The sequence below is a fragment of the Streptomyces sp. NBC_00075 genome, from assembly GCF_045041225.1.
Taxonomy (GTDB): Bacteria; Actinomycetota; Actinomycetes; order Streptomycetales; family Streptomycetaceae; genus Streptomyces; species Streptomyces adonidis.
Window position 1 is genome coordinate 2,243,342 of sequence record NZ_CP108243.1, and the last position, 230,686, is coordinate 2,474,027.

Sequence of the window (230,686 nt, forward strand, 5' to 3'; positions counted from 1 at the left end):
TCGAAATCCGGCAACGACCGACCGCTTCGATACGAGGCGCTGAGAGAAGGCGCCGCGCCCTGAGGAGCAGGCAAACCTTCTCCAGGTGAGAGATAAAAAGCGCGCGTGTGACGGGCGCGACGTTAGCAGTCTCGGCGACGGTGTGTCACATGACGCGCCAGTAACGGGAATCGGTCACGTGGGTTGCGGTTCGAAGTCCCAGTAAGGGCGCTCCCGGCGACCCACCGCCTGCGTATGGGGGTGGCCGGAACCGTACTTCTCCGTGAGCACGTGCAGAGCCTCCTGTTCCAGCCTGGCCGCCTCGTCACCCTGGCGCAGCGACCTCAGATCGGCGGAGAGGGCGGCCTTGCAGGACAGGGTCATGGGGTGATTCTCGCCCATGGTCGCCGCGGCTCGTTCCAGGGTCTCGGCGCTGAGCCGCGCGGCACCCTCCTCGTCTCCGGCGTAGTTGCGGGCGCCGGACAGGTTGAGGGCGCAGCCGAGAGACCAGGGGTGGTCGGCATCGACCGCCGCGGCCATTCCGCTCCAGGCCGTCTCGGCGATCCTCAGGGCTTCCTCACGCTCGCCGTACTTCCACAGGACCAGGCCGATATTGCCCGTCGTACCGATGGTGAAGGGGTGATCGGGACCGACGAGACCGCGATAACCGGTGGCCACCTCGTCGGCCAGTTTGCGGGCCTGGTCCAGATCGCCGTGTTCGCGCAGGAAGGTGGCGTAGTCCGCCTGGGCGTGAAGTGTGTCGGGGTGGCGCGATCCACGTTTGCGCAGACTGCGTGCCACCACACCCGACATGGATCTCTTCGCCCCCTCCAGATCCCCGGCCCGGCGCTGACACAGTGCGAGGTTGTGCTCCGCGAGGAGGGTGCTCGCGTGCCATTGGCCCATGCCTTCCTTGAACAGCCGGTGATTGTGTTCCTGCCGGGACCGGGCCTCCGCGTAGTCACCAAGAAGACGGAGGGTCCAGGCGTAGTACAGCCCCGAGATCAACGTCTTCGGGTGGGACTCGGGCAGTTGCCGCTGCCGTGTGTGCAGGATGCTCTGGTGCAGGGCGGCAGCCCTGGCGTACTCGCCCAGCAGCACCGACGACACGGCGAGGTTGGACTGCTCCTGGAGGCCCTTCTGCGGATCGGTGCCGTCGACCCGCGCGGCTTCCTGGAAGAGCTGGTGCGCCTCCCGGTAGGAGCCGAGAGCGGTCAGCGTACCGCCGAGGCCGCTCTTCGCCCGCAGCAGTTCGGGGTCGCTGGCCCCTCTGACCTGGGTCAATCGGTCCACCACCGCCCGTCCGACGGCCTCGGCCTCCCTGAACCGTCCGACGCGACGCAGCATGTTGGCGTGCTGGTGGGTCAGCCGGAGCATGTCGGGGTCGTCCGGTTGCAGACGGCTCCGCCAACGGGGCAGGGTCTTTTCGCACAGCGCGAGTCCGTCTTTGCCTTCCTCGCGTGCTTTCAGGTACTCGACGCAGTTCAGCACCAGTCTGCGCACTTCCGGCTTGGTGCTGTCGAGTGCCCCCGAGGTCTCCAGCTGTGCGAGCAGATCGGCGTACGTGGACCACTTCTTGACGTTGCCGGGTTCCCGCGGATCCTCACTGGACAGTACTTCACAGGCGACGGCGGACATCGCTTCCCGCCGTTCCTCCGGCAAGGTACTGGTCAGGAAACTGTGGTACAGCCGGTGCATGGTCGCGCCTCCCACTAGGGGTTCGTCCTCCGACGAACTCTCATGGACGAGTTGTACCGCAGTGGACTCGGACAGCCTTTGCAACGCCGAGTACCAGCGGAACGGGTCGGCCGCGAGCGAAGCGAGATGATCGGGCAGGTCGGAGGGGCGAGCCTTCTGGATCAGGCGCACGGGAATGGCGTCCGGCGAGAAGAGCGCGAAGAGGCGCAACAGTTCGTACGCCTCCGGATAGTTCGCCTCCAGGGTGTTGAGCGTGATGGACCAGCTCGTCTGGAACCCCATGGGGTAGTCGTCCGAGATACGGATGCCGATCTGGTTGGCGCCACCCTTGCTGATCAGTTCGATGTAGTCCTTGGCGGGCATCCTGTTCGCGTCCAGCCAGGCAGCCGTCTGCGCCAACAGCAGGGGCAGGTCCTGCACGGCTTCCGCAAGCCTGTCGGCCTCCCGCTCGGTCAGGCGAGGGGCGCGACGGCGTACATAGGCGACCGACTCCTCACGACTGAACGGCAGGATCTGGATCTCCGAGAGGCGGCCGGATGTGGCCCAGTCCTGGGTCAGTGTCGTCACCAGCACATGGCCGTTGCCCTCGGGCAGCAGATCCTCGACCTGCGCCATGTCGTCGGCACTGTCGAAGATCACCAACCAGCGGCCGTGCGGTTTCCCGGTGCGCAGCGCCTCTTGGACGGCCCGGATCCGCTCGCCGAGTTCCGAGCCCACCCAGAGCTGCATCCGGGCCGCGAGATCGGCGAACTGTTCGCGGGCTGTGGCCCGGAACCCGGCGTTGACCCACCACACCACGTCATAATCATTTCCGAACCTGTGTGCGTACTCGATCGCGATCTGGCTCTTGCCCACGCCCGAGATCCCGCGCAGCGCGACTCTCGAAACGCCGTCTCCGTCCTGGTTCAGCCGGGAGTGCAGTTCGTCGAGCGCCATGTCACGGCCGGTGAAACGAAGGTTCCGTCGAGGGATGTTGACCACGGCCGGCGGATCGTTCGGGAAGCGCGGAGCGGAGTCGCCGCTGGGCGGCATCTCCTCGCCCGGCAGCCCCAGACGGACCAGGATCCGCCGTCTGGCCTCGCCTGAGTCCAGATCCCGCAGGTCGACGGGGAGCAGTCGCTCGCCGCCGGGCGGGATGGCACGGGTGGCCACACTGACCGCGGCGAACCGGTCCTCGTGTTTCGGCACGACCTCGCGAAGAGCCGCGATCCACTCCTCGTCGCTGCGTGGCCCCAGATTGAAGTACCAGTCGTCCAGAACGAGCAGAATCCGTCCAGGCGCGTCCAGCAGACTGCGCAGCGCCTCGGTCAACGGCATGCTGACAGGCGGGTCCCAGCGCAACAGTGTCGTCCGATGGCCCAACTGCTCCAGCTGGTACGCGATCCACGTGGCCCACGGCCGGTTGAATCCCGCGTAACTGATGACGTAGTGGCCATGGGACCTGGCTCCCCCGGCCCGGTCCGCCATTCGGATTCTCTCCCTACTCCGTGCCGTCCGGCCGCGTCCCGGAGTCAGGCACAGTCATCTGGTCAGCTCATAGCCCCTAAGGCATTGCCGTGGGAGGACGAGCCGAAACGGCCGGAACAGGACGTTCGTTTCCGGTCGCCGACGCCAGCGCGGCCGCCACGTGCCGGATCAGTCGTTCCAGGTCGTGGCAGTACACCGAGGGGTGTCTGAAGCCACTCCCTTCACGATAGCGATGGGCATAGTTCCCGCCACCGCAAACAGCCATCACGGGGCACGCCCGACAGGTGACACCCAAGGCCGCCACTCCTATCTGGCGCGCTGCCACACCCGGATGGTCGAGCGACTCGTCGAAGGAGTTGTGGAAGACGTCCAGTCCAGTGACCACCGCCCCTTCGTAGGTTTGCTTGAGAGAATCAAGTTGCTCGATCTTCCCGCCCGTCTCCACCACGATCGCCGCCGTCGGCGACAGCCCGACGGCCTCCAACGCGCTGGGCAGGCCCAGCAGCAGCGCGATGATCTCGGAGAAGATCCGGATCCGCGGCGGCGGACCCTCGTTCGCGCGGCTGCCCCACCACTGGTCGAAGGCCGCGGCCAGCCAGTCGCCGTAGGGGGTGGCGCCCCGGGCGCCGGTCCGGGCCGCTTCGGGGGCGCGCACCGGCAGTCCCGGTGGCGGATTCGACCAGTTGCCGTGCGGCAGCAGCAGGTCGAGCACCGGGGGCCGGAGTGCGGCGAGGGAGCGGTAGACCTCGCCGGGGTCGGCCGTGACGTCGACCGTGCACAGCAGCCCGGCGTACGACTGCGGGTTCCGCGCGAGCAGCCGCGCGGCGCGTACGGCCCTGCGCCAGGAGGGGCGCCCCGCGTGGTCGACCCGGCGCCTGTTGAACGCGGGCGTACCCCCGTCCAGGCTCAGGCCGACCCGGATGCCCTCCTGGGCCAGTCGGTCCAGGGCCTGTTCGGTGAGCAGGGTGCCGTTGGACTGGACGGTCGCGCGCAGTGCGCAGTCGGCCGGAAGGGCGGCCCGGATCGTCCGGATGTAGTCCACCAGGACACCGGGGCCCGAGAGCAGCGGCTCGCCCCCGTGCAGGGCGATTCGGACCTCGCTCAGTTCATGGGTGCGCACGTGTTCGGCGATGCGGTGGGCGGTCTGCCGCATGACGGAGGCGGACACCCGGGGCGGATGGTCCCGCCAGGAGCCGTCCACCCCGTGGTAGATGTAGCAGTACGTGCAGGTCAGATTGCATCTGCTGTGGACCTTGAGGGTGAACTGACGTACCGGCACCGGACGCAGACCGGTACGGCGCAGAGCCGGGACGTCGAGCACCGACAGCGGCCAGGGCGCGAGGAACTCACCCAGCGTGGAGCGGTTCTGCTCGCACGACACAGGGAACATCGCGCCGCCACCTCCCCGGGGCATCGCACGTCCGTCGGATGCGGCAGCCCTGCGTCAGGGCGAGTCCTCGTAGAAAGCCACGGCTACGGGCCAATCGGGTGCGCGGGACCTCAGTTCCAGTTCAGCGAGGACGCCGTTCAGGGCGGGGTGGCTGCCGGTTCCCGGCAGTTCGCCCCACTCGACCCCCGTGAGATCCGGCAGGGGTTCATCCCACGCGGTCGGCTCATCGATCGCAGGATTCGACATGCTGTGCTCCTCCCAGACACGTCGGCCATCGGCAATTACCCGTGCGGGGAGCACAAGGAAACCTTTCTTCGGGCCCACCTGAGGCACATGACCGAAAGAACGATCGAATCAGGCCGAACCTGTACCGACCGACCGTGCCGTCAGCGCACGCATCCGCTCCAGCGTCGTACGAGCCTCCGGGTGCCGCGCGTCGCCGCCCGCCCCCTGCCAGGCGACCCAGGCGGCGCGGTACGCGTCAAGGGCGTGGGACGGGCCCGCCGTGCGTTCCAGGACTGTGCCGCGCCGGTGCAGGGCGCGGGCCGTCACGAGGAGGTCGTCGGACGCCTCGGCGGCGGACGCGGCGCGGCGGTAGGACTCCGCGGCCCGGTCCTCGTACTCCGTGGTGCTGTGCTGCGGACGGGCGAGCGCGCGCAGCACATCGCCCCGCTCCAGCCACGCCAGCGCCTCCGTCCGGGCGTCACCGCCGGTCCGGGCGCCCCGTGCCGCGCGAGCCAGGATCCACTCGGCCTCGTGGAGGTCGGTGAGCGAGCCGCCGAGTTCGTGGTGGCGGTGCAGGGCGCGGGCGAAGAGGAGTCGGCGGGCGGGCAGCGCCGGGTCGCTCTCGGGGGTCTGGGCGAGCGCGGCGCGCAGGACGCGTACGGCGTCCGTGGCGACGTCGGCGCCGGCGACGTCGTCGGCGTGGGCCGCCCGGTTCAGTGCCGCACCGCCCCGCGCCGCCAGCAGTTCCGGGCGCCGCGGATCGTCGGTGCTCAGCTGTGCCTGTGCCTGGGCGAAGAACCCGTCGGCCGTGTCCAGTTCGGCCGGTTCGGCGCTGCGGGTCCAGCGCGCGATGTGGGCCTCCGCCAGCCGCCAGAGCGCGCGCAGCCTCAACTCGCCCGTGTGCGCGCCTGATCCGGCGGCCCGCAGGGCCTCCCCCAAGGCCCCGACAACCCCCTCCGCCCCCTGATCCCCCGTCACGACCGCCCGAGCCGCGGCCAGTTCGAGCTGCGCCCGGCAGACGACCCCCGGCGGTTCCCCCGCCCGCTCCGCCGACTTCGCGGCCGATTCGAAGTCGGCCGCCGCCTGGACGGCCAGGGCCCGTGCCTCGTCGGCAGAGTCGCGCTCGCGCGCGTTGGCGCACAGTTCCATCAGCAGCCCGCCGCGTGCCAGCAACGCCGTGCCGGGCAGGGGGTGTTCGCCCGGCCAGCCCTCCAGCAGGGCGTCGAGCCGCACCTGGGCCCCGTACAGCAGCCGTCGGTCGCCGAGGAGTCGGTAGCGGGCGCGGACGACCTCGACGACGTGGAGCAGGACGTCGAGCAGGGGGCCCGGCTCGGAGCGCAGCAGGGCGTAGGCGCGCTCCAGACTCTCGGCCGCCTCGGCCAGTGCGCGGGACCTCGCCTCGTCGTCGGGCTCGGTCGTGGCGCGGGCCCTGAGGACCCTGCCGAGGACGAGGTGCGTCTGGGCCGGCGGCGAGCCGGCGGGGTCCGCCGCCGCGCGGACGGTGTCCTCGGCCTCCCGCAGCACCGCGCGGTCCCGGTGGATGTCCCAGAGGCCGAGTAGGCATTCGGCGAGGAGCGCCGCCGTCTCCGCGCCGGGCGCGGTCGCGCGCAGGATGCGTACGGCGTCCCAGAGGTCGCGGATGCCGCCCTGCCGTTCGTAGCGGGCGAGGCGGGTACGGGCCAGCCGGAGAGCCAGCGATTGCGACTGCGACCGACTTGTGGTGGCGTTCGGGGTGCCGTCGACGTCTCCGGGCTGGAATCTGCGCAGGACCCTGCGGGGTACGTCCGCGAAGGGCTGCGGGACCGGTCTGCCGGGAGTCTCCTCGGTGTCGTCCGGGCGATCGGCCCCGTTCCGGACGGTCGTCCCCGAGAGGTGGCCGACCACCACCGCCGGGAAGTTCCGGGCGCGGGCTCCCCACACCCGTTCCAGATAGCGCGAGCACTGTTCCAGTACCGCGCGGGCCTCGTCCAGCTCCAGTCGGCGAAGCAGCAAGTCCCTTACACCTGGGGCGAATTCGTACCAGAGACCGGGGCCGTCGCTGTCGTCCGCCACCTCCACCAACAGGTCGCTGAAGAGCACTTCGGCCAGTTCGACCGGGCCGGTCCCCGGCAGCAGGGCGCGCTGTACGAGTTGCATGACAGGGTACGACAGCGGCGCAGCAGAGAGGCAGACCGCGAGGCGGCGGGCGGCCGGGGAGGCGGTGGTGCGGAAGTCCTCGACCAGCTGTTCCGGGGTGCGGTCGGGACGGGGAGCGGGTGCCGTTCCCGGGTCCGTGGGCCCGACCATGGCCACGGATACCGTCAGCGTGTCCGCCGACCGTTCCGACAGCAAACGTGCCCAGCCGCCGAGTGCGGCGGGGGTCGGCGGCAGCACGGGAACCGGCAGCGCCCCGCGGTCCCCGGGACCCGGGTCGCGGAACGGCCGGAAGCCGAGCGTCCCGCCGGGGCCCGCCGTGCGCCACAGGGTGCCGGGTTCGGTGGGCAGCAGGGTCTGCGGCCACAGGCGGGCGGGCAGTGGCTGTACGACGGCCAGCGGGCCCGTGCGCAGCCGCCGGTGGATCAGCCGCTGGGCGGCGCCGTGTCGCCACAGCGGGCCCGAACAGTCGCTGAGCAGCAGGGTGACGGTCCGGCCGCTCGGGTCGCGCAGACCGTCCGCCGGGGCGAGCCATTCGCTGCCGCCCGCCCGGCACAGCACGCCGACTCCGCCGTCGGGGTGCGGGCGCAGCCGGTGGACGGTCACCGACCGGAAGGCGCCGGACTGTTCGCAGGCGAGGCGCAGTTCCTCCAGGGTGCGTTCCCAGGCGCCCATCGACGGCGAGTCGTCGGCGAGCAACTGCATCCGGGACTGCCGTCTCCGGTCGGCCCGGAAGACCGGCAGCGCACGGTCCCCGACAGCGCTCGCCTGCGCGGTACGCGACTCGTCGAGCACGTCGTCGTTCCGGGGCCGCGACGGTCCGCCCGGCACCGGCCGGCCCTGGAGGGGACGCAGAGCATGCCCCAGGGACAGCAACCCCGGAAAGGCGGAAGCCGTCGGTACGAGGATCTCGGCGCCCGGCCCGCGGTACGTCCCCTCGGCCCGCTCGTCCCGCACCACCGCGAGGAGCTGCGGAGCCACCGGGCGGTCCCCCTGATCCGACGGGAGGCCGTCGCCACCGAAGGCACCACCCCCGCCGCCAGTCCCGACACCTACCCCACCACCGGCCTCGACCTCGGCCCCGGTCTCCGCCTCGGCCATCCGCCCCGCCAGCCAGAGCGCATCCGCGAGTTCAGTGGCCCCCACCCTGCCCCCCGCCTCCCCCAGACGCCGGATCAGCGCGCCCAGCGGGTCCAGCAGCCCCGACAGGTCTGGCGGCCCCGGCGCGCCCAATTGATCCGGCGGGTCCGGCACGTCTGGCGGCCCCGGCGTGCCTGGCTCCGGCGACCCCGGCGGGTCTGGCGACCCCAGCGGCCCCGAAAGACCCGGCAGCTCCGACGACCCCGGCATGCCCAATTGGTCCGGCGACCCCGGCGGGTTCGGCATGCCTGGCAACTCCGACGGCCCCGGCGCACCCAGCGACTCCGGCAGATCCGGCGGCCCCGGTGGCCCTGGCTGCCCCAGCGGCTCCGGCAGATCCGGCAGATCCGGCAGATCCGGCGACCCCGCCGGCCCCCCTCCCCCGCTCACCTCTGCGGCCGATTCAACGGCCGCATGAGTTGGTCCGCCAGGTGCGTGCGGGTGCCCGGTTCCTCGTTCTGGGCGTGGCGGGTCAGGTAGATGGCGTTGAGGAGCTGGTCGGCGGCTCGTTGTTCGCCGGGCCTGCGTTCCAGGAAGCGGGCGATGACGTCGGCGTGCTGTTCGGCCGCGTCCTCGCCGAAGTGGGCGCGGACCATCGCGGCGAGCCTGTCCTCGTCCGGGGGCTCCAGGTGGAGGTGGACGCAGCGCCTCAACAGCGGTACGGGAAAGTCGCGTTCGCCGTTGCTCGTCAGGACGATGAAGGGGAAGGCGCGGCAGCGGACCCTGCCCTCGTGGACCTCGACGGAGCGTCCGTCGTGGTCGCGGACCCGTACCGCCGGGCGGTGTTCGGCGATCCTCTCCAGCTCGGGGATGCCGAACTCGCCCTCCTCCAGGACCCCGAGGAGGTCGTTGGGCAGGTCGATGTCGCTCTTGTCCAGCTCGTCCACGAGGAGTACCCGGGGTCGCGCCGTGGGGAGCAACGCAGTGCCGAGCGGGCCCAGTTGGAGGTAGCGGCCGATGCCCTGGGCGAGCAGGTCGGTTGCCTCCGGGGGCAGTTGGCCGGGCAGTACCGACACCGTCCCGGCCTCCGGGCGTTCGCGCGGACGCGTGATCTGGAGGTCTTGCAGGCGGCCCAACGCGTCGTACTTGTAGAGGCCGTCGGTGAGTTGGGTGCGGCTGACGATGGGCCAGTGCAGTACCCGGCCCAGGCCCAGTTCATGGGCCACGGCATGGGCGAGTGTGCTCTTGCCGCTGCCCGGTTCGCCTGTGACGAGGAGCGGGCGGCGCAGGTACAACGCCGCGTTGACCAGCTCCAGTTCGGCCGGGGTCGGCCGGTAGTGCTCGGCGAAGGCGCGGCTCTGGCCGAGCCTTCGGGTGGAGACGGTGTCGGCGGCGGCCGGCGGCCGGATCAGTGGGCCGCCGTCGAAGCGGCGCCAGGCGGGCGGGTCCGGGAGCCGGTCGACTCCGTCGTGCGGTTGTCCGGTGCCTCGGTAGATCAGCCACTCGTTCACGTCACGCTCCTCGGTGCAGGACGGGCGAGGCTGCCTGATGACGGTTCGGCCGGACACCGGGGACACGAAAGGGAACCGGAGGTCCCATTTCCCCTTCCATTCCTCCTCCGCACCGGCAATCCTTCAGACACTACCCAGGACCGACCGAGGGGGATCACACGCGCCGGGCACACCCCGAACCGGCTTGTGGACTCCGGTTCCCGCTGGTTGCTCACTTGACTACCGGGCGTCACATCCGATTGGCTCCGCCCCAGCGAAAGTCGGACAGTCAGTGCACGTCGACCGACGATCGCGCAGATTTCGCCGTACCCACTCCCCCTCTCGCCCTTCCTCTCCCTCTACTTGTCCTTCCCCTCCTCGGCCGCGCAGCGAGGTGCCGCACTCCCATGAACACACCCCCCGTCTCTTCCGGTTCCGCACGATCCGCCCGTGTCACCGCCGTTGCCGCCGGTGTGGCCGCCGTATGTCTTCTCGCGGCCGGCTGTTCGGACTCCGGATCCGACGGGTCGGACTCCGGCCAGGGCACCGCCGGTGCCGGCACCGCCCGGATCAAGGTCGCCCTGATCACCCACGGCGCCAAGGGCGACGCCTTCTGGGAGCGGGTGCAGAAGGGCGCGGAGGCCGCCGCCGCCAAGGACAACATCGAGCTGACGTACGAGAGCGACCCCGATGCCGCCGCCCAGGCGGCCCTGGTGCGCGACGCGGTCAAGAACAAGGTCGACGGGATCGCCGTCACCCTCGCCAAGCCCGAGGCGATGAAGAGCGCGGTCGCGCAGGCGAAGTCCGCGGGAATACCCGTGGTCGGTCTCAACTCGGGTATCGACGCCTGGCGTTCCGCGGGCCTGATGTCGTTCTTCGGGCAGGACGAGAGCACCGCCGGGCGGGCCCTCGGCGACAAACTGGACACCCTCAAGGTCAAGCACACCCTCTGCGTCATCCACGAACAGGGAAACGTCGCCCTGGAGGCGCGCTGCGCCGGGGTGAAGAAGACGTTCACCGGTGAGACCGAGAACCTGTACGTCAACGGCACCGACATGGACACGGTGACCGCGGTCGTCGCGGCCCGGCTGAACCAGGACTCGAGCATCGACGAAGTCGTGACCATGGGCGCGCAGTTCGCGCTCGCGGCGGTGAAGTCGGTGGACGAGTCGGGCAGCAAGGCGAAGATCGCCACCTTCGACCTCAACAACGACATCGTCAAAGCGGTCAAGAGCGGCGATGTGCAGTTCGCCGTGGACCAGCAGCCCTACCTACAGGGTTATCTCGCCGTCGACTCGCTCTGGCTGTACAAATCCAACGGCAACTTCAGCGGCGGCGGTTCGGCTCCCGTGCTCACCGGGCCGGCCTTCGTCACCAAGCAGAACATCGCCGACGTCGCGAGGTTCGCCGCCGACGGCACCCGCTGAACCGCCACGTCCCGTATGCCGTTCACCGCCCTTCCGCATCCCCTTCCGGCTCGCTCCCCAACCCTCCCGCGCGGCAACCGTCGTACAACGGCTGCGCCAAGCTTTGGGGGCTCACGGTGCGTACGTTCACTTGTACGGATAGCATCCTGCGGACCCGGAAACATGTTCCGACGCCTGTTCCGCTTCCGCCGCCTCCTGTCTGCTGTCACCTGTCACTCCCGCTCACCGCTGATCGCTCTAGGACGACGATGCCTCCACGCAAAGGTGCCCGGCGCCGTCTCGGCTCCATACGTCTCTCCCTGATCCTGCTCGCACTGGTGCCGAGCGTCACCCTCGCCGCGATGTGGGGCGTGACGACGATTCAGATGTTCTCGGAGGGCCTGCGGCTGCGGGACCAGACGGGGCTCAGCAAGGCGACCGGTGCCATGGGCACCGATGCCACGATGGCGTTGCAGAAGGAGCGCACGCTGTCGGCCGAGTGGCTTGCCTCGCCCAGGGGCGACCGCAGCGCCCTGGACGCACAGCGCAAGGTGACGGACAAGGCGGTCGCTCAACTGGTCGGCCAGACCAAGGCGATCCAGGAGGCCCCCGACCGTATCAGCGAGCGGATGTACTCGGTGATCGCGGCGGCGGGCAGCCTGGAGTACTACCGCGGTCAGGTCGACAGGCTCACCGACATCTCCGCCCAGCAGGCGCTGGACCAGTACTCGTCGATCATCGGCAACCAGATCCACGCCTTCCAGGAGCTGTCCCAGGTCGACGACGGCGACCTCACCTCCCAGGCCGGCCCGCTCGTCTCGCTGGAGCAGGCCGCCGAACTGGTCGCGCAGGAGGACTCGCAGCTCAACCTGGCCTGGACCTCGGGGAGTCTGGACCAGAAGGAGTGGGAGGCGTACGTCAGGCTGGTCAGCGCCCGGCGCTGGGTCGTCGAGGACCAGCTGATCCAGTCCCTGAGCGGCACGGCGAAGACCCGTACCGAGGCGATCCTGGCGGGCTCCGCCTGGAAGACGCTGACCTCCATCGAGGACCAGGTGCTCGCGTCGGGCACGCCCGGCGGCGGCGTCGACCGGAAGATCACCCTGCCGGACAAGCAGAAGCAGTGGTCCGCCGCGATGGACCAACTGAGCGTCCAGTACGGCGCGCTGATCCACGACGAGACCAGGGGCCTGCTCACCCGCAGCGCCGACGAGGCACGGTCGCTGCTGATCAAGGCGGCCTCGCTGAGCGCGGGCGGGTTCGTCGCGCTGCTGCTGTGCATCGTGCTGTCCTGGCGCATCACCCGGTCCCTGTCGCGCAGGCTGCGCGGGCTGCGCATGGCCACCCTGGGCCTGGCCGAGGAGCGGCTGCCGGACGTGGTCGCGCGGCTCAACCGGGGCGAGAAGGTCGACGTCGAGTCGGCCACCCCGCCGCTGGACTACGGCCACGACGAACTCGGCCAGGTGGCCCACGCGTTCAACGCGGCGCAGCGCACCGCCGTACACACCGCGGTCGAACTCGCCGACACCCGGCGCGGGTTCCAGAAGGTCATCCTGGGCATCGCCCGGCAGAGCCAGAACCTGGTCAACCTCCAGCTCACCAAGCTGGACGCGCTGGAACGGGCCCACCAGGACCCGGAGATCCTCAAGGGGCTGTACGAACTCGACTCCACCGCGAGCCAGTTGCGCCGGTACGAGGAGAACCTCGTCATCATCAGCGGTGAACGGCCCGGCCGCAGCTGGACCGAGCCGGTCGCGCTGATCGACATCCTGCGCAGCGCCGTCGGTGAGGTAGCCGAGTACCAGCGGGTCGACGTGCAGACCGAGGAGGACGTGTACCTCGCGCCGCCCGCGGTCGCCGACGTCATCCATCTGCTGGCCGAGCTGATCGACAACGCGACCGCCTACTCCCCCGCGCCCAGCCCGGTCGGCGTACGGGCCGCGATGGTCGCCAGGGGGCTGGCCATCGAGATCGAGGACCGCGGTCTCGGCATGTCCGAGGAGGACTACGCGTCCTTCAACGAACACCTGGCCGAGGCCCCGCAGTTCGACGTGGTAGCGCTCGCCGACGACCTGCGGCTCGGCATGTTCGTGATCGCGCGCCTCGCCGTCCGGCACGGCATCCAGGTCACGCTGCGCTCCTCGCCGTACGGCGGTACGACGGCGATCGTGCTGATCCCGCACGATGTCGTCGTACGCGAACTCGCGGCGCCGGACACGGACTCCTCGGATGCGGAGAAGGCGTCCGCCGAGGTGCCGGGGCCGGTCGCCGCGGAGCGGGCCGTGCACGAGCGCATCAGGGACCGGGAGACTCCGCCCGTCGCGGCCCGGGTCCGGACCGCCGACGCCGGTCCCGCGCCCCGGCCGGCCGCCCTCGTCGGGGCGGGCCGCGGCGGTGAGGGCAAGGCCGAGAAGGGCGCCCCAGCGCGCAAGGGCGGGCTCACCCCGCTGCCGCGCCGGGTGCCGCAGACCAGTCTGGCCGCCGAGCTGCGGGAGGACACCGAGACCGACGGCACGTCCGAGGACGCGCTCGACGAGTTCTCGGCGGAGCGGGCGGCCTCCTCGCTCTCCGGTTTCCAGCGCGGAACCCTCCAGGCCCGTGACGACGACGCCGAAGAGCAGTACGACCATGGGGAGGACGACTCGCCTCAGGAACCCGACGCACCGCTCCCCGACGCAGGCACTCCGGTCACCTCGACTCCGCCCGCAGACCGCTGATGAAGGACAGAGAAATGACACGCCCCACCCCCGCCACGCACACCGAGCTGGACCAGTTGCTCACCGGACTCGTGGACCGGGTAGCCGAGGTGAACCACGCCGTCGTGCTCTCCGAGGACGGACTGGTCGTCAGCAGGTCGACGGCGTTCCTGCGCGACGACGCCGAGCGGCTCGCGGCGACCGCGTCCGGGCTGATGAGCCTCAGCAAGGGCGTCAGCATGGACTTCCGGGGCGGTCCGGTGCGCCAGGCGCTGATCGAGATGCGCAACGGCTACCTGATCCTCACCGCGGCCGGTCCGGGCGCCCACCTGGCCGTCCTCACCAGCCAGGGAGCGGACGTCGGGGTGGTGGCGTACCAGATGAACATGCTGGTGAAGAAGATCGGTGAGCACCTCAGCGCGGCCCCGCGTGCCGGGGTCGCCGGCGCGGCCGGCGAGTGAAGTGACCGGAAGCGACGCGGCCGGCCGGCTCGTCCGGCCGTTCACGCTCACCGGCGGGCGGACCCGGCCCAGCCGCGCCGACTTCACGCTGATCACATCGGTGACGGCGGTGGAGCCGCAGCCCGACGGGGTGGCGCGGCCGCAGCCCGAGCACGCTCGGATCCTGCGGCTGTGCGCACGGCCCGTCGTGGTGGCGGAGCTGGCGGCCCATCTGGACCTGCCGGTGAGCGTGGTCGTCATCATGCTGTGCGATCTGCTGGAGGCCGGCCGGATCACCGCCCAGTCCCCGCGCCAGATCTCGCGCACCACGGACATGGACCTGCTCCAGAAAGTGAGGGACGGCCTTGGCCGGCTCTAGCCCGACCGCGAACGGGACCTCGGCGCCCGACACGGTCAAGATCCTCATCGCCGGCGGCTTCGGCGTGGGCAAGACGACGATGGTCGGCTCGGTCAGCGAGATCGTGCCGCTGCGCACCGAGGAACCGCTCACCGCGGCCGGCCTCGGCATCGACGACCTCGACGGCATCGAGGAGAAGAAGGCCACCACCGTGGCCCTCGACTTCGGCCGGATCACCCTGAGCCAGGAACTGATCCTGTACCTCTTCGGTACGCCGGGACAGCAACGGTTCTGGTTCATGTGGAACGACCTCGCGATCGGCGCGCTGGGGGCCGTGGTCCTCATCGACGTACGCCGGCCGGAGTCGAGCTTCGCGGCGATCGACTTCTTCGAGCGCCGGGACATCCCGTTCGTCGTCGGGGTGAACGGCTTCCACGGGGAGCATCCGTACGAGCCGGACGAGATCCGGGAGGCGCTGGCGCTGCCGGAGCACACTCCGGTCCTGCTGTGCGACGCACGGGACCGGGAGTCGTGCCGGGACGTACTGATCGCGCTGATCGACCAGTTGATCGCGTCGGCGACGCCGGGCGGCGGGAACGCGCACACGGCCTGAAGTCACGTGTCAACACGTCACGTGTCACCGGGTGCCTATGAGCAACCTGTGAGTCCGCTGATTCTCATTCGTCGCTCAGAGTCGCCTCAGGGTCGCCCCAGATACGGCCCCGATCGTCACTGGCATGAACGAAACGAACGCGAGGGGCGTCCGGCAGCGTTCGGTCGAGATCGTGGTGCCGGTGTACAACGAGGCGCACGTACTCGCCGAGAGCATCGGCCGTCTCCACGCCTACCTCGAAGCCTCCTTCCCGTTCCCGTTCCGCATCACGGTCGCGGACAACGCCAGCACTGACGCCACCTGGCAGGTCGCGACCGACCTGACGCTCCACCTCCCCCATGTCCACGCCGTCCATCTGGACGCCAAGGGCCGGGGCCGCGCGCTGAAGCACGTGTGGAGCGACTCCACGGCCGACGTGGTCGCCTACATGGACGTCGACCTGTCCACGGGCCTGGCGGGTTTCCTGCCGCTCGTGGCGCCCCTTCTCTCCGGCCACAGCGACGTGGCCATCGGCAGCCGGCTGCACCGTCAGGCAGACGTGGTGCGCGGCCCGAAGCGCGAGTTCGTCTCCCGCTCCTACAACCTCCTCCTGAAGCTCGGCCTCGCGGCCCGCTTCTCGGACGCCCAGTGCGGCTTCAAGGCGGTCCGCACCGACGTCTTCCGGGCCCTCGCCCCGCACATCGAGGACAACGCCTGGTTCTTCGACACCGAGTTGCTGGTCCTCGCCCAGCGCAACCGCCTCCGCATCCACGAGGTGCCGGTCGACTGGGTCGACGACCCCGACAGCCGGGTCGACATCGTCCGCACCGCCCTCGACGACCTCAGAGGCATGCGCCGGATGCTGCGCAACAGCCTCACCGGCCGCGCCCGGATCGCCGTACCCCACCGCGTACCCGCACGGCGCCCGGTAGGCGCACCCCAGCACGTCACCAGCAGCACCCCCGCCCCCAGCTTGGAGTACGCGTCATGACGACCCTCGCCCCGCCGCCGACCCGCGACAGCGCACCCGCACCCCGCCACCGCGCCGAACCCCCGCCCTCCGGCGGCGGCCTCGCGGCCCGCGCCAAGCGCCTGTTCACCGGCGCCCCCGAGGACCCGAGCTGGACCCGCCCGACCCTCTGGGGCATCCTCCTCCTCGCGACGGCGCTCTACGCCTGGAACCTCTCCTCCATCACCGGCAACACCTTCTACAACGCGGCCGTGTACAGCGGCACGAAGAGCTGGAAGGCGTTCTTCTTCGGGGCGTTGGACTCCGGCAGCTTCATCACCGTCGACAAACCCCCCTTCGCCCTCTGGGTGATGGGCCTGTCGGCCCGCGTGTTCGGTTACGGCACCTGGCAGTTGATGCTGCCGATGGTCGCGGTCGGCACGGGCTCGGTCGCGCTGCTGTTCCGCATGGTCAAGCGGGACTTCGGCCCGGTGGCGGCGACGATCTCGGCCCTCGCGCTCACCCTCACCCCCATCACGGTGGCGATCACCCGGGACACCAACCCGGACCCGATCCTGGTCTTCCTGATGCTGCTGGGCGCGGCCGCCCTGATGAAGTCGGTGCGCACCGGCCGGCTGATGCCACTGGTGTGGTCGGGCGTCGCCATCGGCTTCGCGTTCAACACCAAGATGATGCAGGCGTACGTCGTCCTGCCGGTCTTCTTCCTGGTCTACCTCTGGGCGGCCGACGCGAGCCTCGGCAGGCGCATCCGCAACCTGGCCGTCGGCACGGTGGCCCTGATCGTCTCCTCCGCCTGGTGGATGGTGGTCGTCGACCTGATCCCGGCCTCCTCCCGCCCGTACATCGGCGGCTCGACCGACAACACGGTCTGGGACCTGGTCATCGGCTACAACGGCTTCGGCCGGATCTTCGGGGCGAGTTCGTCGGTGGGCTCGCAGGGCAACGGCGCGAGCTTCGGCGGCGAGGCCGGCCTCTACCGGATGTTCAACGAGATCATGGGCGGCCAGATCTCCTGGCTGATCCCCTTCGCGCTGATCGCCCTGGTCGCGGGCCTGGTCCTGCGCGGCCGTGCCCCTCGTACGGACGCCAAGCGGGCGGCGCTGATGCTCTGGGGCGGCTGGTTCGTCCTGCACTACCTGACCTTCGCCCTCGCCGAGGGCACCTTCCACCCGTACTACGTCACGGCCATGGCCCCCGGTATCGCGGCCCTGGCGGGCGCCGGCGGTGTGATGCTGTACCGCGCCTTCCGTGAGGGTTCGGCGGCCAAGTGGGCGTGGGTTCTCCCTCTGGCCATCGCGGCGAGCGCGGTCTGGGCGGTCGTCCTGCTCCAGCGGGTGTCCGGCTCCGGCACGCTGTACACGGTCGCGGAGATCGTGGTGGCGGTCGCGGGCACCATCGCCGTACTGGGCCTGCTGGTCGGCCGCTTCACCAAGCGGCACCGTCTGATGGGCATCGCGGCACTGGCCGCGGTGGTCGCCCTGCTCGCCGGCCCGGCCGCCTACTCGGTCTCGGCCGCGACCTCCAGCACCAACGGCACGAACCCGACGGCCGGCCCCAGCACGGGTGGCGGCATGGGCGGGGGCATGGGTGGCGGTGGCGGTGCTCCGCAGGGCTCCGGGGGTACGAGCGGCAGCAGCGGTACGAGCAACAGCGGCGGCCAGTCGATGGGGACGCCCCCGTCGGGCAACTCGTCGTCCTCCAGCGGGAGTTCGTCGGAGGCGGCGGCCGAGTCCGGCACGCGTCCGAGCGGTGACGGTGGAGGCACCGGCGACGGTGGCGGCGGGATGGGCGGCGGCACCCAGGTGTCGTCGGACATGATCACGTACCTCAAGAAGCACCAGGACGGCGCGACTTGGCTGCTGGCGGTGGCCACCGACCAGACGGCGTCCTCGATCATCCTGGAGTCGGGCCAGCCCGTGATCTCGATGGGCGGCTGGTCGGGCAGCGACAACGCGATGACCCTGGCCAAGCTCAAGAGCCTGGTGAAGGCAGGCAAGTTGCACTACATCATCGTCAGCAGCGACGGCGGCCAGGGCACCAACTCCGAGATCGCCACCTGGGTGAAGGCGAACGGCACGGCGGTCGACTCCTCGGAGTACAGCACCAGTTCGACGAGCAGCTCGTCGACTTCCACCTCGACGTCCACGTCCACATCCACCACGTCGACCAGCAGCGGCCTGTACCGCCTGGACGCCTCCGACGTGAGCTGACCGATCCCCGTCCCCTACAGGGCGGGCCGCCGGACACCCGGCGGCCCGCCCTTCGTCACAGGCAGTACCGGACCGTCCACTCGTCCTCGTTGTACGCGTTCCTCGCCGGGTCCGGCACCGACGCGGGCTGCCCGGCGACCATGTCCTCCAGGCGGATCCGCTCCGGCAGCTGCCCGAACCGTGTCTGCCGCGCCGCCTCGGCGGTCTCCGTGGTCTGCACTTCGTAGGTCATCCCGGTCCCCGTTCGCTAGAGCCGACTACTCCTCCAGCGTACGTCCGGGGCCGGCTATTCCACGTGAGCCATCAGCAGCCCCGCCAGGAGCGCCGTACGGGCCGGAACGTGGGCCAGCAGCACGTGTTCGTCGCGGGCGTGGGCGCCGCCGCCCACCGGGCCGAGGCCGTCGAGGACCGGGCGTCCCAGTGCGGAGACGAAGTTGCCGTCGCTCGCTCCGCCCACGCCCGTCTCGCGGATCGGCCGGCCGAGCCCGGACGCCACCGACTGCGCCTGTTTGAACAGGAGTCGGGAGGCGGGCGTCGGCACCATCGCCGGACGGTTCCAGCCACCGGTGACGGACACCCGTACCCGGGGGTCGGAGGCCGTGAGGGCGGCCAGTTCGGTGTCGATACGGGCCGCTTCGGCGGGGTCGGCGATGCGTACGTCGACACCGCAGCGGGCGTGTCCGGCGATGACGTTGCGTCCCGTACCCCCGCTGATCACACCGACGTTGACCGTCGTGCCGTGCTCGCGTGAACCCAACTCCGCGATCCTGGTGACCAGTTCGGCCAGGGCGTGCACGGCACTCGCGCCCCCGTACGGGTCCAGGCCCGCGTGAGCCTCCACGCCCTCCACGGCCACCTCGAAGAGGCCGACGCCCTTGCGGGCCGTCTTCAGGTCGCCGTCCGGCCCCGCCGCCGGTTCGCACACCAGCGTGGCCGCCACCCGCTCGCTGAGCCGCTCGATGTGCGGCCGGGAGAACGGGCTGCCGATCTCCTCGTCGCCGTTCAGGAGCAGCCGTACCGTCGGACGCGGCAGGTTCCGTTCGCGCAGCAGGCGCAGGGCCCAAATCGCCTGCACCAGGCCGCACTTCATGTCGAAGGCGCCCGGTGCGCTCACCCGGCCGTCGTCCGTCACGGTGAACGGCCACTCGGCGAGGGTGCCGGCCGGCCACACGGTGTCGTAGTGGGCGAGCAGCAGCACCTCCGTCTCCGAGGTGCCCCGGTAGAGGAGTTCCAGGACGTCTCCGTGCTCGCCCCCGTCGTGGCGCACGGCCTCGTCCGGCGAGCCCAGGCGCCGGTGCGCCCACCCCTCGATGGCGGCGAGTCCGGCGGACAGCAACTCCTTGTCGTCGCTGGGGGTTTCGCATTCCACCAGGGTCCGCAGGTCGTCGGTCATCTCGGGCAGGGCGGTACGGGCCAGGGACTCGATGTCGGGCAGCGGCACGGGCGGCTCTCCTCGTACGGCGGGGAAGGAAACATGGGAAAGCGGGTAACTACCCAGGAAGACCAAGGAACATGGGGAACGTGGGCTTCCGGGGAGCCGGGCTTCAGCGGACGGGCACTCCCGGTCCCAGCGGGATGCCCAGCGCCCACCAGGCGTAGAACAGCAGGGTCCACGTCGCCAGCATGACCAGGCACAGCGGCAGGGTCAGGGAGAGCAGCGTGCCGATGCCCGCGGAGCGCCGGTAGCGCTGGACGACGCCCAGGGTCATCACGAAGTACGCGCTCATCGGGGTCGCCGCGTTGGTGCACGAGTCGGCGATGCGGTACACCGCCTGGGTCACCTCGGGCGGGATGTCGAGCAGCATGAACATCGGTACGAAGACCGGGCCGACCAGCGCCCACTGGGCGGAGCCGCTCGTCACCAGCAGGTTGATCACCGTACAGACGAGCAGGATGCCCAGGAACGCCAACGGGCCGGTGATTCCCGCCGACTTGAGCAGATCGGCGCCCCGGATCGCCATGACCTCGCCGACGCCGGTCCACTTGAAGTAGGCGAGGAACTGGGAGATGGCGAAGAACAGTACGAGGATCGGCGCCATCTCGCGCAGCCCGCTCGCCATGTGGTCGGGGATGTCGCGGCCGGTGCGTACTGTGCCCACCGCGCGCCCGTACACCGCGCCGGTGATCAGGAACGCCACCGCGAGGACGACCGCGATGCCGGTGAGCACCGGCGACTGCACGATGCTGCCGCCCTCGCCCCGCAGCGGCGACCCGTGCGGGATCATCGCCACGACCACGATCGCGGCGTACACCAGCAGGGTCAGGCCCGCGCGGCGCAGCCCGCGCCGCTCCTCGGGCCGCAGGGTCAGCGCGTCGGAGTCCTCCTGCTCCCCCGTCTCCTCTCCGGGCTCGGCCTCCTCCGGCATGGCCGCCACCCGCCGGGCGAGGACCTTCTCCGTGACCACCGTGACGACGGTGGCCAGGACCAGCGAGGAGCCGATGGAGAAGAAGTAGTTGGAGAGCGGACTGACCACGTACGACGGGTCGACGGTGTGGGCGGCGGCCGTCGTGAGGCCGGCGAGCACCGCGTCCATGGGCGTGATCAGCGGGCTCGCGTCGTACCCGGCGGCGACCGACACGAACGCCACCACCGCGCCGAGCATCGGGCTGCGTCCCACCGCCTTGAACGCGAGCGCGCCGAGCGGCACCAGGACGACGTACGCGGCGTCCGACGCGACATGCGCGACCATGCCGGTGAACGCGAGCGTGAACGTCAGCCAGCGGGCGGGGACCCGGGCGACGGCGGCCCGCAGCATCGCGGGGAGCAGGCCGGCCCGGTCGGCGACGGCCACGCCCAGCATGACGACGAGGATCGTGCCAAGCGGCGGGAAGGTGGCGTAGTTCGTCACCGCGTCGCCGATCATCATCTTCAGACCGGCGCCCGAGACCAGGCTGCGGACGGTCGCCGTCTCGCCGCTGGCGGGGTTCGGAGCGGAGGCACCGACGGCGGCCAACACCCAGCTGACCAGGGCGAGTACAACGGCCAGCACCCCGAACAGCCAGAAGGGATGCGGGAGTTTGTTGCCGACGCGCTCGATCCGGACCAGCAGGCCGAGCAGACCGGAGAGCGGTGCGGAGGGGACGGGGGTCTTCTCTTCGGGGGGCGTGCCTTCGGGGGCTTTCTCGACGGAAGTCATCTGGCCGGAGCCTTCCTGATCGGCTGCCCCCATTGACGGCCCTGCCGCCGTAATCATGCAAGTTAAAAGCTTGTTGCGCTCATATCGTTCACATGAAGTGGCTGGTTGGCGGATTCATTCTGTGGGTTGATGGGTGTCATGGAGTACGCGACAGACGGCCCGCACGACGAGATCCCGCTGGACGAGGACGACCTGGACCTCGTCGCCGCGCTCCAGCACGCCCCGCGCGCGCCGCTGAGCCTGCTGGCGGAGGTGCTCGGGCTGTCGGCGAGCACCGTGGGGCGGCGGCTGACCCGGCTGGAGTCGGACCGGCTGCTGCGGGTGATCGGCCAGCTCGACTGGTCGGTGTCGGGCGAGGGCAAGCCGTGGCACGTGTGGGTGACCGCCGAGCCGGGCCGGGCACCCGAAGTCGCCCGCAGGCTCGCCGAGTTGCCCGAGGCGACCCTCGTCGCGGTCACCGCAGGGCAGGCGGACGTCTACTGCTCCGTCCAGCCCGCACGCCGCGCCCGTACCCGCGAACTGCTCACCCGGACCATCCCCGCCACCCCCGGCGTACGGTCCGCCCGCTCGGAACTCGTCCTCGGCGCGACCGCCAAGTCCGACGCCTGGCGGCTGCCCCGACTGGCGGAGGACCAGAGGCAGTTGCTCGCCAAGTACCTGCTGTCCACGGCCGAGGAGCCGGCCGCGCCCGGCACCCCCGGTCCGCCGGGCGGCGACGAACTCCGTACGCTGCGGCTGCTCGCGGCCGACGGACGGATCACGGCCGCGCAGGTCTCGAGGGAGCTGGGCATCGGCTCGTCCACCGCCTACCGCACCACCCAGTCGTTGCTCCAGCGCGGCCTGGTGCGCCCCCGCGTCGAGATCGAACCGGGCCTGCTCGGCTACGCGTTGGAGGCCGTGGTCGCCCTGACCGTGTCGCCGGGCGCGATCCAGCGGGTCGCCGAGGCGCTCGCCCGGCACCCCTCCGCGCGGTACGTCTCCACGACGGCCGGCAACTTCTGCGTCGTCCACCAGGGCGTCTTCCGCGACGAGGACGGCCTTGCCGCGTTCCTCACCCAGGACCTGGCCGAGCTGCCCGGGGTGATCTCCTTCGACGTCTCGGTGGTCCTTGAAGCGCTGCGCCGGCACTGGCTGAACCGCGAGGACGGCCGGCTGGCGGCGGAGGGAAGCCCGACGGCGGGCTCGAAGGAAAGCGCGCAGGAAAACACGCAGGAAGACACGTAGGAAAACCCCGAGGGAAGGGAACGCATGACCACACGGGACACCGCCATCGGCCTGGCCGAGGCGTACTACGACTCCGGTGACTTCCTCGCCGACCTGCGGCGCCGGGTCGCGTACCCGACGGAGAGCCGGCCGCCCGTCGACACGGCCGCGCTGCGGACGTATCTGGAGGACGAACTCGTCCCGGCCGTAGGGAAGTTGGGGGCGGACGTCCGGATCGTCGACAATCCGGAACCGGGCGCGGGGCCCTTTCTCCTCGGCCATCGGCACGAGGGCGACGAGCTGGTGACCGTGCTCGTCTACGGGCACGCGGACGTGGTGCCCGGGCAGGAGGGCCGGTGGCGTTCCGGGCTGTCCCCGTGGGGGCTCGTCGTCGAGGGCGACCGGCTCTACGGGCGCGGCACCGCCGACAACAAGGGCCAGCACACCGTCAATCTCGCCGCACTCGAGCAGGTCCTGGCGGCCCGGGACGGCAGGCTCGGCTTCAATCTGAAGGTGCTCGTCGAGACGGGCGAGGAGTTCGGCTCGCCGGGGCTGCACGAACTGTGCCGCCGGATGAAGGACGAGCTGGCCGCCGATCTGCTGATCGCCTCCGACGGTCCCCGGATCTCGGCGGACCGGCCGACCCTGTTCCTCGGTTCACGCGGTGCCGCCAACTTCCGGCTCCGCGTGGCCCTGCGCGACGGCGCCCACCACTCCGGCAACTGGGGCGGCGCACTGCGCAATCCCGCCACCGTGCTCGCCTCTGCCCTCGCCACCATGGTCGACGCCCGGGGTCGCATCCTGGTGGAGGGGCTGCGCCCGCCGGCCGTACCGGAAGCGGTGGCGGCGGCGCTTTCCGACATCACCGTCGGCGGCGGGCCGGACGACCCCGAGGTCGACGCCGACTGGGGCGAGCCCGGTCTGACGACCGCCGAACGGGTCTTCGCCTGGAACACCCTGGAGGTCCTCGCCCTGGCCGCCGGGGACCCTGCCAAGCCGGTCGGCGCCATCCCGGGCCGCGCGCACGCGGACGTCCAGCTCCGGTTCGTCGTCGGCACCGCCTGGCAGGATCTGGAGTCGATCGTCCGCGCCCACCTGGACGCCCACGGCCTGCCGATGGTCGAGGTCGAACTGCTCCAGGCGGTTCCGGCGACCCGCCTCGACCCGGACGACCCCTGGGTCCACTGGGCGACGGCCTCCCTGCGCCGCAGCACCGGCAAGGTCCCGGCCCTGCTGCCCAACCTGGGCGGCACGCTCCCCAACGACGCCTTCGCGGAGATCCTGGGCCTGCCCACCGTATGGGTGCCGCACTCGCACCCGTCCTGCGCCCAGCACGCCCCCGACGAACACCTGCTCGGTTCGGTGGCGCGGGAGGGCCTGCGCATCATGGCCGGGCTGTTCTGGGACCTCGGCGAACCACTGCCGACGGCCACGCGCTGACACCCGCCGACCGCCTGCCACGCACGAACACCCGTCGCCTGACAACGCCGTCCGACTCCACCATCCGGCTCCGGCACCCCGCCTCGCCGCCTGACTCAACCGTCCGGCTCCACCATCCGGCTCCGGCACCCCGCCCCGGCGCCCAGTTCCGGCGCCCACCTTCCAGCCCCGGCGCCCGATTCCAGCCTCCTCCCGCACCCGACTCCAGCGGCGAAAGTTACGCCGAGATTGCGCGACCCCTTGACGCGCCCCGTCCGACTGCGTAGATATGACTGCGCAGTCATGACAGCGCAGTCAGAAATCCGCGAGGAGTCGCCGTGACACGACAGACAGGACGGGGTGCGGCCTCGTCGACGCCCCGCAGCGTCGACGTGGCACGTCTCGCGGGTGTCTCCCAGAAGACCGTGTCCCGGGTGCTCAACGGCGAGCGGTACGTCTCCGAGGACGTACGGCGCCGTGTTCTCCAGGCCGCCGAGGACCTCGGCTACCGGATGAACAACGCCGCCCGGGCGCTCGCCTCCGGGCGGACGAGGTCCATCGGCGTGGTGACGCTGGGCACCGCCCTGTACGGGCCCGCGTCGCTGCTGATGGGCATCGAGCGCGCCGTCCGGGACACCGGGTACGCGCTGCGGGTCGTCAGCACGATGGAGGGGGACCCGGCAGGCGTCGCCGGTGCCGTCGGCTCACTCCTCGAACAGGGGGTGGACGGCATCGTCGTCTCCGAACCGATCGACGAGGGCGCCGACCTGGCGGAGCTGACCGTGGACGTACCGGTCCTGGTCATCGGTGCACCGTCGCCCTTCGCCTCCTCGCACCCGGTCACCTCGGGCGGCGGGGCGGACCTGCTCACCCGGGCGGCCACCCAACACCTCCTGGATCTCGGGCATATGACGGTCCATCATCTCTCCGGCCCGCCACGCTGGTTCGCGGCCAGGGACCGGCTCGACGCCTGGCGGGCCGCCCTCGCCGCCCATGGCGCGCCCGAGCCACCCGTCGTCGTGGGCGACTGGTCGGCCGCCTCCGGATACGCGGCGGGCCGCCGACTCGCCGCCGATCCCTCGGTGACCGCCGTGTTCGCCGCCAACGACGACATGGCCATCGGGCTGATCCGGGCCCTGACGGAGGCCGGCCGGCGTGTGCCGGACGACGTCAGCGTGGTCGGGTTCGACGACATCCCGGTCGCCGCGTACATCACCCCGCCGCTCACCACCGTGCGGCAGCCGTTCGACGCCGTGGCGCAAGAGGGCCTCAAGCGGCTCCTGCACGCCATCGAGAACCCGGACGCGGACCCCCTGCCGCCGAGCGACCCACCGGTCGACCTCGTCGTACGGTCCTCCACAGCGCCCCCGCCCCACCGGTAGCCACACCCGCAGTCCCAGTCCCACCTGTAGTCCCACCCTCAGCCCCACCGACAAGAGGCCGGCCTGCCCCACCTGTCGCCTCCCCCTGCACTCCCATCACTCCCTTTCGTCCTGGCCGGAGTCCACCATGCCCAGAATCCCCGCCTCCTCCTCTGCCCTCAGCCGCCGTCTCCTGCTCACCGCGGCCGGTGCCACCTCGCTCGGCGCGGCCCTGTCCGCCTGTGGCGGTGGCGGGTCCGACGGCGGCTCGACCTCGTCGAAGCCGGTCAGCCAGGCCGACATCGACAAGGCGATGACGACCCCGACCGAGCTGACGTTCTGGACGTGGGTCCCGGAGATCGCCCAGGAGATCGCCCTCTTCGAGAAGAAGTACCCGGCGATCAAGGTCAAGGCCGTCAACGCCGGTCAGGGCACCCCGGAGTACACCAAGCTGCGGACCGCCCTCAAGGCCGGCAGCGGCGCCCCCGACCTGGTGCAGATCGAGTTCCAGGCCATCCCGACCTTCACGATCACCGACAGCCTGCTCGACCTGCGGCCGTACGGCGCCTCCGCCCTCAAGTCGCAGTTCGTGGACTGGACCTGGAGCCAGGTCAGCGGCAGCGACGGCGAGGTGTGGGCGATCCCGCAGGACACCGGCCCGATGGGCATGCTGTACCGGCAGGACATCTTCGACAAACACGGTATCGAAGTCCCCAAGACCTGGGACGAGTTCGCCGAGGCCGCGCGCAAGCTGCACAAGGCCGACCCGGACGTGTACCTCACCAACCTCGCCGCGAACCAAGTGGCCGCCTGGCACGGCCTGTTGTGGCAGGCCGGCGCCAAGCCGTACGTCACCTCCGGCAAGAGCGACATCACGATCAGCGTCGACGACGCGGTCTCCAAGAAGCTCGGCGCGTTCTGGGGCGCACTCGCCCAGGAGGGCGTCATCGGCGTCGAGCCGGACTTCACCGACTCCTGGTACGCCGCACTCAACAAGGGAAAGTACGCCACCTGGATCGTCGGCGCCTGGGGCCCGGCCTTCCTCTCCGGCTCGGCCAAGGACACCACCGGCAAGTGGCGGGCCGCCCCGCTGCCGCAGTGGGACGCCGCCAAGCCGAGCGCCGGGAACTGGGGCGGCTCGACGACCGCCGTGATCCGCTCCACCAAGAACCCCATCGCCGCGGCCGAGTTCGCCAAGTTCCTCAACAGCGACCCCGAGAGCGCGAAGCTGTTCGCGACGAAGCAGTTCTTCTTCCCCGCCACCAAGGCACTGCTCGCGGACGCGAGTTTCAGCGGCGCCGCCCCCGCCTTCTACGGCGGCCAGAAGGTCAACGAGGTCTTCGCCGGCATCAGCGCCCAGGTCGACCCCTCCTTCCAGTGGCCGCCCTTCCTCGACCAGGTGGCCACCGACTGGACGGAGACCGTCGGCCTGTCCCTGGCCCGGAAGACCGACACGGTCGCCGCGCTGGCGGGCTGGCAGTCGCGGCTCACCACGTTCGCCAAGAAGCAGGGCTTCACGGTGAAGGCGGCGACCTGATGTCCAAGCTCCTCGCACGACCACGGTCGGCGGGCCCGCTGTTCATCGCCCCCTTCATGGTCCTGTTCCTTCTCCTCTTCCTCGCCCCGCTGGGCTACGCGGCCTATCTGAGCCTGTTCCAGGAGAAGTTGGTCGGCGGCACGTCGTTCGTCGGCCTGGACAACTACCTCACCGCGGTCAAGGACCCACAGCTCCGCGAGGGCGTCGTCCGGGTGGCGACCTTCTTCGTCATCCAGGTCCCGGTGATGCTGCTGCTCGCCCTGCTCTTCGCGCTCGCGCTGGACAGCGGCCTGCTGCGGCTCGCCAAGGTGATCCGGCTGGGCATCTTCGTGCCGTACGCCGTGCCGAGCGTGGTCGCCACCCTGATGTGGGGCTACCTCTACGGCCCGGACTTCGGCCCGTTCGCCCAGCTCAGCGACAAACTGAGCCTGCCCGCCCCGCACTTCCTCACCGACAGCTGGATGCTCGGCAGCCTGGCGAACATCGTCACCTGGGAGTTCGTCGGCTACAACATGATCATCCTGTACGCGGCCCTGCGGACCATTCCGACGGACCTGTACGAGGCCGCCGCACTGGACGGAGCGGGCGCCTGGCGGATCGCCTGGTCCATCAAACTCCCGGCGCTACGGCCCGCGTTGACACTCACCCTGCTCTTCTCGGTGATCGGCAGCTTCCAGCTCTTCAACGAGCCCAACCTGCTGATGAAGATCGTCCCGGACGTCATCGACAGCTCGTACACCGCCAACCTCTACGCCTACACGCTCGCGTTCACCAGCCAGCAGATCAACTACGCGGCGGCGGTCTCCTTCCTCCTCGGGCTGGTCATCGTGATCATCTCGTACGCCTTCCTCCTCACCGCGAACCGCAGGAGGCCCGCGTGACCACCACAACTCCCCCCGCGAGCAGCGTGGTTCGCCCGGCGGACCCCGAACCCAAGGCGTCGAAGCAGCGGCGCGGACGCCCGTCCCGCCGCCGCAGCACCCCCCTGACGATCGCCATGCTGGCGGTGCTGGCCTACTTCCTCCTCCCCCTCTTCTGGCTGCTGATCGCCTCGACGAAGAGCACGCAGGACCTGATCAACAGCTTCGGCCTGTGGTTCTCCGACGCCCCGCAACTGCTGACGAACATCCGCGACACCTTCACCCAGGACGACGGCGTCTTCCTGCACTGGCTGCTCAACACCCTGCTGTACGCCGGTGTCAGCGCCGTCGGTGCCGCACTGCTGGCGGCAGCGGCGGGGTACGGGTTCGCCAAGTTCCGGTTCCGTGGGAACGGCGCCGCCTTCAACCTCGTACTCGGCGCGGTCATGGTGCCGGCGACCGCGCTGGCCATCCCGACCTACCTGCTGTTCGCGAAGGTCGGGCTGGTGAACACGCCGTGGGCGATCATCCTGCCTTCACTGGTGAGCCCCTTCGGGCTGTATCTCATGCGGGTGTACGCGCAGGACGCCGTGCCCGACAGCATCCTCGAAGCCGCCCGGATGGACGGGGCCGGGGAGTTCCGGATCTTCTTCCAGATCGTGCTGCGGCTCCTCGCACCCGGCCTGGTGACCGTGCTGCTGTTCACGCTGGTGGCGACCTGGAACAACTACTTCCTGCCGCTGATCATGCTCAACGACTCGAGTCTGTACCCGATCACGCTCGGGCTCTCCTCCTGGGCCGCCCAGGCGCAGAACGGCGGGGCGGGCGCCAGCAGCGACATGCTCGCGCTGGTCGTGACCGGCTCGATGATCTCGGTGGTCCCGCTCGTCGTGGCCTTCCTGCTCCTCCAGCGGTACTGGCAGAGCGGTCTGGCCACGGGCGGGGTGAAGCAGTAACTCGCCGCCCTGCCAAGCAAGTTACCCAACTCCCCTTTCTCCCCTGGAGGTTGACTTCATGGCGGTCCTGCCCGCCCGCGTCCTCTTCGGCGCCGCGTACTACCACGAGTACCAGCCCACCCATGGCCCCGAGTACCATCCCGGCGAACAGCTCAAGGCCGACCTCGACCTGATGGCCGACGCCCGGTTCACCGTGATCCGGGTCGGCGAGTCGGTCTGGTCGACCTGGGAGCCGGAGAACGGTCGCTTCGACCTCGACTGGCTGGAGCCGGTGCTCGACGGCGCCCATGAGCGCGGTATCTCCGTGGTCCTCGGGACTCCGACGTACGCCGTGCCGCCGTGGCTGGCCCGCCAGTACCCGGAGATCACCGGTGAGCGGGCGACCGGGCAGCGGATCGGCTGGGGCGCCCGGCAGGAGGTGGACTTCACGCACCCCGCGTTCCGGTTCCACGCCGAGCGGGTGATCCGGAAGATCGTCGCCCGGTACGCCGGCCACCCGGCGGTCATCGGCTTCCAGGTCGACAACGAACCCGGCAACGAACTCCTGCACAACCGGGGCGTGTTCGAGCGCTTCGTCGACCATCTCCGGGCGAAGTACGGGGACGTCGAGACCCTGAACCGCGAATGGGGGCTCGTCTACTGGTCGCACCGCCTGTCCACGTGGGCCGACCTGTGGACGCCCGACGGCAACGTCCAGCCCCAGTACGACGTCGCCTGGCGGGAGTTCCAGGCCCGCCAGGTCACCGAGTTCATCGGCTGGCAGGCGGACATCGTCCGGGAGTACGCGAACCCGGACCAGTTCGTCACCACCTGCATCTCGTACACTCGCCCGGCGGTCCAGGACGACGAGCTGACCGACCGGCTCGACATCGCGTCGGGCAACCCGTACTACGACATGCAGGACGCCCTCGCGCTCCCCGACCGGACACCGGACGCGCACGCGCAGCGCTGGAAGACGACGGGCGTCTGGGCCCTGTACCAGACCGCCGACTGGATGTTCTCCTCCAAGCAGGCCCCGTTCCTGGTCACCGAGACCAACGCCTCCTCCATCGGCTTCGCGTGGGACAACCGCCCCGCCTACGACGGCCAGTGGCGCCAGGCCGCCTGGGCGCTGGTCGGGCGCGGGGCCAGGATGATCGAGTACTGGCACTGGCACACCCTGCACTTCGGCGCCGAGACGTACTGGGGCGGTGTCCTGCCGCACAGCGGCCGACCCGGTCGTACCTATGCCGAACTGGCCCGACTGGGCGCCGAGTTGGACGCGGGGGGCCCGCTGGTCGCCGGTCTCGAACCGGACGCCGACATCACGCTGGTCTACTCGACGCCCAGCAAGTGGCTGATGCAGAAGTACCCACCGCTCGCGACCGGAGACGGCGGCCCCGACGACACCGCCTACCACCGGATCTTCGACCCCTTCTACCGGGGCGTCTTCGACGCCGGCCGCCAGGTCAGGATCGTCCACGCCCGCCAGCTCCACGACCCGAGCGGCGAACGGGAGGGCCTGAGCCCGGAGGAGGCGGTGGTCCGGCACCCGGTCCTGGTCGTCCCGGCGCTGTACGTCGTCGACGACACGACCCTCGACTGGCTCGCCGCGTACGCCCACGCGGGCGGCCACCTGGTCCTCGGCCCGCGCACGGCGTACGCCGACCACGAGGCACGGGCCCGCCACGAACCCGCCCCGGGGCGCCTGGTGGAGGCAGCGGGCGTCACCTACGACGAGTTCAGCAACCTGACCGACGGGATCCCGGTGCGTGGCGTGCCCGGCGGCCCGCTCCAACTCCCGGACGGCGCAACGGCGTCGCACTGGGCCGACGGTCTCACCGTGACCGACGCCGAGCCGCTGGTGACGTACGAGCACCCGCACTTCGGCCGCTGGCCGGCGGTCACCACGCGTCGGCACGGCTCGGGGCAGGTGACGTACGTCGGCACGGTCCCGGGCCGCGATCTCGCCCGGGAGCTGGCCACCTGGCTGACCCCGGCCGCCCGCAGCGCCTGGGGCGACCTTCCGGAGTCGGTGACGGCGACCACCGGCACGGCGCAGGACGGGCGGCGCGTGCACATCGTCCACAACTGGGGCTGGGAGCCGGTGCGCGTCACGGCACCGGCCGACCTGACGGACGTACTGAACGGCGGCGGTCCGATCCCGGCGGGCAGCGAACTGGAGCTCGGTGCCTGGGACGTACGGGTGTTCAGCACCAACTGATTGCCGGGTAGGGCCTGTTGGCGTCACGTGACGCCAACAGGCCCACTCCGTCGGCAACGGCCGGTCACAGCAGCGAGTAGCCGCCGTCGACCGTGATCGTCGTACCGGTCACATAGGCCGAGGACTCGGAGGCCAGGAAGAGATAGATGCCGGGGAGGTCGTCGGGGGTGCCCCAGCGGCCGAGTGCCGTGTGGTCGACGATGCCGCTGTCGCGTTCCGCGCTGCGCCGCCAGTGCGCGCCGAGCCCGGTGTCGAACCAGCCGAGGGCCACCGTGTTGACGGTGATCCCGCGCGGTCCCAACTCCTGTGCCAGCGCCCCCACCAGGGACTGGACACCGCTCTTGGACGCCGAGTACGCGGCGAGGCCGCCCTTGGGCCGGTCGCCAAGCACGGAACCGGTGACGATGATCCGCCCTCCGGCGCCCATCACCGCGGCGCCCGCCCGGGCCCCGAGGAACGTCCCGGTCAGGTTGACGTCGATGACCTCCCGCCAGGCCTCGGCGCTGGTTTCGGTCACCGCGGCGACCCCGGGCGAGACCCCGGCGTTGCAGATCCAGGCGTCCACACCGCCGTACCGCTCGACCATGCCCTCGGCGACGGACTCGTTGAAGGCCTCCTCGCGCACGTCCCCGGCGCAGATGAGGGGATCGCCCTGGAGCGTCCCGGCGACCTCCTTGAGCGCGTCCTCGGACCGCGCCACGAGCCCCAGCTGCGCCCCGGCGGCGTCGAAGGCCTGCGCGAGAACACGCCCCAGGCCCCGTCCGGCCCCGGTGATCACGACACGTCGCCCGGCGACCTCGGCGTTCCCGGCGGATATCGGCATTCCGTCCTCCAATAAAGTGTCGACCGGTCGGTACATTCTTGAGCGTAATCTACGCCCCGGAGAGAAGAACAGAAACAGTGCGGGCTACGCCTTGGTCTTGACGGGCTTGGCCTTGACCTCGGGCTTGATGCCCCGCAACCCCTGGAGGACGACCCTGCCCTCCGCCAGCTCGCCCTCGGCGCCCGCCCGATCGGCGGGCTCGGTGAGGATGCCGTTGAAGAAGATGTCGCAGTAGAAGGCGGAGAGTTCCTCGACCTGCATGTCCCGGCGGCCGGCCAGCCACTGGTACGTGTAGTTGTGCAGGTTCAGGAAGGCGAGCGTCGCCAGCTCCAAGTCCTCCTGCGGGCGCCCCTGGAGCAGTCCCCGGCTGTTTCCGTCGGCGAGTATGTCGCGGATGCACGACTCGAAACGGTGTCGCTTGTCGCGGAACAACTCGCGGTACTCGCCCTGGAGTTGGCGGTACTCGTGGAGGAACACCCAGACGTGTTCCTGCCTGTTGACGATCTGCCAGAGCAGGGATTCCGACAGCAGTCGCAGCCTGGTCTGGAAGCTCAGGTCGAGTTCGACGATCGCGGTGGCTTCCTTCAGCAGCGGATCCATGACGCGGTCGTGGATCTCGGCGAGGAGCGCTTCCTTCGAGCCGATGTAGTAGTACAGGGCGCCCCGGGCCAGTCCGGCCGCCTCGCCGATGTCGGCGACGCCCGTACCGGTGTACCCGTTCTTCGAGAACAGCTCGACGGCGATGTCCACCACGTTCTCACGCATGCGGTAGTAGCGCTCGGTCTTGCCGCGCTCCCTCCGAGTGGGGGGCATTTCACCAGTCCTTCGAAGCCCGGTACGCCGTCACGGGGTGCCAGAACCGGCGTCCCGGAATTGCCTGTAGCACCGCGTGACGATACACGATCGGTATGCGCCCCCTTGTGGGGAGGGGCGCGGAGAAACGGCAGTTCGGTGCGGGTCGGGGGCAGGATTCCCGACCCGCACCGAACGACTCCGGGGTCGTCAGACCGTGGCGACCGGCGTCAGGGGGCTGCCCTGCGTGCCCGGCAGGTTGAGCGGGGGCGCGGTGAGGAGGAAGCGGCTGCGGTTGTGCTCGCGCAGCCAGGCCGCGAGGGGGCCGAGGTTCCACATCTCGCCGAGGGGGACGCCGAGTTTGAACAGGCAGAGGTGGTGGATCGGCAGGAGGGTGTGCGGACCCTGGGCCTGGGTGACGCCGACCCCCTCGACCGCGTAGTTGTCGGCTACCAGCGCGGAGATCTGCGACTCGGCGATCCACTCCAGCAGTTCGGGGTCGTCGGCGTCGAGATAGGCGGCGGTCTGGTGGATGGCGACGGGGTCGGGGTTCTTCTCCCAGGCGAGCACCTGGGTGGCGAACCCGGTGTGCAGCAGGAGCATGTCGCCGGGCTCCACGACGACGTTGTCGGCGTCCATGATCTCGCGCAGCTGGCGGTAGTTGACGGCCTGGTAGCCGGTGCCGAGGTGGTGGGCGATGTCGATGAGGACACCGCGCCCCTGGACGCCGTGCTCGGCCATGTGCTCCATGCCGAGGTGGCGGGCGTGGCTGAGGCTGCCGCTGCCGTCGCCCTTGGCGTCGTCCTTGGGTCCGACGAGGTCGGTGTCGGGACGGTAGCCGTTGTAGTAGACGGGTTCGGCCACGCCGTCGGCGTCGGCGTCGAACTCGGCGCCCTGGTGGGCGAGGGAGTCCCACTGGGTGGAGTACTGGAGCCAGAGGGTGACCACGTCGTCCGACCAGACGTCGATGAGGTCGGGCGAGAAGTGCTCGCTGGCCTTGATGTTGTAGAAGACGTCCTGGTTGTGCTGGAGATCCTCGGTGGGGCGCAGGATCGGCGGGTAGCGACGCTGGTTCAGCGAGGTGCCGCCGGGATAGTCGAGCGGCAGGCTGAGGCTGAAGGCGATGCCGTGCTCGACCTCGCGCACCCCCTGGAGCACCTTCTCCTTGGTGACCAGGTTGATCCGGCCCAGCTCGTCGTCCTCGCCCCAGTCGCCCCAGGTCGAGCCCGGCGGACGCTGCTTCCAACGCTTCGTCGTCATGGTCATCCCTCTTCCTGGCGCCAGTCCTCGTCGACGGCCTGCCACCTGCATGTTATGTATCGTGTACCGATCGGTCAATGAAATGACCGATCGGGCCTAGGAGCCGGTCCTGGAGAAGGTGAACGTCGTGTAGTCCTTCTCGACGACGTCCGCGATCAGCTCCTGGAGCTTCCAGCGCCCGGTCGGGTTGAGGAGCTGCCGGATCGGCTTGCCGGGGATGTTGGCGCCGTAGAAGTAGCTGCTCTGTAGGAAGGAGGAGACCGACGCCTTGTCGTTCATCATCTCCGTCCACTCCAGCTCGGCCGCGGGGTCGACCTCGACGACGTCGTGCCCGTGCTCACGCGTGCGCACGAGCGCGTCGGTGACGAAGTCCACCTGGTCACCGGCGTACCGCGGGTTGTTGCCGAGGGCGCCGTGCGGCCCGCCCGGGAAGAAGAAGTTCGGGAAACCGGCGGTCACGACCCCGAGGTAGGTGCTCGGACCGTCCGCCCAGTACTCCTCCAGCGGCAGACCTCCCCGCCCGCGCACGCCCAGCCGGTTGAGGGCGCCGGTGCCGAAGTCGTAGCCGGTCGCCCAGATGATGATGTCGACCTCGTGCAGCCCCTCGGCGGTCTCGATCCCGGACTCGGTGATCCGCACGATCGGCGTCACGTTGATGTCGACGAGCGAGACGTCGGGCTTGTTGTACGCCTCGTAGTAGCCGGTCCCGAAGGGCGGGCGCCGGCCACCGTAGGCGTGGTCCTTGGGGATCAGCTTCTCGGCGGTCTCCGGATCCTCGACGATGCTCCGGATCTTGGCCGCGATGAACTCGCACCACTCCTTGTTCACGACCTCGTTGGTGGTCATGTCGTAGTAGTGCTCGGACAGCTTGGTGAAGCCGGGCCCGTTCCACCGCTCCTCGTAGAACGCCTGCCGTTGCTCCGGGCTGTCCTCCAGCCCCGACCGCATCGTGATCTGGTGGAGGAAGCCGCTCGGCGAGGTGTTCAGCGTGTCGCGGATCGACTCGAAACCGGCCTTGAGCTGCGCCTGCTCCTCGGGCTCGATGGGCGCGTTGTTGAGCGGGGTCAGCCAGTCGGCGACCTTCTGGTACACCGTCAGCGAGGCCACCTGGTCGGCGATCGCCGGGACGATCTGCACGCCGCTGGACCCGGTGCCGATGAGGGCCACGCGCTTGCCTGCGAAGTCCACGGGCGCCTTCGGCCACTGGCCGGTGTGGTGCTGCGCGCCCCGGAAGTCCGCGCGCCCCTCGATGCCCGGGATGAACGGCACGGAGAGGATGCCGGTCGCCGCGACGACGTACCGCGCCCGGGTCTCGCCGCCGTCGGCGGTCCGCACGGCCCAGGTACCGGTCGGCTCGTCGTACACGGCCGCGGTGACCTTCGTCCCGAAGGAGATGTCGCGCCGCAGGTCGAACCGGTCGACCACGTAGTTGAAGTACCGCTCGATCTCGGGCTGGCCCGCGAACCGCTCGGACCACTCCCACTCCTCCCACAGTTCCTTGGAGAAGAGGTAGCCGTAGGTGTAGCTCTCGGAGTCGAAGCGCGCCTCGGGATAGCGGTTCCAGTACCAGGTGCCACCGACCCCGCTGCCGGCCTCCAGCAGCTTCACCGAGAACCCGGCCTCCCGGGCCCGGTACAGCTGGTAGATGCCGGTGACACCGGCTCCGATGACCAGCACATCGACATCGACGTCAACGCTGACTGAGTCGCTCATCTGTCCTCCAACTTCACAGGGGTCGTTCGAGGCCCGCACGGGACCGGCCCATAACCTTTTATTGTTTCGACCGGTCGGTCTATCATTGACCCGAGCGTAAAGGAAGCACGGAGTCCGATCAACGGCGGGGGCTCCGGAAGCGCGACAGAGCCGCCATACACACGCCGTACGCACGTCACACGCAAGGGAGCGCACATGACGCCGGCAGGACTGGCAGGAAAGGCCGCGGTCGTCACCGGCGGCGGTCGCGGCATCGGACAGGCCATCGCGACCGTGCTCGCGGCCCGTGGCGCCGCGGTCGCGGTCTGGGACCTGAACCTGGAAAGCGCCGAGGACACCGCCGCCAGGATCGTCAAGGACGGCGGTACGGCGATCGCGGTGGGCGGCGACGCGTCCGACGCCGCCGATGTGGCCGCGGCGGCGGCCCGGACCCGTGAGGCGTTCGGTCCGGTCACGATCCTCGTCAACAACGCCGGGACGACGGCCTACGAACCCTTCACGAGCATCACCGAGGAGTCGTGGGACCGGATGATCGGCATCAACCTCAAGGGGCCGTTCCTGGTCACCAAGGAGCTGGTGCCTGACATGCTGGCGGCGGGCTGGGGCCGGATCGTCAACATCTCCTCGTCGTCCGCGCAGACGGGCGCGCCCGCGATGGCCCACTACGCCTCGTCCAAGGGCGGCGTCATCGGCCTCACCAGGGCGCTGGCCATCGAGTACGCGGCCACGGGCGTCACCGTGAACCACGTACCGCCCGGCTTCATCGACACCCCGCTGGTGCGCCAGGGCCCGGTCGACGTCGACGCGGTCGCCGCCATGATGCCGATGAAGCGGGCGGGACAGCCGGAGGACGTCGCCTACGCGGTCGCGTATCTCGCCTCCGAGGAGGCCGGTTACGTCACCGGCCAGACCCTCAGCACCAACGGCGGGCGGTACCTGGTCTGAGCGCCACGACGGCCATACGAACCGGCCCCGCACGGAGTTCCCGTGCGGGGCCGGTCCACTGCGTGCCACGGCCCCGGCCGCTACCAGGTCACCGGCAGCTCGTAGATGCCGTACGCGAGCGAGTCGCCCTTGAACTCCAGCTCGTCGCGGGGCACCCCGAGGGCCAGGGTCGGGATACGGCGGAAGAGCGTCCCGTAGACGACCTGGAGCTCGATGCGGGCGAGCTGCTGGCCGATGCACTGGTGGATGCCCCAGCTGAAGGTGTGGTGGTGCTTGGCCTCCCGGCCGAGGTCGAGCCGCTCCGGCTCGGGGAAGGCCACCGGGTCCCAGTTCCCGGCCGGCAGCGGTACGACGATGCCCTCGCCGGCCCGGATGGTCTCGCCCTCGAACTCGATGTCCTCGGCGGCGATCCGGCGCTGCCCGAGGTGCGGGATCGTGAGGTAGCGCAGCACCTCCTCGACGGCGTTCGCGACGAACTTGGGGTCGTCGCTCTCGCGCAGCCGCGCCGCCTGCTCGGGGTTCTCCAGCAGCAGGGCCGTACCCAGCGTGATCATGTTCGCGCTGGTCTCGTGACCGGCGATCAGCAGGATCATGCAGAGCATGACCGCCTCGGACAGTTCGAGTTCACCGGCCTTGACCCGGCCGGCGAAGTCCGACAGCACGTCGTCGGAGGGGTTGTCCGTCCGGGCCTGGAGCAGTCCGGTCAGATATCCGCCGAGCGCCTCCATGGCGACCCGGTCGTCCTCGGCGGTCTTGACCCGCTTGTTGGCGACGGCCGCGTGCTCCTGGAAGAACTCGTGGTCCTCGTACGGCACTCCGAGCAGCGCGCAGATCATCAGCGAGGGCAGCGGCAGCGACAGCGCGGTGTTCAGGTCGACCGGCTTCGGACCCGCGAGCATCCGGTCGATGAGTTCGTCGGTGAACCGCTGGATCTCCGGGCGCAGCTTCTCCATCCGGTTGCGGGTGAAGGGGCTGGTCATCGTGCGGCGGATGCGGGTGTGGTCGGCGCCGTCCGCGTTGAAGATGGTCAGCGGGTGGTGCGGGGCGTTCTCGGACTGGGCCTGGGTGGGGTGCGGGAACCCGGGCTGCTTGTCGTTCGAGCTGACCCGGGGGTCGGAGAGGATCTTGCGCTGGGCGGCGTGCCCCGTGACGAGCCACGGGGTGCTGCCGTCCCAGATCCGGGCACGCGACACGGGCCCCTGGTCGTGGAGTGCGAGCAGCCCGGCGGGCGGGGCGAACGGACACTTGCCGTCCCGCTCCCCCGGGTAGTCGAAGATCTCCGCGGCCCCCGCGTCGGGGGCGACCTCTTCGGTGGGCGCCTCGGCCATGGTCTTGCCTCCAGGTGGTTCGGGCGGTGCGGGTGGGTGTGGGGGAGGTCCGGCGGTCCCTGGGGGCGGACGGTGGGGCGGCAGGACGAGCGCCGCCGCTCATTCCTCGATGCGGATGGCGAGCGCGGGGCAGACCGCGGCGGCGTTGCGTACGTCCTCGGCCAGCTCGGCGGGCGGGTTCTCGTCCAGGAGGACGACGATGCCGTCCTCGTCACGCTGGTCGAACACGTCCATGGCGGCGGACACACACTGCCCGGCGGCGACGCACTTCTCCTCGTCGACGACAACCTTCATGGCATCTCTCCTGGTCACTCGGTGAATGGTCGTTCTGTGGGTGGTCGTTCAGTGGGTGATCGTTCAGTGGCTGGGTGCCGGGGCCGCTTCGAGCCCGTCGACGACTTCCTGGCGGGCCAGCCGGGTCTGCTTGGGCATGTTCCAGCCGAGGACACCCGTCACCCGGCCCCCGACCCGATACCGGGCCACGAACCGCCGCGCCGCCAACTCGCCCTCGATGACGTCCACTTCGGCGTCAGCGGGCAGGAAACCGTGGACCTGGAGCTTCGCGTCGAACTGATCCGTCCAGAAATACGGCACCGGTGCATAGGGCCGGTCCTCGCCGAGGATCCCCCCGGCGACCGCCATCCCCTGCTCCGTGGCATTCGTACGGTTCTCCAACCGCAACAACCGGCCCAGGCCCTCGTGATGCCAACGCGCCACATCACCGACCGCGTACACACCCTCGGCCGCCCGGCAGTACGCATCACACACCACACCGTTGTCCAGCGTCAGCCCGCTGTCCGCCAGCCACTCCGTCGCCGGAATCCCCCCGATCGCCACCACGACCACATCCGCGGGCAGCACCTCACCCGAGGCCAGCCGCACCCCCGACACCCGGCCACCCGCACCGGCCAGCCCGACCACACCCTCACCCAGCCGCAGGCTCACCCCACGCTCGGCATGCAGCCCCGCCAGCACCCCCGACACCACCGGACCCACCTGCAACGCCATCGGCCCCGCCAACGGACCCGCCAACGTCACCTCAAGACCCAGCATCCGCGCCGTCGCCGCGATCTCCGACCCCAGCACACCCTCACCCACGACCACCAGCCGCCGGCCCGCCACCAGATCACCCCGCAACGCCAACGCGTCATCGAGGGACCGCAGCACATGCACACCGGCCAGATCGTCCTGACCCGCCAACCGCCGCGCCCGCACACCCGTCGCGATGACCACGGCATCGGCGGCCGCTTCCCGCCCCGAGGCGGTACGCACACTCCGCGCCTTGACGTCCAGCGCGACGGCGGTCTCCCCGTAGAGGAACTCCGCGTCCAGCGACGTCAGTTGCTCCTGCGCACGCAGCGCGGCACGCTCGGGCTCCCAGGCACCGGACAGCACCTGCTTGGACAGCGGCGGACGATCGTACGGAACATGCGGCTCATCACCCAGCACCGTGATCCCACCCGCGAAACCCTTGCGCCGCAACGCCTCCACCGTGGACAACCCGGACGCGGAAGCACCGACCACGAGCACCCTGCCGGGCAGCTGGTCGGACCCCTGGCCAGCACCCTGACCAGCGCTTTTCTCCGGGGCGTCGCCCTCGTTCCTCATGCACGACTCCTGATTGCAGCTCCGTTGCGACCCCCCTCACGAAAGTTAGACCAATCGGTCGGTACAAAGCAACGGTCAAGAGTGAGGAGATGCGGAGGGGCGTGGGAGCGGATGGTGTAGCGGGCTACACCATGCATTCGGGAGAGCGGTCCCTCGTGGCGGCGAGCGGGCGACGGGATCGTAGTCGACAGAGAACACAAGGGGTCCACGGACCGCGTCGGCCCCTCATCTGCTCCCTCCCGTCCCTGCCGAAGGAAAGTCCGTGAAGTCGCTGCTCGCCGCCGTGAAGTCGTTCATCGCCAATCTGCTGCTGTGGTCGTTCTTCGCGGCCGGTCTCGCCGCGAGCACCGCCTCCGGCACCGTCCTCGACGGCACCCAGAAGGACGTCGCCACCTACACAGGCATCGCCGTTTCGATGCTGGCCGGCTCGCGCATCGCCAAGAAGCCGAGGATCAAGGCGTTCCTGTCGAAGCCGTCCACCCTCTGGTTCCTGTTCCTGTTCAACGGTGGTGTGGCCGCGTTCTGCTACTTCACGATGGACGGGGTGAAGGGGATCGCGACCGCCGCAGGCATGGGCCTGGTCTCACTGGGCGCGGCGGGCGGACTCGTCTCGAGCCGCAAGAAGCGGCCGGCACCCGCCCCCGTGGAGCAGCAGCCCTGGGCCTGACCGGCCCGAGCACCACATCTCGTCAACCACTCAAGCGAATGAAGTGAAGGGACCCCTGCCATGCCCTCGAACCGCCGCCGCGGCCGTCGTATCGCCACCGTCGCCACCGCCGTCGCCGCCGTCACCCTGACCGCCGGGCTGCTGACCGGCTGCGAAGACCTCGACAACTCCCTGGGCTGCGTCAGCAACGCCGACTCGATCTCGGACAGCATCAAGGCGATCCACGAGGCCGGCTGGGACGCGGTGAAGGATCCGTCGAAGACCGACGACTCCATCGACACGATCGACAAGAACCTGGACAAGATCAACAAGGACACGGACGACAGCAAGGTCGACAAGGCGGTCGACGACCTGGACAAGGCGATCGACGACTACAACAAGTCCATCCTCAACGGCGACACGAGCCCGGACTCCAGCAAGATCGACGCGGCGGCCGACAGGCTGAAGGACGTCTGCACGTCGTAACGGAAGAAGATGCGCCGGGGCCCTGCCGTACGACGGCAGGGCCCCAGGTCGTTCCCGCTCAGTGCCCCGGCTCCACCGGCTCCTCCAGTGCCTCCGGCGGCCGGGTCGGTGTCGGTCCGGGGGGACCGAACAGCACCGCGCGGGCCACGGGTGGCGCGAACAGGGCGGAGACGGGCGCGGAGAGGGTCAGTACGGCGCGGAAGGCGCGGCCCACGACGGGGTCGCCGGGGGACCGCTCCGTGACCCGGCGCAGGTACCAGTCCGCGACGCGGTCCGTGGGCGCGCCCTCGACCGCGGTGCCGACGGCGCCCGGCATCTTGCGGTCCGCCCCGGCGGAGATGTCCCATGCCAGGCGTGACGCCGCGAGGACCGCCTGCTGCACGCGGCGCGTGGTGGGCGTCCGGCGCCGGTCGGCGAGCGCGTCACGCAGGGCGACCGCGCTCATCGCGGCGACGGCCATGCCCTGCCCGTAGATCGGGTTGAAGGTGCACAGGGCGTCGCCGGTGGCGAGGAAGCCGGCCGGGCGGCGGCCGGGCAGGTCGTAGCGGCGGCGGATGTTGGCGGTCCGCCGGTAGCCGAACGCCGATGAGAGCGGTTCGGCTTCCTCGATCCACCGGTCCAGGAGCGGATGCCCCAGCCGCTTGGTGTACGTCTCGAACTCGTCGTCGCCCTTGGGCGGTTCGTCGCCGCGCAGCCCCGAGACGATGACCAGATGACTGCCGTCCTCCAGCGGCAGCGCACCGCCGCCGTGGACCTGTTCGGGGTTGGGGTAGACGTAGTACCCGAGGGTGTCGCCGCCGAGGACGCCGTCCCTGCCGCGATAGACGCGGGAGGCGTAGGCGAGCCCGGTGTCGATGGTCTCCTCGTGCGCGGTCTCGGCGCCGATCGCGGCGAGCCACTGCGGGGCCTTGGTGCCGCTGCCGGAGGCGTCGACGACGAGATCGGCCTCCAGCTCCCGGTGCTCCGCGTCGGCACCGTCGGAACGGTCCCGCAGCCGTACGCCCCGCACCCGCGAGGCGTCACCGAGCAGCCCGACCACGTCGGTGCCCTCGACCACGCCGATCGCCGGGTCGGCGAGAACGCGCCGCCGCACCAGCCCCTCCAACTGCGCACGGGAACCGGTGTAGATGTGCGTCGACGGGGGCACCCGGCGGAACCAGCGGCCGTTCTGCCACAGCACCAGGTCCGACGGCAGGCCGACCCGTGGCGCCCCCGCCTCCCGCAGCTCCTCCAGGAAGCCCGGCAGCAGCGACTCCATGGCCGACTGCCCGCCCTGTAGCAGGACATGCGGATGCCGGCCCTGCGGCACGCCGGGCCGTGCCCCGGTGCCGTCCGGGAACCGGTCGCGCTCGACGACGGTCACCCGGTCGGCGTGCCCGGCCAGGACGTGCGCCGCGAGCAGCCCCGCGAGACTCCCGCCCACAACGACCGCGTGCCGCCCGCCCCGACCGCCGCTCTCGCCCCAACCGCCCGCCCCTACGGCAGAGTTCACGGATCCGCTCCCCTGGTCGCATTGTCTTGGGAAGCCACAAGTATCCCGCTGCGCGGGGCAGGTTGACCGTGTTCCCGCTCTTCGGCGCGTCCCGTCACCGGACGGGATCAGTCCTCGTCAGTCCCCGTCAGGCGTCGGCCACGGCGAGATGCCGTTGCCGCGGTACGGTCGGCTGCCGAGCCGAGGCCGGGCACCTGGACAACGGACCGTCGGCGGTTCCGCCGAGGTGATCGCAGACCCTCTGGCCTGCCCCGCTCCTACGCGCCCCCACCTGCTGCCGCACTCCCCCCGCCGCCCCTCCGCACATCGCCGGAGCCCATGCCTGACCATGTCATCATTTGTCCCGCAACACCCCGTTGAGGGCACAGTCGGCAGCTCATCCGCCGCTGGACGGGCCGCAGTTGAAGGGACAGCGATGCCACCACGATTCCACCCCGGAAGGGGCCGGGCCGGGCGTCGTCGCATCGGCCGGCCGATTCCGCCCGTCCTCGCGGGTGTCCTCGCCCTGACGACGGCACTCGTCCCCGCTCTGGCCGTCCCGGCCGCGCAGGTGCCCCGGGCGGCTGCCGCGGGAGTGCCCGACCGGCCCTGTCTGCGGGACGCCGGAGACCCGGCCTGGGCTCCCTCGACGTCCCGGCCGGACCGGGCCGACCCCTACCGGGCGTACGTCGCCAACGGCCTCCTCGGCCAGCGCGTTCCCCCCAACGGCATGGGGTACGACGCCACCGGTGAGCGGACCGGCTGGCCCCTCTACACCCCGGCCTACGACGGCGCCTTCGTCGCGGGCCTGTACGCCCGCGACCCGGCCGTGGCCAAGGGGTTCCAGGTCGCCGCCGCCCTCCCCACCTGGTCGACGCTCACCGTGGGCGTCGGCGGGGACACCTTCACCTCGCAGACGCCCGCCGCGGCGATCTCGGGATACCGCCAGACCCTGTTCCAGCGCTGCGGACTCGTCCGTACGTCCCTGACCTGGACCGCCGCCGACGGCCGGGCCACGGACCTGGTCTACGACATCACCACCGACCGCAACAACCCGCACGTGGGCACCGTACGGCTGCGCATGGTGCCCCACTGGCGCGGCCGGACCACCGTCACCGACGTCCTGGACGGCGCCGGGGCGCGACGCATCACCAGGACCGGCGGCGGCCCCCGGCCCGGCAGCGCGGACCGGACCATCGGCCTCTCCTTCCGCACCGACGGCACGAACGTGGACAGCGCGGTCGCCTCCACCCTCGTCCTCGGCGGCAGCGCCGCCCGCGCCGGTGTCGACCGGTCCGACATGCCTCGGCGGCAGGCCGATCGACGCGCCGCCGACATCGGCTCCGAGAGCCAGTCCGCCACCGTCGCGGTCGAGCCGGGCCGGTCGTACGAGTTCGTCAAGTACGTCGGTGTGGACACGGAGTTGACGTCCGGGCGGCCGGAACGCGCCGCGCTCGACGCCTCCAGATGGGCCGCCACGCGCGGCTGGGACACGCTGTTCGACGCACACGCCAAGGCCTGGAACGAGCTGTGGCACGGCGGTATCGAGGTGCCCGGCCGTCCGGACATCCAGTCCTGGCTGCGGTCCGCCCTGTACGGGGTGCTGTCGGCCACCCGGCCCGGTACCGGCACCAGCGTGTCGCCGGTCGGCCTGACCAGCGACAACTACGCGGGCCTGGTCTTCTGGGACGCCGAGACATGGATCCACCCGGGGCTGCTGGCATTCCACCCCGAGCTGGCCAGGACGATCGTGGAGTACCGGTACCGGACCATGCCGGCGGCCCGGGCCAACGCCGCCCGGCTCGGCCACCGGGGGCTGTTCTACTCGTGGACCAGCGGCGCCGACGGCGACCTGGCCACCGAGTGCCACAGCGTGGACCCCGACCACTGCCGGATGCAGAACCATCTACAGAGCGACATCTCCCTCGCCGCCTGGCAGTACTACCTGGTGACGGGCGACACCGACTGGCTGCGCGGTCGCGGCTGGCCCCTGCTCAAGGGCATCGCGGACTTCTGGACGAGCCGGGTCACCGCCAACTCCGACGGCTCGTACTCGATCAACCATGTGGCGGGGCCCGACGAGTACAGCAACGACGTCGACGACGGCGTCTTCACCAACGCCGGCGCGGCGGTCGCCCTGCGCAACGCCACCCGCGCCGGACAACTGCTCGGCGAGCCGGTGCCGGAGGAGTGGACCAGGATCGCCGACCGGCTGCGCATCCCCTACGACGCGGACACCGGCGTCTACCTCCAGTACGCGGGGTACGACGGCACCAAGCCGATCAAGCAGGCCGACACGGTACTGCTGATCTATCCGCTCGAATGGCCCATGGACGACGCGAGGAAGGCCCGGACGCTCGACTACTACGCGCGGCGCAGCGACCCCGACGGCCCGGCCATGACGGACTCGGTGCACGCCGTCGACGCCGCCGAGATCGGCGCGCCCGGCTGTGCGACGTACACCTATCTCCTGCGCGCCTACCGGCCGTTCGCCCGCGATCCGTACGCGCTGTTCGCCGAGGCCCGGGGCGCGAAGGCCGGAGCGTCCGACCCGCTGGCGGGGCAGCCCGCCCAGGACTTCCTGACCGGCAAGGGCGGCTTCCTGCAAGGCTTCACCCACGGCTTGACCGGGCTCCGCTGGCGCGAGGACGGCATCCGGCTCGACCCGCTGCTGCCGCCACAGCTCAAGGACGGCGTGACCCTGCGCGGTCTGCGCTGGCAGGGGCGCACCTTCGACATCGCCGTCGGTCCGGAGCAGACCACCGTCCGGCTGACCGGCGGGGAACCGATGCGCGTGGACTCGCCGGAGGGCGATCGGCTGGTGAGCGAGTCCGTACCGGCCGTCCTCAAGACCCGCCGCCCGGACCGCGACCCCACCGACAACCTGGCACGCTGCGCCCAGGTCAGCGCCTCGACCGAGGAGCCCGGCGCCTACGCGGTGGCCGCGGTCGACGGCAACGACACCACCTTCTGGTCGCCGGACGCCACCGAAGGAGCCGTGACGCTCGATCTGCGCCGACCCCGACGGCTCACCCACGTCACCCCGCGCTGGCGGGACCCGCTCCCGGCCACGTACACGGTCGAGGTCTCCCGGGACGGCAACGCCTGGACGACGGTACGGCCCGACGGTACCGAGGGCACGCTCAGCCCGCCGGTGAACGCCCGGTACGTCCGGGTCACCGCACAGGGCGGCGCCGACGACCGGCCGGCCCTGGAGGAGCTGATCGTCAAGGGCGGCGAGAACAGGCCCTAGCCGCAGACGCGGAGTTGTGTCGTGCCCTGGTTGGCGACGCGTAGTCGTTCCAGGGCCGCCAACTCGGCGTCGAGTGTCTCCGGTGAGATGAGGTAGCGGAGCACCGCCTGGTGGAAGGCGTCCCGTACGACGCGCGGCATCGCGTCCGAGGCATCCCAGCAAAGGGTCCCGTTCAGTCCACGAAGGGTCGAGGCGATCTCCCGCCGCGTCGTCCTGCTGTCGCCCGGCACCGGGACGTCCGCGTTCACCGTGTAGGCCGGCAGTTCGGTCCCGGGGTCGGCCAGATAGCGGATCAGCTGCTTCGCCTCCTCGGTCTCGTTCAGCATGACCGCGAGGTCGCCGGAGACCTCCCAGCGCTTCCCTGGAGCGGACTCGGGGATCACGGCGGCGGAGTGAACGTAGTCGCCGCCGGGCTTCTCCGACCAGTGGTCGGCCCGGAACGACCCCTGGTGCTCCAGCCGTTGGGTGCAGGCCTTGTCGAAGGGGGCCTTGAGCGCCTGCTCGATGCGTTTCCGATCGCTCACGCCCGCCAGCTCGCCCCAGGTGCTCCAGGCCGTACGGACCTTGCCGTCCGTCCACTCCAGGGTGCCGTTGGCCCAGTCTCCGTACGTCTTGGCGTCCGTCTGCTGCAACAGGATGTCCTCCACCCAGTCGGTACCCGGCCAGCCGGAGGTCGCGCCGGACTCCATGGCCAGGCACCAACTACCGGGATTTTTGGCGGACTTGGCGACCTGTTCCGGCTTCATCTCCGAGTACCACACCATGCTCTTCAGGCTGGCCTTGACCGGCAGCCAGTACTTGCCGTTGATCTCCGGCGCCCAGAACTCGTCGTACCGGCCGGCCTCGAACAAGCCGTCCAGCGGGCGGAGTTGACCCTTGTCCGCGTAGGTCATCAGTTCGCCCGGCCCCGGGACCACCGCCACGTCGGGCGGCGAACCGGAGGCGATACCGGCGGCCAGCACCTGACTGAGGGCGGAGCTGCCCTGGTAGTCGACGTGAATCCCGTAGCGCTTCTTGAACCGTTTGATGACCTTCTTGAACTGTTTCTCCTCCTCCCTGCTCCAGTTGGCCAGCAGGGTCACCGAGCCCCTGTCCTGCACCCAGCGCACCCCCGTGACGGCACCGGCCGCGAGCAGGACCAGGCAGACGCAGATGATGCCGAGGGTGCGGGGTCGTGGCCGTCTCATCGCGCCGCCCTGAACCGGTACTCCGCGATGCGCGGCCACAGCCCCGCCACCATCAGCGCCATCAGCAACGCCCCTTCGATCAGTACCCAGTTGGACAGCGAAGCCCAGAGGCCGGCGTTCGCCATGTTCTCCTCCACCCGGCCGGCCACCAGGGGAATCGTCTTCGCCCCCTTCGGTTCGAGGAGTTCGGCGAGAGCGCGGGTCATCGCCGTACGGGCCTCCAGCGTGAGCCAGCCCAGGACCGCGACCCCGGCCACGCACAGGACGGTCGCGGCCAGCAGGGGTGGGTGCACGGAGTGGCGGAACCGCCGCCGCGCGAACCACTGCGCCTCCACCAGCGCCGCGCACAGGGCCGCGTACAGCACCAGGACCGCACTCCAGCCCAGCCGCAACTGCCAGGGGAAGGACGCCTGCCGCTTGGCCTCCTTCACCTGTTCGGCCCGCAGATCCTCAAGGCGGCTCATGATGTCCCCCACGAGCACCTGGTTCGCGTAGTGCAGGTAGACAGTGCTCAGCAGCCGGTTGTCCGGCTCCTTGCCGGAGCGCTCCACGAAGCCCGAGTAGACGGCGATCAGCCCGGTGACGGTCCGGAGGGTGTGGCGGTCCTTGAAGCCGGTGACGTTCTCCGAGGCTGCCAGTGCGAGGTTCTGGTGCGCGACCGAGATCTGGGTGTGGAACTCACCGGTCGTGTCGTTCGCCACCCCGCCGCTGACGACCTTGTTCGCGTTCCTCAGCGCGTTCGTCGCGGTGTCGACCGCCAGAATCCCCGGCGCGCTCGACGACGCCAGCGGCACGGTGTCGTCGTGCACACCCCGGTACGCGCCGAACAGTACGAGGGTGGCGGCGGCCCCGAGGGCCAGCAGCAGCCGGAGTCTGCGGGTCAGGTCCCGCCCGGTGGTGCTCATGGCCGCTCTCCGAAGCGGTGTCGGCAGGACGGACAGAACCGTGCGGTCACCGGCGCCTTCTTCTCGCAGGCCGGGCACGGCATCGTGCCTCCGGCCGGTCCGGCGGGGGCCGTGCCGCAGCCGGGGGCCGACGCGGGGCCGTACGTGCTGTGGCTGCTCGCGGTGATCAGATGCTCGAAGTCGACAGCCGCCACGCCGGGACGCATCCTGACCCGCCCTTCCACGGCGTCGACGATCTCCACGAGCCGTTCCAGCCGACCGAGCGGCCCGGCGCCGCCCATGCCGTGGGCGAGCCGCACGGCCTGGCCCAACTTCCGCTCCGCCAGGTCGTGTTCGCCATTGCGGTGGGCGTCGGTCGCCGCCGCGATGGCCTCGCCGAGCAGCTGGTGCCGCTCGAAGTGCCCGACCTGGACATCGGTGTACCGGGACAGCGCCGGGTCGTCGGTCCAGTGCACGACACAGGCCAGGGGCATCGGCAGCCGCACCCCTTCGCCGCCGGGCACCTCGACGGCCACGAGGGCGAGCGGAAGGTCCTTCCCGGGCTCCCGGCCGGCCGGGTCGGCCGAGAGGCACAGCTGGTAGCGGCGGGTCTCGTCGCCCCACGCACGGGTGACGAACCGCTGGGGCCCGCCGTCCTGCCCGCCGCCGGAGGCGAGTTCGGCCTCGGCGGGGAAGACCTGCTTGACGTAGCGCACCGCGGCCCCGTCCTCGGGGGTCACGGAGATCACCAGTTCGGGAACGCTCTTCGTGAGCAGACGGTGCATCAGCTTCTCGTACTCCTCCCGGAGCGCGGACGCCTCGCGCACCGAGCCGGCGCTGCCGTGCAGGTGGCGGGTGATCTTGAGGAGTTCCCGCCCGTCCCAGCCGTCGCCGATGCCCCAGGCGTCGCACACGAATCGCCCCGCACACTTCCCCAGGACGCCATCCAGCGGTTTCAGCGCGTCGTGCTGGTTCTTGCCGTCGGTGAGCAGCAGGACGTGTCCGATGGGCGCGTCCTGCTCCTCCAGCAGCTGACAGGACAGTTCGAGCCAGGCGCCCATGCAGGTGCCGCCCGCTGCGACCAGCCGGTACACGGCCTCCTCCGCCTCCGCACGCCGCCGGGCGTCCGCCCGGACCATGGCGCCGTCCGGCGGATACGCCACGGCCGCGGTTTCCGCGCCCCGGATCACCGCGAAGGGCGTGCCGTCGGGCAGTATCCGCAGCGCCGCCACGGCCGCCCGCCGGGCCGCCCGGAGCTTCTCCTCCGGAAAGTCCATCGAGCTGGAACAGTCCACGGCCAGGATCTGGGCGAGCAGGGGGCCCGCGCCCGCGCCGCCCTCCGTGCCGTCGACCCGAACGGTCAGGATGGCGTGCATCTCCTGTTCCCCCTTCGCGGCGGACAGGTACTTCGACTGGCTGATCTCCATCCGGACCGCGACCGGTCCTGGTACGTCTACGTCTCTGCTCACGGATGATGCGTCCGTGTCCACCGTGTCCGTGCTCCTCGCCCTCGTCTGCTGACCCCGGGCCCGTCGGCGGGCCCCGCCCCCCTCATGCCGTACGCCGCCACCCCCGAAGCAGGTCCCGGAGACCGACGGTCTCGGGGAGGACCGCGTACGCCCGGTCCAGCAGGTCACCGCGTTCGCCGGCGCTTCCCGCCTGGTCCGCGAGTCTCTTCAGCGACCGGGACAGCAGTTCGCCCAGCGCCCTCGGTGTGTCCGCCGGTCCGAACAACTCCCCGGCGGGGAAGTCCGGTCCCCATCCGCCGGGAGGGCGGGAGGTGACGGCGTGTTCCCGGGCCTCGGCGACCAGCCGGTCCCAGGCTCCGCTGCCGTCGAGGTGCAGTGCGGTCGGCGCTCTCCTGAGCCCTTGCATCCGCTCGGCGGCCTCGACGAGGTGGGCCGTGGTGGGCCCGGCGCCGGGCAGCCGGCCGGTGAGGACCCGGATCGCGGCGACGCGCGCGGCGTCGTAGTGCCGTGAGGTCGTCGGTACCTCGTCGAGCACCTGGACGGCCGCCCGCCGGTCGCCCCGGCGCAGCCGGCTCCGGGCGAGCCCGAAGGCCGCGCTGCCCTGGGTCCGGTCCCGCCGCCAGACGGCCTCGTAGTACTCCTCGGTCTGCCGCTGCCCGGCGGCGAGGTGTTCCGCGCAGTGGCCGAGGGCCAGCTTCGGCGCGGACTCGCCCGGCAGGGCGTCGTAGGCGGCCGTGAACTCGCCCTCCGCCTTCCGCACTTGACCTCGCGTCAGGTGGAGCAGGCCCTGGTGCCAGAAGATCCGCCAGTCGTACTCGCGGCTCAGCCGACGGGCCTTCTCCGCCCACCGGTCGGCCTTGTCCGCTTCCCCGGCGTCCAGGTAGGCGCGGCACAGCCACAGCGCGGTCTCCACCGTGTACAGCGCCGAGCCCTGCTCCGCCTGCGCCGCGATGCGCTCCGGGTTGTCGGCGGCGAGCCCACCGAGCAGTACGGCGGCGGCGTCCCGGGGGTCGGGGATCGGGACGGGCAGTGCCCGGGCCGCGGCCCGGGGTTCCGGCGCTCCGACGGGCAGCTCCGGGACGTCGGCGCCGGGGCGCCGGGTCCAGTGGTCGAGGGGCGGCGCCGTGCCGAGGGCCGAGCCGAACAGCGCGGCCGTCGGCTCGAAGCGGGTGGACCGCTCCGGGTACGGCTCGTGCCCGCTCAGGGCCTGGTGCTCCCTGAGCACCTCCCAGAGCTGGCGGGACATCTCGGCCGCCGAGGTGAAGCGGGCGGCGGGCTCCGGGTGGGTGGCGCGTCGGAACAGCGCGTCGAAGGAGCGGGCGGCGAGTCCGGCGGCCGGGGTGGCCCGTGCGGCGAGGGACTTCAGGGTCCGGCCGACGGTGTAGAGGTCGGTGTCGACCTGGAAGCCGCGCTCGTCGCGTTCCGTCTTCGGCGGTGCGTAGTCCGGGGTGTAGACGAGGCTGGAGGAGCGGTCGTCGATCCGGCGGATGGCGCCGAGATCGATGACCTTGATCTCGCGCCCGTAGTGGATGACGTTGTCGGGCTTCATGTCGCAGTACAGGAGGCCCTGGTCGTGCAGGTACTCCAGGGCGCCGAGGATCTTGCAGCCGTAGGTGAGCACATGGCCGAACTCGAACGATCCGCCGAAGAGCCGCGCCAGTTCCTCGTCCGGGGCGTGCCGGATCCAGGCGAGGGAACGGCCGCCGACGTACTCCATCACGATGTATCCGGTGGCTTCCGCCTCGCCGGGCGCCTGGTGGTGCACGTACGTGACGATGCGGACGATGTCCCGGTGGTGGAGCGTGGTGAGGGAGCGGCGCTCCTCGACGGCCGCCCGACGGGCGACGGCGTCCCCGGTGTTGATCAGCCCTTTGAGGACGACCAGATGGTCCGGCACCCGCGTGTCCTCCGCGAGGTGGACCCAGCCGAGGCCGCCCACCGCGAGATAGCCGAGCACCCGGTAGTGGCCGCCGACCCGGTCGCCCGGGCGCAGTCTCGGCAGGAAGGAGTACGGGTGGCCGCACTCCGGGCAGTAGCCGTGGTCGGGTGGCGGGCCGCCGTCGTAGTCGACCCCGATGGTGCCGACGCAGTTGTCGACACCGCAGCGCCGGCCCCCGGTGGGCGGACGGGCGGTGGTGGCGGCGGCCTCCGCCGGCTCCGGCGAGGGGATGTGCGGCAGGACCAGCAGACCGTCGCGGTCCAGCGCGCGGGCTGTCGGCGCGGGCGGCGAGGGCTCGACCGGACCTGCGGCGGACCGGTCGTCCCCCGGCCCCCGTACCGGGGCGGGTGGCAGCCGGAGGCAGGTGCCGCAGAAGCCCGTCTCCCTGATGTGGCCGCCCCGGCAGTCGGTCCTGGGGCACGGCTGGGGTGCCGATGTCATGGCGAGACGGCACCGTCCTCGTCCGGGTCCGCCCTGTATCCGCGCTCGACACTCAGCACATAGGCGTTCACCGCGTCCTCGAGCGCCTGTACGTCGCAGGGTCTGGCCCGCAGCAGTTCGTGGGCGCGGAGATAGAGCGCGTCCACGGCCAGGTCCTCCTCGCCCCGGGTGGCCTGCTGGTGCAGCACGTGGTACCCCTGCAACCGGCCGCCCAGCATGTCCCGCCGGGCACAGAGCCGTTCGAGGGCTCCGATGGTCGTGACCAGCCCGGATGTCGCCCGGTCGACGAACCGCTCGTACCGCGCCAGGTCCGGACCCCGGCGCGCCTCACCCGCGCCGCCGGCCGCCCGGGTCAGGTCCGCGAGCGCGGCATGGGCGCTGATCAGGTCCGATTCGGCGCGGCGGGTGTCGTCGGCCTGTACGACGGCCATGCGCCCGTACATCGCCGTGGCCAGCGGGCCGGTGGTCTCCTCCAGGCGGGCGACGAGACGGGCCCGGCGCCGCTGCGCGGGCTCGGCGACCAGCTGGTACCGGGCGCGGCGATGGGCGGCGCCCGCGGTGCGGAAGACCAGGAGCAGGCGGCTGCCCTCGGCCCGGAGCATCTCCAGGAGGTCCAGGAGCGCGAGCGGGTCGACCGCCTCGTCGACACCGACGACGACCAGGGTGAGGGTGACCCGCGCGGCCCTGATCCGGTCGACCAGCGGGGCGTCCGGGTGCTGCCACAGGCCCGTGCGCTCGGCGATCCGCTCCTCGATCTCGGCGGAGGTCAGCCCGCCCGCGTCCACGGCCAGGTCGTGGCCGCCGGCCGAGGGAACGGTGCCCGGCGGGTCGTGCGAGGCACGGTCGACGGATGCCGAGGTGCGTAACTCCCGGTCGGCCAGGGTGATGGCGCGGCGCAGCGTGGCCGCCCGTACGGCGTCGGTGTCGCGGACGAGGCTGATCTTCACCTGCTGCCCGTCGTCCCGGAGCCAGTCGGCGAGGCGCTGCGCGAACGGTCCGTCGAGCAGGGCTTCCGAGGCGTCGTCCCTCGTGGATCTGAGTCTGTCGTCGACCGCGGTCCGACCCGAGGTCCACCGGGCGATCCGCGGGAGGTGCCGGACGATGGTCTCGGCCGGGGTCATGAAGGAGAACAGGTTTCCGTGGCGGTCCTGGAGCCCACTGAGGACCATCCCGATGACCTCGCCGGTACGGGTGTCCACGACTCCGGAGCCGCTACAGCCGGGGCTGGCCAGCTCACCACGGCTCGTCGGGCTCAGCTGCACCTGACCGTCGCGCCCGCAACCGCCGACGACGGTGGCCCGGAACCAGATGCCGCCGTTGTGGTCGTACGGGAAGCCGTACATCCGTACGGCGCGGTTGGGTGCGGAGAGCCGGTGGAGCCGCGTCGTGTCTCCCTCGGGCCTGGGGTGTTCCAGCCTCAGCAGGGCGACATCGCCGCTGGGATCGCCGTCGGCGTCCCGGGTCTCCGGCACATACGCGTCCCCGTCCACCCATGCCGCCACCGAGGGCACCACATGGCCGGGCGCCCCGACGAACTCGGCGGTGACCTCGGCTCCCCGCTCCAGCACGTGGGCGCAGGTGAGGACTTGATCGGGGCTCAGCAGAATGCCGGCGCCCGCGATCTCCCCGTTCGCCCGCCGGATGCGCACCGCCCAGGGCGGCGTCCCCAAGGACGAATTGGTATGGATACCCCCGTCAGCAGCCACACCGTCACTATACGGTGGCGGTTGCGCATAATGGTGCGCAAACGGAGTAACAGGCTTTGGGGAGGTACGAGTTGCCGGACGCACCGGGGTTCGTGGGGCTGGCGGAGGTGATCCGCCAGGTGCGGGGCGAACTGGAGGAGGCCCGGGAGGAGGCCCAGGGAAGGGCGTTGGGCTTCACCGTGGAGAACGTGAATCTGACGTTCTCGGTGCAGGTGCACCGCTCCGGCACGGGCCGCGGCGGAGTTCGGATCGGCGTGGTCACGGCCGAACTCGGCGGCACGGTGGACCGACAGACGACGCATCAGGTGCAGGTCGACCTGAAACCGGACGTGGGCGGCGAGCGGGTGCGGGTGGGCCGGGGCGGCGGGGCACTCCCGCCGCCCGGCGAACGATGAACGATGAACGAAGCTGTCAGCCGGCGTCGGGCGTCAGCCGCAACGAGATGCTGTTGATGCAGTACCGCTGATCGGTCGGGGTCGGATACCCCTCACCCTCGAACACATGCCCGAGATGCGATCCGCACCGCGCACACCGCACCTCGGTCCGCACCATCCCGTGGGACCGGTCGGCGATCAGTTCGACCGCGTCGGTGTCCTTCGGGTCGAAGAAGCTCGGCCAGCCGCAGTGCGACTCGAACTTCGTGTCCGAGGTGAAGAGTTCGGCGCCACAGGCCCGGCAGGAGTAGACGCCCTTCGTCTTGGTGTCCGTGTACTCACCGACGAAGGCGGGCTCCGTGCCGGCCTGACGCAGGACCGTGTACTCGGCCGGCGTCAGCTCCGCGCGCCACTGCTCGTCCGGCTTGTCGACGTCGTACGACATGAAGCTCAGCCCCTCACTACGAGTGTGACCGCGAACGTCAGTGCGCCAGGCGGTCCAGGATCCGCGGGCCCAGGTCGGTCACGTCACCCGCGCCCATGGTGAGAACGAGATCACCGGGCTTCGCCATTCCCGCGACGACCTCGGGGACCTCCGCCTTGTCGGAGACGGCCGTCACATCGGCGCCCGCGGCGCGCGCGGCGTCGATGATCAGCGTGCTGGTGACACCCGGGATCGGGTCCTCGCGGGCCGGGTAGATGTCGAGGACGACCGAGGCGTCCGCGAGCGCCAGCGACTCGCCCATCTCCTTGCCCAGCTCCTGGGTACGGGAGAAGAGGTGCGGCTGGAAGACCACCAGGATGCGCGCGTCACCGACCGCCGCCCGCATCGCCTCCAGGTCCGCCGTCATCTCGGTCGGGTGGTGGGCGTACGAGTCGATGACCTGGACACCGGCCGCCTCGCCCTTCAGCTGGAGCCGCCGCTTCACGCCCGTGTACGCCGCCAGCGCGGGCGCCAGCTCACGGGCGGGCACGCCCAGCGCGACGCCCGCGGCCAGCGCGGCGACCGCGTTGTGCGCGTAGTGCCGCCCGGGCACGGAAACCGTGAAGGTGAGCGGAGCCCCGTCCAGCTCGACGGTGACCTCGCTCTTGAGCCCTTGGGCGACGACGGACAGCACCCGCACATCGGCGTCGGCGGACTCCCCGTACGACACCACGCGCACGGAGTCGGGCAGCCGCCGCGTCAGCTCGCGGGCGCCGTCATGATCGGCGGAGATCACGAGCGTCCCACCGGCCACGATCTTCTTCGCGAACGTCTCGAAGGACTCGTAGATCTCGTCCATGGAGGCGTAGTTGGCGTGGTGGTCGAGTTCGACGTTGAGGACGATCGCGACCTCGGGCGCGTACTTGTGGAAGCTGCGGTCCGATTCGTCCGCCTCGGCCACGAAGATCTCGCCGTCGCCGTGCAGGGCGTTCGAGCCGGGCGCGTCCAGGTCGCCGCCGATCGCGTACGAGGGGTTCAGCCCCAGCTCGCTCAGCGACACCGCCAGCATCGACGTCGTGGTCGTCTTGCCGTGCGTACCCGCGACGGCGATCGGCCGCAGCCCGTCCATCAGCCGGGCGAGCGCGTCCGACCGGTGAACCACCGGAATCCCCAGCTCGGCCGCCCGCGCCAGCTCCGGATTGTCGGCCCGAATGGCAGAGGAGACGACGACACAGCTGGCGTCGTCGGCCAGATGCCCGGCGGCATGCCCGATGTGCACGACCACCCCGAGCGCCCGCAGCGCCGCAGCGGTCTCCGACTCCTTGGCATCACTCCCGGCCACAGCAGCCCCACGCTGAGCCAGAATCTTCGCGATCCCAGACATCCCGGCCCCACCAATGCCGATGAAGTGCGGTCGTTCCATGGCGACAGGAAGGCCGGATGCCATGTGCATATCTCCCAGGTGCGGTACGACGACGGACCCCCACCCTATTAGCAGGAGCCGAGCGGACACCTACCTAGGGGCGCGGGGAACTGCGCGACCAGCCCCCACCGGCCAGCAGCCAGAAAACTACGCCTTACTGTGCGAGAACAGCTTCAAAACCGGCACCCCCACCTTGTGCCGAGCCCGAGAAGCCCAGTCCCGATGAAAGAACTCCTCCACGTAATGAGGATCGGTCAGCACGATCACCTCATCCGCCTCCACCTCGTCCACCAACCCCCGAAGCGCATCAAGCGGATGGTCCTCGACAATCCGCCCCTCCGCCTCGTTACCAGACCCCCGCAGCGCCGCCAGCGACACCTCCAACGCCTGCTCCCCCAACGCCGCCGCGTCCTTCCCCTCCGGCGTCTCCCGTTCGTGCGCCGCCTCGTCCAGCTCGCCGAGGGCGATGTCGTCGATGGCGCGCAGCAGCCGGTCGGCCTGGTCGCCACGGGGCTGGAGCAGTACGTGGAAGGCGACGTCCTCGTCGCCGTGCAAGGTGGTGACGAACTCCACGTCGGCGGACGTCAGGGCCTTCTCGATCATCAGTACGCTTGTGAACACGACAGGCGCCCTTCTCCTCCGTGGGCCGTCCGTAGGCCCCTGCGGAAACCATCCTGCCCCGTGATCGCACGGGGGCTGCGAGTTTTAGTGTGCCCAGCGAAAGACAAACGGAACGGCAGATTCCACATCGTGTCTGGTCATGCGGGACCCCCGCACCTCATGGGCGGCAGTACCGACTGAACAGGAAGCCCTCCTCCTCCAGCAAGGACACCAGTTCGAAGCGCCGGGGAACAGCCAGCGAGGGCCCGCCCGAGATCCGCTGGGCGTCCCCCACGGCGAGCATCGGGGAGATCGTCAGGCACAGCTCGTCGAGCACACCGGCCGCCACCAGCTGCCCCAGCAGCCTCGGTCCGCCCTCGGCCAGCAGCCGGGTGTGCCCGAGGCCGGCGAGGGCCTGTACGGCACGTGCCGGGTCCACACCCATGCCGTCACCGGCGACGACCACCCGGGCGCCCGCCTTCTCGGCCGCGGCGACCCGGTCGGGGGCGGCAGCGGCGCCCGTGAGGACCAGGGTGGGCACCAGGGGCGAGGTGAACAGGGGGAGCGAGAAGTCCAGGTCCAGACTCGCGCTGACGATCGCGACAGCCGCCGCCTCCGCCTGTCCGGCCGCCTCCCTGGCCTCGGCGAACTCGGCACGCGCGCGTACCGGCCGATAACCCTCCTGGCGTACCGTTTCCGCACCGACGAGCACGATGTCCGCCAGCGCCCTCAGGGTGCCGAAGATCCGCATGTCGGAGGCGGAGGAGATGGGCTGGGAACGGCCGTCGTGCTGGGCGGCACCGTCGAGCGTGGACACCATGTTGGCCCGTAGCCAGGTTCCCGGGCCCCCGTTCGCCCGCTCGGGGTAGGCGTAGGCGGCGCCCAGCTCCGCCGGGCTCCACTCACGGTCGACCGCCCCACCACCCCCGGGCGAACCACCGGCACCACCGGCGTCCACGGCCCCTCCCGAGGCCCCGGCCACTGTCTCTTCGGTCACAGGGAACAGGCGTCGCATGCCAGGCAGTCTGGCATGCGGCTTAGCATGGTGAACCGTGCCTACCACCCCAGCCACCCCCGGATTCGGCCCGATAGCCGACGCGGCCGCCCCGCTGTCCCTGTGCGTGCGTGAGCCGCATGTTCCCGCGGACCGGCTGGTCGCCGAGATGGTGCCGCCGCCCCGGTTCGACTCGGTGCGCTTCGGTACGTACATCCCGGACCCGAACCAGCCCAGCCAGACCGAGGCCGTGCGCGTCCTCGACGGCTTCGCCGGCGGGCTCGGCGGGGCGCACGCCCTGGGGGGCGGCAAGCGGGGGTTCTTCGGGTTCGGGAAGGCCAAGGCGCCCAAGGTGCCGGCCGGGCCCCGCGGGGTCTACCTCGACGGCGGTTACGGCGTCGGCAAGACCCACCTCCTCGCCTCCCTCTGGCACGCCACCCCGGCCGAACCCGCGCTCAAGGCCTTCGGCACCTTCGTGGAGCTGACGAACCTCGTCGGCGCCCTCGGGTTCCAGAAGACCGTGCAGACACTCAGCGGCCACCGGCTGCTCTGCATCGACGAGTTCGAGCTGGACGACCCGGGCGACACCGTCCTCGTGTCGACCCTGCTCGGCAAGCTCGTCGACGCGGGCGTCGCGCTCGCCGCCACCTCGAACACCCTGCCGGGCAAGCTCGGCGAGGGCCGGTTCGCGTCGGCCGACTTCCTGCGCGAGATCCAGGGCCTGTCCGCCCACTTCCGCGCCCTGCGTATCGACGGCGAGGACTACCGCCACCGGGGGCTGCCCCAGGCTCCGGCGCCGTACTCCGAGGAGCAGGTGACCAAGGCGGCGTACGCCACCGAGGGCGCGTCGCTCGACGACTTCCCGCACCTCCTCGACCACCTCGCCCGAGTGCACCCCAGTCGGTACGGCGCCCTCACGGACGACCTGAAGGCCGTGTGCCTCACCGACGTACGGCCGGTTCCCGACCAGTCGACGGCGCTGCGGCTCGTGGTGCTCGCCGACCGGCTGTACGACCGTGAGGTCCCGGTGCTCGCCTCCGGCATGCCCTTCGACCAGCTGTTCAGCGAGGAGATGCTGAACGGCGGCTACCGCAAGAAGTACTTCCGTGCGATCTCCCGCCTGACCGCTCTGGCCCGCGACGCCAAGGGCCTCGTGGAGCCGTCGTAGACCCTTGCGTCAAGGGTCAGTTCGCGTCATCCCACCCGCGCTTTTCAGGCTCTCTTCAGCCTGAAACGCTAAGTTAACCCTGCAAACAACTTCGCAGGGTTAACGTGTTTCTTGACCTTCGGTTGACCAGCCGTTGACGTACGCGAGGGACCGCGAAACATCTGAAGGGGGGCGCATGTTCCGAGGTACCACCGTCCGGACCGTGATTTCGCTCCTCACCGCCGCACTGCTGGCCCTCCAACTCTTCACTCCCACCGCTTCCTTCGCATCCGCGCACACGGCCCGTCACGCCGAGGCCAAGACCGAGACCAGAAACAAACCCAGGGCGGAAGCCCTGCGCGATGAGTATGTTACCTGCGGTAACGACGGCCGTCCCCACGACCCCGCCTGGCCCCTGCGCATCCGCGACCGACATCGAATCGTCGATACGGGCCCCGAGGCCCCCGGCCGCCCGGCCCTCGTGGCGGATCCCGCACCCCCGCACGAACCGCGGACACCGGTCACCCCCCGCCACCAAGCGCCCAGATCACTGACGGCGCACACCCCGGCCGGACTTCAGGTGTTCCGCTGCTGATGACGGCGGAGACATCCCCCCACGCTCTGTCATGTACGTCCGACGCGCCATCGAGGCGCGCCAGGAGGAGTCACCACATGCAGCCCCTCATCGACAACGCCCGCACCTTCGGTCAGCGCCCTGAGGAGTTCGCCAAGCTCGCCGAAGGCCAGTCCCCCCAGGTCCTGTTCATCACCTGCTCCGATTCCAGGGTCGTCCCGGCCCTGATCACAGGTGCCAGGCCGGGCGAACTCTTCGAGCTGCGCACCGCCGGCAACATCGTCCCCCCGTACGCCTCCGGCCGCCCCACCGGCGAGGCGGCCACGATCGAGTACGCCGTGGAGGTCCTCGGCGTCAGCGACATCGTGGTCTGCGGCCACTCGCACTGCGGTGCCGTCGGCGCCCTGGTGCGCGGCGACGACCTCACCGCCGTACCCGCCGTACGCGACTGGCTCGCGCACGCCGCCGACGAACCCGGCACCACGACCGCGTCCGACACCGACGACCCGACGGTCGCCGCGGGCGTCCAGAACCACGTCCTGGCCCAGCTGCTGCGGCTGCGCTCCTACCCCTGCGTGGAGCAACGTCTGGCGAAGGGTCAGCTACGCCTGCGCGGCTGGTACTACGAGGTCCACACCGGGTCCGTACGCGAACACCGGGCCGCCACCGACGCGTTCGAAGCGCTGTGAGGGCCGCCATGAACGTGCTCGCCAGGGTCCCTCATCTGCGGCAGGACTTCGCCGCCTCGCTCGTCGTGTTCCTGGTCGCCCTGCCACTGTGCGTGGGCGTCGCCGTCGCCTCCGGTGTACCGGCCGAACTCGGCCTGGTCACCGGCATCGTGGGCGGCATCGTCACCGGACTCCTGCCGGGCAGCAGCCTCCAGGTCTCCGGGCCGGCCGCCGGTCTCACCGTGCTCGTCTTCGAGGCCGTACGGGAGCACGGTCTGCCCGCCCTCGGGGTGATCGTGCTCGCCGCCGGCCTGCTCCAGCTCGCGATGGGCGCCCTGAAGCTGGGGCGCTGGTTCCGGGCGATATCCGTGTCCGTCGTCGAGGGCATGCTGGCCGGGATCGGCCTCGTGATCATCGCCGGGCAGCTGTACGCGGCGGCCGGGCTGAAGGCGCCCGCCGCCGGGCTCGACAAGATCGTCGGGCTGCCCGAGGCCGCCGCGAAGGCCGTGGGGAGCACCAGCGCGCTGGCCTCGCTGGCCGTCGGCGCGGGCACGGTGGCCGTGATCGTGCTGTGGCAGCGGCTGCCCAGGAAGGTGCGGGCGGTGCCGGGCGCGCTCGCGGCGGTGGTCCTGGCGACCGTCGTCACCCTCGTCCTCGACCTGCCGGTGGCGACCGTCGAGGTGAAGGGCCTGCTGGACGCCGTCCAGCTGCCCGGCCTCGGCGCCTTCGGCGAACTGGCGAGCCCGAGCGTGCTCGGCACGGTCGTTGCGTTCACCCTGATCGCGTCCGCCGAGAGCCTGTTCAGCGCCGCCGCGGTGGACCGGCTGCACGACGGTCCGCGCACCCAGTACGACAAGGAGCTGATGGCGCAGGGCGCGGGCAACACCGTGTGCGGCCTGCTGGGCGCGCTGCCGATGACCGCGGTGATCGTGCGCAGCTCGGCGAACCTCCAGGCGGGCGCGCGGACGAAGGCGTCCCGCGTGATGCACGGCGTATGGCTGCTGCTGTTCGCGGCGCTGCTGCCCGGCGCGCTGGCGCTGATCCCGCTGCCCGCGCTGGCCGGCATCCTCGTGCACGCGGGCTGGAAGCTGATCCCGCTGCGCGGCGTCGTCTCGCTCTGGCGCGAGCACCGCGGTGAGGCGCTGATACTCGTCGTCACGGCCGTGGCGATCGTGTCCGTGAACATGTTCGAGGGCGTGCTGATCGGGCTCGCCCTGTCGGTGGGCAAGACCGCCTGGGAGGCCTCGCATCTCAAGCTGGAGGTCGTGGACAAGGGCGCCGGGCCCGTCCAGGCGTATCTGTCCGGCAACGCGACCTTCCTGCGGCTGCCGAAAATACTGGACAGTCTGGAGGCACTCCCCCAGGACCGGCCCATCGAGCTGGACCTGTCGGGCCTGCACCACCTGGACCACGCCTGCCGCACGGCCCTGGAGAGCTGGGCGGAGCGGCACAGCGCGGCCGGGACGGAACCGGTCAGGATGATGACGCCGACGCCGTAGCCTCCACGGCCTTCGCACACGAGGTCGCCCGGTCCGGGGCTCGCCCAGAGCCCCGGACCGGGCATATCGTTTATTAAGGGTGCCGATCGGCACGTACGGGACGGCTGCGAGGGGTCGTCATCATGCTTGAGGAATTGCTGGCCGCGGCCATCGCCGCCGGAGCCGCCGGGCTCGTCTACGTCGGGGCGGCGGCACGGGTCGTCAAGCAGTACGAACGCGGGGTCGTCTTCCGGCTCGGCCGGCTCGCCGGGGACGTACGGGCGCCCGGTTTCACGATGGTGGTCCCGCTCGTGGACCGGCTGCACAAGGTCAACATGCAGATCGTCACGCTGCCGGTGCCGGCCCAGGAGGGCATCACCCGGGACAACGTGACCGTTCGGGTGGACGCGGTCGTCTACTTCAAGGTGATCGACGCGGCAAGCGCGCTCGTCCAGGTCGAGGACTACCGCTTCGCGGTCTCCCAGATGGCGCAGACGTCACTGCGGTCGATCATCGGCAAGAGCGACCTGGACGATCTCCTGTCCAACCGGGAGAAGCTCAACCAGGGCCTGGAGCTGATGATCGACAGTCCGGCGATGGGCTGGGGTGTGCAGATCGACCGGGTCGAGATCAAGGACGTGTCCCTGCCGGAGACGATGAAGCGCTCGATGGCCCGGCAGGCCGAGGCGGACCGCGAACGCCGGGCCCGGATCATCAACGCGGACGCCGAGCTACAGGCCTCGAAGAAGCTGGCGGAGGCCGCCGGGGTGATGTCCGAGCAGCCCGCCGCGCTCCAACTCCGGCTGCTCCAGACCGTGGTGGCGGTCGCGGCCGAGAAGAACTCGACACTCGTCCTGCCGTTCCCGGTGGAACTGCTCCGCTTCCTGGAACGGGCGCAGCAGTCCCAGCAGCCGCCTCCAGGCGGGTCATCGGGGTGAGGCACGCTACGCGCGTGGTTCCCGAGGTCCGTACGGCGTGATACACACAGCAAGGTCACAGTCCTGTCCGCCAGCAGGAAGGTTGCCCGCATGTCCGCATTCGGCACGCCCGAACTCGACGACACCTCAACAGTCGTCGGCACCAAGGCAGTTGACGGCCCCCCGGCTGTCGCCTCCCCCGCCTCCCGACGCCAGGTCCTCGCCCGCACCGGCGCCCTGGGTGTCGGCATCGCCTTCACCGGAGCCCTCTCCGAACTCTTCGCCGGCACGGCCGCCGCGCAGGGCGTCGGCCACTCCGGCTACGGCCCCCTGGTCCCCGACCCGAAGGGCCTGCTCGACCTGCCGAAAGGTTTCCGCCATCGGGTTCTGTCCCGGGAGGGCGACCCCCTGCGCTCCGGCGAGGGCCCGGTGCCCTCCAACCACGACGGCATGGCAGCCTTCGCGGGCCGCCACGGCCGCGTCCACCTCGTCCGCAACCACGAGAACCGCGTCACCGGCAGAATCCCGGTCCCGACCGTCAAGGGCCTCACCTACGACCCGATGGGCAAGGGCGGCTGTACGTCCCTCACCCTCGACCGGGACGGGGACGTGCTCTCGGAGCGGGTCGCCATCGCCGGTACGGCCGTCAACTGCGCGGGCGGGCCCACTCCTTGGGGCACCTGGCTGACCTGCGAGGAGACCGAGGACAAGGCCGGCACCAACGGCTACACGAAGGACCACGGCTTCATCTTCGAGGTCGACGGGGCCGACCCGCACCGCACGGGCGCCGTCCCGCTCACCGCGATGGGCCGCTTCCAGCACGAGGCGATCGCCGTCGACCCGAGGAACGGCATCGTCTACGAGACGGAGGACGCCTTCCTGCGCCCCTTCGGCCTCTTCTACCGCTTCCTGCCCAAGAGGCCGCTGGGCGGGGTGGGTTCGCTGCGCGCGGGCGGCCGGCTCCAGGCGATGCGGGTACCGGGCGTACCCGACCTCTCCTCGATCCAGGAGCCGGGCGCCTCCTTCGACGGCGTCGAGTGGGTGGACGTACCGGACCCGCTGGCCGCCCAGACCCCCATCCGCCTCCAGGACTTCGGGACGAAGGGCATCACGCACGCGCAGAAGCTGGAGGGCTGCTACTGGGGCGGGCGGTGCGTCTACTTCGTGTCGTCGTTCGCCCACGCGAGCGAGGGCTCGGCGGCCACCCACTTCGGCCAGGTCTGGCGCTACGACCCCGCCGCGCGCCGCCTCACCCTCGTCATCCTCTTCGGCCCGGACACGGACGTCCAACTCCCGGGCGAATCACCGGACAACATCTGTCTCGCCCCGAGCGGCGGCCTGATGGTGTGCGAGGACGGGGAGGGCGCACAGCACGTGTACGGCGTGACGCGCAGGGGCGAGGTGTACGCGATGGCCCGCAACGCCCAGGCGATCACATCAGCCGCTACCGCGGCGGGCGGCACCGAAAGCGCCCCCGAGTGGGGCGAGTTCGCGGGCGTCACCTTCTCTCCCGACGGCCGGACGATGTACGTCAACTGCTACACGCCCGGCACGACGTTCGCGGTGACGGGCCCGTGGAAGCGATGACGGGCGCCCTCTGAGCGGACAAGGCGGGCAGGCCCCGGGCCTGCCCGCCGGATCGGGTCCGGAGGAAGGCGACGGCGCCGCATCAGCCCACGTGAGCGGGGCTTGATGCGTGCAGCCGCACCGGCGGAGGAGGGCGTCGACGCGCGGGGGTCCCCGCGCTGGGGGGCGTGCCAAGCCCCGCGTCTCCAGCGTGATCCACCGGGCAGGCCCTAGCCTGTCCGCCATGAGCGCATCGGGGGACGTGGTCGACGGCCGGTTCGAGCTGCTGGAGCGGCTCGGGAGCGGTGGGATGGGCACGGTGTGGCGGGCCCGGGACGCCGTACTGCACCGCGAGGTCGCGCTGAAGGCGGTACGGCCCGACGCGGCGGCGACCGACGCCGTACGGGAGCGGGTACTGCGTGAGGCGCGGGCGCTGGCCCGGCTCAGCCACCCCAACGTGGTGACGGTCCATCAGATCATCGACGACGGCCCGCATCCCTGGATCGTCATGGAGCTGGTGCCCGGCGTCTCGCTCGACAAGCGCCTGGAATCGGGCCCGTTGACGCCCGTGGAGGCGGCGCGGATCGGCGGCCAGGTACTGGACGCGCTGCGCGCGGCACACGCGGCGGGCGTGCAGCACCGGGACGTGAAGCCGGCGAACATCCTCCTGCGGCCCGACGGCAGCGCGGTCCTCACCGACTTCGGGATCGCCGCACTCCAGGGCGCGACGGCCCTGACGATGACCGGCGAACTCGTCGGCTCCCCCGAGTACATCGCCCCGGAACGCATCCGCGGTCCCTCCGACGACCCGGCCGCCGACCTGTGGTCCCTGGGGGTCGTGCTGTACGTGTGCGTGGAGGGCGTGAGCCCGCTGCGCCGCGAGACCACGCTCGCGACACTGGCCGCGGTCCTGGAGTCCGAGGTACCGCCGCCGTCCCGCTCCGGGGCGCTGACGCCCGTGATCGAAGCGCTGCTGGTACGGGATCCGGCGGGCCGGCCGGACGCGGGCCGACTGGCGGCGATGCTGCGGGACGTGACGGCCGGCAGGTCGGCGCAGCGGACGGTGACGGCGCCCCAACCCGTGGGCCACGTCCCGGAGTTCGGCGCGACACCGCCCCACTCCGCACACCCGGCGACCGTCGCGGAACAGCGGGGGACGCGCTCTCGCCCCCGGCCCACGTCATCGCCGTACCGCCGCAAGCGGGTCATGTCCACCGCACTCGCGCTCCTCGCCGCCGCCTCCGCGGTGTTCCTCACCCTGCGCGTCCTCGACGGGAACGGGACGGACGGGGCCCCGGGCCCGACAGCCGGTACGAGTACCTCACCCACCCCGTCGGCGACGACCCCCAGCCCCTCGACCACCCCGTCCGCCGTGGGCGCGCGCTGGATCGCCCAGCTCCACTCCGAGCCGGTCGGCTCCGGGACCGCCGCCCGGGAAGCCCTGCTCGCCACGGTCAGGGAGTCCGTGCCGGAGGCGGTGTTCCTGCGCAGCGACGACTACGCGTCCCTGCGCCCGGGCTACTGGGTGATCTACGCGCCGGGCCCGTTCGCCGACGGCCGTGCCGCGCTGGCCTTCTGCGCGGAACGCGGCCGCACGACCCCGAACACCTGTCTGGGCCGCTACCTGAGCACCAGTGCCGCCGACTTCGCCCTCCAGTGCCGCCCACCGGCCACGAGCCCCAGCGGGCGCTGTACACGTCGCTAGGGCCTGTCCGGCGGCTGGCGCACCCCGCTCCCGTGCCGGAGGATCGAAGGACCGGACCGGAAGAGGTGCCCCATGGCCGAGAAGGGCTCGAAACAGGACTCCGGGAGGCGTGCCGAGAATGCCGAGGGCACACTGGGTGAGCTGCTGCGCGTCCCCGGCGGAGAACCCGTGGACCTCGGCGCGTACGACGCCAGGGCCACCCCGGGCGGCCCCGCCGACAAGGTGGCGGGCCTCGCCGCCACCGCCCTGCTGGGCGAGCGGCTCGCGGTCCTCCAGGAGCGGCTGTGGGCGGCGGGCTCGACCGGGGACCGGCGGCGGCTGCTGCTCGTCCTCCAGGGCATGGACACCAGCGGCAAGGGCGGCACGGTCAAGCACGTCATCGGCCTGTTCAACCCGTCGGGCTGCCGGATCAGTGCGTTCAAGGCACCCACCCACGAGGAACTGGGCCACTCCTTCCTCTGGCGCATCAAACGGGCCCTCCCCCAGCCCGGTGAGATCGGCATCTTCGACCGCTCGCACTACGAGGACGTCCTGATCGCCCGCGTCCGCGAACTCGTCTCCCGGGCCCAGCTCACCGCCCGCTACAGCCAGATCAACGGCTTCGAGAAGTCCCTCGCCGAGGATGGCGTGACCGTCGTGAAGTGCCTCCTGCACATCTCGTACGACGAACAGCGCCGCCGTCTCCTCGAACGCCTCGACAACCCCGACAGGCACTGGAAGTTCAACGTCGGCGACATCGAGGAGCGCGCACTGTGGCCCGCGTACCAGGAGGCGTACGAGATCGCCCTGGAGCGGTGCTCGACCGGCGCGCCCTGGTACCTGATCCCGGCGGACCGCAAGTGGTACCGCAACTGGGCGATCAGCCGGCTGCTCCTTGAGCACCTGGAGGCGCTGGACCCGCAGTACCCGAAGGCGGACTTCGACGTGGCGGAGGCCAGGGCGCGGCTGCTCGCCACGTAGGGGGCTGTGGGCTGCGGGGCGGCGGGGGTACGGGTTCACCGGCCGGGCGGGTGACATCCGCGGGCCTTGCCCTCGCGGCGGGCTGCCGGACAACCCCGATATTTCTACCTTCGTACGATGATCACTCTCGTACGAAGAGTCGCCACCGGCTGTGTCCTGGGCGCCGCGCTCGCCGCCCTGGCCGCCTGTGGCACGGCCCCCGTCCCGCAGCGGCCTCCGGTGTCCCCCTCCCCCGTCCCCTCACGCCCGCCCACCCTCGCCCCCGGACCCGGCGGTCTGACCCCCGTCTTCCGGAACGGTCCGCGCGGCCCGGAGAAGACCGTCGCCCTCACCTTCGACGCCGACATGACCGCCGGGCAGGGCGACCGGGCGGCGCGGGGCGAGCGCTTCGACAATCCCCGGCTGATCGCCACGCTGCGGGCGCTGAAGGTGCCGGCGACCGTGTTCATGACGGGACGGTGGGCCGAGGAGTACGCGGTCCAGGCCCGTTCCATCGGGCGGGACCCCTTGTTCGAGGTCGCCAACCACTCGTACAGCCACTACGCCTTCACCGAGGACTGCTACGGGCTGCCGACCGTCGCCGGCTCGGAGGCACGGATGCGGGGCGACGTCGAGCGGGCCTTCGCCTCGTTCCGGGACGTCGGGGTGCGCGGGGTCATGCCCTACTTCCGCTTCCCGGGCGGGTGTTATGACCGGCGTGCGCTGCGGGCGCTGAGTGGGGCCGGGGTCACGGCGGTGCAGTGGGACGTGGTCAGTGGGGATGCGTTCGCCACGGACGCCGATGCCGTGGCCCGGCAGGTGCTGGACGGGGTGAGGGCGGGGTCGGTCGTCGTCATGCACTGCACGCGCAGTGCGGCGCCGGTGACCGAGCGGGCGTTGCGCGTGATCGTGGCTGTGTTGCGTGAGCGGGGGTTTCGGTTCGTGAAGGTGTCGGAGCTCATTGGGGCGCGATGAGTGGGGGGCCTTGTGTCGTGGGGCGGCCGCGGGCAGTTCGTGGCTGGTCGCGCCCACGCGGCGGAGCCGCATATCGAACACAGGCCCGCGCCTCTAGGGTGGATGTCGTGAGCCATGATCAGAATGCGCCCGGCGACAGTCCCTTTCGGTCGGAGCGGTCCCCGCGGGACGAGGCGCCGCAGTTCGTCCTGCCTCTCGTCGCGCGGATCGAGAAGGCATCGCCGCCTGGTCGTACCGATGCGTTGGAGACTGCCGCTCGGGCCGTTCTCGTGATTCTCGGGGATGAGCGGTCCGTCGGGGACGGTGAGTGGGCTCAGGTCATGCGGGACTGGCAGGACGCTCGGATTCGTAAGGTCGTGCGGCGGGCGCGGGGGGCCGAGTGGCGGCGGGCCGAGGCGTTGGCCGGGATCACGGTCAGTGGGAAGTCGGCCGAGGTGCGGGTCTTTCCGCCTGTGCCCTTGGACGGGTGGCCCAAGGATCTGGCCCGACTTCAGGTCTCCGGTACCGAACTGGAGGACCCGGAGCCGCCATTGGATCCGGACCCTGCGGTGCCCGTTCTCTGGCTGAACCCCGAGTTGGACATGTCGGCGGGCAAGGCGATGGCCCAGACAGGGCACGGGGCTCAACTGGCGTGGTGGGAGCTGTCGGACGAGGCCCGGGTGGTCTGGCGCGACGCGGGTTATCCGCTCGCCGTGCGCACTGCGGAGCCGGACCGTTGGCGTGAACTCACTTCCGGTGGACTGCCGTTGGTCCGTGACGCCGGTTTCACGGAGATCGCGCCCGGTTCGGCGACGGTTGTCGCGGACCACCGTCCCCTGGGACGCACAGGGTTCAAACATCTTCGTTGAACATCACCGGGTCCCCGGCCGTACCTTCTGTCGCTGGCCAAGCAACATCTGCCCAACGACCAGTTGGTTTCCCCGGGAGGCTCCTTTGCCGCGCTTCAACCAATCGGCCCTCGTCATCGCGGCCCTGACGACCACCATCGCCGCGCTCGCGTTCCCTGTGTGGTCCTACACCGACCGGTCCGGCACCGGAGTGTCCAACACGGCCGCCGGCACGGTGAACACCCAGTGGGGGCCGCTGACCGCCTCGGACCGCAGCCTGATCGTGCGCGTCCGGCTGGCCGGGCTGTGGGAAGCGCCCGCCGGGGAGAAGGCGATGGCCAAGTCCAGCAGCGCCACCGTCAAGGAGGCGGCCGACCACCTGCTGGTGGGCCACGGCGACCTGGACGAGCGGGTGCGGAAGGTCGCCGCCCAGCTCAATGTCGAGCTGCCCAACCAGCCGAACGAGGCGCAGCAGGGCTTCCTGGCCCAGATGGACGCCGCCCAGGGCAAGGAGTTCGACCGGGTCTGGGCGAGCATCCTGCGGAAGGCACACGGCACGATCTTCCCGGACGTCGCGACGATCCGGAACCAGACCCAGAACTCGCTGGTGCGTCAGCTGGCAACGGACACCAACCAGACCGTGCTCGACCACATCACGATGCTGGAGAAGACCGGCGTGGTCGACTTCGACGCCATCGCCAACGGCACGATCTGACTCGTGTACACGTGACGGCGGCCCAGGCCCGCTCGATGTCCTGACCGCTTCTCACGTACGTCCCCCACCAGCCACGTATCAGTCCCCAACGACCAGTTGGGTTTCCCCCGGGAGGCTCCTTTGCCCCGCTTGAACGGCACGTTCCTCGTCGGCCTCGCCATCGCAGGCACCGTCGGCGCGCTCGCGTACCCCGTGTTCTACTCGTACCCGCACCGCAACGACGCCACGACGGCCGCCGCGGTCACCGGAACCGGAGACACGGTGAACACCCAGTGGGGGCCGCTGACCCCCTTGGACCGCGAGCTCATCGTGCGCGTCCGGCTGGCCGGGCTGTGGGAACTGCCTGCGGGACAGCAGGCGATGCAGAAGTCCAGCAATCCCGCCGTCAGGGAGGCGGCCCAGCACCTGATCACGGGCCACAACGACCTCGACAAGCGGGCGCGGAGCGCTTCCCAGCAGCTCGGTGTCCCGATCCCCAACCAGCCGAACGAACAGCAGCAGGGCTTCCTGGACCAGATGACGGCGGCCTCGGCCGCGGACTACGACAAGGTCTGGGCGAACCTCCTGCGGCAGGCACACGGCAACATCCTCCCGGTCGTCGCGACGGTGCGGAACCAGACCCGCAACACTCTCGTGCGTCAACTGGCCTCGGACACCAACCAGACGGTGCTCGACCACATCACGATCCTGGAGAAGACCGGCCAGATCGACTTCCAGAAGATCGCCGAGAAGGCCGCCGGGCCCAGCGCCAGCCCGACCGGTCCGCCGCCGCCGTCCCCCGGAGTGGTGCCGCCCGTGGCACCCGCGGTGGAGCCGACCGGCGACCCCGTGGTGTCCTCGAAGCCGTCGCCGACGACACCCGGCACGATCAACACCAACCGGCCGGAGGCACCGGATCCCAACGCGGTCGCCACCCAGACCCCGTAAGCGGACGGAAGCTCAAATGTTGCTCTGAAGGTCCCCCGGGAGGGGTTCGATCCCGGGGGCCGGGGCCATCACTCCGTGGACCGAGAAGGTCGTAGAAAGGGACGGACGATGAAGCGACTGGAGCAACTGGGGCACCTGGGTACGGGCATCGGCTGGCGGCCGGAGATCGCGGACGCCGTGGAGGCCATGGCGGGCATCGACTGGGTCGAGGCCGTGGCCGAGAACCTCTGCCCCGGGCATCTCCCCGAGTCGCTGCTGCGGCTGCGCGAGCGCGGCGTGACGGTCGTCCCGCACGGTGTCTCCCTGGGCCTGGGCGGCGCGGACCGCCCCGCCGAGGACCGGCTCACCGCGCTCGCCGAACGCGCCGAGGCACTGCACTCCCCCCTCGTCACCGAGCACATCGCGTTCGTCCGCGCGGGCGGCGCGCTGACCGCCTCCCCCCTCCTGGAGGCCGGCCACCTGCTGCCCGTCCCCCGCACCCGGGACGCGCTCGACGTGCTGTGCGAGAACGTCCGTATCGCCCAGTCGGCGCTACCGGTACCCCTGGCGGTCGAGAACATCGCCGCGCTGATCGCCTGGCCGGGTGAGGAACTGACCGAGGGCCAGTTCCTGTACGAACTGGCCGACCGAACAGGCGTAAGCCTCCTCATCGACGTCGCCAACCTGCACACGAACCACGTCAACCGGGGCGAGGACCCGACGAAGGCCCTGGCCGAGCTTCCGGTGGAGGCCATCGCGTACGTCCATGTAGCGGGCGGCTTCGAACGGGACGGCGTCTGGCACGACAGCCACGCCCACCCGATCCCGGACACAGTCCTAGACATCCTCACGAACCTCGCCTCCCGCGTAACCCCACCCGGCGTCCTCCTGGAACGGGACGACAACTTCCCCGAGGCGGAGGAGCTGGAGCGCGAGCTGGGGGCAATCCGGGGAGCCCTGGCACGGGCCACGTCCACGCAGGCACGGGCATCGGAGACGGCCGAACCGGAAGCATCCGCCGGCGGGGCGCGGGGTAGGGCGACGGCCACGACGAAGGCCCCGGCCGCATCGCAGACGGCGGCCGCATCGCAGGCACCGACCAGCCAGGCGCGGGCTTCAGCGGCAGCCCAGCCGGAAGCCCCGACCGCGCCGAAGACCGCCGCGTCGAAGGCGCCGGCCGCAGCGCAGGCCCCAGCTCGCGAGGCGCAGGCTTCAGTGCCAGTCCCGCCGGAAGCCTCGGCCGCCTCGAAGGCGCCGCTCGCGTCACGGGCGTCGGTCGGTGAGGTGACCGACAGCCACGACTTCGGCCCCGGCGACAGCTTCGCCTCCGCTCCCGAAGGCGCTCGGCAGCGGCTTGCCCTCGCGCAGGCCGCGTTGCTTTCCGCGCTTGTCGCGGGGACTCCCGTGCCGGAGGGGTTCGATCGGGTGCGGCTCGGGGTGCAGTCGCGAGCGCTCGGGGCGAAGCGGGCCGATGTCGTGGCGAAGGTCGCGCCGGAGTTGCCCGAGATCCTTGGGGCCGGATACCGGCCGGCCTTCCTCGCGTACGCGCACGGGCACCCCATGGCCGACGGCTACCGGCACGACGCGCTGGACTTCGCCGCGCATCTGCTGCTCGGCGGACAGCCCGAGGACGCGGAAGCCCGGCGGCGACTGCGCGAGTGGTGGCTGGACCGCTCGGGCCCGGCCCCACGCTCCCAGCGGCCGACCGCCCGGCTGGCCCGCGCCACCCGCCGGGTCCTGCTGCGCCGCTGAGCCACCCCGGCTCCGATCGCCGCGAACTGTGCGGGGGTTAACAGCGCGGTACACACATCTCGCCCACGAGGCAGACTTGTTGGCGTTTCGGGCGGTATGCGCGAGGCGTACGCTCCCCCATCCGTCGTCCGCCCCCTCCCCTCAGCCGTCCCTCCTCGTACGGCAGTTGGCGTAGCGCCCCGCAGTAAGATGCGAACTTCGTGTCCGAAGCGCATTAGCGTGCGGTGCCGCAACAGGAGGCAGAAGGCACCATGCGATCCATCCAACGTTCCGGGCTGGGCGGCACCGGGCTCATCATCGCGGGACTGGCGGCGACCCTCGTCGCACTGATCTTCCCGGTCTGGTCGTACACGGACCGCTCCGGGACCGGCGCGGCCGTGCTCAACGCGCAGAGCGTGTCGACGCGGTTCGGTCCGCTGTCGGCGCTCGACCGCGAGTTCCTCACCAAGGTCCGGCTGGCCGGGCTGTGGGAACTGCCCGCCGGTCAGCAGGCCCAGGAACGCGGCACGACCGAGGCCGTACGGACCGCGGGCCTGCATCTGATCGAGGGGCACACGTTCCTCGACGCCCGGGTCCGGGACGTGGCGTCGCGGCTCGGGCTCGAACTGCCCAACCAGCCCAGCGAGCAGCAGCGCGGCTGGCTCGGCATCATGAACGCGTCCCACGGCGAGGACTTCGACCGTGAGTTCGCCAACCTGCTGCGGATGGCGCACGGCAAGGTGTTCTCCGTCGTCGCGCAGGTCCGCGCGAGCACCCGCAACTCCCTGGTCCGCGCCCTCGCCGACGACGCGAACACGACCGTGCTGGACCACATCAAGGTCCTGGAGGCCACGGGGTACGTCGACTTCGACGCCCTGGCCACCGACATGGCCGCCGCGAGCACCCCGCCGCTCACCAACTCCCCGGCCCCGCCCGGCCCGACGGCCGATCCCGCGTCGGCCGTCCCGGTGACACCCTCGCCGGCCTCGACCTACCCGCTGCCGCCGCCCGCGACCAGCCCGCCGCCGGAAGTCGGCGAGGTCGTGGAGTTCACCGAGCCCACAGAGCCCGCAGAGGCTGTTGAGCCCTCGGAACCTTCCGAGGAACCCTGATCCGGCCACCGCCCATACGTCACGTACCGGCCATACCTCGTCCATATCCTGAAAGCCCATGGCGTTCCGGGACCCCTTCGCATAGAACAACGGCATGTTCTGGTCCTTCCTCCTGCTGCTGGCCTGGATCGCCGCCGGTACGGCGTGCACCCGGCTCTGTCTGGCCGCCGTGCACGCGGCCGCCGTCGATCCGGACGCGGGCCCCGGCGGACGCGGGCGTGACCTGACGCTGTACGAGGCCGCGTTCCTGTCCGGCGGACCGGCCCGGGTCGCCGATCTCACGCTGGTGTCGATGGCCCGTCAGAGACGGCTGCTGCTCGCCCACACCGGCTGGGCGACCGTCGTGGACCCGAGCGGACGCGACGAGATGGAACGGTCGGTGATAGGCGCCATCGGACCGGAGGGCCAGTCCCGTATCGCTCCGGTGCGCACGGCCGCCGCCGCCACCGAGGCCGTACGGGGGCTCGCGGACCGGCTCGTCGCGGCGGGCCTTGCCGTGCCCGACGGGGCCAGGCGCGGGATCGCGTTCGCGGTCCGCCAGGTGCAGGCCGCCGCGCTGGCCGTCGTCGCGCTGGGCACGGTGGCGCTGCTGCTGCCGGGGCGGGACACCGTGCCGCGCGACCTGGTCGCCCTCTGGTTCGCGCTGCCCCTCGTCCTCACCCTGAGCTGCCTCGCGATCGCCCGGATCGAGGTCCACCCGTACTCGCGCTGGGCGTCACCGGCCGGACAGCGCCTGCTCACCGGCCTGTCCCGGCGCACCAGGACCGCCGGCCACCGCGGCGCGGGCGACGACCGGACGTACCTCACCTCCGTCGCCGTACTCGGGGTCCGCGCGGTCGGCGAGCCCGATCTGCGCGCGGCCTTCGCGCACCGGGAACCGCAGGACACCACCCTGCGCGAACGCCTGCGCTGACCGGCTTCCCCGCTGGCCCCGGCGCCCCGGGAGTGTTCGGGGGCGCATAGGAGTGCTCGCGGCGACACCGGGCGGGCGGTGCTTGCCTTCGCCCACCCCCGCCCGAAACATCCCTTCTGTTGCCACCGAAGGGATACGCGAATGCGAGCTGCCGCCCTCTACACGGCTGCCGGGTCCTTGCTGCTGACCACCCTGGCCGCCGCCCCGGCGGACAGCGCCCCGGGCCTGCCCGACCGCCCGGGCGGTCCCGGCTCGGCCGAGTTCCGGGGCTCCGTGCTGGCCGCCGCACGCGCCGGGGCGGCCGGGATCCGCTTCGGGAAGTGCCCGGCGGAGGAGGAGCTGCCGGACAGTCTGCGCTGCGGCACGGTCACCGTGCCGCTCGACTACGCGCGCCCCGACGGCAAGCAGATCAAGCTCACCGTCAGCCGGGCCGAGGCGACCGGCAGGGACCCGCGCAACCCCGAGCACAAGGTGGAGCGCCAGGGCGCCCTTGTCTACAACCCGGGCGGCCCCGGCGCCTCCGGCATGTTCTTCCCGCTGATCGGCGTGATCCCGGAGTGGAAGCGCATCGCGGGGGCGTACGACCTGGTCGGGTACGCCCCGCGCGGGGTGGCCCGGTCGGCGCCCCTGTCCTGCAAGGACCCGAAGCACTTCTTCAAGGGACCCACGCAGGCACCGGTGCACCCCTCGGAGTCGTACAAGCAGGAACGCATCGCCGAGGCGAAGGCGTACGCGCGCGGGTGCGCCGAGCGCTCGGGCGACGCGCTGCGCCACTACCACTCCCTCAACAACGCCCGTGACCTGGACGTCCTGCGCGCCGCACTCGGCGAGGACCGGCTGACCTTCATGGGCGCCTCGTACGGCACTTACTTCGGCGCGCTGTACGCGACGCTGTTCCCCTCGCACGTACGGCGGATGGTGTTCGACTCGGTGGTGAACCCGGCCCCGGGCGGCGTCTGGTACCGCAACAACCTCGACCAGTCGGCCGCGTTCGAGGCCCGCTGGGCCGACTTCCGGGCCTGGGTGGCCAAGCACGACGACGTGTACGGCCTGGGTGCCACGCCCGATGCGGTACTGCGGAGCTACGAGAAGGCGGCGGCCCAGCTCGCCGCCGAGCCGGCCGGCGGGAAGGTGGGGCCCGGCCAGTTGCAGGGCGCGTTCCTACAGGCCGGGTACTACGACGACTACTGGCCGCACCGCGCCCACGCCCTGTCCGCCTACCTCAAGGGCGATCCGCAGCCACTGATCGACCAGGCGGCACCGGTGACGGAGGCGGCCGCCGAGGCGGAGAACGGCAACGCGGTCTACACGGCCGTCGAGTGCAACGACGCGCCCTGGCCGACGAGCTGGCAGGTCTGGGACCGGGACAACACCCGGCTCGCGCGCACGGCGCCCTTCGAGACCTGGGACAACGCGTGGATGAACCTGCCCTGCGCCTACTGGCAGGCGCCCCGGCAGACCCCCCTCGACGTCCGCACCGGCCCGGGTGAACTGCCGCCGGTGCTGATCCTGGCGGCCGAACGGGACGGCGCGACACCGTACGCGGGCGCCCTCGAACTGCGCCGCCGCCTGTCCGGCTCGTCCCTGGTGACCGAGCGGGGCGCGGGCACGCACGGCATCGCGGGCGGCCCGAACCAGTGCGTCAACGCCCACCTGGACGCGTATCTGCTGGCAGGCCGCCTGCCGGGGCGCAGCGCTGACTGCGCCTCACATCCGGAGCCGCGCCCGGCGGCCCCGGTCGCCCGCTCCCAGAAGACACTCAGCGGGAAGGCCGCTCAGGGGGCGTGAAGCGGGCGCCGACGGGCGAAACCCGCGACCGTCCGCCCACCCTCACGACCGGACCGGCCGGTCCGACCCCCGTCTGCCGCAACGGTCCGCGCACCTCGCGGCGCGCGGTGCCGCTTCCCCCGGGAGACGCGGCACCCGGGGCTGCGGCGCCCCCGGGGACGCGGCATCCGGCGCTGCCGCCGCCTCGCGGCGGGTCCGGCGGCCCTCCGGCCGCCCGCAGTGCACCGCCTCCGGTCAGGCGAGACCCTCGACCAGCTCAGCCACCGACTTGCGGCGGCCGGTGTAGAACGGGACCTCTTCGCGGACGTGCATGCGGGCCTCGGAGGCGCGCAGGTGGCGCATGAGGTCGACGATGCGGTACAGCTCGTCGGCCTCGAAGGCCAGCAGCCACTCGTAGTCGCCGAGGGAGAACGAGGCGACCGTGTTGGCCCGCACGTCCGGGAAGCCACGGGCCATCTTGCCGTGGTCGGCGAGCATCCGGCGACGGTCCTCGTCGGGCAGCAGGTACCAGTCGTACGAGCGCACGAACGGGTAGACGCTGATGTAGTTCCGGGGCGTCTCGTCGGCCAGGAACGCCGGGATGTGCGAGCGGTTGAACTCGGCGGGGCGGTGCAGCGCCATGTTCGACCAGACCGGCTCCAGGGCGCGGCCCAGCTTGGTGCGGCGGAAGAGGTTGTACGCCTCCTGGAGCTGGTCGGCGGTCTCGGCGTGCCACCAGATCATCAGGTCGGCGTCGGCGCGCAGCCCCGACACGTCGTACGTGCCGCGCACGGTCACGTCCTTCGCGGCGAGCTGGTCGAACAGCTCCTGGACCTCGTCGGCGTAGCCCGCGCGGTCCACGGGCAGGACGTCCTTCAGCTTGAAGACGGACCACAGGGTGTAGCGGATGACCTCGTTGAGGTCCTTGGCCAGCTTGCCCTTGTTCGGGATCCGGCCGGACTCGGTGGTGGGGGCGTCGTCACTCATGCGCCTATTCTCCCGCTCCGCCGGGACCCGCTGAGCACCGGGTGGCCTCAAACCGCTCCAAGCGGCTCTGCCGAACTCCGCGCGGTCCACCCCGCGCCCAAGGGGCGCGGGGAACTGCGCGACCAGCCACGACGAGCCCGCAGCCTCACAACCACCCTTCCCGCGGAACAGACAGCGCGTCGACTGCCGTGTACGCGCTCGCAATACACGCCGGGATGCCGACACCGTCATACGCCGCACCGCACACCGCGAGGCCCGGGAGCTTGGCGATGTGTTCGCGGATGCGGTCCACGCGGGCGTGGTGGCCGACGGGGTACTGGGGCAGGCCGTCGTCCCAGCGGGTGACGCGGCTCTCGACGGGGGCCGCCGTCAGTCCGGTGGCCTCCTCGAGGTCGTGGCGCGAGACGTCCACCAGGTCGGTGTCGGGGCGCTGGAGGATCTCCGTCTCGGCGTACCGCCCGACGGAGGTCCGCAGGACGAGCAGGTCCGGGTTCTCCTCCGCGATCCAGCCCCACTTCTGGGAGGCGAACGTCGACGCCTTGATCGTGCGTCCGTCGACGGGCGGCACCAGGAAGCCGCTGCCCTCGGGGAGGCTGACGTCCGCGCGGCGGTAGGCCAGGGTGATCAGGGCCATCGAGGCGTACTCCACGCCCGCGAGCTCGGCCGCGGCGGCCGGTGCCTCGGCGCGGAGCAGGTCTGCGGCCACCGGGGTCGGTACGGCGACGACCACCCCGTCCGCGTCGAACACTCGCTCCCCGGCCACGACCCGCCACGCCGCCGACGTCCCGGCCACCCGGCGCAGCTCGCTCACCGGCGCCCCGGTGACGATCTCGCCGCCCCGCGCGCGGACCGACTCCGCGACGGCGAGCGGCAGTTGGCCCACACCCCCCTGGATGCCCATGAAGACCGGGCCGGACTGCTGGGGGGCGGCGGCCATCCGGGCCTGGATGCCGCGCACGCCCTCCGTGAGGGACGCCTGCTTCTTCGCCACCTCGAAGAGCTGGGGCACGGCCGAGCGCATCGAGATGCGGTACGCGTCCCCCGCGTACACCCCGCCGAGTAGCGGCTCGACCAGCCGGTCGACGACCTCGCGGCCGAGGCGCGCGGCGACGAACTCCCCCACCGCCACGTCGTCCCCGACCTCCGTGCGCGGCAGGTCGGCGTCGCGCTCGATCCGGGCCAGCCCCTCCTCCGAGAGGACGCCGGACAGGGCCGAGGCGTTGCCGGGTACGCCCATGACGTGCCCCTTGGGAAAGGGCCGCAGGGCGCCCCGGGTCCAGATCGAGGCCGTAGAGGTGGCGGGCGGCTGGAGGCGGTCGTCGAGGCCGACCTCGCGGGCGAGCGCGACGGCTTCGGGTCTGCGCGCGAGCATCGACTCGGCGCCGAGATCGACCCGCGCGCCCGCGATCTCGCCGGGCAGCAGCTTGCCGCCGACGCGCTCGGACGCCTCCAGGACCGTGACCCGAACACCCCGGTCCAGGAGCCGGTGGGCGGCGGCCAGACCCGCGATCCCGCCCCCGATGACGACGACATGCCCGGCACCCGCACGGGCCTCCACTGCGCTCATGCCACCACCCTCTCAGACCCCGCTGACACTCCCGTCGGCGCACACCGCTCCGCGGTGTCCGACACGAGTCCCGACCGTGACCGCATCGGGACCACAACCGGCCAACGTCTCGAACCCTTCGGGCGTCGAAGGAACGTCAGCCGTGCACCACGGCGGTCCAAGACGGTCCGACGACAGCCCTCGGGGGGATCCGCAAGATGAACAGACTGCGCACAAGCCGTACACGACGCTCCGTACGACCCGTTCAGGCCCTGGCGGGAATCCTTCTCGCCGCCGGCCTGACCCTCACCGGCTGCAGCGGCGGCCTCGGCGACGGCGACAGCTCGAGCAGCGACGCGGGTGGCGAGGCGGCACAGCCCGCCTCGGGCGCCCTGGAGGACCAGGCCGAGGCCGACAGCAAGCCGGGCAGCGCCAAGGACGGCGCCGCCCAGGCCAGCACGGCACCCCAGCCCGCCGCCGGCGCGCACATCATCCGTACCGTGTCCGTCTCCGTGCAGGTCAAGAACGTACCCAAGGCCCTGGCCAAGGTCCGCACCACCGCGCAGAACGCGGGCGGCTATGTCGGAAGCGAGACGACGACCCTGAACGAGGAGGAGGGCGAGGAGGGCAGCGAGAGCACCGAGATCGTGCTGCGGGTGCCCGTCGGCGAGTACGAGGAGGTCCTCGCCGATCTGGAGGGCACCGGCAAGCTGCTGCACCGGGAGGCGGAGGCGAGGGACGTCACCGAGCAGGTCGTCGACGTGGAGAGCCGGATCACCACGCAGCGCGCCAGCGTGAACCGCATCCGCGAGCTGATGGACCAGGCCACCAAGCTCGCCGATGTGGTCACCCTGGAGAGCGAGTTGAGCCGCCGCCAGGCCGACCTGGAGTCGCTGCTCGCCCGCCAGACCTCCCTGAAGGACCGTACGACCCTGGCCACGATCAACCTCTCCCTGTCCGAGACCCCGGCCAAGGAGTCCGACGAGGACGAGGACCCCGGCTTCCTGGACGCCCTCTCGGGCGGCTGGGACGCGTTCGTGACGATGCTGCGCTGGATCGTGGTGGCCATCGCCGCCGTACTGCCGTTCGCGGCGGTGGCGGCCCTGCTGCTGTTCGTCTGGCTGCGCCTGACCCGCACCCGTCGGCAGGGCTCCGCCCCGGCGACGACCACGAGCCCGGCGGCACAGCCGACCGGCCCGGACGAGGACTGACCAGAACTGATCAGAACCGACCGGGACTGAAATGCCAGGTCCCCGTAGCGTGTTCGTATGAGCATGAGCGCGAGCGATGACCGTACGAGGGACACGAAGCGTGGGACCGAGCGGCTGGTCGTGATCGGCGGCGACGCGGCGGGCATGTCCGCCGCGTCGCAGGCACGACGGCTCAAGGGCCCCGACGAGCTGGAGATCGTCGCGTTCGAACGCGGCAACTTCACCTCCTACTCGGCGTGCGGCATCCCCTACTGGGTGAGCGGCGACGTCCCGGACCGGGACCAACTGATCGCCCGTACGCCCGAGGAGCACCTGGCCCGCGACATCGACCTGCGCATGCGGACGGAGGTCATGGAGATCGACGTCCCCGGCGGCCGGGTACGCGCGCGTGCCCTGGACACGGGCGCCGAGTCATGGACGTCGTACGACAAACTGGTGATCGCCACGGGCGCCCGCCCGATCCGCCCGGAGCTGCCGGGCATCGAAGCCCCCGGGGTGCACGGCGTGCAGACCCTGGACGACGGCCAGGCGCTCCTGGACACCCTGGCCACCACCGAGGGCCGACGCGCGGTCGTGGTCGGCGCGGGCTACATCGGCGTGGAGATGGCCGAGGCGCTCATCAATCGAGGCTACGAGGTGACGGTCGTCAACCGCGGCAAGGAACCGATGTCCACGCTCGACCCCGACATGGGCCGCCTGGTGCACGAGGCGATGGAGGGCCTGGGCATCACCATGGTGAACGACGCCGAGGTCACCAAGCTGCTCACGGGCGAGGACGGCAGAGTACGCGCGGTGGTGACCGACGACGCCGAATACCCGGCGGACGTGGTCGTGCTCGGCATCGGAGTCCGCCCCGAGACGAGCCTCGCCCTCGCGGCAGGCCTCCCCCTGGGCGACCACGGCGGCCTCCTCACCGACCTCGCGATGCGGGTGCGCGGGCACGAGAACATCTGGGCGGGCGGCGACTGTGTGGAGGTCCTGGACCTCGTCTCCGGCCGCGAACGGCACATCGCCCTCGGCACGCACGCCAACAAGCACGGCCAGGTCATCGGCGCGAACGCCGGCGGCGGCTACGCCACCTTCCCCGGGGTCGTCGGCACGGCCGTGAGCAAGGTCTGCGACCTGGAGATCGCCCGCACCGGCCTCCGCGAGAAGGACGCACTCCGGGCGGGCCTCCGCTTCGAAACGGTCACCATCGAGTCGACGAGCCGCGCGGGCTACTACCCCGGCGCGGCCCTGATGACCGTGAAAATGCTCGCCGAACACCGCACAGGCCGCCTCCTTGGCGTCCAGATCGTCGGCCGCGAGGGCGCGGCAAAACGCGTCGACATCGCAGCGGTGGCCCTGACGGCCCGCATGACAGTCGAACAGATGACAGCCCTGGACCTGGGCTACGCGCCCCCGTTCTCCCCGGTCTGGGACCCCGTACTGGTAGCGGCAAGGAAGGCATCAGCAGCGGTACGGGTCAATACGCGCTAGGGGCAGCTTGCCTAGGGGCGCGGGGAACTGCGCGACCAGCCACACACAGCCCGCACCCGGCAACGAACCGAACCTCCTGTCGCTAGGCCGTTCCGTTGATCCGATCAATAGCCTGCCGAGCCTGCTCAGCCGGCGGCCGAGACGGCAACGAGGACACAGAAGCCGACGCCGAAACCGCCGGGGCCGAAACCGCCGGCGCCTGCCCCGGCTGCGCCCCCGCGGGCCTGGCGTGGGCGCCCAGCCCGCTGGACCTCAGCCGATGGCTGACAGCCTCGTCCAGCGACACAGGCCGCTGCATCTGCGTAGCCAACCGCCCCGCCTCCTGGCCGAGCCGCGCCACGTCCTCCCAGGGCAGGTGGACCACCAGGGCCAGTTCGGCCTCTCCGTTGGGCAGAGCCACCATCGGAGGAGTAACTCGGTCGTTCATCGCCTGTTCCTCACGTCGTCCCCGCGACGCGCCTTCGTCGTGCCGCGGACGTTGAGGACAGATACGGACACACGGACAGTCGCGTTCACCGATTCACGGGACGCATCGCGGGCACTACTTCCTTGTGGTCATCCCCGTCCATGACGTGAACCCCGCAAGCCGCACCCCTTGGGTCACGTACGCCCTGATCGCCGCGAACGTCCTCGTGTTCCTCTCCATGCCCGGCATCGCGGGCTCGGTGACGGGCGAGAGCGGCCTGGCACAGCTGTGCCACCTCCAGGCCTTCCTGGACCACTACGCCGCCGTGCCCCGGGAACTGATCCACGGCCAGTTGCCGCGCGTGGTCCCGACGGGCGACGTCGGGATCGGCACGGGAGGGCCGGGCTGTGTGATCGGCGCGCCCACCTACGACAAGTCACCCGTGCTGTCCGTCTTCACGGCGATGTTCCTGCACGGCGGCTGGCTGCACCTGCTGGGCAACATGCTGTTCCTGCTGATCTTCGGCAACAACATCGAGGACCGCCTGGGACATGTGCGGTATCTGCTCTTCTACGTCGTCTGCGGCTACGCGGCGTCGTACGGCTTCGCGCTGCTCAACGCCGACTCGGGCGACCCCCTGATCGGCGCCTCGGGGGCGATCGCCGGTGTCCTGGGCGCCTATCTGGTGCTGTTCCCGAAGGCCAGGGTCTGGGTCCTGGTGCCCTTCCTGATCTTCCTGCCGCTGCGGCTGCCGGCCTGGCTGGTGCTGGGCTTCTGGTTCGTGCTCCAGGCGGTGTACTCGTCCGGCGAGGGCGTCTCCGAGGTCGGCACCGTGGCGTACGCCGCCCACATCGTCGGCTTCCTCGCGGGCATGCTGCTCGCCTGGCCGCTCAGGGCCGGCACCCCGGCGCCGCCCGAGCCGGGCCGCCTGCTGTGGGGCAGGCAGGCACGGCATACGTGGTGACGGGCGCCGGCACAGGGCTCAGCGGGCGGTGCTGGTGTGGACGTACTCCACGAGGCGGGTCAGGGCGTCCGGGGGCGTGTTCGGCATGACGCCGTGGCCGAGGTTGAAGACGTGGCCCTCCAGGCCCTTCGCGGAGTCGAGGACCTCGCGTGTCTTGGCCTCGACGGCCTCGGTGGAGGCGAACAGGACCGTCGGGTCGAGGTTGCCCTGGAGCGCCTTGCCGGGGCCGACGCGGCGGGCGGCCTCGTCGAGCGGGACGCGCCAGTCGACGCCCATGACGTCCACGCCGGCCTCGCTCATGGGGGTGAGCAGCTCGCCGGTGCCGACACCGAAGTGGATGCGCGGCACGCCGTACCCCTCGACGGCCTTGAAGACCTTCTGGGAGGCGGGGAGCACCGAGCGGCGGTAGTCGGCCGGGGCGAGGGCCCCGGCCCAGGAGTCGAACAGCTGGACGGCGCTGGCGCCCGCCTCGATCTGGACCTTGAGGAAGGCGGCCGTGATGTCGGCGAGGCGGTCGAGGAGGTCGGCCCAGAGCTGCGGGTCGCCGTACATGATCGCCTTGGCGTTCTCGTACGTCCGGGACGGGCCGCCCTCGACGAGGTAGCTCGCGAGGGTGAAGGGCGCGCCGGCGAAGCCGATCAGCGGGGTGGCGCCGAGTTCGCGGGTGAGCAGGCCGATGGCCTCGGTGACGTACGAGACGTCCTCGGGGGTGAGGTCGCGGAGCTGGGCGAGGTCCGCGCGGGTGCGGATCGGCTTCTCGACGACCGGGCCGACGCCGGGCTTGATGTCGAGGTCGACACCGATGGCCTTGAGCGGGACGACGATGTCGCTGAAGTAGATCGCCGCGTCCACGTTGTGCCGGCGCACCGGCTGGAGGGTGATCTCGGTGACCAGCTCGGGCCGGGTGCAGGACTCCAGCATGGGGATGCCCTCGCGGACTTTGCGGTACTCGGGGAGGGAGCGCCCGGCCTGGCGCATGAACCACACGGGTGTGTGCGGCACCGGCTCGCGTCTGCATGCCTTGAGGAAGGCGGAATCCTGCACGGCGTCGTTCTTGACGGCGGCGGACGTCGCTGTCGGCTGCTGGCCCGCGGGGCTCTGGTTCGCGCTCACGACCCAAAGTCTCGCACGCCCCACCGACAGCCCCGGCGACGGTCCCGAGAACTGCCCCGTCGGCGGCTCCGACCGTACTGTGGCCCGTCCCACGGGTGTCCCTCCCCGCGCGGAGGCCCGGTTCCCTTTAATCTTCCCCGCATGGCTGCGGCTCAGGGACGACTGTCGGACGGCGCTGGCGGAATGGACGACGCGAAGGAGGGGGACCGGGATGCGGACACGGCTCCGTTGCCCTTCCGGGCTGCCGTCGACGCGTTGCGGTCCGCGCGGCTGAGGCCGCAGATCGAGATCGAGCCGACGCGGGCGCCCCAGCGCCTGGCGCCGTACGCGTACGCCCTGGAGGCGGCGGTCGTCGACGGTGAGGAGGATCTGGCCGACGGCCGGCTCGTCCTGCTGCACGACCCGGCCGGGCACGACGCCTGGCAGGGGTCCTTCCGGCTGGTGACGCTGGTGCGCGCCGAGCTGGAGCCGGAGATGGCCGCGGACCCGCTGCTGCCCGACGTGTGCTGGTCGTGGCTGACGGGTGCGCTCCAGGCGCGCGGGCTGTCGTACGGCGAGGCCAGCGGCACCGTCACGCGCGCGAGTTCGCACTACTTCGGCGGGATGTCGGAGCGCCCTGCCGCCTCCCAGATCGAGATCCGCGCCTCCTGGACACCCCGCGAGGGCCTCGGCGGCGTCCCGGACACCGCCTCCCACCTGGCCTCCTGGTGCGACCTCCTCGCCCAGATCGCGGGCCTCCCACCGGCCGCCCCCGGCGACGCGTCGGTGGTGACGCTGCCACAGCGACGGGGCCCTCAGTCCCGCTGATCAAGCGGCTCCGGCAGCGCCCCTAAGGGGCGCGGGGAACTGCGCGACCAGCCCCCGTTATCTTCTTCGCGGTCCTGCAAGAGGACCGCTGGCCTCCGGGCCCGGCATGGCTGTTCCCCCCTGTCGAACCGATGACCTGGGGGGTGGTGCCACCGGGCCCGAGAGGCGCCGTTGGAGACGCTGATGAGAGGTCCGACTACCGCCTGGCCTGGTGCAACGCCCGGCCGCTTGCGGGCGGCAGGTCTGCATAACGTGGATGCGCGCATACGACGCCAACGCCCTGGCCAGCACCGCACGAACCCCGTTCAGGAGGATGGGTTGGACGACATCGACGACGTGGGCGTCTTCCTCGGCCTGGACGTCGGCAAGAGCACCCATCACGGGCACGGGCTCACCCCGGCCGGCAAGAAGGTCTTCGACAAACCGCTGCCCAACAGCGAACCGAAACTGCGGGCCGTCTTCGACAAGCTGGCCGCGAAGTTCGGCACCGTCCTGCTGATCGTGGACCAGCCCGCCTCGATCGGCGCCCTGCCACTGACCGTCGCCCGGGACGCGGGCTGCAAGGTCGCCTATCTGCCCGGCTTGTCCATGCGGCGGATCGCCGACCTGTATCCGGGCGAGGCGAAGACCGACGCGAAGGACGCCGCGGTGATCGCGGACGCCGCCCGGACCATGCCGCACACCCTGCGCGCGCTGGCACTGACCGACGAGATCACCGCCGAACTGACCGTTCTCGTGGGCTTCGACCAGGACCTGGCGGCCGAGGCCACCCGCACCAGCAACCGAATACGCGGCCTGCTCACCCAGTTCCACCCCAGCCTGGAACGCGTCCTCGGCCCGCGCCTGGACCACCCCGCCGTGACCTGGCTGCTGGAACGCTACGGATCCCCGGCCAGCTTGCGAAAGGCCGGTCGCCGCAGGCTCGTTGAGGTGATCCGGCCCAAGGCCCCGCGCATGGCTGCCCGGCTGATCGACGAGGTCTTCGACGCCCTCGACGAGCAGACCGTCGTGGTCCCGGGCACCGGCACCCTCGACCTCGTGATCCCCTCGCTGGCCCGCTCGCTCGCGGCCGTCCACGAACAACGACGAGCCCTGGAAGCACAGATCGGACAGCTGCTGGAGGCGCACCCTCTTTCCGCGGTCCTGACCTCGATTCCGGGGGTCGCGGTCAGGACCGCCGCCACCTTGCTGGTCACCGTCGGCGACGGCACCAGCTTCCCCTCCGCCGCCCACCTGGCCTCCTACGCCGGCCTCGCCCCCACGACCAAGTCGTCGGGGACCTCGATCCACGGCGAACACGCACCCAGAGGCGGCAACCGGCAGCTCAAACGCGCGATGTTCCTGTCCGCGTTCGCCGCCCTGCACGATCCCGCCTCCCGCACCTACTACGACAAATGCCGGGCCCGCGGGAAGACCCACACCCAGGCACTTCTCCGCCTGGCCCGCCAGCGGATCAACGTGCTGTTCGCCATGCTCCGCGACGGCACCTTCTACGAACCCAGAACCCCACGCCTCGCTTGACGAAAGACATAGAGGCACCCCCCCCACACACCGGCCCGCGGGGAAGACACCACGTATCCAGCTGAACGGCCTTGCGGTCCCCGCCCGGGGACCGCAAGGCCGTTCCCCTTTGTCACGCCCGAGCACCCTCCTTTGTCGCGTATCGGCACGCCGTCTTTAGTAGCTCTTTGTCGATACGGCCACTTTCGGCCGCGTATCGACGTAGAGCGAAACCGTTCGATCTTCGGATGATCGAAGGCGTGTCCGAATTGCACGGATTGTTACTCACCAGATCGTGATCTTTCTCTAAAGGAGCACAGGTTTGATGCCGAAGACCTCTGTGACCTTGAAAGCACGCCGCACTCCAGGAGGCCTGGTGTCCGTTCTTCTTGAGCAGCCCGCAAGCCTGGTCGCCTACCGCCCGAACAAGCCGACCGCCATGGTGGTCGTGGCCGACCCCCGCGTCCGCTCCACCGTCACCCGCCACCTGTGGGCGCTCGGTGTACGCGATGTGATCGAGGCCTCGTCCATCGCGGAGGCTCGTCCCCGCATCGGCAACCCCCGCGACATCTGCGTCGCTGACGTCCACCTGCCCGACGGCAGCGGGCTCACCCTGCTGTCCGAGACCCGCGCCGCGGGCTGGCCCAACGGCCTGGCCCTGTCCGCCGCCGACGACATCGGAGCCGTACGCAACGCCCTCGCGGGCGGTGTGAAGGGTTACGTCGTCACCGGCACCCGCAACAACGTCGGGCTTCCCAGCCGACCCGGCGCCGCCCCCATCGGCGCCGGCGCCCGTATGCACCGCCGCCCCCCGGGTGCCCCGAGCCACCCGGGCGGCTACCGCGAGCTGTCCGGCCGCGAGGTCGAGGTCCTTCGACTGGTCGCGGAGGGCCAGTCCAACAAGGCGATCGGCGTCTCCATGGGCCTGTCCGCGCTCACCGTCAAGAGCCACCTCGCCCGTATCGCCCGCAAGCTCGGCACGGGCGACCGCGCCGGGATGGTGGCGGTGGCCCTCCGAACCGGGATCATCCACTGAACCCCGCTGAACAATGATCAACGACCATCACTGACCACTGATCACCGACCGAATTCACTGACACGTGTGACACGTGACTGGTTTACGACCCCAAGGCGCCCGTCGACGGAACGTTCCGTCGGCGGGCGCCGTCCATACACAGATACCCTTGACAGGTGACCGAAGCCCAAGAGACCGCAGCAGACAGCTCACTGCGAACCACCGGAGGCGCTCCTCCGGACGACAACGGATCTTCTGAGGCTCAGGCGCCGATCCCCCTCCTCGAACCCCGTGACGGTATTCCGCCAGTCATCGCCGACGAGAACGCGCTCGCCGAGGTGATCGCCACGTTCGCCGCGGGCAGCGGTCCCGTCGCCGTCGACGCCGAACGTGCGTCCGGTTACCGCTACGGACAGCGCGCCTATCTGGTGCAGCTGCGCCGTGAGGGCGCCGGCACCGCGCTCATCGACCCGGTCGCCTGCCCCGATCTGTCCGGCCTCGGCGAGGCGCTCGACGGTGTGGAATGGGTCCTGCACGCCGCCACGCAGGACCTGCCCTGTCTCCGCGAGATAGGCATGATCCCCGCCACGCTGTTCGACACCGAGCTGGCCGGACGGCTGGCCGGGTTCCCCCGGGTCGGCCTGGGCGCGATGGTCGAGGGCGTCCTGGGCTTCGTACTCGAGAAGGGCCACTCCGCGGTCGACTGGTCGACCCGGCCGCTGCCCGAGCCCTGGCTGCGGTACGCGGCGCTCGATGTCGAACTCCTGGTCGACCTGCGGGACGCGCTGGAGAAGGAGCTGGACCGGCAGGGCAAGCTGGAGTGGGCCCGGCAGGAGTTCGACGCGATCGCGTCGGCGCCGCCGCCCGAGCCCCGCAAGGACCCCTGGCGGCGTACGTCCGGTATGCACAAGGTGCGTCGGCGCAGGCAGCTGGCCGTCGTACGGGAGCTGTGGGAGACCCGGGACCGGATCGCGCAGCGCCGGGACGTGTCGCCGGGCAAGGTGCTGTCGGACGCGGCGATCGTCGAGGCCGCGCTCGCCGTGCCCGCCAATGTGCACGCGCTGGCCGGGCTGACCGGGTTCGGACACCGGATGGGGCGGCGGCAGCTGGAGCAGTGGCAGGCCGCGGTGGACCGGGCGAAGGCGCTCACCGACGCGCAGTTGCCCCAGCCGGGGCAGCCTGTGGTCGGGCCTCCGCCGCCGCGGGCCTGGGCCGACAAGGATCCGGTGGCCGCGGCGCGGTTGTCCGCGGCACGGGCCGGGGTCTCGGCGCTGGCCGAGGGGTTGAACATGCCTCAGGAGAATCTGATCACTCCGGACACGGTGCGGAGGGTTTGCTGGGAGCCGCCTGTCGTCGTTGACGCGGAGGCTGTTGCGGGGGCTCTTGAGGGGTACGGGGCTCGGGCCTGGCAGGTGGAGTTGGTGACGCCTGTTCTGGTTGAGGCTCTTTCCGCCAAGGCGCCGTAGGGGTTCTGTTCGTCGGCGGGTGCCAGCCCGTCGTGGCTTGTCGCGCAGTTCCCCGCGCCCCTAAAAGCTCACCTCGTCGCTCCTCTCATGAAGCCGTTGTAGATGAACCTCTGCAACGACAGGAAAGCGACCAGTGTGGGCAGGATGACCAGGACCGCGCCTGCCGAGATCGTCTCCCAGTGGGCCGCGAAGGGGCCCTTGAAGCGGAAAAGGGACGTCGAAATCACGCCAAGATCCTCGGACGGCATGTAGAGGAAGGGGATGTAGAAGTCGTTGTAGACGGTGATCCCCTTCACTATCACCACCGTCGCGATCGCCGGCTTCAGGAGCGGGAAGATGATCTTGCGGTAGATCGTGAAGGCGTTGGCTCCGTCGAGACGTGCCGACTCGTCCAGGGAGATCGGGATCGAGCGGACGAACTGAAGGAAGATGTAGATCGACACGATGTCGGTGCCCATGTAGAGGGCGATCGGTGCCCAGAGGGTGTCGAACATGCCGAAGCTGTTGACGATCTGGAACGTCGCCACCTGGGTCGTGACGCCGGGGACCAGGGTCGCCACCAGGAACAGGCCGATCACCAGCTTCCGGAAGCGGAAGGTGAAGCGGTCGATCGCGTACGCCGTCATCGAGCCGATGAGGACGGTTCCCGTGACGGTGAAGAGGAGGATGAGGGCCGTGTTGGCGAACGCGGACAGCATCTCGCCGTCCTGGAACGCCGTCACGTAGTTGTGGAGGTTCAGGAGGTCGCCGGGGAGGGAGAGCGCTCCGCTGTCGTCCGCCATCTCCTGCTCGGACTTGAGCGAGGTCAGGACGATCACGCCCAGCGGCAGCAGGACGACCACCGCCGCGAGGACCAGGGACAGGTACACGAACGTACGGGCGATCGCTCGGCGCGTCATACGAGATCCACCCTGTCGTCCGGGACGAGCCGCCGCTGTACCCAGGTCACGGCGAGCACGATCAGCAGGAGTACGACGGCCGCCGCCGAGGCGAGCCCCGTCTTGTTGAACTGGAACGCCAGCTTTACCGTCTGGATCACGAAGGTCTCGGTGCCGGTCGCGCCGCCGGTCATGATGTACGGGATCTCGAAGACCGAGAGGGAGCCCGAGATCGACAGGATCACGCTCAGGCTCAGTACGGGCTTGATGCCGGGCGCGATGATGTACCGGAACTGGTGCCAGCGGTTCGCACCGTCGAGTTCGGCGGCCTCGTACAGCTCCCCCGGGATGGACTGGATCGCGCCCAGGAACAGCACGAAGTTCAGGCCCATGTAGCGCCAGACCGAGACCCCGGCGAGCGAGATGTTCGCCGACGTCGGGGTGCCCAGCCAGGCGTGGTCCGTGTGGACGCCGAACAGGCCCAGCACCGAGTCGAGGGTGCCGCCGTCCTGGAAGAAGTAGAGGAACACGAAGCCGATCGCGACCCCGTTGATCAGATACGGGAAGAACAGCACGCCCTTGAAGAAGTTCCGGAACCGGATGTCGAAGCTCAGGATCGTCGCGAAGTAGAGCGCGGCGACGATCTGGAGCGCGGAGGCGGCCAGGTAGTAGCCGCTGACGAAGAACACCTCGAACAGCTCGGGGCGGGTGAGGAGTTCGGTGTAGTTCCCGGCGCCCGTGTAGTGCAGTTCGGGGCTGACGCCGTCCCAGTCGGTGAAGCTGTACGCGACCATGTTGGCGATCGGTGCGTAGGTGAAGGTCAGCAGCAGTGCGAGCGGGGCCATCAGGAACAGCCAGGGAGTTACGCCTCGCCGCAGGCGTGTCACCGCGTCCCCACTGAGCGCTGTGCCTCGGCCCAGCGCTTGCCGAGGTCCCCGAGGAAGTCGTCGAGGCTGCCCTTGCGGGCGCCACGGGCCAGGTCGACGAGGTCCTGGCGGTAGTCGGGGGCGTAGATGCCGACCTCCGACTCGGTGTCGACGAGCTTGAGTTGGGCCCCGTCGGTGTCGTCGACCTCGATGAACTTCACCCCGGCTTCCTCGTACGGCTGGAGCACGGTGGGCAACGGGGCGTCCTTGAGCGGGGAGATGGCCAAGTTGTCGTCCGCGTAACCCGACTTGTCGGTGAACCAGTCGATCCAGGCGCGGGCCGCCTCCTTGTGCTCGCTGTGGACGTTGACGGCCTGGTTGTAGTCGGGGCCGACAACTGCACAGAACTTGCCGCCCACTTGGGCCGGGAAGGGCATGAATCCGATGTCGGCGGGGTCGACGCCGGCCTTCTTCGCCGCGTCCTGGAACTGGACGATCGCCCAGGTGCCGAGCCACTGCGTGGCGATCTCGCCCTTCGCCAACCGGGGTTTGGACGCCTCCCAGTTGGTGGTCGTCGGGTCCTTCTCGGCGAGCCCGTCGTGCACGATGTCGTAGAGGAGGGTGTCGCCGACGCGCAGGTCGGCGCCCTTGGCCCAGGGATCGCTCTCGACCAGTTCGGTCGTCGCCCCGGTGTCGCAGCCCACCGAGCCGTTGACGTACGTCCAGGACGTGAGCGGCCACTGGGCGGCGAAGTTGGTGTAGTACGGGTCCGCGTCCGTCTTGGACTTGATCGCCTTCAGGGCGGTGATGAACTCGGCGGGTGTGGTGGGCCAGTCGGTGATGCCGGCCTCCTGCCAGATCCTCTTGTTGTAGAGGAAGCCTGGGGTCACGCCGACCGGGCTCTGGCCGTAGACCTTGCCGTCGACCGTGGTGAAGTCGGTGAAGCGGTACTTCTTGGCGCGTTCGGTCTGGGTGCCGAGGGACGCGAAGAACTTCGGGTAGTCGCTCTTCTTGATCACCGCCGGGATCAGCAGGACATCGCCGTAGTTCTCCGTGTTCATACGGATCTTGACTTCGGCCTCGTAGTTGGTGAGTCCCTCGAACTCGACCTTCACGTTCGGATACGTCCTGCGGAACGCGTCGGCGTATTTCTTCAGCGTGCCGTCCTGCACGAGGTCGGTCCGCACGGTGAGGACCTTGATGGTTCCGCTCACCTTTGACGGATCATCAGGCGCCTTGGCGTCGGCGCCCTTTGAGGTTCCTCCGGTTCCGGTGCACGCGGAGAGCAGCAGGCCGGCGGTGAGGAGTGCGGGAATCGTGCGGCGGTTCATGTGCATCAGCTCCGTTCGGGACGGACGAGCACTAACGGGATGGCTGATTCGGCACTCTGACAGCACTTACTGAACCGGTAAAGTCCCTATTTCGCCAACGCTGACACCACTCTTCCCGCGCTTGACCCACGCGGGAGTAGAACGGTTTAGGAGCGCGCATGCTGGAGGCCACACCGCTCACCGAGGGCTGGACCGTGCGGCACGAGGGGGGCGAACTGGCCGCCGCCGTCCCCGGGTGCGTGCACACCGACCTGCTGGCGGCGGGCGTGATCCCGGACCCCTTCATCGGCCGGAACGAGACCGAGGTCGCGTGGGTGGGGCGGCGGGAGTGGACATACGAGACGGACCTCGACGCCTCCTCGGTCCATGACTCGGTTCATGAGCAGACCGACCTCGTCTTCGACGGGCTCGACACCGCCGCCGAGATCCGGCTCGACGGTCAACTCCTGGGCCAGGTAAGGAACATGCACCGCTCGTACCGCTTCGACGTGACCGGGACGACAGGGCGGCTGTCCGTACGGTTCGCGTCCGCCTACACCGAGGCGGAGGCCGTGCGGGAGCGGCTGGGCGAGCGGCCCGGCGCCTATGCCGAGCCCTACCAGTACATCCGGAAGATGGCCTGCTCCTTCGGCTGGGACTGGGGACCGACCCTCGTCACGGCCGGGATCTGGCGACCGGTGCGGCTTGAGCACTGGTCGACGGCCCGGATCGCGCGGGTGCGCCCCGAGGTGACGGTCGATGAACACGGCGTGGGTCAGGTGAGGTTGGCGGTCGACGTCGAGCGCACCCGGGTCGAGGCCGGGCTCACGCTGGAGGCCAGGGCAAGCCGTGGGAGCAGCGAGTTCCGGGTGCGGGGCACGGTCGACGGGACCAGTGGTGTCGTACGGCTGGACGTGCCGGACGTGGAGTTGTGGTGGCCGCGCGGGTACGGAGAACAGCCGTTGTACGAGGTCGAATTGACGCTTCGCCATGGCGATGTCCCGCTGGACGGCTGGCGTCGGCGGGTCGGGTTCCGTACCGTCGGGCTCGACACGTCCGCCGACGCCCACGGGGCCGGGTTCACGCTGGTCGTCAACGGGGAGCGGCTGTTCGCGAGGGGCGTCAACTGGATCCCGGACGACGTGTTCCCGTCCCGGATCACCCGCGAACGGTACCGGCAGCGGCTCGCACAGGCCGCCGACGTCGGCGTGGACCTCGTACGCGTGTGGGGCGGCGGGATCTACGAGAGCGAGGACTTCTACGACGCCTGCGACGAGTTGGGGCTGCTGGTCTGGCAGGACTTCCCGTTCGCGTGCGCCGCCTATCCCGAGGAGCAGCCACTGCGCGGCGAGGTCGAGGCGGAGGCGCGGGAGAACGTCGTACGGCTGATGCCGCATCCCTCGCTCGTGCTGTGGAACGGCAACAACGAGAACCTGTGGGGCTTCAGGGACTGGGGGTGGGAGCAGCGGCTCGCCGGGGAGTCGTGGGGTGAGGGGTACTACCTGGGCGTACTGCCGCGTGTGGTGGCCGAGTTGGACCCTACGCGGCCCTATACGGCGGGCAGTCCCTGGTCCGGGTCCTGGGAGCGGCATCCGAACGATCCGGCGTACGGTACGCACCACTCGTGGGAGGTGTGGAACCGGGCGGACTACGCCGACTACCGGCTCCAAGTCCCGCGTTTCGTGGCCGAGTTCGGGTGGCAGGCACCGGCGGCGTACGCCACGCTGCGGCGCGCGCTGCCCGGTGAGACGCTCGCTTCCGACTCCCCCGGCATGCTGCACCACCAGAAGGCCGACGACGGGAACGGGAAGCTGGAGCGCGGGCTCGGGCGCCATTTCCCTTTGCCTGACGGGGACTTCGACCGGTGGCACTACCTCACCCAGGTCAATCAGGCCCGTGCCGTCGCCGCCGGGATCGAGCACTGGCGTTCGCACTGGCCGGTGTGCGCGGGGACGATCGTGTGGCAGCTCAACGACTGCTGGCCGGTGACGTCGTGGGCGGCGATCGACGGGGACGGGCGCGAGAAGCCGCTCTATCACGAGCTGCGGCGGCTGTACGCGGACCGGTTGCTCACGCTTCAAGTGCGGGGATCCGGGCTGGTGTTGGCGGTCGTCAATCAGGCGGCGGAACGGTGGAAGGGGACCGCGGAGCTGCGGCGGATGTCCGTGGACGGGGGTACGGGGGGTGGCGGGTCGGTGGTGCGGGTCGGGTTCGTGGCGGAGGGGCGGGCGGTCGCCGAGGTGCCGGTGCCGGAAGGGCTTGTGCCCGTAGGAGTCGGGGAGTTCCTGGTCGCCGACTCGGACGGGCTGCGGGCGCTGCACTTCCCCGTGCCTGACCGTGAAATCCCTTACTCCCGGCCCGAGTTCGACGTGAGTGTCGCTCCGGGGGCTGTCACGGTGACGGCCCGTACCCTCGTACGGGATCTGCTGTTGCAGGCCGATCGGCTGGACCCGGGGGCGCGGGCCGATCGTGGGCTGGTGACCCTGTTGCCCGGGGAACAGGTGACCATCGGGGTGCGCGGCTGGGAGACTCCGGATGCCGAGACCGCCCGATCGGCCCTGTACTGCGTGGAGCCAGCACGATGACGGCATCGCCGACACCCCGCGTCACCATCAAGGACGTCGCCGCGCGCGCCGGTGTCTCCAAGGGGGCCGTGTCCCTCGCCTTCAACCACAAGCCGGGGCTCGCCGAGGCGACCCGGGACCGGATCTTCACGGCTGCTCGTGAACTGGGCTGGGAGCCGAACCTCACCGCGCGGTCGCTGGCCGGGGCGCGGGTCGACGTGGTGGGGCTGGCGATCTGCCGGCCGGCCCGGCTGCTCGGGCTCGAACCGTTCTACATGGACTTCATCTCGGGCGTGGAGAGCGTGCTGACCGAGCACTCGTGCTCGCTGCTGCTCAGGCTCGTCCGGAGTCTTGAGGAGGAGGTCGGGCTCCAGGAGTCCTGGTGGAAGGGGCGGATCATCGGCGGAGCGATCCTGGTCGACCTGCGGGCCGACGATCCCCGCGTCCCGGCCGTCGAACGGCTCGGGATGCCCGCGGTCGCGGTCGGGCATCCGTCGCTCGCCCGCGGGCTCACGTCGGTGTGGACCGACGACGCGACGGCCGTGACGGAGGCGGTGCGGTATCTCGCGGCGCTCGGGCATCGGCGGGTCGCGCGGGTGGGGGGTGCGGCAGCATTAGGGCATTCGAACATTCGTACGGCCGCGTTTGACGAGGCCGCGCGAGGGCTCGGTCTGACTGGGGTGTCTCAGGTGGCGACCGATTTCTCCGGGGACGAAGGGGCTCGGGCGACTCGGTCGCTGCTGTCCGTCTCGGCGGTGGACCGGCCTACGGCGATTCTGTACGACAACGACATCATGGCGGTGGCGGGGCTCTCCGTGGCGGCGGAGATGGGACTGAGCGTGCCGGGGGACGTGTCGTTGCTGGCCTGGGACGACTCACAGTTGTGCCGGTTGACTCGACCTACGTTGTCGGCGATGAGTCATGATGTGCACGGGTTTGGGGCGGATGTCGCTCGGACCTTGTTCGGGGTGATCGGTGGGGGTGGTGACGGGTCTCATCCTGTGGCTACACCCGTGCTTACCCCTCGGGGGTCCACTGCTCCGCCCAAGGGGTAGGGGGCTTCTGTTGTTCGTGCGGGCGCGGGTCGCTTGTGGCTGGTCGCGCAGTTCCCCGCGCCCCTGAGGTCAGCCTCTGTAACCGGCGGTAACATGTTGCCCCATGTGACGTTCACCGCTCGGCCGCCCAGGGGTGTGCAGGGCTGTTACTCACAAGTAGCATGGGGCTGAGCGCCCGCTCAGCGGATGCTTATGCAGCAGTGCCGTCCCGCACCTCTGGAGGAGAGCCATCGTGCCTCGTACCGTCAGGGACGTCGTCTTCGTCGACGGCGTCCGCACCCCGTTCGGCAAGGCGGGCCCGAAGGGCATCTACCACGAGACCCGCGCGGACGACCTCGTCGTGAAGGCGATCCGGGAGCTGCTGCGCCGCAACCCGGGTCTCGACCCCAAGGCGATCGACGAGGTCGCCATCGCCGCGACCACGCAGATCGGTGACCAGGGGCTGACCCTGGGGCGGACCGCCGGCATTCTCGCCGGGCTGCCGCAGTCGGTTCCCGGTTACTCCATCGACCGGATGTGCGCGGGCGCGCTGACGGCCGTCACCTCGGTCGCCGGTTCCGTCGCCTTCGGGGCGTACGACATCGCCATCGCCGGTGGTGTCGAGCACATGGGCCGTCACCCCATGGGCGAGGGCGTCGACCCGAACCCGCGGTTCGTGAGCGAGAAGCTCGTCGACGAGTCGGCCCTGTTCATGGGCATGACCGCCGAGAACCTGCACGACCGCTACCCGCACATCACCAAGCTGCGCGCCGACGAGTACGCCGTGCGCTCGCAGGAGAAGGCCGCGAAGGCGTACGCCAACGGCAAGATCCAGCAGGACCTGGTGCCGATCTCCGTGCGGAACACCAACGACCAGGTGGGTGAGACCGGTTGGGGTCTCGTCACCGCCGACGAGCCGATGCGGCCGGGGACCACCCTGGAGAACCTGAGCGGGCTGAAGACGCCGTTCCGGGTGCACGGGCGGGTCACCGCGGGCAACGCGGCCGGTCTGAACGACGGTGCGACCGCGTCGCTCATCGCGTCCGAGGACTTCGCGCGCGAGAACAACCTGCCCGTCAAGATGCGTCTCGTCTCGTACGCCTTCGCCGGCGTCGAGCCCGAGGTCATGGGCTACGGGCCGATCCCGGCGACCGAGAAGGCCCTCGCCAAGGCGGGCCTCGGCATCGGTGACATCGGTCTGTTCGAGGTCAACGAGGCGTTCGCCGTCCAGGTGCTGGCCTTCCTCGACCACTACGGCATCGCGGACGACGACGCGCGCGTCAACCAGTACGGCGGTGCCATCGCGTTCGGCCACCCGCTGGCCTCGTCGGGTGTGCGTCTGATGACGCAGCTGGCCCGTCAGTTCGAGGAGCAGCCGGAGGTCCGTTACGGCCTCACCACCATGTGCGTCGGCTTCGGCATGGGCGCGACCGTCATCTGGGAGAACCCGCACCACAAGGACGCCGGAGGCGACAAGTGAGCACCACCACTGAGCTCTTGAAGGGTGCGGCCGAGCTGTTCCCCGACGAGGTCGTGACGTCCGCGCACGTACGCCACCTCGATCTGCCGTTCGGCGCGGGCCGTTTCGCGTTGATCACCCTGGACAACGGCTTCGACCACACCAAGCCGACCACCTTCGGTCCGGCCTCGCTGGCGAACCTGAGCGCCGCGATCGACCAGGTCGAGAAGGAGGCGTCGGCCGGCGAGATCGTCGGTGTCGGCATCACCGGCAAGCCGTTCATCTTCGCGGTCGGCGCCGACCTCAAGGGTGTCGAGCTGCTGAAGAACCACGACGACGCGCTCGCCATCGGCAAGGGCGGCCACGAGGTCTTCAAGCGGCTGTCCGCGATCGCCGTCCCGACCTTCGCCTACTACAACGGTGCCGCCATGGGCGGTGGCGTCGAGGTCGGTCTGCACTGCGAGTACCGCACGGTGTCGAAGGCCATCGCGGCCTTCTCCCTCCCCGAGGTCTTCCTCGGCCTGGTCCCCGGCTGGGGCGGCTGCACGATCCTGCCGAACCTCATCGGCGCCGAGCGTGCGGTGAGCGTGATCATCGAGAACTCGCTCAACCAGAACAAGCAGCTCAAGGGCCAGCAGGTGCTCGACCTGGGCATCGCCGACGCGCTGTTCGAGGGCGCGGACTTCCTGGAGCAGTCGCTGCTCTGGACGGCTTCCGTCCTCAAGGGCGACATCACGGTCGAGCGTCCGGCGATCGACCGCGGCGAGGCCTGGGACCAGGCGGTCGCCAAGGGCCGGTTCATCGCGGACAGCAAGGTGCACGGGGCGGCTCCGGCCGCGTACCGCGCGCTCGACATCATCGCCGCGGCCAAGAACGGCGACCTCCAGCAGGGGTACGACGCCGAGGACGTGGCCCTCGCCGACCTGATCATGGGCGGCGAACTGCGGTCCGGCATCTACGCGTTCAACCTCGTGCAGAAGCGCGGCAAGCGGCCGGCGGGTGCGCCGGACAAGTCGCTGGCGCGTCCGGTGACGAAGGTGGGTGTGGTCGGCGCGGGTCTGATGGCCTCGCAGCTGGCGCTGCTGTTCCTGCGCCGTCTTGAGGTGCCGGTCGTGCTGACCGACATCGACCAGGAGCGTGTCGACAAGGGTGTGGGCTACGTCCACGCCGAGATCGAGAAGCTGCTCGGCAAGGGCCGTATCAACCAGGACAAGGCCAACCGCCTGAAGGCGCTGGTCACCGGTGTCCTGGACAAGGCGGAGGGCTTCTCCGACGCGGACTTCATCATCGAGGCCGTGTTCGAGGAGATCGGCGTCAAGCAGCAGGTGTTCGCGGAGGTCGAGGCGGTCGCCCCGGCGCACGCGATCCTGGCCACCAACACCTCGTCCTTGTCCGTCTCCGAGATGGCGTCGAAGCTGAAGAACCCCGAGCGGGTCGTCGGCTTCCACTTCTTCAACCCGGTCGCGATCCTGCCGCTCCTCGAGATCGTGCGCGGCGAGCAGACGGACGACGCCTCGCTGGCCACGGCGTTCGGTGTCGCCAAGAAGCTGAAGAAGACCGCTGTTCTGGTGAAGGACGCTCCGGCGTTCGTCGTGAACCGTATCCTCACCCGCTTCATGGGTGAGATCCAGAACGTGATCGACGAGGGTACGTCGGTCGAGGTGGCGGAGAAGGCGGTGGAGCCGCTGGGGCTGCCGATGTCTCCGCTGGTGCTGCTGGAGCTGGTGGGTCCGGCTATCGGCCTGCACGTGTCGGAGACGCTGAACCGGGCGTTCCCGGAGCGGTTCACGGTGTCGCCGAACCTGGCGGCGGTCGTCAAGGCGGGTAAGCGTGGCTTCTACGTGTACGACAGTGGGAAGCCGGAGTTGGACCCCGAGGTTGCCGCGCTGCTCAAGCAGGGGGATGTCGCCCTGAGCGAGGAGCAGGTGCGGGACCGGGTGCTCGACGCGGTGGCCCAGGAGATCGGGCTGATGCTGGAGGAGGGTGTCGTGGCTGAGGCTCAGGACATCGACCTGTGCCTGATCACGGGCGCCGGGTGGCCGTTCCACCTGGGTGGGATCACGCCTTACCTGGACCGTGAGGGTGTCTCCGAGCGGGTGAACGGCAAGCGGTTCCTGGAGGCCGGGGTGGCTTCCGTCCCGGCGTAACGGTCCGTTGGTGGTCGCTGGGTGCCCTGCATGCCGTGTGTGGTGTGCGGGGCACTTGGTTTTTTCGCCCCCGCCGCCCCTACCCGTCCCATCCCTGGGGGGCTGCGCCCCCAGACCCCCCTTGTCGCGCTGAACGCGCTCGTCCTCAAACGCCGGACGGGCTGGATGGTGCCGGCCGGGACTGGAGGGTTGCGGTCAGGGTTGGAGGGCTGCGGTCGGGGCTTGATCTTTCAGCCCAGGTCCAGGCATTTCAGCCCGTCCGGCGTTTGAGGACGAGGCCGTTCAGGCCGATAGCGGGGGTCTGGGGGCGCAGCCCCCAGCAGGATGGGAACGGGTAGGGGCGGCGGGGGCGAGGAAAAGGCCCTACACCGCCCCCCATGCCTCCAGCGCCAGCCCCGGTTCCCGCTTGCGGCGTGCCACCCTCAGGTCGCCGCCCCCGGGTACCACCGTCGCCGCGACCACCCTGCCGTCCACGTCCTCTGTCAGGGACACCCTTGCGTCCAGCGGGAGTTGGGGGCCCGACTCCGTCCACCACGCCCCCGCCGACTCCTGCTCCGTCGGATACGCCGCGAACGCCACCCGCCCGCTCGCCGAGCGCTGTGCGAGCAGCGTGCAGTCGACCTCGTCCAGGGTGCAGCGGATCACCGAGACCGGGCCGGGGCCCGCGCCGGGGAGTACCTCCACCGGCTCGCTCCCCGCCCGCCACGCGCACACCGTGTCCGTCTCGTCCGTGTAGAAGAGGGTCACGTGGTCGTCGGACGTGACCAGTGCCCGCAGGGTGCCCGGACAGGCCGTCACCTTGAGCGGGGTCTCGTCGAGTTCCGGGATCCAGCCGGGGCCGCCCTGCGTCCACCGCACGATGCCGTGGGGCGAGTTGCCGTACAGCTCCACGCGGCCCGAGGTGCGCGTGACCGCCGTCAACTGCTCTTCCACACCTTCGCCCTTGAGGTCGCGCCAGGGACCCCACCCACCGCGCTCCTTCTGGCCCCGCATACTGACCCCGCCCACCGCGTTCCGTACGAAGACATGGGCGCGGCCCTCCGCGTCGACGGCGACCGCCGGTACGCCCGTCCGGTCGCCCTTCTGGTTCGGGTGGCCGAGGGGCGTCCAGTCGAGGGCGGCGAGAGCGGGGCGGAAGTGGGTGGTGTGGACGAGGCCCGCCTCACCCTTGACCGTGGGGCGCCAGGTCGCCAAGTGGGCGTACTGGTCGGCGCCTTGGCCGACGCCGAGCATGGGGTGCACGCGCTGGTCGCCGCCGATGCGCCTGGGTTCGAGCCAGGGCCCGCCGGGCCGGGACTCCGCGCGGCAGACGATCGCGTCTCCCACGGCGTCGTACGTGCTCAGCCGGCCGTCGCGGCCTCGTATCAGCCAGTCGCCGTTGACCGACTCGGGACGCCCCACGGCCGTGGTCGCGGAAGGAGGAACAATGGGCACTGGACTACTTTAGTGTGCTCTTACCTTTGCCGCGCCTCCCGGCCCCCCTCATCCGGTACAGACGATTCCGGTACTCGCCGTTCCCTTACCCGCCCTTACCTGCCATTGCCCGCCATTTCGGTGCCGCGTGCGACCCTGGCCCCATGGACACCCCACTCCTCCTCATCGTCGACGCCGCGAATGTCGTCGGCTCGGTTCCGGACGGCTGGTGGCGGGACCGGCGCGGGGCGACGGAGCGGCTGCGGGACCGGCTGGTCGGGTATGGGGAAGGCGGTCTGCCCGGGCGCACCGGGCCTCTGGAGATCGTCCTCGTCGTCGAGGGTGCCGCCCGGGGCGTCGAGTCCGTTCCCGGCGTACGGGTCGAGTCGGCGGCCGGCAGCGGGGACGACCGGATGGTCGAACTGGTCGCCGAGGCGCAGGGGCGGGACATCCTCGTCGTCACCGCCGATCGTGAACTGCGGCGCCGGGTCGCGGAGTTGGGTGCCGACGTCGCCGGGCCCCGTACGGTACGGAGCGACTAGCCCGCCGTACGGGACGGGGCCCGAGGTCAACTGCGGCGACCCGTCAGGTCAGTTGGCGTCCGCCTTCGTCTCCTCCCGCTGTCCCAGGAGGCTGTGGGAGCGGCCGTACGCGAAGTACACGACGAAGCCGAGCACCATCCAGAGGGCGAACCGGAGCCAGGTCTCGGCGGGCAGGTTCAGCATCAGCCAGAGCGAGGCGAGCACCGACAGGATCGGGATGAACGGCACCCACGGGGTGCGGAAGGCCCGGTGCAGGTCGGGGCGGGACCTGCGGAGGATGACCACGCCGATCGCGACGACCACGAAGGCGAACAGCGTGCCGATGTTGACCAGTTCGGCGAGTTCGCTCAGCGGGGTGAAGCCGGCGACGATCGCGATGATCACGCCCAGCAGGATCGTAGGGCGGTGCGGGGTCCGGAAGCGCGGGTGGACGTGGGAGAAGAAGCGGGGCAGCAGGCCGTCGCGGCTCATCGCGAAGAAGACCCGGGTCTGGCCGAGGAGCAGGATCATGCAGACCGTTGTCAGGCCGACCGCCGCGCCGAAGCTGATGAAGCCCGCGAACCACGGGTGTCCGGTGGCCTTGAAGGCGTCGGCGAGCGGCGCGGTCACCGACAGTTCGGTGTAGTGCTGCATGCCGGTCACCACGATCGACACCAGGACGTAGAGGGTGGTGCAGATGATGAGCGAGCCGATGATGCCCCGGGGCATGTCCCGCTGCGGGTTCCTGGTCTCCTCCGCGGCCGTGGCCACCACGTCGAAGCCGATGAAGGCGAAGAAGACGACGGAGGCCGCGGTGAAGATGCCCATCACGCCGAAGTTGGAGGGCGCCCAGCCGAACATCAGCTGGATGAGCGGCGCTTGGAGGCTGTCGCCCGCCGGCACCTCCTGCGCCTTCGGGACGAACGGGTCGTAGTTGCCGCTTTCGATGAAGAAGGCGCCCGCGATGATCACGGTCAGGACGACGGTCACCTTGATGGCGACGACGACCGAGGTCACGCGCGCGGAGAGCTTCGTACCGAGTACGAGGATGGCCGTCAGCACCAGGACCAGTGCGGCGGCGAGGATGTCGAAGCCGAAGCCGTCGGCGCCGTCCCGGCCGCTGAGCGCCTCCGGCAGATGCCAGCCCGCGTTGTCGAGGAGCGAGTCGATGTAGCCGGACCAGCCGACGGCGACCACCGCCGTACCGAGCGCGAACTCCAGCACCAGGTCCCAGCCGATGATCCAGGCGGGCAGTTCGCCGAGCGACGCGTACGAGAACGTGTACGCGGACCCGGCCACCGGGACCGTGGAGGCGAACTCGGCGTAGCAGAGCGCGGCGAGCGCGCAGACGACGCCGGCGACCACGAACGCCAGGGCGACGGCGGGGCCCGCGTTGTTCTTGGCGACCGTACCGGTGAGGACGAAGATGCCGGTGCCGATGATGACACCGACGCCGAAGACCGTCAGATCCAGCGCGGACAGGGACTTCTTGAGCGCGTGCTCTGGTTCTTCGGTGTCGAGGATGGACTGTTCGACCTTCTTCGTCCTGAAGAGGGTGCTGCTCACGGGCGTACCTCCCACGCTGTGTCGTCCCGGACATGATCGAGAGGGGGCGTGGTGCGTATGCCCCGGCGCGAGGGAATTCACGCTAATGGGCCGCTTTCCCCACCGTAAAGGGTGGTGAAAGCGGCCCATTGAGCCTGTTCCGCAGGTCAGTCGCGCGCGGGCTCCACCGAGTCGACTTCCGACTGCTCGAACCGTCCGTCGATCTTCGAGACCAGCCCGGTGACCTGACGGGCGATGTCCGGCGCGGTCAGGCCGATCTCCGCCATGACCTCGGCCCGCGAGGCGTGGTCGAGGAAGCGCGGCGGGATGCCGAAGTCACGCAGCGGTACGTCGACCCCCGCGTCCCGCAGGGCCTGCGCGACGGCCGAACCGACGCCGCCCACCCGGGAGTTGTCCTCGACGGTGACGACCACGCGGTGCCGCTCGGCGAGCGGGGCCATGGCCTCGTCGACGGGCTTGACCCAGCGCGGGTCGACGACGGTCGTGGAGATTCCCTGCTGCTCCAACAGCCCGGCGATCTCCAGGCACATGGGGGCCAACGCGCCCACGGAGACGAGGAGCACGTCGGGCGTGTCCGTCCCCGGCTCGCGCAGGACGTCCATGCCGCCGACGCGTCCCACGGCGGGTACGGCGGGGCCGACGGCGCCCTTCGAGAAGCGGACGACGGTCGGCGCGTCGTCGACCTGGACGGCCTCGCGGAGCTGGGCGCGGACCTGGTCGGCGTCGCGCGGGGCGGCGAGCCTGAGGCCCGGGACGACCTGGAGGATCGACATGTCCCACATGCCGTTGTGCGAGGCGCCGTCGGTACCGGTGACGCCGGCCCGGTCGAGGACGAACGTCACACCGCACTTGTGCAGCGCCACGTCCATGAGGACCTGGTCGAAGGCCCGGTTCAGGAAGGTGGCGTACACCGCGAAGACGGGGTGCACTCCCCCGGTGGCGAGGCCGGCCGCCGAGACGGCGCCGTGCTGCTCGGCGATGCCGACGTCGTAGATGCGGTCCGGGAAGGCGTCCGCGAACTTCTTCAGGCCGACCGGCTGGAGCATGGCGGCGGTGATGGCGACGATGTCCTCGCGCTCCCGGCCCAGCTCGACCATCTCGTCGCCGAAGACTGAGGTCCAGTCGGCGCCGGAGGCCTTGACCGGCAGGCCGGTGTCGGGGTGGATGGGGCCGATGCCGTGGAAGCGGTCGGCCTCGTCCTGGAGGGCGGGCTGGTAGCCGCGGCCCTTCTCGGTGAGGCAGTGCACGATGACGGGCCCGCCGAAGCGCTTCGCCCGGGCCAGCGCGGACTCCAGGGCCTCGATGTCGTGGCCGTCGATGGGGCCGACGTACTTGAGTCCGAGGTCCTCGAACATGCCCTGCGGGGCGATGAAGTCCTTGAGGCCCTTCTTGGCGCCGTGCAGGGTCTCGTACAGCGGCCTGCCGACGACCGGGGTGCGCTCCAGCAGGTCCTTGCCCTTGGCGAGGAACCGCTCGTAGCCGTCCGTCGTGCGCAGGGTGGCCAGGTGGTTGGCGAGGCCGCCGATGGTGGGCGCGTACGAACGCTCGTTGTCGTTGACGACGATGACCAGCGGGCGGTCCTTGGCGTCGGCGATGTTGTTCAGCGCCTCCCAGGCCATCCCGCCGGTGAGCGCGCCGTCACCGATCACAGCGACCACGTGGTGGTCGTCGCGTTTCTGGACCTGGTTGGCCTTCGCGAGGCCGTCGGCCCAGCCCAGGACCGTCGAGGCGTGCGAGTTCTCGATGATGTCGTGCTCGGACTCGGCCTGCGAGGGGTAGCCGGAGAGGCCGCCCTTCATCTTCAGCTTGGAGAAGTCCTGGCGGCCGGTGAGCAGCTTGTGGACGTAGGACTGGTGGCCCGTGTCCCACAGCACCTTGTCCTTCGGCGAGTCGAAGACCCGGTGCAGCGCGATGGTCAGCTCGACGACACCGAGGTTGGGGCCGAGGTGGCCGCCGGTCTTGGAGACCGCGTCGACGAGGAAGGTCCGGATCTCCTCGGCCAGCTGGTCCAGCTGCTCCAGGCTGAGCCGGTCAAGATCACGCGGTCCCCTGATTCGGGTCAGCAGCGGCACCCGTGCCTCCTTGCAGTAGAGCTGATCGAGCTTTCGCCGGGCGTGTCGAGTCTAGTGTTCCGCCTTCGCGAACAACGCCCGACCTCTGCGTGATACGTCACGCGATCGGCCGTACCCAACAACAGTGCCCGGCATCGCATGGCGATGCCGGGCACATTTGTCTGAAAGGCCGCCGAAGGCGCCTTTCAGGGGCGCGGGGAACTGCGCGACCAGCCACGACGGACCGGCACCAGCAAAACCACCCGCACCCCTACGGCGCGATCAAGCTCGACCGGCCGCCTTCTGGCTCTTGCGGGACACCGAGTCGATCACAACGGCACCCAGAAGCACCGCACCAGTGATCATGTACTGGATCGACGTGTTCATGTTCAGCAGATCCAGACCCGTCTGGATCGACTGGATCACCAACATACCCAGCAGCGCCGACCACACGGTCCCCCGCCCACCGAAGAGGCTGGTCCCACCGATGACCGCCGCGGCGATCGCCAGCATCAGCGTGTTACCGCCACCCGACGTCAGCGAAGCGCTCTGCGTCTGACCGGCGAAGAACATACCGCCGATCGCCGCGAACGCACCGGCGATCGCGAAGACCGCGATCCGGATCAGCGGAACGTTGATACCCGCACGCCGGGCCGCCTCGATGCCACCGCCGACCGCGAAGACCTTGCGGCCGAACGTCGTACGCCGCAGCACGAAGTCGACGATCACCAGGCACGCGAGGAAGATCACCAGCGCGTTGGACACGCCGGAGGCGGAGTTCAGCACGGCCGCCGCGACGAACGCGGCCACCGCGAGGGCACCGACGCGCAGCGCGATCTCGGCGTTGGTCCGGTAGGGCACTCCCGCGGCCTTGCGGCGACGCTGCTCGATGATCGACCCGGCGAGCAGGGAGACGACCCCGAGGCCGGCCAGCAGGTAGGCGCCGATAATGGCCTGGTCCATGAAGAAGGACCGCTGCCCGAGGAGGTGCACCGGGCCCTCGTCGGGGATGTTGATGGTGCCGGTCGAGCCGAGCAGCCACAGCATGAGGCCGTTCCAGCCGAGGAAGCCGGCCAGGGTGACCACGAAGGCCGGTACGCCGAGCTTGGCGAAGAACCAGCCGTGCAGGCTGCCGATACCGATGCCGATCACGATGGTCAGCAGCAGGGCGAGCCAGGCGTTCACCCCGTGGTTGACCACGAACACGGCGAACAGGGTGGACGCCAGGCCGCTGACCGAGGCGACGGACAGGTCGATCTCGCCGAGCAGCAGCACGAACACCAGGCCGATGGCGATCATGCCGGTGGCCGACAGGTAGAAGCTGATGTTGGACAGGTTCTCGGCGCTGAGGAACCGGTCGTTCTTCAACTGGAAGATGGTCCAGATGACGATCAGGCCGATGACGACCGGCAGAGAGCCGATCTCGCCGCCCTTCACCTTGCGCTTGAACTCGGTCCAGTAGCCCTTCAGGCCCTCTTCGCGGACCAGCAGCCGCGGGTCGACGACCTGCACGGCCGCGGCCGTGGGGTCGTCGGCGGGGGCCACGGTGGCCTGGGTCTCGACCACGCCGTCCTTCTTCGCTGTCTTCGACGTGTCGCTCACTTCGCGGCCTCCGTGCTGCGACGCCCCGCACGACGGGTCACGGCGTTTTCCGTGGCGCCTGTGATGGCGGAGATGATCTCTTCCTGACTGGTGTCCTTCACGGAGAAGGAACCGTTGTTCTTGCCCAGGCGCAGCACGGCGACCGTGTCGGCGACCGCCTTGACGTCGGCCATGTTGTGGCTGATGAGGATGACGGCGAGGTCACGCTCGCGCAGCCGCTCGACCAGGTCGAGGACCTGTGCCGTCTGCTCGACGCCGAGGGCGGCGGTGGGCTCGTCGAGGATGACCAGTTTGGGGTCACCGATCAGCGCGCGGGCGATGGCGACGACCTGGCGCTGACCGCCGGAGAGGCTCGCGATCGGGATGCGCACGCTGGGGATGCGGATGGAGAGCGTGCTCAGCAGTTCACGCGAGTTCTTCTCCATCGTGACCTCGTCGATGACGCCGCGGCGCAGCAGCTCCCGTCCGAGGTAGAGGTTGCCGACCACATCGAGGTTGTCGCACAGCGCGAGGTCCTGGTAGACCGTCGCGACGCCGAGTCCCTGGGCGTCGTGCGGCCGGTTGATGCTGACCGGCTTGCCCTCCCACTCGATGACGCCGTCATCGATGGGATGCACACCCGCGATCGTCTTGACCAGGGTGGACTTTCCTGCGCCGTTGTCGCCGACGAGCGCGACCACTTCTCCGGCGTGGACCTCCAGTTCGACATCGGTGAGGGCCTGCACCGCACCGAATCGCTTGGAGACTCCGCGCAACGCCAACACGGGCGTAGCGGACACGTGAACCATCTCCTTCGCCGCCTGACCGGCGGGGATGCCGCGCTGTCAAAAGGCGCGGAGGGTTGTGCACGAGGCACTGGTTTACAAGGTGAACATGCGCGATTCCGCTGCCGATGGCAACGGGTTCCGTCCGACGCCCGTCCCGGCAGCGGGGTCTGAAGGCCGGGGCGGGCGTCGGACAGGTCTCGCGGGACCGCCGGGCGGTCATGTCCGGGTGGGCGCCCGTGAGAGCGCCCACCCGGTGCCGGCGGTCAAGGTGTGCCTACTGAAGACCGGCGGTCTTGCAGGCGGCGGCGAACTCGCCGGTGCAGATCTCGGCGACCGTGTACAGCTTGTCCTTGATCACGGTGTCCTCGATGTTGTCCTTCGTCAGCGTGACCGGGGTCAGCAGGTTCGAGGGAACCTTGTCACCGGAACCGCTGGTCTGCGTCGTGCTGGCGAGCGAGTCGATGCTCTTGCCCTCCAGCAGGGCGACGGCCAGCTCGGCGGCGCCGTCGGCCTCCGGCTTGTACGCCTTGTAGATCGTGCTGGCCTGCGTGCCGGCGAGGATCCGCTGGATGCTGCTCAGCTCGGCGTCCTGGCCGGTCAGCGGGATGGTGCTGATGCCCGCGCCCTTGAGGACGGTGGCGATGCCGCCGGCCATGCCGTCGTTGGCCGAGTAGACGCCCGCGATGTTCTTGGCGCCCAGCTGGGTGATGGCGGCGGACATCTTCTGGGCGGCGACCTTGTCGTCCCAGTCGCCGGCCTGCTCGTAGGCGATGTCGACCTTGCCGTCGAGGACGCTGTGGGCGCCCTTCTTGAACAGCCCGGCGTTCGGGTCCGAGGCCAGGCCGTTGATCATGACGACCTTGGCCTTCGGGGTGGCCTTGGCGCCCATCGCGTCGAGCAGGGACTGGCCCTGGAGCTCGCCGACCTTCTCGTTGTCGAAGGAGATGTACGCCGAGACCGGGCCCTGGGCCAGACGGTCGTACGCGACGACCTTGATGCCCTTGTCGACGGCGGCCTGGATCGAGGACTTGATCGCGGCGGAGTCGACGGCGCTGATCGCGATGACCTTGACGCCCTTGGTGATCATGCTGCTGACCTGCTGGGCCTGGGTCGCGGCGCTGCCGGCCGCGTTCGCGTACTCCAGCGTGCAGTCGGAGCACAGCTCCTTGACCTTGGCGTCGAAGTACGGCTTGTCGAACTTGGCGTACCGGGTGGTGACACTGTCGGGCAGCAGCAGGCCGATCGACTTGTCGCCGCCGGAGCCGGTGCTGCCGCTGTCGTCCTTGTCGTCTCCGGCCTTGCCACAGGCGGCCACGGCGAGAGCCATGGAAACCGCAGTGGTACCGATCACGACTCTACGCATCAACGCGTTCATTTGGGGGTGCCTCCCTGACAGGGCCGCAACGCTGCGGCCGAGGTGGCTGGAAGTCAACTCGGCCACACGTGCGACGTCAAGAAGTAAATCCTTAACGGGTTGGCAACGGCTTTGTTCGTTCTCTAGGTGAAGACAGGAGTGGCTGTGGTCAGCGTGCCGTCCAAAAGGGTCGAATCACCCATCTCGCTCAGCGCGAGAGCGAGTGCTCCGAGCACCTCCGCACGGCCTCCAAGTGCCCCTGGAAGAACGGACAGTTGACGTGCCGCACTGGGGATCGCATAGCGGCCTACGGACTCTCTTATGGGACCGAGCACCAGCTCACCGGCCTCGGCGAGATCACCACCGAGGACCACCCGGCTCGGGTTCAGCAGATTGCAGAGATTGGCGACTCCACTGCCGATGTGTCGGCCGACGTCGGCGATCACGCGACGGCAGCCCGGGTCACCGTCCCGCGCCAGCCGCACGACACCTTCCATGGTCAGGTCGGTTCCGTGGCTGGACTGGAGGAGCGGAAGCACATAGCGCGCCGCCGCGAAGGTCTCCAGGCAGCCCCGGTTTCCGCAACGGCAGACGGGGCCGGATTCATCAAGAGTAATATGCCCGATTTCTCCCGCTGTGCCACCCGGGCCCCGGTAGATCTTCCCACTGATCACCAGCCCGGCGCCCACACCGCTCGCGACCTTGATGTACGCCAGGTCGCGCACCCCCCGGCCACTGCCCCAGACCAGCTCGCCGAGGGCCCCGAGATTGGCGTCGTTGTCCACGTGCACCGGCACGCCGAGGCGGCCCCGCATCTCCTCGCCGGGTCTGGTGCCGATCCAGCCGGGCAGGATCGCACTGGAGCCCAGCGTGCCCGACTCCACGTCGATCGGGCCCGGTACGCCCAGACCCACTCCGGCGATCTTGGAACGGTCGACGCCCGTTGCTGCGATCAGGCGACTGACCAGCTCTTCCGCCCGGTCGAAGCCCTGCGCGGCGGAGGCGTCCACGTCCAGCGGCTCGGACTCCTCGGCCAGCACCTGGTGGGCGAGGTTGCCGATCGCGACGCGCAGATGGGTGTGCCCGAAGTCGATGCCGATCACGATGCCGGCGTCGCCGCTCAGCGAGACGGCACGGGCCCTGCGGCCACCCGCCGAGGTGGGCGTGACCTCGACCGTTCCGCCGTCCTTCAGCTCGCGCACGATGTTGGACACCGTGGCCGCGGACAGGCCGGTGGTCCTGGCGATCTCGGCCTGCGTGAGCGACCCGGCGAGGCGTACGGCCCGTACGACCCGTTCCAGGTTGGCTCGGTGCAGTGACGACTGCGACCCCGGAGTCTCCACGACGACCTCCTGCGCACGGGACCGCTTCGATGAGACCCCGTCTATGTCCAACTAGTGAACTCTAAGCTGAGCCGTTAGGGTCGCCTCCCGTCAAGAGGTTGAACTGCATCCGGGGTCTTGTACACATAGCGGCGCGCGTGCACGGTTTGCGGTATGCACGCGCGCGTACGGCGGCCGAACGAAAGGTTCCGGTTATTTCAGCGCGCCGGCCGTCAGACCCGCCACCACCTGCCGCTGGAAGATGATGTACGCGGCCAGCACCGGCAGCATCGCCATCACCAGGCCGGCGAAGAGACCCGACCAGTCGCCCTTGTAGCCCTGACTGGCGGCCAGCTGCACCAGGCCCTGGGTGAGGACCCGCTTGTCGGGGTCGGTGTTGAGCACCGTCGGCAGCATGTACTGGTTCCACTGGCCGAGGAAGTTGAAGATCCCCACGCTGATCAGCCCGGGCTTGGCCATCGGCAGCATGACCTGGAAGAAGGTCCGGGAGTGCGAGGCCCCGTCGACGAAGGCCGCCTCCGCCACCGAGGTCGGCAGCGTACGGAAGAACGCGGTCAGGAAGAAGACCGTGAACGGCAGCGAGTAGGCGATGTAGACCAGGATCAGCCCGTGGAGCGTGTTCAGCAGCCCCATGTTGTCCACGACGTAGAACAGCGGGACGAGGGCCAGCATGATCGGGAAGCTCATGCCGCCGATGAACAGGAAGTAGATGAACCGGTTGCCCGGGAACTCGAACCGCGCCAGGACGTACGCGGCCATCGAGCCCAGCACCAGGGTGCCGATGAGCGAACCGGCCACCACCAGGATGGTGTTGAGGAAGTAGTCGCTCATGTTGGCGTCGGTCCAGGCCCGCGCCCAGTTGTCGAAGTGCAGCTCGTCCGGCAGGGACCAGGGCGAGCTGAAGATGGCGTTGTCGTCCTTGAAGGACGTCATCACCGCCCACAGGAGCGGCATCACGACCATGAACGCCCAGAGGATGAGCATGCCGTGCGAGAAGACGTTGAGGACCCTGCCCTCGCGCTTCTCCCGGTCGCCCTTCGCGGGCGCGTCCGACTTCCGCACGGGCCCCCCTGCCTGCTGGGGGACCGTGTCCGACGATGTGCTGTCGGTCGTCTTCATAGGTGTCAGTACTCCAGCCGCTCGCGTCGGCCCAGCCGCATCACGAGGGCCGCGAAGGCCAGCGTGACGACGAGCAGGGCGACCCCGATGGTGGTTGCGTAGGCGGCCTGACCGTCGCGGAAGGCCTTCTGGTACACGTACAGGACCATGACGGTCGTCGAGTAGTCCGGGCCGCCGGGCCCGGTCGTCATGATCTGGACGACCGCGAACGACTCGGCGCCCAGCGCGAGAATGCCCATGTAGACCCAGCCGGACTGCACGGTGTCCCACAGCAGCGGCAGGGTGATCCGGAAGAACGTGGTGACCCGGTTCGCGCCGTCGAGCAGCGCGGCCTCGTACAGGTCGGCCGGGATGGATGCCATGCCTGCCGAGAACAGCACCACGAAGAAACCGACCGTCGACCAGACCAGCACCCCCATCACACACCAGAGGGCGAGGTCCGGGTCGCCCAGCCAGAGCGGCTGGACGCTGTCGAGCCCGATGCCGCGCAGCAGCGAATTGATCGCACCGCTCTCCGGGTTGTACGCGAAAGCGAACAGCAGCGCGACGATCGCGATCGACAGAACCTGTGGAAAGAAGTAGACGATCTTGTAGAACGAGGAGCCGCGGACCCCGGAGATCACCGGTCCGCCGCGGCGCCGCTTCCCGCCCACATTGATCATGAAGGCGAAGAACAGCGCCAGACCGATCGTCACCAGCGGCAGCAGCAACGCGAACAGGAGGCTGTGCTGCAACGACTTCCAGAAGATCTCGTCGTCGAACATCCTCTTGTAGTTGTCGAAGCCGACCATCTTGAATTCCGGGCTCAGTCCGGTCCAGTCCGTGAACGAGTAATAGATGGACTGGATGAACGGCCAGACGACGAATAGTGCGTACAGCCCCAGAGGGACCGCCAGGAATCCCACGATGAAGCGGTACTTGCCGTGCTGCATTACCACAGACCCCGTTCCGTACGCGGGTGCCGCCGCCGGTGACTCATCATCAGTTCTCGACCGCTTCGATCACTGGTGCTTGTAGTGCTTGATCGACGTGTCCTTCGCGGTCGCGTCGGCGTAGTCCTGGATCTTCTTGATGGCCTCGGCCGGGGTGAGCCGCCCGGCCATCATCTCGCCGAGTCCCGAGACCCCGATCTGCTCCTTCTGGAGCTGTACGTACCAGTCCTGTAGTCGCGGGTTGACGACGTTGTCGCCGGCCTTCTCCAGCGCCGCCACACCGGACTTGAGGCCCGGGGTGAGGGTGATGCCGTCGGTGCCGCCGTTGTACGCGGTCAGCGACTTGACCTTGGTCGTGAAGTTCTTGGAGGACGCCTCACTGAGCATGATGCGCAACTGCTCCATGCCGCCAGCCGTGTTCTTCGCCTTGGACGGGACGATGAACGGCTCACCGCCGGAGGCCCAGATCGTGCCGAACGGCATCTTGTCGGAGCTGTCGATGCCGGTCGGCGCGGAGACGGCGAGGTCGAAGTCGGCCGGCAGGACGTTCGCCGACTCGTTCTCCACCCAGGAGCCGTTCGGGATGAACAGCGCCTTGCCCTTGGCCCACGCGGTCTGCGACTGGATGTGGTCGAGACCAGGGGTGCCCTGAAGGACGTACCCCTTCTTGTACAGCTCGTAGTACGCCTCGAAACAGGCCTTGACAGCCGGGTTCTTCCAGGCGTTGGGCTCCAGGTTGTCGATCGCGTCGAGGACCTCGACACCGCCGACCTTGCCGATCATCGGGTAGAGCGAGAAGGGGAGGTAGTACGGGTACTTGCCCGCGTAGGTCCAGCCGGCCATGCCCTTTTTCTTGGCCTTCTCGCACACGGCGAGCATCTCGTCCCACGTCTCGGGGTACGTGGCGTCGAGCGAGTCCAGGGCCTTCTGGGAGTACCAGACGCCGTACACCGTGTAGGCGTAGTACATGATCCAGACCGGGTCGCCGTCGAGCTGGCCCATCTCGACGATGCCCGGCCGCAGGGTGTCGCGGACCTTCTTGTTCGGGTCGTCGTAGGACGGGGCGTCCAGCAGCGGGGTGAGGTCGGCGAGCTGGTTCTTGCCGGCCAGGACGCCCATGTCCATCTGCTCGGCGCCGGAGTTGTCGATCAGGTCCGGCGGGGTGCCCTGGTTGAAGCGGGGCTGGAGCGTGGACTGGATCTTCTGGGTGGCGGAGAACTTGACCTTCGCCTTGGGGAAGTTCGTCTCGTAGATCTTGACCGCGTCCTCGGCGTACTCCTTGCCGAAACCGCCGTCGAACAGCACGAACTCCATCTGGGCGGTGTCGTTGACCGCCAGGGGGTTCTTCGCGGTCTTCTTGCCCGCGGCGGCCTTGTCCTCGTCGTCCCCTCCGCCGCTGCTCGCACACGCGGACAGGAAGCTCATCGTGGGGACGGAGATCAGACCGAGCGCCGCGGAACGCTTGATCAGGTCACGGCGCCCCACACCGTTCACAGGGGTGGTACCGGTGGTGCGGCTCTCGCCGGAGGTGGATCCCATGCTCAAGTCCTCGCCTTCTCCAGGACTCAGGCGGTGAACCGGATCCTCCCGGCACCGCGGTCGGGTCGTACTGGGTCGTGCAGGAAGTGCTTAGTGCGTGATGTGCCTTGATCAGAGGGATTACCCGGCGGGCCGCGCGTTCAGCACGTCAAACCACCCTTCCGGCTCCCCCCGCACCTGTCGCCGACCGGTCGAACAGTGGCAGACGCCGACAGGTATAGTCCACTTCCCGTCAAAGGGGCAAGATCGAATGCAGGGTTGGCCGCGGGTCTTTTCCGAGTTGAGACCTCGCGGAAATATGTGGACCGCACGCATCCCTTTGAGCGGGAAATTCGCGATATTGGGCCCGAATGCCACACCCAACGCCCTTGACACCACTGGCCACTTGACTCCCTACTGGTTCCTGCGCAGCCAAGGTGACAACGTTGTCTAGGTGGCAGGGAGGGTGCTCTCGCATGCGGTATGGAGTTCGGCACAGGGCTCGGTACGGATGGGAGTTCAGATCAGTTTCGGCCATCACGGCGGTGTTCGCACTGGTGATCGGCGGGCAGGGCGCGGCAATCGCGCTTCCGGCCACCGCACCGGCCGCCGACCGGGAGTTCGCCTCCTCGTTCGAGGCGGGTGAACCGGCGCCCGACTGGCTGAACACCGTCGACACGGCGGCCGACGGCACCGAACGCGCCGCGGGCGTGGACGGCGGATACAGCACCGGAATCCCGGGCAATGTGACCGACCAGGTCACGGACGTCCGGGCCAGCGGCGAGAACGCCGGCGCGCAGGAGGTGAAGGAGAACCTCGTCGACGTCGAGCCCAGCACCAAGTGGCTGACGTTCGCCCCCACCGGCTGGGTGGAGTTCGACCTGGCCGCTCCGGTCGAGGTGGTCACCTACGCGCTCACGTCGGCCAACGACCACGACGAACGCAACCCGCGGGACTGGACCCTGAAGGGCTCCACGGACGGCACGAACTGGACCACGGTGGACACCCGCACCGGCGAGTCCTTCTCCGAGCCGTTCCAGACGAAGACCTACGACATCGCGAGCCCGGCCGAGTACCGGCACTTCCGGCTGGAGATCTCCAGGAACAACGGCGGCGACATCCTCCAGCTCGCCGACGTCCAGTTCTCCAAGGGCGGCGGCGCCGACCCGCTGCCTCAGGACATGCTCTCGCTGGTCGACAAGGGCCCCAGCGGCTCGCCGACGGCGAAGTCGGGCGCCGGCTTCACCGGCAAGCGGGCGCTGCGCTACGCCGGGCGGCACACCGCCGACGGGCGGGCGTACTCGTACAACAAGGTCTTCGACGTCGATGTGGCCGTGGGACGCGACACGCGGCTGTCGTACCGGATCTTCCCGTCGATGGCGGACGGCGACCTGGACTACGACGCCACCAACGTCTCCGTGGACCTCGCCTTCACGGACGGGACCTATCTGAGCGACTTGAAAACGACCGACCAGCACGGGTTCGCGCTCACCCCGCAGGGGCAGGGGGCGGCCAAGGTCCTGTACGTCAACCAGTGGAACAACGTGGCCTCGCGGATCGGGTCGGTCGCGGCCGGCAAGACCGTCGACCGGATCCTGGTGGCGTACGACTCCCCCAAGGGGCCGGCGAAGTTCCGGGGCTGGCTGGACGACGTGGCGCTGAAGGCCGTACCGCAGGAGAAGCCCAAGGCGCATCTGTCGGACTACGCGTCGACGACCCGTGGCACCAACTCCAGCGGCGGCTTCTCGCGCGGCAACAACTTCCCCGCGACGGCGGTGCCGCACGGGTTCAACTTCTGGACGCCGGTGACCAACGCGGGCTCACTGAGCTGGCTGTACGACTACGCGCGGGCCAACAACGACGACAACCTGCCGACGATCCAGGCGTTCAGCGCCAGCCACGAGCCCAGCCCCTGGATGGGTGACCGGCAGACCTTCCAGGTGATGCCGTCGGCCGCCGCGGGCACTCCGGACACCGGGCGTACGGCACGGGCGCTGGCCTTCCGGCACGAGAACGAGACCGCGCGGCCGTACTACTACGGGGTGCGGTTCGAGAACGGGCTGAAGGCGGAGATGGCGCCGACGGATCACGCGGCGGTGCTGCGCTTCACGTACCCCGGTGACGACGCGAGCGTCGTCCTCGACAACGTGACGGACCAGGCGGGGCTGACGCTCGACACCTCGGCCGGTGTGGTGACGGGGTACTCGGACGTGAAGTCCGGGCAGTCCGCGGGAGCCACCCGGCTGTTCGTGTACGGCGTCTTCGACAAGCCCGTCGAGGAGGGCTCGGCGAGCGGGGTCAAGGGCTATCTGCGCTTCGACGCCGGCGCCGACCGGACCGTCACCCTGCGCCTGGCGACCTCGCTGATCAGCATCGACCAGGCGAAGGACAACCTGCGCCAGGAGGTCCCGGACGGCAGGTCCTTCGACGACGTGAAGCGCTCCGCCCAGCGGGCCTGGGACGGGATCCTCGGCAAGGTCGAGGTCGAGGGCGCCACCCAGGACCAGCTCACCACGCTGTACTCCAGCCTGTACCGGCTGTATCTGTACCCCAACTCCGGCTTCGAGAAGGTGGGTTCGAAGTACCAGTACGCCTCGCCGTTCTCCCCGATGCCGAGTCCCGACACCCCGACGCACACCGGGGCGAAGATCGTGGACGGCAAGGTGTACGTCAACAACGGCTTCTGGGACACCTATCGGACGACCTGGCCGGCGTACTCGTTCCTGACGCCCCGTCAAGCGGGCGAGATGGTCGACGGGTTCGTCCAGCAGTACAAGGACGGCGGCTGGACCTCGCGCTGGTCCTCCCCCGGGTACGCCGACCTGATGACCGGCACCTCCTCGGACGTGGCCTTCGCGGACGCGTATGTGAAGGGCGTCGACTTCGACGCGAGGTCGGCCTACGACGCGGCCCTGAAGAACGCCACGGTCGTGCCCCCGTCCGCGGGCGTCGGCCGCAAGGGCATGGCCACCTCGCCCTTCCTCGGCTACACGAGCACCGACACCCACGAGGGCCTGTCGTGGGCGCTGGAGGGCTACCTCAACGACTACGGCATCGCGCGGATGGGCCAGGCGCTCTACAAGAAGACCGGCGAGAAGCGCTACAAGGAGGAGTCGGAGTACTTCCTCGACCGCGCCCAGGACTACGTGAACCTCTTCGACTCCAAGGCCGGTTTCTTCCAGGGGCGCACCGAGTCGGGCGAGTGGCGCGTCGAGTCCTCGAAGTACGACCCGAGGGTGTGGGGCCACGACTACACCGAGACCAACGGCTGGGGCTACGCCTTCACCGCCCCGCAGGACAGCCGGGGTCTGGCCAACCTGTACGGCGGGCGCGCGGGGTTGGCCCAGAAGCTGGACGCGTACTTCTCGACGCCGGAGACGGCCTCGCCGGACTTCATCGGCTCCTATACCGGGGTCATCCACGAGATGACGGAGGCCCGGGACGTCCGGATGGGCATGTACGGCCACTCCAACCAGGTGGCCCACCACGTGAACTACATGTACGACGCGGCGGGCCAGCCCTGGAAGACACAGAAGAACGTCCGCGAGGTTCTCTCCCGGCTCTACACGGGCAGCGAGATCGGGCAGGGCTACCACGGCGACGAGGACAACGGCGAGCAGTCGGCCTGGTACCTGTTCTCGGCGCTCGGCTTCTACCCGCTGGTCATGGGCAGCGGCGAATACGCCATCGGCTCACCGCTGTTCACGAAGGCGACGGTCCATTTGGAGAACGGACGGGACCTGGTCGTCAAGGCCCCGAAGAACAGCACGCGGAACGTGTACGTCCAAGGCTTGAAGGTCAACGGCAAGTCCTGGACGTCGACTTCACTCCCCCACTCGATCGTCTCCCGGGGCGGAACCCTGGAGTTCGACATGGGCCCCAAGCCCTCGACATGGGGAACGTCCAAGAGCGCGGCGCCGGTGTCGATCACCAAGGACGACAAGGTGCCGACGCCCAGGGCGGATGTGGTGGTGGGTGAGGGCGCGTCGAACGAGGAGTTGTTCGACAACACGTCGGCGACGAACGCGACGGTGACGTCCGTGGACCTGCCGCTCGCCGGTCGCACGAAGGCCGTCCAGTACACGCTGACGTCCTCCGGCCGGGCCGAGGCCCCGACGGGCTGGGTGCTGGAGGGCTCCTCGGACGGCACCAACTGGCGAACGCTCGACCGGCGTTCGGGTGAGTCGTTCCAGTGGGACCGGCAGACCCGGGCGTTCTCGGTGGCGTCGGCGGGGTCGTATGCGCGGTACCGGCTGGTGTTCGACGGGGAGTCGACGTTGGCGGAGGTGGAGTTGCTGGGCTGAGTGCTCCCCGCCCGCTTCGCCGATCAGGGGTCGGGGAAGCGGGCGGGGAGGCGGGGCAGCAACCGGCGTAAGGCGTCCGCGTGTTGGTGGACGCGCTTGAGCAGGGAGCGTCGGTTGTGGACGGTGCCGGGGACGTCCTGGGGTGGGCCGCAGCCAGTGGCTGTGTAGAGGTCGTCCAGATACGCACCCCACCCTCGTGTGCCGTCCGGCGCGATCGGGCTCAGGCGCGTCCACACGCAGGGCTCAGGTCGTCCCAGATGGCAGCAGAGGCGCACTTCCAGGTCGACGCGGCAGTACCTGAGCCCGAGGTCGTGCTCCTCCGGCTCGGCGAAGCCCTCGGTCTCGACGAGGAACGCGAAGGCGATGCGCGCCTCGGACCTGAACTCCTCGGGAAGGTTCGGCCGTTGCCCCATCCTTCGATGGTGTCAGCCGACGGCGAGGGTGAAAACGTGCACGTTCGCATGGGCCGGGAGACGTACGCTCGCGATGCTCCGGCCGGCCGGTGCCTGGAACGGCCTCGTCGCGAAGACGTACGTCGGGACCGGGTCCCGGCCCGCTCCCGAGACGTTCCGGTACGCGGTCCGCGCGACGATCTCGTTGCCGTACTGGACGGTTCCCGTGCCTCCGCCGAGGGTCCAGTCGGTGAGGGCGAGGTCGGTCGTGTCGGTGGTGCCGTCGGTGTAGGTGATGGTCGCCTTCGCCTGCTGGTTGCCGAAGACCGCGCTGCCGATGAACGACAACCGGGTTGCGGGGGTCGCGAGTTGGAGTGTCTGGGCCGTCGTCGACGCGTTGTCCGGGCGGCCCGGTGGCGAGTTCGGCCAGGTGAAGGCCAGGCCTGTCGGGAGGCTCCCCCGCGTGCCCGGGGTCAGGCCCGCCGCTGCCAGGGCCTGGCGGGAGTAGCTCCAGCCGGCGCCGTCGTAGTCGGCCTCCGTGTGGTCGCCGGTGTCGTCGGAGGTGCCCGTGTTGTTGTAGGCGGCGAGGAGGGAGCCGGGGGCCGCCACTGTGAGGGCGATCGGCTGCTCGTACGCCGTGTTCGTCGATGTGACCTTGATCCTGGCCTCGTAGAAGCCCTGGTCGGTCGTGGTCGGTGCGGCGAGCGTGATCCGCCGAGTGCCGTCAACCACCCTGCCGGACGCCGGTGTTGCCGTTACTCCCTGCGGGGTCTCCACCGCGAAGCGCACCTCCGGGGCCTTGCCGTCGGCTCCCGTCAGGGACAGTGCGCGGATGTCCACCCCCGCGCTGCCGCCCGGTGCGACCGTCACCGTGGTCGGGCCCACGCCGATCTGGTACGGCTGCTCGCCCGAGCGGAAGGACGGCGGGGCGTCCGACGGAGCCTTGCCCCAGGTGGGGTGCGGGGTGGTGGCGAGGGTGTAGTCCAGGGTGCCGCCCTGTCGGACGAAGGACGCCGGGAGCCAAGGGCGGGTGCTCGTACGGCCGTTGACCGCGAGGGAGTGGACGTACGGCGTGTTCGCCGCTGCTTCCGGTGCGTGGATCGAGATGTCGTTGCCGTACGGGCGGGTGATCTCGATCCTCGGGAACAGGGGTGACGCCAGGACCAGTTCGGCTCGGGACGGGACCTGGGGGTACATGCCGAGCGCGGCGAAGACGTACCAGGAGGACATCGCGCCCAGGTCGTCGTTGCCGGGGATGCCGCCGGGGCGGGTGGACCAGAGGCTCGTCATCGCCGCGCGTACCGTCTCCTGCGTCTTGTGCGGGGCGCCCGCGTAGGCGTACAGGTACGGGACGTTGACCGAGGGTTCGTTGTCCAGCTCGGACTTCTCGCCGCCGCTGCCGGTGAGGGCCCAGGTGCCGTCGGCGTGGTGGAAGAAGGCGTCCAGGCGGTCGATCGCCGTGACCTTGCCTCCCATTGCTGCGAACAGGCCCGCCGGGTTGTGCGGGACCATCCAGGTGTACTGCGCCGCCGTACCCTCGACGAAGCCCCTGCCGGTGGCCGGGGTGAAGCCGGGGGCCCAACTGCCGTCCGCCCTGCGGTCGGTGATGTAGCCGCCGCTGCGGTGGGCCGCGATGTTGAAGTTGTTCTGCCACCACTGGGCGCGTTTCATGAACTCGGCCGCCGTCCCCTTCCGCCCTGCCGCGTCCGCCAGTTGGGACAGTGCGAAGTCCGCGCCCGACATCTCCAGCGTCTCCGCCGCGCCGGCCCAGGCGTTGGACACCGACGGCATGTAGTGACGGGCCAAGTACTTGTCCAGGGAGGGGCGTTGGCCGACCGACAGGACCGGTCTGCCCGCCGGGGACAGGTCCTGCGGTGTCGGTGTCGTCGCCGCCCGGACCAGGGAGCCCAGCGCGCCTCGGAGGTCGAAGTGGGTGCCGCCGAAGGCGTGGATGCCGGCGAGAGCGGCGGGCGACGGGTCGCCGTTCATGACGTGGGTGCCGCTCGCGCCGTGCAGCCAGCGGTCCCACAACCCGCCGTTCTGGCGGGCGAGTTCGTACAGGGACTGGGCGATGTCCGAGCCTGTGTCGGGGTCGAGGAGAGTCAGCAGCTGGACCTGGGAGCGGTAGACGTCCCAGCCGGAGAAGGTGCCGTACTGGTGGTCGTGGTTCGCGCGGACCCGGTGGACCCTGCCGTCGGCGCCCCGGTAGCGGCGGTCGGCGTCGCTGATGACGTTCGGGTGGAGGAGGGAGTGGTAGAGGGCGGTGTAGAAGGTGGTGCGTTCCGCTTCCGTGCCGCCGCCGATCCTGATCGCGGCCAGCCTTTCCCGCCAGGCCAGTTGGGCTGCCGACTGGACCGAGGCGAAGGAGCGGGTCGGTGGGTTCTCGGCAGCCAGGTTCGCCTCGGCGCCTGCCCTGCTGACGTACGAGATACCGACCTTGACGCCCACCGGGCCCGTGCCGGGCTCGAACTCCACATAGCCGCCTGCCCCTTTGCCCATCACCGGGCGGCCGTTGTCGGCTGTGAAGCCGCCCGTGCCGCCGGACGTGGACGTCGTGCCGGGGCTCAGGCGGTCGTCCTGCCAGGTGCCCGTCGACTTGAAGGCGCGGTCGAAGCGGGCCGTGAAGTGGAGGGTGTAGTACGGGCGTCGGCCCTCCGGGTCCAGGTGGCCGCAGAAGTTGCCGGAGGTGACCGAGCCGGAGACCGTGCGGGCGGCGGGGTCGATCGTGACCGTCGAATCCGTCGAGCCCACCTCGGAGTTGGCGGTACGGATCAGCATCGAGGCCGGTCTGTCGGGTGGGTAGGTGAAGCGGGCCGAGCCGGTGCGGGTGGTCGCCGTGAGGTCGGCGGTGACCCCGGATGCCAGGCCCACCCGGTAGTGGCCCGGCTCCGCCGTCTCGTCGGCGTGGCTGAAGTCGGCCGCGTACACCGCGTCCTGGGTGTCGCTCGCCGGGGAGGACGTGACCTGTCCGGCGTACGGGAAGAACGGGATGTCGCCGCTGCCGCCCGCGCAGCCCGTGCCGGACATGTGGGTGAGGCTGAAGCCCCGGATGCGGGTGGCGTCGTAGTGGTAGCCGCCGGGGGCCGCCGTGCGGGTGGCGTCGCCCCGGGTGTTCTCCGGGCTCCAGGAGAGCATGCCGAACGGGACGACCGCGCCCGGGAAGACATCGCCGCCGTTCCTGGTGCCGATGAGCGGATCGACGTACGGGATGGGGTCCTCGACCAGGGGGCTTGCGGACGCGTCCGCCGGCGTGGGGGCGCCCAGCGCCAACGCGGCGGCGAGCAGCAGGGACGTGGGGCGGACACGCATGACGCGGACCCTCCTTCTTCGGACGGGTCGCGCACCACAGGTCGCACAAGCCGCGGGGACAGTGACGTCCGCCAGCGGTACCACGGGAGGGTGTGGGCCGCCGAGAAGGCGCGGGGGCGGGTCATGCGTACGGGCGATTGCGTGCGCTCCCGCGGGAACCGTCAGGGAGGCAACCGGGTTGACGCTGTTGTCCATTGGGGCGATAGAGTGATCTTTGGGCCACTGGACAACGTTGTCTCCAGTGCTTGGTCCCGTCCCGAGAACCGCTCCACCCGGGCCTCATCCCCCGTGCCGGCCCGGCTCGCGGACCCGGTGGGTATCGACCACCGGGTCCGCCCTGAGCAGGCCGAAGCCCGACAGGTCTAACCGACCCGGCAGGGCAGGGTGGTTGACGTATCACCACCGGAGCCCTGGACGACGTACCCGAAGGTGGCGCTCTGGCCCGGACTGAGCGAGCCGTTCCAGTTGGCGTTGTGGACCATCACCGCCTGGCCGTTGTAGGTCGGGGTGCCGTTCCAGAGGCTGGCGACCGACTGGCCGGCCGGGAGGGTCCAGTCGACCATCCAGCCGAGCATCGGCACCGTGCCGGAGTTGGTGACGGTCACCTCGGACTGGTAGCCGCCGTTCCAACTGCCCGTCGTACGGCGGGAGGCGGTGCACGCGCCGGGCGGGGGCTCGGTGGGCGGGTTGCCCGGGTCCTTGATGCCGGTCACCTCGCCGTTGCCGCCGTCGAAGACGACGTCGGAGCAGGAGTAGAAGGTCTCCGCGCTGTCGGAGCGCTGCCACACCATGTAGATGAGGTGGCGGCCGGACTTGTTCGCCGGAAGCTGGCCGGTCCAGGAGTAGTTGGCCTCGACGTTGCCCGGGGTGCCGTTGAGCGGCGGGTGGTCGACGCTCAGGAACGGCTGGGACTCGATCGCGTCCCAGGTGAGGGTCCGGGTCGGGTCGAAGCCGTCCTTGGTGATGTAGACGTAGAACCAACCCGGATGCGCCGCCCACGCGTTGTACGAGAAGTCGACGGTGGCGCCCGAGGTGAGATGGGTCAACGGCCAGTCGGCGCTGGGGGTGTTGAACCCGGTGAAGTTGGTGTTGCCGCCGCTGCACAGCTCACCGTCCGGGACGAAGCCCCGGGTGCGGCCGGCGCCGTCCGAGCGGAGCACCGAGAACCAGTTGTAGAACGGCGTGGTGCCGCTGACCTGTTGGGCCGTCTTGCAGGCCGGGTTGACCGCCTTGATCTCGCCGGTGTCGGTGAGGGCGTCCTGCCAGCACAGGAAGGTACGGCTGCCGGGCTTCATCGGAGTGCCGTGCGCCTCCGCGTCACCGCCCGCCGTGACGACCAGGCCGAGGGCCGGGATCGCGGTGAGCAGGGCCAGGAGGACGAGGAGGAGGGCTCTGCCTCGGGTGGGGAGGGGTAAGCGGGGTGGGGTGCGAGGGGAGGGTGGGGGCAGGGAGGTGGATGTCATGGCCATGTCATGATCTCCTGGAGGGCGTGCGGGATGTGCGATACGTGGGGGGCGAAGGGGGTGCGGGGCGGTGGGGCGGGAGCCACTCCCGGTTGTGCGGGTTCCGGTCCGCTCGATGTGGGAGCGCTCCCACCCCACTCTTCTTCGAAGCTAGCGCCGAGCGGTGTGGTTGTAAACGGCTGACGCACGAGAGCCGCACCCTGGTGGATGCGGCTCTCGCGATGACAGAAAACCATTCAGGTTGCGGACAACCCCTCGGGGTTGTGTCACCTGTGATGCGGTGACGTCAGGAGATGCTGTCGAAGAAGCTCCTTTCCGTAGTCGTTGCCGTTCGGCGTGCGCACCACGCAGTGCAGATGCTGCTGTGTGGGGTCGCCGCCGTTCGTCTCGCCGTACAGGGAGCCGAAGGCGAACGGCGACTGGCAGTCCAGCTCGATCCAGATGACGGGGCTCTGGATCCGGCAGTAGAACGCCGAGTCGTCGCCGGTGCCGCCCATCCAGGCGAAGTACGTCTCCGAGAGGTGCTTCCTGATCTCGGACATCTTCACCTTGGCGGCATCGTCCTTCGCCTTGCCGACGAAGCGCTGGACGAGAGCGAGGAGCTTGGTGCGCTGGGCCGGGTTCAGCTCGGTGGCCGCGATGCCCTTGTACTCCTGGACCGCGTTGTCGCTGAACGCGCCCGCGGTGATCTCGTCGTTGTCCTTGGTCGCCTTGAGGATCGCGGCCGACTGCTGGGTGGCGTCGAGGGTGTTGACGACGGCCAGGGCCGCCTTGATCTCCTCCTGCATGACGGAGACGGTCGCGCCCTCGATCTCCATGGAGGTCGGCTCGCAGCCCCAGAAGCAGGGGCTCATCACGACCTGGTCGCCGAGCACGAAGTAGTTGACGACCAGGTGGTGGCCGTCGAACTGGAAGCCCCACGGCTCGGTCTCGGACGGGGTGCCCATCACCGTCCAGAAGTACGCCTCGGCGTAGGTGGTCTGGTTGATGGCCTCGCAGGCCGCCTTGTTGATCTTCCTGGTGAGCTGGGTCGTCTCCAGGCCCTGGGCGCTGAGGGCGGCCTTCAGGAGGGCCTCGCCGAGCGCGTTCTGCTCGTCGGACAGGTCGGCGATGGAGACGCCCTGGCGGGAGTAGGCGTCGGTGTTGCTCCACAGCCGCCACTCGGTGGAGTGGACGGTGTACTGCGTCTCCGACTTCTGGGAGTCGCTGAGCGCGGCGAGGAAGGTGGTGGCCGCGGCGGTGACGGGGGTGGTGTCCACGCCCTTGGAGTGGACGGAGTAGAGGTCGTCGATGCGGGTGCCGTCGGTGGTGAGGCCGAAGAAGTCCTCGGTGATCGACTCGTTGAGGCCGCCGCCGGCTCCGCCGCCCGGGCCTCCGCTCGGTGCTCCGCTGGGGGTCGGGGAGGCGGAGGCCTCGGCCGTCGCCGTGTCCGTCGTCTCGTCCGCGAGGGCGGTCCAGGCGGTGGCACCGCCCATCGTGGCTACGGCGGTGGCGCCGCTGGCGAAGAACACCTTGCGCATGAAGGACCTGCGGTCGGCGTGGCGGGCCTTGGCGGGCCGCCTCCCCGCCCCTTCGGTGGTGTCGGTCTCCGTCATCTTCGCCGCTCCCCTTCGTCTTGGGGCCGCCCGTGGTGGGTGGCCTTGCGAGACGACTCTGGGGGCGGCACCTGAGGGAAAACTGAAGAGGAAGTGGTGGGCGGGGCTTGTCTGTTGGGTGCGGCGCCGTCGTGGCCGGTCGCGCCCGCGCGGCGGAGCCGCATATGACTACAGCCCCGCGCCCCTGGGAGGGCGGCTTCGCCGGCCCTCCCAGCCCCTCCTAGCCCTCTGCGGCCTCCGCGGCCTCTGCGGAGGCTGCGAGCCGGGCCCTCAGGTCGGCGTTCTCCGCCTCCAGGGACACGATGCGTTTTCTGGCGAAGTACAGCTCCATCACCGCGTCGTGGAACTCGGAGACCAGTTCTTCGGGGGTCAGTTGCACCGCTGGATCCTTCTGTTCGTCAGGCCGGGGCGATTGTCGTGATCGTGCCGTTGGAGCCTCGCCAGAGGAGGGCGCCGGCCGATGCGTACAGGGCGCCGCCGCCTGTGGTGTCCACCGATGTCGGGACCGTTCCGGCGTTCGCGAGGCGTACCGAGCCCTCGACGAGGAGGGCGGCGGGTGCGTCGGTGCGCTGGACGATGTGGACCTGGGCGCGGGGTGTGGCCGCGCGGTCGATGCCGATGCCGATGCGGCCGGTGCCCTTGACGACGAAGTCGTCCAGGCCCGTGTTGTTGCGCAGGGCGATCAGGTTGCCCTTGGTCGCGCCGTTCGTCGCGGTGAGGTAGATGCCCTGGGCGGCGGTGCCGGACGTGCGGAGGTCGATCGACAGGGCTGCCGCGTTGGCGTCGGAGCCGTCGGCGTAGCCCCGGTGGGTGATCTTCAGGGTGCCGCGGGCCGTCTCGGTGCCGGAGAGGTACATGGCCGAGGTGCCCGGGTTGTCGGAAACCACGTTCAGCGCCGCGCCGTCGCCCGCCGTACCGGCCTGGTAGATCGTCGCCGCGTGGTTCGTCTCCGAGGTCGTCTTGAGGAACGCGGCCTCCAGTGTCGTGTCGGCACTGAATCTCTCGGCGGCCACCGGGCCGTCGAACGTCGTCGTCGCGCCGTTCTCCCCCGCCGCCGAGGCCGTTCCCGTCGCGGCGGCCGTCGCGACGGTCACCGCGCCCGCGGTGAAGCTCCCCAGAAACAGTCTGCGTGCCACCGGCATGCGACTTCCCCCGTCTGTCGTCTGTCGTGTCTGCTGTTGCCGGAGGGACAGGTGAGTCCCCCGAGACACGACAACGATCAACTCCGAATGGTTGTACGGAGATCAGGGCGGGCCGGTGTCGGCTGCGGTGCCGGTGTCGCGGTGGGGAGTTCGACCGTGAACTCGGTGTGCCCGGGGACGCTTTGGACGTCGATGCTGCCTCCGTGGGCGGTCACGATGGCCGTCACGATGGCGAGGCCGAGGCCCGAACCGCCGTCCTGGGGGCTCGTACGGGCGCGGGAGGCGTCGGCGCGGGTGAAGCGTTCGAAGACCGACGGGAGCAGGTGCGGCGGGATGCCGGGGCCGTCGTCCCGTACGCGGATGACGCAGCGCTCGTCCACGACCTCGACGGAGGCCACCACCGTCGTACCGGCGGGTGTGTGCACCCGTGCGTTGGCCAGCAGGTTGGCCACCACCTGGTGCAGCCGGGCCTCGTCGCCGGAGACCAGTGCCGGGGAGTCGAGGAGCAGCGCCAGCTGCCAGTTGTGGTGCTCGCCCGCGGCCCGCGCGTCCCACACCGACTCGGCGACCACCGCCGCGAGGTCCACCTCGGCCGACTGCAACGGCCGCCCCTCGTCGAGCCGGGCGAGCAGCAGCAGGTCCTCCACCAGCCCGGTCATCCGCGCCGACTCCGCGGACACGCGCCGCCAGGCCATCGCGGGCTCGATCCGCTGTGTGCCCCGGTTCATGAGTTCGGCGTATCCGGCGATCGAGGCGAGCGGGGTACGGAGTTCATGGCTGGCGTCGGCCAGGAAGCGCCGCATGCGTTCCTCGCCGGCCTGGCGTTCGGCGAGGGACGATTCGACGTGGTCGATCATCCGGTTGAGGGCGGCGCCGACCTGGCCCGCCTCGCTGCCCGGGTCGGTGTCGCGCTCCGGGACGCGGGTGAGGCCGACGACCGCGCCCCGGCCCAGCGGCGCCCGCGAGACCTCGACCGCGGTGGCCGCGACCCGTCCCAGGGGCCGCAGTTGACGCCGTATGACGACCGCGCAGAGGCAGCCCGCGACCGTCAGTCCGACCGCCGCCACCACGGCCTCGACGACGACCAGGCCCCGGATCATGTTCTGGACGTCGTCCATGGGCAGCCCGGTCAGCACGCGGACGCCGTTGCCCGAGGTGCCGCCGATCGCCGTGATCCGGTAGGTGCCGAGGCCCGGCACGGTACGGGTGTGCATCCTGCCGTCGGCCCTGATGCCGGCGAGTGCCGACCGCTGGGCTTGGTTCAGGTTCTGCGGCGCCGCGTCCTGGGCGACGACCTGGGCGGTGAGCAGTCTGCCGTCGGCGGAGAGGCGGGCGGCCAGGGTTCCGGCGGGCTGGCCGCTCTCGTTGAGGAAGCCGAGGTTGGAGTCAAGCTCGGGGTGGAGCGCGGCGCCGCCCTGGCTGCGGGCGACGGCGTTGGCCACGCGGTCGTCGAGGCTGCCCAGCAGGTACCTCTGCTGGGCGAAGATGGTCGTGACCGCCATGGCGCCGCACACGACGGCCAGGGTGACGCCGATGAAGAACAGCAGGCGGGTCCGCAGTGAGCGCCCGCGCAGTCGTACGGTCATCTCCCGTCCTCCCCCGCCCGGATCGCGTACCCGAGTCCGCGCACGGTGTGGATCATCGGGGCCCGCCCCTTGTCGATCTTGCGGCGCAGGCTGGAGATGTAGACCTCGACGAGGTTGTCGCCGCTGTCGAAGCAGCTGGTCCAGACGTGGTCGAGGATCTGGCTCTTGCTGAGCACCTGGCGCGGGTGGCCCATCAGCAGGCTGAGCAGGTCGAACTCCTTGGCGGTGAGCTGGAGGGGCGTGCCGTCGCGGTGCACCTCGCGGGTCTCCTCGGTGATCACGAGGTCGCCGAGGACGCGTACGGAGTCGTCGGTGCGGGTCTGTTCGGCGCCGCAGCGGCGGAGCAGTCCGCGCAGTCGCAGGACGACCTCCTCCAGGGAGAACGGCTTGGTGACGTAGTCGTCGGCGCCCGCCTCCAGTCCGTCGAGCCGGTGTTCGAGGGCGTCGCGGGCGGTGAGCATGAGGACGGGCAGTCGCGGGCTCTCGTAGCGGAGCCTGCGCAGCACCTGGAGGCCGTCCAGGTCCGGCAGCATGCCGTCGAGGACGACGGCGTGCGGGGCCGAGGAGCGGGCGATGCGCAGCGCGCTCTCGCCGTCGAGAGCCGGGTAGGGCCGCCAGCCCGCCTCGGTGACGGCAACGCACAGCAGTTCCGTGAGCGCCGGTTCGTCGTCGACGATCAGCACACGGACATGACCGCCGCGAACCCCAGAAGTGCCAGACATGTCCTGATCGTGTCCCGGTTTCCTGGGGGAATCCTGTGTTCAACCTGGGCGACGGCCGTGGGACGCCCTCCTGGTGGCATCGGACGCGGTCAACTGCCGTGACCGAAGGGGGCATTGGCACTCCCCGGCCACAGGAATCCCTTGAGTCACTTTGCTTGCTGCACGCACTCTGAGCACTGGCTTCCGCTCCACGAGGGCGGAGGCGTTTCAGCGTTCAGGGGAGGACGTCCACACATGCGAAGACTCCACGCCCTTTGGGCCGTGGCAGGAGCGGCCGGGCTGCTCGCCGGGGCGGTCACGCCCGCGGCGGCAGGTCCCGTGTCCCCGACCATCCAACCGGGCAGCACGCAGACACCACACACCGACACCCAGACCGTCACCCTCATCACCGGCGACACGGTCTCCGTCACCACCGGGCCCGACGGCAGATCCGCCGTCGAGGTCGAGCGCGGCAAGGGCCGTGAGGCTGCCACCTTCCTTTCCACCGAGCGCGACGGCCAGGTCAGCGTCCTGCCGGCGGACGCGATCCCGCTGGTCCAGGCGGGCCGTCTCGACCCGGCCCTGTTCAACGTCACCCAGCTCGTGAAGCAGGGGTACGCGGACTCGAAGACCGGCACCACGCCGGTGATCGCGACGTACACCAAGGGCAGCGTGACCCCCGAGGGCGCGCGCCGGACGCTCGCGCTGCCCGGGATCGACGGGGCCGCGCTGAGCGCGAAGAAGTCGACCTCGTTCTGGGCCGACATCGCTCCCGCCCTCGGCACCGCACCCACCGCGAAGGCCGCGAAGCAGCTCGGCGAGGGCATCGACAAGCTCTGGCTGGACGCCCAGGTGAAGGCGTCCCTCGACGTGAGTGTCCCGCAGATCGGCGCGCCCGAGGTGTGGCAGGCGGGCTACGACGGCACGGGCGTCGACGTCGCGGTCCTGGACACCGGCGTGGACACCGGGCACCCGGACCTCGCCGGGAAGATCGCCGAGACGCAGAGCTTCGTGCCGGACGAGACGGTGCAGGACGGCCACGGCCACGGCACCCATGTGGCGTCCACGATCGTCGGCTCGGGCGCGGCCTCGGACGGCAAGCGCAAGGGCGTAGCCCCGGGCGCGGAACTGCTGGTCGGCAAGGTGCTGGCCAACGACGGTCGCGGCCAGTCCTCCTGGATCATCGCGGGCATGGAGTGGGCGGCGCACTCCGGTGCGAAGATCGTCTCCATGTCGCTGGGCGGTGACGCCACCGGCCCCTCCGACATCCTGAGCGAGACCGTCGACGAGCTGTCCGCGTCCACCGGCACCCTCTTCGTGATCGCGTCGGGCAACTCCGGTCCGGCCGAGCAGACGGTCGGCACCCCGGGCATCGCCGACTCGGCGCTGACGGTCGGCGCGGTCGACAAGTCCGACAAGCTGGCCTCGTTCTCCAGCCGTGGCCCGCGCCTCGGTGACTCCGCGGTCAAGCCGGAGATCACCGCGCCGGGCGTGGCCATCACGGCGGCCCGCGCCGCCGGCACCACCATGGCCGGCAGTACGCCGGTCGACGACTACTACTCGACGGCGAGCGGTACGTCGATGGCGACCCCGCATGTCGCGGGCGCCGCGGCGCTGGTCGCCCAGGCCCACCCCGACTGGACGGGCCAGCAGATCAAGCAGGCGCTGGCGACCACGGCGAAGACCATGCCGGACGCCGACGTCTTCCAGCAGGGTGACGGCCGCGTCGACGCCGTACGGGCCGTGAACCAGGGCGTCTTCGCGACCCCGGCACTGAGCTTCGGCAAGTACGAGGAGGCCGACGCCGAGGTCGCCACCAAGGACATCACGTACACCAACACCACGGACAAAGCGGTGGAGTTGAAGGTGTCCTCTTCACTTCGCGACGCCGCGCTGAACGCGGACGCGGTCACCGTCCCGGCGAAGGGCACCGCCACCGTCGCGGTCACGGTCGACCCGGCCAAGGAGGCGACGGGCCGGTACACGGGCCACATCACCGCGAGCGCCGACGGTGTTCTCGTCACCACGGCCGTCGGCTTCGAGAAGCTGCCGAAGACCTACGACCTGAAGGTGTCGCTGCTGGGCCGCAACGGCGAACCGTCCACGTCCGCGTCGCTCTTCATGCTTCAGGAGCTGAACGGCGCGTACGCGGACACCTACGGGTTCATCGGCAAGGGCTACACCTTCAAGGTGCCGGCCGGTACGTATTCCATGGCGTCCTGGATCTCCACGCGGGACGCGGCCGGACTGGAGGTCGACACCTCGATCGTCGGTGATCCGGAGATCGAGGTCGGCAAGGACACCGAGGTCGTCCTCGACGCCCGCAAGGCGGTCGAGATCAAGCCGAAGACCAAGGAGGACTCCGAGTTCCGGGGCTTCGCCACCACCTGGCACCGGGAAGGGCCGGGCACCGGCCTGGGGGTGACCTACAGCCAGGGCTGGTGGACCGACCACGTCTATGTGGCGCCCACCGAGAAGGTCACCCAGGGCGTGTTCGAGTTCTCCTCGAAGTTCCGTCTGTACGCCAAGGAGCTGACGGCGAGCGTCACCGGCCCGGAGAAGTACGCGCTGCCTCTCGACTACGCGCAGACGTACAGCGGCCTCCCCGTGAAGGTCAGCGGTGATCACACGGTGCGGGCGGTGGACGCGGGCGCCGGAACCGCGGCCGACTTCGAGGGACTCGACGTCAGGGGCAAGGTGGCGGTCGTCCGCGTGGGCGCCGGCAAGAGGGCGGACGAGGCACTGGCCAACGCGACCGCGGCCGGGGCCGGTTACGTCCTCGCCTACCAGGAGACGCCCGGGTACTGGCTCGGCTCCGTGCAGAGCATGACCATCCCGCTGATGCTCGCCACCGGCGAGGACGGCGCGAAGCTCGGCGCCCTGCTGAAGAGCGGGAAGAAGGTCAAGCTGAAGCTGACCGGCACTCCGGTCAGTCCGTACGTGTACAACGTGATGTTCCCGCAGGTGGGGGGCGTCTCGGCCAACCAGACGTACAACCTGAACAGCTCCACCACGGTGAAGCAGACGGTTCGCTACCTCGGGGCCCGGGCCGGTGATGTCGGCAAGGACGCCGTGTACCGGTACCGCCCCTGGCAGGGGGCCGACATCGCGACCACCAGCAACGTACAGCTCGGCACGGAGCGCACCGAGTACTACAACGTCTCCGACACCCGGATCTGGCACGCCGTCTATCCCAACTGGAAGGCGACCCAGCCTCAGTGGGGGGACTTGCGGACCTTCGACAAGGCGGGCAAGCAGCCCGCCGAGGACTGGCTGGGCCAGGTCGTCCGCCCGGCGACCGCCCAGCGGTACGGCCTCTCCCAGCGCACCGGTGACAAACTCTCCTTCCGCATCCCGGAGTTGAGCGATGCGACACCGGGCCACTACGGATCCGTGGACAGCGTCCTGGACACCGCGAAGGGCAAGCTGTACGCGGACGGGCAGTTGGTCGGCGACACCGCCCTCGGCGGCTACGGCACCTTCACCGTCCCGGCGGCGAAGTCCTCGTACCGCCTCGTGGTCGACACACAGCGCACGGCCGACTGGGCGGCGTACTCCACCGGCACCCACACCGAATGGTCCTTCGCCTCGGCACACACGGACCAGCAGACGGCGCTCGGGGTGCTCTCGGTCGACTACGACGTGGCCGGGATCGACCTCCTCAACCGTGCTGAGGCCGGGCACACGTCGAAACTCGGCCTCTCCCTCCGGAACCAGTCGGGCGGCGTCACCGCCGGTTCCCTGAAGGCCTGGGTCTCGTACGACGACGGCACCTCCTGGAAGGAAGTGAAGGTCAAGAACGGCAAGGCGGAGCTCAAGCACCCGAAGAAGAGCGCCGGGTTCGTGTCGCTGCGCGTACGGGCCGCCGACGGGGACGGCAACACGGTCGACCAGACGGTCGCACGGGCGTTCGGCCTGAAGTAGGCGACCTCCGTCAAACATTGCGAAAATCCTTAACAAAGATCGTCTAACGTGCCGGGCCATGGTGAACACGGCATACGACACGGCAAGGGAGACCCCTGCCGCGAGCCCCTGGGCCGCGGTGGGGGTCTCCGCGTTCGACGAGCTGTTGTATCAGGCCATCCTCAACCAGCCCGACGCCGGTGCGGCCGGCTGGGCGCTGCTGACCGGTGCCTCCCCGGCCCGGGTCCGCGAGGCCTGCAACCGGCTTCTCACGCTCGGTCTGCTGCAACCACCGGACTCCATGGGCGGATTACGGGCGGTCGACCCCCGGGTGGCGATCCGCGCGCTGATCCGGCGGCGCGAGACGGAGTCCGAACTGCTGGCCGCCACCGCCGAGGAGATGGCGACCGCGTACGAGGCGGGGCTGCTGCGCGAGGAGCCGACCCGGCTGATCGAGGTGGCGTCCGGCGAGGGCGCCATCGCGGCGCGCCTGGAGGAGATGTACGCGCGCGCGGAGCACGAGGTGTGCCTTTTCGACACACCGCCGTATCTCGCCCCGGCCGGTCCGCAGGTGGATCTCCAGGCCGATCTGCTCAACCGCGGGATCGTCTCTCGCGGGATCTACGCGGCGACCGGCCTGGAGGATCCGAAGGTCCTGTCCCGCGCCTTGAGGATGGTCGAACTCGGCGAGCAGGCCCGGGTGTTGCCTTCCGTGCCGCTCAAGCTGCTGGTGGTCGACGGATGCCGGGCGCTGCTGCCGCTGACCGCCTCCGTGGCCGGCGGCTACTGCGCCGTCGTCGTCTGGCACTCGGCGGTGACCGAGGCCCTGCAGAAGCTCTTCGAGATGGCCTGGCAGCAGGCGACTCCGCTGGGCCAGGCGACGGACGACAGTGAACTCTCCGAGAGCGAGAGGACGTTGACCCGGCTGCTGGCGGCCGGAATGAAGGACGAGGCGGTGGCTCGCCATCTGGGGGTGAGTCTGCGGACCCTGCGGCGGCGGGTGAGCGAGCTCCAGGAGCGGCTGGGGGCGGCGAGCAGGTTCCAGCTGGGGATGCGGGCTTCTCAACGCGGCTGGGTGTAGCCGCTGCGGCTCCTATGAGGCGGAGGGCCGCGCCCCGACCGGGAGCGCGGCCCTCGCTCCGTCGGCCGGCGTGGCCGAAGGGTGCATTGGCACTCCCCGGCCACAGGAATCCCTTGAGTCGCGTTCCGCACAACGCCCACTCTGATCCATGGCTTCCGCCTACAAGGCCGGAAGTCTTTCCAGAGTTCAGGGGAGGAAGTCCACACATGCGAAGACTCCACGCCCTCTGGGCCGTGGCAGGAGCGGCCGGACTGCTCGCGGGGGCCATCGCCCCCGCGACGGCCGGTCCCCGGTCCCCGGTCCCCACGTCCCGTGCCACAAGCACACCGGACCTCACTCGATCGGGCGCCACGAGCACGCAGACCGTCACCCTCATCACCGGCGACACGGTTTCCGTCACCACGGGAGCGGACGGCAAGAACGCCGTCGACGTCCGGCGCGGCCAGGGCCGCGAGGCCGCCACCTTCCTGTCCAGCGAGAAGAACGGCGAGGTCAGCGTCCTGCCGACGGACGCGATCCCGCTGATCCGGGCGGGCCGTCTCGACCCGGCCCTGTTCAACGTCACCCAGCTGGTCAAGCAGGGCTACTCGGACGCGAAGACCGGCGCCACCCCTGTCATCGCGACCTACACCAAGGGCAGTACGACCCCCGACGGCGCGCGCCGGACGCTCGCGCTGCCCGGGATCGACGGCGCCGCGCTCAGCGCGAAGAAGTCCAGCGCCTTCTGGACGGACATCGCCCCGGCCCTCGGCACCGAGCCCACCGCGAAGGCCGCGAAGCAGCTCGGCGAGGGCATCGACAAGCTCTGGCTGGACGCCCAGGTGAAGGCGTCCCTCGATGTGAGCGTCCCGCAGATCGGCGCACCCGAGGTGTGGCAGGCGGGCTACGACGGGAAGGGCGTCAAGGTCGCCGTCCTGGACACCGGCGTGGACACCGGGCATCCGGACCTCGCGGGGAAGATCGCGGAGTCGACGAGCTTCGTGCCGGACCAGGCGGTGCAGGACGGCCACGGCCACGGCACCCATGTGGCGTCCACGATCGTCGGCTCGGGCGCGGCCTCGGACGGCAGGCTCAAGGGCGTGGCACCGGGCGCGGAGCTGCTGGTCGGCAAGGTGCTCGGCAACGACGGCCGGGGCCAGTCCTCCTGGATCATCGCGGGCATGGAGTGGGCGGCTCACTCCGGCGCGAAGATCGTCTCCATGTCGCTGGGCGGTACGGCGACCAGCTCGTCGGACGTGCTCAGTGAGACCGTCGACGAGCTGTCCGCGTCCACCGGCGCCCTCTTCGTGGTCGCGTCGGGCAACGCGGGCCCCTACGAGCAGTCGGTCGGCACCCCGGGCATCGCCGACTCGGCGCTGACCGTGGGCGCGGTCGACAAGTCCGACAAGCTGGCCTCGTTCTCCAGCCGTGGCCCGCGCCTCGGCGACTCCGCGGTCAAGCCGGAGATCACCGCGCCGGGCGTGGGCATCGTGGCGGCCCGTGCGGCGGGCACCACCATGGGTACGCCGGTCGACGCCAACTACACGTCGGCGAACGGCACTTCGATGGCGACCCCGCATGTCGCGGGTGCGGCGGCACTGGTCGCGCAGGCCCATCCGGACTGGACGGGCGAGCAGATCAAGCAGTCCCTGGCCAGCACGGCGAAGACGAACGACGTCAACTCCGTGTTCGAGCAGGGCGACGGCCGGGTCGACGCCGTACGCGCGGTCGGGCAGGGCGTGTTCGCGACCTCGGCGCTGAGCTTCGGCAAGTTCGAGGACGGCGACACGGGAGTCGTCGGCAAGGACATCACGTACACCAACACCACGGACGAGGCGGTGGAGTTGACGGTCTCGTCCAGCCTCGCCGCAGCCGCCCCGGGCGCCGGTACGGTCACCGTCCCCGCCAAGGGCACCGCCACGGTCCCGGTCTCGGTCGACCCGGCCGCACAGGCCCAGGGCCGGTACACGGGCCACGTCACGGCGACCGCCGCCGGCATCAAGGTCACCACGGCCGTCGGCTTCGAGAAGGCGCCGAAGACCTACGACCTCGACGTCTCCCTCCTGGCCCGCGACGGCAAGGCGCCCACCGGGGGTTCGATCTACACGCTCATGGAGCTGAGCGGCGCCTACCCCGACGAGTACGGCTTCCTCGGCACCGGCTGGACCTGGCAGGTCCCGGCCGGCACGTACGCCATCTCGACCTGGATCCCGGACCGTGACGCGGGCGGGACTGCCGTCGGCACCTCGGTCGTCTCCAGCCCCGAGATCAAGGTGGACGGGGACACGAAGGTCGTGCTCGACGCCCGCAAGGCGGTGGAGATCAAGCCGAAGACCAAGCAGGACTCCGAGTTCAACGGCTTCAGCACCAATGTGCACCGCGAGGGGACGGGCAACGCCTGGGGGCTCACCTACAGCCAGGGCTTCTGGACCGACCACGTCTATGTGGCGCCGACCCCGCAGGTCACCATCGGAAGCCTGGAGTTCTCCGCCAAGTTCCGGCTTTACGAGAAGGAGTTGACGGCGAGCGTCACCAGCCCGGAGAAGACCGAGCTGTCCTCGCTCTACTACTCCCAGACGTACAACGACTTCCCGTTGAAGATCAGCGGTGACCGCACGGTCCGGGCGGTGGACGCGGGCGGTGGTACCGAGGCCGACTTCGCGGGGCTCGACGTCAAGGGCAAGGTGGCGGTGGTCAAGGTCGGCGCCGCGGACCGCGCACAGAGCGCCCTGGACAACGCGACCAAGGCGGGCGCCGGTTACCTCATCGTGTACCGCGACAAGCCCGGTTTCTGGATCGAGGCCGTGGACCGCGCGACCACCGTCCCGCTGATGATCGCCACCGGCGAGGAGGGCGCCAAGCTCACCTCCCTGCTGAAGACCGGCAAGAAGGTCACGCTCAAGCTGAAGGGCACGCCGGTCAGTCCGTACGTCTACAACGTGCTCGTCGCGCAGAGCGGTTCCATCTCGGCGGACCAGACGTACAGCCTGGACAAGTCCAACACCGTGAAGCGGCACGCCCGTTACTACGGGGCGACGGCCGGCGAGATCGGCGCGGACGCGCTGTACACCTTCCGCCCCTGGCAGCTCTTCGGCATCGAGAGCAGCGTCTACACGCAGCTGGGCACGGAACGCGACGAGTACTACTACGTCGACCCCGACACCCGTACCTGGCACACCGTCTACCCCAACTGGAACACGTTCAGGGGCCAGTGGAGCCCGCTGCGGACCTTCACCGAGGCAGGCACGGAGAAGACCACGGAGAACTGGCTGCGCCAGGTCATCCGCCCGGGAACCAGTGAGGAGTACGGCCTCTCCGAGCGCACCGGCGACAAACTCACCATGTCGGTGGCGGAGTTGACCGACTCCACGCCGGGCCACTACGGGTACATCAACGGCACCGACAGCACCGCGAAGGGCAAGCTCTACGCGGACGGGCAGTTGGTCGGCGACTCGACGTTCGGCGGGTACGGCATCTTCGACGTCCCGGCGGACAAGGCCTCCTACCGCTTCGAGCTGGATGTGCAGCGGCGGGCGGAGTGGGCCAAGTACTCGACGAGCACACACACCGAGTGGACGTTCGCCTCGGCGCACACCGACGCCGAGACGGCACTGCCGGTGCTCACGGTCGGTATCGCCCCGAAGGGCCTCGACCTCCTCAACCGGGCTGAGCGCAAGGGGGCGTTGGAGGTCGCGCTGCCCGTCTCCGACCAGCTGGGGAGCGTGAAGACCCGCAGCCTCAAGGCCTGGGTCTCCTTTGACGACGGCACCTCCTGGAAGGAAGTGAAGGTCAAGAACGGCAAGGCGGGCTTCAAGGCCGCGAAGGGCGCCGAGTCGGTGTCGCTGCGGGTACGGGCCGCCGACAAGGACGGCAACCAGATCGACCAGACAGTGCTGCGGGCGTTCGGCCTGAAGTAAGACGTCTGCGACGGTCGGGCCGCGCTCCCCACGGGAGCGCGGCCTTTCGCCGTTCTGCCTACTTGGTGATCAGGCTGCGCAGCACGTACTGGAGGATGCCGCCGTTGCGGTAGTAGTCGGCCTCACCGGGGGTGTCGATGCGGACGACCGCGTCGAACTCCACACCGGTGTCGGTGGTGACCTTGACCGTGGCGGGGGTGGTGCCGTCGTTCAGCTCGGTGATGCCGGCGATGGAGAAGGTCTCCTCGCCGGTCAGCCCGAGGGACTCGGCGGACTGGCCCGCCGGGTACTGGAGCGGGATGACGCCCATGCCGATGAGGTTCGAGCGGTGGATGCGCTCGTACGACTCGGCGACGACGGCCTTGACACCGAGGAGCGCGGTGCCCTTGGCGGCCCAGTCGCGGGACGAGCCGGAGCCGTACTCCTTGCCGGCCAGGATGACCAGCGGGACGCCCTGCTCGATGTAGTTGCGCGAGGCGTCGTAGATGAAGGAGACCGGCCCGCCGTCCTGCGTGAAGTCGCGGGTGTAGCCGCCTTCCGTCCCCGGCGCGATCTGGTTGCGCAGGCGGATGTTGGCGAACGTGCCGCGGATCATGACCTCGTGGTTGCCTCGGCGGGAACCGTAGGAGTTGAAGTCACGGCGCTCGACACCGTGCTCGGTGAGGTACTTGCCACCGGGGGTGTCGGCCTTGATCGCGCCGGCCGGGGAGATGTGGTCGGTGGTGACCGAGTCGCCGAGCTTGGCGAGGACGCGGGCGCCGGCGATGTCCGAGACCGGGGTGGTCTCCATCGTCATGCCCTCGAAGTACGGGGGCTTGCGGACGTACGTCGACTGCGCGTCCCACTCGAAGGTGTTGCCGCTCGGGATCGGCAGCGCCTGCCACTGGGCGTCGCCCGCGAAGACGTCCTGGTAGGACTTGTTGAACATGTCCTCGCCGATGGCGTTCGCCACGACGTCGTTGACCTCGGCCTCGGTCGGCCAGATGTCTTCCAGGTATACGGGCTTGCCGTCCTGGTCGACGCCCAGCGCGTCCTTGGTGATGTCCACCTTCATGGAACCCGCGAGGGCGTACGCGACGACCAGCGGCGGGGACGCCAGGTAGTTCATCTTGACGTCGGGGTTGATCCGGCCCTCGAAGTTCCGGTTGCCGGAGAGGACCGAAGTGACCGCGAGGTCATGGTCGTTGACGGCCTTGGAGACCTCCTCCGGCAGCGGGCCGGAGTTGCCGATGCAGGTGGTGCAGCCGTAGCCGACGAGGTTGAAGCCGACCTTGTCGAGGTAGGGGGTGAGCCCCGCCTTGTCGAAGTAGTCGGTGACGACCTTGGAGCCGGGCGCGAGGGTGGTCTTGACCCAGGGCTTCCGCGTCAGCCCCTTCTCCACGGCCTTCTTCGCGACGAGCGCGGCGGCGACCATGACGTACGGGTTCGAGGTGTTGGTGCAGGAGGTGATGGCCGCGACCGTCACCGCGCCGTGGTCGATCTCGTACGTCGAGCCGTCGGCGGCGGTGACCGTGACCGGGTTGGTCGGTACGCCGTTGCTGGTGGCCGGGGAGTCGGAGGCCGGGAAGGACTCCTTGCCCGCCTCGTCGTCGTCGGCGACGTAGTTGCGTACGTCCGACTTGAACTGCTCGGCGGCGTTCGCGAGGACGATACGGTCCTGCGGGCGCTTCGGGCCGGCGATCGACGGGACGACCGTCGAGAGGTCCAGCTCCAGCTTCTCGGAGAAGTCGGGCTCGGCGGCCGGGTCGAGCCAGAGGCCCTGCTCCTTGGCGTACGCCTCGACCAGGGCGAGCTGCTGGGCGTCGCGGCCCGTCAGCTTCAGGTACTTGATGGTCTCGCCGTCGATCGGGAAGATCGCGGCGGTGGAGCCGAACTCCGGCGACATGTTGCCGATGGTGGCGCGGTTCGCGAGGGAGGTGGCGGCCACACCCTCGCCGTAGAACTCGACGAACTTGCCGACGACACCGTGCTTGCGCAGCATCTCGGTGATCGTGAGCACGAGGTCGGTGGCGGTGGTGCCGGGCGTCAGCTCACCGGTGAGCTTGAAGCCGACGACGCGCGGGATGAGCATCGAGACGGGCTGGCCCAGCATCGCGGCCTCGGCCTCGATACCGCCGACGCCCCAGCCCAGCACACCGAGGCCGTTGACCATGGTGGTGTGGGAGTCGGTACCGACCAGGGTGTCGGGGTACGCCTGCCCGTTGCGGACCATGACCGTACGCGCCAGGTGCTCGATGTTGACCTGGTGGACGATGCCGGTGCCGGGCGGGACGACCTTGAACTCGTCGAACGCGGTCTGGCCCCAGCGCAGGAACTGGTAGCGCTCGCGGTTGCGGCCGTACTCCAGCTCGACGTTCTGCGCGAATGCCTCGTGGGTGCCGAACTTGTCGGCGATGACGGAGTGGTCGATGACCAGCTCGGCGGGGGCGAGGGGGTTGATCTTCGCCGGGTCGCCGCCCAGCTCCTTGACGGCCTCACGCATGGTGGCGAGGTCGACGACACAGGGCACGCCGGTGAAGTCCTGCATGATCACGCGGGCGGGCGTGAACTGGATCTCCTGGCTGGGCTGCGCCTGGGAGTCCCAGTTGCCGATGGACCGGATGTGGTCGGCGGTGATGTTCGCGCCGTCCTCGGTGCGGAGCAGGTTCTCCAGCAGCACCTTCAGGCTGTACGGAAGGCGAGCCGAGCCTTCCACCTTGTCCAGCCGGAAGATCTCGTACGACTCGTCGCCCACGCTGAGCGTGCTACGGGCGTCGAAGCTGTTCGCCGACACGACAGTCTCCTTCATTGATGTGCGCGTTCCACCGCATCCTGCCGCCACGCCTACTTGGCCGATCCGCTAAGGTAAGGCTAAGTTAGGTAAGCCTTACCGCTGAACCGGCAGTGGAGTGGGCCGCGGTACGCCCGGCAGATATCTCGATGTCGAGATAACTCTAGTACATGGGTGGCGGATGGTCATGCCCGGCCGCCGTGTGATGTGCCCGACCGTACGGCGGCCACCGCGCGGTGATGTCCCCCGCGGTGGCCGGGCCGGTCAGCCCAGTACGTCGCGGAGCAGGCGCGCGTTCTTCACCACCTGGCTCGATCCGGTGCGCGCGGCGGCCGTCGTGACCTCGGGTATCTCGCCCTTGGCCGCGCAGCGGGAGGCGCAGTCGATGCCGAGGGCGAGCAGGGCTCCGGTGCCCCGGACGACGGGGTCGCGCAGCAGAAGGGGCAGGGCGGCTTCGAGGACCGACCAGATCGTGGCGTACGCGCCGGTCTCGGCAGCCGTGCGCAGGGACGCGGTCACCCGGTTCGCCTCGACCCAGTTGGCGCGCAGCATGTCGCCCAGCCGGCGGCCGAGCAGGCCGGTGTCCAGCCGGCCCCGCCCGGCGAGCACGAGGAGCGCGTCCACGGCCGCGTCGCGCTCGCCCTGCTGGTCGTACGCGAGGGTGGACGCCACGGCCGTGTGCAGCGCGAATCCCGCCGGGCCGCCGGACTCCGCGGCGAACGGCAGGGCGCGGGCCCAGCCCCGCATGGACGCGCGGTACCTGAAGTAGTCGCGGGCCAGGACGAGTTCGCGGTGGTGGGGCAGCTGGGCGAGCCAGAAGGGGACCATCGGGTCGTGGAGACAGTTGTCCTCGTGCGGCCCGATCAGGCTCTCGGCGGCCGGGAGCAGCGGGGGGCCGGGGGCCGGCTCGGGGTGTATGTGCTTCACCAGCTCCGACGGGTGCCTGCCCGAGTCGGCGTCGTCCTCGGGGGCGGAGTCCCGGTGCGGCAGACCGCCCTCGCGCAGCCACTGGGCGAGCCGCTGCCCGGCGTCGGACGCCAGTTCCCCGGCCGCGTCGAGCACCTTCTCGTCGGCGGTCGGGGTGACACGCAGCAGCGCCTGGGCCAGGTCGACGGGCGCGGGCGTGATGCCGAGCCCGTCGAGCACCGAGATCCGCTGTACGAGTTCGGTGGCGTCCAGCGCTCCCGTGGCGTCGGTCGGCACGGCCAGCAGGAACGGCTGTGTGCCGGCCTCGATGATGTCGAGCGCCTCGGTCAGCCGCGCCCTCAGCAGCTCCCCGGCCGGGGAGGCGTGGTTGAACCTGTGGCGGTAGGTGAAGTGGCGCTGCCTCGGCTCGTCGCCCCGCAGCGCCCTGGCCACGTCGTATACGTCGGACTGGGTGACGTCGATGGACTCACGGGGTTCCTTGCGCATGACCGGCTTCAGCGCCTGGGCCAGCGCGTCCCGGTCGAGGTGGGCGTGCCGGACCAGGCCGTCCAGGACCCGCTCGAACGTCACCACGTCCTTGTCGTCGGCGACGACCGCGGCCAGCTCCTCGGCGACCTCCACGGCCGTCCCGATGGGTCCCGGCACCGGGCGGGGCTCGGGCACGGCGGGCAGCGTGTCGGCGTACTGGTCGGTGAGGCGGTCCGGCGCGGTGCCGAGGAGTTCGGCGGCGCGGCCCGCGAGGGCGGGGTTGATCCGTGCGGCTGCCGTGCGCAGCTCGGGCAGGACCGAGTCGCCCGCGGCCTTGAGGTGCCGGGCGATCACGGCGAGGGCGCGTTCCTGGAGGTCGACCTCCCGGTGGTCGAGGGCCGTCGCCGCGTCGAGCACGGTACGGGCGGCTCGCGCGGGGTCCTTCCGGGCCGCGCGGTCGAGCCGGGTGAGCTGGGCGCGGACCAGCTTCTTCTCCGGGCGGAGCAGGACCCGTTCGCACATCTCGGTGAGCACGTCGGGCTCCAGCAGCCCGGCCTCGTCCAGGCCGATCAGGACCTCCTGGGCGTAGCCGGCCACCGGCATCGACAGGTCGAGCAGCGCCACATGGTCCCGGAGCGCGGGCGCGCTCTCGGCCGGGGTGAGGGCGAGGGCGCGCAGGTACTCGAGCGGCGGCGCGGTCTCGTCGCGCGTGCCGTCCTGGAGCAGCTGGGCGACCAACGGCTCGGCGAGCGCGACGCGTTCACGGGTTGTGGCGGCGTGTTCCGCCGGGGTGAGGGCGAGTTGGGTGAGCGCGACAGCGGCGTCCCGCCCCCAGCCGGCGGCGGCCAGGTCGGCGAAGACGCGCCGGACCAGCGCGGCGCGGTCCACCAGGCCCTCCTTGGAGAAGGTGATGAACACGCCGAGCCTGGTGTCCTCCATGATGTACGCCAGGCCTCTGCGGCTGAGCATGTGGAAGAACGAGCCCGCGCCGAGGTGCACGCCCGGTCGCTCCAGCACCAGCGGGAGGAGCAACGGCGTCAGCTCGTCCGCGCGCAGCCGCTCCAGGAAGGTGGCGCCGGGCCGGGGCCCGCCGCGCAGATGTTCGGGATGCGTCCAGGTGCTGTCGCGCCAGCGCAGCCAGTTGTCGATGAACCCGTCGGTGGTCGGGACGGGGCAGCCCGTGTCGAGGACGAGGTGTTCGACGAGGTCGGACCTGAGGCCCTGCCCAGGGATCAACCGCTCGGCGAGCTGTGCGGCCAGCTCGGCCCGCCAGTCGACGGGGTGGAGGTTCACGACGTCGAGCACCCAGACGCCGTCGAGGGGCAGCCGAACCGCGTGCCTGTCGTTCTCGGGCCGCAGGATCCATTCGGCCGCGTCCGCGGGGTCGGTACGGCAGCCGAACTCGGCGGCGAGCTGGGCGGCCTTCCCCTCCTCCGTGACGTCGTGGAACCAGCCGGCCCGCAACGCCGCACGCCGAGCCTCCAGTGCCTCGGCCTGCGCCGCGCGCTCGTCCGGCGTCAGAGCGGCGAGTTCCCGGAGCACCGCATCGACATCGCCCTCTTCCGCGAGGTGGACCAGGTTCATCGGGCGGTCTCCGATCGTGCGGGGGTTGTTGTGGCGGTTGGTGAAGGTGGGGGTGGGGGTGGGGCGGAAGCCGACCCCACGGCGGAAGCCGACCCCACGGCGGAAGCCGACCCCACGGCGGAAGCCGACCCCACGGCGGAAGCCGACCCCACGGCTTCCACGGCAGCTTCCGCTTCCGTGTCCGCCGCCGCGCCGCGCGCGATGCCCGCCGCGAGCACGTGCTTGCAGGGGCCGCGTCCGCCCCGGTACTTCGCCCACCAGAAGCAGGTGCAGCTCAGTTGGCCCGACTCGTCGTCGGTGCGGACCACGTGGGCGTCGTCGCCCTTTCCGACGCGGGTCAGGGGGCCTTCTAGCCGTACCGCGCCGTCCGCGACGAGTGCCCGTGCGCCGCGCAGTCGGGGGTTGCGGGTCTCGGCGGCGGCCGCGCGGTAGGGCAGGTGGCGGTGGAAGTACGCCTCCTCGGCGAGGTCGTAGCCGATCTGGCCGGACGTGCCCAGCACCGTGAGCGCGGCGCGTACACGGTCGGCGGGCAGGCCTGCCTGCGCCGACAGCTCGGTGACGTCGATCCGCGGTTCCCAGGCCAGCAGTTCGGCGACCTGTTCCGCGTCCGCCGCCGAGGGCCCGGTGGCGAGGTCGTTCAGGACTCCGCCCTCGCCGGAGAAGCCGCGCGAGGCGCTCTGGGAGAGCATCAACGTCAGCCGCATGCCCGGCAGTTCGACCTCCCAGGCGGCGGAGGTCGTCCCGTCCGGGGAGTCGACGGCGTCCGGTGCGTACACCCGTACGGTCGTCGCGTGCCGCAGGACCGTACGGAGGGTCAGCAGCCGCTCGGGGCCGGGCAGGCACACGGCCCCCGGTGCCGGCCTGGTCGTGGGACGCAGGGTGCGGCCCGCGGGCACGATCCAGCGGGTCGTACGGGCGTCGGACCGCTGGGTGGGCCGGGGCAGCGCCCGCAGCAGAGCGGCCGCCTCCACGGCGGGCACCTCGGCGCGCAGGGCGAAGCGCGCCGCGAGCACCTGGGCCTCGGCGAAGCCGCGCAGCCAGCGCTCCGGCAGCGGGACCTTCTTCTCCACGAACTCGCCGTCGAAGGTCTTGACGGTCAACTCCTCGGGCCCGACGGCCAGATGGAGGGGGTCGAGCCCACCGAGCCCGGCCAGCGCCCGCCGCAGCGGCGGGTTGACGTCCACGTTCGTGGTGCCGTGGCCGACGTCGTCACCGTCGAGGCCGGGAGCGAGGACGTCGAGACGGGCGTACACACCGCAGCAGCCGGAGAAGGACTCGAGCCGCAGCCGGTCGCCGTCGGCCGTCACCACCGGATCGAGCGAGGTGTTGGCGCCCGGCCGGTAGTAGCGGGCGGCGGCCACGTCGGCGACCGCGAGCAACGCCGTCGCGGCGGCGGTCGGCGCGGTCAGGAATCCGCTGAAGAACCGGGGGTTGGCCGCCTCACCGGCCGGGGTGGCACCGCCGGAGGTCTCCAGCGCGAGGGTGCGTCCGGCCGTGGTCTCGTGCACGGCCGAGGGCCGTAAGTAGGAGTACGTCTGCATGAGTTGGGTCACGCGGCACACGCTACGGCCGAGGACTGACACCGGGCCGCGGGGAAGCCCCCCGCCTCCGGCCACTCGGGCAACCGGCCGTGTCCGCAGGGGCACCCCGGCGACCGGATCAGCAAGTCGCCCCAGCCTGCGACGGTGTTCGCCGTGGCCGGACATCCGACCGCTGCGCTGAGCGGACCCGGTGCCGGTGAAGTCGACCGCGGTCCGGCGACGCGGCCGAGGGGCGCGGGGCTGTGTCGAATTTGCAGCTACCGCTGCGTGGGCGCGACCAGCCACGACGGTGCCGCAGCCGAAAGACAAGCCGAAAGACAACCCGTCACGGTACATCCGGCGGAGCGCTCAGCGCCGATATTCGCCGGCCCCGGCTCCCAGCACGTTCAGAAGCGCCAGCGCCTCGGCGCCGGGCGATCCCGGCGGCGCGCTGTAGAGCACGAGATGCTGGTCGCGGTCCGTGAGCGTGAGTCTGTCGCAGTCGACGGTGACCTCCCCGACGACCGGGTGCCGGAAGGTCTTCGTGAGCATCGGCGCGGCCTGGACGTCGTGCCGCTCCCAGAGCCGGGCGAAGTCGGGGCTGCCGTCGCGCAGTTCGTCGACGAGGCCGGTCACCGCGGGATCGGAGGGGTACCGGGCGAGGGTGGCGCGGAGTTCCATGACGACGTGGTGCCGGAACTCGGCGGCGTCGGAGATCCCGTACAGCGGTGTGTCGGGTCGCGTCGGTCCGAGGAACGCCCGGCGCGCGAGATTGCGGTCCTCGGGGGCGAGTTGGGCGAAGTCCTCCATGAGCGCGGCCGCGAGGTCGTTCCACGCGAGCACCTCGAACGCGGCGGAGACGACGAACCCGGCCGTCTGCGGCAGCCGTTCGAGGAGCGCGAGGACGCTCGGGCGGACATCGCGCCGGTGCAGCCGGGTGCGGATCGGCGCGGTGCCCGCGAGGACGTGGAGGTGGTCGGACTCGGCGTCGGTGAGCCGCAGCGCGCCAGCGATCCCGGCGAGGACCTCGCCCGACGGCCGTGGCGCCCTGCCCTGTTCGAGCCGGACGTAGTACTCCGTGGAGATGTGCGCGAGGACCGCGGCCTCCTCACGGCGCAGCCCCGGTGTCCGGCGTCGCGGTCCGGAGGGGAGGCCGACGTCCTCCGGCCGCAGCCGCTCGCGCCGGCTGCGGAGAAACGCCCCGAGTTCCTGCTTGTCCATACCCCGAGTCTGCACGCAGAACGGCGCCGGATCCTGGTACCGCTTGTGCCTGTATCCGGTTCCTGGGGCCGCGCACGCTGTTGGCATGACAACCGACAACAACACCAGCCCCGCCATCACCTCCACCTCCACCTCCACCCCGATCGGCCTGCTCACCGGCAAGGTCGTGCTCATCACCGGCGCCAGCCGTGGCATCGGGGCGGCCGCGGCCCGGCTCTTCGCCGCCGAGGGCGCCGCCGTCGTGCTGGCCGCCCGCAGCACCAAGGCCCTCGACGACATCGTCACCGAGATCCGCGCCGACGGCGGCGCCGCCGACGCCGTCACCCTGGACCTCGCCGACCGTACGAGCATCCGCGCGGCCGTCGACCGCGTGGAGGAGCTGCACGGACGACTCGACGGCGCCTTCAACAACGGCGCGACGATCCAGCATCCCGGCCCGCTCGACACCACGAGCGACGACGACATCGACGAGCAGTTCGCCGTGAACTTCCGCTCGCACTGGACGGCCATGAACGCCGAGGCCGCACTCATGCGACGCGGCGGTGGCGGGGCGATCGTCAATACGTCGAGCATCGGCAGCCGCCGCGCGAACCCGGCCCTCCCCGCGTACGGCGCCATGAAGCGCGCGCTCAACAGCATCACCGAGACCGCTGCCGCGAGCTGGGGCCCTGAGGGCATCCGGGTGAACGGCATCACCCCCGGCGGCACCGCCACGGAGATGATCGACGCGTGGGAGGCGGCCACCCCGGGCATCGTCGAGCGCATCACCACGTCGATCCCGCTCGGCCGCATGGCCGAGCCCCACGAGGTGGCCGAGGTCGCCGCCTGGCTGCTCAGCGACCGCGCGTCGATGGTGACGGGCGCGATCGTGCCGGTCGACGGCGGCGCGGGCGCCTGAAAGGAGGGGTGTTGCGGCCATCACCACGCCGATCCGGGGTACCCGACGCCCATGGCACTCACATTCCGCAAGAGCTTCCGCATCCTCCCGGGCGTCCGGCTGAACATCAACAGGCGCTCCTGGTCGATCACGTCCGGCGGCGACCACGGGCCGCGGCGCACCCACAGCAGCACAGGACGCCGTACGACCTCGATGGACCTGCCCGGACCGTTCGGCTGGCGTCGCACACGCACCAAGAAACGCCACTGACGACCGTCCGGGAACCGGCAACAACTGACGGTCCGTCACCCACACGGACTCCCCAGAAGGCGCCATCTCATATCTGAGATAGCCTCAACCCCATGGCAGACGACTACCTCGTACGTATCGGCAAGCTCATCCGTGACGCCAGGCAGCATCGGGGCTGGACACAGACGCAGCTCGCCGACGCACTCGGCACCAGCCAGAGCGCCGTCAATCGCATCGAACGCGGCAATCAAAACATCAGCCTTGAGATGATCGCCCGAATCGGTGAAGCGCTCGACAGCGAGATCGTCTCCCTGGGGTACGCGGGTCCGATGCATCTGCGGGTGGTCGGCGGTCGCCGCCTCTCCGGCTCGATCGACGTCAAGACCAGCAAGAACGCCTGTGTCGCGCTGCTGTGCGCCTCGCTGCTCAACAAGGGGCGCACCGTGCTGCGCCGGGTCGCCCGTATCGAGGAGGTGTACCGCCTACTGGAGGTACTCGGCTCGATCGGTGTACGCGCCCGGTGGATCAACGACGGTGTCGACCTGGAGATCGTGCCGCCCGCCGAGCTGGACATGGAGGCCATCGACGCCGAGGCGGCCCGCCGTACGCGCTCGATCATCATGTTCCTCGGCCCGCTGCTGCACCGTATGGACCGCTTCCAGCTGCCGTACGCCGGTGGCTGCGACCTCGGTACGCGGACCATCGAGCCGCACATGATCGCGCTGCGCCGGTTCGGCCTCGACATCGCGGCGACCGAGGGGCTCTACCACGCCCAGGTCGACCGGTCGGTCTCCCCCGGCCGCCCGATCGTACTGACCGAGCGCGGGGACACCGTCACCGAGAACGCGCTGCTCGCCGCCGCCCGGCACGAGGGCGTGACCGTCATCCGTAACGCGTCCTCCAACTACATGGTCCAGGACCTGTGCTTCTTCCTGGAGGCGCTGGGCGTACGGGTCGAGGGCATCGGCACGACGACGCTCACCGTGCACGGCGTACCGACCATCGACGTGGACGTCGACTACTCGCCCTCCGAGGACCCGGTCGAGGCGATGAGCCTGCTGGCGGCGGCGGTCGTCACCGAGTCCGAACTGACCGTGTGCCGGGTGCCGATCGAGTTCCTGGAGATCGAGCTGGCGGTCCTGGAGGAGATGGGGCTCGACCACGACCGTACGGACGAGTACGTCGCCGACAACGGCCGTACGCGCCTGGTCGACCTGACGGTCCGGCCCTCCAAGCTGGAGGCGCCGATCGACAAGATCCACCCGATGCCGTTCCCGGGCCTGAACATCGACAACGTGCCGTTCTTCGCGGCCATCGCGGCATCGGCCCAGGGCAAGACCCTCATCCACGACTGGGTCTACGACAACCGCGCGATCTACCTCACCGACCTGAACCGCCTCGGCGGACGCCTCCAACTCCTCGACCCGCACCGGGTCCTGGTGGAGGGCCCGACCCGCTGGCGAGCGGCCGAGATGATGTGCCCGCCCGCACTGCGACCGGCCGTGGTGGTCCTGCTGGCGATGATGGCGGCGGACGGCACGTCCGTACTGCGGAACGTGTACGTCATCAACCGCGGGTACGAGGACCTGGCGGAGCGGCTCAACTCGGTGGGGGCGCAGATCGAGATCTTCCGCGACATCTGACGGTTTTCCGAGAAGGCGCTGCCACCGAGTGTGGCAGCGCCTGTCGATGCGGTCTGTCGATGCGGCCTGTCGATGCGGTCTATCGATGCGCCTCTCCTGGGCCGCCCAGTAGTTGGTGGACGGTTCCGTCCAGGTCCAGGTGGCGGTCCTCGGTGCCGGTGGGTACCACCGCGAGGGTGCGCAGGAGGAAGGCGTCCAGGGCTCGTGCCGAGGCCGCCACGACGACCTCGCCCTTCCCCGGGGACTGGCGCAGCGCGATGCACGTCTTCCTGACCCAGGAGCATCGTGACGGCCAGACCTGGACGTCGCCGGCGCCGGTGAGTCCTTGTTGTCCGGCCAGGAGGAGATCGCGGCCGAACACCCATCGCACGCTGTCCTCGGCACTCACGTGGAACGTCAAGGACACCGCGTACGGATCGGTGCACTTGTAACAGAGGTCGACCATCACGGGCCGGTCCACGCCCTCGGCGACGACCAGGCGGACAAGTATCCGGGACACCACCAGAGTGAGACTGTCATGTTCTCTCATCACATCACCGCTCGGTAAACCGGTGCGATCAAGGGGCTGCGCGAGTCATCGCCTCACGATCCTCGATGGCGCGGAGAGTTCCGTCATCAGTCAAACGACTCGGCGGCCTTCACGGTTCGACTGCCGGTACGAAACGCAGTCGAACGACTTAGGCAACTCGTCGCCGGAACAAGGAGGCTGAGGTGATCCCCGGACCGGTCGCGACCGTCGGCTCCGGGGCGTCGACACGATGAAAGGAACGCCGTGACGATCTCCCTGCGCGAGTACCGCGGACAGCCCTCCACCGAGCAGACCGGTGGTCTGACCGTGGGAGTCGACCTCGGCGGCACGAAGATCGCCGCCGGAACGGTCGACCCCGGCGGGGCGGTCGTCTCCCGGGTGCGCATCCCCACCCCTCGGGACCCTGACCGGATCGCCGGGGCGATCGCCGAGGCGGTCCAGCGAGTGCGCCAGGGCTGGGACGGTGTCCGGGCGGTGGGAATCGGGGCCGCGGGATACGTGGACGCGGCACGCTCGACCGTGCGCTTCGCGCCCGACCTGGGCCGGCAGGACAAGGCGATCCGGGACATCGTCCAGGAGGCCACGCGGCTTCCGGTCGTCGTCGAGAACGACGCCAACGCCGCCGCGTGGGGCGAGTTCATCCACGGAGCCGGTGCCGGGCACGAGGACATGCTGATGGTCACCGCGGGCACCGGCTTCGGCGGAGGCATCATCAGCAGAGGCCGGCTCCTGCGCGGACCCTTCGGCATGGCGGGCGAGATCGGCCACTACCGGGCGGTCCCCGACGGTCTCCCGTGCCCCTGCGGTCAGCACGGCTGCATGGAGCAGTACGCGAGCGGAGCGGCCCACACCCGCCGTGCCCGCGAGCTGGCGGCCGCCGATCCGGCGTACGCGGCGGCGGTGCTCGCGCTGGGCGACGGCACCCCGTCCGGTCTGCACGGGCGCCATGTGACCGAGGCCGCCCGGCGCGGCGACCCGTTCGCCCTCGACGTGTTCGCGCGATCGGGTCGCTGGCTGGGTCAGGCCCTCGCCGACCTCGCCTCCATCCTCGACCCGTCCGTCCTCGTCATCGGCGGCGGCCTCGGCGACACCGGGGAGCTGATCCGGCGTCCGGCCGAGGTCGCCTATCGCCGGGCCCTGGGCGGCGGCGCGTACCGGGCCTACGCCGAGGTCCGCACGGCCACCGTCGGACAGGACGCGGGCCTCGTCGGCGCGGCGAACCTCGCCCGTCTCCACGAACTCATCTCGTTCCCGGCGGCCGGCCGCTGACAGCCGCGCTCGCCCAGTCGAGGCCGACGGCCGGGGCTCCGGGCCGTGCCCGAAGGGCAGCGCCGAGGCGCCAGGCAGCCGTCGCCCTCGACCCACTTGCTCATCCCACTTGTTCTATCCACTTGTTCAATCCACTTGCTCAAACCACTTCCTCAACCCACTTCGATCCACGCCCGTACGACCGGTGTGCCCGCCCGGCCCGGGAACCCCCGCCTGCGCGCCCCGCGAACCCGGTCCTGTGAAGGAGTCCTGTCCATGACCGCGAACGCCACTCCCGCGGGGTCGGCCCCGCCCGTGGCCACACCCCCCGCATCCGATCTCCGGCGCATCACCTACATCTCGGCAGCCGCGTCGCTCGGCGGCTTCCTGTTCGGCTACGACAGCGCCGTCATCAACGGCGCCGTCACCGGAATCCAGCACCGCTTCGACGTCAGCGCCGGCCAGACGGGCACCATCGTGGCCTCCGCGCTGCTCGGTTCCGCCTTCGGAGCCGCCGTCGCGGGGCGCCTCGCCGACCGCGTCGGCCGGCTGCGGGTGATGCACCTGGCCGCCGCCCTCTTCGCGATCAGCGCGCTCGGCTCGTCGATGCCCTTCTCCGCCTGGGACCTGGGCGCCTGGCGGGTCGTCGGCGGCATGGCGATCGGCCTCGCCTCGCTGATCGGGCCCAGCTACATCGCCGAGGTCGCGCCGGCCGACCACCGCGGCCGGCTCGCGTCGTTCCAGCAGGCGGCCATCGTGCTGGGGATCACCGCCTCCCAGCTCGTCAACTGGGCGATCGCCCAAGGCGCCGACGGGAAGAGCGAGAACCCGCTGGGGCCCCTGCACGCCTGGCAGTGGATGCTCATGGCCGCTGTCGTACCGGCACTCGCCTACTGGTTCCTCACCCTCCGGATCCCGGAGTCGCCGCACTTCCTCGTCGCCACGGGCCGTCTGGTCCAGGCCCGCGCGGCACTGCGCGACCTAGGGGGAACGCAGACCGGCACCGACGACCGGATCGCCGAGATCCAGCACGCGCTCCGCACCGGCCACAAGCCTCGGGTACGCGATCTGCTCGACGGCCGCTTCGGGCTGCTGCCGATCGTGTGGGCCGGCATCGGGCTCGCGGTCTTCCAGCAACTCGTCGGAATCAACGTCATCTTCTACTACTCGTCGCTGCTGTGGCAGTCGGTGGGCATCGACCAGTCGAGCTCCCTGCTGATCAGCCTGTCGACGTCGATCATCAACATCGTCGGGACGGTCGTGGCCATGCTCCTGATCGACCGGGTCGGCCGCAGACCGCTCGCGCTGACCGGCTCGCTGGGCATGGCCGTCTCGCTGGCCTTCGCCGCCTGGGCCTTCTCGTACCGGACAGGCAGCGGCAGCACTCTGTCCATCCCCGATGCCCAGGGGACCGTCGCGCTGATCGCCGCCCACGCCTTCGTCTTCTTCTTCGCGGTCTCCTGGGGCGTGGTGCTCTGGGTGATGGTCGGCGAGATGTTCCCGCTGCGGATCCGCGCCGCCGCGATGTCGGTGGCGACCGCCGCCAACTGGATCGCCAACTGGGCCGTCACCGAGAGCTTCCCCCGGATGTCGGACTGGAGCCTGTCGTCCACCTACGGCCTCTACGCGTGCTTCGCCCTGCTCTCCTTCGTCTTCGTCGCCGGCCTGGTGCGCGAGACCAACGGCAGGAAACTGGAGGAGATGGGATGACGACGGCACCGAACACCCACTTGCCGGTGAGCTGGTGGCAGGCCGCGTACTGCCGCGGCACCGCCATCGAGACCTTCTTCCCGCCTCCGGGCGACGAGGCCACCGTCCAGCGGGCGTTGTCGATCTGCGCCCGGTGCCCGGTGCGGACTCCCTGTCGGCGGTACGCGCTGAGCCACCGGGAAAGGCATGGCATCTGGGGCGGGTTGACCGAGGAGACACGCGCGACCCTCATACGCATCGGGCCACCCTCACCGACCAGGGGATCACAGAGGGATCCGGCCGTTCCCTCCCGCTCCAGCGGGCTGGAGAGCGGCGAGCACGCCGGCGAGCTTGCCCCGGCTCGTGATGCCCAGGCGGGGATAGATCCGGTACAGGTGGGCCCCGACGGTGCGGTGGGAGATGAACAGGCGCCGGCCGATCTCCCGGTTGCTCAGCCCTTGTGACGCCAGTACGGCTATCTGCATCTCCTGCGCCGACAGCTGCTCGGCGGTGTTCGCGTGCCGCCGACGGCTCGACTCGCCGGCGGCACGCAGTTGCTCGCGGGCCAGCTCGGCCCAGGGCTGGGCGCCGACCTGGTCGAACTCGTCGCGGGCGGTGCGCAACGGGTTCCGGGCGTCCACGTTGCGGCGTCGGCGGCGCAGCCAGCGGCCGTGGTGCAGGTGCAGCCGGGCCCGCGACAGCGTCCAGCCGGCGGGCAGCGCGGTGAGTGCGGCGGCGTAGCGCTCCTCCGCCGTGTCGTCGGGAGCCAGCACGGCGTCGGTGTAGGCGTGTGCGACCACCATCATTTCCGAAGGCAGTCGGCGGGCCAGTTCCGGTAGTTCCGCCAGCAGTTCCCGGGCCTGCGGGACAGTGCCGGCGGCCACTGCGGCGTCCGCCAGATCCGGCGCGAGCAGCCAGCGGCTCACGGAGTGGTAGTGCGGGTCGGCCGGATCGAACGCGCGCGCGAGAAGGTCGTACGCCTCGGTCGTGCGGCCGTCGAAAAGGGCGAGCAGGCCGTCGACCTGTTGTGCCATCACCGTGGCGAACGGCATGCCGGGGAACAGTACGTGGGCGCGGAGTTCACGGATCGTACGCGCCGCGGCCTCGGTCTCCCCGCGCAGCGCCGCCACCAGGCCCACCGTCGCCTTCAGGCCCAGCCAGACGATCCGTTCCCCGGTCTCCTCGGCCAGGGCGAGCCCTTCGCCGGATTCCTCGCGGGCCCGGTCGAGCTGACCGAGGTACACCCGTGGCCAGCTGCCGGCCAGCGAGCGGGCCAGCAGCCCGAGTCTGCCCTGCGACCGCCACACCGCGGCCGCCAGCGACAGGTACCGAGCGGCGCGGGTGGTGTCGCCCAGGACCATCGCGCCGCTGCCGAGGAAGTGCAGGATCCGGCCGTCCTGGCTGTCCGGTTCGAGGTCGTCGAGCCGCGCGAGCACCTCGGCCCCGTGCCGGTACGGCTCGGTGTACGCCCGTACCGTCAGCGCGTGCGGGTCGTCCGGATCGGGGTCGCAGCGAGCCAGTTCGGCCGCCGTCTCGGCGCGCACCTGTGCGTCGCCGTCCTGGAAGAAACATCGTGCGGCCGCACGCCACAGCAGGTTCTCGGCGGTGTCCGCGCCTCCCGCGTCGAACGCCCCGGCCGCCGTGGTGACCATCTCCCGGATACGTCGATGCGGTTCGCCCGGGTCGAACGCGGCTCTGTCGGACACCACCATGAGGCGGGCCCGCTCCAGTGGGCCCAGCTCGCGCATGTCGGCGCGGTCCAGCAACAGCTGGGTGTGGACGCGGTCGTTGATCTCGGCGGCAAGCTCCACCGCCCGGATGAGGATGCCGGTCCGGCGGTGCACGTCATGGACGAGGTCGGCCGCCCGGCGCAGGGCGGGGACGGCGGCCGCCACTTTGCCCCGGGCCTGCGACGCGTCGGCGAAACGCTCCAGCCGGGCGGCCAGTTCCTCGTCCAGGCCGAGCGTGGAGGCGGCCAGGTGGACGAGTTGGCGCTCGGGCATGTCGTCCATCACCTCGGCGAGGGCACGGTGGGTGGCCAGCCGGTCGGCCACCGTGGCGCGGGTGTGGATCGCCGAGCGCATCAGCGGATGCCGGAATTCGAGGCTACGGCCGACCAAGGTCACCAGGCCCGCGTCGACGGCCTCCTGCACGGTGTCCACGGAAACCGTCGAACCGGAGAGACGGCTCGACACGTCAAGCAGCCGGTTCAGCGGGGCGTTCGGCTCGGCGGCCAGAGCCAGGAGGAACGTACGGCACTCCCGGCTCGCCGAGTCGGTACGCGCGGCGAACGCCTCCTCCAGCCGTTGCGGCAGCGGCAGATCGTCCGGCTCCGTGGGCATGGCCTTCACCGCCCTGGGCAGCTCGACCAGGGCCAGTGGGTTACCGGCCGCGCGCTCCAGGACGAGTGCCCGCACCGGCGCCGGCAGGCCGGGGGCGCCGGCGTCGAGCAGTTCGGCGGCGGCCGTCCGGCCGAGCGGCTCCAGCTGGAGGTCCGGGTGCGCACTCAGGCTGTTGGCTTCGGGGTGGTGGATCCGGGAGGCGACGATCATCAGTACGGGGAGGTCGCGGGTGCGCCGGGCGACGAACCTGAGCACGTCCCGGCTGGAGGAATCGACCCACTGGAGGTCGTCGACAAGCAGCAGAAGTGGCTGCCGGTCGGCCGCGTCGGCGAGGAGTTCGAGTACGGCCATGCCGACCTGGAAGATGTGGGGCTCGGCCTCCGTGGCGCTCAACGCGCCGCTCAGCGCCAGTCGGTGCGGGGCCGGCAGGTTGTCGATGCCGTCGGCGGCCGGTTGCAGCAGCAGTTGCAGTGCGGCGAACGGCAGCCACAGCTCGGACTCCACGCCGGATGCGCTCAGCACCCTGAAACCGCTCCCGGCGGCTTCGGCGCCGACCGTGCGCAGCAGAGCCGACTTGCCGACGCCGGGGGTGCCGTGGACCAGCAGCGCGCCGCCGCGCCCGGCCGCCGCGTCCGCCAACGCCCCACGGAGGGTTCGCAGTTCCTCGTCCCGGCCGATCATCGCGCGCATGCCGGTGCTGCCGTTCTGCCCCGCGAGTGGGTTTCCGTAGTGGTTGAGAAGCGATTCCACGGTGAACTCCGTGTCATGTTGCGGATTCACCCCTACTGACCGGACCCGCACGGCGATACGTGACAGAAAGCCAGGTGTGACGTCCGTCTCGGCTCTCGGGTCTCGGTGTCCTCCGGTCCGGCTGGGCCGGGCGCCGGCCGCTCCGCGTGCCGATGGCCCGCTACGGCCCGTTCGTCATGCACACGAGAGCGGAGCTTGGGCACGATCCCATCCCGTGCACGGGATGTCCGAGCGCGGGATGTAGGGCTCCTTACCCGGTCGACCCGGAGGTCAGCCGCTCCACCAGGTCCGCCCAGGTCGCCCGCAGCCGTGCGCCGCTGATCCGGCGCTCGCGCAGGTGGTCCACGCTCTCGAAGCTCACGAAGGCGAGGAGGGCGTGGGCGAGTACGGCATGGTCCCCCTCGGTCTTCGCCTCGCGCAGGAGGGATTCCACGTGGTGCTGGAAGGCGCGGCAGGCTTCCGAGGCGATGCGGCGTTCGCAGAGGATCTGGCGGCCCAGCGCGGCGCCCAGGTCCGCGTCGTCGGTGATGCGCTCGATCAGGGCGGAGCCGAACGCCGTCAGCCGTTCTCTCGGCGGTGCTCCCGGGCCCAGCGGAGGGGGGCCGGAGGTGTACGCCTCCTGGAACTCCGCCTCGGCTTCGTCCAGCAGGGCCAGCAGGAGTCCGTCGCGGTCGCCGAACCGGCGGAAGAGCGTGCCCTTGCCGACCCCGGCCGCCCGCGCGACCTCGTGCATCGTCACATGCTCCGCTCCCCGGTCGGCGACCAGCAGGGCCGCAGCCGCCAGCAGCCGGGCGCGGTTACGGGTGGCGTCGGCGCGCTCCGCGGTGGCGTCGGGCGGCGTCCGCGTCACGGTCCGGTCCGCGGTACGACGTGTGCGTACACGCCTCCGTCCTCGACCTCCACCGGGTACACGGGGACGGGACGGGTCGCCGGCCGGTCGAGGGGCTGCCCGGTGCGCAGGTCGAAGCGGGAGCCGTGCAGCCAGCACTCGACCGTGAGGCCGTCCACCTCGCCCTCGGAGAGCGAGACGGCGCTGTGCGAGCAGACGTCGTGGATGGCGAACACCCGCTGGCCGGTCAGCACGAGGCAGACGGGAACGCCTTCCGCCTCGAACCGCTGGGGGACGCCCTCCTTCAACGCGTCGAACTCACAGACGTACGTGTAGCCGCTGCCGGGCATCGCTCTCCTCACCGTGGCTGATCGCCCACGCTAGTGACGCGGCCCGGGGCCGGCACCCGACCCCGGTCCCGATCCGTCTCGGCCCATGGACCTAAGCCTCCGCCGCCACCCCGTACTGAACCTTCCTTGACCTTCCTCGGCCCGTGGGCGCCTACCCGCGGCGACGGTGCGGCTGTAGCGTGACCGGGTGCCGGAGACGAACGAATCGAGCAGGTCGAGCAACTCGTACGACAGCTACCGGGAGTTGGGCGAGGCCGCCTGGTCGTGGGTGCTGGACCGGATCCGCGACGACGACGGACCCTGGCTGCCGGAGACGGTGTCCGAGGACTCGGCACAGGACGGTCCGGGCCCCTCCCCCGCGGAGGACCGGGACTCCCTGTACGCGGGCATCGCGGGCCTGGCCCCCGTCCTGGCGGAGATCGCCCGGCACCGCGAACTCACCGAGCGGGAGCGGTCGTTGGCGGCCGGGATCGTCAACAGGCTGTCGGCGGCGGCCCGGGACCGTACGGAACCCTCGCTGTACGAGGGGCTGGCCGGTGACGTCACCGCGCTGAGGCTGCTCGAACCGGGATCGGAGTCGGTCGCGCTGCGACGGCTGGCCGAACTGGCAACCCCCGACGGCTGGAAGACCACGGTCAGCTTCGAAGCCGGTTCCGACGCGCCCCTCAACGACATCATCATGGGCACCGCGGGTGTGGTGCTGACCGCCGTCTGGGCGGGCGGCGAGCACGCCGAGTCGATCGCGACGACGGGCTGCGAGGCGCTGCTGCGGGTCGCGGACCGTACGGCGGCGGGCCTGGACTGGGGCATCGGCGCGACCACGGAGTGGCGGGCGCCGAACTACTCCCACGGCACCGCCGGAGTGGCCTCCGCGCTGGCCGTGGCAGGGGCGGCGCTCGGCCGCAAGGACTTCGTCGAGGCGGCGGTGCGGGGAGCCCGACATGTGCTGTCCGTGGGCCTGTTGGACGACGGCGGCTTCATCGTCCCGCACACGATCCCGCCGTCGAAGCGGGAGGTCGAGCCCCTGACGTACACGTGGTGCCACGGCCCGGCGGGCACCTCGCACCTGTTCTCGGCGCTGGCCCACGCGGGCGTGACGGAGGTGTCGGGCCTCGGCGTCGGCGAGCTGCGGCGGCGCTGTCTGACCTCGATCCTCACCTCGGGCGTCCCGCAGCGCCTGCGCCCCGGCTTCTGGGACAACGACGGCCGCTGCTGCGGCACCGCGGGCGTGGGCGACGTACTCCTGGACGCGGCCCAGGACAGTCAGGACCCGGATGCCGCCGACACGCTCGTCCGGGCGGCCCGGGTGATGGGCGACGCCTTGGTGGAGCGGGCCGTCCGGGACGGTGCGGGCGCCCGCTGGCGCTTCGTCGAGTACCGCAAGGAGGACCCGCTGCTGCCCCCGGGCACCACGTGGATGCAGGGCGCGGCGGGCATCGCGGCGTACCTCTTCCGGCTCGCCCGGTTCCTCGAGACCGGGCCGGAGGCCGTCGTCGTGGACCGTCCGGACCAGTGGTGGGCGGTCCCGGAGCGGCTGCGTACGGCCGTCTCCTGAGGCTCGGCGGGAGCGGTCAGGTCAGGGCCTGTTCCGCCCAGATCGTCTTGCCGTTCCTGGTGTGCCGGGTGCCCCAGCTGGTGGTGAGCTGGGCGACGAGGAGGAGGCCCCGGCCGCCCTCGTCGGAGATCCTGGCCCGGCGCAGATGCGGTGAGGTGGAGCTGCCGTCGGAGACCTCGCAGATGAGCGTGCGGTCGTGGATCAGCCGGAGCTGGATCGGGTCGGCGCCGTAGCGGATCGCGTTGGTGACCAGTTCACTGACGACCAGTTCGGTGACGAACGCGGCCTCGTCCAGGCCCCACTCCGTCAGCTGGGCGACGGCACGTCTGCGGGCCTCGGCGACCACCTCGAAGTCGGCGGGCAGGTCCCAGACGCGGACGTGGTCCGCGTCCAGGGCGCGGGTGCGGGCCAGCACCAGGGCCACGTCGTCGCTCGGGTGGGTCGGCAGCAGGGCGGACAGGACCTGGTCGCAGCGGTCCTCCAGCGGGCGGGTGTCGTCGCCGTCGGCCAGGGTCCGGGCGAGCAGGGCGATCCCGAGGTCGGCGTCACGCTCGGTGGCCTCCACCAGCCCGTCCGTGAACAGGGCGACGAGGGTGCCCTCCGGCAGGAGGCTCTCGGTGGTCTCGAAGGGCAGGCCGCCGACGCCGAGCACCGGCCCGACGGCGACGTCCACGACCCTGGTGTCGCCGTCCGGCAGGACCAGCACGGGTGGCGGATGGCCGGCGCTGGCGACGGCCAGCTCGCGGGAGACCGGGTCGTAGACGGCGTACAGACAGGTCGCCCCGGTGGCTCCGACGCCGATCCGCGCGTCGCTGGCGTCACTGTCGTCGTCGGCGGCGAGGCGCAGGACCAGGTCGTCGAGGTGGGCCAGGAGTTCGTCGGGCGGCAGGTCGACGTCGGCCAGGGTCTGGACCGCCGTACGCAGTCTGCCCATGGTCGCCGAGGCCTGGATGCCGTGGCCGACCACGTCGCCGACGACCAGGCCGACGCGGGCGCCCGACAGCGGGATGACGTCGAACCAGTCGCCGCCGACGCCCGCGCGGGAGTCGGTCGGCAGATAGCGGGAGGCGACGTCCACCGCCGACTGCCGGGAGGGGCCGCGCGGCAGCAGGCTCTCCTGGAGGGCGAGGGCGGTGGTGCGCTCGCGGGTGTAGCGGCGGGCGTTGTCGACACACAGGGCGGCGCGGCTCGCCAGTTCCTTCGCCAGGACGAAGTCGTCCTCGTTGAAGACGTCGTCCCGGGTGCGGAGCAGGACGGCGACCCCGAGGGTCGTACCGCGTGCGATGAGCGGCACCGCGACCAGCGAGGTGACGACGGTTCCGCGCAGGCTCTCGGCCCGTTCGGGCGCGCTCGCCATCCAGTGGTCGAAGTCGGGGGCGCCGCTGCGGCTGAGCACCGTCTGTCCGGTGCGCAGCGCCCTCGCGGGCGGGGAGTACGGCGGGTACGTGTCCGTGGCGCCCAGCCCCATCACCGCGCCGGGCACCCACTCCGAGCCGGAGGCGTGGGCGAGGCGGCGCAGCACGACCTCGCCGTCCGGCCCCGCCTCGGCGGGCTCGTCGCCGCGCATGACCGCCTCCAGCAGGTCGACGCTGGCGAAGTCGGCGAACCGGGGAACGACCAGGTCGGCGAGTTCCTGGGCGGTGCGGTCGAGGTCCAGGCTGGTGCCGATGGACACGGCCGCCTCGTCGAGCACCGCGAGCCGCTGCCGTGCCCAGTGCTGCTCGCTGCTGTCGAACCCGGCCATCCCGACCGCGCGCACCTCGCCGGAGGCGTCCCGGACGGGCCACAGCTCCAGGTTCCAGGCGTGCTCGCGGATCCCGGAGGGGGCCCGGGTGAAGCTCTCGTAGTGCGCGGGCTTGCCCGTCGCGGCCACGTCCTTCAGCGCCTGGAGCGTGCCGCGCCAGTCCACGTCCTCCGGGACCCCGTGCGGGAAGACCCGGCCGAGCAGCGCGTGCTCCTCGGCGCCCATCACCTGGCAGGCCACGTCGTTGAGCCGCCGGTACCGCTGCTCGATGTCGAACACGGACATCGAGTACGACGCCTGCTGGAACGCCTGTTCCACCAGGTCGGGTCCGGCCTGATGTTCGTCGTCCGCGTGCTCGGAGGCCATGGATTCAGTGTCCTCCCGCCGCCCGGAGGGCAACAACCGAACACGTCCGAACGCGCACGGTGAGTTCGCGTACGCCATTCGCGCAACGGGCGCGGGGAGATTCAGTGGGCCCAGTCGCCCCGGACATGGCCCAGATGCCGGGTCATCGCGGTCCGTACGCCTGCCGCGTCCCGGGCGAGGAGCGCGTCGAGGATCTCCAGGTGCTCCTCCGCGCTGGACGTCAGCAGACCCCGCTCGGCCAGCGCGGTCAGCCCGTACAGCCGGGACCGTTTGCGCAGGTCACCGACGACCTCGACCAGATGCTCGTTGCCGGCCAGGGCGAGCAGCCCGAGGTGGAAGCGGCGGTCGCTGTCGACATAGGCGATGAGGTCGCCGCTCTCCGCCGCGGCCACGCTGTCCGCCGCGTCCTTGCGCAGCGCTTCCAGCGCGGCCGGGTCGGCGGTCGCGGCGAGGCCGACGGTCGTCGGGATCTCGATCAGCGACCGGATGTGGGTGTACTCGTCGAGCTGCCGCTCGGAGACCGTGGTGACCCGGAACCCCTTGTTGGGTACGGGATCGACCATGCCCTCCTTCACCAGGTCGAGCATGGCCTCGCGCACCGGGGTGGCCGAGACGCCGAAGCGGGCGGCGAGGGAGGGCGCCGAGTAGACCTCGCCGGGCCGCAGTTCACCGGCGACGAGCGCGGCCCGCAGCGCGTCGGCGACGCTCGCCCGATAGCTGGGCCGCGGCCCACCGAGGCTGGGCAGGGCGGGGCCGGTGCGCTGAGCGGCCATGGGTGTCTCCTGGATGGATCTCGGAACTCGCTGGTTGTCGGTTGGCTGATCGTTCGTTCGCTGATTCGTGGCGGAGTCAGAGTACGAAGCCGGCCGGGAACGGATCGTCCGGGTCCAGCAGGTACTGGGCGGTGCCCGTGACCCAGGCCCGCCCGGTGATCGTGGGCACCACGGCGGGGCGCCCGGCGACCTCGGTGCTCTCGACGAGCCGCCCGGTGAACGACGTACCGATGAAGGACTCGTTCAAGAAGTCCTGGTGCAACGGGAGTTCACCGCGCGCGTGCAGCTGGGCCATGCGCGCGGAGGTGCCGGTGCCGCAGGGCGAGCGGTCGAACCAGCCGGGGTGGATGGCCATCGCGTGCCGGGACCGGGTCGCGTCCGAGCCGGGAGCCGCCAAGTACACATGGTGGACGCCGTTGATGGTCGGGTTCTCAGGGTGTACGGGGGGACGGTCGGCGTTGATCGCGTCCATCAGGGCGAGTCCGGCGGCGAGGATGTCGTCCTTGCGGTCACGCTCGAAGGGCAGGCCGAACTCGTCGAGGGGCAGGATGGCGTAGAAGTTCCCGCCGAAGGCGAGGTCGTACGTGACGGTGCGACCGTCGGCGAGGGTGGCTTTCCGCTCCAACTCCACCGCGAAAGAAGGCACGTTGCGGATGGTGACCGCCTTGGCCGCACCGCCCTCCACGGCCACCTCGGCGACGACGAGCCCGGCCGGGGTGTCGAGCCGGATGGTGGTGACCGGCTCGACGACCGGGACCATGCCCGTCTCGACGAGCACGGTCGCGACACCGATCGTGCCGTGGCCGCACATCGGCAGATAGCCGGAGACCTCGATGTAGACGACGCCGTAGTCGCAGTCGGGCCGGGTCGGCGGCTGGAGGATCGCCCCGCTCATGGCGGCGTGCCCGCGCGGCTCGTTCATCAGGAAGTTCCGTACGTCGTCCCGGTGTTCGCGGAACCACAGCCGGCGTTCGTTCATCGTGTCGCCGGGGATGGTGCCGATCCCGCCGGTGACGACCCGGGTCGGCATGCCCTCGGTGTGCGAGTCGACGGCGTGCAGGACGAGCTTGCTGCGCATGGGGGCGATCCTCTCAGGTCGGCGGGCAGGCAGAGTTTCGGTTCAGGCGAGGCCGAGGGCGACGGCCTTCTCGGTGGCCTCGCGGACCGCCTTCTCCTGCTCCGGCAGCAACGGCATGCGCGGCGGCCGGACGGGACCGCCGTGCCTGCCGACGATGTCCATCGACAGCTTGATCGCCTGCACGAACTCGACCTTGGAGTCCCAGCGGTGGAGTGCGTGCAGCTGCTGGTAGAGCGGCAGGGCGGTGGCCAGGTCGCCCGCGACGGCGGCACGGTACAGCTCGACCGTGGCCCGGGGAAGAGCGTTCGGGTAACCGGCGACCCAGCCGACGGCCCCGGCAGTGGCCAGCTCCAGCAGGACATCATCGGCGCCGATCAACACATCGAGTTCCGGGGCGAGTTCCTGGATCTGGTAGATGCGCCGGGTGTCCCCGGAGAACTCCTTCACGCCCTTGATGAGCCCGGCCGCGTGCAGCTCGGCCAGCAGCTCGGGGGTGAGGTCGACCTTGGTGTCGATGGGGTTGTTGTACGCCACGATGTCGATCCCGACCTCGGCGACGGCCGCGTAGTGCGCGAGCACCGAACGCTCGTCCGCCCGATAGGCGTTGGGCGGCAGCAACATGACGGCGGCGCAGCCGGCGTCCTTGGCCTGCGCGGCCCAGCGAGCGGACTCGGCGGAGCCGTAGGCGGCGACGCCGGGCATGACCCGGTCCCCACCGATCGCGGCGACGGCGGTCTCGACGACCTTCACCCGCTCCTCGGCTGTGAGCACCTGATACTCACCGAGGGAGCCATTGGGCACGACACCGTCACACCCGTTCTCGACGAGCCAACGGCAATGGTCGGCGTAGGCCTCGTAGTTGACGCTCAGATCGTCGTTGAGCGGCAGCGCGGTGGCGACAAGAACGCCGCGCCAGACGGGGACGGGAGCGGTGGTGCCCATAAGAACCTCCAGTTTTCGAGATACGGGGGGGGAAGCGCCCCTGCTTTTAGGGGCGCGGGGCTGTTTCTAATTTGCGGCTCCGCCGCGTGGGCGCGACCAGCCACAACGGGCCGGCAGATAAATCACTACCGATCGGGATCATTCGCCAGCACGCCCAACGGCACGGGCCGAGCAAACGGCCGCTTGGCCGAACCCACCGAACACCCCGCGACCCCGGCGACCCCGGACGCGCAGACCCGCCCCTGGCACCACCCCATACCGGCCCGGGTGAGCAACTTGACGGTACGCAGATCCGACGCCCCCAACTCCCCCACCGCCTCCCGGACTTCCGCAGCCGTCACCTCCTCGCACCGACAGACGACGGTGTCATCGGTGACCTGCTCCACCCAGTGCGCGGGCGGCGCGTACGCGGTATCAACGGCAGCGAAGAACCTCCGCAGCCGGGTACGGGTCCGGGCGGCAGCCGCCCAGTCGGCAGGACGAGGCTCGACTCCCCCCAGCCGCGCGGCGATCGAGCCCCCGGCGATCTCCCCCTCGGCGAGCGCCAGCACCGCTCCCCCGATGCCGGTGGCCTCGCCCGCCGCCCAGACACCGTCGACGTCGGTGCGCTGCTCGGCGTCGGTGACGACGAAGGGGTCGCCGGTGGCGTCGATCGCGCACCCGAGGGTCTCGGCGAGGTCGGTGTGGGCGAGCATGCCGTGGCCGACGGCCAGGGTGTCGCAGGCGATCCGCCGCTCGGTGCCGGGCCGTACCCGGCCGTCCGGGTCCAGTGCGGCGACGGTGACGGCCTCGACGCGGTCGGTGCCATGGGCCGCGACGACGGTGTGACGTACCGTCACCGGGACCTTGTGGCGCAGGAGTTGGGCCGCGTAGTGAACGGCCTCGGCGATCTTCGCCGGGTTGGCGGCGAGTGTCGCGGTGTGCCGTACGAAGTCGGCGGGGTGCGTGGACTCGACGTACGCGGCGACTTCGGCGCCCGCTGCGGCGAGCCCGGCCGCGACCGGCATCAGCAGCGGCCCGGTCCCGGCGACGACCGCGGTACGACCCGGCAGGACGAGCCCGCCCTTGAGCATGGCCTGGGCGCCACCGGCGGTGACCACACCGGGGAGGGTCCAGCCCGGGAAGGGCAGCACCTTCTCGTACCCACCGGTGGCGAGGAGGACGGCGTCGGCGGTGACGGTCTCGGACTGGGTCTGCGCGGGACCGAGAAGGGCATGCACGCCGAAGCGGTCGGCTCCCCAGAACTCCCGCTCCACGAACCAGACATGACGGTCCGCCAGATGGGTGATCCGACCGGCTTCGACATGCACCGCCAGCCGATCCCGCAGCTTCTCCCAGGTCCCCCAGGCATGATGCAGGGCCTGCGGCCGACGCGCCTTCAGCGCCCCAGCGGGCTGCCGGTAGAACTGCCCACCGGCCTGGGCACCCGAGTCGAGCAGCACGACCCGTACGCCCAGGTCGGCGGCGGTCAGCGCGGCAGCGAGGCCCGCCGGACCGGCACCGACGACCGCGAGCGAGACGCCGAGCGGGTCTGGAGTCCGGTGCGCTGGGCGCGCCCCAAAGGGGCGCGGGGAACTGCGCGACCAGCCACGACGGACCCGCGGGTTCGATACGCCCCTTCCCGGGGAGCTCTCAGTCTCCGAGTTCGTCATGACCAACCCCTTCCTGCGTACGGATCGCATCACCAGGTGCAGCCGGCACCAGGCAAGCCCGCTGGTTGGGCCGGTCGTTGACGGTGACGAGACAGTCGAAGCAGACCCCGATACCGCAGAAGATCCCGCGCGGCGCACCACTCCCCCGGGTGCTCCGCCAGGAGGTGATCCCCACCGACCAGAGCACGGCGGCGACGGTCTGCCCGGGCAACGCGGCCGTCTCGTCCCCGTCGACCGTGACGGTGAACGGCGGCCCGGGTTGGGCCCTGGCCAGCTCCAGCGGCGTCCTCTGTCTCACTGATTGCCCTCCTCGAAGCGGTCCGGACGGAACGGCGCGAGGTCCAGATCGGGCCGCTTCCCCGTCAACGACTGCGCGATCAGCTGCCCCGTACCGACCGCGAGCCCGATCCCCGCCCCCTCGTGACCGCACGCGTGATAGAGCCCCGGCGCCCGGGGGTCGGCGCCGATGGCCGGCAGATGGTCCGGCATGTACGGCCGGAACCCGAGGTAAGCGCGCATCGCGTGCACACTCCCGAGCACCGGGAAGAGCGCCGTGGCCTGGGCGGCCAGTCGACGCACGACCGGGAGTGAGAACATCCGGTCGAAGCCGACCCGTTCACGGCTGGCCCCGATCAGCACCGGCCCCGCCGCCGTGCTCTCGACGACCGCCGAGGACTGGAGCCCGGCGTCGCCGCTGGCCACGTCGGCGACATAGTCGGCGGCGTACACCTTGTGCCGTACGGTGCCGGGCGGCAGCGGTTCGGTGACCAGGACGAAGCCGCGCCGGGGCAGCACGGGCAGGTGCACCCCGGCCAGCGCGGCGACCTCACCGCCCCAGGTACCGGCCGCGTTGACGACGGCCGGGGCGTGGATGTCGCCGTGCTCCGCAGTCCGGACGCCGTGTACGGAACCGTCGGGTGCGCACAGGATGCCGGTGACGGCCGTGCCGGTGCGCAGCTCGGCTCCGGCCCGCCGCGCCGCCCGGACGACCTGGGCGGCGGCGAGGGAGGGCATCACCTGGCAGTCCTGCGGGTACAGCACACCGCCCGCGAGGTCGGGGGCCAAGTGCGGTTCCAGGTCGGCGAGTTGACCGGCGTCGACTGTCTCGGCCTCGATACCCGCCGCCCGTTGCCCGGCGGCGAACCCGGTCAGCGCGGCCATGCCCTCCGCGTCGGAGGCGACGACGACCCCACCCTTCGCCTCGAACTCGACGGCGCCGCCCAGACCCGGTTCGGCGGCGAGGTCGTGCCAGAGGCGGGCGGAGAGCAGCGCGAGGTCCAGCTCGGGCCCCGGCTCCTTGTCGGAGACGAGCAGATTGCCCTCACCGGCACCGGTGGTGCCACCGGCCACCGCTCCCCGGTCGAGGACGAGGGTCGCGAGGCCCGCCCGGGCGAGGTAAAGGGCACACGCGGCACCCACCATTCCGGCACCGATGACCACAACATCGCAGGTCAGTCGCTTACTCACATCAGTACAATGTCACATGTTTCTATTCTCGCCAAGGACGCCCAGGCTCGACGACGAGTCTGCTGCGAGCGAGCTGTTGAGCGCGGCATCTGAAAATGAGAGTGAATACCTCAAAATATTAGTGACGCAGGTCACCCTCAGAAGGTGGGCGCATGCTGCCACGGCGATTGGTGCTGGTCACAGCTCCGCGGGCGGATGAGGCGTTCGCGTCGTGGGTGGACCGGATGGCTCGCGTGAACTGTTGTCCACCGGCTGAGGTCGCCGACCTGATGGGGCAGAGCCTTCGGGCGGTGTATGCGGATGCCCGGCCCCCTGCGTTCGGGGTGCAGTGCGATGAGGCGGTCCGGCAGACCGCGTACGCAGCGACGGGTGTCCCTGGCAGGGGCATGCCCCGCACCTGCTGCTCCGTCAGCCCCGTGGTGAGCCGAACCGATCGGACAACGGCGTCGCTGACGTGGTAGCCGAAAGCGTCCGACACCGAAGGGGCATTGAGCATGCCCGCCATCCGCAGTGCCATGGGCCGGGAAGCCCGGTCGAGTCCCGCAAGCGCGTCCACCCAACTCGGGACAGTCCTCGGACTCTACGAAACTCGGGGCAGCCCAGGTCCTCCCGTACCTGCACCACTGGCCGACCGAACATCAACCTCCAGGACACCTTCCACACTGCCGCCACAAGGCCGGGGAGGTAATGCCGGAGCAGAGGGGGCGGGGTCGATCATCAACGTCTCGTCGGTGCACGCAGGGGCATTGATTGTACCGAGCGGTCGACATATCTTTCGTGTGAGCAATCGAGAAGGCGAGGAACCATGACTGAGAACGTGTCCGGAACCGACGTCGCCGAGGAACTTCCGGAGTTCCCCACCCCCCGGTCGAGCCAGTGCCCGTTCGCCCCGCCGCCGGAACTGCTCGGGCTGCACGAGTCGGGGAAAGCCGTGCAGCGCGTGAAGACATGGGACGGCACCACCCCGTGGCTCGTCACGACCCACGACGCGCAGCGCCGGCTGATGACCGACCCGCGGCTCAGCGCGAACATCGGCGCGCCCGGCTACCCGCACACCACCGAGGCCATGAAGGCCCACGCGGCCGAGATCAAGCCGATGATCAACAACACCGACGGGGCCGAGCACACCCGGTGGCGCCGGATGCTGACGAACTCCTTCACCCGGAACCGGATGGAGCGGCTGCGCCCGGAGATCCAGCAGATCACCGACGACCTGATCGACAGGATGCTGGCGGGTCCCAACCCGGTCGACCTCAACGAGGCCTTCTCCCTGCCACTGCCCTCGCTGATGATCTGCGCCCTGCTCGGGGTGCCGTACGAGGACCACGACTTCTTCCAGGAGCACGCCAGCGTCACCAATGCCCGCTACAAGACGCCCGAGGAAGGCGCTCGGTCGACCGAGGAACTGCGCGGCTACATCGCCGGTCTGATCGAGGCCAAGATGGCCGACCCCGGCGAGGACGTCCTCTCCGACCTCGGCGCCAAGATCCAGGAGGGCGTGCTCACCATGCCCGACGCGGCCGCGCTCGGGCACATCCTGCTGGTCGCCGGCCACGACACCAGCGCCAACATGATCACCCTGGGTACCGCGCTGCTGCTGGAGGACCCCGCGCAGCTCGCGGAGCTGCGGCAGCAAGACGACGACCCGAAGTACGTGCAGAAGGCCGTCGAGGAATTGCTGCGCTATCTCACCATCCCGCATCTGCTGGCCCGGCGGGCGGTGCTGGACGACATCGAGATCGAGGGCGAGACCATCCGCGCGGGCGAGGGGATCATCGCATCGCTGCCCGCGGCCAACTGGGACCCGCAGGCGTTCCCCGAGCCCGGGAAGCTCGACCTCACCCGCACCGCATCGCATCACCACGCGTTCGGCTGGGGCCCGCACCAGTGCGTCGGACAGCAGCTGGCCCGCGTCGAACTGCAGGTCGTCTTCAGCACCCTCTTCCGTCGGATACCGACCCTGCGACTCGCGGTCGACGTATCGGAGCTGAAGTTCAAGGAGGACTCACAGGCGTACGGCATCTACGAACTGCCGGTCACCTGGTAACCGTCCCGCCACAGAACGAGCCGCTTCCATGGCCACCATGAAGTCCGTCCTGACCGACTCGATGCACAAGATCGAGGTCGTGGAGGTCGAGCGGCCCGTGCCCGGCCCCAAGGACGCGCTCGTCCGGATCCGCGCCTGCGGGACCTGCGGGACCGACACGTTCTTCGTCCAGACGTGCGGCACCCATACAACAATCCCGACGGCACGGTGGTCCCGCTGCCGCTCGGTCATGAACCCGCCGGTGAGGTCGTCGAGATCGGTGCCGAGGTCACGCAGCTGAAGGTCGGCGACCGGGTGGTCATGGGCCCGCAGGCGGCTCCGTCCGGGATCATCGGCTGCGGCGGCTCGCTGGGCGGGATGAACGAGTACCTGCTCATCGAGGACGCCGTGCCGGGCGAAAGCGTCGCGGTGTTCCCGGACGAATGGCCGTTCGACGTCGCCGCGCTGAACAAGCCGATGGCTGTCGCCCGACACGCCGTCAACCGCTCCGAGGCGTGCCCCTCCGACAAGGTCGTCGTCTTCGGCGCCGACCCATCGGCCTGGAGCCACCATCTGGCTCGAACTGCGCGGCGTACAGCACGTCGTGGTCGACATCATCCCCGAGCGGGTAGACCGCACTGGCCGTCGGCGCCGACGCGGTCATCGACTCCACCGCCGAGGACGTCACAGCACCCCTGACCGAACTGCACGGCCAGGCCGCCAACGCTCTCGGCCAGCCCCGCCCGGGCACCGACATCTACATCGACGCCCGCCGGCGCCCCCGCCGTCTGCCAAGCGGTGATCGACTCCGCCAAGTGGCACGCCAAGCTCGTCATGGTCGCCATCCAGAAGAAGTCCGACCAGATCGGCCTCGGCAGCATGCCGCGCAGCGAACTCACCCTCATCGCCTCCCAGGGCTACCCCACCGCTGTCGCTCCAACACTTGCGCAAGCCAGTCTCGATGATCGAGTAGAGGCCGTTTCCAGCGGGAGAGAACTTCATGGCGCTGTGGGAGTGGTTGTTCGTCGGGCCGGATACCAGCCGGGTACCGCCGACGCTGTTCAAGAACGTCGTGTGGCGGAAATTGTCGTGCGTGTTGAGCGTCTCGACGTGGGCGTTCGCGGCCAGAGGACGGAATTGGACACCATGTAGTCCAGTTCGTGTCCTCCCTGGTGGGTGGGGCCGCCGACCGAGTACCTGTCATCCGAGCTGGCTCAGGGGCCTGCAACGAACGCCGCGTGAGGCGAGGCGGTCTGCTCGCCGGGGCCTGGTCCGACGTGCGGTCGGTCGTCACGTGTCCATCGGATGCTGGGGATGGGGGCGGAGATGAAGGAGACGACCCAGGAGGGCAGCAGGTCACCGGCCGTGACCGCGACGGTGACGTACACGATGAAGGCAGTCGAGGTCCCGAGCCAGACATACAGGGGGCGCATGTGTGTAGGCGAGGAAGATCAGGCCGAAGACCGTGCGAAGGGCGCCGGGGTCGAAGGCCTGGAGAGCGGCGGATCCTTTCTGCGGGGTCGGACCACTCGGCCCGGCCACCGGTTCTCCCCGGAAGAAGGTGGCCGGCAAGTCGACGATCCAGTGCTTCGGGACTACTACCCTTCACTCTCCGCAAGGTTGCCTGGTGCCCCGGAGTCCGACGGCACCTGTCCACTGGGGCGGGACGGACCCGCACGTGCCGAGCGACGGATTTCAGGAGACGGTGACCGGCATGGCGGCGTCTTCCTCAGGGGTCTCGGTATAGAGCCTGGTCGAGCGACAGGTCCTGATCGTCCGCGACCAGCTCGTACCCACCGCCTGATCAGCTGCGCCCTCCTTGGATCTGTCATCATCGGATCTGCCCCCATGCGTGATCGCCACCTGCGGCGCAAGACGCGAGAAACACGGCACCCGGCGGGTACAGGCTGGAAGCCCGAATGCAAGGTCGCCGCTGCGCCTCTCGAAAAGCGCAGGTCAGAAGCCTTGTCAACTCTCATTTCCAGTGGCCGTGCTCACTGACTGCTGCTGCTTGCTGCGGCGTCACCGCCACCGACCGACCTCCCCTCAAGACGAAGAAGGTGCCCCCAGGTGTCCACGGATTCGACCGGAACCGCCGAGACCGAAGAGACCGCCGAGACCAAGGACCGCAAGAACCGCCTCTACCCGTCCGTCTCCCCCCAGCTGGCCGAGCTGATGACGACCGGCTGGGCCGACACCGAACTCCAGGACCTGCGCCCGATCGAGCAGGCGCCCTACGCCGCCGAGCGCCGCGCCGCCCTCTCCGCCCGCTTCCCCGGCGAGCGTCTGATCGTCCCGGCCGGCAACCTCAAGGTCCGCGCCAACGACACGCACTACCCGTTCCGCCCGTCCACCGAGTACGTCCATCTCACGGGCGACCAGACGGTGGACGCGCTCCTCGTCCTCGAACCCCGCGCGGACGCCGACGGTCACGACGCCGTCGCCTATCTCCTCCCCCGCTCCGACCGGGACAGCGGCGAGTTCTGGCAGGGCGCGGCCAAGGGCGAGCTGTGGGTCGGCCGCCGGCACTCCCTCGCCGAGGCCGAACAGGTCCTCGGCCTGCCCTGCCGTGACGTCCGCGAGGCCGCCGCCGAGCTGAGCGCGGCCCCCGCCGTCCCCACCCGGATCGTGCGCGGCCACGACGCCGGACTCGAGGCCGCCGTGACGACGGACGAGGACCGGGACACCGAGCTGAAGACGGTACTGTCCGAGCTGCGTCTGGTGAAGGACGACTGGGAGATCGGCGAGATGCGCAAGGCGGTCGACTCGACCGTACGCGGATTCGTGGACGTCGTACGGGAGTTGGCGACCGCGATCGCCACCTCGGAGCGCTGGATCGAGGGAACCTTCTTCCGCCGCGCCCGACTTGAGGGCAACGATGTCGGCTACGGCTCGATCTGCGCCGCCGGCGAGCACGCCACGATCATGCACTGGCAGCGCAACGACGGCGAAGTCCGCCCGGGCGAGCTGCTGTTGCTCGACGCGGGCGTGGAGACGAACTCCCTCTACACCGCCGACGTCACCCGCACCCTCCCCATCAGCGGCACCTTCACCCCGCTCCAGCGCAAGATCTACGACGCGGTGTACGAGGCCCAGGAGGCCGGTATCCGGACGGTCAAGCCCGGTGCCGCGTACCGGGACTTCCATGTCGCCGCCCAGCGCCACCTGGCCGAGAAGCTCGTCGAGTGGGGTCTGCTGGAGGGCGACCCGGACGACGTGTACGAGCTGGCCCTCCAGCGGCGCTTCACCATGGCCGGCACCGGTCACATGCTCGGCCTGGACGTGCACGACTGCGCCAGGTCACGGACCGAACTGTATGTCGACGGCATCCTCGAACCGGGCATGGTCCTCACGGTCGAGCCGGGCCTGTACTTCCAGCCGGACGACCTGACCGTACCTGCGGAGTACCGGGGCATCGGGGTCCGGATCGAGGACGACATCCTGGTGACGGCGGACGGTCACGAGAACCTGTCGGCCGGGCTGCCCCGTACGTCCGACGAGGTCGAGGAATGGATGCGGGGGCTGACCGGCGCGTAGCACCGTCACGGGTCGGCCCGCATGACGCTCAGGCTCGGGATGATTGAAAATTCTTCCTTCGGTCGTCCCGACCCTGGGCAAACCTCCCTCTCCCGCACTGCGGTTGCGGGTGCCACCGCGGCGTGTGTGACTGGTGGAGACCCCACCTTTCTCCTCGTCAGGAGATCGTCATGGCTGATCGCCCTTCTCACCGCCCCGGTGCCCGCGCAGTCTGGTCCGACTTCTGCGCCGTGGGCCCCAGTCCGGAGTTGCGGGAGCGGCTCCAGGAAGAACAGCAGCGCATTCGCGGCGCCTCGGCGCTCGGCAACCAGTTCGTCGTGGGCGGCGGGCCGCGCCCCCTCGGGTTCGACGACGGCACGATCGTCCCGCCCGGGGAGTTCCCCGTCGGCACACCGCGTGCCACCATCGCCGCCGCGGCCGCCGAACGCAGACCGCTCACCGGCGCCGTACGCGTCGTCGTCGTCCTCGCCGACTTCGACGACAAGGAGATGACGCAGGACAAGCAGCACTTCGAGGAGCTGTTCTTCTCGCTCGGCGCGATGCCGAAGGGCAGCGTCCGTGAGTACTACCGCGAGGTCACCCACGGTCTGGTCGACATCGTCGGGGAGGTCGTCGGACCCGTCCGGCTGCCGCGGGACCTCTCCTGGTACGCGAACGGCAACTTCGGCATAGGCAAGCCCTCCGGACAGCCCCGGGCCCATCTCATGGCGCGGGACACGGCCATGGCCGCGGACCCGCAGATCAACTACGCGCCGTACGACAACGACGGCAACGGATTCGTCGACGCCTTCATCGTCCTGCACGCGGGGCCGGGCGGCGAGGTCACCGGTGACCCCGGCGACATCTGGTCGCACAAGTGGACCCTGCCGAACGCCCACAACGCGGACGGGGCGCGCATCTTCGCCTACCTCACCATCCCCGAGGACGCCAGGATCGGCGTCTGCGCCCATGAGTTGGGGCATCTGCTGTTCGGTTTCCCCGACCTGTACGACATCGACGGCACATCGGAAGGCATCGGCAACTGGTGTCTGATGGCCGGCGGTTCATGGAACGAGGGCGGTCACCGGCCGGCGCATCCGTCCGCCTGGTGCAAGATCGACCAGGGGTGGGCGACGGTGTCCAACGTCTCCGGCTCGGCGACCCTGTCGATCCCCGACGTCAAGAACAGTCACCAGGTGCACCGGCTGTGGTCCGGCGGGCTGCCGGGCAGCGAGTACTTCCTGGTCGAGAACCGCCAGCGCACCGGCTACGACGCGGCGCTGCCCGGCGACGGGCTCCTGATCTGGCACGTCGACGAGCACCAGCCGGACAACTCCGACGAGACCCACTACATGGTGGGCCTGGTGCAGGCCGACAACGACCAGGACCTCGAGTGGTCGGCGAACCGCGGCGACGCGGGCGACCCGTATCCCGGCAGCACCGGGAACACCACGTTCGGGCCGACGAGCGCCCCCAGTTCCCACTCCCACTCGGGCGCCCCGACCGGTGTCTCGGTCACCGGCATCTCGGCGTCCGGGCCCACGATGACGGCGACGGTCGCGGTCACCGTACCGGGACCGGTCCATGTGCCGGTCGGTGTCACGGCGACGCGGGCCGAGGCGGACGGCACGGTCGGACTGGCAGAGATGATCGACAGCTTCCAGGCGCGGCTGTCGGCTCTGGAGCAGACCATGGCCAGGGACACGCGGAGATCTGCCGAGCCGGTCCTCGAAGGCGGCCCGCGGCACGAGCGTGACGGCGCGGCGCGGACCGCGGAGTCCACCCCGGGCGCCGGACGCGCTCACCGTCGGGGCTAGGACGCCCCGGCCAGGCGGAAGGCGTGAGCCATGGTGCAGGCGATCGAGAATCTCACCGCGCTGACCGTCCGCCTGGTCACGACGGGCCCGCATCCGCAACTGAGTGGCTGGGACCGGCTGGGCACCGACGTCCTCGACGCCCGGCCGGTCGCCGGCCACGCCGACCTGCTGTCCCGGCACATCGGACACCGTCTCGACGTCGCCGTACCGAGCACCCTCGCGGCGGGTCTCGTCCCGGGCGCCGTCGTCCGTCTGCGGGCCAGATTCGCCGGGGGCGAGGCCCTGGCCGAGAAGCGTCCGCCACCGGGCACCTTCGTGGTCGAGCCGCCGCCCTGACCTCCCGCGGGCCGTGGCCCGGCATGCCCGAGGCCCTGTCCATGGGGACAGGGCCTCGGGATCCGTGCGTCAGGCCTGTGTGAGGACGACTTCCTGGATCTGCTCCGAGTGGACCGTCGGCAGCGGGATGAAGCCCGAGCGGCGGAACTCCACCAGGCTGGTCTTGACCCGCACCGGGCCGGGTTCGTACGCGCCCGGCTCGGTGGCCTTGGTGTTCGACCACTGGTGCCAGGAGCCGTCACAGCTCGCGGGGATGCTGTCCAGGCCGTGCCAGACGTTCTCGCCGCGCTCGATCGCGGCGGCGACGCGGACGGAACCGCCGGTGCTGAGGCAGCGGTAGCTGCCGGCGAGGGTGAGTTCGCCGTCGGGGGTGATGCTGCCGGACTCGACCGTGACCTGGTCGAAGCCCTCGTCGGCGGCTGCGGGGGTCGCGGCCTGGGACACGGTCAGCAGCGCGGCACCGGCTGCGACGGCGGCGGCACGGGAGAGGGACCGGAAGGAAACAGACATGGGGAAACCTCCTTGGGGGGACTCCACTGGTACTGGCCCCACGCGCCCGCGCGCGTGATCATCACCCCTTCGTCGGCGAGTCGTGCACGCCGACTGCCCCGCTTTTCGGATCTTCTCGGAACGGCGGAATTGTCAGAGTGGTGTCACAGCACGTCCGCGTGCTGTCACGCTTCCTCGCCTCGACTTGGCGCCGGGCCCCCGGCACGGGCATCGTCAGAACCGGCAAGGAAGCAAGGCCGCAAAGACGCAAGGAAGCACCGCACCCGAGCACCAGCATCCGATCCGGAGGCACACCATGTGTTCACACCAGCCCGCGTGCCCCTCGGCCGACCGCCCCGACCGGGACGCCGCGCACATCGTCGCCTTCCACCCCGAGCAGGGCTGGAACCTCCTGTGCAACGGCGCGATCGTCTTCGACGACACCGGCGAGCTGCTGCCCGACGGCAGCGTGGTCTCCCCGCACCGTCTGATGACCGCGGCCTGAAGAACTTCTGACGGCTTCCTACGGCAACACCGCGAAGCCGTCCAGCTCCACCAGGGCCTCTTCGTCCCACAGCCGTACGATCCCGACGACCGCCATCGCCGGATAGTCGCGCCCCGCCAACCTCCTCCAGACACGGCCGAGTTGAGGGGCCCGGGCGCGATAGTCGGCGACGTCCGTGGCGTACACCGTGACCCTGGCCAGGTCGGCGGGCGTACCGCCGGCCGCGTGCAGTGCGGCGAGCAGATTCCCGAGGGCCCGCTCGAACTGCTCGACCAGTGTGTCCCCCACGACCTTCCCGTCGGCGTCGAGCGCGGTCTGCCCCGCGAGGAACACCAGCCGGGAGCCGGTGGCGACGACGGCGTGCGAGAACCCGGCGGGCGGCGACAGCCCGGCGGGATTGACCCGCTCGACACCGCTCATCCGGCGTGCACCTCCTCGTCCAACTCCTTGTACAACTCCTTGGCGATGACGGTCCGTTGGACCTCGCTGGCCCCCTCGTAGATACGCGGTGCCCGTACCTCCCGGTAGAGGTGTTCGAGGAGATGGCCGCGCCGCAGCGCCCGCGCGCCATGCAGCTGGACGGCCGCGTCGACGACGTACTGCGCGGTCTCGGTGGCCAGCAGCTTCGCCATCGCGGCGCGCCCCGGGACACCTTGGGCGCCTTCGTCGTACGCCGCCGCTGCCGCGTAGACCAGCAGCCGGGCCGCCTCCGTGCGCAGGGCCATCTCGGCGACCTGGTGGGCGACGGCCTGGAGGTCCTTCAACTTGCCGCCGAACGCGTCCCGTTGGGCCGTGTGGGCGAGTGTCGCATCCAGGGCGGCCTGGGCCATGCCGACCGCGAAGGCGCCGACGCTCGGCCGGAACAGGTTGAGTGTGCCCATGGCGACCCGGAAGCCGCGGTCGGGTTCGCCGATGACGTCGTCCACGGTCACCGGTACGGCGTCGAGGGCGAGGGCGCCGATGGGGTGCGGGGAGAGCATGTCGAGGGCGGCGCCGGTGAGGCCGGGCCGGTCGGCGGGGAGCAGGAAGGCCGTGACTCCACGGGCCCCGGCGCCCGCTGTCGTACGGGCGAAGACGGTGTAGAAGTCGGCTTCAGGGGCGTTGGAGATCCAGCACTTCTCGCCGGTGAGGCGCCAGCCGGAGGGGCCGTCGGGGGCAGCCGTGAGGGACAGGGCCGCCGCGTCGGAGCCCGCGCCGGGCTCGCTCAGCGCGAACGCGGCCACCGCGCTGCCCTCGCTCACCCGGGGCAGCCAGCGGGCGCGCTGGGCCGGGGTGCCATGGGCGTGGACCGGATGGGCGCCGAGGCCCTGGAGGGCGAGGGCGGTCTCCGCCTCGGTGCAGGCTTGGGCGAGGGACTCCCGCATCAGGCACAGGTCGAGCGCGCCCGAGGTGAACAGCCGGGAGAGCAGCCCGAGTCGGCCGAGTTCGGCGACGAGGGGACGGTTGACGTGGCCCGGTTCCCCCTTTTCGGCGAGCGGGCGCAGCCGGTCGGCGGCCAGCGTGCGCAGCTCGGCACACCAGGCGGCCTGTGCCGGTTCGAGCGAGAATGCGGGCATCGCCGGTACTCCCTCCGAGGCCGTCGTCCACGGCCCCTCCCCGACGGTATCGCGCACCGTTGACTGCCGTCACCAACACGATACGCTCCTTGTGCAGGACAGCGCAGGACAGGCCCCGGCCCACCACTACGCCGACCACGGCAAGGGGGCGAACCGCCATGGATCCCATGCACCCCATGCGTCCCAGGCATCCCGGGTACGGCAGGGTTCCCGAGGGCCGCGCCGATCCCGCGCGACGGGTCCCCTCGGCCCACGTCGACACGTTCGCGCGCGACAGCCTCCCGCCCCCGGACCAGTGGCCCGGCCTCCGCTTCGACCTGCCCGAGCTGCGTTACCCCGACCGGCTGAACTGCGCCGCCGAGCTGCTGGCCGGCGACGGCGCCGACCCCGGGCGCCCGGTGTTCCGCACCGCCGCCGGTGAGGTGTGGACGTACGGCGAGCTGCGCACCCGGGTCGACCGGGTCGCGCACGTCCTCACCCGGGACCTCGGGGTGGTACCCGGCAACCGGGTCCTCCTGCGAGGCCCCACCACACCCTGGCTCGCGGCCTGCTGGCTGGCGGTGCTGAAGGCGGGGGCGGTCGCGGTCACCGTATTGGCCCAGCAGCGTCCGCAGGAGCTGAGCACGATGTGCGAGATGGCCCGGATAGGGCACGCCCTGTGCGACATCCGGGCCCTCGACGACCTCGCCAAGGCCGGGATACCGGGGCTGCGGATCGTGCCGTACGGCGGTGACCGCCTCGACGACCTGCTGAACCGTCCGGTGCCCGGCACCCCGTACCCCGCCGTGGACACCGCGGCCGACGACGTGGCGCTGATCGCGTTCACGTCGGGCACCACCGGTCGCCCGAAAGGGTGCATGCACTTCCACCGGGATGTGCTCGCCATCGCCGACACGTTCTCGCGGCACGTACTGAAGCCGCACGCGGACGACGTGTTCGCGGGCAGTCCGCCGCTCGGTTTCACCTTCGGGCTCGGCGGTCTGGTGGTCTTCCCGATGCGGGCGGGGGCGAGTGCCCTCCTGCTCGAACAGGCGGGACCCAAACAGCTGTTGCCGGCCATCGCCGAGCACGGGGTCTCGGTGCTGTTCACGGCGCCGACGGCCTACCGCGCGATGCTGGACGGGCTGGACGCGCACGACACCGGCTCGCTGCGCCGGTGTGTGTCGGCGGGCGAGAACCTCCCCGCCGCCACCTGGCAGGCCTGGTACGAGCGCACCGGGCTCCGGCTGATCAACGGCATCGGCGCGACCGAGCTGCTGCACATCTTCATCTCGGCGGCCGACCAGGACATCAGGCCCGGCACGACCGGCGTGCCGGTACCGGGGTGGCACGCGCGCGTGCAGGACGAGAACGGGGAGCCGGTGCCCGACGGCACGCCCGGGCTGCTCGCGGTGCGCGGCCCGGTCGGCTGCCGCTATCTCGCCGATCCGCGTCAGGGCACATATGTGCGGGACGGGTGGAACATCACCGGGGACACGTATGTGCGGGAGGGCGACGGGTACTTCCGGTACGTGGCACGGGCGGACGACATGATCATCTCGGCCGGGTACAACATCGCGGGCCCGGAGGTCGAGGAGGCCCTGCTGCGCCATCCTGACGTCGTGGAGACAGCGGTGGTGGGGCAGGCCGACGAGGCACGCGGGCAGGTCGTGGTGGCGTACGCGGTGCTCAGGGAGGGCGCACGGCGGGACGCGGAGGCGCTGCGCGCGTACGTCAAGGAGGAGCTGGCGCCGTACAAGTGTCCGCGCGAGATCGTCTTCCTGGACGCCCTGCCCCGGACGGCGACCGGCAAGCTCCAGCGCTTCCAGCTGCGCACCGACCCGGCACAGTCCCCGCACATGAAGTGATCTTGACCAGAAATCAACCACCGGAGGTAGTTGACCAGCGGAAATGGCGACAACCAGTGATCCCGGCGGCCTAAAATGATCAACGTGTCCGAACAGCACGCCCCTCGGTCCCTCATCGTCACGCTCTACGGCGCGTACGGCCGTTTCATGCCCGGCCCGGTACCCGTCGCCGAGCTGATCCGGCTCCTCGCCGCGGTCGGCGTCGACGCGCCCTCCGTACGCTCCTCCGTGTCCCGGCTGAAGCGGCGCGGCCTGCTCCTGCCCGCCCGTACGGCACAGGGCGCGGCCGGGTACGAACTCTCGCCCGACGCCCGCCAGTTGCTCGACGACGGCGACCGGCGCGTGTACGCCGCCGCTCCCCCGCCGCACGACGAGGGCTGGGTGCTCGCGGTGTTCTCCGTCCCCGAGTCGGAGCGCCAGAAGCGCCATGTCCTCCGTTCCCGCCTGGCCGGACTCGGCTTCGGCACGGCGACCCCGGGCGTGTGGATCGCCCCGGCGCGCCTCTACGAGGAGACCCGGCACACCCTGGAGCGGCTGCGCCTCGACCCGTACGTCGACTTCTTCCGCGGTGAGCACCTGGGCTTCGCGGCGACGGTCGAGGCCGTGTCCCGCTGGTGGGACCTGGCCGCGATCGCCAAGGAGCACGAGGCGTTCCTCGACCGCCACGCGCCCGTGCTGCACGACTGGGACAAGCGCGCGGACACCCCGCCCGAGGAGGCCTACCGCGACTACCTGCTGGCCCTAGACTCCTGGCGCCACCTTCCGTACACCGACCCCGGCCTGCCCGCCCACCTCCTCCCGGCGGACTGGCCAGGCGTCCGCTCGGCGGCCGTCTTCCAAGCACTCCATGCCCGGCTGCGGGACGCGGGGGCCGGGTTCGTGGGGCTGTGATGCGGGTCCGACGCCGACGGGACGCCGGTGACACGTGCACCCGCGTGTGACCTCAGCCACATCAGGCGTCACTAACGGAACCCTCAGCTTCCTCTTCGCCTCTTCTCAAGTTTCTTACCTAACGTCCGGGGGGCCGCACGCCGGGAGAGAGACGAGGACTGTTGCGTATGACCACCACGGCCAGGCCCACGGGACCGACCAGGGCTCAGGGAGCCACTGTCTGGCTCACCGGGCTGCCGAGCGCGGGTAAGACGACGATCGCCCAGCTGCTCGGCGACCGGCTGCGCAGCGAGGGGCACCGGGTGGAGGTCCTCGACGGCGACGAGATCCGCCGCTTCCTCTCCGCCGGCCTCGGCTTCTCCCGCGAGGACCGCAACACCAACGTCCAGCGCATCGGCCTCGTCTCCGAGGTGCTCGCCCGCAACGGCGTCCTGTCGGTCGTCCCGGTGATCGCCCCGTACGCCGACAGCCGCGAGGCCGTGCACAAACGGCACGACGCGAGCGAGACCCCGTACATCGAGGTCCATGTCGCGACCCCGGTCGAGGTGTGCAGCGAGCGGGACGTGAAGGGCCTGTACGCCCGGCAGGCGGCGGGCCGGCTGACCGGTCTGACCGGCGTCGACGACCCGTACGAGCCGCCGGAGGACCCGGCGCTGACCCTGCGGACGCAGGACCAGACCCCGGCGGAGTCGGCGGACGCGGTGTACGCGGTGCTGGCGGAGCGGGGGCTGGTGTGAGCGGGAATGGTGGGGGCGGGGATGGTGGGGGCGGGTTCGCGTTGTCGCATCTGGACGCGCTGGAGTCCGAGGCCGTGCACATCTTCCGTGAGGTGGCGGGTGAGTTCGAGCGGCCGGTGATCCTGTTCTCCGGCGGCAAGGACTCGATCGTCATGCTGCATCTGGCGCTCAAGGCGTTCACTCCGGCGCCGGTCCCCTTCCCGCTGCTGCATGTGGACACCGGGCACAACTTCGCCGAGGTGCTCGCGTATCGAGACCGGGTGGTGGCGGCCCACGGGCTGCGGCTGCATGTGGCCTCCGTGCAGGACTACATCGACCGGGGTGTGCTGCGGGAACGTCCGGACGGGACGCGGAATCCGCTCCAGACCGTGCCGTTGACGGAGAAGATCCAGAGCGAGCGGTTCGACGCGGTCTTCGGCGGCGGGCGCCGGGACGAGGAGAAGGCCCGGGCGAAGGAGCGCGTCTTCTCCCTGCGGGACGAGTTCTCGCAGTGGGATCCGCGCAGGCAACGCCCGGAGTTGTGGAACCTGTACAACGGGCGGCACGCGCCAGGCGAGCACGTCCGCGTGTTTCCCTTGAGCAACTGGACCGAGCTGGACGTCTGGCAGTACATCGCCCGTGAGGGCATCGAGCTGCCCGAGATCTACTTCGCGCACTACCGCGAGGTGTTCCGGCGCGGCGGGATGTGGCTGACGGCAGGCGAGTGGGGCGGCCCGAAGGCCGGCGAGACCGTCGAGAAGCGCCGGGTGCGGTACCGGACCGTCGGGGACATGTCCTGCACGGGAGCCGTCGACTCGGACGCGGGCACGCTCGACGACGTGATCGCGGAGATCGCCGCCTCCCGGCTCACCGAGCGGGGTGCCACCCGCGCCGACGACAAGATGTCCGAGGCCGCGATGGAAGACCGCAAGCGCGAGGGGTACTTCTAGCCATGAGCAGCACCATCGACACCATCGACACGGCTGGCACGATCGACACGCTGCGGTTCGCGACGGCCGGTTCCGTGGACGACGGCAAGTCCACCCTCGTGGGGCGGCTGCTGCACGACTCCAAGTCGGTGCTCGCCGACCAGTTGGAGGCCGTGGAGCGGGTCTCGGCAAGCCGTGGCCAGGACGCTCCCGACCTGGCACTCCTGACGGACGGCCTGCGGGCCGAGCGCGAGCAGGGCATCACCATCGACGTGGCCTACCGCTACTTCGCCACGCCCCGCCGCCGGTTCATCCTCGCCGACACCCCAGGGCATGTGCAGTACACCCGCAACATGGTGACGGGTGCCTCCACGGCCGACCTGGCGATCATCCTCGTCGACGCCCGCAACGGCGTGGTCGAGCAGACCCGGCGGCACGCGGCCGTGGCGGCCCTGCTGCGGGTCCCGCACATCGTGCTGGCCGTCAACAAGATGGACCTGGTCGGGTACGAGGAGGAGCGGTTCGACCGGATCGTCGCCGAATTCGCCGCGTACGCCGACGAGTTGGGAGGTGAGTCGGGGTTGGCCGGTTTCACGCCGATCCCTGTCTCGGCACTCGCAGGCGACAACGTGGTGGACTCCTCCACGCACATGGACTGGTACGGCGGCCCGGCGCTCCTCGAACACCTGGAGAACGTCCCGGTGGGCGGCGACCCGGCCGACGCCCCGGCCCGCTTCCCCGTCCAGTACGTGATCCGGCACGACGAAGTCCGCCACTACGCCGGGCAGTTGGTGTCCGGCTCGCTGCGGGTCGGCGACCGGGTGACCGTTCATCCGTCCGGGGAGACCTCCGAGATCACCGGCATCGATGTACTGGGGACGGCGGCCCGGACCGCGTACGCGCCCCAGTCGATCAGCGTCAGCCTGGCCGACCAACGGGACGTCTCGCGCGGGGACATGCTCACGGCCGGTGTGGACGCGCCCGCGCTCACCCAGGACGTCCGCGCGTCCGTCTGCCATCTCACCGACCGTCCGCTGCGTGTCGGAGACCGGGTCCTGCTGAAGCACACGACCCGTACGGTCAAGGCCGTGGTCAAGAACCTGGGTGGGGCAACCGAGTTGACGGCGAACGACCTGGGCCGCATCACGCTGCGCACCGCCGAGCCACTCGCCCTCGACGACTACGCGGTGTCCCGCCGCACGGGTGCGTTCCTGCTGGTCGATCCGGCGGACGGCTCGACGCTGACGGCAGGGATGGCCGAGGTCAACTCCCGAGTGTGAGCCGGGGTTTGGGGGCGTCCGTGCGTCCGGTGCGGGGGCGTCGGCTGCCCGCCCGGTACGGCGCCGGCCAGACGACGCCCGGACCCTCGTATCCCTGCTCGGCCGCCGCGTGCAGGGTCCAGTTCGGGTCGTAGAGATGGGGGCGGGCAAGCGCGCACAGGTCCGTACGGCCCGCCAGGATCAGGGAGTTGACGTCGTCCCAGGAGGAGATCGCGCCGACGGCGATCACCGGGGCGCCGGTCTCGTGGCGGATCCGGTCGGCGAACGGCGTCTGGTACGAACGGCCGTACTCCGGGCGCTCGTCGGCGACCACCTGCCCGGTCGACACGTCGATCGCGTCGGCGCCGTGAGCGACGAAGGCACGCGCGATCGCGACGGCGTCCTCGGCCGTGGTACCCCCGTCGGCCCAGTCGGTGGCCGAGATACGAACCGTCATGGGCCGCTCCTCCGGCCACACCTCCCTTACGGCGTCGAAGACTTCGAGGGGGAAGCGGAGCCGGGCGGCGAGCGGGCCGCCGTACGCGTCCGTGCGGTGGTTGGTGAGCGGGGAGAGGAAGCCGGAGAGCAAGTAGCCGTGGGCGCAGTGGAGTTCGAGGAGATCGAGGTCCGCGTCGGCGGCTCGACGGGCGGCTGCGGTGAACTGCTCGCGGATGGCGGCGAGTTGGGTGCGGGTGAGTTCGTGCGGGGTCTGGCTGCCGGGTCGGTACGGGATCGGGGAGGCGGCCACGAGCGGCCAGTTGCCGTCGCCGGCCAGCGGCTCGTCCATGCCCTCCCACATCAGCTTCGTCGAGCCCTTGCGGCCGGAGTGGCCGAGCTGGATGCCGAGTGCGGTGCCCGGGGCTTGGGAGTGGATGAATGTGGCTATCCGCTGCCAGGCTTCCGCCTGTTGGTCGGTGTACAGGCCGGCGCAGCCCGGGGTGATGCGCCCCTCGGGGCTCACGCACACCATCTCTGTCATCACCAGCCCGGCGCCGCCCAGCGCTCTCGCGCCCAGGTGGACCAGGTGGAAGTCGCCGGGGACGCCGTCCGTGGCCGAGTACATGTCCATGGGAGACACGACGACGCGGTTGCGGAGGGTCAGTTCGCGCAGCCGGAAGGGTGTGAACATGGGTGGGGTGGCGGGCTGGCAGCCGAACTCCCGCTCCACGGCGGCGGTGAAGTGCGGGTCGCGCAGCCGCAGGTTGTCGTGGGTGACGCGACGGCTGCGGGTGAGGAGATTGAACGCGAACTGCCGGGGCGGCTGATCGAGATAGAGGGGCAGGTTCTCGAACCACTCCAGACTGGCGCGGGCGGCCCGCTGCGTGGATTCGACAACAGGCCGCCGCTCCTCCTCGTACGCCGCCAGCGCCTCGGCGAGCGTCGGCCGCTCCTCCAGACAGGCGGCGAGCGCGAGGGCGTCCTCGACGGCGAGCTTGGTGCCGGAGCCGATGGAGAAGTGGGCGGTGTGGGCGGCGTCGCCGAGGAGGACGACGTTGCCGTGGGACCAGCGGTCGTTGACGACCGTACGGAAGGTGGTCCAGGTGGACTTGTTCGCGCGCAGCGGGCGTCCGCCGAGGGCGTCGGCGAAGATTTTCGCGCAGCGGTCGACGGAGGGGACTGTGGCTGTGTCCGGTTCGTTTTCGCCTTCGCTTTCGCTTTCGTTGAAACCTGCTGCCCGCCATACCTCCTCCCGCATCTCGACGATCACGGTCGAGGCGTCGGGGGCGTACGGGTATCCGTGGAGCTGCATCACGCCGTGCTCCGTCTCCGCGATCTCGAAGCGGAAGGCGTCGAAGGCGAAGTCGGCGGCGAGCCAGAGGTAGCGGCAGCGGTGGGTGGTCAGGCGGGGGCGGAACTCCTGGGCGTAGGCCTCGCGGGTCGTGCTGTGCACTCCGTCGGCGGCGATGACCAGGTCGTACGTCTCCGCCAGCCATGCCGGGTACGGCGCCTCCGTGCGGAAGCGCAGCTCGACGCCGAGTTCGCGGCAGCGGGTGTGCAGGATCTCCAGGAGCTGTTGTCTGCCGAGGGCGGCGAAGCCGTGTCCTCCGGAGGTGTGGCGGGTGTTGCGGTGGACGATGTCTATGTCGTCCCAGCGGGTGAAGTGGTGTTGGAGGGCTTCGTAGACGACCGGGTCGGCGTGTTCTATGCCGCCGAGGGTTTCGTCGGAGAGGACGACGCCGAAGCCGAAGGTGTCGTCTGGGGCGTTGCGTTCCCAGAGGGTGATTTCGCGGGTGGGGTCGAGGCGTTTGAGGAGGGCGGCGGCGTAGAGGCCTCCGGGGCCGCCGCCGATGATCGCTATGCGTTGGGGGTGGCTGGTCGTCGTTGGCGGGTGCGGCAGCGCTGTGGCTGGTCGCGCAGTTCCCCGCGCCCCTGGGGTAGGCGCGGTCACCGTCCGCTCCATTTGGGAGGGCGTTTCTCTGTGAACGCCTCGTGGAACTCCTTGTAGTCCTCGCCGGTCATGAGGAGGGCCTGGGTGGCGGCGTCGAGCTCCACCGATGCCGCCAGGGGCATGTCCAGTTCGGCCGTGAGGAGGGCTTTGGTCTGGGCGTACGCGAGGGCCGGGCCCTCTGCCAGGCGGTGCGCCAGGGTCTGGGCGGCCTCGTCGGCGCGGCCTTCGTCCGTCAGTTCGCTGATCAGGCCGATGCGCTCGGCCTCGGGGGCGCGTACCGGTTCACCGAGCATCAGTAGGCGGGTCGCGTGGCCGAGTCCGACTACGCGGGGCAGCAGGTAGGCGGCGCCCATGTCGCCGCCGGAGAGGCCGACCCGGGTGAAGAGGAAGGCGAAGCGGGCGCTGGGGTCGGCGACGCGGAAGTCGGCGGCCAGGGCGAGGACCGCTCCGGCGCCCGCCGCCACGCCGTGCACCGCCGCGATCACCGGGAACGGGCACTCCCGTACGGCCCGCACGACCTGCCCCGTCATCCGGTTGAAGTCGAGCAGCTGGGCGGTGTCCATGGACAGGGTCGCGCCGATGATCTCGTCGACGTCGCCGCCCGAGCAGAAGCCGCGGCCCTCCCCGGCCAGCACCAGCGCCCGTACGGACCGCTCCCGGGACAGCTCGGCGAGCAGGTCGCGGAGGTCGGCGTAGGCGCCGAAGGTGAGGGCGTTGAGTTTCTCGGGGCGGGCGAGGGTGACGGTGGCCACGCCGGTGGGGGCGAGGTCCAGGCGGATGTGGTGCCAGGTGGAGGTGCGGGGGGTCGAGCCGGTGAAGGGACTCATCGTTCGAATTTATCACTCGTCTGTGACTGTCGTCATGAGTGCGCGATAGAGGTGGTGGGGTCACGCGGACTGTTTCGGTGATCCGGGCGCGTCACGAGGTGTCAATAGCGCGGTAACAGTGGGAGTGGTTGTGGGAGACGGGCCGTTGGTCTGGGTAAGCCGACGGTGAGCGGGGCCCGAGGTCCCGCCCGGCGCCCGACAAATGCCTCTGCCGGACCTCGCCGTACCATTCCTATTGTTGAAAGCAGGACAGCCTGCTCCATGAACGGAACCGCCTTGCAAGAGCCCTCCGCCCCCGCCTCCTGGCGTATCGCCCTGCCGCACACCGCCGCGGCGGTGCCCGTCGCCCGCGCGCTGGTCCGTACGGCCCTGGCCGAGCTGGAACACGCGGCGGCGGACTGCGACACGGCGGAGCTGCTCACCGCGGAGCTGGTGGCGAACGCCGTGGAGCACACGGCGGGGGACGCGCCGATAGAGCTGGTGGTGGAGCTGATGCCGACCAGCTGCCAGGTCGAGGTGCACGATCCCGATCCGGCGCCGCCGGGGAACCTGACGCGTCCGGTGTCCGAGGAGCCGGACCCCTGGCAGGAACATGGTCGGGGGTTGCTGCTGATCCGCACACTCAGCTCGTCCTGCGGCCACCGGGCCACGGAGTCGGGCAAGGCGGTGTGGTTCAGGGTGCCGGTGGTGCCGGCGCAGTGGCGTCGGTCGTAGGGTTTTCTTCGCCCCCGCCGCCCCTACCCGTCCCATCCTTCTGGGGGCTGCGCCCCCAGACCCCCCTTTCGCGCTGAACGCGCTCGTCCCCAAACGCCGGACGGGCTGAAAGACCAAGCCCCGGCTGGCACCATCCAGCCCGTCCGGCGTTTGAGGACAAGGCCCGTTCAGGGCCGATAGCGGGGGTCTGGGGGCGCAGCCCCCAGGGATGGGACGGGTAGGGGCGGCGGGGGCGAAATCCGCTCACGCCAGCGTCGCGACCAGTACCGCCTTGATCGTGTGCAGCCGGTTCTCCGCCTCGTCGAAGACGACGGAGTGCGCCGACTCGAACACCTCGTCCGTGACCTCCAGCGACTCCAGACCGTACGTCTCGTATATCTCGCGCCCGACCTTCGTACCGAGGTCGTGGAACGCCGGCAGACAGTGCAGGAACTTCACATCCGCGTTCCCCGTCGCCCGCAGCACATCCATCGTCACCGCATACGAAGCCAGCGCAGCGATCCGCTCCGCCCACACATCCTTCGGCTCCCCCATCGACACCCACACATCGGTCGCGACGAAGTCGACACCGAGCACACCCTCCGGCACCGACTCCGTCAGCGTCACCCGCGCCCCACTCGCCTCCGCGAGCTTCCGCGCATCGGCCACGACATCCTCCGCGGGCCAGTACGCCCGCGGCGCGACGATCCGTACGTCCATGCCGAGCAGCGCACCGGTGACCAGATACGAGTTCCCCATGTTGAAGCGGGCGTCGCCGAGGTAGGCGAAGGCAATCTCCCGCAACGGCTTGCCGCCGCCGTGTTCGATCATCGTCAGTACGTCGGCCAGCATCTGGGTGGGGTGCCAGGAGTCCGTCAGGCCGTTGAACACAGGGACGCCCGCGTACGCCGCCAGCTCCTCCACCGCCGCCTGACTGTCACCCCGGAACTCGATCCCGTCGTACATCCGCCCGAGCACCCGAGCCGTGTCCTTCACCGACTCCTTGTGCCCCATCTGCGAGCCCGACGGATCGAGGTACGTCGTCGAGGCACCCTGATCCGCCGCCGCGACCTCGAACGCACAGCGCGTACGCGTCGAGGTCTTCTCGAAGATCAGCGCGATGTTCTTGCCCGCCAGATACCGCGTCTCCGTCCCGGCCTTCTTCGCCGCCTTCAGCTCCGCGGCGAGATCGAGCAGCCCACGGAACTCCTCCTCGCTGAAGTCCAGCTCCTTGAGGAAGTGGCGCCCGGCGAGGGCGGTCGGGACAGTCGCCATGGGGGCGCTCCAAGTGATCCGGCAGTACGTACATGACACAGACGACTGGAAGTCTATACGACTCCTGACATTTATATACGGCCAGATTTCTCCTGGGTCCCCTAGGTCACCGCGTCCCGCTGCACCGGGCAGCTCATACACCGCGGCCCACCCCTCCCCCGCCCCAGCTCACTGCCCGGGATCTCTATCACCTCGATGCCCTGCTTCCGCAGATGCGTGTTCGTGGTCGCGTTCCGCTCGTACGCGACCACGACTCCCGGCTCGACGGCGAGGACGTTGCAGCCGTCGTCCCACTGCTCGCGCTCGGCCGCGTGCACGTCCTGGGTGGCCGTGAGGACGCGGATCTCACTCAGGCCCAGCGCGGCGGCGATCGCCCGGTGCATGTGCTCCGGCGGATGGTCGGTGACCTTCAACTCCTTGTCCCCGACGCCCGGTTCGATCGTGTACGAACGGAGCATGCCGAGCCCGGCGTACTGGGTGAAGGTATCCCCGTCGACCATCGTCATCACGGTGTCGAGGTGCATGAACGCGCGCCGCTTGGGCATGTCGAGCGCCACGATCGTCTCGGCGGACCCGGCGGCGAAGAGCTTGTGCGCGAGCATCTCGACCGCCTGGGGCGTGGTGCGCTCGCTCATGCCGATCAGTACGGCACCGTTGCCGATGACGAGGACGTCCCCGCCCTCGATGGTGGAGGGGTAGTCCGCCTGCCCCTCCGACCAGAGGCGGAAGGTTTCGTCACGGAAGAGGGGATGGTGCCGGTAGATCGCCTCGAAGTGCACGGTCTCCCGCTGGCGGGCCGGCCAGCGCATCGCGTTGATGGAGACGCCGTCGTAGATCCAGGCGGACGTGTCGCGGGTGAAGAGGTGGTTGGGGAGGGGGCCGAGGAGGAAGTCGTCCAGCTCCATGACATGGAAGCGGACCGAGGTCGGCTCCGCGTGCGCGGCGAGGAACTCACGCTTGGTGATGCCCCCGATGAGCAGCTCGGCCAGCTCGGCGGCGGGCAGGTTCTCGAAGGCGGCCCGGAGGTGGTCGGTGGCGAGCGGGCCGTACTCCTTCTCGTCGAAGACACGGTCCAGTACGAGTGTCCGGGCCACCGGGATCGCCAGGGCCTCGGTGAGCAGGTCGCCGAAGAGGTGGACGGCGACGCCCCGGTCGCGCAGGACGTCGGCGAAACCGTCGTGCTCGGCGCGCGCCCGGCGCACCCACAGGAGGTCGTCGAAGAGAAGGGCGTCCTTATTGCTGGGGGTCAGCCTTTTGAGCTCTAGGTCCGGCCGGTGCAGGATGACGCGGCGCAGCCGCCCGGCCTCGGAGTCGACATGGAATCCCATACCCCCATCCTGACCACTCCGCATCGCGTTCACCCACTGGTCGGCACATATACGGCGGATGTGCGGGATAACCCTCGCCACACCGCTCGCCCACCGCTCTCCCACCGCCCCCCATCTCGTCCTCTTGACGATAAGCGGATGGGTCGAATATCGTCTACTTGACGAAAAGCGCTGCGGAGGGACGACAGACACATGGCCGACATCACCCGGCGCCTCGGCTGGCGCCATCTGCGGGGCACGCCCACGGCCCACATCCGCCACCAACGCTCCGGCCGGCTGGCGCACGACGGTCCCGGGCTCAGCTTCTGGTTCCGCGCGCTGACCGCCACGCTGTCCGAAGTCCCGGTCGACGACCGGGAGTTGGCGATGACCTTCCATGCCCGTACGTCCGACTTCCAGGACGTGGCGGTCCAGGCGACCGTCACCTACCGCGTCAGCGACCCCGCCCTCGCCGCCGCCCGCCTCGACTTCTCCGTCGATCCGGACACGGGCGTCTGGCGGGGCGCGCCCCTGGAGCAGCTGGCGACGCTGCTGACGGAGACGGCCCAGCAGCACGCCCTGGACGTCCTGGCCCGTACGCCGTTGTCGGCCGCGCTGGTCGACGGGGTGGCGTCGGTGCGGGAACGGGTCGCGGCGGGACTGGGCGCCGAGCCGCGCCTACCGGCCACGGGCATCGAGGTCGTGGCCGTACGGGTGGTGGCGCTGCGGCCGGAACCCGAGGTGGAGCGGGCGCTCCGCACCCCCGCCCGCGAGCAGATCCAGCAGGAGGCCGACCGGGCGACGTACGAACGCCGTGCGGTGGCCGTGGAACGCGAGCGGACCATCGCCGAGAACGAACTGGCCAGCCAGATCGAACTCGCCCGGAGGGAGGAGCAGTTGGTCGACCAACGGGGTACGAACGCCCGCCGGGAGGCCGAGGAGTACGCGGCGGCCGACGCGGTACGGGCGGACGCGGAAGCGGCACGAGTGGTACGGCTGGCGGAGGCGGAGGCCGCGAGTGTGCGGGGCGTGGGCGAAGCACGGGCAGAGGCCCAGGCGGCGTGGCTGCGTGCCCACGCCGACGCGGATGTGGCGCTGCTGCACGCCCTGACAGGCACGCGGCTCGCGGAGAACCTGCCCCGGATCGACAGCGTGACGGTGTCACCGGACGTCCTGACCGGCCTGCTCGCCAGGCTGGGAGGAGCGCAGCAGTGAGCCTGGCTCCGCGGGCCGTCCTGGTCCACCGCACCACGGAGTACGAGGAGTTGGTGGCCCGGCACGGTACGCACGGCCAGGCCGCCTTCTTTCTCCGTTCCCGGGGCCGGGCCATCGAGGAGGTGGCCGAGCGCCACCACCGCACTCGCCGGTCCATGGCGGAGGTGACTGCGGCGATCCCTCTGACATGGCGTCAAACACAGGTGGAACGAGCCGACTTGGACCGTTTCCTCTTCGCACCCGAGGACGTGGTCGTCGTGGTCGGGCAGGACGGGCTGGTGGCGAACGTCGCCAAGTACCTGGCCGGGCAGCCGGTGGTGGGCATCGACACGGACCCCGGCCGCAATCCGGGCGTCCTGGTACGCCACAGCCCGGCGGACGCGCGGACGCTCCTCCCGTCAGTGCTCGCGACGGCAACAGGCGTCTCCGAACTGACCATGGTCGAAGCGGTCGCCGACGACACCCAACGCCTACTGGCCCTCAACGAGATCTACCTCGGCGCCGCCGGTCACCAGACCGCCCGCTACCGCCTGAGCCTCGACGACGACAGGGGTGTCGTCGAGGCCCAGGCCTCGTCCGGGGTGCTGGTGGGGACAGGGACCGGGGCGAGTGGGTGGTTGCGGTCGGTGTGGCAGGAACGGGGCGGCGCCGGTCCGCGGCTGCCGGGTCCGACGGAGGACCGGCTGGTGTGGTTCGTACGGGAGGCGTGGCCGTCTCCGGCGACCGGGACGTCGTTGGTCGCGGGCGAGCTGGGGGCCGACGGCCGGCTCACCCTCACGGTCGAGTCCGAGCGATTGATCGCTTTCGGGGACGGGATCGAGAGCGATGCGGTGGAACTGACGTGGGGGCAGACCGTTCGGGTGGGGGTGTGCGGGGACCGGCTGCGGCTGGTGGACTGACGCGGAGTCCTCGTCTCCGTCGCCCTTCCCGGATGCCGAAGCGCATCGGGTCCCATTTCCGACTTGCGACTTCTGACGCTGCGTCCGGTTACAGCTACCCAACGCCTGTTCGAGCCCCGATGATGACGAGATGAAGCTTCTGGCTCTCGCCGCTCCGGCTCGTCGGTGGCCCGTCCTTCTCCTCGCCGCCGCGGCGGTCCTGGCGCTCGGTGCGTGCACAGCCCCCGCCCCATCGGCGGACGACAGCTCGCCCGCCGACAGCTCGCCTGCCGACAGTGCGTCCCCGGCGTCGAAGATCTCCGATCTGGCGTACGCCGAAGCGTCGCCCCAGGAACGGCTCGACCTGTACCTGCCGGGATCCACGGCCCGCCGGGCGCCGTTGGTCATCTGGATCCACGGCGGCGGCTGGCGGGTCGGCGACAAGAGTTCCGCCGCCACCTTCCCCGACCCGTCCGCGAGCCTGCGGCAGCCCGCCGACTGCCGTGACATCGTCCAGGTGCAGGTGCCCGATGTCGCGGCGCTGAACGCCAAGGGCTACGCGGTGGCCGCCATCAACTACCGGCTCACCCGAGATCCCGTCACGGCGGTCCAGGACGCCAAAGCCGCCGTGCGCTTCCTGCGGGCCAACGCGGCCCGCTACCACCTCGACCCGGACCGGTTCGCGGCCTGGGGCAACTCCGCCGGGGGATACTCGGCCATCATGCTCGCCCTCACGGCGGGCCGGCACACCGTGTTCGACGACCCGGCGCTGGGCAACCCCGGCGTGTCCAGCGCCGTGCAGGCCGTCGTCGACTGGTTCGGAGCCGCGGAGTTGTCGGATCTGCCGGGGAAGCCCGACCGGGCGAAGGATCCCGGGACCTACATCGCGAGTGGGCGGACACTGCCTCCCTTCCTGATCGCACACGGAGCCGCCGACTGTGTCGTACTGCCGCAGCACTCACGCGACCTCCACGACTCGCTGACGAAAGCCGGCGCGGTCGCGACGCTGACCATCCTTCCCGGCGCCGGCCACGAGGACCCGGCGTTCATGCGTACCGCGGAGGCCCCGGCTCTGGCCTTTCTCTCCCGAGCGCTCGGGCCCTAGCCGCACCGCCAGCGACGTGGCGCGAGTCGCGGGCGGTGCGGGGCACAGACGGGACATGCCCCGTGCAGGACCGTGCCGGACGTACCCGCTACAGCCGCGGGTCCACCGGCTCCGACTCCAGTGCCAGCACCCCGAAGACCGCCTCGTGCACCCGCCACAGCGGCTCCCCCTCCGCCAGCCGGTCCAGCGCCTCCAGCCCCAGCGCGTACTCCCTGATCGCAAGCGACCGCTTGTGGTTCAGGAACCGCCCCCGAAGGCGCGCCAGGTTCTCCGGCCGCGTGTACTCCGGGCCGTAGATGATCCGCAGGTACTCCCGCCCCCGGCACTTGATGCCGGGCTGCACGAGCCGCCCCTTGCCGTCGCGCACAACACCACCCAGCGGCTTCACGACCATGCCCTCACCACCCCGCCCGGTCATCTCCAGCCACCAGTCCACGCCGGCCCGAACCGACTCCACGTCCCCCGTGTCGACGTACAGCCGACGCGTCGTCTGTAGCAGCCCCGTACCGTCGTGCTCCACCAGCCGGTCCAGCAGGGCGAGTTGCTCGTCGTGCGGCAGCCCGGCCAGGCTGCGGCCCTCGGTCGCCAGGACCTGGAAGGGGGCCAGCCGGACCCCGTCCAGCCCCTCCGTGGGCCAGCAGTAGCGCCGGTAGGCCGCCGTGAACGCCGAGGCGTCCGAAGCCCGTTCACGCTGGCGGGTCAGCAGGTCGCCCACGTCGACGCCCCGAGCCGCAGCGCCCTCCAGGGCGGCCAGCGCACCCGGGAACACCGCCCCCGAGGCGGCGCCCACCGCCGCGTACTGCGACCGCAGCAGCCCGCCCGCCTTCAGCGACCACGGCATCAACTCGGCGTCCAGCAGCAGCCAGTCGGTGCCCAGCTCCTCCCAAAGGCCCGCCGTGTCAGTCGCCGCCCGCACCCGACCGAGGATCTCCTCGGTCGTCGTCGGGTCGTCGACGAACGGACGCCCGGTACGCGTGTACAGCGCACCCGTCACACCCTCGGCGTCCACACCGAACCGCTTCCGAGCCACCTCCCCGTCACGGCACACCAGCACCACCGCCCGCGACCCCATGTGCTTCTCCTCGCACACGACCCGCTCGACCCCGTCCGCCCGGTACTGCTCGAACGCCTCCGCCGGGTGCTCCAGGTAGCCGTCCTCGTGCGAGGTCGCCGTCGGAGCCATCGTCGGCGGCAGGTACGGCAGCAGCCGCGGGTCCACCGCGAAACGGCTCATGACCTCCAGGGCAGCCGCCGCGTTCTCCTCGCGGACCGTGATCCGGCCCGCGTGGCGCGTCTCGACGACCCGGCGGCCGTGCACGTCCGCCAGGTCCAGCGGCCGGCCGTCGTGCCCGCCCGGTGCCTCCGGACGCAGCGGCCTGACCGGCTCGTACCAGACCTGCTCCGCCGGTACGTCGACCAACTCCCGCTCCGGCCAGCGCAGCGCGGTCAGCTTGCCGCCGAAGACGGCACCGGTGTCGAGGCAGATCGTGTTGTTGAGCCAGCTCGCCTCCGGGACGGGTGTGTGGCCGTAGACCACCGCGGCCCGGCCTCGGTAGTCCTCCGCCCAGGGGTAGCGCACGGGCAGGCCGAACTCGTCGGTCTCGCCGGTCGTTTCGCCGTACAGCGCGTGCGAGCGCACCCGGCCCGACGTACGGCCGTGGTACTTCTCGGGCAGCCCTGCGTGGCAGACCACCAGCCGGCCACCGTCGAGGACGTAGTGGCTGACCAGTCCGTCGATGAACTCCCGTACCTGGGACCGGAATTCGTCGCTCTCCTCCTCCATCTGCCCGATGGTCTCGGCGAGGCCGTGGGTGTGCTGGACCTTGCGGCCCTTGAGGTAGCGGCCGTACTTGTTCTCGTGGTTGCCGGGCACGCACAGCGCGTTGCCCGTACCGACCATGGACATCACACGGCGCAGTACGCCCGGGCTGTCCGGGCCGCGGTCGACGAGGTCGCCCACGAAGACGGCCGTACGGCCGGCCGGGTGCACGCCGTCCTCGTAGCCCAACTTGCCGAGCAGGGACTCCAGTTCGGCAGCGCAGCCGTGGATGTCACCGATGATGTCGAAGGGGCCGGTGAGGTGGGTCAGGTCGTTGTAGCGCTTCTCCGTGCGGATCTCGGCGCTCTCGATCTCCTCCACGCCACGCAGGACGTGCACCTTGCGGAATCCCTCGCGCTCCAAGTGGCGCAGGGAGCGGCGGAGTTCGCGGATGTGGCGGTGGATGACCCGGCGGGGCATGTCGGCCCGGTCGGTGCGGGAGGCGTTGCGTTCGGCGCAGACGTCGTCGGGCACGTCGAGGACGATGGCGATGGGCAGGACGTCGTACTGCCGGGCCAGCTCGATCAGCTGCTTTCGGCTGCCCTCCTGGACGTTGGTCGCGTCGACGACCGTACGACGGCCCGCCGCGAGTCGCTTGCCCGCGATGTAGTGCAGGACGTCGAAGGCGTCCCCGCTGGCGCTCTGGTCGTTCTCGTCGTCGGCGACCAGGCCTCGGCAGAAGTCCGAGGAGATGACCTCGGTCGGCTTGAAGTGCCGCCGGGCGAAAGTGGACTTGCCCGAGCCGGACGCCCCGATCAGGACGACGAGGGAGAGGTCGGTGACGGGCAGCACACGTCCCTTGTTCTCGACACTCTCGATGTTCTCGGTGCTCTCGACACTGCTCATGCTGCGTTCGCCTCCTTCTCCTTGTTGGCGGTCTCGGTCTCGGTCCTCATCGTGAACACGGCCATCTGTGTCGGCGGGCCGACCTCCGGGTCGTCCGGACCGACAGGCACGAACTCCGTCTCGTAGCCGTGCCGTTCGGCCACCGTGGCCGCCCAGGCCCGGAACTCCTCCCGCGTCCACTCGAAGCGGTGGTCGCTGTGGCGACTGTGGCCGGCCGGGAGGGTCTCCCAGCGGACGTTGTACTCGACGTTCGGTGTCGTCACGAGGACCGTGCGGGGGCGGGCCGCGCCGAACACCGCGTACTCCAGGGCGGGCAGGCGAGGCAGGTCGAGGTGTTCGACGACCTCGCACAGCACGGCGGCGTCGTATCCCTTGAGCCGCTTGTCGGTGTAGGCGAGCGAACCCTGGAGCAACTGGACGCGTGCCGCCTGCCGTTCGCCCATCCGGTCCAGCTTCAGCCGCCGTGAGGCGATGGTGAGCGCGCGCATCGACACGTCGACACCGACGATCTCGGTGAACGCGGTGTCCTTGAGCAGCGTCTGCACCAACTGGCCCTGTCCGCACCCGAGATCGAGGACCCGGGCGGCCCCGGACGTCTTCAGCGCCGCGATGATCGCGTCCCGACGCTGCACGGCGAGCGGGGTGGGCCTCTCCTCCACCTCCGTCTCCTCCTCGACCGCGTTGTCGATCTCCTCGACCTCGCTGTCGTCGGTCTCGGCGAGCCGGACCAGTTCCAGTCGCTCCATCGCCTGTCGGGTGAGCGACCAACGGCGGGACAGATAGCGGCTGGTGATCAGCTTCTGCTCCGGGTGCTCGGACAGCCAGCCCTCGCCCGCCCGCAGCAGCTTGTCGACCTCGTCGGGCGCGACCCAGTAGTGCTTGGCGTCGTCGAGGACCGGCAGCAGGACGTACAGGTGACGCAGCGCCTCGGCGAGGGTCAGCGTCTCCGATTCGAGGACGAGACGCACGTACCGCGAGTCGCCCCACTCGGGGAACTCCTGGTCCAGCGCGACCGGTTCGGCCGTCACCGTCCAGCCGAGCGGCTGGAAGAGGTTCCGTACGAGGTCGGCGCCGCCCCGGGCCGGGACCGCGGGCACCTCGATGCGCAACGGGCGCGCCTGGTCCGGGAGTTCGGGCTTCGCCCGGCACTGGCCCTTCATCGCGCTGCTGAACACGGCGCTGAGGGCGACCGCGAGCAGTGAGGAGGCCGCGTACGGGCGGTCGTTGACGTACTGCGCGAGTGCCGCGTCGGGTGCGCCGCCGCGTCCCTTGCCCTTGCCGCGCCTGACCAGTGCCACCGCGTCGACCTCCAGCAGCAGCGCGGCCGTGCAGCGCTCGGCGGACGCCTCTGGGTAGAGGACGTGCGCGGTGCCGTAGGAGGTGGAGAACGTCTGCGCGTTGTCGGGATGCTTGTGCAGCAGGTACCCGAGGTCGGTCGCGGGGCGTTCGGGGGTGCCGGTGGTGCTGATCGTCAGGAACACGGTGGTTGTACCTCGAAACGGCGTCTGTACCGCCGTACGGCTCGGGGCCGCCACGGCAGTGGATGAGCGCGCCTCGGCAGTCATGGCCCCCGAAGGTGCTCAGGGGCCTCTGACCTGCCTCGGCGCGTTTCCACAACGTACAGCGAACACTCAGAACGCACTCAGGGATTTTCGCTGCCCCCGGCGTCCACCGTGGCGTCCACCGCGGCCGTGAAGTCCCGTATGCGTTCGTTGGTCTGTTCGGCCTGGTCGATCTGCGGGGCGTGGCCGGTGCCCTGGACGATTTCGGCGCGGGCGCCCGGGATCAGGCGCGGGACGCGTTCCAGTTGCCGTCGCGGGTGGAGCAGCAGGCTGCGCTTGCCGAGGACCAGGTAGAGCGGGGTGCGGATGGTGCGCAGTTCGGCTTCGGTGAGCGGGAGAGGGGCCGGGCGGCGGATGCGGAAGGCGCGGACGGAGGCCTGGATCATGGCGCGCAGCTCCGGCACGACGAGCACCGGCTGCTCCAGCCAGGCCGCCAGGCGCGGGCGCAGCGCCTTGGGCGCGGCGGTCGCGAAAAGGCTCACGAAGATCCAGACGAAGAACCGCAGGCCCACCTTCTCCAGGCCGCCCGGGTCGAGGAGGGTCACGGAGGCGAGGCGCCCAGGTGCGCGATGGGCCTGGTTCAGGACGAGCCAGCCGCCGTACGACGAGCCCACCAGATGGACACGGTCGAGACCGAGCCCGGCGAGCGCCTCGTCCAGCCACTGGGCGGCCCGTTCGGGCTGGTGGATGGCCTCGCGCTGGACGCTGCGGCCCGGGTCGCCGGGCGTGTCGAGCGCGTACACGGGCCGGTCGGCGCTCAGCCGGGCGGTGTTCGGGTACCACATCGCGGAACAGCTGCCCGCTCCGTGGACCAGCACGATCGGGGTGCGGGAGGTGGCGGAGGGGGCCGGGCCGTAGCGGTAGACGTGCGTGGTACCGAAGCTCGTCTCGACGTCCAGTTCCTCGTCGATGGGCGCGCCCATCGCGTAGAGCGCGTCGCAGGCCGCGAAGTACCGGTCGCGGCGGGCGTCGTTCACGTACCGGCCGACGTCGGCCGGGACACGGGTCGCCGGGGTGCTGGTCGTGGCTTTGGACACGGCTGGGCCACCTCCTGAAGGGATCCGGGGGCTGCGCGGAGAGTGCAGGGGCTGCGCGCTTTCGTGATACGAACGTACCATGTTCATGGTACAGCGGTACCATCACCCAGAACCGCCGATCAACGGAGTGCCGGATGCCCAAGCGCGTGGACCATGACGAACGACGCACCGAGATCGCGCGAGCCCTGGTGCGGGTCGCGGGGCGGCGCGGGCTGCACGCCGTGGGGATGCGGGAGGTGGCGGTGGAGGCGGGGGTGTCGCTGCGGCTGGTGCAGTACTACTTCGAGACCAAGGAGAACCTGCTCCTCTACGGCTTGCGGCAGCTCGCCGTGGGGTTCGGCGAGCGCGTCGCCGCCCGGGTGCGGGCCGCCGGGGACGATCCCGGGCCGCGCGCGATGATCGAGGCCCTGCTGCTGGCCGCGCTGCCGACCGACGAGGAGAGCCGGGCGCTGCACCTCGTCTACACCTCGTACGCCGTGCTCGCCATGACCGACGAGGCGCTCGCCGCCCAGCCCTTCCTCAAGAGCCCCGACGCCGCCGAGGAGAGTCTCGCGGTACTGCTCCAGCAGGCACGGGCCGCCAGCCTGACGGCACCCGACATCGACGTACGCAAAGAGGCGGTCATGCTGCTCGCCCTGTCCGCGGGACTCGGGACCAGTGTCCTGGTGGGCCAGCGGTCGGCGGAGGACGCCGTCGCGGTTCTCGAGCATCAACTGGACCGGATCTTCCGGGAGTCGGGCCCGGCTCTTGGAGGCTAGTGCGCCTGGGCCTTGCTGGTGTCCCTGTTCGTCGCCGCCAGCAGCCGTCTCGTGAACGGATGCGCGGGATCGGCCAACACCCTTGCCACCGACCCCTGTTCGACCACCTCACCCGCGTCGAGTACGGCGATCCGGTCGGCGAGCGACGCCGTGTCCAGGTCGTGTGTGATGAGGACGACGGACAGGTCGTCGCGCTCGCGACGGAGTCCGGCGAGGACGTCGAGGAGGTCGCGCCGGGTGACCGTGTCGAGGCCGGAGGTGATCTCGTCGCAGATGAGGACGCGGGGCCGGGCCAGCAACGCCCGGGCGAGGGCGGCGCGTTGGAGTTCGCCGCCGGAGAGCCGGGCCGGGAGACGGTGGGCCTGCTCCTCGGTGAGCCCCAGTTCGGCGAGGACGGCGAGGGCCTCGGCGCCTGCGGCCGGAGCGTCGGCGCCGCGCAGCCGAACCGCCGTACGCGCGACCTGCTCGACGACCGGCCGGTACTCGTCGAAGGCGGCCCGCGCGTCCTGGAACACGTACTGCACGGCGGCCAGTTGGGCCCTTTCGCGGTCGCGCAGGCTGCGCGGGAGGGGGCTGCCGTCGAGCGTGACCCGGCCGTCATAGTTCCGGTGGAGGCCTGCCAGGCAGCGGGCGAGGGTGGTCTTGCCGCTGCCCGAACGGCCGACGACAGCCAGGCATTCACCGGCGTACAGGGCGAGTTCGGGGATGCGGAGGATCTGGGTGCGGTGGTGGCGGGCGGTGAGGTCTTGGACGTGCAGGACGGAGGCACCGGTCGGGTCGGCGGTGACACTGCCCGTCTCCGTCAACTGCGCGTGCTGGGCCAGGAGTTCGCGCGTCCACTCGTGGCGCGGCGCAAGCCATACGCGCTCCGTCGGGCCCGACTCCACGACCCGGCCCTCCCGCATCACCAGCACCTCGTCGGCCAGTGCGCGGACCACGTCGAGGTCATGGCTGAGCAGGAGCACGGCGATGCCCTGTGCGGCGACGGCCGTCAGCTCGTCGACGATGCGGCTCTTCGTCAACGCGTCCTGGCCCGTGGTGGGTTCGTCCGCTACGACGACCCGGGCGCCCAGCAGCAGCGCCTGGGCCAGGACGACGCGTTGCTGCTGGCCGCCGGAGAGCTGGTGCGGGTAGCGGCGCAACAGGCTTTCCCCATCGGGTAGTTGGGCTTCGGCCAGGGCCCGCAGCACGCGTGTGCGGGCCTCCGTCCGGCGAGCCGCCCGGGGCAGGCCCCGTACCTGGTCGCGGGCGATATCTTCGAGGAGGGCACCCACCCGGCGGGCCGGGTTGAGGACGGCGGCGGGGTGTTGGGGGACGTATCCGACCGGGCCGCCGCCGGACACCCGTACCTCGCCCGACACCCGGGCGCCGGGCGGGTGTTCGCCGAGCAGGGCCAGGCCGGTGGTGGTCTTGCCGCTGCCGGAGGCGCCCACCAGGGCGGTCACCTTGCCGGGGAGGAGACGGAGGTCGACTCCGTCGACGAGGGGACTGCCGTCGATCTCGACGCGGAGGCTCTCGATCTCGACGGCAGGGGCGACGGCAGGCTCGTTGGCTGACGCGTTGACGGGGGCGTTCATGCCTGTCGTCCCATCTCAGGAGTACGTCGGTTGTCGCCCGTACGACGGACCAGCGCCGCGTCGAAGAGCAGGTTGCTGCCCGTCGTCAGCGCGACGATCAGCAGCGCGGGCACGACCACGGCCCAGGGCTGCACGAACAGCCCGGTGCGATTGCGGTCCACCATGACGGCCCAGTCGGCGGCGTCCGGCGCGACCCCGACGCCGAGGAAGGCGGCCGTGGCCACCAGGTACAGCACACCGGTGAGCCGGATGCCCGCGTCGGCGGCGAGGGTGCGCAGGATGGAGCGGCCGACATAGCCGACGGCCATGCGCCACCAGGTCTCGCCCTGCATACGCAGCGCCTCGACGGCCGGGCGGGCGGCGGCCTCCGCTGCCGCCGCCCGGACGATCCGGGCCGCGTCCGGGATGTTGGCCAGCGCGACGAGCAGGGCGAGCCCGACCGCGCCCGGCTCGAACACCGAGGCCACGAGCAGGACGAGGAGGAGCGAGGGCACGGCGAGCAGTACGTCCAGGGGCCGCATCAGCAGCTCCTCCAGCCAACTCCGGTGCGTGAGCGCGCTGATGAGGCCGAGCGGCAGCGCCACGAGGTAGGCGAGCGCGGTCGCCGCGAGCGCGGTCAGCACCACCGGCCGGCCGCCGTGCAGCACCTGCTGCCACACGTCCCGGCCCACGAAGTCCGTGCCGAGCCAGTGCCCGTCCCCGAGCGTGAACGAGACGGCCCGTGGCCCGGGTTCACCCGCGAACAGCGGTCCCAGCAGGGCGAGTACGAGGGGTACGCCGATGACGGCGGCCCCGAACACGAAGCGCGAACGGCTCCTCACGGGGCCCGGCCGCCCCTGCGTCTCGTGGCTGGATAACAGCATTAGGCAGCCACCCCCGCCCTCGGCGCGAACCGGTGGGCGACGAGATCGGCACCCAGATTGAGGAGGACGGTGAGGACGCCGAACACCACCGCCAGCCCCTGCACCACCGGTACATCACGTTCGGCGACGGCGTTCATGAGGACGGTCCCCAGTCCCGGGATCACGAACAGCGCCTCCACGACGATGACCCCGCACAGCAACCAGTCGACGGTGCGGGCGAGTTGCTGCGCCGCCGGGGCGACGGCGTTGGGCAGGGCGTGGGCGTACCGGACGCGGACGCCCGGGATGCCGTACCGGCGCGCCTGGGCGACGTACGGCGAGTTCAGCGCGTCGACCATGCCGGCCCGGACGAGCCGGGCCAGTGAGCACACCGGCCGGGACAGCAGGACCAGGACGGGCAGGACCAGGGCAGCGGGGTGGCCGAGCAGGTCCGTGCCGTAGCCGACGGCGGTCGGCGGCAGCCAGCCCAACTGGAGCGCGAAGACGGTCACCAGGAGCACCCCGAAGGCGAACTCCGGTACGGCGTACACCCCGAGGGTGACGGAGCTGACGAGCCGGTCCACGAGCCGCCCTTCGTAGCGGGCGGCGAGCACACCGAGCCCGACTCCCAGCGGAATCAGGAGAGTTACCGTGATGGTCGCGAGCAGCAACGTCGGCCCGAAGCCGTCCTCGATGTACGTGCTGACCGGCCGTCCTGACGTCAGCGAGGTGCCGAAGTCCCCGTGCGTCAGCCCCGCCGCCCAGCCCAACAGCCGTTCGTACGCGGGCCGGTCGAGGTGCATGGCCTCACGGATGGCCGCGATGCGCGCCGGGTCGGGCTGGTCCCCGGCGAGTGCGACGGCCGCGTCGCCCGGCAGCGCCTCGGTGAGCGCGAAGACCAGCAGCACGACGGCCACGGTCTGCGCGCCCCCGAGAAGCAGCCGCCGGACGACGAAGGAGCGCAGTCCGCTCACGCCAGCCAGACCTTGTCGAACCGCGCCCAGTCGAGCGAGTTGGCGGGAGCCTTCTCCTCAACTCCCTTCACGCTCTTGGCCGTTCCGAGGATCCAGTCGGCGAACCCCCACACCAGGAACCCGCCCTCGGCGTACAGCCGGCGCTGCATCCGCTCGTACACGGCGGTCCGCCCGGTCTTGTCCTTCGTCGACTGGGCCTGCTGGTAGAGCGCGTCGAAGTCCTTGTGGTGCCACTTCGTCGCGTTGGTGGTGGAGTCGGTGAGCAGCCGCTGCGAGATGTGCGCCTCGATGGGCATGGCGCCGGAGCGGTAGCAGCAGATCGTGCCGGAGTCGAGGATGTCGCTCCAGTACGAGTCCTTGCTGCCCATCTTGACGTCGATGGTGACGCCCGCCTTGGCCGCCTGGTCGCGGAAGATCCCGGCGGCCTCGGTGAAACCGGCGGCGACGGCGGAGGTGTCCAGCGTGACCTTGAGGTTCTCTGCTCCGGCCTGCTTCAGCAGGGCCTTGGCCCGGTCGAGATCCTGGGCGCGCTGCGGGAGATCGGCCGCGTAGTACTCGTACCCCTTCCCGAACAGGTCGTTGCCGACGACACCCGCGCCGGACAGCGCGCCGTCGACGAGTTCCTGCCGGTCGGCGATGAGGAAGAAGGCCTCGCGGACCCGCTTGTCGTCGAAGGGCGCGCGGTCGGTCTTCATCGCGAACCCCTGCATGGCACTGTTGCGCAGCCGCACGATCTCGATCTGCCCCTTGCCCTCGTGGGCACGCGCGGTGGTCGGATTCAGCTCGTGGGCGTACTCGACCTGGCCGCCGAGCAGCGCGTTGACGCGCGCCGACTCCTCGTTGGCGACGACGAACTCGATCTCGTCGAGGTGCGGGGCGCCCTCCCAGTAGTCGTCGTAGCGGCGGAAGAGCGCGGAACGGCCGGGCGCGAAGGACACGAACCGGAAGGGCCCGGACCCGACGGGCTTCTTGTCGAAGTCGATTCCGGTCGCGCCGTCGGGCACGATGTACGCGCCGAACGCGGCCAGGATGTTGGGGAATTCGGCCGTCGGCCGCTTCAGCACGAACTCGATCCCGTGCGTGCCCGTGGCCCGGCTGGCGTCGAGGTCGATCGGCTCCAGGGAGGCCTTCGCCCGGAACGCCTGGTCGGGGTCGGCGATCCGCCGGTAGCTGTACAGCACGTCCTCGGCGGTGACCGCCTTGCCGTTGTGGAAGGTGGCCTGGCGCAGGGTGACCTGCCAGCGGTCCAGGGTCTTGTTGGCCTCCCACTTCTCGGCGAGGCGGGGCTGCGCGGAGAGGTCGGCGCCGTAGTCGGCGAGCTTGTCGTAGAGCGCCTTCGCCCGGGCCGCGTCGGCAAAAAGGCTGGCCAGATGCGGGTCGAGGGTCTCACTGGCACCCCCACCGGCGAAGGCCGCCCGCAGCCGCCCGCCCCGTCTGGGCGTACCGCTGCCGGAGCCGCTGTCGCCGGAGGTGTCGTCCGTGGAGTCGGCGCAGCCCGTGAGGCCGAGCGCACCGAGCGCGGCGGTACCGCCCACGGCGGCGAGGAAGCCGCGTCGGCGCAGGGCAGGAAAGTCGTACATGGGAGTCCTTCGGGGGTCGGGGGAGCGGTGAGTGGTGAGCGGTGAGCGGTGAGCGGTGAGTGTCAGTGCCGTCGGCGTGCGACGAGGTGCAACCGGTCCGCGTCGACGGCCTCGCCGGGCAACTCGCCCTCCTGCCAGGGCGGTTCGGTACGCGGTCCCGGGCCGTCGTGCAGTTCGAGTACGTCGAAGCCGTGCGCGGCGAGTACGTGCCGCAGTTCCTGCGGGAACAACAGCCGCCAGGCGGACCGCTGTTGGACGGGAGCCTTACCGTCGTCGGCCGTCCAGTCCCTCACCCGGCGCAGGAGTTGGGCGGTCCGGTCGACGGTGAGCGTGGTGACGGACCGATAGGCGGTGCCCTGCCAGGTGAACCCTCCGGCGACCGGGGTGTCGAGCAGGTCCGTACGGCCAAGGAAATAGGCCCCGTTGCGCATCTCGGCGACGAGGAGTCCACCGGGGGCGAGGGCGCGTCGGCAGGAGCCGAGGAACCCGTCGAGCTGGTCGTTGGTGTGGCAGTACAGCAGCGCGCTGTCGAGACAGACGACGGCATCGAAGGCGCCGGCGCCCAGCCCGAACCCGGTGAGATCGGCACGGACGTACTCGGGCCCCGGATACCGCTCCCGGGCGTACGCGAGCATCGGCTCGGACAGATCGGCCCCGGTGACGGTACGCCCGGCCCGATACAGATACTCGGCGTCCCGCCCCGTACCGCACCCGATGTCGAGCACCCGCGCCCCGCCACCGTGCCGACGCAGACAGTCCTCGGCCCAGCGCCCGGCGAGCCGGTCGGGGTCGGGGAAGCGGGCCTCGTACAGCTCGGGGTTGTCGGTGAGCAGGTTGCGGCTGTTCACAGGCCCTTTTCCGACTTGGCTGTTCACAGGCCGTTCCCCGGCGTGGGGGTTCACAGCGCGCTCGCCGGCGCGGGTGTTCACAGCGCGCTCGCCGTCAACCCTGTTCACAGACCGCCCGCCGCCGGCGCTGTTCACAGCTCTGTCGCCATCAGCCCGGTTCACACTGCCGCCGGCGCCAGCGGCGTTCACACCGCCCTCGCCGCCACGGCAGTTCACACCAAGACCATCGCCACGGCTGTTCACAGCACGCCCGCCGTCGGATCCGTTCACAACGCGCTCGCCATCACAGCTGTTCACAGCCCCCACCCCTCCAGCCCCGTTCACACCGCGCTCCTCTCCCCCACAGCCACCGGACTCCCCGGCAGCGCCCCCAACCGCTGTAGCCAGACCACGCCGCCCGCCGACGCCAGGCCGAACACCGTGCAGCACGCCCACGGCAGCCACTCCGCGTCGCCCCGGTCGCCGACGTCCATCGCCCAGCCGACGACCGTGTTGCCCACGGCGGCGGCGATGCCGGAGACGACGTAGAAGATGCCGAAGTAGGTGCCCGTCAGTTCGGGTCGGCCGAATCCGGGGATCAGCTCCATGACGAACGGCCCGGCCACCATCACGCCGAGGTAGAGGATCAGCGCCCCCAGCAGCACAGGTACGGCGGCCAGCCACGACGTCTCCCCCGCCCCCGGCCCTGCCCCTGATCCCGCCACCAGCATCGGCGGGACGAACGCCAGCCCCATCAGTGCCAGCCCCGCCGAGATCCAACGGGCCCTCACCCCACGGGACTTGAGGGAACGCGTGATCCGTAGTTGGAGGGCGAGGTTGGCGAGGGTGCCGACGACGAAGACCAGGCCGGCCGCGCCGTCCCAGCCGGTCGCCCGGCGGGCGCCGTCCGGGAGGAGCAGGTAGAGCTGGTTCTCCAGGGTGAACATGCCGACCATGGCGAGCGCGAACGCCACGAAAGCCCGGTTGCCCACCACCTCGCGCCAGTCCGCGAGAACCCCGCTCTTCGCGGGTTCGACCTCCCGCGCGGGCAGGACAAGTGCCTGGGCGACCGTGAGGACCGCGAAGATTCCTGCCGCCGTGAGCGCGGACGCCCGGAAGTCGACCAGGAGCAGCACGCTGCCGAGCAGCGGTCCGACCAGCGCACCCGTGGTGGCGAACACGTTGAACAGCGCGAACGCCTCCGCCTTCCGGTCCCCGGCCTCCTGCGCGAGATAGGCGCGTACGGCCGGATTGAACAGCGCCCCGGCCAGCCCGCTCAGCACGGACGCGGCCAGCAGTACCGGCAGTCCGTCGCCGAGCGCGAACATCCCGAACCCGACCGTCCGCAGCCCGCACCCGGCGATGATCACCCCGCGCGCGCCGAGCCGGTCGGCGGCGGATCCACCGATGATGAACAGGCCCTGCTGGCTGAGGTTCCGTACGCCCAGCACGATGCCGACGACCGCCGCCGACATCCCCAGGTCCTCGCCGAGATGGGTCGCGAGGTAGGGGATGAGGAGGTAGAAGCCGGTGTTGACGCCGAGTTGGTTGACGAGAAGCAGTTGGATGGCGACCGGGAAGCGCCGCATCTCACGCCACGTCTTCACGGGCCACCTCCCCGACTCCGGTCTCCTCAGCTCCGGTCTCCTCAACTCCGAGTCCAGGTCTGCCACTTGTCCGTACAACGCCGTCGGCGCCGCCGATTCCGGACCACGGGTCCCGGGCCAACAGCAGATGCCCGTCGAGGTCGATCCAGCGGGCGCGGTCGGCGAGGTGGACGGCGGGGGCGATGCCGAGGGTGCTGGCGGTGAGGCAGCCGAGCATCAACTCCGTACCGCTGCCCGCGAGAAGCCCGGCGATCCGCAGGGCCGCGTACACCCCGCCGCACTTGGCGAGCTTGACGTTGATGCCGTGCACGCGCCCGGCGAGGCGTCGCGCGTCCTCCAGGTCGACCGCGTCCTCGTCGGCGATGAGCGGCACCGGCGACCACTCGGCCAGCGCCCCGAAGGCCTCCGGGTCACCGGGGGCGACGGGCTGTTCCACGGCCTCGACGCCGAGTTCGGCGAACCGGGGCAGCAACTCCCGCGCCTGGGCGGTGTTCCAGGCCCCGTTGGGGTCGAGGAGCAGCCGTACGCCGGGCGCGGCGTCGCGGATGACGCGTACGCGCTCCACGTCGTCCTCCGGGTCCGGTGTCCCCGCCTTGACCTTGACGATCCGGAAGCCGCGCGCGGCGAGCCGTCGGGCCTCGTCGGCGGCCTGCCGCGCCGAAGTGATGCCGATCGTCCGGGCGGTGGCGGCGACGGGCCCGGCGGACGCCCCCAGCAGCCGGTGCACAGGCACCCCGGCGCGCTTGCCGACGAGGTCGAGAAGCGCGGCCTCGACGGCGGCGGTCACGGCAGCGGGCGTGTTGTCGCCGACCGCCGACTTCCCTTCCCGCAGGGCCTCAAGGGCATCCTCGGGAGACGCGTAGCCGCTCAACTCCACGCCGCCGAAGTCCCGTTGGAGGGTGTCTGCGTCGAGGCCGTAGTACACGCTGGTGACGGCCTCGCCGTGGCCGCGCAGCCCCTCGTGCTCGATGCCGAGCCATACGGCGTCGCGGGCGGCCATGGTGGAGCGGGAGATGCGCAGTGGCTCGGCGAGTTCGAGGCGGACGGTGCGCAGGCTGGCCTTCACTGGTTCCTTTCCTGCGGGGAGAGCGGGTCGGTGACGCGGGTGCAGCGCACCCAGCCGGTCGCCTCGGCGGCGCGGGGGTGCGGAATCTCGACCGGGCGGGTCGCCGCCGCGCTCGGGTCGAGGCCGTGGGCGAGGGCGAAGTCGTCGTCGTAGACGGTGCCGAGGTAGCGGTGGGGGCCGTCGGGGAAGACGGTCGCGACGACGGCGCCGGGGTGGACGCGGGCCGCCCAGGCGGCGACGCGGGCGACGGCGCCGGTGCTCCAGCCGCCGCTTACGAAGCTCTCGCGGGCGAGCCTGCGGCAGCTGTCGACGGCTTCGGCGGGGCCGACCCAGTGGACCTCGTCGAAGGCGGAGTAGGCGACGTTGCGCGGGTGGATGCTGCTGCCGAGGCCGCGCATCAGCCGGGGTCTGGCGGGCTGGCCGAAGATGGTGGAGCCGGTCGCGTCGACCCCGATGAGCCGCAGCGCGGGCCAGCGCCGGCGCAGGGGGCCGGTGATTCCGGCACTGTGTCCGCCGGTGCCGACACTGCACACCAGGATGTCCAAGTGGTCGAGCTGGGCGGTGAGTTCGGCGGCCAGGGAGGCGTATCCGGCGATGTTGTCGGGGTTGTTGTACTGGTCGGGCCAGTAGGCGCCGGGCAGTGCGGCGAGGAGTTCACGGAGGCGGGTGAGCCGGGCCGCCTGCCAGCCGCCCTGGGCCGCGGGGCGGTCGACGATCTCCAGCCGAACTCCGTGCGAGCGCAGCAACTGCCGCATGGACGGCTCCAGTTCACTGTCGCCGACCAGCACGACGGGATGCCCGAGGGCCTGCCCGGCGAAGGCGAGCCCGACGCCGAGGGTGCCGGAGGTGGACTCCACCACCGGTGCGCCGGGCCGGAGTTCGCCCCGCTCACGCGCGCCGAGCAGCATGGAGACGGCGGCGCGTGCCTTCATGCCGCCCGCTCCGAGCCCTTCGAGCTTGGCCCAGAACCCCGGGTGCGGGCCCGGGAGTTCGGCGGTGATCCTGGCCAGCGGGGTGCGGCCGAGGAGCGCGAGCAACTCGTGGCGGGCGGTGGGGACGGACCGTACGGCGGTCGTAGTGGTGGTCATCGGACACCGCCGCCGTAACAGTGGATGGTGCCGGGGCCGCCGTCGAGCCAGAAGAAGGGGTACGGCTCGGCGCACACCGCGCTCACGCCGTGCCCGAGGAAGCGGGGCAGGATCGCGCTGCCGGTCTGGGCGAACATCACCAACTGCCGTCCGTGTGCGCGCGCGTGGCGCCGCAGCGGCTCGAACGTCCCGTTGCCGAGGGTCATACCGGAGGCGAGTACGGCAGCACAGCGCCCGCTCTCCGCCTCGGCGAGGGCGTCCGTGGCCACCGGCTCGCCCCACTCCGTCGCGCCGCCCTTGAGATCGCACGCCACGTATCCGAGTCCGCGTGAACGCAGCGCCTCCAGCAGGGAGTTGACGACACCGACGACGAGGACGGTGGCCCCGGCCGGCAGGTCGAGCAGCTCCACGACGGTCTTCGCCCGGGCCCGCGACTTCGTCAGTGAGGACCCCGCCGGGAGCCGGACCGTCCGGGCGCCGTGCTCCGGGGTGTGCGGGGTGAGGTGCATGAGGTAGGCGTCGAGGGCGGCCACGCGCACGGGGAGCAGGGGGTGTTGGAGGAGCCTGGCGACGTCCGCGCCGACACAGTCGTCGATGGCGCCGTCCGGCAGCTCCCCGGGTTCGACGGCGCACGACCCGACAGCCGCGCCCAGCCGCAGGCTGAGCACCTCGTTGCGGTAGCCGCTGCCCCGCCCGTCGTGCCGTACGGCCTGCCGGGTGGCGAAGGCCACGGCGATGCGTTCCGTACGCGGATCGGGGCCGAGTTCACCGGCGAGAGCACGGGCGACGAGTTCCTCGTAGGTCACCTCGTAGGTCGCTGCGGGCGTACGCAGTCCGGCGTTCACCGGATCACCAGCCCGGCCCGCAGCGCATCCAGCAGGACGTCCACGCGGTCACGCGCGCCGAGGCCGTCCGGGTCGGCCGCCATGACATGGCCCAGGTATTCGTTGTTGCTGCCCGCCGCCTTGACGGTGGTCCCCGGCTCGGCGAGCTGCACCTCCAACACGCCTTCCTGGGCGCGGAGTTGGTCGGCGTCGGGCAGCGACTCCAGCGTCTCCAAGGTGCCCTCCGTCTCCGGGACGAGGAAGCCGATGGCCGCGCTGCGCAGGCCGGTGTCCGTGCGGCGCAGGTCGGGTGCGTGGCCGAGGGAGACGTCCACGAAGGCCGCGGCGAGATCGATGCCGGTGACATGGCGGACGAGTTCGGTGATGCGGTTGCCGGCCGGACGGGGGTTCACCTCGACGACGCGCGGCCCCGCGGAGGTCAGTTTGATCTCCGTGTGCGCCACGACACCGTCCACCAGGCCGAGCGCCTTCAGGGCGCCCAGTGCGGTCTGCTCGGCGGCCTCGGTGTCGGCTGCCGTGAGCGCGGCCGGGAACATATGGCCGGTCTCGACGAAGGCGGGCGCCCCGCCGATGCTCTTGTCGGTCACCCCGACCACCTGGACCGCGCCCGCGTACGACACGGTCTCGACGCTCACCTCGGGCCCGTCGAGCAGCTCTTCGAGGAGTACGACGGGTGGCCGCCGCTGTCCCCGCGCGTTGACCGGGAACGCGTTCAACGCCCGGCAGGCCTCGGCGAGTTGGGCCTCGTAGTCGACGCGGCGCACGTACATCCCCGCGCACAGGTCGACCGGCTTGACGACCAGCGGATAGCCGATGCCAGCCGCCTCGCGCACGATGTCGGCCCACTCCTCGCACACGGCGAAGCGCGGCCCGGGCACCCCGGCGTCCGCCAGTACGCGGCGGGTGGCGTCCTTGCGGCAGGCGTTCTCCACGGCCTCGGGGCCGGAGCCCGGCAGCCCGAGGTGTCCGGCGATCCGGGCGACCGTGGGCAGGTAGTAGTCGCACGAGGTGATCACCCCGTCGAAGCCGAGCACCCGGTGCAACTTCTCGACGTACGGCAGGAGTTCACCGAGGTCGTTGGTGTCGGCGGTGAGCACGTTGCGGGCGCCGAGCAGCGGATGTGCGGCCCCCTCGGGTGCGCCGCGCAGGTAGTGGTGCAGGTCGCGGGTGAGGAAGGTGAACTCGTGCCCGCTCTCCCGGATCGCCCGTGGCAGCAGTCTGCTCATCGATCCGACCCAGCTCTCGACCACCAGCAAATGAGCCACAACTCCCCTTTCCACCCCGGCGGTCACGCCGTCGGGGCAGCGCGAAGGCGCCCCCGTCAGGGAGGGCTCCGGACTTGACCGTGGACACGTTATCGATAATCGTTTTCATTGTCATCTGATGACCTGATGATTACTGGTTCCGAGATTGCGAGACCCGTGACACACCCCCCACAACGCCCACGCCGTACGGCCCTGCTCTGCGCCTTCGCGGCCGGCGCCGCCGTTCTCCTCCCCCTCCCGGCCCAGGCGGCCCCCACCCCCACCCCCACCCGCATCCACTTCGGCCCCTGCCCCGACTCCGTTCCGAGACCGGCGGCGCCCGAGACCGTCGAGTGCGGCCGACTCGACGTACCCCTGAACTGGGACGACCCGGCACCGGACGGCCCACGGCTGCGGATCGCCGTCTCCCGGGTCCGTGCCTCCGGTACGGCCGCCGAGCGGCGCGGGATCCTGCTGGTGAACCCGGGCGGACCGGGCGGCTCCGGACTGCCGTACGCCGTCACGAAACGGGCCAAGCTGCCCGAGAGTGTGCGGCGGGCGTACGACGTGATCGGCTTCGATCCCCGTGGCACCGGCCTGAGTTCACCCGCCGACTGCGGTGCGATGGGCGGCCTGTTCGACGGTGACCGACCGGGCGCGGACCCCGTGCCCGTGGGCCCCCGCGCCGAGTCGGCGTACCTCGGCTCACTGCGCGACCTCGCGGACGACTGCGCGACGGGCGTCGGCGACGAGGCGCTGCCGTACCTCTCCACGGAGCAGACGGCGCGGGACATGGACGCGATCCGTGCCGCCCTCGGCGAGCACCGGACGAGCTTCCTCGGTGTCTCGTACGGGAGTTATCTGGGCGCCGCCTACGCGGCCCAATTCCCTTACCGGGTAGGGCGGATGGTGCTGGACAGCGTCGTCGGACCGTGGGACTGGTACGACTTCGACGTCATCCAGAGCCGGGCGCTGCTGCGCCAGCGCGCCACCTTCTTCGGCTGGACCGCGCAACACTCGGATCGCTTCGGGCTGGGCGACGACACGGAGGCCGTGCGCGACGCGTATCTGTGGGTGCGCGACGGGCTCCGCGAACAGCCCGTGGACGGCTTCGGGGCGGCGGCCTTCGACCTGGCCGTCTACCGCGCCCTCGGCCGCACCGAACGCTGGGCGGGCCTGGCCGACGGACTGCGTACGTATCTGCGGGACGGTACGCCAGGCTCGCTGCGGCCCGCGACCGCCCTCGGCTCGCCGGACTCACGCATCTTCGAGGCGGCGAACCGGACGGTGAAGTGCGCCGACGGGCCCGGTCCGACGCCCGGCCGGATCCTGGCCGACCTCCGCCGCACCCGCCGCCTCGACCCACAGCCGGTACTGACCGGCATGGAGGCGTCGGCCTGCGCCTTCTGGCACCACCGGCCCGCCGGTCGTACGGCCCTGGGCAGCCCCGCCGCCCCGCCCGTCCTGCTGATCGCCTCCGCCCACGACCCGGTGACCCCGATCGAGGGCGCCCGCGAACTGCGCCGCCTGCTGCCCGGCTCCCGCCTGGTCACCCTCGACGACGACTACTCCCACGGCGTGTTCGCGAGCCGGGGCAACACGTGCGTGGACTCGACGGCGGCCGCGTATCTGGTCGACGGGCGGGTGCCGGCAGGGGATGTGCGGTGCGCGGGGCCGGGGCTGCCGGTGGCGCCGGCCGGTTCGTAGCGTGGCCGGCGCGTACCTCCGTACGCACCGGCCGTGCGCCGAGGCGTTACGCCAGCTGCGACTGCACCTGCGAGGAGATCAGCTCCAGGTGGTCCAGGTCGTCGAGGTCGAGGATCTGGAGGTAGATGCGCTGGGAGCCGATCTCCGCGAACCGGCCGATCCGGTCCACGACCTCGGCCGGGGAGCCCGCCAGGCCGTTGGTCTTCAGCTCGTCGACCTCGCGGCCGATCGCGGCGGCGCGACGGGCCAGCTCCTGGTCGTCCTTGCCGACGCAGACCACGAGCGCGTTCGAGTACGTCAGTTCGTCGGCCTTGCGACCCGCCTGCTCGGCCGCCGCGCGCACCCGGCCGAACTGGCGCTCGCTGTCCTCGATCGAGGCGAACGGCATGTTGAACTCGTCGGCGTACTGCGCGGTCAGCCTCGGGGTACGGGTCGCGCCGTGGCCGCCGATGAGTACGGGGATCTTGTCCTGCGCCGGCTTGGGCAGGGCCGGCGAGTCGGTGAGGTCGTAGTGCGTGCCGTGGTGGCTGAACGTTTCGCCGGTTTTGGTGCCCCACAGGCCGGTGACGATCGCCAGCTGCTCTTCGAGACGGGCGAACTTCTCCTGCGGGAAGGGGATGCCGTACGCCTTGTGCTCCTGCTCGAACCAGCCGGCGCCCAGGCCCAGTTCGACCCGGCCGCCGGACATCTGGTCGACCTGCGCGACCTGGATCGCGAGGACGCCGGGGAGGCGGAAGGTGGCTGCCGTCATCAGGGTGCCGAGGCGGATGCGCTTGGTCTCACGGGCGAGTCCGGCGAGGGTGATCCAGGCGTCGGTGGGGCCGGGAAGGCCGTCCACATCGCCCATGTGAAGAAAATGATCCGAGCGGAAAAAGGCGTCGAAACCGAGGTCCTCCGTAGCCTTCGCCACGGTGAGCAGGGTGTCGTAGGTCGCGCCTTGCTGGGGTTCGGTGAAGATGCGAAGATCCATGCTTCCATCCTGCACGGTCGAACACCGGTCAACCCCACCGGTACCCCCTGCCTCACGCCTCCCCGGTCGGGTGAAAAAGCGTCAACCGCGCGTGAGGTGCACCTCTGTGCCAGTGACCCGCCCCGGTGATGATCGTTGGCTCGGGCGGAGCCGGCCCGACCGGCGCCCGCACCGGTACCTGCCGGGCAGCCAGTTCGATTGTCGGCTCGCCCGTTTCCGGGGCGCACCCGCGTCGGCTCCTTCGGGGGCCAGGGGCCGAGGAGGCCGTCATTGTCCGAAGAAGTCGTGCCGCAGCAGGCGGGGCCCACACAGCCGAAGGGGCTGCTGCAGCAGATGGAGGAGCTGATGGCGGCGCTGAACGCGGACTTGTCCGCGCTGGACGCCGATCTTCAATCGGCGGGGGCGTCGGCGGCGCCCGTCGAGGAGGGTGAGGCTGGTTGATGCCGGCCCCCGCTGGGGGCTGCCGCCCCCAGACCCCCGCTTCGGCCTGAACGGCCTCGTCCTCAATCGCCGGACGAGCTGAGATGCCCGGGCCGAGCTGAAAGGCTCGGCCCAACTGGGACTCGGGCGCGGAAGCGCCCCGACAGGGGCGCGGGGAACTGCGCGACCAGCCCCCACCGGCCCGCGCCGGACCACGAACCCCCTACCCAGCGACCCGCTCCGCTCCCCCCGCCGCCTCCCGCGCCGCCAGCTTCCGGAGCATCTCCAGGACCCGGTCGCGGGATTCGTCCGCCGCGTCGATCGACTCCATGCACTGCCAGTACGTCGTCTCGTCGCGTGCCGCACTCGCGATGCCGACCAGGGCGATGCCCGCCTCGCCGAGGAGATTGCCCAGCCAGAGGAGGGCCTGGCGGGCGTCGCCCAACTCCGTGAGCTGGGCCGCGCGTAACGCGCCGGCGGCGAGGCGCGGTTCGTCGAGCACTCCGCAGCCCCGGCCCGCCAGTTCGGTCAACCCCAGTGCCTCGCCTCGCAGTTCGGGTGGCCCGGTGACTGCGAGGCGGCTGCCTATCGCCTGCGCGAGGGCCTGTGCCTGCCACACCTCCGTCAGGGTTTCCGGTACACCGTCGCTGCCCGCGAGGGCACGTCTGCTCGTCAGGATGAGCCGCACCGCGTCCATGCGCTGCCCCCGTCTGTCCCGACGCGCTCTCGCACGTCCGCCCATATTCCACCGTCCACTACCCAGAGTGAAGTGCTGTGGGACGAAAAGCCAGAGGAAGGCGGAAATCTGCGGACAACAAATGGGGAACGAACCGGAATTCGACTCCGGAGAGTGACTATTTCGGCGGGAACCTCCGTTCGTTGCGGTCGATCTTCGCGTCGAGGGCCGCGAGCGCGTCGATCCCGAGCACCTCGCACAGCTGGAGCAGATAGGCGAGCACGTCCGCGACCTCGTCCGTCACGCGGTGGGCGGTGTCCGGATCGTCCATCACCCGCGCCGACTCCTCTGGCGTCAACCACTGGAAGATCTCGACCAGTTCGGACGCCTCCACACTGAGCGCGGCGGCGAGGTTCTTGGGGGTGTGGAACGGCTGCCAGTTCCGTGCCGCCGCGAACTCGGCCAGCCTGCGCTGGAGTTTCGCCACGTCCAGATCCTGCCGCTGTTCGGGGTGTTCCTGATCAGTCACGGCTTCAGGTCTACCACCGTCGCCCCTGCCACTCCCCGCGCCCACGACGCGTCGCTCACCGCCCCGAGCAGGCGGATGTGCCCGCGGTCGCACATCCGCGCCGCCAGGCCCAGGAGTTGCTCGCGCTGGCGTGTGTCCAAGGCGCGGTCGAAACCGTCGGCCAGGACCGTCAGTGTCTGGAGGGCGTCGGGCACCTCGCCGGGGCGGTCGACCGTCAGGACGCCGGGGCCGGTCAGCAGGACGAGCGCCAGGCCCGCGTATCTCAACTCGCCGTCGCCCAGCCTGCCGAAGTGGGTGAGGACGCCGTCGCCCCGGTCGAGTACGGCCCTGACGCGGCCGTCGGCGACCCGGTCGGCGCGTACGTCCGTGACCGGGCCCGCGCAGCCCTCGCGGACGGCGGCGGTCAACAGCCCATGGCGGATGGCGCATTCGGTACCCGTGCGCCAGAGGACCTCTGCCAGGTTGTCGCAGCCGGGGAGGAGGCGTCCGCTGCTCACCGGGACCGCCGCGCGCATCCGGTCGGGGCGTGGGTCGCAGGCGAAGACCGATCGCAGTGCGACCACCATCTGCTCGGCGGCGGCGATGACCCTGCGCTCTCCGTCGGTCCTGCCGGCCACCTTCAGCGGCAACAGGGCCGTACCGAGCCGGTCGTCGGGCATCGAGACGCGCGTGACCGATTCCGAACCGGCGGTGTGCCAGGCGGCCTGGACGCAGCGGCGGCCGGGATCGCGCAGCGCGGTCTCCAGCAGGACCACCCCGCCCGCGCTCAACCGCTCGCCCACGATGCGCAGTTCGGGCTCGGCCTGGACGGCGACGTCGAGTTGTACGGAACCCTCGGGGCCGTCCGCCGTACAGCCGATGCGGAAGCCGCGTCGGCGTTGTGCGTCGGGGCGGGCGCGTTCCGGTACGCAGGCGGCCGGGTCCGGGAAGGCCTCCCCGACGGCGGCGCCGGAGCCGAGGCGGGCCAGTGACTCGTACGCCCTGAGGGCTGTCGTCTTGCCACTGCCGCTCGGCCCGGCGAGAAGGGTGAGCCGCCCGAGCGGCAGGCTCACCCGGCGGTGCCCCGCGTACGCGGAGAGCCGCAGTTCGGTGACGCTCGGCCGCTCGGGGCGCGGCGCTGTCTGTGCTGCGGCGGGCGGTAAGTCCAGTGACAGGGTCATAACCGGACCGTAGGGCTCCGCCCGCGCGGCGAACCGTTCCGTCCGCCGCACCTTCCTACGAACGGGGGATCGCCGGTTTTTGTGGCTGGGTCACTGGCTGGGTCGCTCTCAGTGCCCGGGGACCCCCGCTCCGCCCATGAGGCCCCCGACCTCCGTACCCGGCGGGGTGAGAAGGAACACGTTCCGGTCGACCCGGTGCATCCCGCTCGCCAGGCCGAAGACGACGCCCGTGCTGAAATCGAGGACCCGCTTGGCGGTGTCCGTCTCGGCGCCGGTCAGGTCGAGGAGCACCGGGATGCCCGCCATCAGGGTTTCCGCGACGTCCCTCGCGTCCGCGAAGACATTGACGCGCAGGACGACGAAACGCCGCCTGGCCTCGGTCTCCGCCTCGGGTATCGACCGGTGTCCCACCGCGGACGGCCAGGCGTCCCGGCCTCTCAGCGGTACGACCTGGGCGAGCCCCTCCCACTGTTCGTCGGTGACATCGTGGCTGTTCATCGGCCCACTCCGCCCTGGCTCGCACTGGCTGTCTGCATCAGCCAATTCTTACGCATGGTCACCCGATCGGCCCAATACGACACGCTCAGCGACCCCCTATGTGAGATAAATCCGAACACCTATACGTACCTCACAGCACTGACACTCTGGCTGTGCAGCGGGTGTAACCGCTCATGATCAGGTCATGTGACATCGACGTAACGGGCAATTCGTACGCTCGTCGGCAGCAGGCCCGGTACGCAGAAGGACAGAGCGGTACAGAGGAAGGCAGCACGTGACCACTACCCCCACGACGACGCAGGTGCGGACCGTGTGCTCGTACTGCGGGGTGGGCTGCGGAATCGTGCTGGACGTCGGGCTCGGGCCCGACGGACGGCGTACGGTCTTCAAGGCGTCCGGGGACAAGGCGCACCCCGCGAACGCCGGGCGGCTGTGCACCAAGGGCGCGACCACCGCCGACATGCTGAGCGCGCCCGGCCGGCTGACCACCGCGCTGGTCCGGGACGGTTCGGACGACCGGGGCGAGGAGCTGGTGCCCGCGCCCGTCGCGGACGCGATCGCGGAGACCGCGCGGCGGCTGCGCGCGATCGTCGACGAGCACGGGCCGGACGCCGTCGCCTTCTATGTCTCCGGGCAGATGGGTCTTGAGGCCCAGTATCTGGCGAACAAGCTGGCCAAGGGGTTCGTGGGGACCAACCAGATCGAGTCCAACTCGCGGCTGTGCATGGCCAGCGCGGGCACCGGATACAAGCTCTCGCTGGGCGCCGACGGGCCGCCCGGCTCGTACGACGACTTCGACCACGCCGACGCCTTCCTCGTCATCGGGTCGAACATGGCCGACTGCCATCCGATCCTGTATCTGCGGATGATGGAGCGGGTGAAGGCGGGGGCCAAGCTGATCGTGGTCGATCCGCGGCGTACCGCCACCGCCGCCAAGGCCGATCTGTTCCTCCAGATCAAGCCGGGGACCGACCTCGCCTTCCTCAACGGGCTGCTTCATCTTCTGCATGTCGGCGGGCACACCGATCAGGAGTTCATCGCCGCCCACACCGAGGGCTGGGAGGAGATGCCCGGCTTCCTCGCCGACTATGCGCCGGACGCCGTCTCCGCGATCACCGGGATTCCCGAGGACGACATCCGGGAGGCCGCGCGGATCATCGGGGCGGCCGACGACTGGATGAGCTGCTGGACCATGGGGCTCAACCAGTCCACGCACGGCACCTGGAACACGAACGCCCTGGTCAATCTGCATCTCGCGACGGGTGCGATCTGCCGGCCCGGCAGCGGGCCCTTCTCCCTCACCGGGCAGCCGAACGCCATGGGCGGGCGCGAGATGGGGTACATGGGGCCGGGGCTGCCCGGGCAGCGGTCGGTGCTGGTGGACGAGGAGCGGGCGTTCGTCGAGGACCTGTGGGAGCTGCCGGCCGGCACGCTCCGCAAGGACGGCGCCGGGCACGGCACGATCGAGATGTTCCGGCGGATGGCCGAGGGCCACATCAAGGCCTGCTGGATCATCTGCACCAACCCGGTCGCCTCGGTCGCCAACCGCCGTACGGTCATCGAGGGCCTGGAGGCCGCCGAGTTCGTCGTCACCCAGGACGTCTTCGCCGAGACCGAGACCAACGCGTACGCCGATGTCGTCCTGCCCGGTGCGATGTGGACCGAGGCGGAGGGCGTCCTCGTCAACAGCGAGCGCAGCCTCACCCTCGCCCAGGCCGCCGTGGACCCGCCCGGCGACGCCATGGCCGACTGGCGGATCATCGCGGCCGTCGCCCGCGCGATGGGGTTCGAGGGGTTCGCGTACGAGAGCGCGGCGGACGTCTTCGAGGAGCTGAAGCGGGCCTGGAACCCGAAGACCGGCTGGGATCTCCGGGGCGTGACGTACGAGCGGCTGCGGGAGACTCCCGTGCAGTGGCCGGCCGCCTCGGTGGACGGGCCCGCGCGCAACCCCATCCGTTACCAGGGGGACGAGGGACTTCGGTTCCCCACCGCCAGTGGGCGTGGCGTCTTCTTCGCCCGGCCGCATCTGCCCGCCGCCGAACTGCCCGACGACGACTTCCCGTTCGTCCTCAACACCGGGCGGGTGCAGCACCAGTGGCACACCCTGACGAAGACGGGCAAGGTCGCCAAGCTCAACAAGCTGAACTCCGGGCCGTTCGTGGAGGTACACCCGGAGGACGCACGGGAGTTGGGCGTCGTGGACGGCGACTCGGTCGAGGTCGCCTCGCGGCGCGGGCGGGCCGTGCTGCCGGCCGTCGTCACGGACCGGGTGCGGCCGGGGTGCGTCTTCGCGCCCTTCCACTGGAACGACCTCTTCGGTGAATACCTCAGCATCAACGCGGTGACGAGCGACGCGGTCGATCCACTGTCGCTACAGCCGGAGTTCAAGGTCTGCGCGGTGTCCCTGGTCAAGGTGCACAAGCCCGAGGCCGAGGCGCAGCAGCCCGAGGCCCCCGAGCCCGTGCGCACACAAATCCCGGTGCAGGTACCGGAGTCGGCGTTCACGCCCGCTCCCCCGCCGGTCCTCAGCGCCCAGGAACGCCAGTACCTATCGGGCTTCCTCGCCGGGCTGCCGACCGGTGCCGTGGGGATTCCGGTGCTGCCCGCCTCCGCTCCCTTCAGCGCCGAGCACGCCGACTGGGTGAACGGGATGCTCGCCGGCATGTACTCCCGGGCCGTGGAGGCCCCGCCGCAGCAACAGGTCGGTGTCGAGGTCGAGTTGGCCGGGCGCGAGGTCGTCGTGCTGTGGGCCTCCCAGACCGGCAACGCCGAGGAACTGGCGGGCGCGGCTGCTGAACGGCTGAACGCCGGCGGGCACCGGGCGAGGCTCGTCGGCATGGACGAGGCCGATGTGGCCGCCCTGGCGCGCAGTGCCGATCTTCTCTTCATCACCAGCACGTTCGGCGACGGCGACGCCCCCGACAACGGCTCCGGCCTCTGGGACACGCTCTCCGGGGAGCAGGCGCCACGGCTGGACGGTGTGCGGTACGCGGTACTCGCGCTGGGCGACTCCTCGTACGACGACTTCTGCGGGCACGGGCGCCGACTGGACGCGCGGCTCGACGAGTTGGGGGCGGTACGGATCGCGCCGCGCACCGACTGCGAGCCCGACTTCGAGCCGTCGGCGGACGCGTGGCTAGACCAGGTGCTCGACGGTCTGGAGACGAAGGAGACGGGCGGCGCGGAGGGCACAAAGACAGTTTCCGCCCCTGCCACTGCTCCCGTCGCCCCTCCCGTCATCCGGTCCGCCAAGCCCGCCCCCTCCCCCGCCCGGCTCGTCGGCAACCGGCTGCTCAGTCTGCCCGGCGCGACCAAGGAGGTGCGCCGGTTCACCTTCGACACGAGCGGTACGGGACTGGCGTACGAGACGGGTGACGCGCTCGGCGTGCGGCCCGTCAACTCCGCCTCCCTGGTGGCGGAATGGCTGGCCGTGACCGGGCTGGACGCGTCAACCGGCGTGACGGTGGACGGAGTTGGTGAGTTCTCGCTCTCCGAGGCGCTGCACGGGCAGCTCGACATCACCCGGATCACGTCCGACCTGCTGCGTTTCGTCTCCGAACGGGCCCGGGACAACCGGGAGTTGAAGAAGCTGATGCGGTCCGACAACAAGGACGGGCTGGCCCGCTGGTCCTGGGGCCGACAGGCCGTCGACGTGGTCGCCGAGTACGGGGTGCGGGCGTCCGCGCAGGAGTGGGTGAGCGTGCTGCGGAGGCTTCAGCCCCGGCTGTACTCCATCTCGTCGAGCCCGCTCGTCGACCCGGCACGGGTGTCGCTGACGGTGTCCGTGGTCCGGTACGAGAACCTGCGGGGCGTGCCGCGCGGCGGAGTCTGCTCGCCCTTCCTGGCCGACGCCGGGCCGGACACGGCGGTGCCCGTCTTCGTCCAGCGCTCACCGCACTTCCGGCCCCCGGCGGACGCCTCGACGCCGATGGTGATGGTCGGGCCGGGGACCGGGGTGGCGCCGTTCGTGGGGTTCCTGGAGGAGCGGCGGGCGCTCGGGCACACGGCGCCGAACTGGCTGTTCTTCGGCGAGCAGCACCGCGCCACCGACTTCTACTACGAGGACGAGCTGGCCGAACTGGTGGCCGAGGGCACGCTGTCCCGGCTGGACACCGCGTTCTCGCGCGACCAGCGCAACAAGGTGTACGTCCAGGACCGGATGCGCGAGCACGGGCCCGAGCTGTGGCACTGGCTCCAGGAGGGCGCCCACTTCTACGTCTGCGGCGACGCCTCCCGCATGGCCAAGGACGTGGACCGCGCACTCCGGGACATCGCGGTGGCGCACGGCGGACTGGGCGAGGACGAGGCGGGCGTGTACGTGAAGCAGCTCGCGGCGGCGAAGCGTTACGTGCGGGATGTCTACTGAGCCATCCAGGCCTCAGCCACATAAGCCGAACAAACCATCACAATTACCTACTGGCGGACATTCTTACCGGCCTCACACCGGACCCTTCACCTCCACCCGCACGCGGCACACCAGGCACGATTACGTTCCACTGTCGTGCACTTGGCAGAAACAGCGCCTGACACCAAGGCGAAGAACATCCCCCGCCCGACCTGGGTGGCCGTGCCGGAGGCCGATGCCCCGGCGCAGTGGCATCGCGTTCTGACCCTGCTCGCGACCGTCAGCCTGTTCATCGGTACGCGGGCTGTGTGGACGCAGGCCGCCAGTCACCGGCTGGTCGTCGCCGCCGTCATCTCGCTCTGCTATCTGTCGATCCTGGTCAGCGGGGTGCTGGCGCTGACCGTACGCCGGACGCGTTCACTCGCCCGCCTCGACCTGTGCGTCCTGGTCACCGCCATCACGCTGACCCTGTGCACCTTCACCCTGAACCACGCCGGCGGCGACGAGGGCGTCCTCACCGCACAGGCCGCCCGGGAGCTGGTCGCCGGGCATCCGGTGTACGGGCAGCCCTGGCCGTGGCTCTTCCAGCACAACCCCGACGTCGCCCTCACCCCGACGATGAACGGCGGCTACGACCTCACGTACGGCTACCCGCCCCTCGCCCTGCTGCTGACGGCACCGCTCCTGTGGCTCGGGCACGGCGCGCTGGCCGCGACCGCGGTGACGACCGGGGCCCTGCTCGTCGGCGCGGTGACCCTGTGGCGGCTGCTGCCGGTGCCGTGGCGGTCGGCGGCGACCATGGCGTGTCTGGGTTTCGGCTTCCTGCCGAGTTACGCGCGGCTCGGCTACCCGGCGATCCTCGGGCTCGCGCTGCTGATCCCGGTGGTGGTGCACTGGCCGCGGATCGGCGCGGGCGGGCGGCTCGGGTGGGGCGGGCTCGCCCGGGCCGTCTGTCTGGGCGCGGCCTGCGCGGCACAGCAACTGCCGTGGTTCCTCGTGCCGTTCCTGCTGGCCGGGATCTACGCCGTGCGCCGGGGCGAGCTGGGCGCACGGGCCGCCGCCGGGGTGGTGCTGCGGGTCGCGGGCATGGCAGCCACCGTATGGCTGCTGATCAACACGTACTTCGTCGTGAGCGAGCCGCGCACCTGGGCGGCCGGAATCGCCCTGCCGCTGACGCAGAACGCGACGATCCACGGGCAGGGCCTGGTGGGCCTCGCGCTCTACTACACCGACGGCAGCGACCGGCTGGCCTGGTACTCGCACGCGAGCATGCTGCTGACGGGGGCGCTGCTGGCGCTGCTCGTCCTGTTCGTGCGGCGGCTGGGTCCGGCGGCGACGGTGCTGCCCTGGTGCGCCTTCTTCCTGGCGACGCGTTCGCAGGACGGCTACTACCTGCTGATGACCCCGCTGTGGCTGGCGGCCGCGATCACCACGCCCGCCGCGTCCTTCGCCGGCGCGTGGCAGCCCCGGCCGCGCTTCCTGTCGGGCCCGCGCAGGCGTCCGGCGCTGGTCGCGGCCGCGGCGCTGCTCCTCGTACCGGCGCTGGCGAGTGCGGCCGTGGCGGCGACGGGGTCGCCGCCACTGCGGATGCGGGTGACGGGGACACGTACGGCCGGACCGGCAGCCGTGTCGGAACTGGACGTCCGGGTCACGAACACGGGCGACAGCGCCCTCACGCCCCACTTCACGCTGACCACCGGTCAGGGCATGAGCCACTGGTGGAAGGTGGCCCGGGGGCCCGCCACGCTGCCCGCCCACGCCAGCGCCGTCTACCGGCTCCGGTCGCCCGGGCCGGTGTTCCACGTGCCCCGGCGGCCGGGGACGCGGATCCGGCTGCGTGTCTTCACGGCGTCGCCGGACACCTTGTCGAGCATGGACGTCCGGCTGCCGGGCGAGCGGTAGTCAATCTGACGGGGTCAGGCCGTCTTCGTACGGACGAAGGCGAGCGTGGCGTTGACCGTCGCGAGGCCCTTCATCATGCCCATCTGGTTCCAGCCCATGCCGAACTCGTTCCGGTCCACGGTGAACTCCGCGTCCAGGGCGACCGCGTCGGCGTTCGCCTTGGTGAGGCGGGCCGTGAAGGTCACCGGGCGGCTGATGCCGCGCACGGTCAGCTGGCCGTCTACGTGGACGGTGTCGCCGCCGCGGAGTTCGGCGCCGCGTACCCCGAAGGTGATCTCGGGGTGGTTGTCGGCGTCGAAGAAGTCGGCGGAGCGCAGGTGCTTGTCGCGCTTGGTGTGCTTGGTGTCCAGGGAGGTGGCGTCCAGGGTCACGGTGCCGGTGGCGGAGCCGTCGGACAGGACCTCGCCCTGGCCGCCGACGACGGCGAAGGCGCCCTTCACCGTGACCATGCCCCACATCGTCTTGTGACTGACGGCGACGGTGGTCGCGGTCCGGTCGAGCTGCCACAGGCCGGTTTCTACGGCAACGGTCATGAGGGTCTCCACATACGCAAGGGGGGACGAAAAAGGATGACGAAGGACTGACGAAGGGATGGCGAAGACGCCGACCATCGACGGTCATCCAAATTTGGATGATGCTCACGCTAGCCCGTAATCCAAATCTGAACAACCCTCCGCGACTCCTTCGTGCAAAATTGGACAACCGGTAGGATCGAAACCATGGCCGACCCTGCCGAGAGCGCCCCCGACCTGCCCGCCTGCCCCTCCGCGAGCGAGAGCGCGCTGCTCCCGGCCGAGCTACGGGCCTGGATGATCCTGCTGGCCACGACCGGGTCGATCGAGCAGCGGCTCGGCCCCGTCCTCAAGGACACGCTCGGGGTCTCCCACGACGAGTTCCTGGTGCTGTGTCTGCTGGCGGGCCGGGCCGACGGCGGGCTGCGGATGACCCGGATCGCGGAGCTGCTCGGCCGCCCCAAGACCCGGCTCACCTATCAGATCGCCTGCCTCCAGCACGCCGGGCTCGTCACCCGGCGCTCGGTCTGCGGCGACAAGCGGGGCGTCGAGGTGGCCCTCACCGAGAAGGGCCGCCGCCTGTTCACGGAGGCCTCGCCGACCCTGGCCGACACGGTCAACTCGGGGCTGGCGCGTATCGGTACCGAGGAGCGCGAGGCGATGTGCGGGCTGCTGCCGGAGGTGGCGGGCGGGGAGACGGTGTGACTCTCCTCGCGCCCGCCCGGTCGTCAGGCCGCCAGAACCGCGGGCTCCGGCCGCGACTCCGCCCCTGACTCCGTCACCTCCGTCACGGCCTCCGTCTCGGCCTCGGTGAGCAGGTCGACGAGGGTCGCGCGGGCCCGGGCCACGCGCGAACGCACTGTCCCCACAGGGCAGTCGCTGACCTCGGCCGCCTCCGCGTAGGGCAGCCCCATCAGCTGCGTGAGGATGAACGCCTCGCGCCGCTCGTCGGGCAGCGCGGCCAGCAGGTCGAGGAGCGCGATCCCGTCGTCGAAGCCGGGCAGGCCGCGCGGTTGGGCCAGTTCGGCGGTCAGCCGCCAGTCGTCGGTGTCGCACAGTCTGGGCCGGGCGGCGGCGTGCCGGAAGCTGTCGATCACCGCGCGGCGCGCGATGGACATCAGCCAGGAACGGGCCGAGGAGCGCCCCTCGAACCGGTGCAGACTGCCGAGCGCCCGCAGGAACGTGTCCTGGGCGAGGTCGTCGGCGGCCTGCGGATCGGCGGAGAGATGGGCGACGTACCGCACCACATCACGGTGCAGGGCGCCGACGAACCGTTCGACGGCGGCCGGGTCGCCACCACGGGCGGCGAGCGCCCAGGCGGTTATCGACTCGTCCAACGGACGGGCCGTGGAGGTCGGGCGGGTCGAGGCGGGCAGTACAGGAGTGATCACCTGGAGTCCTTCTCGGATCATCCGGAATCCGGCACGGCGACAGCCCACGAGACGCGACGCACGCGAAGGCGCTGCGAGGCGCGAGACGTGCGGGCACGCCGCTACCGGGTGAGGGAGGACGGCCGTACGCGCTGCGCGGGTACGGCCGGGGCCCGGGCGCCCGCGGAGGCCGACGTCGAGTGCGTCGGCGCTGCGTGGAACGGCCCCGGGAAACCAGGGCCTGTCGTTCGGATCACGCCTGCTTCAGGCCGCGACACCATGTGTGGTGCGGGCAGCCGCAAGGAGGCGGAGGAGGGTGTGCCACTCCCGGCGGCCCGGGCGTGATCCGAACGACAGGTCCTCGCTGTCTCAGATGACAGCGAGCCCCGTCGGTGGACCCCGAGAAGTGATCGCGTGGACGAGCGGGAGCAGGCGCGGCGCCCGGTCCGAGGTGCCGCGTCGCGGGCGGAGGCGAGGGCGGTCCGGTGTCACGGGCCGTGCGAGCGCCAGCCGCAGCGGAGCCACCAGCCGGCCGGCCACCGCCCGCAGGATGCGGAACGCGGCCCGTTCGCCGTACGCCAGCCACAGACCGCAGAGCAGCGCGGCGAGCGTGTGGGCGGCGAGCATGCCGTACGAGGACGACAGGGCGTCCGTGCCGTGGCCGCCGTGGGCCATGTGCCCCAGGCCCATGACCATCCCCGTGTCCATGTCCATGCCCACGTCGGCGTCCATGCCGGTGTGGGTCATGTCCATGGAGTCCGCCGACGTGCCGGCGGTGCTCCGCGCGAACGAGAACGCCGAGTGGAGCGCGCCCTGGGCGACGACCACCACGCCCACGACCAGCGGGAGTCCGCGCTCGCGGCCGGCCAGGCACCAGCCCGCGCCGGCCATGACCACGGTCCCGGCGACGAGCGTCCACCAGGGGACGGAGGAGCCGGACATCAGCACGTGGCCGAGGGCGGCGAGCAGCACGCAGACGGCCGCGAACACCGCGGCCCGCAGCGTGCGTGCACCCCATCCGGCAGTCATGACGGCGCTCATCCTCCCATCCGGCACTCGTTCGTCAGTGGTGGGTACGTAAATTACTGATCAACCGTTCGGCGGGGTACCCCCGGCCGGTCGGCGGGGGTTCGCCGGACGTTCGGCGGATACCTGGTCCGACCTGCGGGTTTCCACTCTGGAACCATGACGCAAAACGCCTCTTTGCCGAATTTCGCCGCCGGTACTCAGATCGAACCCACAGTTCCTGTCAGCCCCGCCGGCACACGTCCCGCACAGCTCGGCCGACTGGTCGGCGTGGACCTCGCGCGTGGCCTCGCCGTCTTCGGCATGTACGCCGCCCACGTCGGCCCCGACCCCTCCTCGGGCGGGGTGACCGGCCATGTCATGGAGCTGTTCCACGGCCGCGCCTCCGCGCTCTTCGCCTTCCTGGCGGGCTTCTCGATCATCCTGATGACGGGCCGCCGGGTCCCGAAGACCGGCCGCGAGGGCCGCCAGGCCGTGGCCAAGGTGCTGATCCGGGCAGTGCTGCTGGTCGCCCTCGGCACCTGGCTGACCTCCACCGGCACCCCGGTCGAGGTCATCCTGGCCTACTACGGCCTCTGCTTCGTCCTGGTCCTGCCCTTCCACCGGCTGCGCGCCGGCGCCCTGGCCGCCATCGCCGCCGGTACGGCACTCGTCCTGCCCCAACTCCTGTACGTCGTCCGGCGGTCCGTCGACGACAGCTCCTGGGCGGAGACGTTCACGCACAACGATCCGCTGGCCCGGGTCAGCGGCACCGACGGCTTCGTCGAGCTGATGTTCACCGGGAGCTACCCGGCCCTGGCCTGGGTCCCGTTCCTCTTCGCGGGCATGGCGGTGGCCCGTCTCGACCTCGCCGCCACGGCCGTACGTATCCGCCTCGCCGCCACCGGCATCGCGCTCGCCGTGCTCGGTTACGGCGGCTCGTGGCTGGCCCTGCACCTCGTACCCGGTGTCTCCTCCGCCCTCGCGGCGGGCGGCGGCGAGGACGGCTCCGGTTCGGTCATGTCGGCCTGGTGGTCGGACACGGCCGGCTATCCGACCGGGGACTCGGCGGCCTGGCTGTGGGTGGCCTCCCCGCACAGCGAGACGACGCTGTCCGTCGTGGGCAACACCGGGGTCGCCATCGCCGTACTCGCCGGTTGCATGGCCGCCGTCGACGCCCTCCCCCGCTTCCGGCGCCTCGCGGCTCCGGTCGTCGCGGTCGGCACGATGTCCCTGACGGCGTACGTCCTCCACCTGGCCGGCATCTGGGCCCTCGGCATCGACGAACTCCCCGGCTCCCCGCTGCACGTGCTGTTCGGCTTCCTCGTGGCCGTGACCGTCTTCGCCGTCGTCTGGTCGTGCTTCTTCAGGCGCGGCCCGCTGGAGCGCCTCATGGGGGACGCGACGAGGATCGCCAGGTCGGTGAAGTAGTAGCCGGTCCGACTGGACGCCCGCTTTTGAACGTGTTCAAATATCTACGCCGGGCTCGCAGCACAGCAGTTCAGCGCACACGCTCAAGTCCCAGGGGGAGCCATGAGGATCGTCATTCCCGGAGGAACCGGCCAGGTGGGTACGGTCCTGAACCGCGCCCTCACCGCCGCCGGTCACGACGTCACCGCCCTGACCAGACGGCCGACGCACGACCGCGAGATCGCCTGGGACGGCGAGACCCTGGGGGACTGGGCCAAGGCGGTCGACGGCAGCGACGTCGTGATCAACCTGGCGGGCCGCAGCGTCAGCTGCCGCTACACCCCCGCCAATCTGCGGGCCATGATGGACTCGCGGGTGCACTCGGCCAGGGTGGTCGGCGAGGCGATAGCAGGCGCCGCCCAACCTCCCCGCCTGTGGCTCCAGATGAGCACGGCGACCGTCTACGCCCACCGCTTCGACGCCCCCAACGACGAGGCGACCGGCGTCATCGGCGGCACCGAACCCGGCGTACCGGACTACTGGGCCTACAGCGTCGAGATCGCCAAGGCCTGGGAGCGGGCCCAGGAGCAGGCACCGACGCCCGCCACCCGCAAGGTCGCCCTGCGGACCGCCATGGTGATGAGCCCGGACCGCGGCGGCGTCTTCGACGTCCTCCTCCGCCTGGCCCGGCTCGGCCTCGGCGGCCCGGTGGCGGGCGGCGCACAGTACGTGTCCTGGATCCACGACCAGGACTTCGTACGCGCCGTCGAGTTCCTGACCGCCCGGGAGGACCTCACCGGCCCGGTGAACCTCGCAGCTCCCCACCCCGTCCCCCAGCGCGAGTTCATGCGGGCGCTGCGCGCGGCGTGGGGGGTCCCGGTGGGCCTGCCCGCAACCCGTTGGATGGCAGAACTGGGCGCGTTCGCACTCCGCTCGGACACAGAACTCCTGCTGAAGAGCCGCCGCGTCGTCCCGGGCCGCCTGCTCGACACGGGCTTCACCTTCGACCACGAGGAGTGGCCGAAGGCGGCGACCGACCTCGTACACAGGGTGCGGAGCACACGAAATCAGGGGCGCCAAAGCGCCCCCTGAGGGGCGCGGGGAACTGCGCGACCAGCCCCCACCGGACCCGCACCAGACAACCAAGCACCCTCGACGGCCGATCTCACACACGAGGCGCACCACAACACCCCCTAAGGGGCGCGGGGAACTGCGCGACCAGCCCCCACCGGACCCGCACCAGACGAACAACCGCTCCCCCGTATGCCCGTCGAGCGCGACTAGGACAGACCAGCCTCCGCGACAGCGAGCGCCGAGCGAAAGCTCGCCGCCAGTTCGGCCCCGGCCGAGGCCGGGTCGGACTCCGCGTCGCCCCCGCGCCAGGCGTCCCGCTCAGCCGCCGCCCGCAACGCCGCATTGAGCATCGCGGCCTGAATAACCGGCCGCACATCATCGGCAGGCAAACCCGCACGCGCAGCCAGCGCACGGGCAAAGGCCGGCTCGGCCTCGTCGTGCGACTGAAGCCAGACGGCACGCAGCCCCGGCTCGGTACGGGTCAGCCGTACCAGCTTGCGCAGTTCCGCGACCCCGGGCCGCCCCGCCCAGTCGTCGATGTCCAGCGCCGGCGCCAGCGCCTCCTCCAGAGGCCGCCCGGGCCCCCACTCCCGCAGACACCCGGCGATCCGGTCGATACCGGCCGCGAACAACGGACTGACGCAGCTCTCCTTGCTCGGGAAGTAACGCCAAACGGTCCGCGACGAGACCCCCACCGCCTGCCCGATCTGCTCCCCCGTCGTGGCGGTCACCCCCTGGGCGACGAACAGCTCCACCGCGGCCAGGGCGATCTCCAGCCGAATCTCGGACTTGCGCTGCTCGGTCAGCCGAGGCCGACCCGTCCGCCCGCGCCCACGACCGGAAGCCTCGCCCTGCCTGCCGTCCGGCACCAGCGACTCCTCGCTTCCACCCCGTACTTCCGCCCCGTCATCGAGGACCGGCCCATTGTAGTGATCCAGAGAAGACACCTCGACTTTATGTCTTTCAGAGACATTAAGTCGTACGGTGGCACCGCAACACCCCGTTGCACCCTCACGCACCACCTCTGGAGCACGTCATGACCACTGGACTCAACGGCCGCAGCGTCATCGTCACCGGCGCCGGTTCCGGCATCGGCCGGGCCACCGCGCTGGCCTTCGCGGCGGAGGGCGCCCGCGTCGTGGTCGCCGATCTCAACGCCGACGGCGCCGCCACGACCGTCAAGGAGATCGAGGAGGCCGGCGGCACGGCGGTGGCCGTGGTCGGCGACCTGAGCGAGCAGACCGTCGTCGACGAGGTGGTCGCCACCACCGTGGAGCGCTTCGGCGGGGTGGACGCGCTGGTCAACAACGCGGCGATCATGGACAGCATGTCGGCCGCGGCGGACGTGACCGACGCGGAGTGGGAGCGGGTCATCCGGATCAACCTGACCGCGCCGTTCCTGCTCTCCCGGGCCGTCCTGCCGCACATGATCGAGGCGGGCAAGGGCGCCATCGTGAGCACCGCCTCCGAGGCGGGCCTGCGCGGCAGCGCCTCCGGGACCGCGTACACGGTGTCCAAGCACGGCATCGTGGGCCTCACGAAGTCCCTCGCCGTGATGTACCGCAACCAGGGCATCCGCACCAACGCCATCGCCCCGGGCGGCACGCGGACCGGCATGATCCCGACTGCCGACTGGGAGGCGCACGGGCCGAAGACGCTCGGCCCGTACCTGGCCAGCGTCGGCCGGGTGTCCGAGCCCGAGGAGCAGGCCGCCGCGATCGTGTTCCTCGCCTCGGACGCGGCCAGCAACATCAACGGCGTGATCCTGGCCGTCGACAACGGCTGGTCCGCCGTCTGACGCCAGACGTTCACCAGGCAGGCGCACCCTGGTGCTTGAGACCTCAAGGGAGTGGAGGAAGCTGGTCGCGACCAACTCTCCCTGGAGGTACGTGAGATGACGAGCCGTCTGCCGCGCCGTACGGTGCTGGGCGGAATGATCGGCGGTCTGGCCCTGGCCTCGGCCGCGGCCGGCACGGGGGCCGGATCCGCAGTCGCCGCAGGCCGCACACCGGGCGCCAGCACCGGACAAGGAGCCGCCGGGACCGTCGGAGCCCTCACCCCCGAGCCGTACGTGTCCCTGGCCGTGGGCGTCGGCGGCGGGCCCGCCGGGACCGACCGCGTCCATGTCCTCAAGGTCGGCCCCGACACGGCGGGCACCGTCCTCGTGCTGGTGCCCGGCATGTTCGGCGCCGCGAACGACTTCCGCCTGCTGGCCCGCGACCTGGTCGCGGCCGTGCCCGGAACACAGGTGTGGGCCCTGGACCGGCGGGAGGAGAACCTCGCCGACCGCACCGGCTTCACCGGCCCGGACCCCCTCGCCCACTACCTGGACGGCCACTACCGCACCCTGGACCCGGCCGCCTCCCCCTTCGCCGCGCACTGGGGCCTGCCCCTGACCCTCGCGGACCTGCGGACCGTCGTCCGGGCGGCGGGCCGGGGCGGCCGGCGCGTGGTGCTCGGCGGGCACTCCTGGGGCGCGACGACCGCGCTGGCGTACGCGGCCTGGGACTTCGACGGCTGCCCCGGTTACCGGGACCTGGCCGCGCTGGCCGTCATCGACGGCGGTGTCCTCGGGGCGTTCGACGGCACGGGCGACCCGGTCGCCGACTCACCGGAGCAGGTACGGGAGCGGCTAGCGGCCATCGACGCCGGGGCGGTGTTCGACCTGACCCTGAGCGGGGTGGGACTGGGCAGCCGCGCGGAGAGCACGCAGATCTGGTACCAGCTCGCCGGCCATCACGCCCTCCACGACCCCGACGGCCCCTCGGTCCTCCAGCCCCGCCTGCCCGAGGCCCTGCGCCTGCCGTACCCCGTCACCAACGCGGCCCTGCTGGGCTTCCTGGTAGACGCGGACTTCGGCTGGCCGAACGCCATCACCGTGCACTCCGGACACCTCGCCGACACCGGGGACGTACGGGGCTGGATCGACACCGGCATCACCCCGATCCGCCGGGTAGCGGAGTCGTACGCCGGCCCGGTGCCGGCCGTGTGGGAGTGGTACTGGCCGGCCCGCCTCTCCATCGACCTCGACGTCACGGACGCCTACACCGACTCCCCCCACACCCGCTCCCTGGCCCTACGCCTCCACCACGCCGCCCGCCTGGACATCCCCCTGTACGCCTTCGGCACGAGCTACGCCAAGGGCACGGTGGAGGAGGCGGCCCGCAGGGTGGTGTCCAACTCCCGCATCCCATACGCCACGTACGAAACCGACACCGGCATGAACCACCTGGACCCCCTCTTCGCGACCCCGTCCGACAACACCCTGACGCACACACTGGCGCGGTTCCTGAGGGAAGTAACGGGTCGCTGAACGAGGGGGATGTCGGGTGGCGCGCCAGCGCCCCCGACAGGGGCGCGGGGAACTGCGCGACAAGCCCCCACCGGGCCCGCAGCCAACAACCCGCCCAACCAACACGCAGCACTACGCGTCGGGCAACGACGCGGCAAGCTGCTCCCACACCCCGTACACATCCACCCCAACCACCCCGAACTGCGTAACAACAGCAACGCACCGCCCGTCCTCGTCGTCCAACTCCAACGCCGAGGTCGGGCCATGCGCCCCCGAGGCCCGCACAAGGTGACACTCCCGCACACCCGCGAGGTCGATCTCCACCGAACTCTCCGCAACCGCCGCGAACACCCGCCCGCCCACGGTCCGGTCGGTCACATGAACCCGCCCCGCGCACGCCTGCATGACCGCCGGGGCGAACACGGCGACCCCGATCGGCAGCCCGACCGAGCACACATGGTCGAGCACCGACGGCACGACGCCGACGTCGACAGCCCGGTGCTCACCGCGATACCGGTCGAACGCAGCACGCCGGGCAACCCCACCGTCCGCAAGCACCGCGTCGAACTGCGCGAGTTGGTCACCGCTCTCCCACGCGGGCACCTCAGGGGCAGCGGACGCCCCAACCGCCGACGCCCCAGCCTCGACCGTACGGGCGAGTCCGACCAGCAACCGGTCCCCCTCCGACAGCAGCCGCCCCTGATGCACGGTCCGCCCGTCCCCGTCGATCAGATGGACGGCCACCGACCCGCTGTTCTCGTCCCGTTCGACCACGGCCGAGGCGACCCCGTCACCGTCGAGACGCAGCGCGATCGACCCCGGCCGGACGGCGAACGCGTCACCGCGCACACTCGGGACGGCATAACTCCCGGCCTGGTCGATCCGCGCGACCGGCCCTCCGGTGACCGCCTGGACGTACTGGAAGAGCGTCAGGCACCGCGCCAGCTCCGGCATTCGCGCGTCGATCAGTCGCACACTCCTGTTCCGCCGGGAGCAGCACCCTTCCAACGCGCAACGCCGGTCGCCGTGCTGCTCCGCCATGTTCAGTACACGTCCCGGACGTAGCGCTTCGCCCGCCGCAGGTCCGCGAGGTACTCCGCCGCGTCGTCGTCACCACGTCCGCGCTGCTCGCCGATGACGCCCAGCAGGGCCGTCTCGACGTCCTTCGCCATGCGGGAGGCGTCGCCGCAGACGTAGACGTGCGCACCGTCCTCCAGCCAGCCGTACAGCTCGCGCGAGCGCTCCCGCATCCGTGTCTGGACATAGATCTTCTCGGCCTGGTCGCGCGAGAACGCGAGATCCAGTTCGGTGAGCACGCCGCGCTGCCGCAGCTCCGTCAGCTCGTCCTCGTACACGAAGTCGGTGTCGCGGTGCTGGTCGCCGAAGAACAGCCAGTTGCGTCCGGCGGCACCCTTCGCGGCCCGCTCGTGCAGGAAACCGCGGAACGGCGCGATGCCCGTGCCGGGGCCGATCATGATCATCGGGGCGTCGTCGTCGGCCGGGACGCCGAAGGAGGCGTTCGGCTGGACGTAGATGCCGACGGACGCGTCCTCGCCGATGCGGTCCGCCAGGTACGTCGACGCCACGCCCTCGTACGTCCGCTGCCCGGTACCGTAGCGGACGGACGCGATCGTGAGGTGGATCCGGTCCCCATGGGCGAGCGGGCTCGACGCGATCGAGTACTGGCGGGCCTGCAACGGCCGTAGCAGCGGCAGGAGTTCGGCGAGGTCCGGGGCGGCGGAACCGGCGTCCTGGAGCAGGTCCAGCACATCCCTCCCCCAGAGCCAGGAGTCGAGGTCGGACCGGTCGCCGTGCGCGACGACGGCGGCCAGCTCGCTCGACGGCGCACGCTCGACGAGGTCGGCGATCAGCTCCTTCGACGGGGTGCGGATCTCCCGTTCGGTACGCAGGAGTTGGGCTGTCTCCGCGTCTCCGCTCGCGCCGAGGTGATCGAGCAGCGTGCCCACGAGGGCGTCGTCGTTCAGCGGTACGACGGCCAGCGCGTCGCCCGCCTCGTACGTGATGCCGCTGTCGCCGAGGTCGAACTCGTAGTGCCGGATCTCCTTCGCGCTGTGCGGGGAGGACAGCAGCCGGTTCACCGTGAGCCGGGACGGGTACGGGGTGCGCTTGTTCCAGGGGGAACGGACGCGCGCCGGTGTCGCCGCGGGCGTGCTCGCGGCGGGCGCGCCGGTCGCACCCGTCTCCGCGACCAGGCGGTCCAGGACCGCGCCCGCCCAGGCCGCCGCCGGTTCCTCGAAGTCGACGTCGCAGTCCACGCGTTCGTGCACCCGGCCGGCGCCGAGCTGCTCCAGGCGGGTGTCGATGAGCTTCGCGGCCTGGCAGAAGTCGTCGTAGCCGCGGTCGCCGAGGCCGAGGACCGCGTACCGCAGACCTTCGAGCCTCGGTGCCGTGTCGGACTGGAGCGCCTCCCAGAACAGCCCGGCGTTGTCGGGGAGTTCGCCCTCGCCGTACGTCGAGACGACGACAAGTACGTGGGACATCGTGGCGAGTTGCTCGGGCGTGACGGCGTCGAGCGCGGCGGTCCGCGCGCCCAGGCCACGGGCCCGGGTGCCGGCGGCGAGTTCGTCGGCCACGAACTCGGCGTTGCCGGTCTGGGTGCCGAACAGGACGTCGATCGTCGCGGCGGGCGCGTCACCCGCCGCCTCGGCCCGGCGTCCGGCTGCCGCTATGCCGGCGATGAACCCGGCGAGCCAGGACTCCTGGGCGGCGGAGAACGGTGCGTCCACCGGGATGAGGGACCCGGTCGGGGGCATGAGGGTCACGCGGTCACCGTCTCGGTCGGGGCCTGCGGGATGCGGCGGCTCGCGATGTCGTCGAGCGCGGCCGTGGCCAGCAGCTCGTCGAACCGGGCGGCGCGGACACGGCCTGCGTTCTTGGTGGTCTGGTGGACGATCCAGCCGTAGGTGCCGGGGGCGTCCACGCTGAGGTTGTTGCGCTGCTTGAGGGCGCGCTTGTAGTCGTCGAGGCGCTTGATCGCGATGAGGGTGGCGAGTTCGCCGTCGTCGAAGCGGTCCAGCGTGCCGCGCAGGTACTTCACGACGCGCTGCTTGACGAAGAAGTCCTCGGTGAGGATGAGGTTCCGTACGGCCTCGGTGACCTTCGGGTCGTCCGGTCCTGTCGCGCCGGGCACCCGCTGGAGCGCGAGGTCCTG

182 protein-coding genes and 1 pseudogene (2 of these 183 cut by a window edge) are annotated in these 230,686 nt (G+C 70.7%); 84 read left to right on the forward strand and 99 right to left on the reverse strand.

The genetic code is table 11. The annotated features are described in order from the left end of the window. The 6 genes from OG787_RS09600 to OG787_RS09625 form a co-directional block, all read right to left on the reverse strand. Positions 1 to 14: the 5' end (the start) of a hypothetical protein gene (locus OG787_RS09600; protein ID WP_405534916.1), read on the reverse strand. 157 nt of this gene lie to the left of the window's left edge; the window shows 14 of its 171 coding nt (coding positions 1-14); it begins with the start codon at positions 12 to 14; its stop codon lies off the left edge, out of view. Positions 15 to 174: 160 nt separating this feature from the next. Continuing rightward, positions 175 to 3,144, reverse strand: a complete 2,970-nt coding sequence (gene fxsT, locus OG787_RS09605) for an FxSxx-COOH system tetratricopeptide repeat protein (protein WP_405534917.1) — start codon at positions 3,142 to 3,144, stop codon at positions 175 to 177. A 76-nt stretch (positions 3,145 to 3,220) separates the two neighbouring features. Then, the gene (locus OG787_RS09610) at positions 3,221 to 4,534 is read right to left on the reverse strand and encodes an FxsB family cyclophane-forming radical SAM/SPASM peptide maturase (RefSeq protein ID WP_405534918.1); all 1,314 of its coding nucleotides are present in this window, start codon (positions 4,532 to 4,534) and stop codon (positions 3,221 to 3,223) included. Between the two features lie 54 nt (positions 4,535 to 4,588). Next, complete coding sequence (locus OG787_RS09615; RefSeq protein ID WP_405534919.1) at positions 4,589 to 4,780, reverse strand: hypothetical protein; 192 nt, start codon at positions 4,778 to 4,780, stop codon at positions 4,589 to 4,591. A 108-nt stretch (positions 4,781 to 4,888) separates the two neighbouring features. Next, positions 4,889 to 8,038, reverse strand: a complete 3,150-nt coding sequence (locus OG787_RS09620) for an SAV_2336 N-terminal domain-related protein (protein WP_405534920.1) — start codon at positions 8,036 to 8,038, stop codon at positions 4,889 to 4,891. Between the two features lie 380 nt (positions 8,039 to 8,418). Then, complete coding sequence (locus tag OG787_RS09625; RefSeq protein ID WP_369034658.1) at positions 8,419 to 9,483, reverse strand: AAA family ATPase; 1,065 nt, start codon at positions 9,481 to 9,483, stop codon at positions 8,419 to 8,421. A gap of 386 nt (positions 9,484 to 9,869) precedes the next feature. Here OG787_RS09625 and OG787_RS09630 point away from each other — a divergent pair, with 386 nt between their 5' ends. The 7 genes from OG787_RS09630 (at position 9,870) to OG787_RS09660 (ending at position 18,131) form a co-directional block, all read left to right on the forward strand. After that, a complete protein-coding gene (locus OG787_RS09630) occupies positions 9,870 to 10,889 on the forward strand; it encodes a substrate-binding domain-containing protein (protein ID WP_369034657.1) in 1,020 nt (339 codons plus the stop codon). A gap of 248 nt (positions 10,890 to 11,137) precedes the next feature. Beyond that, positions 11,138 to 13,582 (forward strand): nitrate- and nitrite sensing domain-containing protein, encoded by a 2,445-nt coding sequence (locus OG787_RS09635; protein ID WP_369034656.1) that lies wholly within the window; start codon positions 11,138 to 11,140, stop codon positions 13,580 to 13,582. A 14-nt stretch (positions 13,583 to 13,596) separates the two neighbouring features. Beyond that, a complete protein-coding gene (locus OG787_RS09640; RefSeq protein ID WP_053746758.1) occupies positions 13,597 to 14,022 on the forward strand; it encodes a roadblock/LC7 domain-containing protein in 426 nt (141 codons plus the stop codon). A gap of 1 nt (position 14,023) precedes the next feature. Next, positions 14,024 to 14,380, forward strand: coding sequence for a DUF742 domain-containing protein (locus OG787_RS09645; protein ID WP_369034655.1), 357 nt, complete (start codon positions 14,024 to 14,026; stop codon positions 14,378 to 14,380). Further along, positions 14,367 to 14,972 carry an ATP/GTP-binding protein gene (locus OG787_RS09650; RefSeq protein WP_369034654.1) on the forward strand — a complete coding sequence of 202 codons (606 nt, stop codon included), beginning with the start codon at positions 14,367 to 14,369 and terminating at the stop codon, positions 14,970 to 14,972. The genes OG787_RS09645 and OG787_RS09650 overlap by 14 nt, the downstream gene beginning before the upstream one ends. A gap of 124 nt (positions 14,973 to 15,096) precedes the next feature. Further along, positions 15,097 to 15,942: a dolichyl-phosphate beta-glucosyltransferase gene (locus OG787_RS09655; protein ID WP_405534921.1), complete on the forward strand. Its 846-nt coding sequence runs from the start codon at positions 15,097 to 15,099 to the stop codon at positions 15,940 to 15,942. Continuing rightward, the gene (locus OG787_RS09660) at positions 15,939 to 18,131 is read left to right on the forward strand and encodes an ArnT family glycosyltransferase (RefSeq protein WP_405534922.1); all 2,193 of its coding nucleotides are present in this window, start codon (positions 15,939 to 15,941) and stop codon (positions 18,129 to 18,131) included. Before OG787_RS09655 ends, OG787_RS09660 begins: the two co-directional genes overlap by 4 nt. Before the next feature lie 55 nt (positions 18,132 to 18,186). On the opposite strand, the gene OG787_RS09665 is transcribed toward OG787_RS09660, so the two are convergent. The 3 genes from OG787_RS09665 to OG787_RS09675 form a co-directional block, all read right to left on the reverse strand. After that, positions 18,187 to 18,363 (reverse strand): hypothetical protein, encoded by a 177-nt coding sequence (locus OG787_RS09665; RefSeq protein ID WP_369034651.1) that lies wholly within the window; start codon positions 18,361 to 18,363, stop codon positions 18,187 to 18,189. A 54-nt stretch (positions 18,364 to 18,417) separates the two neighbouring features. After that, positions 18,418 to 19,524 carry a M20 family metallopeptidase gene (locus tag OG787_RS09670; protein ID WP_405540455.1) on the reverse strand — a complete coding sequence of 369 codons (1,107 nt, stop codon included), beginning with the start codon at positions 19,522 to 19,524 and terminating at the stop codon, positions 18,418 to 18,420. Positions 19,525 to 19,675: 151 nt separating this feature from the next. Further along, positions 19,676 to 21,268, reverse strand: coding sequence for an AbgT family transporter (locus OG787_RS09675; protein WP_369034649.1), 1,593 nt, complete (start codon positions 21,266 to 21,268; stop codon positions 19,676 to 19,678). 138 nt (positions 21,269 to 21,406) lie between these two features. Between OG787_RS09675 and OG787_RS09680 the strand changes: the two genes are divergently transcribed. The 7 genes from OG787_RS09680 (at position 21,407) to OG787_RS09710 (ending at position 30,807) form a co-directional block, all read left to right on the forward strand. Continuing rightward, entirely contained in the window at positions 21,407 to 22,492 is a 1,086-nt protein-coding gene (locus OG787_RS09680; RefSeq protein ID WP_405534923.1) for an Lrp/AsnC family transcriptional regulator, read from the forward strand. 24 nt (positions 22,493 to 22,516) lie between these two features. Then, positions 22,517 to 23,911, forward strand: a complete 1,395-nt coding sequence (locus tag OG787_RS09685) for a M20 family metallopeptidase (protein WP_369034647.1) — start codon at positions 22,517 to 22,519, stop codon at positions 23,909 to 23,911. Between the two features lie 317 nt (positions 23,912 to 24,228). Beyond that, on the forward strand, positions 24,229 to 25,272 hold the full coding sequence (locus OG787_RS09690) for a LacI family DNA-binding transcriptional regulator (RefSeq protein ID WP_369034646.1): 1,044 nt from the start codon (positions 24,229 to 24,231) through the stop codon (positions 25,270 to 25,272). 127 nt (positions 25,273 to 25,399) lie between these two features. Further along, positions 25,400 to 26,788: an ABC transporter substrate-binding protein gene (locus OG787_RS09695; RefSeq protein ID WP_369034645.1), complete on the forward strand. Its 1,389-nt coding sequence runs from the start codon at positions 25,400 to 25,402 to the stop codon at positions 26,786 to 26,788. Further along, entirely contained in the window at positions 26,788 to 27,669 is an 882-nt protein-coding gene (locus OG787_RS09700) for a carbohydrate ABC transporter permease (RefSeq protein ID WP_369034644.1), read from the forward strand. Before OG787_RS09695 ends, OG787_RS09700 begins: the two co-directional genes overlap by 1 nt. After that, complete coding sequence (locus tag OG787_RS09705; RefSeq protein WP_405534924.1) at positions 27,666 to 28,604, forward strand: carbohydrate ABC transporter permease; 939 nt, start codon at positions 27,666 to 27,668, stop codon at positions 28,602 to 28,604. The genes OG787_RS09700 and OG787_RS09705 overlap by 4 nt, the downstream gene beginning before the upstream one ends. Positions 28,605 to 28,662: 58 nt before the next feature. After that, entirely contained in the window at positions 28,663 to 30,807 is a 2,145-nt protein-coding gene (locus OG787_RS09710; RefSeq protein ID WP_405534925.1) for a beta-galactosidase, read from the forward strand. 64 nt (positions 30,808 to 30,871) lie between these two features. On the opposite strand, the gene OG787_RS09715 is transcribed toward OG787_RS09710, so the two are convergent. The 4 genes from OG787_RS09715 to OG787_RS09730 all read right to left on the reverse strand — a co-directional run bounded on the left by OG787_RS09715 (position 30,872) and on the right by OG787_RS09730 (position 35,395). Next, positions 30,872 to 31,630, reverse strand: a complete 759-nt coding sequence (locus OG787_RS09715; RefSeq protein WP_369034642.1) for an SDR family NAD(P)-dependent oxidoreductase — start codon at positions 31,628 to 31,630, stop codon at positions 30,872 to 30,874. An 84-nt stretch (positions 31,631 to 31,714) separates the two neighbouring features. Further along, complete coding sequence (locus OG787_RS09720; protein WP_369034641.1) at positions 31,715 to 32,443, reverse strand: TetR/AcrR family transcriptional regulator; 729 nt, start codon at positions 32,441 to 32,443, stop codon at positions 31,715 to 31,717. 189 nt (positions 32,444 to 32,632) lie between these two features. Continuing rightward, on the reverse strand, positions 32,633 to 33,682 hold the full coding sequence (locus tag OG787_RS09725; protein WP_369034640.1) for a cyclase family protein: 1,050 nt from the start codon (positions 33,680 to 33,682) through the stop codon (positions 32,633 to 32,635). Positions 33,683 to 33,778: 96 nt separating this feature from the next. Further along, positions 33,779 to 35,395 (reverse strand): flavin-containing monooxygenase, encoded by a 1,617-nt coding sequence (locus OG787_RS09730; protein ID WP_405534926.1) that lies wholly within the window; start codon positions 35,393 to 35,395, stop codon positions 33,779 to 33,781. A 195-nt stretch (positions 35,396 to 35,590) separates the two neighbouring features. Here OG787_RS09730 and OG787_RS09735 point away from each other — a divergent pair, with 195 nt between their 5' ends. Next, positions 35,591 to 36,340: an SDR family NAD(P)-dependent oxidoreductase gene (locus OG787_RS09735; protein WP_405534927.1), complete on the forward strand. Its 750-nt coding sequence runs from the start codon at positions 35,591 to 35,593 to the stop codon at positions 36,338 to 36,340. A gap of 80 nt (positions 36,341 to 36,420) precedes the next feature. Here OG787_RS09735 and OG787_RS09740 read toward each other — a convergent pair whose 3' ends face one another. From OG787_RS09740 to OG787_RS09750, 3 genes are all read right to left on the reverse strand, one after another. Then, positions 36,421 to 37,668 (reverse strand): cytochrome P450, encoded by a 1,248-nt coding sequence (locus tag OG787_RS09740; RefSeq protein WP_405534928.1) that lies wholly within the window; start codon positions 37,666 to 37,668, stop codon positions 36,421 to 36,423. Between the two features lie 99 nt (positions 37,669 to 37,767). Then, positions 37,768 to 37,962 (reverse strand): ferredoxin, encoded by a 195-nt coding sequence (locus OG787_RS09745; RefSeq protein ID WP_369034636.1) that lies wholly within the window; start codon positions 37,960 to 37,962, stop codon positions 37,768 to 37,770. Positions 37,963 to 38,025: 63 nt separating this feature from the next. Then, positions 38,026 to 39,276 carry an NAD(P)/FAD-dependent oxidoreductase gene (locus OG787_RS09750; RefSeq protein WP_405534929.1) on the reverse strand — a complete coding sequence of 417 codons (1,251 nt, stop codon included), beginning with the start codon at positions 39,274 to 39,276 and terminating at the stop codon, positions 38,026 to 38,028. A 262-nt stretch (positions 39,277 to 39,538) separates the two neighbouring features. On the opposite strand from OG787_RS09750, the gene OG787_RS09755 reads away from it, so the two are divergent. Continuing rightward, on the forward strand, positions 39,539 to 39,943 hold the full coding sequence (locus OG787_RS09755; protein WP_369029550.1) for a hypothetical protein: 405 nt from the start codon (positions 39,539 to 39,541) through the stop codon (positions 39,941 to 39,943). A 60-nt stretch (positions 39,944 to 40,003) separates the two neighbouring features. Further along, positions 40,004 to 40,408: a hypothetical protein gene (locus tag OG787_RS09760; RefSeq protein ID WP_369029549.1), complete on the forward strand. Its 405-nt coding sequence runs from the start codon at positions 40,004 to 40,006 to the stop codon at positions 40,406 to 40,408. 58 nt (positions 40,409 to 40,466) lie between these two features. Here OG787_RS09760 and OG787_RS09765 read toward each other — a convergent pair whose 3' ends face one another. Then, complete coding sequence (locus tag OG787_RS09765; protein ID WP_369029566.1) at positions 40,467 to 41,831, reverse strand: FAD-dependent oxidoreductase; 1,365 nt, start codon at positions 41,829 to 41,831, stop codon at positions 40,467 to 40,469. A 484-nt stretch (positions 41,832 to 42,315) separates the two neighbouring features. On the opposite strand from OG787_RS09765, the gene OG787_RS09770 reads away from it, so the two are divergent. After that, a complete protein-coding gene (locus tag OG787_RS09770; protein WP_405534930.1) occupies positions 42,316 to 45,132 on the forward strand; it encodes a discoidin domain-containing protein in 2,817 nt (938 codons plus the stop codon). On the opposite strand, the gene OG787_RS09775 is transcribed toward OG787_RS09770, so the two are convergent. The 5 genes from OG787_RS09775 to OG787_RS09795 form a co-directional block, all read right to left on the reverse strand. Then, the gene (locus OG787_RS09775; protein ID WP_405534931.1) at positions 45,129 to 46,319 is read right to left on the reverse strand and encodes an ABC transporter substrate-binding protein; all 1,191 of its coding nucleotides are present in this window, start codon (positions 46,317 to 46,319) and stop codon (positions 45,129 to 45,131) included. The genes OG787_RS09770 and OG787_RS09775 overlap by 4 nt on opposite strands. Then, complete coding sequence (locus tag OG787_RS09780) at positions 46,316 to 47,224, reverse strand: hypothetical protein (protein WP_369029546.1); 909 nt, start codon at positions 47,222 to 47,224, stop codon at positions 46,316 to 46,318. The genes OG787_RS09775 and OG787_RS09780 overlap by 4 nt, the downstream gene beginning before the upstream one ends. Continuing rightward, the gene (locus OG787_RS09785; protein WP_405534932.1) at positions 47,221 to 48,672 is read right to left on the reverse strand and encodes a VWA domain-containing protein; all 1,452 of its coding nucleotides are present in this window, start codon (positions 48,670 to 48,672) and stop codon (positions 47,221 to 47,223) included. Before OG787_RS09785 ends, OG787_RS09780 begins: the two co-directional genes overlap by 4 nt. 82 nt (positions 48,673 to 48,754) lie before the next feature. After that, positions 48,755 to 51,052: a tetratricopeptide repeat protein gene (locus OG787_RS09790; protein WP_405534933.1), complete on the reverse strand. Its 2,298-nt coding sequence runs from the start codon at positions 51,050 to 51,052 to the stop codon at positions 48,755 to 48,757. Next, positions 51,049 to 52,722, reverse strand: a complete 1,674-nt coding sequence (locus OG787_RS09795) for a trypsin-like serine peptidase (protein ID WP_405534934.1) — start codon at positions 52,720 to 52,722, stop codon at positions 51,049 to 51,051. The genes OG787_RS09790 and OG787_RS09795 overlap by 4 nt, the downstream gene beginning before the upstream one ends. 107 nt (positions 52,723 to 52,829) lie before the next feature. Here OG787_RS09795 and OG787_RS09800 point away from each other — a divergent pair, with 107 nt between their 5' ends. Then, positions 52,830 to 53,153 carry a trypco2 family protein gene (locus OG787_RS09800; RefSeq protein ID WP_405534935.1) on the forward strand — a complete coding sequence of 108 codons (324 nt, stop codon included), beginning with the start codon at positions 52,830 to 52,832 and terminating at the stop codon, positions 53,151 to 53,153. Positions 53,154 to 53,169: 16 nt separating this feature from the next. Here the strand turns inward: OG787_RS09800 and msrB are convergent, their stop codons facing one another. The 4 genes from msrB to OG787_RS09820 all read right to left on the reverse strand — a co-directional run bounded on the left by msrB (position 53,170) and on the right by OG787_RS09820 (position 56,594). Further along, positions 53,170 to 53,577, reverse strand: a complete 408-nt coding sequence (gene msrB / locus OG787_RS09805; protein ID WP_369029540.1) for a peptide-methionine (R)-S-oxide reductase MsrB — start codon at positions 53,575 to 53,577, stop codon at positions 53,170 to 53,172. Between the two features lie 37 nt (positions 53,578 to 53,614). After that, positions 53,615 to 55,003 (reverse strand): UDP-N-acetylmuramate--L-alanine ligase, encoded by a 1,389-nt coding sequence (murC, locus tag OG787_RS09810; RefSeq protein WP_405534936.1) that lies wholly within the window; start codon positions 55,001 to 55,003, stop codon positions 53,615 to 53,617. A gap of 123 nt (positions 55,004 to 55,126) precedes the next feature. Further along, entirely contained in the window at positions 55,127 to 55,600 is a 474-nt protein-coding gene (locus tag OG787_RS09815; RefSeq protein WP_369029538.1) for an indole-3-glycerol phosphate synthase, read from the reverse strand. Between the two features lie 157 nt (positions 55,601 to 55,757). Then, a complete protein-coding gene (locus OG787_RS09820) occupies positions 55,758 to 56,594 on the reverse strand; it encodes a pyrimidine reductase family protein (protein ID WP_405534937.1) in 837 nt (278 codons plus the stop codon). A 37-nt stretch (positions 56,595 to 56,631) separates the two neighbouring features. Here OG787_RS09820 and zapE point away from each other — a divergent pair, with 37 nt between their 5' ends. The 16 genes from zapE (at position 56,632) to OG787_RS09900 (ending at position 74,534) form a co-directional block, all read left to right on the forward strand. After that, the gene (zapE, locus tag OG787_RS09825; RefSeq protein ID WP_369029536.1) at positions 56,632 to 57,741 is read left to right on the forward strand and encodes a cell division protein ZapE; all 1,110 of its coding nucleotides are present in this window, start codon (positions 56,632 to 56,634) and stop codon (positions 57,739 to 57,741) included. 175 nt (positions 57,742 to 57,916) lie between these two features. Next, positions 57,917 to 58,315, forward strand: coding sequence for a hypothetical protein (locus OG787_RS09830; protein ID WP_405534939.1), 399 nt, complete (start codon positions 57,917 to 57,919; stop codon positions 58,313 to 58,315). A gap of 77 nt (positions 58,316 to 58,392) precedes the next feature. Beyond that, complete coding sequence (locus tag OG787_RS09835) at positions 58,393 to 58,983, forward strand: carbonic anhydrase (protein ID WP_369029534.1); 591 nt, start codon at positions 58,393 to 58,395, stop codon at positions 58,981 to 58,983. An 8-nt stretch (positions 58,984 to 58,991) separates the two neighbouring features. After that, entirely contained in the window at positions 58,992 to 60,461 is a 1,470-nt protein-coding gene (locus OG787_RS09840; RefSeq protein ID WP_405534941.1) for a SulP family inorganic anion transporter, read from the forward strand. A 122-nt stretch (positions 60,462 to 60,583) separates the two neighbouring features. Then, positions 60,584 to 61,378 (forward strand): slipin family protein, encoded by a 795-nt coding sequence (locus OG787_RS09845; protein ID WP_405534942.1) that lies wholly within the window; start codon positions 60,584 to 60,586, stop codon positions 61,376 to 61,378. Between the two features lie 90 nt (positions 61,379 to 61,468). Continuing rightward, a complete protein-coding gene (locus OG787_RS09850; RefSeq protein ID WP_405534944.1) occupies positions 61,469 to 62,944 on the forward strand; it encodes an alkaline phosphatase PhoX in 1,476 nt (491 codons plus the stop codon). A gap of 223 nt (positions 62,945 to 63,167) precedes the next feature. Continuing rightward, positions 63,168 to 64,628, forward strand: coding sequence for a serine/threonine-protein kinase (locus OG787_RS09855; RefSeq protein ID WP_405534945.1), 1,461 nt, complete (start codon positions 63,168 to 63,170; stop codon positions 64,626 to 64,628). Positions 64,629 to 64,700: 72 nt separating this feature from the next. Next, positions 64,701 to 65,588 carry a PPK2 family polyphosphate kinase gene (locus tag OG787_RS09860; RefSeq protein ID WP_369029530.1) on the forward strand — a complete coding sequence of 296 codons (888 nt, stop codon included), beginning with the start codon at positions 64,701 to 64,703 and terminating at the stop codon, positions 65,586 to 65,588. A gap of 117 nt (positions 65,589 to 65,705) precedes the next feature. Beyond that, positions 65,706 to 66,542, forward strand: coding sequence for a polysaccharide deacetylase family protein (locus OG787_RS09865; RefSeq protein WP_369029529.1), 837 nt, complete (start codon positions 65,706 to 65,708; stop codon positions 66,540 to 66,542). Between the two features lie 107 nt (positions 66,543 to 66,649). After that, positions 66,650 to 67,390, forward strand: a complete 741-nt coding sequence (locus tag OG787_RS09870; RefSeq protein ID WP_369029528.1) for a peptidyl-tRNA hydrolase — start codon at positions 66,650 to 66,652, stop codon at positions 67,388 to 67,390. A gap of 85 nt (positions 67,391 to 67,475) precedes the next feature. After that, the gene (locus OG787_RS09875; RefSeq protein WP_369029527.1) at positions 67,476 to 68,084 is read left to right on the forward strand and encodes a DUF4142 domain-containing protein; all 609 of its coding nucleotides are present in this window, start codon (positions 67,476 to 67,478) and stop codon (positions 68,082 to 68,084) included. 120 nt (positions 68,085 to 68,204) lie between these two features. Next, positions 68,205 to 69,011 carry a DUF4142 domain-containing protein gene (locus tag OG787_RS09880; protein ID WP_369029526.1) on the forward strand — a complete coding sequence of 269 codons (807 nt, stop codon included), beginning with the start codon at positions 68,205 to 68,207 and terminating at the stop codon, positions 69,009 to 69,011. A 108-nt stretch (positions 69,012 to 69,119) separates the two neighbouring features. Continuing rightward, positions 69,120 to 70,742: a DUF692 domain-containing protein gene (locus OG787_RS09885; RefSeq protein ID WP_405534946.1), complete on the forward strand. Its 1,623-nt coding sequence runs from the start codon at positions 69,120 to 69,122 to the stop codon at positions 70,740 to 70,742. A 251-nt stretch (positions 70,743 to 70,993) separates the two neighbouring features. Then, positions 70,994 to 71,833 (forward strand): DUF4142 domain-containing protein, encoded by an 840-nt coding sequence (locus OG787_RS09890; RefSeq protein WP_405534947.1) that lies wholly within the window; start codon positions 70,994 to 70,996, stop codon positions 71,831 to 71,833. A gap of 94 nt (positions 71,834 to 71,927) precedes the next feature. Then, positions 71,928 to 72,746 (forward strand): TIGR04222 domain-containing membrane protein, encoded by an 819-nt coding sequence (locus OG787_RS09895; RefSeq protein ID WP_369029523.1) that lies wholly within the window; start codon positions 71,928 to 71,930, stop codon positions 72,744 to 72,746. A 141-nt stretch (positions 72,747 to 72,887) separates the two neighbouring features. After that, a complete protein-coding gene (locus tag OG787_RS09900; RefSeq protein WP_369029522.1) occupies positions 72,888 to 74,534 on the forward strand; it encodes an alpha/beta hydrolase in 1,647 nt (548 codons plus the stop codon). A gap of 234 nt (positions 74,535 to 74,768) precedes the next feature. On the opposite strand, the gene hemQ is transcribed toward OG787_RS09900, so the two are convergent. Continuing rightward, positions 74,769 to 75,500: a hydrogen peroxide-dependent heme synthase gene (gene hemQ / locus OG787_RS09905; RefSeq protein ID WP_369029521.1), complete on the reverse strand. Its 732-nt coding sequence runs from the start codon at positions 75,498 to 75,500 to the stop codon at positions 74,769 to 74,771. Between the two features lie 145 nt (positions 75,501 to 75,645). Further along, entirely contained in the window at positions 75,646 to 77,067 is a 1,422-nt protein-coding gene (gene hemG / locus OG787_RS09910; RefSeq protein ID WP_369029520.1) for a protoporphyrinogen oxidase, read from the reverse strand. Positions 77,068 to 77,264: 197 nt separating this feature from the next. Here hemG and OG787_RS09915 point away from each other — a divergent pair, with 197 nt between their 5' ends. Continuing rightward, entirely contained in the window at positions 77,265 to 78,257 is a 993-nt protein-coding gene (locus OG787_RS09915; protein ID WP_369029519.1) for a DUF4349 domain-containing protein, read from the forward strand. Between the two features lie 57 nt (positions 78,258 to 78,314). After that, positions 78,315 to 79,736, forward strand: a complete 1,422-nt coding sequence (locus tag OG787_RS09920) for an FAD-dependent oxidoreductase (protein WP_405534948.1) — start codon at positions 78,315 to 78,317, stop codon at positions 79,734 to 79,736. A gap of 82 nt (positions 79,737 to 79,818) precedes the next feature. Here OG787_RS09920 and OG787_RS09925 read toward each other — a convergent pair whose 3' ends face one another. Beyond that, positions 79,819 to 80,163, reverse strand: coding sequence for a hypothetical protein (locus OG787_RS09925; protein ID WP_369029517.1), 345 nt, complete (start codon positions 80,161 to 80,163; stop codon positions 79,819 to 79,821). A gap of 124 nt (positions 80,164 to 80,287) precedes the next feature. Between OG787_RS09925 and OG787_RS09930 the strand changes: the two genes are divergently transcribed. After that, complete coding sequence (locus OG787_RS09930) at positions 80,288 to 81,106, forward strand: rhomboid family intramembrane serine protease (RefSeq protein ID WP_405534949.1); 819 nt, start codon at positions 80,288 to 80,290, stop codon at positions 81,104 to 81,106. 18 nt (positions 81,107 to 81,124) lie between these two features. Here OG787_RS09930 and hemE read toward each other — a convergent pair whose 3' ends face one another. Beyond that, on the reverse strand, positions 81,125 to 82,219 hold the full coding sequence (gene hemE, locus OG787_RS09935) for a uroporphyrinogen decarboxylase (protein ID WP_405534950.1): 1,095 nt from the start codon (positions 82,217 to 82,219) through the stop codon (positions 81,125 to 81,127). A 141-nt stretch (positions 82,220 to 82,360) separates the two neighbouring features. On the opposite strand from hemE, the gene OG787_RS09940 reads away from it, so the two are divergent. The 4 genes from OG787_RS09940 to OG787_RS09955 all read left to right on the forward strand — a co-directional run bounded on the left by OG787_RS09940 (position 82,361) and on the right by OG787_RS09955 (position 87,007). Beyond that, on the forward strand, positions 82,361 to 83,026 hold the full coding sequence (locus OG787_RS09940) for a DUF3000 domain-containing protein (protein ID WP_369029513.1): 666 nt from the start codon (positions 82,361 to 82,363) through the stop codon (positions 83,024 to 83,026). A gap of 318 nt (positions 83,027 to 83,344) precedes the next feature. After that, complete coding sequence (locus OG787_RS09945; protein WP_405534951.1) at positions 83,345 to 84,547, forward strand: IS110 family transposase; 1,203 nt, start codon at positions 83,345 to 83,347, stop codon at positions 84,545 to 84,547. Positions 84,548 to 84,902: 355 nt separating this feature from the next. Further along, complete coding sequence (locus tag OG787_RS09950) at positions 84,903 to 85,562, forward strand: response regulator transcription factor (RefSeq protein WP_235474254.1); 660 nt, start codon at positions 84,903 to 84,905, stop codon at positions 85,560 to 85,562. Between the two features lie 155 nt (positions 85,563 to 85,717). Beyond that, positions 85,718 to 87,007: an HRDC domain-containing protein gene (locus OG787_RS09955; RefSeq protein WP_369029511.1), complete on the forward strand. Its 1,290-nt coding sequence runs from the start codon at positions 85,718 to 85,720 to the stop codon at positions 87,005 to 87,007. A gap of 68 nt (positions 87,008 to 87,075) precedes the next feature. On the opposite strand, the gene OG787_RS09960 is transcribed toward OG787_RS09955, so the two are convergent. The 3 genes from OG787_RS09960 to OG787_RS09970 are packed head-to-tail and all read right to left on the reverse strand — an operon-like array spanning position 87,076 to position 90,082. Further along, positions 87,076 to 87,906 carry a carbohydrate ABC transporter permease gene (locus OG787_RS09960; protein WP_405534952.1) on the reverse strand — a complete coding sequence of 277 codons (831 nt, stop codon included), beginning with the start codon at positions 87,904 to 87,906 and terminating at the stop codon, positions 87,076 to 87,078. Then, on the reverse strand, positions 87,903 to 88,805 hold the full coding sequence (locus OG787_RS09965) for a carbohydrate ABC transporter permease (protein ID WP_369029565.1): 903 nt from the start codon (positions 88,803 to 88,805) through the stop codon (positions 87,903 to 87,905). The genes OG787_RS09960 and OG787_RS09965 overlap by 4 nt, the downstream gene beginning before the upstream one ends. Then, positions 88,769 to 90,082: an extracellular solute-binding protein gene (locus tag OG787_RS09970; protein WP_405534954.1), complete on the reverse strand. Its 1,314-nt coding sequence runs from the start codon at positions 90,080 to 90,082 to the stop codon at positions 88,769 to 88,771. The genes OG787_RS09965 and OG787_RS09970 overlap by 37 nt, the downstream gene beginning before the upstream one ends. Positions 90,083 to 90,240: 158 nt before the next feature. On the opposite strand from OG787_RS09970, the gene OG787_RS09975 reads away from it, so the two are divergent. The 4 genes from OG787_RS09975 (at position 90,241) to OG787_RS09990 (ending at position 97,265) form a co-directional block, all read left to right on the forward strand. After that, positions 90,241 to 92,646, forward strand: coding sequence for a glycoside hydrolase family 2 protein (locus OG787_RS09975; RefSeq protein ID WP_405534955.1), 2,406 nt, complete (start codon positions 90,241 to 90,243; stop codon positions 92,644 to 92,646). Further along, on the forward strand, positions 92,643 to 93,680 hold the full coding sequence (locus OG787_RS09980) for a LacI family DNA-binding transcriptional regulator (protein ID WP_405534956.1): 1,038 nt from the start codon (positions 92,643 to 92,645) through the stop codon (positions 93,678 to 93,680). The genes OG787_RS09975 and OG787_RS09980 overlap by 4 nt, the downstream gene beginning before the upstream one ends. Positions 93,681 to 93,912: 232 nt before the next feature. Continuing rightward, positions 93,913 to 95,139 (forward strand): acetyl-CoA C-acyltransferase, encoded by a 1,227-nt coding sequence (locus OG787_RS09985; protein WP_235474261.1) that lies wholly within the window; start codon positions 93,913 to 93,915, stop codon positions 95,137 to 95,139. Beyond that, positions 95,136 to 97,265, forward strand: coding sequence for a 3-hydroxyacyl-CoA dehydrogenase NAD-binding domain-containing protein (locus OG787_RS09990; RefSeq protein ID WP_369029506.1), 2,130 nt, complete (start codon positions 95,136 to 95,138; stop codon positions 97,263 to 97,265). The genes OG787_RS09985 and OG787_RS09990 overlap by 4 nt, the downstream gene beginning before the upstream one ends. A 363-nt stretch (positions 97,266 to 97,628) precedes the next feature. Here OG787_RS09990 and OG787_RS09995 read toward each other — a convergent pair whose 3' ends face one another. Beyond that, on the reverse strand, positions 97,629 to 98,699 hold the full coding sequence (locus OG787_RS09995) for a hypothetical protein (RefSeq protein ID WP_405534958.1): 1,071 nt from the start codon (positions 98,697 to 98,699) through the stop codon (positions 97,629 to 97,631). A 143-nt stretch (positions 98,700 to 98,842) separates the two neighbouring features. Here OG787_RS09995 and OG787_RS10000 point away from each other — a divergent pair, with 143 nt between their 5' ends. Next, positions 98,843 to 99,220 carry an NTP pyrophosphohydrolase gene (locus OG787_RS10000; protein ID WP_405534959.1) on the forward strand — a complete coding sequence of 126 codons (378 nt, stop codon included), beginning with the start codon at positions 98,843 to 98,845 and terminating at the stop codon, positions 99,218 to 99,220. A gap of 48 nt (positions 99,221 to 99,268) precedes the next feature. On the opposite strand, the gene OG787_RS10005 is transcribed toward OG787_RS10000, so the two are convergent. From OG787_RS10005 to ngcE, 9 genes are all read right to left on the reverse strand, one after another. Next, complete coding sequence (locus OG787_RS10005; RefSeq protein ID WP_369029503.1) at positions 99,269 to 100,765, reverse strand: amino acid permease; 1,497 nt, start codon at positions 100,763 to 100,765, stop codon at positions 99,269 to 99,271. Positions 100,766 to 100,911: 146 nt separating this feature from the next. After that, positions 100,912 to 102,837 (reverse strand): 1-deoxy-D-xylulose-5-phosphate synthase, encoded by a 1,926-nt coding sequence (gene dxs, locus OG787_RS10010; RefSeq protein WP_405534961.1) that lies wholly within the window; start codon positions 102,835 to 102,837, stop codon positions 100,912 to 100,914. A 261-nt stretch (positions 102,838 to 103,098) separates the two neighbouring features. Further along, positions 103,099 to 104,418, reverse strand: coding sequence for a sugar ABC transporter permease (locus tag OG787_RS10015; protein WP_369029501.1), 1,320 nt, complete (start codon positions 104,416 to 104,418; stop codon positions 103,099 to 103,101). Next, complete coding sequence (locus OG787_RS10020; protein WP_405534962.1) at positions 104,415 to 105,206, reverse strand: ATP-binding cassette domain-containing protein; 792 nt, start codon at positions 105,204 to 105,206, stop codon at positions 104,415 to 104,417. The genes OG787_RS10015 and OG787_RS10020 overlap by 4 nt, the downstream gene beginning before the upstream one ends. Positions 105,207 to 105,459: 253 nt before the next feature. After that, positions 105,460 to 106,560 (reverse strand): sugar ABC transporter substrate-binding protein, encoded by a 1,101-nt coding sequence (locus tag OG787_RS10025; RefSeq protein WP_405534963.1) that lies wholly within the window; start codon positions 106,558 to 106,560, stop codon positions 105,460 to 105,462. Positions 106,561 to 106,682: 122 nt separating this feature from the next. After that, positions 106,683 to 107,882, reverse strand: a complete 1,200-nt coding sequence (locus tag OG787_RS10030) for an ROK family transcriptional regulator (protein WP_369029498.1) — start codon at positions 107,880 to 107,882, stop codon at positions 106,683 to 106,685. A gap of 192 nt (positions 107,883 to 108,074) precedes the next feature. Beyond that, positions 108,075 to 109,001: a carbohydrate ABC transporter permease gene (locus OG787_RS10035; RefSeq protein WP_369029496.1), complete on the reverse strand. Its 927-nt coding sequence runs from the start codon at positions 108,999 to 109,001 to the stop codon at positions 108,075 to 108,077. A gap of 5 nt (positions 109,002 to 109,006) precedes the next feature. Next, the gene (locus tag OG787_RS10040) at positions 109,007 to 109,933 is read right to left on the reverse strand and encodes a carbohydrate ABC transporter permease (RefSeq protein ID WP_369029495.1); all 927 of its coding nucleotides are present in this window, start codon (positions 109,931 to 109,933) and stop codon (positions 109,007 to 109,009) included. Between the two features lie 69 nt (positions 109,934 to 110,002). Then, a complete protein-coding gene (ngcE, locus tag OG787_RS10045; protein ID WP_369029494.1) occupies positions 110,003 to 111,472 on the reverse strand; it encodes an N-acetylglucosamine/diacetylchitobiose ABC transporter substrate-binding protein in 1,470 nt (489 codons plus the stop codon). Positions 111,473 to 111,927: 455 nt separating this feature from the next. Here ngcE and OG787_RS10050 point away from each other — a divergent pair, with 455 nt between their 5' ends. Then, the gene (locus tag OG787_RS10050) at positions 111,928 to 115,755 is read left to right on the forward strand and encodes a GH92 family glycosyl hydrolase (protein WP_405534965.1); all 3,828 of its coding nucleotides are present in this window, start codon (positions 111,928 to 111,930) and stop codon (positions 115,753 to 115,755) included. Between the two features lie 23 nt (positions 115,756 to 115,778). Here the strand turns inward: OG787_RS10050 and OG787_RS10055 are convergent, their stop codons facing one another. The 8 genes from OG787_RS10055 to OG787_RS10090 form a co-directional block, all read right to left on the reverse strand. Then, a complete protein-coding gene (locus OG787_RS10055) occupies positions 115,779 to 116,168 on the reverse strand; it encodes a hypothetical protein (RefSeq protein ID WP_405534966.1) in 390 nt (129 codons plus the stop codon). A gap of 12 nt (positions 116,169 to 116,180) precedes the next feature. Next, positions 116,181 to 119,456, reverse strand: coding sequence for a GH92 family glycosyl hydrolase (locus OG787_RS10060; RefSeq protein ID WP_405534967.1), 3,276 nt, complete (start codon positions 119,454 to 119,456; stop codon positions 116,181 to 116,183). Positions 119,457 to 119,818: 362 nt separating this feature from the next. Next, on the reverse strand, positions 119,819 to 120,919 hold the full coding sequence (locus OG787_RS10065) for a lytic polysaccharide monooxygenase (RefSeq protein ID WP_369029564.1): 1,101 nt from the start codon (positions 120,917 to 120,919) through the stop codon (positions 119,819 to 119,821). A 266-nt stretch (positions 120,920 to 121,185) separates the two neighbouring features. Then, positions 121,186 to 122,514 (reverse strand): DUF3500 domain-containing protein, encoded by a 1,329-nt coding sequence (locus tag OG787_RS10070; RefSeq protein ID WP_405534968.1) that lies wholly within the window; start codon positions 122,512 to 122,514, stop codon positions 121,186 to 121,188. A 220-nt stretch (positions 122,515 to 122,734) separates the two neighbouring features. After that, positions 122,735 to 122,893, reverse strand: a complete 159-nt coding sequence (locus tag OG787_RS10075; RefSeq protein WP_369029488.1) for a hypothetical protein — start codon at positions 122,891 to 122,893, stop codon at positions 122,735 to 122,737. Between the two features lie 19 nt (positions 122,894 to 122,912). Beyond that, positions 122,913 to 123,656, reverse strand: coding sequence for a hyaluronoglucosaminidase (locus OG787_RS10080; protein WP_369029487.1), 744 nt, complete (start codon positions 123,654 to 123,656; stop codon positions 122,913 to 122,915). Between the two features lie 77 nt (positions 123,657 to 123,733). Then, positions 123,734 to 125,242 (reverse strand): sensor histidine kinase, encoded by a 1,509-nt coding sequence (locus OG787_RS10085; RefSeq protein ID WP_369029486.1) that lies wholly within the window; start codon positions 125,240 to 125,242, stop codon positions 123,734 to 123,736. Further along, positions 125,239 to 125,964 (reverse strand): response regulator transcription factor, encoded by a 726-nt coding sequence (locus OG787_RS10090; protein WP_369029485.1) that lies wholly within the window; start codon positions 125,962 to 125,964, stop codon positions 125,239 to 125,241. The genes OG787_RS10085 and OG787_RS10090 overlap by 4 nt, the downstream gene beginning before the upstream one ends. 234 nt (positions 125,965 to 126,198) lie before the next feature. On the opposite strand from OG787_RS10090, the gene OG787_RS10095 reads away from it, so the two are divergent. The 3 genes from OG787_RS10095 to OG787_RS10105 all read left to right on the forward strand — a co-directional run bounded on the left by OG787_RS10095 (position 126,199) and on the right by OG787_RS10105 (position 134,823). Then, complete coding sequence (locus tag OG787_RS10095) at positions 126,199 to 129,867, forward strand: S8 family peptidase (RefSeq protein WP_405534969.1); 3,669 nt, start codon at positions 126,199 to 126,201, stop codon at positions 129,865 to 129,867. Between the two features lie 58 nt (positions 129,868 to 129,925). Then, positions 129,926 to 130,927: a response regulator transcription factor gene (locus OG787_RS10100; RefSeq protein WP_369029483.1), complete on the forward strand. Its 1,002-nt coding sequence runs from the start codon at positions 129,926 to 129,928 to the stop codon at positions 130,925 to 130,927. Between the two features lie 206 nt (positions 130,928 to 131,133). After that, positions 131,134 to 134,823 carry a S8 family peptidase gene (locus OG787_RS10105; RefSeq protein ID WP_405534970.1) on the forward strand — a complete coding sequence of 1,230 codons (3,690 nt, stop codon included), beginning with the start codon at positions 131,134 to 131,136 and terminating at the stop codon, positions 134,821 to 134,823. Between the two features lie 58 nt (positions 134,824 to 134,881). On the opposite strand, the gene acnA is transcribed toward OG787_RS10105, so the two are convergent. The 4 genes from acnA to OG787_RS10125 all read right to left on the reverse strand — a co-directional run bounded on the left by acnA (position 134,882) and on the right by OG787_RS10125 (position 143,313). After that, the gene (acnA, locus tag OG787_RS10110; RefSeq protein ID WP_369029481.1) at positions 134,882 to 137,596 is read right to left on the reverse strand and encodes an aconitate hydratase AcnA; all 2,715 of its coding nucleotides are present in this window, start codon (positions 137,594 to 137,596) and stop codon (positions 134,882 to 134,884) included. Positions 137,597 to 137,857: 261 nt separating this feature from the next. Further along, positions 137,858 to 140,572, reverse strand: coding sequence for a DUF6493 family protein (locus OG787_RS10115; protein ID WP_405534972.1), 2,715 nt, complete (start codon positions 140,570 to 140,572; stop codon positions 137,858 to 137,860). Further along, positions 140,569 to 142,113: an SWIM zinc finger family protein gene (locus OG787_RS10120; protein ID WP_405540457.1), complete on the reverse strand. Its 1,545-nt coding sequence runs from the start codon at positions 142,111 to 142,113 to the stop codon at positions 140,569 to 140,571. The genes OG787_RS10115 and OG787_RS10120 overlap by 4 nt, the downstream gene beginning before the upstream one ends. 348 nt (positions 142,114 to 142,461) lie before the next feature. Beyond that, positions 142,462 to 143,313: a helix-turn-helix transcriptional regulator gene (locus tag OG787_RS10125; RefSeq protein ID WP_405534973.1), complete on the reverse strand. Its 852-nt coding sequence runs from the start codon at positions 143,311 to 143,313 to the stop codon at positions 142,462 to 142,464. A gap of 85 nt (positions 143,314 to 143,398) precedes the next feature. Between OG787_RS10125 and OG787_RS10130 the strand changes: the two genes are divergently transcribed. The 3 genes from OG787_RS10130 to OG787_RS10140 all read left to right on the forward strand — a co-directional run bounded on the left by OG787_RS10130 (position 143,399) and on the right by OG787_RS10140 (position 146,082). Further along, on the forward strand, positions 143,399 to 144,211 hold the full coding sequence (locus OG787_RS10130) for an SDR family NAD(P)-dependent oxidoreductase (protein WP_405534975.1): 813 nt from the start codon (positions 143,399 to 143,401) through the stop codon (positions 144,209 to 144,211). A gap of 51 nt (positions 144,212 to 144,262) precedes the next feature. After that, the gene (locus OG787_RS10135) at positions 144,263 to 144,460 is read left to right on the forward strand and encodes a DUF4236 domain-containing protein (RefSeq protein WP_369029479.1); all 198 of its coding nucleotides are present in this window, start codon (positions 144,263 to 144,265) and stop codon (positions 144,458 to 144,460) included. 92 nt (positions 144,461 to 144,552) lie between these two features. After that, positions 144,553 to 146,082, forward strand: coding sequence for a helix-turn-helix domain-containing protein (locus OG787_RS10140; protein WP_405534976.1), 1,530 nt, complete (start codon positions 144,553 to 144,555; stop codon positions 146,080 to 146,082). Positions 146,083 to 146,161: 79 nt separating this feature from the next. Here the strand turns inward: OG787_RS10140 and OG787_RS10145 are convergent, their stop codons facing one another. Beyond that, a complete protein-coding gene (locus OG787_RS10145) occupies positions 146,162 to 146,611 on the reverse strand; it encodes an SsgA family sporulation/cell division regulator (protein ID WP_405534977.1) in 450 nt (149 codons plus the stop codon). A gap of 249 nt (positions 146,612 to 146,860) precedes the next feature. Here OG787_RS10145 and OG787_RS10150 point away from each other — a divergent pair, with 249 nt between their 5' ends. The 3 genes and pseudogenes from OG787_RS10150 to OG787_RS10160 all read left to right on the forward strand — a co-directional run. Then, on the forward strand, positions 146,861 to 147,880 hold the full coding sequence (locus tag OG787_RS10150; RefSeq protein ID WP_405540458.1) for an ROK family glucokinase: 1,020 nt from the start codon (positions 146,861 to 146,863) through the stop codon (positions 147,878 to 147,880). Positions 147,881 to 148,135: 255 nt separating this feature from the next. Beyond that, a complete protein-coding gene (locus tag OG787_RS10155; protein WP_405534978.1) occupies positions 148,136 to 149,569 on the forward strand; it encodes a sugar porter family MFS transporter in 1,434 nt (477 codons plus the stop codon). Then, positions 149,566 to 149,787 (forward strand): annotated as a pseudogene (locus OG787_RS10160) (WhiB family transcriptional regulator); the annotation flags it as partial. The gene OG787_RS10155 and the pseudogene OG787_RS10160, both read left to right, overlap by 4 nt. Positions 149,788 to 149,832: 45 nt before the next feature. Here the strand turns inward: OG787_RS10160 and OG787_RS10165 are convergent. The 3 genes from OG787_RS10165 to OG787_RS10175 form a co-directional block, all read right to left on the reverse strand. After that, positions 149,833 to 152,640 (reverse strand): AAA family ATPase, encoded by a 2,808-nt coding sequence (locus OG787_RS10165; protein ID WP_369029445.1) that lies wholly within the window; start codon positions 152,638 to 152,640, stop codon positions 149,833 to 149,835. Between the two features lie 250 nt (positions 152,641 to 152,890). Continuing rightward, on the reverse strand, positions 152,891 to 153,490 hold the full coding sequence (locus tag OG787_RS10170; RefSeq protein WP_405534979.1) for a TetR/AcrR family transcriptional regulator: 600 nt from the start codon (positions 153,488 to 153,490) through the stop codon (positions 152,891 to 152,893). Further along, complete coding sequence (locus OG787_RS10175) at positions 153,487 to 153,819, reverse strand: non-heme iron oxygenase ferredoxin subunit (RefSeq protein ID WP_369029443.1); 333 nt, start codon at positions 153,817 to 153,819, stop codon at positions 153,487 to 153,489. Before OG787_RS10175 ends, OG787_RS10170 begins: the two co-directional genes overlap by 4 nt. Before the next feature lie 187 nt (positions 153,820 to 154,006). On the opposite strand from OG787_RS10175, the gene OG787_RS10180 reads away from it, so the two are divergent. Beyond that, entirely contained in the window at positions 154,007 to 155,374 is a 1,368-nt protein-coding gene (locus OG787_RS10180; protein ID WP_405534980.1) for a lanthionine synthetase LanC family protein, read from the forward strand. Positions 155,375 to 155,390: 16 nt separating this feature from the next. Here the strand turns inward: OG787_RS10180 and OG787_RS10185 are convergent, their stop codons facing one another. From OG787_RS10185 to OG787_RS10215, 7 genes are all read right to left on the reverse strand, one after another. Beyond that, the gene (locus OG787_RS10185; RefSeq protein WP_405534981.1) at positions 155,391 to 157,484 is read right to left on the reverse strand and encodes a SpoIIE family protein phosphatase; all 2,094 of its coding nucleotides are present in this window, start codon (positions 157,482 to 157,484) and stop codon (positions 155,391 to 155,393) included. A gap of 101 nt (positions 157,485 to 157,585) precedes the next feature. Then, positions 157,586 to 158,257: a GntR family transcriptional regulator gene (locus OG787_RS10190; protein ID WP_235474292.1), complete on the reverse strand. Its 672-nt coding sequence runs from the start codon at positions 158,255 to 158,257 to the stop codon at positions 157,586 to 157,588. A gap of 76 nt (positions 158,258 to 158,333) precedes the next feature. Next, the gene (locus tag OG787_RS10195) at positions 158,334 to 159,335 is read right to left on the reverse strand and encodes a proline racemase family protein (RefSeq protein WP_369029440.1); all 1,002 of its coding nucleotides are present in this window, start codon (positions 159,333 to 159,335) and stop codon (positions 158,334 to 158,336) included. 42 nt (positions 159,336 to 159,377) lie between these two features. Next, on the reverse strand, positions 159,378 to 160,277 hold the full coding sequence (locus OG787_RS10200) for a dihydrodipicolinate synthase family protein (RefSeq protein ID WP_405534982.1): 900 nt from the start codon (positions 160,275 to 160,277) through the stop codon (positions 159,378 to 159,380). A 125-nt stretch (positions 160,278 to 160,402) separates the two neighbouring features. Next, positions 160,403 to 161,929, reverse strand: coding sequence for an FAD-dependent oxidoreductase (locus tag OG787_RS10205; protein WP_405534983.1), 1,527 nt, complete (start codon positions 161,927 to 161,929; stop codon positions 160,403 to 160,405). After that, positions 161,910 to 162,227 (reverse strand): (2Fe-2S)-binding protein, encoded by a 318-nt coding sequence (locus tag OG787_RS10210; protein WP_405534984.1) that lies wholly within the window; start codon positions 162,225 to 162,227, stop codon positions 161,910 to 161,912. Before OG787_RS10210 ends, OG787_RS10205 begins: the two co-directional genes overlap by 20 nt. Next, a complete protein-coding gene (locus tag OG787_RS10215) occupies positions 162,224 to 163,396 on the reverse strand; it encodes an NAD(P)/FAD-dependent oxidoreductase (protein ID WP_369029436.1) in 1,173 nt (390 codons plus the stop codon). Before OG787_RS10215 ends, OG787_RS10210 begins: the two co-directional genes overlap by 4 nt. 805 nt (positions 163,397 to 164,201) lie before the next feature. Here OG787_RS10215 and OG787_RS10220 point away from each other — a divergent pair. The 3 genes from OG787_RS10220 (at position 164,202) to OG787_RS10230 (ending at position 166,574) form a co-directional block, all read left to right on the forward strand. Next, complete coding sequence (locus OG787_RS10220) at positions 164,202 to 165,443, forward strand: cytochrome P450 (RefSeq protein ID WP_405534985.1); 1,242 nt, start codon at positions 164,202 to 164,204, stop codon at positions 165,441 to 165,443. A 174-nt stretch (positions 165,444 to 165,617) separates the two neighbouring features. After that, complete coding sequence (locus tag OG787_RS10225; protein ID WP_405534986.1) at positions 165,618 to 166,121, forward strand: alcohol dehydrogenase catalytic domain-containing protein; 504 nt, start codon at positions 165,618 to 165,620, stop codon at positions 166,119 to 166,121. A 99-nt stretch (positions 166,122 to 166,220) separates the two neighbouring features. After that, the gene (locus OG787_RS10230) at positions 166,221 to 166,574 is read left to right on the forward strand and encodes a hypothetical protein (protein WP_405534987.1); all 354 of its coding nucleotides are present in this window, start codon (positions 166,221 to 166,223) and stop codon (positions 166,572 to 166,574) included. Positions 166,575 to 166,636: 62 nt separating this feature from the next. Here the strand turns inward: OG787_RS10230 and OG787_RS10235 are convergent, their stop codons facing one another. Further along, entirely contained in the window at positions 166,637 to 166,855 is a 219-nt protein-coding gene (locus tag OG787_RS10235) for a hypothetical protein (RefSeq protein ID WP_405540820.1), read from the reverse strand. 742 nt (positions 166,856 to 167,597) lie between these two features. Here OG787_RS10235 and OG787_RS10240 point away from each other — a divergent pair. The 3 genes from OG787_RS10240 (at position 167,598) to OG787_RS10250 (ending at position 171,091) form a co-directional block, all read left to right on the forward strand. Further along, positions 167,598 to 168,959 carry an aminopeptidase P family protein gene (locus OG787_RS10240; RefSeq protein ID WP_405540459.1) on the forward strand — a complete coding sequence of 454 codons (1,362 nt, stop codon included), beginning with the start codon at positions 167,598 to 167,600 and terminating at the stop codon, positions 168,957 to 168,959. Positions 168,960 to 169,129: 170 nt separating this feature from the next. Beyond that, positions 169,130 to 170,755 (forward strand): M6 family metalloprotease domain-containing protein, encoded by a 1,626-nt coding sequence (locus tag OG787_RS10245; RefSeq protein WP_369029431.1) that lies wholly within the window; start codon positions 169,130 to 169,132, stop codon positions 170,753 to 170,755. A gap of 30 nt (positions 170,756 to 170,785) precedes the next feature. Further along, positions 170,786 to 171,091, forward strand: a complete 306-nt coding sequence (locus OG787_RS10250; RefSeq protein WP_369029430.1) for a hypothetical protein — start codon at positions 170,786 to 170,788, stop codon at positions 171,089 to 171,091. A 69-nt stretch (positions 171,092 to 171,160) separates the two neighbouring features. On the opposite strand, the gene OG787_RS10255 is transcribed toward OG787_RS10250, so the two are convergent. Further along, complete coding sequence (locus tag OG787_RS10255; protein ID WP_369029429.1) at positions 171,161 to 171,601, reverse strand: DUF6299 family protein; 441 nt, start codon at positions 171,599 to 171,601, stop codon at positions 171,161 to 171,163. A gap of 295 nt (positions 171,602 to 171,896) precedes the next feature. Between OG787_RS10255 and OG787_RS10260 the strand changes: the two genes are divergently transcribed. Next, positions 171,897 to 172,085 carry a DUF5999 family protein gene (locus OG787_RS10260; RefSeq protein ID WP_369029428.1) on the forward strand — a complete coding sequence of 63 codons (189 nt, stop codon included), beginning with the start codon at positions 171,897 to 171,899 and terminating at the stop codon, positions 172,083 to 172,085. Between the two features lie 18 nt (positions 172,086 to 172,103). Here the strand turns inward: OG787_RS10260 and OG787_RS10265 are convergent, their stop codons facing one another. Beyond that, positions 172,104 to 172,505, reverse strand: a complete 402-nt coding sequence (locus OG787_RS10265; RefSeq protein WP_369029427.1) for a RidA family protein — start codon at positions 172,503 to 172,505, stop codon at positions 172,104 to 172,106. Further along, positions 172,502 to 173,641: an acyl-CoA dehydrogenase family protein gene (locus OG787_RS10270; protein ID WP_369029426.1), complete on the reverse strand. Its 1,140-nt coding sequence runs from the start codon at positions 173,639 to 173,641 to the stop codon at positions 172,502 to 172,504. Before OG787_RS10270 ends, OG787_RS10265 begins: the two co-directional genes overlap by 4 nt. Positions 173,642 to 173,799: 158 nt before the next feature. Between OG787_RS10270 and OG787_RS10275 the strand changes: the two genes are divergently transcribed. The 5 genes from OG787_RS10275 to OG787_RS10295 all read left to right on the forward strand — a co-directional run bounded on the left by OG787_RS10275 (position 173,800) and on the right by OG787_RS10295 (position 179,304). After that, positions 173,800 to 175,488 (forward strand): AMP-binding protein, encoded by a 1,689-nt coding sequence (locus tag OG787_RS10275; protein WP_405534988.1) that lies wholly within the window; start codon positions 173,800 to 173,802, stop codon positions 175,486 to 175,488. A gap of 75 nt (positions 175,489 to 175,563) precedes the next feature. Beyond that, the gene (locus OG787_RS10280; protein ID WP_405534989.1) at positions 175,564 to 176,379 is read left to right on the forward strand and encodes a PaaX family transcriptional regulator C-terminal domain-containing protein; all 816 of its coding nucleotides are present in this window, start codon (positions 175,564 to 175,566) and stop codon (positions 176,377 to 176,379) included. Between the two features lie 167 nt (positions 176,380 to 176,546). Beyond that, the gene (cysC, locus tag OG787_RS10285; RefSeq protein ID WP_405534990.1) at positions 176,547 to 177,116 is read left to right on the forward strand and encodes an adenylyl-sulfate kinase; all 570 of its coding nucleotides are present in this window, start codon (positions 176,547 to 176,549) and stop codon (positions 177,114 to 177,116) included. Beyond that, on the forward strand, positions 177,113 to 178,045 hold the full coding sequence (gene cysD / locus OG787_RS10290; protein ID WP_369029422.1) for a sulfate adenylyltransferase subunit CysD: 933 nt from the start codon (positions 177,113 to 177,115) through the stop codon (positions 178,043 to 178,045). The genes cysC and cysD overlap by 4 nt, the downstream gene beginning before the upstream one ends. 2 nt (positions 178,046 to 178,047) lie before the next feature. Next, positions 178,048 to 179,304, forward strand: coding sequence for a sulfate adenylyltransferase subunit 1 (locus tag OG787_RS10295; RefSeq protein ID WP_405534992.1), 1,257 nt, complete (start codon positions 178,048 to 178,050; stop codon positions 179,302 to 179,304). On the opposite strand, the gene OG787_RS10300 is transcribed toward OG787_RS10295, so the two are convergent. Together OG787_RS10300 and OG787_RS10305 are read right to left on the reverse strand one after the other, a co-directional pair. Next, positions 179,288 to 181,684 (reverse strand): bifunctional salicylyl-CoA 5-hydroxylase/oxidoreductase, encoded by a 2,397-nt coding sequence (locus OG787_RS10300; RefSeq protein WP_405534993.1) that lies wholly within the window; start codon positions 181,682 to 181,684, stop codon positions 179,288 to 179,290. The two genes, OG787_RS10295 and OG787_RS10300, sit on opposite strands and share 17 nt — an antisense overlap. Next, positions 181,669 to 182,499, reverse strand: a complete 831-nt coding sequence (locus tag OG787_RS10305; protein ID WP_405534994.1) for an enoyl-CoA hydratase family protein — start codon at positions 182,497 to 182,499, stop codon at positions 181,669 to 181,671. Before OG787_RS10305 ends, OG787_RS10300 begins: the two co-directional genes overlap by 16 nt. A 261-nt stretch (positions 182,500 to 182,760) precedes the next feature. Here OG787_RS10305 and OG787_RS10310 point away from each other — a divergent pair, with 261 nt between their 5' ends. After that, entirely contained in the window at positions 182,761 to 183,213 is a 453-nt protein-coding gene (locus OG787_RS10310) for an ATP-binding protein (RefSeq protein ID WP_369029418.1), read from the forward strand. Positions 183,214 to 183,456: 243 nt separating this feature from the next. Here the strand turns inward: OG787_RS10310 and argF are convergent, their stop codons facing one another. Together argF and OG787_RS10320 are read right to left on the reverse strand one after the other, a co-directional pair. After that, complete coding sequence (argF, locus tag OG787_RS10315) at positions 183,457 to 184,467, reverse strand: ornithine carbamoyltransferase (RefSeq protein ID WP_369029417.1); 1,011 nt, start codon at positions 184,465 to 184,467, stop codon at positions 183,457 to 183,459. A gap of 101 nt (positions 184,468 to 184,568) precedes the next feature. Beyond that, on the reverse strand, positions 184,569 to 185,795 hold the full coding sequence (locus tag OG787_RS10320; RefSeq protein WP_369029416.1) for an arginine deiminase: 1,227 nt from the start codon (positions 185,793 to 185,795) through the stop codon (positions 184,569 to 184,571). A 192-nt stretch (positions 185,796 to 185,987) separates the two neighbouring features. On the opposite strand from OG787_RS10320, the gene OG787_RS10325 reads away from it, so the two are divergent. From OG787_RS10325 to OG787_RS10335, 3 genes are all read left to right on the forward strand, one after another. Then, positions 185,988 to 186,989, forward strand: coding sequence for an SPFH domain-containing protein (locus OG787_RS10325; protein WP_369029415.1), 1,002 nt, complete (start codon positions 185,988 to 185,990; stop codon positions 186,987 to 186,989). Next, the gene (locus tag OG787_RS10330) at positions 186,986 to 187,888 is read left to right on the forward strand and encodes a hypothetical protein (RefSeq protein WP_369029414.1); all 903 of its coding nucleotides are present in this window, start codon (positions 186,986 to 186,988) and stop codon (positions 187,886 to 187,888) included. Before OG787_RS10325 ends, OG787_RS10330 begins: the two co-directional genes overlap by 4 nt. 130 nt (positions 187,889 to 188,018) lie before the next feature. Then, a complete protein-coding gene (locus OG787_RS10335) occupies positions 188,019 to 188,972 on the forward strand; it encodes a prolyl oligopeptidase family serine peptidase (protein WP_405534995.1) in 954 nt (317 codons plus the stop codon). 88 nt (positions 188,973 to 189,060) lie between these two features. Here OG787_RS10335 and OG787_RS10340 read toward each other — a convergent pair whose 3' ends face one another. From OG787_RS10340 to OG787_RS10350, 3 genes are all read right to left on the reverse strand, one after another. Beyond that, complete coding sequence (locus OG787_RS10340; protein WP_405534996.1) at positions 189,061 to 191,637, reverse strand: polynucleotide kinase-phosphatase; 2,577 nt, start codon at positions 191,635 to 191,637, stop codon at positions 189,061 to 189,063. After that, positions 191,634 to 193,118, reverse strand: a complete 1,485-nt coding sequence (locus OG787_RS10345; RefSeq protein ID WP_405534997.1) for a 3' terminal RNA ribose 2'-O-methyltransferase Hen1 — start codon at positions 193,116 to 193,118, stop codon at positions 191,634 to 191,636. Before OG787_RS10345 ends, OG787_RS10340 begins: the two co-directional genes overlap by 4 nt. A gap of 161 nt (positions 193,119 to 193,279) precedes the next feature. Then, entirely contained in the window at positions 193,280 to 194,236 is a 957-nt protein-coding gene (locus OG787_RS10350) for an alpha/beta fold hydrolase (protein WP_405534998.1), read from the reverse strand. A 134-nt stretch (positions 194,237 to 194,370) separates the two neighbouring features. On the opposite strand from OG787_RS10350, the gene OG787_RS10355 reads away from it, so the two are divergent. Next, positions 194,371 to 194,994: a TetR/AcrR family transcriptional regulator gene (locus OG787_RS10355; protein ID WP_405534999.1), complete on the forward strand. Its 624-nt coding sequence runs from the start codon at positions 194,371 to 194,373 to the stop codon at positions 194,992 to 194,994. Here the strand turns inward: OG787_RS10355 and OG787_RS10360 are convergent. The 10 genes from OG787_RS10360 to OG787_RS10405 all read right to left on the reverse strand — a co-directional run bounded on the left by OG787_RS10360 (position 194,991) and on the right by OG787_RS10405 (position 206,665). After that, a complete protein-coding gene (locus tag OG787_RS10360; protein WP_405535000.1) occupies positions 194,991 to 196,571 on the reverse strand; it encodes an ABC transporter ATP-binding protein in 1,581 nt (526 codons plus the stop codon). The genes OG787_RS10355 and OG787_RS10360 overlap by 4 nt on opposite strands. Beyond that, positions 196,568 to 197,392 (reverse strand): ABC transporter permease subunit, encoded by an 825-nt coding sequence (locus OG787_RS10365; RefSeq protein ID WP_405535001.1) that lies wholly within the window; start codon positions 197,390 to 197,392, stop codon positions 196,568 to 196,570. The genes OG787_RS10360 and OG787_RS10365 overlap by 4 nt, the downstream gene beginning before the upstream one ends. 41 nt (positions 197,393 to 197,433) lie before the next feature. Next, positions 197,434 to 198,387: an ABC transporter permease gene (locus OG787_RS10370; RefSeq protein WP_369029407.1), complete on the reverse strand. Its 954-nt coding sequence runs from the start codon at positions 198,385 to 198,387 to the stop codon at positions 197,434 to 197,436. Then, on the reverse strand, positions 198,384 to 199,967 hold the full coding sequence (locus OG787_RS10375) for an ABC transporter substrate-binding protein (RefSeq protein WP_405535002.1): 1,584 nt from the start codon (positions 199,965 to 199,967) through the stop codon (positions 198,384 to 198,386). Before OG787_RS10375 ends, OG787_RS10370 begins: the two co-directional genes overlap by 4 nt. Positions 199,968 to 200,029: 62 nt before the next feature. After that, entirely contained in the window at positions 200,030 to 200,815 is a 786-nt protein-coding gene (locus OG787_RS10380) for a class I SAM-dependent methyltransferase (protein ID WP_405535003.1), read from the reverse strand. A 320-nt stretch (positions 200,816 to 201,135) separates the two neighbouring features. After that, positions 201,136 to 202,401, reverse strand: coding sequence for an MFS transporter (locus tag OG787_RS10385; RefSeq protein WP_369029404.1), 1,266 nt, complete (start codon positions 202,399 to 202,401; stop codon positions 201,136 to 201,138). Next, positions 202,385 to 203,467 carry a dipeptide epimerase gene (locus OG787_RS10390; RefSeq protein WP_405535004.1) on the reverse strand — a complete coding sequence of 361 codons (1,083 nt, stop codon included), beginning with the start codon at positions 203,465 to 203,467 and terminating at the stop codon, positions 202,385 to 202,387. Before OG787_RS10390 ends, OG787_RS10385 begins: the two co-directional genes overlap by 17 nt. Then, complete coding sequence (locus tag OG787_RS10395; protein ID WP_405535006.1) at positions 203,464 to 204,555, reverse strand: PLP-dependent cysteine synthase family protein; 1,092 nt, start codon at positions 204,553 to 204,555, stop codon at positions 203,464 to 203,466. Before OG787_RS10395 ends, OG787_RS10390 begins: the two co-directional genes overlap by 4 nt. Next, complete coding sequence (locus OG787_RS10400; protein WP_405535007.1) at positions 204,552 to 205,400, reverse strand: Rossmann-like domain-containing protein; 849 nt, start codon at positions 205,398 to 205,400, stop codon at positions 204,552 to 204,554. The genes OG787_RS10395 and OG787_RS10400 overlap by 4 nt, the downstream gene beginning before the upstream one ends. Next, a complete protein-coding gene (locus tag OG787_RS10405; protein WP_369029400.1) occupies positions 205,397 to 206,665 on the reverse strand; it encodes an ATP-grasp domain-containing protein in 1,269 nt (422 codons plus the stop codon). Before OG787_RS10405 ends, OG787_RS10400 begins: the two co-directional genes overlap by 4 nt. A 156-nt stretch (positions 206,666 to 206,821) precedes the next feature. Between OG787_RS10405 and OG787_RS10410 the strand changes: the two genes are divergently transcribed. After that, positions 206,822 to 208,351, forward strand: coding sequence for an alpha/beta fold hydrolase (locus OG787_RS10410; RefSeq protein ID WP_405535009.1), 1,530 nt, complete (start codon positions 206,822 to 206,824; stop codon positions 208,349 to 208,351). A gap of 46 nt (positions 208,352 to 208,397) precedes the next feature. On the opposite strand, the gene OG787_RS10415 is transcribed toward OG787_RS10410, so the two are convergent. Beyond that, positions 208,398 to 209,321, reverse strand: coding sequence for an LLM class F420-dependent oxidoreductase (locus OG787_RS10415; RefSeq protein ID WP_369029398.1), 924 nt, complete (start codon positions 209,319 to 209,321; stop codon positions 208,398 to 208,400). Positions 209,322 to 209,591: 270 nt separating this feature from the next. Between OG787_RS10415 and OG787_RS10420 the strand changes: the two genes are divergently transcribed. Further along, entirely contained in the window at positions 209,592 to 209,762 is a 171-nt protein-coding gene (locus OG787_RS10420) for a hypothetical protein (protein WP_405535010.1), read from the forward strand. A 202-nt stretch (positions 209,763 to 209,964) separates the two neighbouring features. Here OG787_RS10420 and OG787_RS10425 read toward each other — a convergent pair whose 3' ends face one another. The 4 genes from OG787_RS10425 to OG787_RS10440 all read right to left on the reverse strand — a co-directional run bounded on the left by OG787_RS10425 (position 209,965) and on the right by OG787_RS10440 (position 212,604). Continuing rightward, positions 209,965 to 210,438 carry a DUF6099 family protein gene (locus OG787_RS10425; protein ID WP_369029396.1) on the reverse strand — a complete coding sequence of 158 codons (474 nt, stop codon included), beginning with the start codon at positions 210,436 to 210,438 and terminating at the stop codon, positions 209,965 to 209,967. A gap of 157 nt (positions 210,439 to 210,595) precedes the next feature. Continuing rightward, a complete protein-coding gene (locus tag OG787_RS10430) occupies positions 210,596 to 210,946 on the reverse strand; it encodes a nucleotide pyrophosphohydrolase (protein WP_369029395.1) in 351 nt (116 codons plus the stop codon). Next, entirely contained in the window at positions 210,943 to 212,106 is a 1,164-nt protein-coding gene (locus OG787_RS10435) for an ATP-binding protein (protein WP_369029394.1), read from the reverse strand. The genes OG787_RS10430 and OG787_RS10435 overlap by 4 nt, the downstream gene beginning before the upstream one ends. Before the next feature lie 108 nt (positions 212,107 to 212,214). Then, positions 212,215 to 212,604, reverse strand: coding sequence for a cell division protein SepF (locus OG787_RS10440; RefSeq protein ID WP_235474323.1), 390 nt, complete (start codon positions 212,602 to 212,604; stop codon positions 212,215 to 212,217). A 274-nt stretch (positions 212,605 to 212,878) separates the two neighbouring features. On the opposite strand from OG787_RS10440, the gene OG787_RS10445 reads away from it, so the two are divergent. Together OG787_RS10445 and OG787_RS10450 are read left to right on the forward strand one after the other, a co-directional pair. Further along, entirely contained in the window at positions 212,879 to 216,970 is a 4,092-nt protein-coding gene (locus tag OG787_RS10445) for a molybdopterin-dependent oxidoreductase (protein WP_405535012.1), read from the forward strand. Between the two features lie 135 nt (positions 216,971 to 217,105). Continuing rightward, complete coding sequence (locus tag OG787_RS10450) at positions 217,106 to 218,851, forward strand: hypothetical protein (RefSeq protein ID WP_405535013.1); 1,746 nt, start codon at positions 217,106 to 217,108, stop codon at positions 218,849 to 218,851. 14 nt (positions 218,852 to 218,865) lie between these two features. Here OG787_RS10450 and OG787_RS10455 read toward each other — a convergent pair whose 3' ends face one another. Continuing rightward, positions 218,866 to 219,384, reverse strand: a complete 519-nt coding sequence (locus OG787_RS10455; RefSeq protein WP_369029392.1) for a YceI family protein — start codon at positions 219,382 to 219,384, stop codon at positions 218,866 to 218,868. Between the two features lie 186 nt (positions 219,385 to 219,570). Here OG787_RS10455 and OG787_RS10460 point away from each other — a divergent pair, with 186 nt between their 5' ends. Then, complete coding sequence (locus OG787_RS10460; protein WP_369029391.1) at positions 219,571 to 220,068, forward strand: MarR family winged helix-turn-helix transcriptional regulator; 498 nt, start codon at positions 219,571 to 219,573, stop codon at positions 220,066 to 220,068. Between the two features lie 23 nt (positions 220,069 to 220,091). On the opposite strand, the gene OG787_RS10465 is transcribed toward OG787_RS10460, so the two are convergent. Together OG787_RS10465 and OG787_RS10470 are read right to left on the reverse strand one after the other, a co-directional pair. Further along, a complete protein-coding gene (locus tag OG787_RS10465; protein WP_405535014.1) occupies positions 220,092 to 220,754 on the reverse strand; it encodes a sigma-70 family RNA polymerase sigma factor in 663 nt (220 codons plus the stop codon). 348 nt (positions 220,755 to 221,102) lie between these two features. Further along, on the reverse strand, positions 221,103 to 221,762 hold the full coding sequence (locus tag OG787_RS10470) for a hypothetical protein (protein WP_369029389.1): 660 nt from the start codon (positions 221,760 to 221,762) through the stop codon (positions 221,103 to 221,105). A gap of 156 nt (positions 221,763 to 221,918) precedes the next feature. On the opposite strand from OG787_RS10470, the gene OG787_RS10475 reads away from it, so the two are divergent. Together OG787_RS10475 and OG787_RS10480 are read left to right on the forward strand one after the other, a co-directional pair. Beyond that, entirely contained in the window at positions 221,919 to 223,169 is a 1,251-nt protein-coding gene (locus tag OG787_RS10475; protein WP_405535015.1) for a heparan-alpha-glucosaminide N-acetyltransferase domain-containing protein, read from the forward strand. 102 nt (positions 223,170 to 223,271) lie between these two features. Continuing rightward, a complete protein-coding gene (locus OG787_RS10480) occupies positions 223,272 to 224,240 on the forward strand; it encodes a TIGR01777 family oxidoreductase (protein WP_405535016.1) in 969 nt (322 codons plus the stop codon). 188 nt (positions 224,241 to 224,428) lie between these two features. Here OG787_RS10480 and OG787_RS10485 read toward each other — a convergent pair whose 3' ends face one another. Then, the gene (locus OG787_RS10485) at positions 224,429 to 225,091 is read right to left on the reverse strand and encodes a TetR/AcrR family transcriptional regulator (RefSeq protein ID WP_405535017.1); all 663 of its coding nucleotides are present in this window, start codon (positions 225,089 to 225,091) and stop codon (positions 224,429 to 224,431) included. Between the two features lie 167 nt (positions 225,092 to 225,258). Between OG787_RS10485 and OG787_RS10490 the strand changes: the two genes are divergently transcribed. Further along, complete coding sequence (locus OG787_RS10490) at positions 225,259 to 226,020, forward strand: SDR family NAD(P)-dependent oxidoreductase (protein ID WP_405535018.1); 762 nt, start codon at positions 225,259 to 225,261, stop codon at positions 226,018 to 226,020. A gap of 96 nt (positions 226,021 to 226,116) precedes the next feature. Next, positions 226,117 to 227,535, forward strand: coding sequence for an alpha/beta hydrolase (locus tag OG787_RS10495; RefSeq protein ID WP_405535020.1), 1,419 nt, complete (start codon positions 226,117 to 226,119; stop codon positions 227,533 to 227,535). A gap of 111 nt (positions 227,536 to 227,646) precedes the next feature. Here the strand turns inward: OG787_RS10495 and OG787_RS10500 are convergent, their stop codons facing one another. From OG787_RS10500 to OG787_RS10510, 3 genes are all read right to left on the reverse strand, one after another. Next, positions 227,647 to 228,489, reverse strand: coding sequence for a hypothetical protein (locus OG787_RS10500; protein WP_405535021.1), 843 nt, complete (start codon positions 228,487 to 228,489; stop codon positions 227,647 to 227,649). 68 nt (positions 228,490 to 228,557) lie between these two features. After that, the gene (locus tag OG787_RS10505) at positions 228,558 to 230,288 is read right to left on the reverse strand and encodes a sulfite reductase flavoprotein subunit alpha (protein WP_405540460.1); all 1,731 of its coding nucleotides are present in this window, start codon (positions 230,286 to 230,288) and stop codon (positions 228,558 to 228,560) included. Positions 230,289 to 230,293: 5 nt separating this feature from the next. Then, positions 230,294 to 230,686: the 3' end of a glutamate synthase-related protein gene (locus OG787_RS10510; RefSeq protein ID WP_405535022.1), read on the reverse strand. The gene runs 5,121 nt beyond the window's last position; only the last 393 of its 5,514 coding nucleotides appear in the window; its start codon lies beyond the right edge, outside the window; its stop codon occupies positions 230,294 to 230,296.

Bases quoted from the DNA above. Each gene is read 5' to 3' on its own strand.
- fxsT (WP_405534917.1), bottom strand. From the start codon at position 3,144: ATGGCGGACCGGGCCGGGGGAGCCAGGTCCCATGGCCACTACGTCATC.
- OG787_RS09610 (WP_405534918.1), bottom strand. From the start codon at position 4,534: ATGTTCCCTGTGTCGTGCGAGCAGAACCGCTCCACGCTGGGTGAGTTC.
- OG787_RS09615 (WP_405534919.1), bottom strand. From the start codon at position 4,780: ATGTCGAATCCTGCGATCGATGAGCCGACCGCGTGGGATGAACCCCTG.
- OG787_RS09630 (WP_369034657.1), top strand. From the start codon at position 9,870: ATGAACACACCCCCCGTCTCTTCCGGTTCCGCACGATCCGCCCGTGTC.
- OG787_RS09635 (WP_369034656.1), top strand. From the start codon at position 11,138: ATGCCTCCACGCAAAGGTGCCCGGCGCCGTCTCGGCTCCATACGTCTC.
- OG787_RS09640 (WP_053746758.1), top strand. From the start codon at position 13,597: ATGACACGCCCCACCCCCGCCACGCACACCGAGCTGGACCAGTTGCTC.
- OG787_RS09655 (WP_405534921.1), top strand. From the start codon at position 15,097: ATGAACGAAACGAACGCGAGGGGCGTCCGGCAGCGTTCGGTCGAGATC.
- OG787_RS09660 (WP_405534922.1), top strand. From the start codon at position 15,939: ATGACGACCCTCGCCCCGCCGCCGACCCGCGACAGCGCACCCGCACCC.
- OG787_RS09665 (WP_369034651.1), bottom strand. From the start codon at position 18,363: ATGACCTACGAAGTGCAGACCACGGAGACCGCCGAGGCGGCGCGGCAG.
- OG787_RS09670 (WP_405540455.1), bottom strand. From the start codon at position 19,524: ATGACCGACGACCTGCGGACCCTGGTGGAATGCGAAACCCCCAGCGAC.
- OG787_RS09675 (WP_369034649.1), bottom strand. From the start codon at position 21,268: ATGACTTCCGTCGAGAAAGCCCCCGAAGGCACGCCCCCCGAAGAGAAG.
- OG787_RS09680 (WP_405534923.1), top strand. From the start codon at position 21,407: ATGGAGTACGCGACAGACGGCCCGCACGACGAGATCCCGCTGGACGAG.
- OG787_RS09685 (WP_369034647.1), top strand. From the start codon at position 22,517: ATGACCACACGGGACACCGCCATCGGCCTGGCCGAGGCGTACTACGAC.
- OG787_RS09695 (WP_369034645.1), top strand. From the start codon at position 25,400: ATGCCCAGAATCCCCGCCTCCTCCTCTGCCCTCAGCCGCCGTCTCCTG.
- OG787_RS09700 (WP_369034644.1), top strand. From the start codon at position 26,788: ATGTCCAAGCTCCTCGCACGACCACGGTCGGCGGGCCCGCTGTTCATC.
- OG787_RS09710 (WP_405534925.1), top strand. From the start codon at position 28,663: ATGGCGGTCCTGCCCGCCCGCGTCCTCTTCGGCGCCGCGTACTACCAC.
- OG787_RS09715 (WP_369034642.1), bottom strand. From the start codon at position 31,630: ATGCCGATATCCGCCGGGAACGCCGAGGTCGCCGGGCGACGTGTCGTG.
- OG787_RS09720 (WP_369034641.1), bottom strand. From the start codon at position 32,443: ATGCCCCCCACTCGGAGGGAGCGCGGCAAGACCGAGCGCTACTACCGC.
- OG787_RS09725 (WP_369034640.1), bottom strand. From the start codon at position 33,682: ATGACGACGAAGCGTTGGAAGCAGCGTCCGCCGGGCTCGACCTGGGGC.
- OG787_RS09730 (WP_405534926.1), bottom strand. From the start codon at position 35,395: ATGAGCGACTCAGTCAGCGTTGACGTCGATGTCGATGTGCTGGTCATC.
- OG787_RS09735 (WP_405534927.1), top strand. From the start codon at position 35,591: ATGACGCCGGCAGGACTGGCAGGAAAGGCCGCGGTCGTCACCGGCGGC.
- OG787_RS09740 (WP_405534928.1), bottom strand. From the start codon at position 37,668: ATGGCCGAGGCGCCCACCGAAGAGGTCGCCCCCGACGCGGGGGCCGCG.
- OG787_RS09745 (WP_369034636.1), bottom strand. From the start codon at position 37,962: ATGAAGGTTGTCGTCGACGAGGAGAAGTGCGTCGCCGCCGGGCAGTGT.
- OG787_RS09750 (WP_405534929.1), bottom strand. From the start codon at position 39,276: ATGAGGAACGAGGGCGACGCCCCGGAGAAAAGCGCTGGTCAGGGTGCT.
- OG787_RS09760 (WP_369029549.1), top strand. From the start codon at position 40,004: ATGCCCTCGAACCGCCGCCGCGGCCGTCGTATCGCCACCGTCGCCACC.
- OG787_RS09770 (WP_405534930.1), top strand. From the start codon at position 42,316: ATGCCACCACGATTCCACCCCGGAAGGGGCCGGGCCGGGCGTCGTCGC.
- OG787_RS09775 (WP_405534931.1), bottom strand. From the start codon at position 46,319: ATGAGACGGCCACGACCCCGCACCCTCGGCATCATCTGCGTCTGCCTG.
- OG787_RS09780 (WP_369029546.1), bottom strand. From the start codon at position 47,224: ATGAGCACCACCGGGCGGGACCTGACCCGCAGACTCCGGCTGCTGCTG.
- OG787_RS09790 (WP_405534933.1), bottom strand. From the start codon at position 51,052: ATGACATCGGCACCCCAGCCGTGCCCCAGGACCGACTGCCGGGGCGGC.
- msrB (WP_369029540.1), bottom strand. From the start codon at position 53,577: ATGTCGTACGACGTCGACAAGCCGGACGAGCAGTGGCGCGCGGAGCTG.
- murC (WP_405534936.1), bottom strand. From the start codon at position 55,003: ATGGCATCCGGCCTTCCTGTCGCCATGGAACGACCGCACTTCATCGGC.
- OG787_RS09820 (WP_405534937.1), bottom strand. From the start codon at position 56,594: ATGCGACGCCTGTTCCCTGTGACCGAAGAGACAGTGGCCGGGGCCTCG.
- OG787_RS09830 (WP_405534939.1), top strand. From the start codon at position 57,917: ATGTTCCGAGGTACCACCGTCCGGACCGTGATTTCGCTCCTCACCGCC.
- OG787_RS09835 (WP_369029534.1), top strand. From the start codon at position 58,393: ATGCAGCCCCTCATCGACAACGCCCGCACCTTCGGTCAGCGCCCTGAG.
- OG787_RS09840 (WP_405534941.1), top strand. From the start codon at position 58,992: ATGAACGTGCTCGCCAGGGTCCCTCATCTGCGGCAGGACTTCGCCGCC.
- OG787_RS09845 (WP_405534942.1), top strand. From the start codon at position 60,584: ATGCTTGAGGAATTGCTGGCCGCGGCCATCGCCGCCGGAGCCGCCGGG.
- OG787_RS09850 (WP_405534944.1), top strand. From the start codon at position 61,469: ATGTCCGCATTCGGCACGCCCGAACTCGACGACACCTCAACAGTCGTC.
- OG787_RS09855 (WP_405534945.1), top strand. From the start codon at position 63,168: ATGAGCGCATCGGGGGACGTGGTCGACGGCCGGTTCGAGCTGCTGGAG.
- OG787_RS09860 (WP_369029530.1), top strand. From the start codon at position 64,701: ATGGCCGAGAAGGGCTCGAAACAGGACTCCGGGAGGCGTGCCGAGAAT.
- OG787_RS09865 (WP_369029529.1), top strand. From the start codon at position 65,706: ATGATCACTCTCGTACGAAGAGTCGCCACCGGCTGTGTCCTGGGCGCC.
- OG787_RS09885 (WP_405534946.1), top strand. From the start codon at position 69,120: ATGAAGCGACTGGAGCAACTGGGGCACCTGGGTACGGGCATCGGCTGG.
- OG787_RS09890 (WP_405534947.1), top strand. From the start codon at position 70,994: ATGCGATCCATCCAACGTTCCGGGCTGGGCGGCACCGGGCTCATCATC.
- OG787_RS09895 (WP_369029523.1), top strand. From the start codon at position 71,928: ATGTTCTGGTCCTTCCTCCTGCTGCTGGCCTGGATCGCCGCCGGTACG.
- OG787_RS09900 (WP_369029522.1), top strand. From the start codon at position 72,888: ATGCGAGCTGCCGCCCTCTACACGGCTGCCGGGTCCTTGCTGCTGACC.
- hemQ (WP_369029521.1), bottom strand. From the start codon at position 75,500: ATGAGTGACGACGCCCCCACCACCGAGTCCGGCCGGATCCCGAACAAG.
- hemG (WP_369029520.1), bottom strand. From the start codon at position 77,067: ATGAGCGCAGTGGAGGCCCGTGCGGGTGCCGGGCATGTCGTCGTCATC.
- OG787_RS09915 (WP_369029519.1), top strand. From the start codon at position 77,265: ATGAACAGACTGCGCACAAGCCGTACACGACGCTCCGTACGACCCGTT.
- OG787_RS09920 (WP_405534948.1), top strand. From the start codon at position 78,315: ATGAGCATGAGCGCGAGCGATGACCGTACGAGGGACACGAAGCGTGGG.
- OG787_RS09925 (WP_369029517.1), bottom strand. From the start codon at position 80,163: ATGAACGACCGAGTTACTCCTCCGATGGTGGCTCTGCCCAACGGAGAG.
- OG787_RS09940 (WP_369029513.1), top strand. From the start codon at position 82,361: ATGGCTGCGGCTCAGGGACGACTGTCGGACGGCGCTGGCGGAATGGAC.
- OG787_RS09960 (WP_405534952.1), bottom strand. From the start codon at position 87,906: ATGACGCGCCGAGCGATCGCCCGTACGTTCGTGTACCTGTCCCTGGTC.
- OG787_RS09970 (WP_405534954.1), bottom strand. From the start codon at position 90,082: ATGAACCGCCGCACGATTCCCGCACTCCTCACCGCCGGCCTGCTGCTC.
- OG787_RS09975 (WP_405534955.1), top strand. From the start codon at position 90,241: ATGCTGGAGGCCACACCGCTCACCGAGGGCTGGACCGTGCGGCACGAG.
- OG787_RS09980 (WP_405534956.1), top strand. From the start codon at position 92,643: ATGACGGCATCGCCGACACCCCGCGTCACCATCAAGGACGTCGCCGCG.
- OG787_RS10000 (WP_405534959.1), top strand. From the start codon at position 98,843: ATGGACACCCCACTCCTCCTCATCGTCGACGCCGCGAATGTCGTCGGC.
- OG787_RS10020 (WP_405534962.1), bottom strand. From the start codon at position 105,206: ATGGTTCACGTGTCCGCTACGCCCGTGTTGGCGTTGCGCGGAGTCTCC.
- OG787_RS10025 (WP_405534963.1), bottom strand. From the start codon at position 106,560: ATGAACGCGTTGATGCGTAGAGTCGTGATCGGTACCACTGCGGTTTCC.
- OG787_RS10035 (WP_369029496.1), bottom strand. From the start codon at position 109,001: ATGAAGACGACCGACAGCACATCGTCGGACACGGTCCCCCAGCAGGCA.
- OG787_RS10040 (WP_369029495.1), bottom strand. From the start codon at position 109,933: ATGCAGCACGGCAAGTACCGCTTCATCGTGGGATTCCTGGCGGTCCCT.
- ngcE (WP_369029494.1), bottom strand. From the start codon at position 111,472: ATGGGATCCACCTCCGGCGAGAGCCGCACCACCGGTACCACCCCTGTG.
- OG787_RS10050 (WP_405534965.1), top strand. From the start codon at position 111,928: ATGCGGTATGGAGTTCGGCACAGGGCTCGGTACGGATGGGAGTTCAGA.
- OG787_RS10055 (WP_405534966.1), bottom strand. From the start codon at position 116,168: ATGGGGCAACGGCCGAACCTTCCCGAGGAGTTCAGGTCCGAGGCGCGC.
- OG787_RS10060 (WP_405534967.1), bottom strand. From the start codon at position 119,456: ATGCGTGTCCGCCCCACGTCCCTGCTGCTCGCCGCCGCGTTGGCGCTG.
- OG787_RS10065 (WP_369029564.1), bottom strand. From the start codon at position 120,919: ATGACATCCACCTCCCTGCCCCCACCCTCCCCTCGCACCCCACCCCGC.
- OG787_RS10070 (WP_405534968.1), bottom strand. From the start codon at position 122,514: ATGACGGAGACCGACACCACCGAAGGGGCGGGGAGGCGGCCCGCCAAG.
- OG787_RS10080 (WP_369029487.1), bottom strand. From the start codon at position 123,656: ATGCCGGTGGCACGCAGACTGTTTCTGGGGAGCTTCACCGCGGGCGCG.
- OG787_RS10085 (WP_369029486.1), bottom strand. From the start codon at position 125,242: ATGACCGTACGACTGCGCGGGCGCTCACTGCGGACCCGCCTGCTGTTC.
- OG787_RS10090 (WP_369029485.1), bottom strand. From the start codon at position 125,964: ATGTCTGGCACTTCTGGGGTTCGCGGCGGTCATGTCCGTGTGCTGATC.
- OG787_RS10095 (WP_405534969.1), top strand. From the start codon at position 126,199: ATGCGAAGACTCCACGCCCTTTGGGCCGTGGCAGGAGCGGCCGGGCTG.
- OG787_RS10100 (WP_369029483.1), top strand. From the start codon at position 129,926: ATGGTGAACACGGCATACGACACGGCAAGGGAGACCCCTGCCGCGAGC.
- OG787_RS10105 (WP_405534970.1), top strand. From the start codon at position 131,134: ATGCGAAGACTCCACGCCCTCTGGGCCGTGGCAGGAGCGGCCGGACTG.
- OG787_RS10115 (WP_405534972.1), bottom strand. From the start codon at position 140,572: ATGAACCTGGTCCACCTCGCGGAAGAGGGCGATGTCGATGCGGTGCTC.
- OG787_RS10120 (WP_405540457.1), bottom strand. From the start codon at position 142,113: ATGCAGACGTACTCCTACTTACGGCCCTCGGCCGTGCACGAGACCACG.
- OG787_RS10125 (WP_405534973.1), bottom strand. From the start codon at position 143,313: ATGGACAAGCAGGAACTCGGGGCGTTTCTCCGCAGCCGGCGCGAGCGG.
- OG787_RS10130 (WP_405534975.1), top strand. From the start codon at position 143,399: ATGACAACCGACAACAACACCAGCCCCGCCATCACCTCCACCTCCACC.
- OG787_RS10135 (WP_369029479.1), top strand. From the start codon at position 144,263: ATGGCACTCACATTCCGCAAGAGCTTCCGCATCCTCCCGGGCGTCCGG.
- OG787_RS10140 (WP_405534976.1), top strand. From the start codon at position 144,553: ATGGCAGACGACTACCTCGTACGTATCGGCAAGCTCATCCGTGACGCC.
- OG787_RS10145 (WP_405534977.1), bottom strand. From the start codon at position 146,611: ATGAGAGAACATGACAGTCTCACTCTGGTGGTGTCCCGGATACTTGTC.
- OG787_RS10155 (WP_405534978.1), top strand. From the start codon at position 148,136: ATGACCGCGAACGCCACTCCCGCGGGGTCGGCCCCGCCCGTGGCCACA.
- OG787_RS10175 (WP_369029443.1), bottom strand. From the start codon at position 153,819: ATGCCCGGCAGCGGCTACACGTACGTCTGTGAGTTCGACGCGTTGAAG.
- OG787_RS10185 (WP_405534981.1), bottom strand. From the start codon at position 157,484: ATGGCCTCCGAGCACGCGGACGACGAACATCAGGCCGGACCCGACCTG.
- OG787_RS10190 (WP_235474292.1), bottom strand. From the start codon at position 158,257: ATGGCCGCTCAGCGCACCGGCCCCGCCCTGCCCAGCCTCGGTGGGCCG.
- OG787_RS10195 (WP_369029440.1), bottom strand. From the start codon at position 159,335: ATGCGCAGCAAGCTCGTCCTGCACGCCGTCGACTCGCACACCGAGGGC.
- OG787_RS10200 (WP_405534982.1), bottom strand. From the start codon at position 160,277: ATGGGCACCACCGCTCCCGTCCCCGTCTGGCGCGGCGTTCTTGTCGCC.
- OG787_RS10205 (WP_405534983.1), bottom strand. From the start codon at position 161,929: ATGACGAACTCGGAGACTGAGAGCTCCCCGGGAAGGGGCGTATCGAAC.
- OG787_RS10220 (WP_405534985.1), top strand. From the start codon at position 164,202: ATGACTGAGAACGTGTCCGGAACCGACGTCGCCGAGGAACTTCCGGAG.
- OG787_RS10235 (WP_405540820.1), bottom strand. From the start codon at position 166,855: ATGCGCCCCCTGTATGTCTGGCTCGGGACCTCGACTGCCTTCATCGTG.
- OG787_RS10240 (WP_405540459.1), top strand. From the start codon at position 167,598: ATGACGACCGGCTGGGCCGACACCGAACTCCAGGACCTGCGCCCGATC.
- OG787_RS10245 (WP_369029431.1), top strand. From the start codon at position 169,130: ATGGCTGATCGCCCTTCTCACCGCCCCGGTGCCCGCGCAGTCTGGTCC.
- OG787_RS10250 (WP_369029430.1), top strand. From the start codon at position 170,786: ATGGTGCAGGCGATCGAGAATCTCACCGCGCTGACCGTCCGCCTGGTC.
- OG787_RS10255 (WP_369029429.1), bottom strand. From the start codon at position 171,601: ATGTCTGTTTCCTTCCGGTCCCTCTCCCGTGCCGCCGCCGTCGCAGCC.
- OG787_RS10260 (WP_369029428.1), top strand. From the start codon at position 171,897: ATGTGTTCACACCAGCCCGCGTGCCCCTCGGCCGACCGCCCCGACCGG.
- OG787_RS10265 (WP_369029427.1), bottom strand. From the start codon at position 172,505: ATGAGCGGTGTCGAGCGGGTCAATCCCGCCGGGCTGTCGCCGCCCGCC.
- OG787_RS10270 (WP_369029426.1), bottom strand. From the start codon at position 173,641: ATGCCCGCATTCTCGCTCGAACCGGCACAGGCCGCCTGGTGTGCCGAG.
- OG787_RS10275 (WP_405534988.1), top strand. From the start codon at position 173,800: ATGGATCCCATGCACCCCATGCGTCCCAGGCATCCCGGGTACGGCAGG.
- OG787_RS10280 (WP_405534989.1), top strand. From the start codon at position 175,564: ATGATCAACGTGTCCGAACAGCACGCCCCTCGGTCCCTCATCGTCACG.
- cysC (WP_405534990.1), top strand. From the start codon at position 176,547: ATGACCACCACGGCCAGGCCCACGGGACCGACCAGGGCTCAGGGAGCC.
- OG787_RS10295 (WP_405534992.1), top strand. From the start codon at position 178,048: ATGAGCAGCACCATCGACACCATCGACACGGCTGGCACGATCGACACG.
- OG787_RS10300 (WP_405534993.1), bottom strand. From the start codon at position 181,684: ATGGAGCGGACGGTGACCGCGCCTACCCCAGGGGCGCGGGGAACTGCG.
- OG787_RS10305 (WP_405534994.1), bottom strand. From the start codon at position 182,499: ATGAGTCCCTTCACCGGCTCGACCCCCCGCACCTCCACCTGGCACCAC.
- OG787_RS10310 (WP_369029418.1), top strand. From the start codon at position 182,761: ATGAACGGAACCGCCTTGCAAGAGCCCTCCGCCCCCGCCTCCTGGCGT.
- argF (WP_369029417.1), bottom strand. From the start codon at position 184,467: ATGGCGACTGTCCCGACCGCCCTCGCCGGGCGCCACTTCCTCAAGGAG.
- OG787_RS10320 (WP_369029416.1), bottom strand. From the start codon at position 185,795: ATGGGATTCCATGTCGACTCCGAGGCCGGGCGGCTGCGCCGCGTCATC.
- OG787_RS10325 (WP_369029415.1), top strand. From the start codon at position 185,988: ATGGCCGACATCACCCGGCGCCTCGGCTGGCGCCATCTGCGGGGCACG.
- OG787_RS10335 (WP_405534995.1), top strand. From the start codon at position 188,019: ATGAAGCTTCTGGCTCTCGCCGCTCCGGCTCGTCGGTGGCCCGTCCTT.
- OG787_RS10340 (WP_405534996.1), bottom strand. From the start codon at position 191,637: ATGAGCAGTGTCGAGAGCACCGAGAACATCGAGAGTGTCGAGAACAAG.
- OG787_RS10355 (WP_405534999.1), top strand. From the start codon at position 194,371: ATGCCCAAGCGCGTGGACCATGACGAACGACGCACCGAGATCGCGCGA.
- OG787_RS10360 (WP_405535000.1), bottom strand. From the start codon at position 196,571: ATGAACGCCCCCGTCAACGCGTCAGCCAACGAGCCTGCCGTCGCCCCT.
- OG787_RS10375 (WP_405535002.1), bottom strand. From the start codon at position 199,967: ATGTACGACTTTCCTGCCCTGCGCCGACGCGGCTTCCTCGCCGCCGTG.
- OG787_RS10395 (WP_405535006.1), bottom strand. From the start codon at position 204,555: ATGACCACCACTACGACCGCCGTACGGTCCGTCCCCACCGCCCGCCAC.
- OG787_RS10415 (WP_369029398.1), bottom strand. From the start codon at position 209,321: ATGGATCTTCGCATCTTCACCGAACCCCAGCAAGGCGCGACCTACGAC.
- OG787_RS10425 (WP_369029396.1), bottom strand. From the start codon at position 210,438: ATGGACGCGGTGCGGCTCATCCTGACGAGCAGACGTGCCCTCGCGGGC.
- OG787_RS10435 (WP_369029394.1), bottom strand. From the start codon at position 212,106: ATGACCCTGTCACTGGACTTACCGCCCGCCGCAGCACAGACAGCGCCG.
- OG787_RS10440 (WP_235474323.1), bottom strand. From the start codon at position 212,604: ATGAACAGCCACGATGTCACCGACGAACAGTGGGAGGGGCTCGCCCAG.
- OG787_RS10455 (WP_369029392.1), bottom strand. From the start codon at position 219,384: ATGACCGTTGCCGTAGAAACCGGCCTGTGGCAGCTCGACCGGACCGCG.
- OG787_RS10460 (WP_369029391.1), top strand. From the start codon at position 219,571: ATGGCCGACCCTGCCGAGAGCGCCCCCGACCTGCCCGCCTGCCCCTCC.
- OG787_RS10470 (WP_369029389.1), bottom strand. From the start codon at position 221,762: ATGACTGCCGGATGGGGTGCACGCACGCTGCGGGCCGCGGTGTTCGCG.
- OG787_RS10475 (WP_405535015.1), top strand. From the start codon at position 221,919: ATGACGCAAAACGCCTCTTTGCCGAATTTCGCCGCCGGTACTCAGATC.
- OG787_RS10480 (WP_405535016.1), top strand. From the start codon at position 223,272: ATGAGGATCGTCATTCCCGGAGGAACCGGCCAGGTGGGTACGGTCCTG.
- OG787_RS10490 (WP_405535018.1), top strand. From the start codon at position 225,259: ATGACCACTGGACTCAACGGCCGCAGCGTCATCGTCACCGGCGCCGGT.
- OG787_RS10495 (WP_405535020.1), top strand. From the start codon at position 226,117: ATGACGAGCCGTCTGCCGCGCCGTACGGTGCTGGGCGGAATGATCGGC.
- OG787_RS10505 (WP_405540460.1), bottom strand. From the start codon at position 230,288: ATGCCCCCGACCGGGTCCCTCATCCCGGTGGACGCACCGTTCTCCGCC.